This is a genomic window from Celerinatantimonas marina, assembly GCF_046054165.1.
Lineage (GTDB): Bacteria > Pseudomonadota > Gammaproteobacteria > Enterobacterales > Celerinatantimonadaceae > Celerinatantimonas.
Genome location: NZ_JBFNXK010000003.1, coordinates 115343 through 305806 on the forward strand (window position 1 = coordinate 115343; position 190464 = coordinate 305806).

The window sequence follows — 190464 nt, forward strand, 5'->3', positions numbered from 1 at the left end:
ATAATAGTTGTATTTGATGGGATTTTTAATTGTGAACGAGCTTTTTCATCATCAAAATTCTGATAGGATTGACCATTACTAATATCAATTGTACCGCGAATTTGAATAATACTCGGAGCATCTTCAGCCGCTTCTAATGCACTTTTAAAATCACTAATATTATCGACTAAATAGATATGGCTACTGGTCGCATCCCGGCCACCATATGTTCCACCATTCTGAGTAGCATAGCCGACGGCAGCACTCTCCAGTGCAACATTAGATACAAGAGAAGCCGCTGAAGCAAAACCTGTAGTCGAAATAAATAAGGCAGCCCCAACCGCCAAAGCTATACCGGAAGGGATCAATTGATATCGTTTATTCATAATATGTCCTTGTACTAATCAGAACTTCTATAAACAACTCTATCTGGGTTATTTAATCTGATAATATATATGTTAGTTAAATAAATTGAATTAGTTAATATACTAATTATTTTAATGGAACTAGTTTAATGAAAGTACTATCAAATGAATTAATAATAATATCAATTCAATTTTGAAAAAATGTTTCAATATGATACTTCGATCAAAAAAAGAAGGGATAGTGATAAGCCAGTTTTAACGCGCTTATCACTCTATCGTGTGTAAGATTAGATAACCTTCAATCCATGTTGCCGCAACGCCTGTGAACGACGTTTTTCGCTCCGTGAAATCAGCCACCAGGCCATGAATGCAGTTACAGCAACCACCAGAATAAACAAGGTTGCCAGTGCATTAATTTTCGGGCTGATCCCTAAACGAACACTGGAGAAGATCACCATAGGCAAAGTCGTTGAACTGGGGCCGGATACAAAACTGGCAATCACCACATCATCTAATGAGAGTGTAAAAGCCAACAACCAACCAGAAACCACTGCCGGCATCATCATAGGAAGAGTAATCGTAAAAAAGACTTTCAATGGGGTCGCCCCTAAATCCAGTGCCGCCTCCTCAACAGAGCGATCCAACTCCCGCAGCCGGGCACTGACAATCACGGTGACATAAGCGGTACACAACGTTACATGGGCAATCAAAATCGTCAGCATCCCACGTTGAGCCGGAAATCCCAGCCACTGTCCCATAAAAACAAACATCAGCAGCAACGATAATCCCATAATGACATCCGGCATCACTAAGGGGGCCGTGATCATTAATGCAAACCCATTCTCCCCTCGGAAACGCCCAATCCGGGCCAAAACAAAGGCCGCCATAATCCCAAAAATAGCCGCCAATGTCGCCGCCATCAAGGCGACCCGCAGACTCATCCAGACCGCGCCCATCAGCACATCATCATGCAACAATGCACCATACCACTTGAATGAAAACCCGGCCCAAACCGTCATCAACCGGGAACTGTTAAACGAATACAGAATGACATAGACCAGCGGCAAATAAAGGAACAATAGCCCGACGATAAGCCATAGCGTCCGCCAGATGGAACGTTGATTCATGCGACAAGCTCCCGGCGCTGATGACGATGAAACCACAAAATGGGCAAGATCAGCACAATTAACAAAATACAGGCCAGAGCCGAGGCAACCGGCCAATCCCGGTTGCTAAAGAACTCTTGCCATAAAACCTTCCCGATCAACAGACTAGATGGCCCACCTAACAGTTCAGGGATGACCACTTCACCAATAGCTGGAATACACACCAACATCACTCCCGCTAACACGCCTCCTCGAGTTAAAGGCACCACAACCTTCCAGAAGGTTTTCCAGGGTTTGGCCCCCAGATCGGCCGAAGCTTCTATTAACGAGGGATCTAATTTGCAAATCGAGCTATAGATGGGCAAGACCATGAATGGCAAGTACGCGTAAATAATTCCTATCTGCACGGCAAAATCGGTATATAACAGATGTAATGGTTGATCGATGATGCCCAGCCATAACAGGATATTATTGACCAGCCCATTATTTTTCAGGATCCCAATCCAGGCATAAATCCGCACCAAAAAGGAAACCCAACTCGGCAACACCACCAACAATAAAATTAATGAGCGATAACGACTGCGCACATGGGCAATCGCCCATGCCAGCGGATAGCTAATCAGCAGGCAGCCCAGAGTCGCCGTCACTGCAATCCGCAACGAGCTGAGCAGTGCCGAAAAATACAACGGGTCATCCCCCAATATCAGGTAATTGCCCAGATTGATCAATACCGTCAGATGGTCATCGGCGAACTCTGTTAAAGGCGTATAAGGCGGGATAGCCAGCCGTGCTTCAGACAGGCTGATCTTGAGCACCAGCGCAAACGGGATCAGAAAAAATAACAGCAGCCAACCATAAGGGATCCCGATTAAGGCCCGTCGTCCCAAATGCCGTGACCATTTCCGCCAGTTCATCATAGCATCAGTACCACGCTGTTATCCGCTTCCCAGCTCAGCCAGACCGGATCATCCCAAGTCGGCATATTGCGCCGTAACCGGGATATATTCTGCATACTGACAATAATCAATAACCCAGAATCGAGCCGAATATGATAGATCGATTCACTCCCAAGGTAGGCAATGTCTTCTACCATGCCAAATGCCACATTATAATTTTGCTCCGGCATACTAGTTTGCAGCAGCATTTTTTCCGGACGTACTGCGATCATCAGGGGAGATCCGGCATTTAATCCGGTCCCATGTTCTAATTCAATCGGATAATCCAGCTGCGGACAATGAATAATCGCATGATTACTTTGTTCGTCACGGACCTGTCCTTCAAAAATATTGGTGGCCCCTAAAAACTCAGCGCTATAGCGAGAATTCGGCTGCTCATAGATCTCTTCCGGAGTACCAATCTGAACAAATTCGCCTCGGTTCATGATCGCGATTCGTTCGGCCATCGTCATCGCTTCTTCCTGATCATGCGTGACCATCACACAGGTTACACCGACACTCTCGATAATATTGACCACTTCCAGCTGCATCTGAGAGCGCAGCTTTTTATCGAGGGCTCCCATCGGTTCATCGAGAAGCAATAACTTAGGACGTTTAGCCAGACTTCGAGCCAGTGCGACTCGCTGTCGCTGCCCTCCGGAAAGTTGATGCGGTTTACGGCGAGCATATTCTCGCATATGCACCAATTCCAGCATCTCATCGACACGATGACGGATTTCAGCACGGCTTAATCGATCTTGCTTGAGGCCATAGCCAATGTTATCCGCCACATTCATGTGCGGGAACAGGGCATAAGACTGAAACATCATATTGACTGGCCGTTCATACGGGGCCATATCATTCAGTCGTTGCCCGTCGAGAAGGATCTCGCCTTGTGACGGGACTTCAAAGCCGGCCAGCATCCGTAGCAGAGTGGATTTTCCACACCCGGAACCGCCCAACAGTGCAAATATTTCACCGCGATGAATCGTCAAATCGACATCGTCCACGGCGGCGATGCCATCAAATAACTTACTTAACCCCCGGATCTCCAGTAGCGGAGTCCGGGCTGCGGCCCGGGTAGCCGGTGGACGCGAAACTGCAGCCATGTGCATTCCCCCTAAAAAAAATGCCGCGCTGCAAAGCGCGGCAACAACTTAAATCATTCCACGGTTACTGACCCGTTTTAAACCGGGTCCAAGCTCGCGTACGTGACCGTTCACTACGCATCGATAGATTTTTAAATCCATACAGATGCTCCGATGCTTCCGCGGATGGGTAGATCCCTGGATCATTGGCAATTTCAGCATTGATGAGCTTTGTCGCTTTGGTATTCGGATTCGCATACCAGACAAAATCCGTCACCTTCGCAATCACTTCCGGCCGTAGCAAATAATTAATGAATTTTTCAGCATTTTCAGGATGTTTAGCGCCTTTCGGAATTGCCAGCATATCAAACCATACGCCCGCACCTTCTTTCGGGATCATATATTTAATATGCACGCCATTATTGGCTTGTTCGGCTCGTTCGGCCGCCATCATCACATCACCCGACCAGCCGATCGCGACACAAACATCACCGTTGGCCAAATCGTTAATATATTGAGAATTGTGGAAATAAGTGATCGAGGGCCGCAATTTCGCCATCAGTTCCGGCAGCGCACCACGCGTATACACTTTCGCATGATCACTGTTCGGATCCTGCCCCAGATAATTCAGCATTGCCGGGATCACTTCACTCGGCGCATCCAAAAAGGCAACACCGCACTGTTTAAGCTTAGCCACAACGGTCGGATCAAAGACCAACGACCAACTGTTCAACGGATAATCTTTACCTAGGATCTGCTTGATTTTATCCACGTTATAGCCAATCCCGGTGGTTCCCCACATATACGGAACCCCATACTGATTTCCGGGATCATAGGCTTGAATAAAAGAGAGTAACTTCGGATCCAAGTTTCCCCAGTTGGTTAACTTAGATTTATCTAACTTTTCATACACGCCGGCTTTAATCTGCCGACCAAAAAAATCCTGTGACGGAACCACAATATCAAACCCGGTATTACCCGAGAATAATTTGGCTTCTAGCATTTCATTAGAATCAAAGACGTCATAAACCACTTTAATACCAGTTTCTTTCTCAAATTCCGGGATGGTGTCTTCGGCGATGTATTCCGTCCAGTTATAAACATGCAGAACAGGTTCCTCGGCCTGAGCGACGTTCCATAGCATCGCCCCCAATAGAGCCAACCCACAGAGCAATTTATTTCGTTTCACCTGTATTCTCCTCTCAAGTCTGTCATGTGTTCGATCACATGGCTGACTTTTCATCACTCAAGCCGTCATGATAGCCCGATGAAAAATCGGCCGAATCATACCCATTTTTTGCGCAGCCCCCAAGCAAAAATTGCTAAATTTTCAGACAAAAATAAGCCCCTTGCATCAAGGACTATCAAAGGCCCTAAATCTCGCCTTAAGTCACAAAACAAAGAAGCCTTAAAACCACGTCAATCGTGAATTTATAAAAACTTATAGTCGACACTGTCTATTCCGACAAGCACTGCTATAATGCCAATCCGACCACCATATCGGACTTAGGAAGCGAATCATGACCAATCCGCTCTACCATCGGCACATTATCTCGATTGCCGATCTCAGTCGCCCCGAGCTGGAGCTCATTGTGGCGACCGCCGGCGAACTCAAAGCAACCCCCCGCCCTTCACTGTTAAAAAATAAAGTCATTGCCAGCTGTTTTTTTGAAGCCTCAACCCGAACCCGTTTATCATTTGAAACCGCCGTTCAACGCCTCGGCGGCAGCGTCATCGGCTTTGCGGATGGCAATAACACCTCTTTGGGAAAAAAAGGGGAAACATTAGCGGACTCCGTTCGCATCATCTCCTCTTACAGTGACGCATTTTTCATGCGCCACCCTCAGGAAGGCGCCGCACGACTAGCCAGTGAATTTTCCAATGTGCCGGTGATCAATGGCGGTGACGGCTCCAATCAACACCCAACTCAGACCTTACTTGATCTCTTCACTATTTATGAAACGCAAGGCACCCTAGAAGGCCTGAAAATCGCTTTTGTCGGCGATTTGAAATATGGACGAACTGTTCATTCCCTCGCGCAGGCTCTCTCCTTGTTCGGCTGTGAATTTCATTTCATCGCGCCGCCCGCGCTGGCCATGCCGGATTACCTAATTGAAGAACTGCATGAGAAAGGGATCCGCTACAGTTTTCACGAAAGCATCGAATCGATTGTCGATGAACTGGATATTTTATATATGACCCGGGTTCAGAAAGAGCGCTTTGATGAAACCGAATATCAGTATCTACGCTCCTGCTTTGTGTTAGATGCCAATATTTTAGGCCATGTCAAACCCAACCTAAAAGTGTTGCATCCACTGCCTCGGATCGATGAAATTGCCATGAATGTCGACAAGACCCCTTATGCCTATTATTTCGAGCAGGCTCAAAATGGCGTTTATGCACGTCAGGCACTGCTATCGCTGGTATTAACCAATGAATTCGGAGCTTGAGATGGATAAAAAATTACAGGTTGAAGCGATTGAACAAGGCACCGTGATCGACCATATTCCAGCCGGTCAGGGCATTAAAATTCTGCGCTTTCTAAAACTGGCAGATGCCAGTAAACGGTTAACGATTGGTCTGAATCTTCCAACTAAAAATGATGGGGCTAAAGATCTGATTAAAGTCGCGGATACGATTTTCAGTGAAGAACAAGCCAACCAGCTGGCCTTATTTGCTCCCACGGCAACCATCAATGTCATTGAAAATTATGCCGTTGTACGTAAATTTCAGGTGGCTCAGCCGAAGTCGATTCACGGCGTCTTTAGCTGCCCGAATAGTAACTGTATTACCCACAGTGAATCAGTCCCCAGCTATTTTTATGTGCGTCAGGCGCATGGACAAATCAAGCTAAAATGTCACTACTGTGAAAAAAGCTTCGCCACCAGCTTGTTCACTGAACTTAAAGATTAATCCAACTCAGAGCAGCCTCGCTGCTCTGTCCTAACCGTTTTCCACCGCCACTTCAGCGACATAAATAGCACTGCTGCCTTCATGGGATGAATAATAACTAATCAGCAACTGCGTCGGTGATTGCCAGATAACACCGGCATAGCTGGTATCTCCCGCAGAAGGGAGCGTCAGGAGTTCCCGAATCGAAGCATTATCCGGATCGATCTGACACACACTGGTTCTGGCAGGATCATAGAGCCGCACCACCGCCAAAAGTTGATCATCTGGCGTTAAAGTCAGTACCGGTCCCCCAATCGCCTGATCCAATTCTTGCCAGAACCAGTTGCGATACGGCGGCTGAGAGTGCCCTAGTAATGCATGTCCGTTATCGGCATCTCGGCGTAGCAAACAATAACCGACTCCGCGCTGATCAATCGCTAAGCCGGTTTCATTGGGATAACCGTAACGCGCCGCCCAATCGCCCAGCGGCTGGGCATTCCACAACTGATAGTCCAGTGGGTTGCGGCTAGCCCGATATAACTGCAGTGTCTGGGGCCGACGATAACCAAAACTCAGTCCAAAATCCGCCTGCCATAAGGTCCGCCAGAGCCATACATTCGGTTCACCAATCGCCTCCGGCGCCAGCCATTGAGGCTCCTGCCAACGATAGATCAGTGACTGCAATCCTTGCGCATCAACCCGAGCACACTGCAACCACAGCTCGCCAGCATCAGTGACGACAAATTTGGGATCTCGCAGCTCTCCTGAATCCACACCGATCCGGGAATGAAACTGCCAGTTTTGCCCATCGTCACTGAGAAGAATGACCAGTTGTCCATCTTGATGATGGTGACTGGAAGCCTCTCGGTAACTGAGCCAATAACGCGATTCAAATTGACAGAGATCGGTAAATGCCAGATGTCGCTTTGGATCCTGGGCCACACAATGCACTTCGTTCAGCTGTAGTTGGATCATAACCGCACCGATGAAACCGGCAGCACTCCGGCGCTTTCTTTTTGCGACTGACGAATCACCAACTGCCGATCGACCAGTTCAACTCCCGGCTGATAATTCCCCGCCAGTGCTTGCAATGTCATTTTCATAGCGCGTTCCGCAATCAACGGCATTTGTTGGGAGAGGCCATTAATGGGATAAGGCAGAAAATCTAACAACCGGTTATCCCCAAAAGTGGCTAAACGCGTATCCCCTAAAACTTCCGGACGACGAGCCAGTACCGCCAACCCGCCTTCTAGTAAAACATAAGCCATTGTGATCACTAAATCCGGTTTCCATTTCAGTGCCTGAGTCATCAGACTTCCGCCCTGCTCAACGCTATAATGATGTCCGTAGAAACAGCGGTATTCCACATCCGGTAATAATTTATCGAGCTGATTACAAATTCCCCGTTCTCGCTCACTGGAAACCAACAACTGCGGCAATGCCCCTAAAATAGCGACTTTTTTCATTCCGGAATGAATACTGGCCCGGGTTAAGGTCGCTGCACCGTCGACATTTTCACTAATGATATTGGCAAAAATTTGATCATCCAAAATACGGTCAATGGCAATAATCGGTTTCCCGGCTGCCAATAACTTCGGATAGAACGCATTATCCGGAGCTAAACTACTGGCCACCAGCAACGCATCAACGCCTCGGGTCACCAACGTTTCAGCGAGCTGAACCTCAACTTCCGGCAGATCATCACTACAGCTGATAATCAACTGATAACCCCGTTCCCGAGCCCCTTGTTCCAGACATTTAGCCAACCGAGCATAACTGGGGTTTTCCAGATCCGGCACAATGCATCCCAAAGAGTGGCTTTCTCCGGAACGCAAATTAGCCGCAATCTGATTCGGCTTGTATTTGTACTGCTCGACCACAGCCATCACCTTGGCAACGGTTTTGGCACTGATTCGGTAATGCTGAGCCTTACCATTAATCACAGCACTGGCCGTTGTTCGGGATACTCCGGCCAGATGCGCAATCTCGTCCAACTTCATGGATAACCTCAATTTGATCCAGTTCACAACTTAAAAAAATAATGTCACGTTCGGTTGCATCTGTTGCTGACACGATTCAGCATAGCACTAATCTTTACGGCTCCAAACGGTCAGGGGCCTTTGATCTGTGATATCCCCACAGATTTTTTAAAATTTTAATACAGGTCACAAAACTACTCTTTTTAGCCGCAAGCTGAATCGTTCTAGCTATGCTTCAACCATCAGCGCGAATAACCGAAGGAACCTTGTATGCTGGAAATTCATACTCATCACATTACTTTAGGAGCCGAGGCCTCCGACAAGGTCGCCGCCATCCGACTCGTAGCAAGTAAACTGGTCGACGCTCAATTTGTCAAATCAGGTTACATCGACGGAATGCTGGCCCGCGAACAGCAATCCAGTACCTTTTTAGGAAATGGCATTGCGATTCCTCATGGCACCACCGATACCCGGGACCAAGTTGAACAAACGGGCTTACAGCTGGTTCAGTTTCCACAGGGCGTCGACTGGGGTGATGGCAACACCGTTTATTTGGCGATAGGTATCGCGGCTAAATCGGATGAACATTTGACCATTCTACGCCAGTTAACCCATGTATTGGATCAAGATGGACTCATTGAACAATTACAGTCGATCCAAAATCCACAGCAAATTGTCGATATTCTGGCCGGCAACAGTGGGCTGAAATTTTCCCCGGAAAGTATTCTATTAGATTTTCCAGCCTCCAATATCACCCAATTACAAGCCGTAGCGGCTGGTCAGCTCAAACAGACCGGGGCCATTGGCGATAATGGGATCGCCCCGTTGATGCAAACACCGCTTACTCATTTAGGTGAAGGCGTCTGGTTAAATGCTTCAACAGCCGATATAAAAGCCACTGGCGTCTGTATCGTTCGGACCCATCAGCCATTTAGCTACCAAGAACATCCTTGCCAACTGCTGATTAGCGTCGTCGCCAAAGACAATCAACATCAAGCCATTCTGGAAAAACTGACCGCATTACTCGCTCAAGGGCAACTGGCATCGCTGCTTACGGCCACAGATGAAAAAGCTATCTACGCGCTGCTCGCTGAAACATCCAGCGCTAAAGTAGCGGCTCCAGCAGCTGGCGCATTACAAGAAACCGTGATCCTGAAAAACCCACATGGTTTACATGCCCGGCCTGGGGCCATGCTGGTCAAAGCCATCAAAGAATATGATGTCAATGTCACCGTTGAAAATCTGACCGAAGGCAATGGTCCCGTCAATGGTCGCAGCTTAATGAAAGTGATTGGTCTGGGAGCTCGGCACGGTCATGAATTACGCTTCACTGCCGAAGGGGAACAAGCCCGGGAAGCCCTGGATCATATCAAGGCTCAAATTGAAGCCGGTCTGGGAGAAGAATTATGAGTGTGGTCTGTGTGACACTGAATCCAGCATTGGATTTAACCGGGCAGCTCAGTGAGCTCACTATCGATGCCGTCAATGTTGTCGATACTGCGGAGCTAACTCCCGGAGGCAAAGGAATTAACGTGGCCCGAGTGCTGGCAGATATGGGCACCCGCTCCATCGTCACCGGATGGCTTGGGACTGAAAATGCTGAACCTTTCGTACATCTATTTGAAACCATTCAGGCAGAAGATCAGTTCCTGCGCCAATACGGTCAGACCCGAACCAACGTCAAATTGGCCGAATCCAATAGCCGAGTCACCGACATCAACTTTCCCGGAATGGCCATTGACCATCAAGCCGTGCAGAAACTGGAACAAAAACTAATGGAACTGGCTGCATCGAATGAATGGTTTGTCATGGCCGGTAGTTTACCTCGGGGCGTCAGCCCAACGCTTTATCAGCGCTGGATTGATCTGCTTAATCAACAGGGTGCCAAAGTGGTATTCGATAGTTCCGGTGAAGCCTTCAGCTATGGCTTAGATGCCCAACCTTATCTGATTAAACCCAACGATATGGAACTCGCGCAATGGGCCGGACACGATCTCAATAGCGAAGATGAAATTGTGGCCGCAGCCAAGCAGCTCGTGCATAAAGGGATTACTCATGTTCTGGTTTCCCGCGGGAGTAAAGGCGTGTTATGGGTCTGCGCCGATCACGTCATCAAAGCGGCAGCGCCTAAAGTCAATGTCGTCAGTACCGTCGGAGCTGGAGATTCAATGGTCGCAGCCATGACTCATGCACTCAGTCAGGGGTGGGATGCCACGAAGGCCATCACCTATGCGACAGCCATTTCAGCGATGGCTGTTACCCAAGTGAGTGTAGGGATTCGCGATCAATCACAATTAGAGTCACTGATTCAACAAGTGCAGGTCACTCAACTGCCTAATACGTGAGGACAAAAGGATGAAATTAGCGATTATCACAGCTTGTCCAGCCGGAATTGCCACCAGTTTTATGGCAGCCAAGCGACTGGAAGAAGAAGCTAAAAAACAAGGTATTGAGGCTATCACTGAATGCCACTCCAGTGTTACCTCTGTGACACTGCTGACCACGGAACAATTGCAAAGTTGCGATAAAATTATTCTGGCACTGCCTGAATCTAGCACCGTGGACCGCTCTCGTTTGCAGGGCCTATCGGTTGTCGACACCACCATCGAAGCCATCTTAGCTGATCCAGCGGCAGTCATTGGCCTGTCCGGCACAGCTTACACTGCTCCGGTTGTTACGGCAGTTGCAACGTCCCAAAGCATCAATGTTGTGGCGGTAACCGCCTGTCCAACCGGGGTGGCTCATACCTTTATGGCCGCTGAAGCACTGGAACAAGGCGCGCAAAAACGCGGTTGGAATATCAAAGTGGAAACCCGGGGCAGTGTGGGTGCCAAAAACCAGTTAACGGCCGATGAAATTGCGGCCGCTGATTTTGTCATTCTGGCCACCGATATCGAAGTGGATCGTTCTCCGTTTAACGGCAAACGTGTTTACCACTGCGGAACCGGGGTAGCCCTGAAAAAAACGCAACAAGTACTCGATGACGCCCAAACCCAAGCCACAGTCCAAAGTGGTAGCGCGCAGAGCACTTCATCATCAGAAGACGGTGCCAAAAAAGAAAAATCAGGTCCTTATAAACATCTGTTGACCGGGGTATCCTTCATGTTACCGGTCGTCGTCGCCGGCGGCTTGCTGATCGCGCTGTCATTTCTATTTGGGGGGATCCATGCAGGGGATCACAAAGGAACCTTCGCTTGGGCTTTAAGTCAGATTGGTGGAGCCACCGCTTTTGCGTTGATGATCCCCGTTCTGGCCGGTTATATTGCCTATTCCATTGCTGATCGCCCCGGGATTGCTCCAGGAATGATTGGGGGGATGTTAGCCAGTACGCTGAACGCTGGGTTTATCGGTGGGATCATCGCCGGGTTTATCGCCGGTTATGCGGCAAAACTGCTGACCCGTTATATCAAACTGCCCACTAGTGTCGAATCACTGAAGCCTATTTTGCTGATCCCACTGCTGGCTAGTGCGATTACCGGTCTAGCGATGATTTATGTCATTGGAACGCCAACAGCGGCCATTATGGCGGCCATGACCTCATTTTTGAAACACATGGGCTCAGCCAATGCGATTCTGATGGGATTGATCTTGGGACTCATGATGTGCTTTGACTTGGGAGGTCCAATCAACAAGGCGTCCTATACTTTCGGAGTCGGCTTACTCGCATCTCAAACCGGTGGAGACGCCTCGGCGACCATGCCAATGGCGGCCATCATGGCTGCGGGGATGGTCCCACCTCTGGGCATGGGCATCGCAACCTTCATCGCGCGTCGTAAATTCACCAAACCTGAAGCAGAAGGCGGCAAAGCGGCTTTTGTGCTGGGGCTGTGCTTTATTTCTGAAGGAGCCATTCCATTTGCCGCTCGAGATCCGATGCGAGTCATTCCAATCAATATGATCGGCGGAGCCATCACCGGTGCATTATCTATGTACCTGCACTGTGAACTCCGTGCACCTCATGGTGGGATCTTCGTACTCTTGATCCCTCATGCGATTAACAATGTCTTAGCTTACTTAGCCGCCATTGTTATCGGAGCGCTAGTGACCGGCGTCCTCTATGCATTTGTTCGTAAAGCGGATATGGGAGAAACTTCCGAATCTGCACAAACCGCTTAACGAAATAGAACACCTCTCTACTCTGCTCTCATTCATGCCAGTGTTCACACTGGCATGAATTTATAACATGGCGACAATCCTTTGCCTCTTCTGCCCCAAATCCCCCTTCGATAGCTCACCGTTGCGTCTTTAAATCGTGCGCTTGGCCTTTAAATATTTCGGACTCATCCCTATTGATAAATGTGAAAAAAATGTGAACAATTCGTCATCTTTTATTTGATGTATCTTCCATACTCCTCCAGGGTTTGTTGCCCCGGAGCGGTTGAACATTCGAGCCATCAATATCAACAGCGTACCGGGCCGAGCGTTAACCTCATTGATGAGGTGCTGGAGACAACGGCCCAAGGTTCACAATTAAAGTCGACCATGACCCGAGCCGTTCCGGTCATGTCACAAGCATAAATACGCCCCTAGAAGTGAGGATCTGCTATGACTGAACAACTGTCACCCAGGATGGTACAGATTAAATGGCTAGCATTGCTAGCTGGACCTGTCGTTGTTCTAATAACTCTAATATCACCCCCTCCCTTTACCCAATTAAGCCCGGCGGCTTGGCATACCGCAGGGATTGCGACCATGATGGCCATCTGGTGGGTCAGTGAAGCGGTGCCAATTCCGGTGACCTCCTTTCTTCCGATGGTACTGGCTCCCCTACTAGGGGTCAGCTCAATCAAAGTCGCCACGGCCTCATTTGCCCACCCGCTGATTTTCCTGTTTCTCGGCGGTTTTATCCTAAGTTTAGCAATGGAACGCTGGAATCTGCATCGCCGAATTGCCCTGTTAACGCTACTCGCCGTTGGCACCAAACCTAGCCATCAAATCGGTGGCATTATGCTGATCACAGCGTTTTTAAGTATGTGGATGAGTAATACGGCCACCGCCGTGATGATGCTACCGATCGGAATGTCGATTATCACCATGCGTGAGCAGCAACAACCTCATCCCGGATTTGCTTCAGCACTCTTACTGGGCATTGCCTATTCCGCCAGTATCGGTGGACTGGGGACCTTAATTGGAACGCCACCCAACGCGCTCCTTGCGGCTTACTTATCGGATAATTACCAGATTGAACTCGGATTCAGTCATTGGATGATGGTCGGGGTCCCACTGGCCGTAGTCATGCTATTTCTCACTTGGTTTTGGCTGACTCAAATCAATTTTAAAATGCCTAAAGATGCCCATGAAGACTCCGCAGCGGCCTTAAAAACACAACTTCAAAAAATGGGACCGATGAGTATTGCTGAAATTTATATCGCGATTATTTTCGCCGCAGCGGCCTTAAGCTGGATGTTCCGACCATTATTAGTCAAATGGACCGGAATCGAGATCAGTGATACCGGTATCGCGATGCTGGCTGCGGTACTGTTATTTATCATCCCCATCGATATCAAACAAAATACCCGGATTATCGATTGGGAGGTTGCGAAAAAAGTTCCGTGGGGCGTACTCATGTTATTCGGAGGCGGGCTGAGTTTGGCCGCTCTGATTAAAAGCTCCGGACTGGCTGATTTTATCGGGCAAAGTCTGGCAGGAACGCAGCATTTACCGATTCTTATCGTGGTTTTAATCGTTACAACCGCGATTATATTTTTAACTGAAATCACCAGTAATACCGCGACGGCTGCGGGGTTTCTGCCGTTACTAGGCCCCATTGGTCTAGCCATGCATACCAGTCCAATGACGATTGCTATTCCTGCTGCACTGGCAGCCAGTTGCGCCTTTATGATGCCGGTGGCTACACCGCCCAATAGTGTGGTCTTTGCCTCGGGACAGCTGCGGATTAAAGAAATGATCGTGGCCGGTTTTGTTTTAAACCTAATCGGTATTATTCTAATTACTATCTTTGGCTATTGGCTAGCCAGTCTGGTCTTTATCCACTAACCCTTTTAAACGGCCATGAACCCATGGCCGTCTTTATTTTAAGTCGTTCCGGGAGTCATATTTGCAGCATCCAGCGTCACTGAAAACTCACCATCGCTTTGCGGCGCTCATGGCACTGATTGCCGCCTGTGGCCCATTTGCATTGGACTCATATCTGCCCGGGATCCCTTATATGGCACGCGATCTGGGCGTCTCTCCCGATAAAATTGCTACCACCGTCAGTATCTTTGTCCTGGGGCTGGCGCTCGGACAATTGATCGGCGGCCCCCTTTCGGATCGTTTTGGTCGCAAAACCATGATCCTGATGGGACTATCGATCTATAGTTGCAGTTGTCTTGTCATGTCACAAACGCATCAATTGACGGTCATTCAAATAGGACGATTCATTCAGGCTTTAGGCGGTGGTTTTGCTTTTGTCTGTGTTCCGGCATTAATCCGGGATCGAGCCAGTGGTGCGGAAGCCGCTAAGCTGTTTGCGCTCGTAGGACTCATCATGGTGGCCGCACCGGCTCTAGCCCCTGCATTTGGCACGCTATTAATCACTCTGGGCAATTGGCAAAGCGTTTTTTATTTTATGGTCGGCTACCCACTGATCGTGATCATCATGGTGACCAAATTTATTACCGCCCCAGCGACTCCGTCTTCTGCTGATTCCATCAGTGCACTCGCTCGTTATCGGCATGTCATGCAAATCAAACCCGCCTATCGCTATCTGATTGCTCAAGCGCTCATCTTTAGTCAAATGATGGTCTTTATCGCCAATGCTTCGTTTATTTATCAACAGTATTACCAGCTGGCTGATCACTGGTTTGCCCTGCTGTTTGCCGCGAACATCATTCTGATGGCACTGACCAACCGCCTCAATGCCTGCCGTTTAAACCACTATTCACCCAATAAATTGCTCAGACAAGGCACTCGCATCCAATTGCTGGCTGTTCTTGGATTAACCCTCGCGACCGGATTGGGCCACCCGCTCTGGGCTATTGCGACCGGGATCATCATCACCATCGGTATGCAGGGTGCCATTATGCCTAATATTAGTGCGGTATATATGAGCCACTTCAAACAGCATACCGGTGCCGCATCGGCCTTAATGGGCGCGACTAATTTTATCTGTGGGGCCCTCTTTAGCGCGATTTCGACCTGGTTATTTAATGGTGGCCTGTGGCCGGTGACCCTAACGATACTGACCCTATCCGTCAGCGCCAATCTACTGCTACACTGGAAAATGCCACACACCATGGCCCATCCACTGGATTAATCTTCACTGCAACGCTGTACTTTTTAGCCATCAATGACCATAGTAAATAGGTGGTTTTTACTGGAGAAAGCTAAATGATGGCGATGATTGAGCCAGTCAAAACATTTTTACAACGCCAGTTTCGGGCCGAATCAGGGCTTGATGAGCTGTTAGCCATGGATGCAGCAGAACTCAGCAGTCACTATGAACATCCGGTTCAACTTATTGACCGCATCGCTCATCAGCTCCATCAGGACAGTGTTTCGTTACAACGACGTTTTGGCGAGCAGATCTTCGAATATTTGCTTTACGAAAAACCCGACCTATTTGACAACAGTAGCAACTGTTTTGAAATGTTTTTGCATCCGGATACCCCTCTGCAACTTGAAATAGCCGAGCTATATCATGACCATGAACCGCCTCGCTTTACGATTTTGCAGATGCAAGACAATCTATTGGTGATGGATTATCAATCCTCAATGCCCTTCGCCCATGTCTGTCATGGCTTTTTACAGGCCTGTGCGGCTCATTTTGGGCAAACACTCGGGATCCGTCAGCAGCTCATCAACGGGGCGTTAAATCATGCCCGGTTTCATCTGACATGTACCATCAACTGAACCCATGATAAAAAACGATTTATAAAGCAGAAATGAAATAGAAACTTCAATGAAGAGTGGTCGGTGAAGAGGGATTCGAACCCCCGACCCTCTGGTCCCAAACCAGATGCGCTACCAAACTGCGCTATTCACCGACGAAGAAATAGCATTCCTAATCACACAAAAGCCCATGAACTTTCCCGTAAAGCTCACTGACACATTCAAGGGATTAAAACGCTTTAAAGAAGTGGTCGGTGAAGAGGGATTCGAACCCCCGACCCTCTGGTCCCAAACCAGATGCGCTACCAAACTGCGCTATTCACCGACAAGTATTACTTCCTAATTCATATTCTAAAAGAAGAATATGGTGCGAAGGGGGGGACTTGAACCCCCACAGCCGTAAGGCCACTAGCACCTGAAGCTAGCGTGTCTACCAATTTCACCACCTTCGCAAGTGGGGTGAGTGATGGGATTTGAACCCACGACAACCGGAATCACAATCCGGGGCTCTACCAACTGAGCTACACCCACCATCATTATGTTTTTGCTAACGTTTTAGCGTTCGCGTTGCCTGGCGCACCCGAGAGGATTCGAACCTCTGACCTTTGGCTCCGGAGGCCAACGCTCTATCCAGCTGAGCTACGGGTGCTCAATGCTGGCGGAGGCGTATATTATGCACTTGGGCCCCTTGTGTCTACACTTTTTTTTAAAAAAAATTCTGATCGCACAAAAATTACCCCATTTGCGGCTAAATTAGCGAGCTGGCACTGAATTTACTGATGATCCAGTGCCACTGAAGACGATTTCACCGCAACCGTAAACCGTCCTCACAAACCGCTAATTTAAGGGATATGATGTCCCCGAATATCCGTGAACAACTGATACCACTGTTCACGGGACAATGAAACATCTACGGCTTTAGCACAAGCCCGGATCCGTTGTTCATTCATCGTCCCAATAACGGGCTGAATCCCAATCGGAAGACGCATCAACCACGCCAGCAAGATAGTTTCCCGCTCGCATCCAAACTGACGGGCGTACTGATCGATATGCTCCTGAGCCATCGCCACCTTAGCCTCGGTCGCCGGTCGACCAAACACACCTTTCGCCAAAGGACTCCAGGCCTGAAGCTGCACATTCTGCTCAGCACAATACTCGATAAGTCCTTCACTAAAATGAACGGACTGACCCTGATGATCGTTCACTGTAACCATCGATTCGACAAAATCACAATGCAGCAGATTCAGCTCCATCTGATTGACAACCAACGGCTGATCCAGATAACGCTGTAAAAATTGCAGCTGATGGTGATTCATATTCGATACCCCAAAATGTCGCACCTTCCCCGCAGCAGCCAGCTGCTCAAAGGCCCGTGCGACCTCTTCAGGTTCCATCAGCGGATCAGGCCGATGCAACAACAAGATATCCAGATAACCGCATCCTAAACGCCGCAGAGAACCATTGACGCTATCGATAATATGCTGATAGCTAAAATCATACCGTTGCGGCCCTTCTTGATCGGCGAACCGGATCCCGCACTTAGACTGAATATAGATTTGTTCACGAAGCTGAGGCTGAGTGGCTAAAATTTCCCCGAAAATTTGCTCAGATTTCCCATTGCAATAGATATCAGCATGATCAAAGAAATTGATCCCTTCCTCTAGTGCCACTTCAATGCAATGGTGCGCCTGTTTCAACTCTGCTGCCGTATATCCCAATCCATCCCATTGTCCCCCCAACCCCATACAACCAAAGGCAATCGGGCTGGCATCGGACAGAACCGTCGTCATCGCAAGCGTCTGCATGTGTTTCTCCCGAGATTAATAAAAGCGGAAACATAGCTTAACGAAATACGGAACCAGAAACTGGCGCAATGATCATAACTTCAGGATCGACTCGCAACCGATTTAGCTGAGGATGACTTCCGACCTTTGCCCCACTGATTTAAACCGACAGCCCCCAGAATCAAAACCAGCGCCCACAAGGCTGAATGCGGGGGACGTTCACTCAACAGCCAGCTTCCGAGTAAAAAACCAATCACCGGCACCAGATAATTACTCATGGAGGCGAATGTCGGCCCGCTTAAACGGATCAACATCATAAAGACAAAATAGCCTAAACCGGTCGAGAAAATCCCCAACATCAGCAGTGCTAGTAGCGATTGGGTCGAGACCGCCTCCGGAATAACCGGCGCACCAAACAATGTGACGACCATAAGTTGCAATGCCGATGCCGTCAGCACATTACGAGCGACCAACAGCGGATGTTCACAGCCAAACCGTTTGACCAACAACATGCCCATCGCATAGCACCCGGCACTGATTAAAATCAACACGAGCGGTAACCAGGATAAATCCCCCGTCACCCCAGTCAGTTGCGGCGCAAACAGAACAAAAATACCCGCAAAGCCTAAAATCACACTGAATAAAGCGATTAGCGTTAACGCTTCCCCAATCACAAGCGGAGCAAAAAGTAGCGTCAATAGCGGAATCATCCCCATAATCACCGCAGAGACGGAGCTATCAACCTGTTTTTGTGCCCAGGCGAGCAATAAGAATGGAATCGTAGCATCGACTAACGCGATCAGAGCATAAACCGGCCAGAAATGCGCATTCCCTTTTAGTCTCAGCAATCGACATAATAGCCATAGCGTCATAGCACCGGCCAGCGCCCGCCCCATCGCAACCCAAGTATCAGGGATCTCAGTGACCGCCTGACGCATAAACACAAACTGGGTTCCCCAGAGCAATCCGATGGTGACTAAGTACAGGTATTTACGCATAACGACTCCAACTCAAACGTAGGGGGCGAGTCTACGCATCTTGACAGCATAAATAAAATGAATCATATGTATAAATTTATAAATGAGACGAATATATGGATCTGCAGCGAATCGATTTCAATCTGCTCAAAGTCTTCCGCCAATTGATGCAAGAACGTCAGGTCTCCCGAGCGGCGGCACGCCTGCATCTATCTCAACCTGCGGTCAGCCATGCCTTAAAACGATTACGCACCCTGTTTGAAGATCCGTTGTTTATTGCAACCGGGCGAGAAATGGCCCCAACCCCCATTGCCGAGCAACTATCCCGTACTATCGAACAAGTCTGGCAAACCTTGGAATCCGGATTCTCCAGTCTGGAACCCTTTAATTCCCAACGTAGTCAACGCACCTTTCGTTTCGCGGTCAGTGGCTCGATTGAGTATGCACTCATAGAACCCATCTATCGTGCTCTGGGTGCAGCCGGTAGCGGGTTGAAATTGGAATGTATCGAACTCACCCGAGATGACTATTTGCAGTCATTAGCAGAGCGGGAGATCGACATTGTCGTCGGCTTCGAAGGCAGTCATCATTTGCATCCTAAACTGATGACCGAACACTGGTTCGATGATCCACTGTACTGCCTATGTGGACCTCATACCCAAGCCACAACCACGCCTATGAACTTAGCTGACCTTATCAGTCATCCCCATATTTACACATCCAGCTGGGGACATAGCCAGACCAAAGTCGATGATTGGTTGCAGTTGCATCACCAGCAACGGGAAATTGCGCTACGTGTTCCTTCTTTTATGGCCGTTCCGCCTCTGCTGATGCAGCATTCTCTGTATGCAGTGGTGCCGCGCAGCGTCTGCCAATTTTTACAACGCGATCTCCCGATTGTCGCCCGCCCACTGCCTCAAGAACTGGATGTCAGCTACTGCTTAGCCTGGCATCCGCTCTATAAAGAAGAACCTGCATTGAACTGGTTGCTGGAACAACTGCGTGCCATTGCCCCGAAAGCCTAGTTTTGCACAACCTGGGGGCAATTCTGATGCCCCATCAATCCGATGTAACAATTTTCAGATCACGTTGCGTTGCCCAGTATCGAAAATAAGGCAGCTTCTGGTATATATTTCTAACCATCCATTGGTCATCTATACTCGCGGGTTCAAGAAGCTCCAAACGGCAATATTGACGTAACAGGGGCATCGTTTGAAAGGCCTCTTTCAAAGCCGCCAGATTCTGTTCATAATCATTTTCTCGCTGGGGGGGATGAACATCACTTTTTAAGGCCCATTGATTGCGCTGCGTCGTCAGACCTTCGATCATCCGCCGGTAATGGTACCGCTCAATCCCCTGATGAATTTTCAACTCAGAGGGCAAATTATAGGCCATTTCAACCAATGGAATATCCAGCATCGGGAAACGCATCTCGACTCGATACATCCGGGCACTTAACTCCGAATCAATCAATCGTTGCTCAACGCCGATATCAAATAACTCCCGTCGATGATGACCTTTGACATCATAAAAACGCTGATAGTGCTTCAGAAAATGGAGCAGATGCCGCCTGCCCTGATATTGCTTCGTATAATCGGCGTTTACTAAACAATGATCCGCTCGTTGCCATAATGCTCGCTCCAGCCCCGGTCGCTTCAATTTATACCAGGCATACAGCGCCGGAGAGAAATGCTTCAGCCACACATTCAGCCAGCCCTTCCACGGAACACCTCCGCGACCTCGTCGACGTTTATCTTTGAGCAACTGCTGCAACCGCCGCCACTGCCTGGCGCGAAATAGTTCGCTTTCATAAAAATCACCATAGCTCGACACACAATGATCGCCGCCCCACCCCGACAACAATACCCGACATCCTTGTCGCTGCGCCAGTTTCGAATGCCATAGCCCGCCACTCTGAAAGCAAAAACTACCGGCCATCACCTTGGCTAATCGAGAGCTTTCATGTGATGTAAATTGCTCATCATCAACCCATACCGGTTTGAGATTGGGATACATGGCCAGCATTGCTAAAATCGGCTGGTAGGTTGGCTCCCAAACGGCTTGTGTTTTTTCGGTTAGCGCCACGCACTGATAGGAAAAGGTGTAGATATCCTGCTCCGGTTTAAGCGTCGCCGCCATGCCCGTAATGCCATTGGAATCCAGCCCTTCGCTCAGCTCAGAACCTAATGGATAATCACTTTCCAAACGTAATGCTACCGCCTGCTGAAACCGAGATCTAAACTCGGCCAGCAGGGATTCATCATCGATGCCTGCCCACTGCGAGCTTTCCTGCAATGACCAATAACGCACCTGCCGGCAACCACGGCGATCAATCACCAAGTAATGTGCCGCTGGGAGCAGTTGCATGCCGCGATAGGCTGGTTTTGATACAGGCAAGTGAAAGTGGCCCAACGTTTCAATCAACCAGGACTCTTCGAGCTGTTTCTCCGGCAACCATCCAGAGCTAAAAAAAGCATTCGGTTCATTGCTCAGCATCACGCCATCATCACGCTGACTGAGCAACAATAATTTCACCCCAAATGGATCTCGAGCCGCAAAGAGTGACTGCGTTGATTCATCCCAGATCACAAAGGCAAAATCGCCCAACAGATATTTAGGGCAGTCTCGTCCCCAATGCAGGTAAGCTTGTAAAATCAATTGCCCGTCACTGAGCCATTCGCCCTGCTCTGGAGGTAACGCCAGTTGCCGATACAACTCGTTGCGATTATCCAGACGGGCATTGGCCGTAATCATCGAGCCAGTTTGAGGATCATGGTAGACAAAATCATGATAAGAATAACGGGTATTAAACAGATTGGCCTTAGCCAGCGAGCAATGGCTATCCTTTGAAAATAAATAACTACAGGCATCCGGCTGCCAGTAATCGGAGGCTGATAACATCTGTTGGATCTGAACAGGGTTGACCGGATGCTGAAACTGAAAACAGGCATGAACGGTACTCATAAATCGTATTGATATCCTTTTCGGGCTAAGAATTACGCTTTATTGATTCATCATGGCAGCAATCAATAACAGAGCGAATCATTGATTATAGATAGTTGAGGAGCCCTGTAAACAATACTCTCATTGCATTGAAAACAACCAAGATGTATCGCCTAATGTATACTGTACAGGTAAATCACCTGATCATGACCGCCTCTATATTAAATATAAAAAGAGAGATCAACGCTTCTTGAATCTCTCATGACCTTAACTAGGCGCATCACTTGAACCCAAGATGATTCATGCACAGGATGCAGACTTCACAAATCATTGGGATACTTTGTTACGGCCGTCACCGCTATCTGATCATGAAATCTGCGACCTTTAACTATAAAGGCATCCGGGGTCTCATATAGACAAGGAGTTATTTTTCCTGTAATAGATCCCGTTAGACACGGCTTTAAGTTCTGCAACAACCATGAAAGGGAAGGAATGAATGATGGATTCAGATAAACAACAACGGAATACTTTAGCTAACGATGACGCCTCAAATCGTCAGACTTGGCAGACGCCTGAACTAAGCGTTTTACCTACAGATGATACTGAATTTACGGCTAATCCAGGTAATGATGGCATAGCAACGGTCAGCTGATTTATCGATGTTCTGACTCTGGTGTATAGGCTATCGATATCCACCGTCATTTGATCGGTCTTTTCGGCCTTGCTGAGGATAATGGGCCCGTCCAAACGTTAAGGCTGCCTAAACGATACCCAAGCTTCGGTTCAACGGGCCGTTGAGTGCCTGTAATGCTGAAGCTAGCCATGTGTCACGACAAGAACAAAGGATTAACGTGCGATCAAGAGTGGACAGCATTTGCGGTATTGTGCGGCTGAATCAGAGTGATGTTGCCAAGGAGAGCATCAATACCTTATTGAGTGCTTTACAACTCGCCCCAGACTCAGATAACGCGGGATGGTGTGGTAAGCAGGTTGCTTTAGGTGCTACAGGTTCGCACCATATTGAGTCCTACGCTTTTTGTCGCATTGTTTTTCTGGGACGTATTCACAATAGAAAGGAACTCTATCAAAAGCTGGAATTAGTTGATCCAGCAAATGCTCAACCGCTAACGAATGAACAACTCCTGTTTCACTGTTATAAAAAATGGGGACCGCACTATCCGGATCGGATTCTGGGTGAATGGGCATGTGCGCTGTGGGATGAAAAGCAACAGCAACTTTTTGTGGCCCGATCCCATTACTGGGGACCATCGCTTTATTATTATCAGGATGATAGGACTTTTTACTTTGCCACCACTCTGGCCGGGCTATTGGCTTTGCCTGAAATTCCAAAAAAAATTAACGAGTTTTATCTCGGCCAGAGATTGATCGGTTGGAGTAACCCGCAAGGGGATTGCCTTTATGCAGGCATCCATACTCTTGGGCCTGCCCATATATTAACGATTAAAGCCTCACAGATTTCCATTGAGCGGTATTGGGCTTTGGAAAATGTCCCTTCGCTACACTTATCTGATGATCGAGAATATGCAGAAGCATTTCTGGAGCTTTATCAGCAGGCAGTCAACTGCCGCGTCGATAGTGGTGAAGCCGTTGGATCGTGTCTGAGTGGCGGTTATGATTCCAGTTCGGTCAGCGCACTGGCCGCCCGCTATCTGGCCCAAACAGAGCGGAAACTTCAGGCGTTTACCTCTATCCCTTGTCATGATGTTTCAACATTTCCGATAGTCAGTCGTTTCGGCGATGAAAGTAATTACGCTAAAGCAACTGCCGCAATGTCTGGGAATATTGAGATAAACTGGATTGATTCTGCACAGCGTTCTCCTTTGCAAGCCTTGAAAGAATATGCTCCGACTATTTTTGAGCCGCAAGTTGCGGCACCCAATCTTTTTTGGTTGTTATCGATGTTTGAGACCGTGAAACAGAAACAACTGGATACATTATTGGTAGGGCAACTGGGAAATGCCGTGGTTTCCTGGACAGGGGTCTTTCTAGGCAGGATAAACTGGGCGGCTCTTCGTAGCATGATGACCGACCGTAGCTACCCATCATCCACTCGATTTTTGAGGGCGATAAAGCAGCATCTGCTCTCCCCCATGATTCGCCCTTTGAAAAAGAATAAAGATCCCCAATTGAACTGGACCGCTTTTTCTCCGATTTCTTCTTCATTTGCCCGCCAACAAAATTTTGCACAACGAATGCAAGAAGTTGAACAGGGTTCCAATTATGAGCTGAGAAAAGATCCAAAGGCCTTTCGCTTGAAATTAATTAAGCCCGAGTCCGCTCCGTTTTCCGGCGGTTGGATGGAATTGGGGCGGCGTCATGGAATATGGGTATCGGACCCTACTGCCGATAAACGCTTGATGGAATTTTGTCTGGCACTGCCTAACGATCAGTTTTATCGTCGTGGAGAAGAAAAATATCTGGCAAAACGAGCGTTCCATAAAATTTTACCCGAGCAGGTTCTTTATAACCGCAGAAGAGGGCAACAGGCCGCTGATTTGCAACAGCGTTTGGCCTTGGAACGTTCAGAAGTGAATAAAATTATTGATAGTTTCCGATACTCTCCCGCCTGTAACTACTATCTAGACCTAGATAGGATCCGAGCTGGAGCGATGTCGTTAGATAAAAATACTGTTGCTGGGGTTACTCAAACTTCGCTCATACTGATGAAAGGCTTGTTATTTGGCCTGTTTCTGCAAGAAATAGAAAAGAAAGGAATATCATTTGGTGAGTAATACCTGTTTACACTTTTCTTAACACTAGGACTCCGATCAGGTTTACCGTCATTTTATATTTGATTCCTTATAACCGCCTTAACAGAATCATTCACCATGACCTTAGCTTTAGATGCAACCCTTGATCGCAATCTCTGGACACAACAAGTGACCACGTAACCACTGATTCCAGATAAATATAAAAACAACAGCAATTCTACATATTGATTTTCAAATATCACTGAACTAGGTTTAATCAGAGATAACGAACCACCCGTCTACTGCTGATTTTTCAGCGCTTATCACCTTCGAGGATCACCATGAAGCGACCGGTTTTAACTGATATTCAGCTACGCGTCATGCAGCCGCAGGATCTGCCTCTCAGTTTTAACATCTATATCAGTACTCGCCTAGACGAAATGCAACTATCCGGCTGGTCAGATCAAGAGATCCACCAATTTCTAGATGCTCAGGCACAGACCCAACATCACTATTACATGCAGCATTATCAGCAAGCTAAATATTACATCATTGAATATGCTCAACACGATGTGGGTCGCCTATATATTGATGATCTCGGACCGGAAATCCGCATCGTCGATATTGCACTATTACCCGATTTTCGTAATTTAGGGATCGGGACCACCTTAATCCGCCAGTTACAGCAACAAGGGCAACGTCAGCACTTGGACGTTTCGATTCATGTTGAACAAAACAACCCGGCCATGCGGCTTTATCAGCGACTCGGGTTTGAGCTGGTTGAAAAAGTAAATGGTATTTATCATTTCATGCGCTGGAAGTACCCGCAAACGATGGAGACACCCGTCTGATATGATCCAAACCAAATGGCTGCAACTGCCGCTTCAGTTTAATGCTGATAAATTACGTCAGGATCTGACCCAGATTACAGCGGATGAATGGGTCAATCACATGAACACCCAAGCGTATGCTAAGCGCTGGTGCTGTGTGCCGCTCTATGCCGTCAATGGCGACCCGCACTCCATCTATGTCTTTGATGACAAGGCCCTCTATCAGCCAACGCCAATTTTAGATCGCTGTGGCTACTTTCAAACCGTTATCGACACCTTTCAGTGTGAAAAAGCCGGAGTCCGGCTGATGTCGCTGGCCGCAGGGGATCATATTCGACCACATCGCGATGGCTACAGTGACTATCAATCAGGGTTGGTCCGAATTCATATTCCCATCCAAACCGACCCGCGGGTTACCTTTACCGTCGATGGGGAATCCATTCACTTTAGCCTTGGTCATGCCTGGTATCTAAATGCCGTCTGCACACATGGTGTCGAAAATCATTCGCCACAGGATCGCATTCATTTGCTGATTGATTGTCGCCGTAATGGCTGGATCGATGAGCTCTTCACACAGGCGGGGTATATTCCCGATACTCCGCCTGTTTACGGCGATCCATCGATTAACGATGACAACGTCGTCGAGGTCATTCGGGCATTAGAGCGACAGGGGGCCGAAAAGCTCGCCATAAAACTCCAGCAAGTCTATCTGGCCAGAACCGCATTACGAGAAAAATCATGAGATGATCAGCATCGGTCATCTCATAACGGATGTTCATCCGCTGCTAATTTCGTGGTGGAAAATACCTTCCATTGCGATAACAATGGCAGTGTGAAAAAAGGTTACAAAAGAAAACCGAATGTCCCGATCTCTCCCAAGAAAGGTTCGCTCATCATGATATTTTTGAGCGTCAATAAATATAACTTCATCCGAAACCTATCAATAAACAATAACCTATTTTTTATTGGGATATATTAGAGAATAGCTATAGTAATTAAGTGGGTTAATAAACGATTTCTTGCGTTATTTCATCGTTTAAATATGGTATTTTAGCCGTGACTCATATTCAGATAATACAATCAAAAAATATAGACTCACAGCACGCCATAAATCCGAATGATACTTTAATTAACACTTTTCTTAGCACCAAGACTCCGATAAAGTTTACCCTATTACAGATTAAGCCTCTTAATGCGTTATATAGAAGAATTACCTATGACATTAGCTTTAAATGCAACCGTTTATCGTAACCCTGAATCCGTTTTTTCAGATATAGACGGAGATGTTGTGATGATGGACATAAATACGGGTCACTACTTGGGCTTAAATACCGTTGCCAGTCAGATTTGGTACTTACTGGAACAGCCGTTAACGGTTGCCACACTTATCGAAAATCTTGGCGAACAATTTGATGCACCCCTTTCGCAAATTGAGCAGGATGTTCAAACTTTTCTTCAGGAACTCATCGAGCAACAGTTAGTGATGCTAGGTTCGCATGATTAATTTTGTCATCCGCTTTCTTCGCCAACCCTTATTTATTCAATTGTGGGCCATTCCGGTGTGGCTCCTGTTAGGACTGAGTAAATTATGTATTTTTCAGGTCTCGTTTAAACAACTCGCCATTCGGCTTGGAGACTATCAAGCCGATCAATTCTGGGTGCCTCTAATCACCAGAAAACAGATCCAGCGAGCCCGCCTGATTGGTCGTCTGGTCCAAGGCGTAGCGCCTTATACACTATGGGATTCGAACTGTTTTCCACAGGCCGTCACAGCCCAACTTCTCTTGCGGCTTTACCGGATCCCCAGTGCACTTTATCTGGGGCTCGCGAAAACCCAACACGATCCGAAATTAAAGGCTCATGCTTGGTTGTGTTCCGGTCAGGTCCGAGTTACTGGAGGGTTCAGCTTCAATCAATTTACGCCGGTCGCTCAATTTATCACTCGTATTGAACCGCAAGCCTAATGCGTTTATTGCAATTATTTCAGCCTCTTTTTGCACTCATTCCCAAAATTCGCATCGGGCTGCTCTTGATGCTGATGATCCTAACCAGTTTAACCGAAGGGATTGGCATTTTGTTACTGGTGCCCTTGCTGCAATCACTTCAAACTCAACACTCCTCTCACAGCTGGATCGAGCATGTGTTGCAGTGGCTTGGACACCTCGGTATTCATCACAGCACGTTGGTTTTAATGACAGTCCTGTTCACCCTGATTGTACTTAAAGCGGGTTTGCAGTATGCCCGAGAACGACAGGGGATGCAGTTACAACAACAATTAGTCGATTCACTACGTAGCCGCATCTTTCAGGCCCTGCTGCATGTCGAATGGTCTTGGTTAGTCCAGCAACGTCGCAGTGATCATGCCGCCACTTTACTTACCGACGTCTCCCGAGTCGGTAACGGTTTCAACTTTTTACTCTCCTTGATGTCATCGCTGACAACACTAGGGATCTATCTGATTGTCGCCTTTGGACTCTCCTGGCCGGTGACGCTGTTGGCCCTATTCAGCGCCATCATTCTCATGGGATTGCTCTCGGGTCAACGGCGTAGAGCCCTAAATTTAGGTCAGGATCTCAGCCGAGCCAATCAACGCATGCAGGCTACCGTTGATGAGAGTTTGACGGGAATAAAACTCGCCAAAATTCTAAGGCGAGAAGCGCATTTTTTCCAACAATTCCAAAGTGCCATGAGCACACTACGTCAAAAACAGCTGGATTTTCAATCTGATACCAGTCTTTCCAAAGCCCTCTTTCAGGTCGGTGGGGCCGCATTACTCATGGGCTATTTGTGGGCTGGACTCAAGATCTGGCATCTGGATCTGACCCACCTGTTGACACTTGTCATCGTATTTAGCCGCATGATCCCGCTTTGTATGTCAGCCCATCAACAGTTACACCATTGTCTGCATACACTGCCGGCCTTATCACGAGCGCATCAGCAGTTACAAGATTATCAGCATTTTGCCGAACCGCTCTCTGAATCGCTCTCGCTCAACTTTGAACATGAGATCCGCTTCAACCACGTTACATACCGTTATCCAAATACCCAAACCGCAGCACTGTCGGATATATCCGTGACATTACCGATTCGAACCACGACGGCCATTATCGGCCATTCCGGTTCAGGTAAGAGTACGCTAGCCGATCTGCTGATGGGCTTGTTGATCCCCACTGCCGGTGAAATCCAAATCGATCAGCAACCTTTAGATCACCGCTCTCGCTTGGGTTGGCGCTCTCAGGTGGCTTATGTACCACAGGATGTGTTTCTATTTCATGAGAGTATTCGCGCCAACCTGTTATTAGCGCAGCCAAAGGCCAGTGACGCACAATTATGGCAGGCACTCAACGACGCGGCGGCTGATTTTGTCATGCACCTGCCCGAGGGGCTGGATACCCAAATCGGCGATGGCGGAATTCGGTTATCGGGCGGCGAACGCCAACGCTTGGCACTCGCTCGGGCGCTATTGCAGCGGCCTGCATTATTAATTTTAGACGAGGCGACCAGTGCGCTCGATGTCGCCAACGAACATCGAATTCGGCAAGCCCTTGAACACTTGCACGGAGATTTGACGGTCGTCATTATCGGGCATCGCTTAGCCACGTTAGAACATGCCGATCAAGTCCTCAAACTGGATCATGGAAAACTAGCTGCACAGGGGCACTGGCAAGATATGAATGCCCAACAGGATACTTTATGAAACAACTGCAGTCATTACTGCTTCAGCTTATTTCACCCCGCACCTCGATCACAGCCGATGAGATCGCAAAGATAAACGGTGCTCAGTGGCAATCACTGCTTGAAATGGCGCAGGAGCATCGTATTTTACCGTTGCTCTATTGGCGTTTGATCACAGAACATGCCTTTGCATTACCTGAAGCTGTTTCTCAAAAATTACACCAGAGCTTTCGGCGCAGCACGTTTAAAAGTCTGCGCCAGCAGCGACAACTTTTACAACTGAGCCAGCTGTTCGATGAGCACCAGATCCCTTATATGGCACTCAAAGGGAGTCAACTGGTAGGGCTCTACCCGCATAGAGCACTGCGACCGATGCGAGATCTGGATCTATTGATACCTGAATCGCATATTATGACCGCTTATCAATTACTGATTGCGCAGGGTTACCATCACCCGAAAGGTTATCAGAAAGATTTAGCCAGCTATTTGGCCCTGCAAAAACACTTGCCCCTATTAGTCGACCCCAGCGGACAACTACCGGTTGAATTGCATATCCGAGTGCTCGAGCCCAGCTGGTTTGCCGATCAGGACTTTACCGATGAAGCCGACTTCTGGCAGCGCTCTCAGACCATCACCTTATCCGGCCAAACCATCCGGGTGATGTCCGCTACCGACCTGCTACTGCATCTGATCATTCATAGCTGCTATGACCATTATTTTAATAATGGCCCCTTGATCTTTAGCGATCTCTTTTATCTTTTACAGACCGAGACGATCGATTGGTCTCAGTTCTGGCAGATGGCACAGCAGCGCAATATTACCCAAGGCTGTCTGTTGGTTCTGGAAATGGTCCGCCACTACTATGAAATGCCCGAAATTGAGATCCCCACAGCACTATTGTCGATCCAAACTCAAATTGCCAAGCAAGCTCCCTCATATGCTTTGCTGACACTGCAAAATTATTCTGAGCGAGCCAATCAAGCCAGTTTGTCATTGCTACATCAACAGCATTCACTCTGGGGAAAAATCAATATCATCCGGCAAAAATTACTGCCCCCTCGGCAGCTCATGGGCCTCAAATATCCTGTGGATCCACACTCATTTAAAGTCTGGAAATATTATTTTTATCATGTTGGGAAACTGCTGCTACGGATCCCACAATATCTTGCATTAAGGCATCAAACTGAATTAGATCATGAAGCCAAAGATTTAGCCCGTTTAAAAAACTGGCTCAATCACAGCCGTAAACACTAAATAAGTGTTTCTCATTGTGCTCACTCAAGGCAAATTAATCAGAGGGACAACCGTTTTATCGAAAGATGAATCAAAAGTCAGAGTGAGCATGTTTTATTTTTGTCCATGCAGCAGGCCTTGACTTGCCTTTTTAGGATGGGCCCCTGTTGATTGAACTTAATTCGATTGAGGACAGGGACTTTGCTTTGGTTTTATAATGCACGTCGAGGCTGAAAATCCTAGGGGGGCTGTACGGTTTTCGTTTCTTTTGTAAGGATTGCTCGTATTGACCGAGGAAAGGTTCACTATCAAGATGGTGTCTTTGGGTCATTCATTCATTCCCTTTTGTAAAATGTTGCCAAAATTTGCATCATTGGCACTGTTACCGGCCAGTGTTTAAAACGATTTTTAGGGCCGGGCAGTCAACCAAGGTCTGACTTTGGACCAGTGATAAAATAACCGGTTTCTAACATGGGGTCAATCGCAGGGGGTAAGATGCACACTGCTGAACATGATGCTCTCCTGCGACCTAAATTTTTTTGCCAAACAGGCCCTTGGATTGATGAGTCCATCGAACCCTTATTGAAGATATTGGTTCAGATATGAGTAGACGCCCCCTCTCGAAAAAGTGGCTTTGGTTTTCTGCCCCCACAACCACGAAAGATCAACAGCCTCAGGTGTCGACTACAGGGAACCTTTAGTTTTTTTAGGTATTGAAGAATATTCTTTTAGCGCCCGACGCAATACAATCAAACAAAAAGTCACCCCACTAAAAAAGACCCACACAATCCCGGTGATCAAAACCGGAACCCGGAAATAACGCGAAACTGGGGTAACGGCAGGATCGAGCAACTGTAGTGACGGTGCCATCTGAACATTTTGTAGTAATAGATTTCCCAATGCCTGCTGCTGAGAATCCATTAAAAATTGTCGGACCGTGATATTTTTTTCATCATCGACCATTTGCTGATACCGCACTAATTCCTGCTGGATCTGCGCCCGTGTTTGTTCAACCATATACACATTAAGATAGTCAATCAGCTGATTGACTATCTTTTGACTCAACTGCGCATCCTGCCAAATCAAAGAAATCTGCATTCCACCCGCGTCAGGTAATGGTTTGAGACGAATCGCTCCTCGCAACTTTCGAGCGGCTTGTTGAGCCGTAGGCTCCTTAATTTGAGGTGATGCATTTTCTGGAGCGGGCCGAACCAATCGGATCAACTGCCCTAATACTCCCGGTTTTAAACGGATCCAACGCTGCTGGACACCATCCCAACGCTTGGGAAACACCACCGGTTTGAGTTGGTAATGTTCAATAAAAGATCCCAAAAAGATATAAGAACGCAATGTCTTCACAATAAGTTGCTGGTTAGACAACTGACTGAGCCGTTGCTGGCGCAGCGAGCGCAAGATACTACGACGGATCACCGGGTTCACATGACGCAGAGAGCCGGCCTGAATCTGCGCCAATGGCGACTGAACATAACTCACGATGGCATCCGCTTGATAGCGAGCTGGGGTATTGACTATATAGAGTATGCCCGCGACAAAAAGTAGCGGAACAAATGCTAAAACCAGATATTCTTTCCATGAAAACTTAAATCCTAGAGTCACTCTCACCGATTTGACGACCTCTTTAAAATCCAGCGCAGATACACACCACAACACCCGATGTTTTATGAACATTCGATTATGATGGACAAAAATTTTATTGAACAGAGCAGCGCATGATTTTATAACAAACAACCGCATATAAAAACGGACCTATTTAAACCCACGCGCCATCTTTAAATAAACCATCCTCCCAGATATATTCGATTTTACAATAAAATGGTACAGTTAAAATGTACTCATCATATATCACGCCACTTAAAAAGGATCGTAAGCAAAGATGGTTTATCATGCCTACCAATTAGCTATGGATAGCGAACTGCATCTTCCAGAATTAATTCAATCTCATCAAAATCACGCAGACATCCATATTAAATTTGGCAATCTGGGCCCTGTTGATCCGATCAAAATGCCTGCTATAGGCCCCTGCTGCTGGACCAATCAGCATCAATTCCGACTCCACATTCCCGGTGTCGCACGTTACGAAGTTCGTCAGGGAACCCAAATCATCATCGATCCAGCCCCCGATTCAGATGAAGACAGTCTGCGGGTATTCCTGCTAGGTTCAGCGCTGGGTGCCTTATTATTTCAGCGAAAACTGTTAGTCCTACATGGCAATGCGATTCAAATTGGTCAGCAATGTATGGTTTGTGTCGGAATATCCGGAGCCGGGAAATCAACGCTAGCCGCCGGTTTTATGCAGCGTGGTTATCCGGTGCTAGCCGATGATGTGGTCCCGGTGACAGCCAATGGCGAAGCACTCCCCGGATTTGCCCGGATCAAACTGTGGCAGGATGTCGCGACGCGTCTGAATATCGATACCCAAAACCTGCGTCGTATCCGTCCGGAACTCAATAAATTTAACTATCCGGTACCGGTGGTATCACAACAAACGGCATTGCCAATACGCTGGATCTACACGCTGAGCTCACATAATGATGAAGATATCCAGATCACACCGATTACCGGATTAAACAAATTTATGCCTCTTCTGAGGAATACCTATCGTCCTCGTTTTATCAACGGTATGGGTCTAAAATCCGATCATCTAAAATGGTGCTCAGGTTTAGCGGGAAAGGCCCGAATGGCCCATTTATCCCGACCCAAAGAAGGTTTCTCTCTGGATGCGATGATCGATACCATTCTCAGTGATATCGAGGATCAACAATGAGTAACATTTACTGGCTAGCTTCCTATCCGAAATCAGGGAATACCTGGCTCAGAACCTTTATACAAAATGTTATCGAAGATGGGGAAAAACCCGTCCACATCAACGATCTACATACCGGAGCGATCGCCAGCAGCCGCTACTGGTTGGATGAAACATTGGGATTTGATACTGCCGACCTGCATGCCGATGAAATCGATGCCCTGCGTCCAACCGTTTATAATTGGGGAGGATTTGACGATGAGTTAGATGCCTCCCCAAACGAGGCCTTGTATCACAAAGTTCATGATGCCTACCATTATGTGGCTGGACAACCATTACTCGGAACGAAAGGCATCGGGGGGGCTTTGTATATTCTGAGAAATCCACTGGATGTAGCTCCATCCCTTGCCAATCACTACCAGTGCAGCATCGACCATGCGATTGAACTAATGGGCCAGCATCAACACTGTATGGCCCGTTCAACCAAGAAGCTAACATCACAGGTCCGTCAGCAATTGTTCACTTGGTCTGAGCATGTTCTAAGCTGGATTGAAGCCCCCTCACTCGCGAGGCTGGTGATCCGCTACGAAGAGATGCTCTACCAGCCATTGCCGACCTTCACCCGGATCTGCCAGTTTCTACAACTTCCAAGTGATCCAGCCCGAGTCCAAAAAGCGATCACTTTCAGTGATTTTAAAGAACTGACCCGTCAAGAAAATCAGGAAGGCTTTAACGAATGCCCTTCGCAAACCCCTAAATTTTTCCGTCAAGGAAAGAGCGGCAGCTGGCAACAAAGCTTAACACCCCAGCAGGTCACGCAGATCATTCATGATCATCACGATGTCATGCAGCGATTCGGCTATCTGGATACTCAAGGACAACCGCTCGTCATCCCAACAGACATCTGCGAGCACATAGTACAAAATCCGCATGCCCTTTAACCTGCACCGATATTGTCGAGCGTTACAGAAGCATCTGATCAAACGGGCGTTCCCGCACGGACTTGTGAGCTGGCACTATCTACTCCCCAAGCAATCACAATGGGTCAAAGCCCATCGCAACTATTGGTGGCACCATCCCCACCGTCTTCCCAAACCGCTTTGGTTGATGCTTGAACTCGGCTTGTGGTTACGCTGGCTGTCATGGAGCGCCTGGCATGCCTGTCTGGTTTGGGTTCGACTTCGAGGGGACACCTTCCAGCAGCAGTATGCCGTCAGCCGGCGCCAACAATATTGGGTTTTACTCAAGTTGGCCCTCAACTGGGGGCTCCATCCTGCACAAAGTTACGCATTCAACCTCATCCAGCATCCCAAACGAGTGCTGCACTATGTTTATAATCAGGAAACGGCAGGCTACCATCACTACCACAATCAGCAACGTCGGGTTAGCCAAGCATCATTGCACAAGCTTCAGGATAAAACTGCACTGGCAGAATATCTGACACCACTGGCGATTCAAGTTGCGAAAACCTGTACTGTCATTCCCCAAATGGCCGCAACACCATTGCAACCAATATTGTCGACAGCAGGACAGGACGCGTACTTTATAAAAAGTCGCAGTGGGAATCAGGCTCAGGGCGCGTTTAAAGTCTGGCAAAAGGACGCGCAGTGGTTGGGAGAATCTTTTAACGGGCAACCACTGGATGCCACGGCGCTCGAAACCGCCTGGCAATATCTGTTACAAAACGATGATGCGCTAATCCAACCACTTTATACCAATCACCCGGCACTCGATTACCTTTCAGAACGGGATGATGTCATCACACTCCGAGTGATCAGTCGCTGGCAGCAGCAACAGCCCACGATTTATCATCAACAACTGGAAATTCCATATTCCAACGGTCAGAAGATTGGTTATGTATTCTTAACTCTCGATGATGATGGCCTATTACTCCCTGCAACCACCTTGCCTCCTTTGCCGCAGCAGCAGGCTCTGAACCAAACCTTGCATCCTTTGCAACCGTTACCTTTTCACTCCGACATTATCGCTCAAAGCTTGCAAGCCCATCGCCTCTTTCCGGATATTCACGGCATCGCTTGGGACTGGGTGATTACACCAACGGCACCCATTCTTCTGGAAGGAAATAGTGGTTGGGGCACCGCGATGCCCCAACATTTCCAAGGGCCTCTTTTAAATGACCCTATAGAGTCAGATTAAAGTCGATCTCGAATGCGGAAATACGCCATCGCCAGCACCAATGCAGGCGTGCGAAACAAGCGCCCGCCAGGGAATGGACGGTGTGGGATCTTCGAGAATAGATCCAGCCGTTCACTGGTCGATACAATCGCCTCTGACATTAATTTCCCGGCGATATTGGTCGCGGCGATACCATGACCAGAAAAACCCTGCGCATAAAAAATATTAGACGCCAGTTTGCCAAAATGAGGCGCCCGATTCATGGTGATCCCCACAAAACCACCCCAGGTATAATCGATTTCAACCCCTTTCAACTGCGGGAAGACCTTCTCCATCCGCGGGCGCATGGCATATTCTAAATTACGCGGATCAATCCCCGAATAACTGACACGCCCTCCGAATAACATCCGGTGATCCGCTGAACAACGGTAATAGTCCAACACAAAATTAATATCGCAAGCCGCAATATTATCTTTCATTAACTGTTCGCAGCGATCTTTTCCCAACGGTTTGGTGGCTGCGATATAAGTTCCAACGGGCATCACCCGGCTCACCAGATAGCCAGATAGACCTTCCAGATAAGCATTACACGCCATCAATACATAATTGGCTGTAACTTCGCCTTGGGCCGTTTGCACCCGCGCGGGATCCCCCTGCTTCAGGGAAATAACTCGACTATCCTCATAAAACTGAACCCCGGCCGCCTGCGCCGCTTTCACCAAACCCAACGTATAGTTAAGCGGATGCAGGTGACCACTGTTTTGATCAAACAAACCACTGGTGTAAAGCGGACTGCCAATATGCTCACGTACGGCATTCTGATCCCAGTACGTCAGGCTTGAATAACCATAAGTATTTTCCAGCTTATGTTGCCACTCTTTGAGTTCACGATCATGCCGCGGTTTAAGCCCCAGATGAGCCATACCGTCTCGCCAATCACAATCAATCTGATGCTTGCGAATAGAGCTTTTCGTCAGTTCTAACCCTTCCTGAGCAATATTCCAAAACTGTTTGGCATTTTCCAGACCGACCATTTTCTCCAGAGCATACTGTTCACACCCCCAACCGAAAATGGCCTGTCCACCACTTCGACCTGAAGCGCCCCACCCCACGCGCTCGGCTTCTAAGACCACGACTCGGTAGCCTTGCTCAGCTAGATCTAATGCCGCCGAGACACCGGTAATGCCACTACCGATGACACAAACATCGGCGGTTATCTTTCCCTGAAGTGGTTCGAAACTAAAATTCTGATTTGCCGTTGCGGCATAGTAGGATTGCGCATGTGGTTGAGCTGTCATAACTATTCCTTGATTTAGACTAATTGCTGATACCATTGATATTCAAGAGGTGAAACCTGTGCATCAAAGCGCTGCATCTCAGCCAGCTTCGTGGCGGCATAAACCTGACAGAAATCTTTCCCTAATGCCTGAGATAACAATTCACTCTCTGAAAAAAGCTGTAACGCCTGTGACCAGGTGTTGGGGAGTAACTCACCCGGAAGTTCAGCCGCATTTCCTGACACCGGATCCGGTGGCATCAGGTCCTGACGGATCCCCGATTCGATACTGGCTAAAAGTGCCGCACATAACAAATATGGATTGGCATCAGCTCCAGCTACCCGGTGTTCGATTCGAGTATTTTCTTCACTACCCGCTGGGATCCGCACCGCAACGGTACGATTATCCCACCCCCAGCAGGGTTTCATCGGGACAAACATATCGGGTTGAAAACGTCGATAAGAGTTGGCATTAGGAGCTAAAATCGCCATCGTATCCGGTAAATGAGCCAATAAACCGGCTATCGCTTGTTTCAGCAGGAGCGGCTCACTGGCAAATAGATTCTGACCCTCAGCATCTAAAGCGCTGATATGCACGTGGCAACCATTCCCCGCATAGTCACTGTAGGGTTTAGCCATAAACGTGGCCCCAAAGCCATGCTGACGTGCCACAGATTTAATGATCCGTTTCAACAGCAACGCCTGATCACAAGCCAATAGCACATCCGTCTGGTGGTGCAAATTCACTTCAAACTGGCCCGGCGCATATTCCGCCACCATATTTTCGGCTGGAACTTGCTGTATCTGACAGGCAGCGATCACATCATCCAAAAACGCTTTATAATCATCCAGATCATCTAATGAATAGACCTGGGTCTGACTCATCCGTTGCTGGCTTTGCGGCGCAATCGGGGGTTGAGGTAAACCATTCTCATCACTTTCTCGATCGGTGAGATAAAATTCCAACTCCAGCGCCACACACCACTGTATGCCTAAATCAGCTTGCCGCTGCAGAAGCTGACTTAGGACCTGCCTTGGATCGGCGAAAAAAGGAGTCTGTCCATCCCGCTCGACCATCGTCATCAGCCCTTGGGCACATCCGGGTTCCTGCCACGGGATCAAACTCAGAGAATGGGGTAATAATTGGCAAATTCGATCCCCATCGCCCTGTTCAAAACCCAGGCCGGTTTCTTCCACCGTTTCTCCACAGATATCCAAGGCAAAAATCGAAGCGGGCAAACAAACGCCTTCCTCTGCGACCTTAAGTAATTGTGAAATATCCAGCCGCTTACCGCGTGGAGTCCCGCTGAGATCATGCAGCATTAAATCAATGCTTTGAAGATCGGGATGCTGTGCCAAGAACTGTTGAACAGTTCGTTTCAATGATGACAATGACGTATTCGTCCGTATTTGTGATTGAGTATCCATAGGCTGATCCTGCCTCGATTATCGTAGTCTGTTTAAAAATACACCACAGTGTTTAATATATTGCAAACTTTTATTTTCTCACCACATGAACATCGTTAAATTCTGCTTTTATCGAACATAAATGTTTGACATTTGTCAAATTGCATGTCAATTCTAGAAAAACAGCGGATTATTTAGTCAAAGAATGATTAGTTTATTGAACACTCGGATGGTGTTATGAAAGACGTGATGGAACGGATCGGACAATGGATCACTGAGAATAAAATTACTGAAGTTGAATGTTTAATCCCGGATATTACCGGGAATGCCCGGGGAAAAATTGTCCCTGCCAGTAAATACTTACGGGAACAGGGACTTCGCCTCCCAGAGTCAATTTTCTTTCAGACGGTCACGGGAGACTGGCCAGATGATGATAGCATGGTTGACCCGACTGAACGCGATATGCATCTTGAGCCTGACCCCGATACAATTCGCTTTGTTCCCTGGACCAAAGAACCTACAGCTCAAGTCATCCACGATTGCTATGATAATAATGGTGAACTGGTTGATATTGCCCCCCGCTCAGTTCTTAGACGAGTTCTGAATCTCTACGAACAAGAAGGCTGGTTCCCAGTCGTCGCCCCTGAAGTTGAATTCTTTTTAGTGAAAAAAAATCTCGACTGGGATTACCCATTAGAACCCCCGATCGGTCGTAATGGTCGCCCGGAAACCGCTCGCCAATCCTTCAGCATTGACGCCGTCAACGAATTCGACCCGATCTTTGAAGATATGTATGACTACTGCGACGCTCAAGAGCTAGATGTAGATACCTTGATCCATGAATCCGGGGCGGCACAAATGGAGGTTAACTTCATTCATGGGGATGCTTTATCCCGAGCCGATCAGGTGTTTCTATTTAAACGCACCATGCGTGAAACGGCACAGCGTCATGATGTTTATGCCACCTTTATGGCAAAACCGATGGAAAAAGAGCCGGGCAGTGCGATGCACATTCATCAGAGTCTGACGGATGCCAGTGGTCTAAACTTGTTCGGCCTGCCCGACGGCAGTAACAGTCCGCTATTTTTAAACTACATCGGGGGGATGCAAAAATATACACCGGCGGGACTTGCCTTCTTTGCCCCCAATGTCAACTCTTACCGGCGACTCGTCTTCGGTGATTCAGCGCCTACAAATGTCGAATGGGGATTAGACAACCGAACCGTCGGATTGCGAGTTCCAATGTCAGATCCCTCGGCTCGCCGCGTTGAAAACCGCTATGCCGGCTCTGATGTCAATCCTTATCTGGCGATGGCCGTATCCCTAGCCTGCGGCTATCTGGGCATGAAGAAAGGGCTCAAACCCACAGCCATGACTACCGGGGATGCAACCCAAGATCCGTATTCACTCCCCCGAACCGTTGAAGAATCACTCAAATTATTAGAGCAAAGCGATGATATGCGCGAGATCTTAGGCGACCGTTTCGTTTCAGCCTATGTCGCCCTCAAACGCAAAGAATATCAAACTTTTTTCCAGGTCATTAGCTCCTGGGAACGCGAATTTTTACTACTTAACGTGTAACTGCCGGAGGACCGATGAGTTCCAATCAAATTCAACAGCAGGACAGCGAACACTGCTTTCACCCTTTTAGCAACTATCATCAGTTGAATCGGGATGGTTCACGGGTGATTGAACGAGGCGAAGGTATTTTCGTGTATGACGCACACGGTCAGAAAATTCTCGATGCAATGGCCGGTCTTTGGTGCGTTAATCTGGGATATAGTGCCGATGCGCTGATCGAAGCAGCCACCGCCCAGATGAAACAGTTGCCTTATTACAATCTGTTTTTCCAGTCGACCCATGCCCCTGCGGCAAAACTAGCGCAAAAGCTCTCCGAGATCACACCGGAACATCTGAATCATGTGTTCTTCACCGGTTCTGGCTCGGAATGTAATGATACGGTGATCCGGACCGTTCGCCATTATTGGAGCTGTTTAGGCAAGCCCTCCAAGCAGGTGATTATCAGCCGGGAAAATGCCTATCATGGTAGTACCATGGCCGGTGCCAGTTTAGGTGGGATGAAACCGATGCATGCGCAGGGTGGATTACCCATTCCGGGCGTCGTGCATATTCCGCAACCTTACTATTTTGGTGAAGGACAAGGGCAAGATCCTCAGCAATTCGGTCTGGAACGAGCTCGGTTGTTAGAGCAAAAAATTCTGGAATTAGGCGAAGACAAGGTTGCGGCCTTTATTGCCGAACCGGTGCAAGGTGCTGGGGGCGTGATTATTCCACCCGAGAGCTACTGGCCAGAAATCCAGCGCATCTGCGATAAATATGAAATCCTATTGGTGGCCGATGAAGTGATCTGTGGTTTTGGTCGTACCGGTCAATGGTTTGCTAGCCAAACCTACAACATTAAACCGGATCTGATGTGTCTGGCGAAAGGGATTACCTCCGGTTACGTCCCGCTGGGGGCCGTTATGATGAGTGATCGCGTGGCCCAAGTGCTACGGGATTATGACGACGAATTTACTCACGGCTTTACCTATTCTGGACATCCGGTCGCCTGTGCCGTCGCCTTGGCCACCATCGAACAGATGCAACAAACTCAACTCATTGATTATGTTCACGATGAATTAGCACCTTATTTGGCCGAAGGCTGGCAGCAGCTTAGCGAACATCCACTGGTCGGAGAAGCTCGCATCAAAGGGATGATGGGGGCTCTGGAACTGGTCGCCGATAAAACGACCTTACAACGATATGATAAAAAACTGGCCGCAGGCACGCTCTGTCGTAATATTTGCGTGAACAACGGTCTGATTATGCGGGCGGTCGGAGATACCATGATCATCGCACCGCCACTGATTATGAGCAAAGCGGAAGTCGATCAACTGATCACACTTGCTAAAAAATGTCTGGACCAAACCTATACTGAATTACAACACCAGATTGGCTAAATCTTACACATGGATGGAGATACATTATGAAATATGCCGCGATAGCGAAAACTCTACTCTCGGTATCCCTGTTCGCAACCGCGCTCACCAGCCAGGTTCGGGCCGCTGAAGAACCAGTCCTGCACGTTTATAACTGGTCTGATTATATCGCCGAAGACACCATCGCTAATTTTGAAAAAGAAACCGGGATCAAAGTGGTCTATGATGTTTTTGATTCCAATGAAGTGCTCGAAGCTAAAATCCTGTCCGGTCATACCGGCTTTGACGTCGTTGTCCCCAGTAACGACTTCTTAGGTCGTCAGGCGAAAGCCGGTGCCTTTATGAAGCTGGATAAAAGCAAACTAACCAACTATAAAAACCTCGATCCAAAGTTGATGAAAATGCTGGCTGACGCCGCTGATCCGGGAAACCAATATGCCGTGCCCTACCTATGGGGAACCACTGGGATTGGTTATAACGTGGATAAAATCAAAAAAATTCTGGGCGATGATGCCCCAGTCAACAGCTGGGATTTAGTTTTTCAGCCTAAATACATGGAAAAACTCAAGCAATGCGGTGTCTCTTTCTTAAATGCACCGACTGAAATTCTAGCTTCCGTGCTGAATTATCTGGGTAAAGATCCAAACTCAACAGTGCCCAACGACTACACCAAAGTGGCACTACCGCTACTGCAGAAAATTCGCCCTTATGTCACTCAAATCAACTCCTCCGAATATATCAACAGTTTAGCTAATGGTGATATTTGTGTGGCCGTCGGCTGGTCCGGAGATATCATGATGGCCGCCGATCGCGCTAAACAAGCGAAAAATGGCGTGCATATCAAATACTCGATTCCGAAGGAAGGCGCACTGGCTTGGTTTGATTTAATGGCCATTCCAAAAGATGCGAAACATCCGGAAAACGCACTGAAATTTATCAACTATCTGCTGCGGCCGAAAGTGATTGCCGATATCAGTAACTATGTCTGGTATGCCAATCCGAACGTACCATCCAAACAGTATGTCGATAAAGAGATCACCAGTGATCCAGGGATCTACCCAGATGCAGCCACCAGCGCCAAACTGTATAGCGCTAAAATTCTGCCGATGAAAATCGACCGAATTCGTACCCGCACATGGACCACCTTCTTACAAAATTAAGCGAATCGGCCCAGACTCTGGGCCGTTAGTCTGTGGAGATTGATAATGGAAGCAACCCCCTCAACAGCAACACCCCCCCTATTACAAATCAAAAACTTAAGTAAAACCTTTGATGGTGTGCATGCCGTTGATGACGTCGATCTAGAGATCCGACGTGGTGAATTGTTTGCACTACTGGGCGCATCTGGCTGTGGAAAATCAACCTTATTGCGGATGTTGGCCGGATTTGAACAACCCTCCAAAGGGCAAATTATTTTAGATGGGGTCGATTTAGCGGAAATTCCGCCTCATCGACGGCCCGTTAACATGATGTTTCAGTCTTACGCATTGTTTCCCCATATGACGGTTGCCGGAAACATTGCCTTCGGGTTAAAGCAGGATGGACTCAAGCGTCAGGAAGTCGATGCGATCGTTGCGCAGATGCTGAAACTGGTTCGAATGGAAGAATATGCCAAACGTAAACCTCATCAGCTTTCCGGAGGACAGCGCCAGCGTGTCGCTTTAGCTCGTAGCCTCGCCAAAAAACCGAAACTACTTCTGCTCGATGAGCCCATGGGGGCCCTTGATAAAAAGTTACGAGAACAGATGCAACTCGAAGTCGTCGATATTTTGGAAAGTGTTGGCGTGACCTGTGTGATGGTCACCCATGATCAGGAAGAAGCAATGACCATGGCCACTCGAATCGCCATCATGGATCGCGGTCAGTTTATTCAGATCGGGAGCCCCGAAGAGATCTATGAATATCCGAATTCGCGTTACAGCGCCGAGTTTATCGGTTCGATGAATATCTTCGAGGGAGAACTGATTGAAAATCAGGCAGATCAGGCCGTCATACACTGCCATGCTTTTGAGCAGCCCATCTTATTGAATCACGGATTATCTGATGCTCCGGGCCTACCGTTGATGGTGGCGCTGCGCCCTGAAAAAATAAAAGTCTTCCGTAAACTGAATCGTAAAGTGAACGTCTGTACCGGTGAAGTTGAAGATATCGCCTATCTGGGAGGACAATCCATCTACCATGTTCGGCTACCTAGCGGACAACTGGTTCGGTCCACGCTTCCCAACTCCAGCCGCCATCGAAATTCACTTCCGACCTGGAAAGAAACCGTTCATCTATGTTGGGAAGCAGACAGCTGCGTGGTACTGAAAATATGATCAATTCTCAATCAATTCACCGGCATCTACGCTATCTGCTGGTATTACCGCCGTATGTTTGGTTGCTGTTATTTTTCTTGTTACCGTTTGCGATCGTTCTGAAGATCAGTTTTGCCGAAGCACAACTCTCGATCCCTCCCTACACGGATCTTCTTCATTACGCCGATGAGCAATTACAAGTCCTGCTCAACATCGGAAACTATCTGTACATGGTCAGCGATGATCTCTATGTTGAATCGTATCTGCGCTCTATTGAAGTCGCGGCGATCTCAACCTTTTTATGCTTATTGGTCGGTTACCCGATGGCATGGGCCATTGTCCACTCCAAACCCCAAACGCGTAATATTTTATTAATGCTAATTGTTCTGCCATCATGGACCAGTTTTCTGATTCGGGTCTATGCCTGGATTGGTATTCTTAAAAACAACGGGCTGCTCAATAACGTACTGATGATGGCAGGCATTATCGATCAGCCGCTGCATATTTTGCATACCAACGTGGCCGTCTATATCGGTATTGTGTATACCTATCTGCCATTTATGGTACTGCCACTTTATACCGCACTCATGCGCGTTGATTACTCGCTACTGGAAGCGGCTCGCGATCTCGGAGCCAAACCGACCGTTATCTTCTGGCGGATATTGTTGCCTCTGACCAAAGCCGGTGTAATTGCAGGCTCGATGCTGGTATTTATTCCGGCGGTCGGCGAATTTGTGATCCCGACATTATTGGGCGGACCGAATACTATCTTGATCGGCAAAGTCCTGTGGCAGGAATTTTTTAACAACCGGGATTGGCCCGTTGCCTCGGCGGTTGCCATTGTGATGCTACTGATTCTGATGGTTCCAATCTTAATCTTTCAGCGTTATCAAAAACGAGAGTTGGAGGCTGAATAATGGGCGAAATACCTATCTCAAACAGTAAATGGAAATGGCTAATTTTAGGACTCGGGTTTTCCTTCCTTTATATTCCCATTCTGATTTTGATCTTCTACTCGTTTAACGCCAGCCGTCTGGTTACGGTCTGGGCCGGTTTTTCGATTAAATGGTACGGCGAGCTGTTTCATGATGATCTGTTGATGAACGGTGTTCGGCTCAGCCTAATCATCGGCTTCATGTCGGCCAGCGCCGCCGTCGTACTCGGCACCATTGCGGCCTTTGTGCTAAATCGTTTCGGACGCTTTCGGGGGGCGGGGATGTTCTCGTTTATGATCACCGCACCACTGGTGATGCCCGATGTCATTATGGGTCTATCGCTGCTATTGATGTTTATTGCACTCGGATCAGTCTTTGACATCTTCTCCGACCGTGGCATGCTTACGATATGGATTGCTCATGTGACCTTTTGTACGTCATATGTCTGCATCGTCGTGAGTTCCAGACTACGGGAAGTCGATATGAGTATTGAAGAAGCCGCCATGGATCTGGGAGCGCCTCCCTGGAAGGTATTCTTTTTAATTACCTTACCCAGTATTTTCCCTGCTATCGTCGCAGGCTGGTTGCTCGCCTTTACCCTATCGCTGGATGATCTAGTCATTGCTAGTTTCGTCTCTGGACCCAGTGCAACCACGCTGCCGATGGTCGTGTTCTCCAGTGTCCGATTAGGCGTCAGTCCCAAAATCAATGCGTTAGCAACAATTATCGTACTGGTGGTCGCCACCGCGACCTGGATCGCTTGGTACCTGATGTCCCGGGCTGAAAAGCGTCGCCAACAGGAAATTCACGCGGCGCTACGTGACGAGCAAATTATAACCCCTGCACATCATCTACAGGAGAGCCAGTAATGGATGTGGGTGCGCAACTGAAAACCATTCGTTTAATGCGCGGTTTGACCCAGCGTCAACTCGCTCGTCAGAGCGGTGTCACCAATTCGATGATCTCGCAGATCGAGCAGGGACAGGTCAATCCTTCGGTTGGATCCCTGAAAAAAATTCTAGATGCTATTCCCATTTCGATGGCTGAATTTTTTTCGTTGGAATTAGAACCGGAGCCCAAGTGTTTTTTCAACACAGAGGAACTGATCGATCTAGGGGATGGCCATATTCAGATGCTGTTAGTCGGAAGTCGTCGCCCGGATCGAAAACTGGCGATGATTTATGAAATATATCCTCCCGGTGCCGACACCGGAGAGGATATGATGAGCCATGATGGTGAAGAAAGCGGCATCATTATTCAGGGCCAAATTGAGCTTACCATCGGTCAGCAGACCCAAATACTCAAAACGGGCGAGGCGTATTATTTTAATACCCGACGGCCCCATCGCTTTCGAAATCCAAGTGATGAAACTTGCGAACTCATCAGTGCAGCAACGCCCCCCACCTTTTAAAGTACACTGGATTAGCGGCAGATCTCTCGCCGCTAATCCATACCTTCACTCAATACCCTCAGGTTACTGAACCGTTGCCACAACCTGAGAACGGGTATAAATCAGTTGAACCTGATAACTGCCTGAGGCCGAAACTGAACTAAAGCGGCCGCGGACTCGACCCGCATCGATGAGAACCAGTTTCTGACCCGAAACCGGCGTCATATGACTAAAGTCTAACTGTAGCGCACCGCCATTGATATAAACGGTACCCGATGCCGCAAGCTGACTACTATCATCATCCATGACCAGATCCAGTGTTCCATCATCAATGGCATAACGTGTGATTTCCACTGGATCCGTCGCATTAATCCGTACCGTTCCGCCACTTTGATACAATGTGCCACTACCGAAGGCTGATTCTGATGCCGCTTCTAATACGCCCCCTTGCACCAGCGTCCCCCCGCTATAGCTATTAGATCCGGAGAGCGTCAGCGTACCACTGCCACTTTTCGTCAAGCGCCCGGCACCACGAATATCATTACGCCACCAGTCCTCGGCATTAAACCCACCTAGCGAAGCATTCATATACACATTGACATCCCCATTAAAGGCCCCGTAACCATCGGCTGCAGTGACATAATCCAAGCGTCCCCAACCATTGGACTGATCCAAAATCGGGTATCCGGAATCGACTTCAGTTGTGGCCAGAACCGCCCGGCGTTGAGCGGCACTTAAATAAGGTTGACGCGTCGCCAATAAGGTTTCAGCCCCGGCGGGAACGACCGGTGCCTGTCCAGCCAAGGAGAGATCCTGAGTAAAGCCATAGGTCAGTCGAGCCCGATAAGCCGCTTTAATCGCATCGTGATCAGCATAATAGTTATTATCCTGCACATCAGCGGTTACACTTCCCGGAGCAGTCACCGTACGATGCGCATAAGCATACAACGAGCTCCCCGCCGAATTAGCCTGCGCCCCAAAATAGCTCTGCGCGGTTGTATAAGCCGTCTCGGCATCGGTGCGTTTTGCATCATCCAGAAGTGCTGTAGCGGCAACCGATTCGGCTTCAATTCGTCCCCCAATCACATCAACCGGTGAGTGCATCCCGGCAATAATCCGGTTTTCACCCAATTGAGAGGCTCGGTAAAGCATTTCACTAAAGCGTTGAGGAATCGCATAGGCATAAGCCAATGCAGCCAGATATCCAGCATTGGTATGACCACTAGGGAACGCACCGTCTTTGGCACGCGACTCATCGATACTTCCATCGCCATCCAGATCGCTGCTGGTCCGCCGAGCACAAAGGAGTGCGGGGATCACCTGAACATTGGAATCGTAGTTATCGAAATTAACCGTTGAGGTGACGGCACTCCCCGAGGTGTAGTTGTCACAACTATAGCTAGTGGTTCCCAGATAGGTCACATCCCCACTACTGTTCATCCGCCACGGGCGAGGCGTTGAAAAGATATATTTAGGGCCACTGGTCGAGGCCGGAGAATTCTGTCGGAACTGCCAGACTAAATGTGCAACCGCCCCTAAAGCCGTTCCGGCCGATTCATCATAGTCACCCGCATAGATAATACTATCATTGTTATCATACAGATAATGCGCATCATTCAATTGCGCCGACGTCGGTGTTGCCACCGTAGTGTAGGCACCAGAATGAGCCACGTAATCCGTCGTCAATGGACCGAGACCATCAATCACACTATAGTTTTTACTCCGACGGTCATCTAAATAGGCCGCCATCGCCTGAGTCGTGGTCCGGCTCGCGGTCACCTGTTCAACATAATTGATATTATGGGTCCAGGCACTACTATCATTAATGGTAGCCTGAGTAAAAGGCACCAGACTTGAAACGGTTCCATACGTCTGCAAGCCTGAGCTATTCGCACCGCCATTGGTCGCATCGCCGCCGCGCCAATCGGTTAAGTTCAGTCTCCAGAGCTGATCGATTCCTACCAAAATACGCGGAATGGGGTTATTCACGAAATCATAACGGCCTGAGCCATTGTTATTACTGATATAATCACGGACCGGTAGCGGATAAGCCACACTAGGCTCACTCACAGTCTGTTCATAACCCAGCCCTTGTGGCATCGTCGGCTTATGATCGGTTAAATCATCTAAATAGCAAGCCGATAACGAGCTACTGATCACCACCACTATCCCTAACTTGATCTTCATTGATTGCTGTCCTCTTTCCCTTGAAATGCCAAGAACATAGCAATACAAAATGAAGCATTAATTAAATTTATATGAATGGACCAAGATAAATTATTTTTTTAAAACGCTGGACCAATCATGGCATAGTCGCGATGCAACCTTTTACAATTTCCAAAGAACAACATCCGACTTATGCAAAAATGACGCATTTTTTATTTATAGCCTTCGAAAATAGACTAAAAAACCTAAATCAATGTCTTGTATTGAAAGGGGATGATGGTGTTTAATCGCATCTGTTTTGTATTCAATCTAATTAACTCGAAAGTTAAGGTTTTTATGGTTCTCTGGGCATTAACCGTGTGGGTCTTCAAGTGACGCGCACGGCGGAATAAAAGTGATGAAGATGCAAGATTCGATACCCCTGCAGTTCAACTGCCTTCCTTTATTTAATCGCTCCATGCGACTGACTGCGGCCAGTCAAATTCTGGAGTGCCATTCTTTCATTCAGTATATTCGTCTCATTCGGCACCATACGAATCGAGAGCCAGGAATTTCGAACCTGTTTTAGTTTTCCTTTTACAAAAACGAACTGTCTATATTTTTAGACAGCGATTTTTTACGGCCTGAATCTATCACTACGATATATTGGGTGCTTATTATTTATTTAAATAACATCACAGGAATCCGTTATGTTGGATAATCATCGTTATTTCGAAACACTTCATCCTGGATACGGGCAATACTTTCAGATTGATACCATTCTATTCGAACAGAAAACCGATCAATGGCATCTGATCATTTTTGAAAATGAAACCTTTGGCCGAGTCATGGCGCTGGATGGCATCATTCAAACCACCGAACGAGACGAATTTATCTATCATGAGATGCTGACCCATGTTCCCCTGTTTACACACGGGCACGCCAAAAATGTGTTGATCATTGGCGGTGGCGATGGTGGCATGCTCCGTGAAGTCACCAAGCATCATCAGTTGGAATCAATCACGATGGTTGAAATTGATCAGGCCGTTGTCGATATGTGTAAAACCTATCTGCCTGATCATAGCGCCGGAGCCTACGACGATCCTCGGGTACAGCTGGTCATCGATGACGGAGCCCGTTTCGTCGCCACGACAGACCAGAAATTCGATGTCATCATCAGCGACTGTACCGATCCGGTCGGACCTGGCGAAGTGTTGTTCAGTTCTGATTTTTATGCTGGCTGCCAACGTTGTTTAAATCCGGGCGGAATTATGGTCGCCCAAAATGGGGTGGCCTTTATGCAACCCAATGAGGTCCAAACTACGCACCAGCGTCTGGGGCACTATTTTCAGGACTGCACGTTCTACAGCGCCGCGATTCCGACCTATGTCGGCGGGATCATGACCTTTGCTTGGGCGAGTCAGGATCCTCACATAAAAGAAATTGAATTCAGTCGGTTAGCCGAACGATTTGCTCGTGCGGATCTAACTACCCGTTATTATACACCCGCGATTCATCAAGCTAGTTTTGCACTACCGCAGTACCTGCTCGATGAATTATCTCAAGCTTAATTTGATGACTATTTGCGAGGCAAAAAGGTGAGTCAATCATGCGGGTCGGCCCAACAGAGCCGACAACTCTACAACATTCTCTATTGGAGTCAGGGATACTTCGATATTAACGAACACGGCAATGTCGTGGTGCGTCCTGATCGAAGCCATCCCGATGCGGAATTTGAACTCGACTCGCTTGCTAAAGAGCTCACCCGTCAGGGCGTCTCTTTACCGGCGCTGGTTCGGTTCCCTCAGATTTTACATCACCGGGTAGACACACTATGTGGCGCATTTAACCAAGCTATTCAAAATTATGAATATGCCAATCAGTATTTGGCCGTCTATCCCATTAAAGTCAATCAACAACGGAGTGTGGTTGAAGAAATCCTGCGCAGTCAGGCCGCGAAACAAAATCGGCAGCTGGGGTTAGAAGCGGGCAGTAAACCTGAGTTGATGGCGGTACTCGCCATGGCACAACAAGCCAGCTCTGTCATCATCTGCAATGGTTATAAAGATAGGGAATATATCCGGTTAGCCTTGATTGGAGAAAAACTGGGACATCAAGTTTATATCGTCTTAGAAAAACTCTCTGAGCTCAATATGGTGCTTACTGAATCTCGACGACTCAAAGTGAAACCTCGCTTAGGCCTGCGCGCCCGTCTGGCCTCACAAGGCAAAGGGAAATGGCAGGCCAGTGGCGGTGATAAATCCAAATTTGGTCTGGCAGCCGCTCAGGTTTTGGAGGTGGTACGGGTACTGACCGAGCAGAATATGCTCGATAGTCTGCAACTGCTGCATTTTCATCTCGGCTCACAAATTGCCAACATCCGTGACGTTCGCCAAGGCGTCAGCGAAGCGGCGCGTTTTTACTGCGAACTGCGACAGATGGGAGCACCAATTGAATGTATGGATGTCGGTGGTGGGCTGGCCGTCGACTATGATGGTTCTCGCAGTCAGACCAGCAGTTCCATGAACTACGGCATGACCGAATACGCCAACAATGTGGTTTACGGCATTGGAGATACCTGCGCACTTTATGAACAACCGGTTCCCCGAATTATTTCTGAATCCGGTCGTTCACTCAGTTCTCATCATGCGGTATTAATCACCGATGTCATCGGCACCGAAAGCTATGAACCGGTTGAAGTGACTCACCCCGGCGAAGAAGCCCCGCAGATACTGCAAAACATGTGGGATTCTTGGCAAGAACTCAATAACAACGGGGACCAACGTGCTTTAGTTGAAATCTATCATGATATTCAAAGTGATCTGATGGAAGTTCATGCCCAATTCAATTTAGGGCTATTGAATCTTACGCAACGGGCCTGGGGCGAACAGTTGAATCTACGGATCAGTTATGAACTGAAACAACGGCTCAGCGAAAATAACCGTCGTCATCAGGTCATTCTCGACGAGTTGCGGGAACGCTTAGCTGATAAGCTATTTATCAACTTTTCATTATTTCAATCGATCCCGGATACCTGGGGCATCGATCAGGTGTTCCCGATCCTGCCGCTATCCCAGTTAAATCAGCCCATCGAAAACCGAGCGGTTCTGCTGGATATCACCTGTGATTCAGATGGTACGATTGAACAATATGTCGATGAAATGGGCATTGAACCAACCTTGCCGATCCCCAAATGGGAAGCTCAAAACCCTTATCTAATGGGCTTTTTCCTCGTCGGTTCCTATCAGGAAATTTTAGGTGATCTACATAACTTGTTTGGCGATACCGATGCTGCCGTCGTCACCATCACACCGGAAGGTCATTTTCATATCGACCAAATAACTCCGGGAGATACTGTAGAAGATGTACTGGGTTACGTAAACCTCAGCAGCGACAGCTTTGTGCGCACATACCGTGAACTGGTACGCAAACACATCGCACCGGGACAACAACGCGAAATTTTAGCAGAACTGGAAGCCGGTCTGCGAGGTTACACCTATTTAGAAGACTTTCACTCATAAGGAGATGTTTCCCATGTTTTTTGAAGGCTCAGAGAAAAAAATTGAAATTGTCATTCGCCCCGGGGTGCCATCATTGCGCACACTGGGGCAGGATTACTGGAAAGCGCTCGTGCATACCGCACGAGCCGAAATTCTATCAGTCATTCATAATGAGCAGTGTGATGCCTATCTGCTCAGTGAATCCAGCTTATTTGTCTGGGATAACCGTTGCCTGATGTTAACCTGCGGGACCACCACACTGGTCGATGCCGCATTGAAATTTATCGGCGATCAAGGCCCTTCCCAGATCGATTTTTTCAGCTATCAGCGGAAAAACGAATACCGACCTAACCTACAACTCTCAACCGTCACAGAAGATCTAGAACGGCTACGAGCATTACTACCGATGAAAGCCTGCCAGTTTGGTTATCTGGATAGCCACCATCACTTTTTATTTTCAATGGCTCACCCTGATTATCAGCCTGAAATTGATGACCATACCAGCGAACTGTTGATGTACCACATCAGCGGCCCTGCGGCTGATGCGCTTTGCTGTTCCTGTCAGGAATTATCCCAAATCCGCCAGCTTCTGGATCTAGAAAAACTCCTCCCTGGATTCGAATTAGATGACTTTTTATTCGACCCCTGTGGCTATTCTGTGAATGCGATCAAAGGACATCAGTACGCAACGATCCATATTACACCTCAACAGAGTAGTTCCTATGTCAGTTTTGAAACCAATATTGATTTAGGCCTGGAAGGGGCTTGGATTGTGGAAGCACTGCTCAAACGGCTCCAACCCCGAAGCTGGGATACGATCGGCTTTAACAGCTCTCCGCAAACGCCAAAACGACCTTATTATTTATCTATCGGAGAATGCCAGGTCAGACTAGAATGTGGCTACGAAGTAATTTTCAGCCATCATCAGGATCGTCAGTCGCAACAATTGCCTGTCTGTTGGCTGTAGTCCATTATAAATACGGGGACACTCAGTTCCCGTACCTTTTGGGAGATTTTATGGCAACTATTGCGTCTTATCCGGATTATTCGCTCTACTCCAACGCGTTTGGATTTTTACGTCAACCCCTGAACTTTCAGCCTCAGCAAAGTGATGCAAATATAGTGATTACCGGACTTCCCTTTGACTTAGCGACCTCGGGCCGCAGTGGTAGTCGTATGGGACCAGGCGCGATCCGGCAAGCCTCGATTCAACTGGCCTGGGAAGAATGTCGCTGGCCCTGGCAATTTGCTCTCACTGACCGCGTAAAAATTGCCGATGCAGGGGATCTGGTGTTTGACACCGGAGATGCCGCCTTATTTACTCAACGGCTCGAAGCATATAGCGACTCACTCGCCGCCGCCGGAAAAACCCAGCTAAGTCTGGGTGGCGATCATTATGTAACGCTGCCACTATTACGAGCTCACCATCGCCATTACGGGCCGATGGCTTTAGTGCATTTTGATGCCCATACTGACACTTATTCTCAAGGGAGTCTCTATGATCATGGCACCATGTTTTATCATGCCCCAAAAGAAGGGTTGATCGTGCCGGAACACTCGATTCAAATCGGGATCCGAACCCATTATCCCATTGCTAACCATCCCTTTCAGGTGATCGATGCGGCCACCGCCAATGAGATGAATGCCACCGATATCAGCCGCGCTATCCGAGCCCGGGTCGGACAACTGCCGGTCTATTTAAGCTTTGATATCGACTGTTTGGATCCGGCCTATGCACCGGGTACCGGAACACCGGTCTGTGGCGGCATGACTACCGATAAAATTCTGAAAATTATCCGCTCTCTGGTAGGGATCACTATTGTCGGGATGGATATCGTCGAAGTGGCCCCCAGCTATGACCAGAGTGAAATCACTGCGCTGGCAGCCGCCACGATCGGCTGTGAAATGCTCTATGTCATCGCAGCCAACCGACTGGCTCAATAACCAGTTTAAGCTGCCAGTCCACTTCTGGCAGCTTAACGTCTTATCGCCGCAATCGTAATCATCTCTGGGTTACGAACAACAAATCGCCCATTTCCGAGCTAAATCAGTGAAATTGTTGACATTGAATTCAACAGTCGCCATGATCGCTCGCTCATTCACGGCGACAACAGCCGTATCCCAGATGCACCGTCTGGCTCCTGACGCAGTTAGAGAAATAGAATCTATGTCAAAAAAGCTTATTCGTTACGGCTTCTTCCTCATCATCGCGCTGGTGATCTGCCAAATTATCAAGCTCGCTTTTTATATCACGCTTCTGACACTGGCCGTGCTGCTAATTGGAACAATGATCATTCGGATCCAAATGCGAAAATTTATGAACGGACGACTGGGCCGCTACTTTAAGAAAACCAATTAGTGAAAAATCTGAATTTAAAACCGATAGCCGATCCCGACTCCGATCAGCCATAGCGTAATGTTTCCCTTTGCGGGGATCGCTACCGAACCTATATGATTCACTAAAGCCGCCTGAGCCGAAACGCGTTTCACATCGAAATTGGCACTCCAACGTGATGAAATCTGATATTCAGCACCGGCTTGCAGCGCATATCCCCAGCGATTGCGATAATCAATCCGATACCCAGCCGAAGGATTGACGTCGAAAAAATGAATATAACTCGGACCAACCCCGATATAAGGATGCAGCGATCGCTCCGGCATAAAATGATACTGCAACGCCAAAATAGGCGAAAACGCCCAGACTTTACCCATTGAAGTCTCACGTCCGCCTCGCTTCCAACTCACCTGATAATCAGCTAATCCGGGCGTAAATTCGACAGCCCAATGCGGCGTGAAAAAATAACTAATTCCCATGCCAGGTGTGAGCTGAGCCCCAACATGCGCATGTCCTGCCAACATGGAGCTAGACACGGAAGAATCCACCAGCACTCCCGTTAACGTTCCATGAACCAGCCAATTGTCGGGGTATGATTGCGCGTTAGCCTGCCCCATCAATAGCCCGCAGAGAATCCATCTCCATAATCCAATTTTACGCCGCATATGCATCCTTTGACCGGCAAAACGCGTGATTATTCACAATCTTCCATCCCTGCGCAACAACTTTATAAATTAACAACGACAATCACTTGGCTTTCGAGCAAGCACTGTTTATCTTGAATCATACACATGGAACCCTTCATGATGGTTCCAGGGCCATCCATCATTCAATGGACAGGAGAATGTATGAAAGCTTTATATGCCGCTCCCCGGCATTCATGGGGAGGGATGTTTGAAAAACTTCAGCAAAGTCTGCCCCAATATCAGTGGCAAGCTCAGGAGGATTATCAAATCCAATCGCTGCATGATATCGACGTAGTGATCCCCACTATGAGCCCGATTACCGCAGAATTACTACGCGACGCCCCCCAACTTAAACTCATTCAACAAAGTGGTGCGGGTCTGGAGGGAGTTGATATTCAGGCCGCTCGCCTACAACAAATTGCCGTTGCCAATGTTCCCACCGAACATTCCGGCAACGCGGATTCCGTCGCTGAATTGGGGATTTTTCTGATGCTATCGCTGGCCCGTCAAGCCAAACAAATCGCGACAGAACTCGCTCAGCAGCATCTGGGACATCCTTTAGGAACCACCTTAAAGGGCAAAACCGTGGGCTTAGTCGGTGTCGGCGGGATTGGGAAAGCATTAGCTAAACGGCTCAAAGCTTTTGAAATGACCCTGATTGGCGTCAAACGACATGCCGATCCAAAGTTAGCCAGCCAACTGGGAATGCAATGGTGTGCAGGCATGGACGGACTGGATCAATTACTTCAGGAAAGTGATTTTCTGGTCTTTAGCCTTCCGGATACGCCCCAAACTCACCATCTCCTCACGACCGAAAAATTACAGCAAGTGAAACCCGGCGCCTTTCTGATCAATTTGGGACGAGGAGGACTGATTGATCCAGATGTTCTACTCCAAGCCCTGCGACATGGCCCCTTAGCCGGAGCTGGTCTGGATGTATTCTGGCAGGAACCACCGGATCCGAAGCACCCGCTCTTTACTGAAAATCTGATTGCGACTCCGCATATCGGCGGCGTGACCCAACTTTCAATGGACGGAATTTTCGCAGCCGTTGTGGATAATCTAAACCGATTATCAGCCGGGCAACCTTTGCTCTATCGAGCCTGTTAATACCATTGAATTAAAATCGGCATCGGATTTGCTACAGGTCGGATATATTACTCTAAACCGGCCTTTAATCATGCAAATCCAAGCCTATCAACAATACACCGCTGCGCCGGACAACCATGAACCGGCAACCCCATCATCTTCATCATCGGCTAGCGAAGTCACACCGCAATCACCCGAGAATGCCGCGCCAGAGAACCTGTTACTCAATCAACTTCGCAGTAACCCCGCGGTACAACACTATATTCATGGCATGCTCCACCGCGCGGGGCAGACGTCATTCGATGCGCATCAGGAGGCCCAACAAGCCCCGGCAATTATTCGCCAGAGAGCCCATCAGCTCGGAATGAATTTGCCTGATCAACTGCAACAGTTTTCCCAAAAAATCCAGCAACCCACCGCAGACCATGCAAGTCAGCGCTATGTGTCGGCCCCTAGCCACCCGAGTCTAATCCAACAGTTGGCCGGCATCGATACCAATGCCTAAGCGGGCCTAGGGGTTGTTGATCTTTCGTGGTTGAATTTTATTCAAATTAAAGCTGGATCCAAGTGGCTTTCAGTTCCGTATATTTTTCCAGTGCATGCAGCGATTTATCGCGGCCATTTCCGGATTGTTTATAACCGCCAAAGGGCATCGTCATATCCCCTCCATCCCAGTTATTCACAAAGACGGTTCCGGCCCGCAACTGCCGTGAAACACGAATCGCACGCTGAATATTCTGGCTCCATAGCCCAGCGGCCAGACCATAATCGCTGTCATTCGCCATTGCAATCGCCTGCGCTTCACTACTAAATCGTTGTACACAGAGCACCGGGCCAAAAATTTCTTCCTGACAAATCCGCATGGAAGCATCAACATCCATGAAAATCGTCGGTTCGATAAAGTAGCCGCCTTCAACGGGCTGGCAAGCTTTGCCGCCACACAGTAACGTCGCGCCTTCACTCTGGCCGATTTGAATGTAGTCTAGGATCCGTTGCCACTGCATCTTATCGACAATGGCCCCCATCGGTGAGGCCGGATCCAGAGGATGCCCCGGTTGCCAACGGGCCGCCTGAGCCTTTAATGCATGAATAAACTCATCATAAATAGAATCTTCCACCAGCAATCGGGAACCGGCGGTACACACTTCGCCCTGATTATAGAAGATGGCTCCAGCAGCAGTTTCAGCGGCAGCTTTCAAATTCCCATCAGCAAACACAATATGGGCACTTTTCCCACCACACTCCATAAAGGTGCGTTTTAAATTAGACTGAGCGGCCATCACCATTAAGTTTTTACCTACCGCAGTGGAGCCGGTAAAGGTAATACAATCTACATCCGGATGCGTCCCTAATGCCGCTCCAGCTTCATGGCCAAATCCAGGAAGCACCTGCAACACGCCATCCGGAAGTCCAGCTTCCCGTGCCAGCTGGCCCAATAAAATGGCCGTTAACGGCGATTTTTCCGAAGGTTTTAAAATCACACTATTACCGGTTGCCAACGCTGGACCTAATTTCCAGGCCGCCATCACAGTCGGAAAATTCCAGGGAACAATGGCAGCCACCACCCCTAACGGTTCACGACTGATCAACGCCAACGCTTCATCGCCGACTGGGGCCTGTTCATCATAGATTTTATCAATGGCTTCCGCATTCCAGGCGATGCAGCGCGCAGTTGCCGGGCCATCATAACCCAGAGCATTACTAATCGGTTTGCCCATATCGAGCGCTTCTAACAGCGCAATTTGCTGCGCATGTTCGGCTAACAGCGTCGCAAAACGCTGTAAATACTGCTTACGCACAGCAGGAGCCAACCCACACCATACCCGTTGTTCAAAGGCGCGACGAGCCGCGGCAACGGCTCGATCCACATCCTCGGCATCACAGCGCGCAACGTCAGTCAGTAACTGCCCGGTTGCTGGGTTTATCACCGCGAAGGTGGCCCCACTGGCTGCATCACAATCCTGACCATCAATGATGGCCTGGGTCGGTAAAGTCAATTGAGCAGCAGCTTCCTGCCAATCCGCAAATGAACGCTCAGACATAGCACCTCCGGCTAACGATTGTTAAATTAAACGTTTTGTTTCGATATATTAAACAACGCTAGCATAAAGAGTGACCCGGAAACCAGCCCTAAATGTAAAATTTTGTTTAAAAAGTCGGCGGAGCATTGGCGCTGACCAGTTCGCAGTTTTCATCACTGATGTTGCGAAACCGATGCGGACGCAGGCTGTCGAAGTAATAACTATCCCCGGCATAAAGCATCACCGATTGCTCTTCAACGGTCAGTTCCAGACAGCCCCGGACCACGACGGCACACTCTTCTCCAGCATGGGATAACATCGCTTCGCCACTATCCGCGCCGGGTTTGAGGATCTCATGAAGCATCCCGATATTGCGATAAGGACGAAACGCTCCCACCATCCGATAACTAATCGGACCTTGTCCGATATCCGGATGTTCTTCGGCTCGGCTGTAGAATTGCTGGGCGACCGATTGTTGTTCGGCAAAAAATTCCGCTAAGGAAAGGGGTAATTCGGTTAGTAATTTTTTTAGTGAAGCAACCGACGGACTGACTTGATTTTTTTCTACCTGAGAAATAAAACCATTGGTAACACCAGCCCGTCTGGCTAACTCACGTTGAGACAAACCAGCCTCCTTACGCAACGTCCGAAGCCGTGCGCCAATATCTACGTCATGCATGATGTTGGGACTCTCTCTAAAAAGCGAACCATGGAAGACAACGGGCAGTTGCATCCAAAGATGTTAAGTATTATGTTATTTTTGTTTAATATTTTAAATTAAGGTCGAAAAGATCCGCAAGCTGAAGTCATATATAAATGCATGTTCCTAGAACAAACTCACGCCTTCAGCATCTATGACCCCGAAAGCTTCTAAAGGCCATAGCTCAGCGATTTTCATCATACCTAATGACGCGACGTTAATGAAAATAATAATTATAGCAATATCAGTAAAGAGGTTCGTTCATGAAGCCACTGGTTAGTAATTTTATCAATGGTCAACCTTATCCGAGTCATTCGGCTCGACTGAGTCATATTTATCATCCGGCTACCGGGGATATTCTTGGTGAAGTAACGTTGTCAAGCGCAGCTGAAGCCCATGAAGCCGTTCAATATGCCCGTGAAGCTCAGCCATCATGGGCTGCTTTATCCCCATCACAACGGCTTCAATATCTGGCTCGATTTAAACAACGGCTGATGGATGAACAACATGAACTGGCCACGCTTATCAGCCAAGAACAGGGGAAAACCGAATCAGAAGCTTGGCAAGAGTTAGAACAAGGACTCGCAATTCTAGACTTTTCGCTGGAGTTAAATGAACAGCTCAAAGCGGAATATACCGCCGAGATCACCGCAAGCACCGAACATTTCACACTGTATCAGGCCGTCGGGATCTGCGTTGGGATCACCCCTTATACTTTTCCGGCTCTAGCTCCATTGTGGATGTTTCCCATCGCGTTAAGCTGCGGCAATTGTTTTATTCTCAAGCCTTCTGAAAAGACTCCGTCAATAGCACTACATTTTGCCCGAATGCTCCAAGACGCCGGATTACCTGCTGGGGTATTTCAAGTGATCCAAGGAGATAAAGAAGTGGTTGACGCTCTGCTAGAGGATCCAAATGTAGCGGCCGTCAGCTTTATCGGTTCCACCCCAATCGCACAATCGGTCTATCGCAAAGGAACGAAAGCCGGTAAACGAGTACAGGCGTTAGGTAGTACTAAAAATCATATGCTGATCTTACCGGATGCCGATCTGGAACAGGTCTGTGATGATCTCATGCTGGCCGCTTATGGGGAAGCCGGACAACGCTGCATGGCTATCGCTGTCGCGGTGGTCGTCGGACAACATACGGCCGATCAACTCGCGGCACTACTGACTCCCCGAGTCCAATCATTGATTATTGGTACCCACCCGATACAGGCGCAACAACAGATGGGTCCTTTAGTCAGTGAGGCACAGTTACTCCGCGTTCGCGGTTATATCGAGCAAGGTGAAAAAGAAGGCGCTCGGTTATTGGTCGATGGTCGAGATGTCGTCAATCAAACCGGTTACTTTCTGGGAGGAACCTTATTTGATGATGTCACCCCGGACATGCGGATCTATAAAGAGGAAATTCTAGGTCCGGTGCTTGCGATTAGCCGCGTCGATGATTACCCGCAAGGTTTGGCACTCATCAATGGCCATTCACTGGGACAAGGAGCTGCAATCTATACCCGAAACCCCGATTATGCTCGTGATTTTGCATATCAGGTACAAGCAGGCATGGTGAGTATTAATAGCCCTCTAGCGATCCCAATGGCTTATCAAAGTATCGGAGGCTGGAAAAGCTCGCTGTTTGGCGCATTAAATCTGCACGGTCAGGATGGGATCCGTTTTTATACCCGAATCAAAAATGTTACAAGTCGTTGGCCTTAACCGATCTCATGGAATAGATCGAATGGAGTTGTTGGTATGATGAAAATAGCAATTATTAAATGTGACCGAGTCGATCCTGAGCTGGCGGCCCTGTTTGGTGAATATCCGACGATGTTTGTCACACAATTACAAAAACTCAGCAGCGATCTCAGTTTCAGTCAGTTTGATGCACTGGAGCAACAGTTACCCCAAGAGTTGGAGCAATTTGATGGCTATATCATCACGGGTAGCCGTCACAATGCTTATGATAATGACCCATGGATTTTAAATTTAATGAACTGGGTGCAGCAGGCCGATCAGGCCAAAGCCCGGATAGCCGGGATCTGTTTTGGTCACCAACTGATTGCGCGAGCACTGGGTGGCCGCGTGGCTAAATCAGCTAAAGGCTGGGGGTTGGGCTCAACACAGGTTGATATCCGCCAATCTCCGGCATGGATCCAAGATGCCCCCTCACAATTGACACTCTGGGTAAGTCATCAGGACCAAGTCGAAAGCGTACCCGATGATCTCATGGCGATCGCCGGCAATAATTTCTGTCCGAATTTCATGCTGGTCAAAGACAGCCATATTTTTACCGTTCAGGGACACCCCGAATTCACGCAAGGATATACTCAGAAACTCTTGGAAAAACATACCGAACAACTTTCGACAGAACGACGGGCGCAGATAAACGCAAGTATGCACGCTCAGGTTCAGTCCGATATCGTTTTACAATGGATTTTGCGCTTATTCGCACAGCCCCACACAGCATGAAGAAAGCTCAGTGCTCAGGATAGCTCCTGAGCACCTGTAGCATCGGATTAAAGTCATAAGAACCAATCCGATAAGCGATGTAGCCTATCACTGTTGGATTCTTTACTTATCCGCGAGCCCCGATCTCATCAAAAATTCGGATCAATGCGTTGCCTGTGGCTCTTCATCTTCCCATAAGCCCTTAAACTGATTGGAAAGCGGATCATAGCGGTAACCCATTGCCGCTAACTTGAGCTGAAGTTGCCGCTGCCTGACCCCATAGGCCTTGGCAACAGACGCTAAAGAATCGCATTCAACACGCAATTTTTCATTGACGATTCCCAAGATGACTGGGGGATCCAGATTTAATAGCACTCCGTATTCCATCTCGACTCCTTACTCTCATAATCGATGTCACTATGGAATAGCAAAACCTATGCCCTGCTCTTAAAGTCTAGTTCAATTATCTCCATGTCGAGAGGGATACATCACACTTCATTAGAAAAATACATGATAAAACGACGTGGCCATAACCTGTTAAAAAGGCATAACCAGACCAGCGATAACTGATCCTCAGGGGGCATTTTGAACTCACCGCGCTCGGTGAAACTTACCAACAGGCAGCAATCCAGTAAGGCAAGTTTTATTGGAACCTATAATGCTGCAAAACCGGATAAAAACCCGGTTTTGTCAACTTGAAGGTCAATAGAATCATATATTGATTACTGAGGGAATTTTTCCCGCATCATCGCTTCAAATTCGGTACAACCGCCAATGGGCTGTTTATCGACAAAGATCTGGGGGACGGTTTCTACTGGTTTACCCACTGATTTTGAAAGGTCGGCTTTAGTGATCCCTTCATCATAAATATCAACGTAGCGAAAGCCAAAATCATCCTGACTTTCAGATAACTGTTCCGCGAGTTGTTTCGCCCGAACACAATAAGGGCAGCCAGGTCGGCCAAAAATAACTACATGCATCATCTCACCTCTATAATTCATTCATGCCATTTACCGTGGCGATGTAGGTACTATAGCGATATTTATGTAAAAGCTAAAATTGATATTTTCTGGAAAATCTATCGTTACGACCAATCAATTTTTAATCAATCGTCAAAAATAAACCTAAAAAAGCCCCGACACTGTGCCGGGGCATATCACCGTTAAACTTTAAGGCTGTTTCTGCGGCTGCTCTTTCTGGGGGTTCTGTTCTTGGGATTCGGACACCGGAATCCGGAGATAAAAACCTCGCCCCGTCGAGAAACAACGGTACTGTTGCTTATGTTGTTCCATAGCATGTCTCCTCTATTATGAATAGTTTCATGTATCGCGGGTCTTAAAGACAGAGACCCAAAGAACAACAAGACACCGTATTAAACGGCAAAAATAGAGAGAGGAACTACTCCAACCAGACTCAACAGATTGGTGAAAAACTATACGACATGATCAGCCTATAAAAATAACCCTCATTAAACAAGTGGTTTTTATAATTTACTCGATAACAACATGACATAGATCATAAAAATTCAAAAATATATTTAAATATCAACTTTATATTCAAATAAATGAATTTTTATTCATTTAGATATCGTTATCGAGTTCACCAGCCACCATCAACATACGCATCAAATGCGCCAAACTCCGGGCTTTCATTTTCGACATAATTCGGGAACGATGGATTTCAACGGTCCCCTGAGCGATGTTCAAATCGATCGCAATCACCTTATTCGCCAGCCCTTTGGCAACCAGACCCATGACTTCTTTCTCACGCTTGGTCAGCGAATCAATTCGTTCACTGATCTCCTGCTGCATGGTTAAATCCAGTCGATTTTGTTGATCCTGAGCCAGAGCCTTTTCAATTTTACTGAGTAGATCAAATTCCCGGAATGGTTTTTCCATAAAATCAAAAGCACCCCGCTGCATCGCTTCAACAGCCATCGTAATATCACCATGACCGGTGATAAAGATAATCGGGATCATCACACGTCGTTCATTCAGCCGTTCTTGAAGCATCATACCGGACATTCCAGGCATTCGGATATCGAGAAGCAGGCAACCGTGAACATCTTCAAATCCAGCTAAAAAGCTATTCGCATCTTCAAAACTGCGGTATTCATAACCCACACTATCGATCATCAGTTCGATCATGTCCCGAATCGATGGATCATCATCAACAATATAAATTAACGGTTTTGACGGTTCATTCATAATATTCACTTTATTTAAGTCATCGACTAAATCAGCCAATCTAAGCCACGGTCATCACAAGCCATCACTCGCAGCTTATGGCTAAATCCAATTCAAAACACGCCCCACCATCCGGTTGGTTATCCGCACGCAGCTGACCATGATGGGCTTCGACAATGGCCCGACTAATCGCCAGTCCAATCCCCATACCATCATCCTTCGTTGTCACAAAGGGCGAGAACAATGTTTCCATAACTTGCGGATCAATACCAGACCCATTATCGATCACCTGTATTCGAACTCGCTCTTGCTCCATTACCGCTCGCACCCGAATCAGGCGCGGTTCCGGCAAAGAGACCAACGCATCCATCGCATTTTTCAGTAAATTAATCAGTACCTGCTGGATCTGAATTTTATCGATATAAACCACCTCGTCGGCAGTAGCATCTACTTCTAAACGCAGTTCAACATTGACCTGATCCGCACTGTGCTGAATGATGGCTAACGTTGTTTCTAGCAGATCATAAACCCGGATATTCTCCCGTGCGGTTTTACGCGAACGAACAAACTCCCGGGTTCGACGGATAATCTCCGATGCCCGCAGCGCTTCATTGGATATTTTTTCCAGTGTTCGATCTAATTTTGCCATTTCCTGCTGTGAGAGAAAGCGCCGACAAATATCAGCATACCCGGTAATCGATGCCAGAGGCTGATTCAATTCATGAGCCAAACTCGTGGCCATCTCGCCCATCGTCACTTGCCGATCCATCCGCGCCAACTGCTGCTGCATCGCCGAACGTTGCTCACTTTCTTCAAGCCGACGCTGGTTTTCTTCCGTTAGTCGTTGGGACATATCATTGTAAGCATTCACCAGATCATCCAACTCATCTCGATCCTTCCCATGACGATGTAGCCGCATCGGCTGCCGGGGATCATGGCCATCACTCCCCGTTAAATAAGCAACAATTTGGATCAAATGCTGTCCCAACAAGAGCTGGAAGATAAACAGCATAAAAATCACGACTAATGCCGCTTTAATCAAATTAGAAACCAAAATCGTAAGCGCATACCGGATCAAATCTTGGTGAATTCGCGCGGTATCCGCGACCACCGTCAACGCCCCCAACGCATGCATCTTACCCGCCTGAACGTGTTGTAGTGGAAATTTAAATAACAAGGTGTCATCAGCTGATGGATGACCTACCGCAAAATACTGTCCATCGGATAATTTCAGTTGGATCTGCATAATAAAAGGCAAGTTAATCATGCCATTTAATTGCATTTCAATGAGGTCCGTATCGTAATCCCAAATACTTTCCGTCAGGCTGGCCAACCAGGAATCACGAATAATCTGAGCCGATTGATCCACATTTTGCAAATCAAGACGATACTGAAGGTAAAGTTGCGCACCGGTAAAAGTCACTGTAAGCAGTGAACTGAAAAGGACAATCGCCATCACCAACCGACGGGCCAGACGGCTATCTCGAAAAGACCAACGTTTTCGGGCCAAATGCAACTTGCTCCAATAGGCAGATGAAAGCTTCATCTTGCCAGAAGGATACCCGAATTCATAGGTCTGAATGTGGTACAAATGCGGTGAGGTTGGCAGCTCACGGCCTGACACGGCAATGCCTTGACGCAAAGCGCGTGCAGGTAACGATAAAAATCAGAGAAGACAGACCATCTAAGAATGATGTTTTTTCTTAAGATGGACATGTTTGACATGAACGCGCCCATAGCGCATTTTCATGGCATCGATGAGAACCCAGAGCAATAGCACAATTCCGGACAGGTGAGCGCCGAAACGCAGATACAGATCAATACACCCAGCCAAATAACACAGACCTGGCACAATAACGGTTAGCAAAAACGCTAATCCAATATACCCAAACATTCGTTTACATCATACCTCTTAGAAATCTTCGTTATTATAAAATGGATACGTTTACAAAACAATGAAGCATGCTGACCAATTTTTTTATAACTTATTGAATTACCTATCATTAAGTGTTAATTAATTTTTATATTTCGAATAAAAAATAAACGATATTGTTAAAAAATGAATCCCATGACACAATAAAATTCGCTTAATTATTCTATAGTTGAGGAGATTTAGAGAGACTTCTATCTCAGAGCCTAAATCACCGCATGCTCTATGAGTAAACGGATTACACCGAGTCAACGTCTGACTGAGGACACGTTATGCAAATCGGAATTCCTAAAGAAAGTGCACCTGGTGAAGCCAGAGTTGCAGCCACCCCTGCAACAGTTTCCGAGCTCATTAAACTTGGCTTTGATATTTTAGTGGAACATGATGCCGGAGCCGCCGCAGATTTTCCCGACAGCGCCTATCAACAATCCGGAGCATCTATTGGCGAACATCACGATGTATTTGCCAGTGACATTGTTCTAAAAGTAACACTCCCAAGCTATGACACCGATGACAGTGAACTAGCCCAGCTTACTGAAGGTAGCTCGCTCATCAGTTTTCTCTGGCCAGCCCAGAACCCCGAACTTTTACAACAAGCTCAGCAACGCCGAATAAATCTACTAGCGATGGACATGGTTCCCCGGATCTCCCGGGCCCAGTCACTCGATGCCCGCAGTTCACTCGCCAATGTCGATGGCTATCGCGCGGTTATCGAAGCCGCCAATCACTTTGGGCGGTTCTTCACTGGGCAAATCACGGCAGCGGGAAAAGTTCCCCCGGCTAAAATTTTGGTGATCGGAGCCGGAGTCGCCGGTCTAGCCGCCATTGGCACGGCATCAAGCCTAGGGGCCGTGGTCCGTGCTTTCGATACGCGTCCGGAAGTGAAAGAACAGATCGCCTCAATGGGTGCTGAATTTCTCGAACTGAATGTCGAAGAGGAAGGCTCCAGCAGTGATGGCTATGCAAAAGAGATGAGCCAGGCCTTTATCGATGCCGAGATGGCGCTCTTTCGGCAACAAGCGGCCGATGTGGATATCATCATCACGACGGCTTTAATTCCCGGGAAACCCGCACCGAAATTGATTCTGGCCGATATGGTCGAGCTAATGAAACCGGGAAGTGTCATTGTCGACTTAGCCGCAGCCAACGGCGGCAACTGCGAACTCACTGAACCGGGTGAAATTTGTGTCAAACACGGCGTCACCCTTATCGGTCTGACCGATCTCTCTAATCGACTCCCAGCACAAGCCAGTCAGCTTTACGGCACCAACTTAGTCAATCTGTTAAAATTGATGACCCCGAATAAAGATGGGCAAATCGATTTCAATTTTGACGATGAAGTGATCCGGGGGGTCACAGCGGTCCGCGATGGCGAAATCACTTTTCCACCCCCACCGATTCAGGTCAGTGCTGCCCCAAAAGCGACTCCAGCCGCCGACCCCCAACCCATCGTCCCAGAAAAACCTGCGAAGCCGTGGTTGAAGCCATTACTGGCCTTGATTGCCGTCATCCTTTTTGGTTGGGTCGCCAATTCGGCCCCCACCGAATTCGTGCAACATTTCACCGTTTTTGTCCTCGCTTGTGTGGTCGGTTATTACGTGGTCTGGAACGTCACCCATGCCCTACACACCCCGCTCATGAGTGTCACCAACGCAATTTCAGGCATTATCGTGCTCGGGGCACTAGTCCAGATGAAGACCGGGGCCAGTATCACTATGCTGGTGTTATCTGCGATCGCTATTTTAATCGCCAGCATTAATATCATTGGCGGCTTTGCGGTCACTCAACGCATGCTGAAAATGTTCCGTAAAGATGACGAATAGGAGCCTGATATGTCACATGGATTATTAATTGCCGCCTATCTGATTGCCGCACTACTGTTCATATTCAGTTTAGCCGGACTGTCCAAACAGCAGACCGCTCGCCGTGGGAATCTGTTCGGCATGATCGGGATGGCGATTGCCGTCATTGCTACCTTACTGAGCCACGAAGTAACGACTGGTGGCTGGCTTATCCTAATCGCTGTCATTATTGGCGGAGCGATTGGCTTACGTTTGGCCACCCGGGTTGAAATGACCGAAATGCCGGAGCTGGTCGCCATGCTGCATAGTTTCGTCGGTTTGGCGGCGGTCTTAGTGGGTTTTGTCAGCGCCCTGCAATTAGCACCACAACTAGCCCAATTGCATCATATCAGCAATAATTTGGAGCAACTGGCCAATAGTCTTGGGATCCCCGCCAATAAAGCCGTTCTACACTTAAGTGGTAGTGCGTTGCTGATCCATCAATGGGAAATCTTTCTGGGGATCTTTATTGGTGCGGTTACCTTTACCGGTTCTATTGTCGCCTTTGGCAAATTGCATGGTCTGATTAAAAGTGCCCCAACTTCTCTTCCCGGAAAACACTGGCTGAATCTGGGAATGGTGGTCGTCAGTTTTGCACTGGGTCTAACCTATGCCGGACATGGCGGTTTGTGGACACTCCTACTGATGACGCTGATTGCTTTTGTTTTCGGCTACCATTTGGTCGCCGCAATTGGCGGTGCCGATATGCCGGTTGTGGTTTCCATGCTGAACTCCTACTCAGGGTGGGCCGCTGCCGCATCCGGCTTTATGCTGGGCAATGACCTGCTGATTATCACTGGCGCCTTAGTCGGTAGCTCCGGGGCCATCCTCTCTTACATTATGTGTAAAGCGATGAACCGCTCATTTATTAGCGTCATCCTCGGAGGATTTGGAACCGCAGAAGGCACCATCAGTGATACCGATATGGGAGAATACCGGGAAACATCGGTTGAAGAAGTCGCCAGCATGCTGAAATCAGCTCGAAGCGTGATCATTGCCCCGGGTTACGGCATGGCTGTTGCTCAGGCACAATATCCGGTGGCCGACATTACCAAACGGCTACGGGCATTAGGTATTAAAGTTCGTTTTGCCATCCATCCCGTCGCGGGCCGTCTACCGGGCCATATGAATGTACTGCTGGCTGAAGCGAAGGTTCCTTATGACATTGTCATGGAAATGGATGAGATCAATGCTGATTTTGCCGATACCGATGTGGTTCTGGTGATCGGCGCTAACGATACCGTCAACCCTGCCGCCAAAGAACCCGGAAGCCCTATCGCCGGGATGCCCGTACTCGAAGTCTGGAATGCGTCTAATGTAGTGATCTTTAAACGTTCGATGGCAACCGGCTATGCCGGTGTTCAAAACCCACTATTTTTTAAAGAAAATAGCCAGATGTTATTCGGGGATGCCAAAGCCAGCGTTGATGGGATCTTAAAAGCGTTATAACACAGATCATCGTATTGAAGACTAGATGTTGTTCCAGTCAATACTAGCAGAGAATCAGCCCCCACTCTCGGGGGCTGAATTATATCTTAACCGGCCACATGGAGCACGGATTCCGGCTGAGGAAACTCGGCCTCATTGACCGGTTGCGCCACACTATCCGAGCTCAAATGATGAGAAAGTTGTAATATCTCACTGGTTGAACGTAACTCTTGTTCATTCAGTGCTTCGTTACAATGCAACTCGACCCCATAAGAAGGAACCATCTGTCGAATTTTATTCTGCCAGGCCGGAGTGGCCATTTTCTCAGCAAAACACGTTTCTAAAAGTCGCAACATAATTGAGGCCGATGTCGATGCTCCCGGCGAAGCGCCTAACAATGCCGTTAACGACCCGTCATCCGCACTGACCAGTTCCGTTCCAAAACGAAGTTGTCCTTTACCCCCAGGTTCTTTTTTAATGATCTGAACCCGTTGACCCGCCTGCCAAAGCGACCAGTCCTTGGGATTAATTTCCGGGAAAAACTGCCGTAGCGCTTTAAAACGATCCGCATCCCGCTGACAGAGCTGACTGATCAAATATTTAATCAAACCGAAATTACTCAATCCGACCTGGATCATCGGCTTAATATTGGAACTATTCAAAGTTTTGAATAGATCCATCAGCGAACCATTTTTTAAAAACTTACTTGAGAAACTGGCAAACGGACCAAACAATAACATCCGCTTACCATCAATCACCCGGGTATCCAAATGCGGCACCGACATCGGCGGAGCTCCCACCGGCGCTTTACCATAAACTTTCGCTTGATGTGCAGCCACCAGCTCCTGATTCTCCGTCACTAAAAACTGTCCGCCCACCGGAAATCCGCCATACTGACGTGCTTGCGGGATCCCTGATTTTTGCAGCAAAGATAACGAGGCCCCCCCCGCACCAATAAAGACATATTTAGCTCGCAATGTCCGCGACTGACCACTGGCTAAATTGAGAACCGTCAGTTGCCAGTCCCCATCTTGAGTCTTTTTCAATGCACGAACTTCATGGCGCAATGATAGTGAGAACTGCGAATGCTCGCGTAAACAATCAATCATCTGATGAGTCAGAGCCCCGAAATTGACATCCGTTCCGATCACGGTACGGGTCGCAGCCACCGGCTCACTCGGATCACGCCCCTGCATCAATAGCGGAGTCCACGCCCGAATCGTTTCAGGATCATCGGAGAAATCCATGCCATGAAACAACGGACACTGTTGCATGGTCTGATAACGCTGGCGTAAAAATTCAACATTGTCAGCCCCCCAGACAAAACTCATGTGCGGCACACTATTAATAAAGGTATTCGGATCACGAATAAAACCCGATTTCACCAAATAGGCCCAGAACTGTCGAGACACCTGAAACTGTTCATCAATATCAATCGCTTTGCTGATATCAATCGAACCATCGCTCCGTTTCGGCGTATAATTCAGCTCTGCCAATGCCGAGTGCCCGGTACCGGCGTTATTCCAGCCATTGGAACTTTCATTAGCGACCTGATCGAGACGTTCAAACATCTCAATCGACCAGTCCGGCTGCAACTGCTGAAAAAAGCTACCCAGCGTGGCACTCATAATTCCGCCACCGATCAAAACTACATCAACAGCTTGCTGGACCGTTGGCTTATGCGCTTCATCTACCGATTGAGCGCTCGCTGCTTCATTACTCATGGGAGTTCATTCTCTTATATCTTTCGGATGCAACATTCAACACAGCCACTGTCAGGACACACCATTCAATCCACAGCGATCAACTCTAGGCAGCAGCATTACAGATATCTTATTCATATCAGAACCAAAGACGGCTTCAAAAAAGGGCTTGCACAGCACTTCTATAAACTTAGGCTTTTGGTCAATATACCACCAAAAAAGTGGCTCACAACTGTCTGTTCACACGGCATACTTTGATGTGGACAGAACAAAAGTTGTTAAATTAACACCAATTCGAAGGGAAAAGGAACAAAAATAAACAGAACGTGCACACATAAGTTGTATTTTAAAGACTTTTTTATCTAACTGTTTCGTGATTAAAATCACAGATGAGAACGAAGAAGCATCCATTGACATCATCACCGCTAGCTTACTTTGAACTCTTTGGCCTTTTATTGCTGATTTTGTTCAAATGAAACCCATTTTGAACGAAGCACTGTCAGCCAAGCGGAATAAATTTAGCGATATAGATAAAGTAGACGGTATGTGAATAATCGCGTAAATTTAATAAAAAATAATAGCTTACTTATAACATTTAGCAATACCGTTACTCATTAATGAGCCATAAAAGGACGAAGCACCACTTGGATTTACTCATCTAAGAGGATGCCGTATGGAAAATTTAAGCGAACTGCAATCACCGCGGGGATTGCGTATTCTGAACTGGATCGAACGGGTCGGAAATCGCCTCCCCGATCCGATGGTTCTATTTTTATCGTTAGCCATTATTGTCGTCATTTTGTCTGCCGTAGCCGCATCTTCAGGGGCGACCGTCGTGCATCCGGCCACCGGTAAACTCCTACATATTCGCAGCTTACTATCGGATCAAGGCATCGTCTTTATGCTCACCCAGATGCTGAAAAATTTCACGGGTTTTGCTCCGCTCGGTCTCGTATTAGGAATGATGCTCGGCGTGGGCGTCGCCGAACAAGTCGGTTTACTCGAAGCACTGGTCAAACGCACCATTTTAAATGCACCGGCTTGGCTAATTACCACTGCCGTCGCATTCGCCGGGATCATGATGAACATTGCCTCCGATGCCGCGATGATCGTACTGCCCCCACTAGCTGCAATGGTGTTTTTATCGGTAGGTCGCCATCCTGTAGCGGGATTAGTCTGCGGATTCGCCAGTGCTGGTGCAGGCTTTACCGCCAATCTAATTATTGCTGGCACCGATGCACTGCTCTCCGGGATCTCAACCGAAGCGGCCAAGGCCGTCGATCCAAATGCTTTAGTCACACCCGTTGATAACTGGTATTTCAATATTGCCTCCGTGATCATGCTGACCCTACTCAGTGTCTGGATCACCGTCAAAGTAATTGAACCACGTCTGGGTGAATATCATGGGGAACGACAAAGTAATCACGCTCCATTAACAGCCTTGCAAAAACGTGGACTACGCAATGCTGGGATAACGGCTTTTATTTATATTGCGGCATTGATTATCTGGCTGATGTGGCCCAATTCCCCGCTAACCAACGCTCAGGGCGGACTAATCCCCTCTCCCTTTTTGAAAGGAATTGTCCCGATTATCCTGTTCTTCTTTCTGGCCATTGGGATCAGCTACGGCAAAACTATCGGGATCATTCACAATGCCAAAGATGTAGCTCAGCAGATGTCTACCGCCATTCAAGGGATGTCTAACTATGTGGTACTGATTTTCTTTGCTTCGCAGTTTATCGCTTATTTTAACTGGAGCCATTTAGGCACCTGGGTCGCGGTGCACGGCGCGGATTATCTCAAATCCGTCCATATGACGGGGATTGGCATTTTGATTGCTTATTCCATTCTAACGGCACTGCTAAATTTCTTAATCATGAGTGGTTCAGCCAAATGGGCTCTGGAAGCACCCGTATTTATTCCCATGTTTATGCAACTGGGCTATAGTCCTGCATTTATCCAGATCGCTTATCGAGTCGCTGATTCATCAACCAACATCATCACCCCGCTCAATCCCTATTTTGTAGTGATTTTAGCCTTTATGCGTCGCTATGATAGCAAAGCTGGTTTTGGCACTTTAGTTTCCCTGTTGGTCCCCTACAGTATTTGCTTTTTACTGGCATGGATCGGACTTTATTGCGTATTTTATGTGACCGGTTTCCCCATTGGACCGGGTGTGAGTGTTCATCTGTAATTATTGAGGAATCATTATGTCTGCTGTTGTCATTGAACCCCTGATCCAAACCTTATTACCACAGATGATCACCTGGCGACGCGACTTTCACCAACATGCCGAATCCGGTTGGTTGGAATTACGCACCGCCTCACGAGTTGCCCAAGAACTGGAGCAACTCGGCTATCAATTGGCCATTGGTAAGCAAGTGATTAAAGCCGAGGCTCGCATGGGACTCCCAACTCAAATCCAATTCGACGCAGCCCTCGCTCGCGCCAAAACCCAGGGGGCCTGTGAGCGCTTTTTACCACAATTAGCTAATGGCTTTACCGGCATTGTGGCAACACTGGATAGCGGCCGTACAGGCCCGACCATCGGCTATCGCTTTGACATGGATGCGCTTGATCTGAGTGAAGATCAGCATGACGACCATCGACCGACCCAACTGGGGTTTAACTCTGTAAACGATGGCTCCATGCATGCCTGTGGTCACGATGGCCATACAGCAATTGGTCTGGCACTCGCCCATTTGCTCGCCCAAACTCGCACTCACTGGTCCGGACGCGTCAAACTCATCTTTCAGCCCGCTGAAGAAGGCACCCGGGGTGCTCGCTCTATGACCGAAGCGGGCGTGGCAGATGATATCGATTATTTTACGGCGATCCATCTTGGAATGGGGATCCCCAGTAAGGCAATGATCTGCGCCGAAGACAGCTTTTTAGCCACCAGCAAATTGGATGTCACCTTCACCGGGATTGCCGCTCATGCCGGAGCTAATCCCGAAAACGGCCACAATGCACTACTTGCTGCCGCTCAGGCAACGCTGGCGCTGCACGGGATTAGTCGTCATAGTGATGGCTCTTCGCGAATCAATGTCGGGGTATTACAAGCCGGAACCGGCCGCAATGTCATTGCACCCAATGCCTTGCTGAAATTAGAAACTCGTGGGCAAAATAATGCCATCAACGATTATCTTAAGCAGCAAGCCGAGCAGATCATCGCCGGTGTGGCGCAGATGTATGCCGTGGATTATCACATCGAGCAAGTAGGTGCAGCCCAAAGTGCTCAATCAAGTCCACAATGGGTTGCCTTTATTCATCAACAAGCCGCCCAAAGCGGGCGCTTTGAAGCGATTTATGATCATAGTGATAAAGCGGCTGGCTCCGAGGATGCCACTTATTTTATCGAACGCGTTCAGGCCCACGGAGGACAAGCCGCGTACTGCGTATTTGGCAGTCATTTAAGTGCCGGTCACCATCATCCCCATTTTGATTTTGATGAGCAAACACTGGCGGACACGCTACATACCCTAGCGAATTTAACACTGCATTTGGATCAGTTTCCAACTCACGTCTAAATAGCTGTTCATTATTATGTTTCCCCCAAAAAGTAGAGGCCATGTCGATAAATCGCCCCATCGCGTCGGGGATGATGCGGTGGAGCCCCATGGAGGGAGTTGATACGGGTCGACGTTGGCAATGGTCGCTGTAACCTCGGATTAGAAACACTGGTATTTAGAAATAACTAGACAAATCGTTGAAGTCATCGAGCCGAAGACGGGGATCCAGCCTTTGCTTTAAGTGTCTCCTAATTGATACACATCAGCATATATTCGTCATCACTCCATATACTCATTTTTGAGAGACTCTCTCACACGGGATTAGGCCATAGGAAAACTGTATTCCTCAATGATGAGGTCAAGCAGTTACTGCCCCCGCAACGGTAGACGCATAAGGATAATCGATAACAGACCACTGGGAACACCGGGAAGGTCTGTTTGTAGCGTTAAGTCCGGAGACTAACCTAACCCTTCTTTTTACGCTGTTCTACGGGGATGTAGAACCCTAGGAGACCACCATGCATATCGAACCCGGGCTGGTCAGCCCTGAAAAAATTATCCTCAGTTACGCCACGGCTACAGCGGCCATCGGCTATTTAACGCGGCTTTGGTATCAAGAAGCCAGACAACGCGGCTTATTATCACTGAGTGTTCGCTCGCTCATCTGTAGTGCTTTAGTGTTTTGTTTTTTTGAAGTTCTTCCCCATCACCCCATCGGGGTTTCGGAAGTGCACTTGATTTTAGGGTCAACGCTATTTTTAATCTTTGGGCCGGCAGCTGCAGGAGTTGGATTAGCGCTCGGTTTGTTAGTTCAAGGGCTATTTTTGGCGCCCTTTGACCTGCCCCAATATGGGATGAACGTGACTACACTACTCGTCCCTCTGTATGCCATGTATGCACTGGCCCAGCAGGTTATCGATAAAAATACCGCCTATGTAGATTTGAAATACCATCAGGCGTTACGCTTATCTGTCGCTTATCAAGGAGGCATTGTAATTTGGGTGGGATTTTGGGCGCTCTATGGCCAAGGATTCGGCGCTCAGAATATTCACCAGATCCTCACTTTTGGTATCGCTTATATGAGTGTAATCATCGTCGAACCGCTGATTGATATCGCCATTCTAGCCTTGGCCAAAACGGCCTACTTGCTTAAAAATACCTTATTTGTCAGCGGGCGGTTGTATCACGCGGCTTAAAATAACGAAGCACCGCTTGGCGGTGCTTTTCTATCAATATAAAGCATACACATTTTTAACCGCGAACAGGTGCGGCACTGATCAGATTTTCTTCAATAATTTTTCTCTTACCGCTTCAAAATACCCGGGATTTTGCACTAAAAATGTACATGCGATAATGAAAAACATGCCCCCTAACATGGTCATCGTTAATGCAGAACCTAACACGATATAGGCCATGACCGCAGTAAAAACAGGAACACAAGAGAAGTAAATAGATACATGAGTCACCGCACCCAGCCGTAGTGCTCTAATCAGTAAAACCGAGGATACAAACGATATTAATACACCCTGCCATAATACGGATATTATCGAGGCCGCATTAACCTCAAATGAAAAGGGACCCAATATAGATACGGATGGAATTAATAGAAAAAGTGCCGCGAAACATTGAATCGACATATTTTCTATAATATTGATATGGGAACAATATTTTTTTTGCATAATCGATCCCAATGTGATCGCCAGTAATGAGATCACGGCATATCCTATATTTTCTATATTTGACGTCCCGAGCGAAAAGTCTTCTATAGAAAAGAGTATGGTTCCTAATAAACACCCCACAATTCCCACGATTTGAATCTTATATGAGATATCTCTTGAGATAAATAAGGTTATAACCGGTTGCAACCCTAAAATGATCGTCAGCATCGCCGGAGAGATGTTTAAGGCTAACGAATAAGCAAACGTAACTGGATATATAAACTGTATAAATGCACCGACGATAACACACGCTATAATATCGCGTTTACTTAATGTGAACCGGCCTTTATTTTTAATGAAGTGGGTTAGATAAAATAATAGAAAGGCAATCACAATTCTGATGGTGATAAATGTCAATGGGTTGGTGTACTGCAATCCAATAGCGGACGCAATATAACCAGAGGCCCAAAAGAAGACAAAAATCCATCCAATATACATATACACTCCTATATTGCCCCTTCACCATGATCTGAAATTGATTTCATCAATTAATTCAATCATGGCGGAGCAACAGCCTCCGGCCATATTATAAAATAGCTAACATCAAATAAGTTCTTTTCATCTTATTACATATAGATACGATAAATTATACTTTTATGTGAAATAAAATTTTATGCTTTTATATGATATGCTTTAGATATTATTAACTATCACTGCCAATATATTCTTTCGTTTATCATTATTTGGCTCATTACATTATTTCCAAAAGTAACCTTTAATTCTTCGATGCATAAATAATCGCCCAATCTATAAAAAGAGGGTGCACGGCAAAGCCTGATCCAAGTACAAAAATCAACCGATATTTTTATATCGTCCGCAGATGCGCGAATCCATAGGCTTAACGCTCTCACAGCCTCAGATATGACAGGATCCAGTCCAATCACTATTCATCACCCGGTCGTAAATCGCTAAGACAAGCGACCTTGCGCTTCGAGGCACCGCACCATAGCCGTTGCCACACCACTTTATTGATTGCCATATCGAGATACGGAGAAGGGCATTGCTCGCATCCAATTAAAAATGCAAGCTAAAAATATTGGAATCCTCTGATCTGAGACACCCATCATAAAAAAAGAAGTTGTATAATGCATTTGTGTTTTATCAATAGGAGAACAGAAATGACCCAAGTTTATGATCGTAATCATAATATCCTGACCGTTGGTCAACGGGTACTGATCAGTGAAAATGGTGAAACCACTCAAGTCTCTAAAATCAATGCAGAACACTTGAGCGCATTCGATGCACAACATAATGCATGCATCCAGCTAAGTAACGGCAATAGCATCGCACCAATTGATTTGGCGCGTCTCGGCTAACCACCGTTTTGGGGGCACTATGGTCTTCTCTCACTACGCTCTCTTGTGTCCCCAATCGAATTTAATCTATCTTTTTTAGCGCTCTATTGACTTCCTCATAATCTTCAAACCCACTAAATCCGCGTAAGAGCTGATCTTTTAACAAACTTTCCTTATACTGAACTCATGATCATATTTACAGTGGTTAGAGAATGAAATTAGAGCAAACACCGGTGACAGTGCTCAAAGGTGTCGGTAGTCGGCTCATGGAGAAACTGCAGCGACTGGATATCGTCAGTCTGCAGGATTTGCTATTTCATCTGCCTCTACGCTATGAAGATCGAACCCATATCTGGCCGATGAGTGATCTGCTACCCGGTGTGCATGCGAGTGTCAGCGGGATCATCCAAAAAGTAGATACTGTGTATGGTCGCCGCAAAATTCTCAGTTGTCGGATAAGTGACGGGAATGGCAGTGTGACGCTGGTATTTTTCAACTTTAATCAGGGTCAGAAAAACGCCATGCAGGTCGGGGATCAAATACGCGCTTTCGGTGAAATCCGCCGTGGCAAACACAGCTGGGAGATCGTTCACCCAGACTATCAAATTGGTCCCGCTCATGAGCCGTGGCAGGTTGAAGCCGAATTAACACCCATTTATCCCACAACCGAAGGGCTCCGACAGCTCACGCTACGCCAGCTCACCACGCAAGCACTGGAAATGCTCGAGGCCTATCCTCCGGAGGCCTTATTAACTGAGCAAAGCAACCTGCTCAGTGGACTCCCCACCCTGCCGGAGGCCCTACAGTTACTACATCGCCCCCCACCAGATGTTGCACTGGAACAACTCGAATCAGGGGAACACCCTGCGATCAAACGGCTGGCTTTAGAGGAACTCTGCGCCCATCAGCTGAGTTTGCGCACCTTTCGTCAGGCGTCATTACAAGACAGCGCCCCAGCCCTAGCCAAAGTTCCCAACCAACAACAACAGTTTTTAGCTCAGCTGGGATTTACGCCCACCACCGCACAGCAACGGGTTGCTCAGGAAATTGCCAATGATATGGGGCATGATTATCCAATGATGCGGTTAGTTCAGGGGGATGTGGGCAGTGGTAAAACTCTGGTAGCCGCGATGGCAGCACTACAGGCATTGGCCGCTGGTTACCAAGTTGCACTGATGGCCCCGACCGAAATACTGGCCGAACAGCATTTAAATCAATTCAGCGACTGGTTTACACCACTGGGATATCAAATTGACTGGTTAGCTGGAAAACAAACCGCCAAGGCACGCCGAGAAACCCTTGAACGCATCGTCAGTGGCTCCTCGAACCTCATCGTCGGCACCCATGCGATTTTTCAAGAACAGGTGCAATTTGCTAATTTGGCACTGGTGATTATCGACGAACAGCATCGCTTTGGTGTTCATCAACGACTGGCGCTTCGGGAAAAAGGAACTCAGGGGTGGGTACCCCATCAGTTAGTGATGACGGCAACTCCAATCCCACGGACCTTGGCGATGACGGCCTATGCCGATCTGGCACTATCGGTCATCGATGAGCTTCCCCCGGGGCGCACACCGATCACCACCGTCGTGGTTCCGGATACCCGCCGTGATGAAGTGATCGAACGCGTTCGACAAGCCTGCCAGAAAGAACAGCGTCAGGCCTACTGGGTCTGCACGCTGATTGAAGAGTCAGAAGTCTTGCAATGTCAGGCGGCTGAAGATACCGCCAACCAGTTACAACAAGGGCTACCGGAACTGCGAATTGGGCTGGTACATGGCCGGATGAAAGCACAAGAAAAACAGTGGGTGATGGCAGAGTTTAAACAGCATCGGTTGGATCTGCTGGTGGCGACCACTGTGATCGAAGTCGGCGTGGATGTTCCAAATGCCAGCCTGATGATTATCGAGAACCCGGAACGGCTGGGGCTGGCACAATTACATCAGTTACGTGGACGCGTTGGTCGCGGGTCCATCGCCAGTCATTGTGTACTGCTCTACCATAGCCCTCTGTCTAAAACCGCAACAGCCCGCCTTGGCGTGCTGCGCGATAGTAACGATGGTTTTATTATTGCTGAAAAAGATCTGGAAATCCGTGGTCCCGGGGAACTGCTGGGTACCCGCCAAACCGGTCTGGTCAGTTTTAAAATTGCCGATCTGATGCGTGATCAGGGACTGCTGGAACCGGCTCGGCAGCTTGCCGATCAACTGCTCCAGCAACACCCCGTTAAAGTCGAAGCGCTGATTAAACGCTGGATGGGCAATAAACAACGCTATATTCAGGCCTGACCCATACAAAACCACTAATAAGCATCATCTAATGAGGCAGTTTTTCAGCTAAAAAATCAATAAGCCGCCGGACATTGACCGATAACTGATGCTGTTGAGGGTAGACAGCCCAAATTCCTTCATCATCACATTGATATTCGCTCAAAAGCTCTACTAATTCTCCATGACGGAGATCATCAGCCACGTAATAATCGGGCAACTGCACAATGCCCAAACCTTTCAAAGCCGCATCACGCAAAGCGATGCCACTGCTACAACGCAGTGAACCTGAGACCTTAAGTGAAATGGCTTTGCCTCGACTGACAAAGCGCCAGAATCCCAAGGTTCCCAACAAGCAATTATGCTGTGCTAATGCCGTGAGGGTCTGCGGTTCTCCTGAGCGAGTCAGATATCCAGGACTGGCGCACACTTTAAGCTTACGAGTCGCCAGTCGGCGGGTAAATAAACTGGAATGGGATTCCAGAGGCCCTAATCGAATCGCCAAATCGACACCTTCAGCGATCAAATCCAACTGCTGATTAGTAAACAAATATTCAACCGACAGTTTGGGATAGCACAACAAAAAATCATTCACCAACGGTGCCAATCGCTGTTCACCGTAATAACTGGGAGCCGTAATCCGCATCAGCCCCTGCGGTTGCTGATTGAGCGCCGTAACCGCTTGCTCCGCCTGAGATAATCCCTCCAGTAAATTTTTACAATGGCGGTAATACAACTCTCCCGGTTGAGTCAAACTGACCCGTCGCGTCGTCCGATACAACAAAGCGACTTTGAGTCGCTGCTCCAATTTCTGCACCTGCCGACTCACCTGCGCCGTTGAAAGATGCAGCCGCTGAGCAGCCGAGGTAAAACCTCCGGACTCCACAACCGCTACAAATTCATCGATTCCCTGCCAGTGCATTATTACCTCTGAGTAAAAGTGTTTTTACTTTATGGCTAATTATCTCTTCTGCATTAATAATTACAATAATCGATTATCTCTTTTATTTTCTGAGGCGTTTTCTCATGAGCCAAGGTCATCCGATTCCATGTCAGGCCGCTATTGCCTGGGCTGACGGTGATGAAATAGCGACCCGACCTTTCCAGTGGGCTACGGATTGCATTTGGCGAGGGAGCACTTTCAAAGACACAAAAGGGCGCAGTGAATTGCCGAAATATGTCGAACGCCGTCCCAACGGTCAATGCCCACTGCACGATTTCATTACTCATACCATGGATCTCAGTTCGATCTATAAAACATTCGAACGACTGCATCAGAACCAACGCATTCGCAGTATGATCCTCTTTCCAGCGCTAGTGGAGTATCAAGCATGAATGAATTAATCGAAAGTCGTCGCTGCTTTAGCGGCGTTCAAAATCGCTATCAACACCGTTCGACGGTACTTGATTGTGACATGAATCTGAGTGTTTACATCCCTGATATCGCCCAAAGTAAACCCCTGCCGGTCGTTTATTGGTTATCGGGACTCACCTGTACTGACCGCAATTTTGTGGAAAAAGCCGGTGCACAACGAATTGCCGCAGAACTTGAGCTCATTATCGTCGCTCCGGATACCAGTCCACGGGGAGAACACGTTCCCGATGATACCAGCGATAGCTTAGGTCAAGGTGCAGGCTTTTATGTCAATGCCACCGAAGAGCCTTGGGAAAACCACTACCAAATGGCCGATTATATAACTCAAGAGCTACCCACATGGGTGGCTGAAAATCTACCGGCCAGTGACCGTCGTGCCATTTCCGGACATTCAATGGGGGGGCATGGTGCATTGACGCTGGCACTCAAAAATCCCGAACTGTATCGGAGCGCTTCGGCATTCAGCCCGATTGCCAACCCGTGTGATTGCCCGTGGGGCGAAGGAGCTCTGAGCCATTACTTAGGCTCAGATCGTGAACGTTGGAAAGCTTGGGACAGCAGTGAGTTGTTGGCTCAAACGCCCAGCACCCTGCCAATGCGAGTCGATATTGGCACTGCCGATCCGTTCTTTGAAACACAACTGAAAGTGAAACGTCTAGAAAAAGCCGCTCAAGTTCATCAGGCACCACTCACGGTTTATTACCATGAAGGTTATGATCACAGCTACTTCTTTATCGCCTCATTTATTGAACAGCAACTGCGCTTCCACGCGCAATATTTGTAGTCTAGGGGGGATATTCCCCCCTAACGAATAACTCTGTCTAAAAATTACGGTTGTTCGCTATGCTGAATTTCATCCAGCAGTGGTACTAAATCTGGATTTTCTTGGCGGAATTTAGTGTAGACAGACTGGACTGCGGCCTGGAATTGCGGAATATCACTGTTCACAAAAGTCACGCCATAGCCTTTTAAGGCTTTAAGTGATTTATCGACATAGGCATTCCAGTTTTTACGCTGCACAGCGACTGTTTCTTTCGCAACTTCGCGAATAATTTTTTGCTGGTCAGCGGTTAATCCATCCCAAACACTGGCCGAGACCACCAATACATCCGGCACCATGGTATGCCGATCATACGAGAACACTTTTTTCACTTCGTAATGGCGGGATGAATAATAAGACGGAATATTGTTTTCAGCTCCGTCAACAACCCCCTGCTGCAACGCTGAATATAATTCGCCATAAGGAAGTGGCACCGGAGTAGCCCCAAGCGCTTTGATGGTATCAATAGAAATCGCAGAATTCTGCACCCGAATTTTTAAGCCTTTCAAGTCCGCTGGAGTTCGAATCGGTTTATCCGTATAAAAGTTACGTGAACCGGCATCTAAAAAAGCCAAACCTACAAACCCGGCATCGTGCGAAGACGCCAAGATCTGCTGACCAATTTTACCTTCCAGAACTTGATCATACTGTTTCTGATCCTTATAAAGATAAGGCAACGACAGCACTTTATAATCTGGAGAAAAAGCCGTCAGTGGTGCCGCACTTACTTTGGTAAAAGCAATCGTGCCATTCTGGACCATCTGTAATAAGCCGGTTTCATTGCCAAGCGTGCCATTGGGATACACCTTAACCCGCAGATGAGCCCGTTTCGTCACCTGCTGTGCAAACCAAGTTAATGAGGCATGAACCGGATGTTCGGTCGGTAATGCATGGGCCAGTTTCAGTGTCGCTGCACTTGCAGAGCCACCTAACCAGGAACTAATGGCACAAGCTAACAGCAATTTGTGTAGAGTTTTCATCGTTATTATCCTTGTTTGCTTAAGATTGATAGCCCACCAGACTCGGTAGCCACAAAGAGATGGATGGAATCAGAGTGACAATGGTTAACGTGATCACCATAATCACAAACAACGGAATCAGTTTTGGAACCACCTCTCCTAATTTAGTATTAGCCACACTACAGCCGACAAATAATGCCGTGCCGACCGGCGGAGTGCAGATACCAATACAAAGGTTAAACACCAGAATGATGCCGAAATGAATCGGATCAAATCCAAGATGCGTCGCTATTGGCAGAAAAATAGGAGTGAAAATTAGCACTGCGGGAGTCATATCCATAAAAGTCCCCACAATGAGCAAAATCACATTCATCAATAAAATGACGATCACCGGATTAGTTGAAGCTTGCAGGATAAAATCTGAAATAAATCCGGGAATATCCGCATTGGCCATCGCCCATGACATGGCTGAAGAAGTCGCCACCATCAGTAAGACAATCGAAGTGGTCACAGCGCTTTCCACCAGCAGCGGGAATAGATCGCTTACTTTCAGTTCCCGATAGGCAAATCCCAAAATCAGCGCATAGACCACCGCAATCGCAGAGGCCTCAGTGGCCGTAAAAATCCCGGCCAAGATCCCACCCATGATAATAATGACCAGACACAAACTGGGAATAGCATCTAATACCACCTTGCCCCGATTGCCTTCAAAAACGATTTTTTCACGCGGGATCTGGTAACGTTTTCCGAGCAGGAAGATCCCAATCATGATCCCCAGCCCCATTAAAATCCCAGGGAAATAACCCGCGATAAACAGATACTGCACCGACGTGCTACTGACCAACGCATACAAAATCAGAATATTCGACGGGGGGATCAATAATCCAGATGGACAAGAGGCCACATTCACTGCTGTTGAAAACGCCATTGGATAACGATGCTGTTGTTGCAGTGGCTTCATGATCCCACCCACCGCAGCCGCAGAAGCCGCAGCCGAACCGGAGAGAGAACCGAACAGCATATTCGCCATCACATTTACATGTGCCAGCGACCCAGGTAACCGGCCGCCAAATAACATAGCAAAGTTAATCAACCGAGAGGCCAGCCCGCCCCGATTCATTAAATTACCCGCGACAATAAAAAAAGGTAAGGCTAACAGACCAAAATTATCCAACCCATTGGCTAATTTCTGCGAAACCAGAACACTGGTCTTATCGATCGGAAAATCGATAAATACCGTCATAAGCGCCGCAATCCCAATTGAAAAAGCAATAGGAACACCAATGACGAGTAAAATACCCAAAATGCCAAATAATATAATAACGGGAAATAGATCATAAAAAAGATCGGGGGCATTACTGAGAAAATCTTGACTAAATAGCAGGTCTATAAGGGTCATTCCGTTGGCTCCTTATTCATCTCTAGTGGCTCTTTTTTAATAAATGATGCAATTGATTTAATAATATCAACACACCCAAAATAGGTAATAATGGCTCCCGAAATAGGAACCACTAAATAAACATAACCGATAAGAAGATGATGTGTCCCAAATGCAATTCCAGGAGATATTTGACCATGTAATAAGGTATTTTTAACCAGATAATAGCCACCATAGATAAAGGCCGTCGATGAAAATAGAATCACAATAAAATTAATCAATATTCCCAAACATAACTGCCCTCGGTGATTAAAATGGGGCATCATGATCTCTAAGGCCAAATGTCTTTTAATCGCATAGGTGTATGCGCCCCCTAAAATACCAATCCAGATCAACAGATAACGTGATAGTTCATCCGTAAAGTTAGCGGGATCATGTAATACAAAACGTGTAAAAACCTGCCAAACAACAGACGCGATCATGACACTCATTATGAGTGCCAATACGATACATAATATTTTATTTATATAATTATTTATCGATTCAATAAGCATATTGAATGACCTTTAATTAATTTTAGTTAATCATTACGACCCATGAAAAATACAAATCAATAATATTTTTAAACGTGTACCGGATATCCGACACATAATTTTAATAATAGATTACGATCCAAGTTACCAATAAAATAAAGTAAAAAATGCGTTGCTGATCAAATAACCAATTATTTTTGAAAAATCTTTTCAAAAATAAAAATACTGTAAAATACAGCCGATTCAATTAAGGAAATAATAGAACAAAAATGACACCTAACATAATGTTTTAATTTAAAATATAAATAAATGATGCCGCTGATACCCAACATTATCCACGCTTAAACAGTTATCGAAAGTAACTATTCGTGTAAGCGAACGATCACAAAAATGAGAGGTCACGCTGATTTTGAAAATCCGGCGAACGACAAATCCCATGGGGTAAATTGTCGATATCCGGATTGATGATGGCAAAACAAAACTCAGGATCCCTTGCAATTTATACATTTAATCAAATAAACGTATAGGACCCAAAAGGGTTAGCCTAATAAAAGCCTTCCCATTATGTTTTTATAAAAACCGGTGAACAGAGCTCTCATTGATCAAGAGAGATCGAGAAAGTACTGGCCGTTGTGGTCTCAGGATCGGGGCCGGTTCGCTGCCCTTTATCCAGAGTTTCGATCAGAGCCATATCTTCAGGTGATAATATGAAATCGAAAATAGCAATATTTTCGGCAATCCGCTGCGGATTAAATGATTTTGGGATTGCCGACACTCCATTTTGGATCTGCCATCGCAAGATAATCTGAGCAGCTGTTTTACCATATTGTTTAGCCAGTTGAGTGATAACGGGATGGGTCAGTGGATCATCGCGTTGAGATGCTCCGGGAGTTCGACGAAAGCCGCCACCAATCGGTGACCACGCCTGCGTGATAATCCCGAGTTGTTGGTGAATGGCACGCAGAGGCTGCTGCTGAAAATTGGGATTCAATTCCACCTGATTCACTGCTGGCATGACCGTGGTGTTCTGCCGTAATAGGTTTAAGTGCTCAACACTAAAGTTCGACACCCCAATGGCTCGCACCTTATGTTCGTCAAGAAGCCTTTCCGCCGCTTTATAGGAGGCAATCGTGGCATCAAAGTTGGACGGTACCGGCCAATGCAACAGATAAAGATCAACGTAATCAAGACCTAATTTATGCAAGCTGGTATCACATGCACGTAATGTATTGTCATAACCATAATCGCTCATCCATAGTTTGGTGGTCACAAACAATTCCGAGCGAGGAATCAGAGAGTGGTGTAAAGCCTCACCGACCTGTGTTTCATTGAGGTAGGATGCAGCCGTATCGATCAGGCGATAGCCAGCGGTGAGTGCATATTCGACAGCCTTAACCGTGACATCAATCTGATGGCGATCCAATACACCCAAACCTAGGGTGGGCATTACGACGCCATTGTTTAAGGTTATTGTGGGAATGTGGTTCATGATGGCTTTTCCTCTATCAGATGTATAAGCCCTCTGTTATCGATTACCACTCATGTTCAGTGACATGAGTTATGAGTGAGTGAGAGAGGACCGATCAGGATAAATCATGATAAGGAGTGTCTGGTTAACTGTATATAATGATATTCGGACAAAGTATGCGGAGTTCAAGACTCATGAAATATTCAATACAAACGGAAGGTGATAGCCCCAATCCGATTTCCCTCAGAACAGCATTCTTTGCTCGTGGGACAGTTTTCCCTCGGCGGCGACGCTCTTGGGGAAAGCTCAATTACGCATTGTCGGGAGCATGTGAATTTAATATTGAAGGAGTGCACTATATCTCGCCTCCGCAATATGGCATCTGGATCCCACCAGGCGCGGAACATGAAGCTAAAAATAGCCAGGAGATCCATTATGTATCGGTGTATGTTGCAGCCGCCTATTGCGTTACATTACCGCAGACCCCCACGACATTGGGGCTCAGTCCTTTACTCAAAGCCATTCCCGCTGACTTCGCCGCACGTGGCGTGACATGCCCCAGCTCTATGGAAGACCAACGGCTATCATTCGTACTTATCGATCAGATCCGACTGGCACCTCGGTTCGACAGCTATCTTCCTTTTTCCAACGACAAATGGCTGGATCCTATTCTTCGAGCGTTACAAGCCGAGCCGGGCAACCAAACCTCATTGGCCGAATGGGCCGAACATTACGGAACCACCGAGCGTACCCTTTCACGCCGCTTTCAAACACAACTCGGGATCTCCTTTCGAGAATGGCGACAACGCATGCGCTTTGTGACTGCTTTAACATGGCTGGATGCAGGAGAACCGGTCCACCGTATAGCGATTCGCCTAGGGTACCGGAATCCCTCGGCATTTATTGCCATGTTTCGCCGTTTGGCAGGGACAACACCAATGCAGCTTTCTAGTTAGCACTCTCGCTGCAATCACCGTAATTAATGGTATTCGACTTAACTCATCAAAGAGACCGATAGTCGATCCCATCCATGGCCCGATACTCAGAGCCGCCCTGATTTAGGAGTGAAATGGTAAAAGTCTGGTATCGAATAGAGTGCGAGTTGATGTTGAAAATCCGGCAAACGGCGAATTCATTGTAATAAATCGTCGATGTCCGGATGATGTGTCAAATATAAAGATAGAGCAGTAACTTTTAGTCGGTAAAAATATAGTGCCCGTTTTTCTTACGGGGTCCAAACCAATGCATATCCGGGAATATTCGGATCCGGACAAAACAGATATAGCCAAGCAATGCCACATTAAGGAGCAAAGCAAAAATAAGCGTCCCCTGCAATTCATGCATGCGTTCAAATAAACGCGGAAGCCCGACAATCGTTAAAATAATAAAAGCCTGATAACTGCCCAATAAATTTTTATAAAAGCCCATACTCAGCAGCGCTGGAATAATCGCCAGCAAAACACCGGCAAACAGTGCAGATATCCCCGAGGCGACCGAAAAACCCGCCAAAAAAGCCAATACCGCAATGATCACATTAATCGAAAAAACACTCCGGACATGGAACTGATTAGCCCGGATCAACTCAGGTTTCGCATAACTGGCAATCCAGAAAGCCGCTTTTCTTTCCGGAATACCCGCCGCCGTCAATTGCTCAAAAATCACTGTTTTGGAAACACCTGAACATATTTGCTGCTCGATTTTTCGTTTGATCTCTTTCGTATTCATAAGGTCAGATTCAAAATAGTAGACTGGGGGCCATGCTAAAAGGAATTGCCTGAAATAGCCAGTTTGATTTAGTTATCAACTTGTCAAAAAACCTTGTGGGTTTCTCTGTGCTTCTATGGCTATAATCAGCTTTCGATATTGATCTGATGTATAAAATAGGAAGTTATAGTTTGAAAGCTGTTTCGAAGGCCCATCGTCATCAGCCGGTCAAAAGCCTGCATCCGGATAACCTCCATCGTTTCGGATACGATTATCCGGCATTAGTCGAAGACTATCCGCCCCTTCAGCCTTTTCTCCAGCGCAATATCACTGGAGCCCTCAGTATTTCCTATGCGGATCCACTGGCGGTCAAAGCGCTGAATACGGCGTTGCTCAAACATCATTATCAAATTAACGACTGGGATATTCCCGAGGGTGCGCTCTGCCCAGCCGTTCCGGGGCGGGCCGATTATTTACATCATATGGCATCCCTACTCCCAAACCAATCCGATACCCGCCCGGTCCGTATCCTCGATATCGGTACCGGAGCCAGTGGGATCTATCTGTTACTCGCCAGCCAAATTTTTGGCTGGCATGGTGTCGGCACAGATATCAATACCGCATCATTGACCCATTTGCAGCAAATTCTAAATCGAAATCCAGAGCTTAAAGCTCCTATTGAGCTTCGGCATCAACCAAATAAACATCATATTTTTGAAGGCATTATCCAACCTGATGAATTCTTTGATATCACCGTCTGCAATCCCCCATTTCATAGCAGCTTAGAAGAAGCGCGAAAAAGTAACTATCGAAAACGGAAGAATCTGGGCCTACAGCATCAAACACTCAATCCGCTCAACTTCGGAGGTCAAGGTGCAGAGCTATGGTGTAACGGTGGCGAACCTCTATTTTTAAAGAAAATAGCCAAAGAAAGTGCCCAGTTCGCCCAGCAATGTCTCTGGTTTAGTTCCCTTATTTCAAGGCAGGATAATGTCAGGCCGATGCAAAAACAATTGCGGAAGCTGGCAGCGACCCAAATTAAAGTTATAGAGATGCAACAGGGGCAAAAATTAACCCGGATCATCGCCTGGACTTTCCAGTCGGTTGCCGAGACCGCTCCGGTCATTCCCAAACTAAGCTAAACGCTAAAGTTATTTTGGATAAATTCCCAGATCTGCATAATAAGAAGAGACTTTTCAAGCCGAGTCTTTGGTACTCGGCTTTTGGGATCAGGATGAGTCATCCGTACATGGCGAGTCATGGTTTCTTTATTCACACCTGACGACCTTCCGATGGAACATCAAACTCAATGCTGGCCCCATGCATATGGCAACCAACATAATGGCTGATCCCAGCAGTTGATTTGCAGATAATGGCTCTCCATTCATCGTGCCGAAAATAACCGCAAAAACCAAATCCATATTGAGTATTAAAGCGGTTTGGAGATTACCGACTCTATTTTGATATTTCATTTGCAGATATAAACAAAAAGCTGACGATAAAACAGCGACAAATAGAATCGTCATCATCACCGGCATTGAAAGCAGCGAATGCATATCATCCGTGTTCAAAGTAAAGCTCAATATCATTGCGCTAAAAAACAACTGATAAAAAACTAGAGTCACTCGATTCACATTAATAGTTTCAGCTAATTTACCCGTCAAAACAATCGAACACGCAATCGCTAGCGCTGAAGCGGCACCCCATAAATATCCCATGGATAACTGATTCGGATCGCCTCCTAAAATAACCCAGGTTCCGATCACGGCTAATAGGATAGACAGTAAATCGACACGGTTATTTTTCTTCATTCTAAAAAGATATTGAACCATAGGAATAAAAGCCGCATTCAAAGAAACACAGAAAGCGGTCGATGCTGAATTCAGTATCTGTAAAGCCAGAGCTTGAGAAACTAGCGTCGCCGTTCCTAATAGACTCAATAACAAACAGATGAATGCGGTCTTTTTATCAATGGTTTTTAAATATCGCCATGTAAATGGAAGCATCACGATCGTCGCCACAAGCATGCGGCCCCAAATGTAAGCCGTAGGCGAAATAGTTGACACAATATTATGCGTCAACGGAAATCCAGCCCCCCAAAAGACCGGAATTAACAAAAGAGCCAATAATGCTCTGATATCTAGAATCATAGATTTCACAACCCGCAATTAACGCGTCCCAACACTATCAGAGCTCGATGCCCAATCACCTTCTCAAATTTGAATTAAAAATAACAATAAATCACTCAGCACGACCAAATAAATAAAGGGCAGCCAGCCGCCCTGCTTGATACGGATTGCCAGTGACTTCACAACCCTTTTATAAATCAAATATTCTACTAGCTATCCCCGATGGCTTGTTTTAATTTATGCTATCTATAAAAGTCACTACTTTTCATTCCATTGCGAGCTGATTTATCCATGCGAAGACTCAAAGACTTTTTGTTTATTGTCGTTCTCATCGTTGTGGCCATTTTCACATTCGTGATCTTTTCATTCAACCCGGATCATTATCAGCAGCAAATTGAAAATTGGGCCGCCAAACAGGGCTGGCAACTTCATTATCAGCGCAGCTTCTGGCAGGTCAATCATCCGTTCGACTGGCATATTGATCATATTACCTTAGGGCATCCCGGTGTTTTCTCACTTTCAGCTGAACAGTTAGATCTGTCGGTTGACCCGATGGCCCTCTTTTCCGGAGTTCTGCAATTTAGTGATATTCGCTTGCAAGCACCGGTCGTAAAAATAGCATTACAAGCCGCGCCCTATCAGCCCATCCATTTCCCATGGTTTAAAACCATTCGGATCACGCGCTCTCATGCGAATTCGGTTCATATGGACTGGCTCAATGCTGAGGGAAAAGCAGAACTCAGCCTGGAACAGGCGCAGTGGAAGCTTCGAAATGGGCAGTTCCAAGACTCCGATAACGGATATCATATGCAGGCCGATATCATCGGTTCAGCTCAGAGGCTTCAGATCAACGATCACCAACTAGCTCAGCCTCAATGGCAACTGCACTTGGATGATGGTCATTGGAAAATCAATCAAGTTCAGCTGCCATTGGCCGGTGGACAACTCAGCGCGAGTGGCCAGTGGAATTCCGGCAAACTCTCATTGGATGAACTGACTTTAGACGCGATCAAATGGCAACCTGATCAACTTCCTTCATGGTCAGCATCACTCTGGCCTGAGTTTCTCCATCAGGTGAATATTGAACAACTGAGCCTCAATAACGTTAACATTCAAACGCAAGTCCAGCAGCAACCTCTTGTGATCAATAGCCTCGATGGTCATATTAGCCATCTCCAGCTCAGCGCAAATGTATCTGATTGGCAAGCCCAAGATGCCCAACTCACCGTCAATAATATGCTGTTATCCCAGCTGGTCCTCAATCAACTGCAACTGACCGGTTCGCTCACACAGCAGAACTGGAACATCGACAGTTTGGTCAGTGATTTTGCCGCAGGAACGCTCAATGCTTCGTTGAATTATCAGGCGAACACCCAACAACTTCATCTACATGAATTGTCGCTAAGCGACAGTGAGCTCACCATATCTCCATCCCTGCAAAATGCCTGGCAGGCCTTTCAGGTATCCAACTGGCTGCAAACCATCACCCTCGATCAAGCCTCGCTGAACCATGTTAAACTCATGGTTTCACTGCCCGATGTGGCGCTATCCGCGCAATCAATCCAAGGCTCGGTGAACCAGCTGACTCCATTTAGCCAAGGGCACTGGCAATCCTTATCTCAAATATGGAAGCCGGATACCACATTTTTTATGCAGATCCCGGTATTGGCATATCACGGACTGGTCTTGAGCCATCTGAGTATGGATATCGGCCCAACCCTAGCCGATCCCAATGCCGCAACAACGACACCTTCGTTACCTCATTTTAATTTTTACGCCGAACTGCCTCAGGGACAACTTCAATGGAGTGGTCAGATCGACCTAAACCAACCCAATCGCCCCTGGCAAGGGGATTTATCCGGATTAATTCTAGATGTCAGCCCGCTGGCTCGCCTAACACCGTCCGCCGATTTTGAGCTCGGCGGCGATTTGGAACTCCAAGGCCATCTACAAGGTTCATTGACGCAAGGGCCAACAAGTTGGCAAGGGCAGCTTGAAACGAAAAGCACTCAACTGGCATTCAATCGAGATTTAAAACCGATCATTGATACGCTATTACAAAATCCCCGGCAGCAACTGCCGGCACATCGGCAACTGCTCAATAGCGGTCTGAGTGCCCTTTGGCAGAAAAGTACCGATATTCCAGAAGGTTCTACGGTGCTACAAAATCTCGATCTCAAAGCTTCACTGGAACAAGGACAGTTACAAGTTGATCAAACCACGGTTTCCAGTGCGCCTTATGACTGGCTCATCAGCGGTCAAATCGATCTGGCCCATCAAACCTATAATGCTCTGGGATTTGGTATTACCGACGGCCAATGTGTGCTGCTCAATCGCATCATTGATGGGCCATGGCAGACCCCCCAAATCCGCATCGATCATTACCAATTGGATCAGAGCTATTTACCGTCTCAAGACCAATTTGTTAAAGACCCGCAGGCGAGTGGTCGTTGTCAGAAAGCAGCAACTGAGCCTGTTCCAGCAAACAATCCCTGAGTGGATCATTGCCGGAATCTTTACGCCAGACAAAATGAAACTGGCGCATGATATTTAAATCCGGCACCTTCAAAATGGCCAATTTCCCATCATAGTTATCTTTGGTCACCACCCGCTCTGGCAGGCAGCTCAGATAATTAGACTGTCCGACCAAGGCTAAGATGGTGGGTACATGGCTGAATTCCCGCCAGATATTCAGTTTGGAGAGTTTGCCGTAAATAGCATTCATAAAAATCTCCCGAGTACCGGAGCCAGATTCCCGTAATACCCAACGCGCTTGGCTTAACTCCGCAAGCGATACCGCCGGTTGCTGCGCCAGTGGATGCCGAGCATTGGCAACAATCACCAGATGATCATCACACCAGTGACTCAGTTGCATTCGCGAATCGTCACAACGGCCTTCAATGACACCGACATTCAACTCGTGACTCAAAAGCGATTGCAAAACATGCTCACTATTGGATACCTGCGGGATCAACCGCAATTGGGGCACTTCATGTTCCAACCGACACACCAATCCAGGTAACAATATTTCGGCGATCGTCTGACTGATCCCTAACATCAGCTCCCCAGAAAACAGATGCTGACCTTTAAATCCCTGTTCAATCTGACTGGCATCCAATAGTAACCGTCGGGCCCGAGGACGTAACCAGTGCCCCCAGGAATTGAGCACCAATCGTCGTCCAATCCGTTCAAAAAGAGGCTGTCCTAACTGTTGTTCTAACTGAGCCAAAGCCATGCTGGCCGCCGACTGAGTTAAAGCCAGTTGACTGGCCGCATGACTCACGCTTCCCGTTTGTGCAATCGCATCAAATACCGCAATCTGTTTTAATGTAAAATTCATATCAATTTTATTGATTATCTCTATCAGAAGTATTCGTTATTCTTATTAAAAATAATCCCATACACTCTGTTTTCCAAGTTATTTCCTTCCGTTTTGGACACAAAGGAGTATGAGTCATGAAACAATATTGGCCTGGATTAGTGATGACGTTTATCACATCCATCGTGGCTATCGCAATTTGCCGATGGCTCAATCAACAAGGGTGGCTGGGAATAAGTCCACTCATGTTAGGGCTTATTATTGGTTTGGTTATTGCCAATTCCCCCTTACATCGGTATCTGGATAAAACCCATATCGGGCTCCAGTTTGCGCAGAATAAATTATTACGCTTAGGGGTGATGTTGTTTGGCCTGCATATCACTGTACAACAGTTAATTGCCGTTGGCTGGCCGGGAATCGGTCTGGCTGCGGTCATGGTCACTTCAGTATTAGTCGTCGGCTATTTTGTCGGCACCCGAATACTGAAGCTCCCTTCTGAGCTTGCGCTCCTCACCGCATCCGGCTCGGCCATCTGTGGAGCGGCAGCGGTGATGGCCGTCGATCCCGTCATCAAACCTAAAGAAGAATACACCGTAGTCGCAGTCGCCACCGTCGTCATCTTCGGAACAATAGCCATGTTTGGCTATCCACTGTTGTTCCCACTGTTACATATGTCCACTTCGGCTTACGCGGCTCTGGTCGGCTCTACCGTTCATGAAGTCGCACAGGTGGTGGTCATTGGGGAAAGTATCAGTCCACAGGCAGCCAACATTGCCGTCATTGTCAAACTGGCTCGGGTCATGCTATTAGCTCCAGTGTTATTAATCCTAAGCTACTTGTGGCAACGTCGTCTGGCCCGTCAAGCCACACAGACTCAACGCGGTAAAATTACCATTCCTTGGTTTGCCTTTGGCTTTATTGCCGTGGTGCTCCTCAATGGTTATCTGCCACTCAATCACGGTCTTCGTGAAGGGTTACTACAATTTGATACCTTAGTACTGGCTATGGCCATGTCGGCATTAGGTTTTCATACCCGTTTGGCCAATATTCGGGCCAGCAGCGCTAAAGCACTATTGCTGGCTCTTGGATTATTCATGATGATGATTACGATTTCATCAACACTCATCCACTTTTTTTGGCCGGCAGCTTAATCGCCGTAACAAGAATAAACCTTCAAATTCAGCCGCGACTCGTTCACCGCTATAGAGTTTAACGGCAATTTTGAAGCGGCTTCGAGAGTGCCCTGGCGTCAGGGCACTCGCTATATTTTCAACCTGGGAGCGTGCAGCACGAGCTCGACAATCCCCATGAATGGGGCGACGATGACGAATGCTGCCATCAATCAGAACAATCTCCGCCTCCATTTGTAACTCTTGAAGCGCGATCCATAATAGCGACCATCCGGTCAAAACCGCTTGGCAATAACTACTTCCGGCAAACATAGACGATGCATACGCATTGGTGTTTCCCCCAAAGGATAAACTGGTTTCCAACCGCTCTTGATCATAATGGGTCAACTTAATCCCAATTTTTTCACTCAGCGGGATCCGTTTATAAATCTCCTGATAAAGCTGTTCACATAACTCCGGGCTGCGCACAAAATGACAAGGCTCATCCAGCATCTTTACCATCTGCTGCAAAAACATGTTCGCTTTGTGATAATGCGGATCGCCATCCGGGTTGTATCCCGCCTGAGAGAAAAACTCAAGTGATCGCTGATCCCGGGCCGTCAACACAATCCGTTGCACGCCTTCATCCAAAGCCGCCTGTTCCAATGCTCTCATCAACATCAGACCCAATCCCTGTTGGCGATGCCCTGGGCTCACTGCGATATGTCGGATCAGCGCTTCTTTATCACTGATAAAAATCCGGCCAACCGCCACAATTTGATCCTCATCACTCACCACCATCCGATGCATACTATAAGCATCGTAGGCATCCCGTTCACTGCCAGCCGGTAGATGTAAAAGCTTATTGATCATCTCATAGCGAAACTGAAAATAGCGTTCCAGCTGCTCTTCACTTTCAGGAATAACAATCTGAAATCCCATATGCTCTCTCCTTGATCGGGGCGAGTTAAACCTGCAGCCAAAACGTCATTGGGCCATCGTTAACCAGTTCCACCTGCATATCAGCGCCAAATTCACCGGTTGCAACACGAAGCCCGTAATCCTGACAAATCTCACAAAAGCGCCGATAATAACGTTCAGCCATCTCCGGTTGTGCCGCCAACGAAAAACCGGGACGTAACCCTTTGTGAGTATCCGCGCATAACGTAAACTGAGAAACGATCAACAATTCACCGCCGATCTGCTGCACATTGAGGTTGGTTTTTCCCTGAGCATCAGCAAAAATCCGGTAATGACAAACTTTCCGGGCGAGTTCTGCCAATTTAGATTTATTATCACCTTGCTCAACTCCCAACAATACCAGTAATCCCTGGGAGACTTGACCAATTGTCTGGCCATTGACGGCCACTGAAGCCCGGCTAACACGTTGTATTAATGCAATCATATTCTTCCATTATGGCGACACTTCTGGCTCATGTTGCTCGAATTCATCCAGAGCAGCACTCCACTCGGCTCCCAGCAATACGATAATCCAACTCAGATAAACCCAGAAAAATAAAATAGGGATCACGGCCATTGCGCCATAAATCACCTGGTAGGAATTAAATGACGCCAAATAAAGTGCAAATCCCCGTTTACTTAATTCAAACAATATACCGGCAATCAACGCGCCTGCAAATGCATGCGAAAGGCGAACCCGCTTATTCGGCATAATGAGGTAAAGTAACATAAAAGCAACTGTGGATAGTCCGAAGGGGATCAATCTAAACAACGTTTGCCACAGCCCCCCCAACGCTTCACTGTGGAAAAATTCCAGCGAAAAAATATAAGAGCTGACCGCTAAACTTGCCCCCACCAACACGGGCCCCAGCGTTAAAATCATCCAGTAAGTCGGCAATGCTCGCACTAAATTCCGGCTTCGGGTTCGCCGCCAAATTCGATTCAGGCTATTTTCAACCGAGGCGATCAGCATCACGGCCACAACTAACAGGAATACCCCACCAATCGTCGTGGTCCGGTTAGCATTGGCCACAAACTGATTCACCTGAGTACGGATCACATCGGTAGCAGTCGGAACGAAGTTACTAAATAGCAGTTCTTCCAACGTTTCCTGTACCCCAGAAAATGCCGGCACCGCACTGATAATAGAAAAAACGACCGCGATCATCGGCACTAACGATAACAAGGTGGTATAGGCCAACGCCCCGGCCATGGTGGTCAACCGATCATCACAGATCCGCTTCCAGACAAACGTTATAAATTCTAGTCCGTGACTTCGCCAATATTCTAGCCAGCGAATGAATCGATTTTTCATGTTTATTCCTTCCGTTAACCTGAAAGCCAGATCATAAAATAAAACACTAGTAAAAACATAATGTTCTACATGTCATCGTGATGACATTTCCATATTCATTTTAGCTGTATGTTTCTCGAAGCCACAGAACGATCCACCTTTTCTGTTTATCTTTGAGGTCCATTTTATATCGATTAATTTTTGAACCACATCACAGTTTTTGTTAGAATCGCGCTCTTTTTGCACCCATTCTGAAGAAACGGAATAAATCAATATGTTTGAATTCCCTAAGTTTAGCGGAGTTTCACTGCGCTCTGACTTTCTCTCCGGACTCACCGTTGCGCTGGCACTGGTCCCAGAAGCCGTCGCTTTTGCCTTCGTCGCCGGAGTTGGTCCGCTGACAGGCCTGTATGCAGCCGCCATCATCGGTTTTATCACCGCCTTGCTCGGAGGACGGCCCGGGATGATCTCCGGCGCAACCGGTGCGGTTGCCGTGGTCATCGTGGCACTGGTCCACCAACAGGGTCCAGAATATCTGTTTGCTACAGTCATTCTGATGGGATGCATTCAAATTTTGGCCGGTATTCTCAGACTGGGTAAATTCATCCGGATGGTGCCCCACTCCGTCATGCTTGGCTTTGTAAATGGCTTAGCCATTGTGATTTTTTTAGCCCAGTTAAACCAGTTTAAAGTCGTTGATCATCTGGGAGTGAGTCACTGGATGCAAGGCAGCGCACTACGCAATATGTTGATTTTAGTCGCTATCACCATGTTAATTATTCACTTTTTACCTAAATTGACTAAAGCCGTTCCCGCATCACTGGTCGCCATTATTGCGGTTACACTCATTGACTTCGGATTTAACTTACACACTCGAACCGTCGTCGATTTTCTGCAAGAGATGACCGGAGATATCCATGCAACCATTGCTGGCGGGTGGCCGTCATTTCATATTCCCAATGTGCCTCTGAATTTAGAAACTATAAAAATAGTACTGCCTTATTCCGCAATTTTAGCGGGCGTCGGACTGATTGAATCACTGCTCACGCTCACGGTGATTGATGAAATGACCGAAACCCGAGGACGTAGTAACCGAGAATGTATGGGACAAGGGCTCGCCAATATTGTCACTGGTTTATTCGGCGGCATGGGCGGTTGTGCCATGATCGGCCAGAGCATGATTAACATCCGCTCCGGAGGTCGAGGCCGACTTTCAGGACTCACTGCGGCCATTGGATTAATGTGCTTTATTTTGTTTGCATCCAGCCTGATTGAAATGATCCCGATTGCAGCACTGGTGGGGGTGATGTTTATGGTAGTTCTGGGCACATTTGAATGGTCAAGCTTACGCCTGTATAACAAAGTTCCGACATCTGACTTTCTGGTTATTGTTTTAGTCTCCGTCGTGACTATTTTCACTGATCTAGCCATTGCCGTATTTGTCGGAGTTGTCATCTCGGCACTGGTTTTTGCCTGGAAACATGCCAAGCAGATCACGGCAGAAACAACTGAAGAATCCCAGCAACGAATTTACCGACTCCAGGGCCCACTTTTTTTCAGCTCCACCCAGAATTTTCTCGATTTATTTACCATTCAGACGGACCCTGAACATGTCATTATCGATTTTGCCCAAGCCCGGGTCTGTGATCATTCGGCCATCGAAGCCATCGATACCTTAGCGGAACGTTATCAAAAAGCCGGGAAAAAAGTTTCACTAAGGCATCTGAGCGCGGATTGCCAAAAACTCATGAAACGAGCGGGGAGTCTCATTGAAGTCAATATTATCGACGATCCACGTTATTATGTGGCCGACGATTCATTGGCCTAAGGACGATGGATCGTTGTTCATGGTTGATTTTTATTAAATTAGACACATTTTGAACAAGGCTGCAAGAGCGGCCCATTGCACTGCTGCAGATGAGAGAAAAATAGATAAATATCATCTGTGGCAGAACAATCTAAAAGCATCTGTTGCCACCACAAACGGTGCACCGCTCGCACCGAGACTTCCATCTGCCGTAGACCGATTACCTGCGCCATTGCCGTACGATGCAAACCATGATTCACCTTCACCACATCATTATGCCGATCCAGTGCAATCCACACTTCGTCTTTACCTTGTCCCCCGGAAAAACCAAAACAGGCCATGTTATACATATACAACAAATACAATTGAATATGACCGACAATCCGCCGAGGAGAGGTCAGTGATACCCCATTATAGCGATCCACAAACGGCTCTCCCGCATCAATTTGTTCAAGCTGATGCTGATAAAAACGTGAATCCTGCGGTGTATCCCGATGTTGCCAAATATCACTAATAAACCGATATCGACTATTATCTTCAAATCGTCCGGTACACTGATCCCAATCGCCATCCCAGATTAACCGTGAATCCATTTTCTGACGCATCTTACGTTTAAACGCCCCCATTTTCTGAATCCTTTGGGGATCGACGGTAATTCGTAATTGCTCAGGAAAATCTTTTTGCATCAGCCTTCGGGATAGTCCATAGCGATACATCCATTGCCGACCGGGCTCAAATCGAATTACGGTTCGAGCAATTCCTTCCAGAAGTGGGGTTACTACTTTCTTGCGTATTGCTAAGATGACTCGCGTTTTCCAGCGATGACAACGCACAGCAAATGCTTGCTGAGGATCAAACGTATCCGGATAAATTGCCTCACCGTTGGCGGCGAGACCTAATGGATTGAGCCCCAAATAGTATTGCAACTGCCGTTCAACATGCGCTAACCAAGGGCTATCCAGTACGACCCGCGAATGACTTCGAGCCGCTATCTGCAATAATTGAATGCTTTTAATCCGAGGCGGAACAATTCCATCAGGAATAGGAAAAATTTGCTGTAATGACTCTATCGCGGTTTCCGGGATAGAGTCGGTCATCGGCTCATTACCGGTCATATTCAGGGGTTGTCGGGAAAAACTAAGTCGCCGGGCTAAAATTTCAAAAAAAGCCAATCGGGCCAGATCCGGATTACATTTTCTAAAACGAATCGCGTTCAGCGCAAAAAGATAATAACTATCTGCAACAACCCGTTCGGCGTATAAAGACTGGTTTTCATCTTCATCAAAACAGTTCTGCAAGGTTGCCAATAGCAATGGAGAACTCGCAATCACGAAATCCATCATTCCTTTGATATTTTTATGGCAACAGTCCTTTACTGCCTGCTGAAAATTAAGGTCTTTCATACGACGGGCCTCAACACGGTATACGATAAAAATCGACCCCATCGACTCAAAAATAGGATGGATGGGATTTCATTAAACTAGAAAAATTTTGAACGCTATGACCAATAGCTTGTCTAATTATATCGAGCTTGTCATAAAAATTAAACAAAAGGATGGTATAGCTATATAGAAATAAGTTATGAATAACATCTATAAATTATCTGACTGATAATTTTTATTCCATTTTCCCCAGCAACTCAATACTGACAATCCACCTCTGAATCAAAGATGAAAGCAGCATGCGCTATCATGTGCGGATAAAGACGCTGATTTTGTCTCAACAGGCATAGACTTTATGATCCTCGTTCGTGCACTAAAAAGCCCTATAAAAAACGGCATACCCAAAGGCATGCCGTTTTCTACATTAACTATAGAACTATTTTTTAAACTTTAGTTGCTCGAACAGCGCGTTTGCGATCCATTTCAGTTAAATGGCGCTTACGCAGACGAATACTTTCTGGAGTCACTTCAACCAATTCATCATCATCGATAAATTCCAGCGCCTGTTCCAGAGTCATCCGGATTGGCGGGGTTAATACCTGCGCTTCATCGGTACCGGAAGCTCGAACGTTCGTCAACTGTTTACCTTTCAGACAGTTCACTGTTAAGTCATTATCACGGGAATGAATACCGACCACTTGGCCTTCATACACTTCATCACCATGACCGATAAATAACCGACCGCGATCCTGCAAGTTAAACAGTGAGTAAGTCAGCGATTTACCGGTGGCATTCGAAATCAGAACCCCATTTTTACGTTGTCCGATATTTCCACCTTTATGCGGACCATAATGATCAAAAGTATGATAAAGCAGACCCGTACCTGAAGTTAACGTCATGAACTCTGTCTGGAAACCGATCAATCCACGGCTTGGGATCATAAAGTCTAAACGAACTCGACCTTTGCCATCCGGCGACATATCCGATAACTCACCTTTGCGCACCCCGAGCTGTTCCATGACGCTGCCTTGATCGCCTTCTTCAACATCAACTGTCAATGCTTCGTAAGGTTCCTGCAACTCGCCATCAACTCGTTTCAGAATAACTTCCGGACGAGAAACGGCTAATTCAAACCCTTCCCGGCGCATAGTTTCGATCAAAACGCTCAAGTGCAACTCACCTCGGCCAGAAACTCGGAATTTATCTGGATCATCGGTTTCTTCAACCCGCAGCGCAACGTTATGTACCAACTCTTGTTGCAAACGTTCCAAAATATTCCGGGAGGTCACGAATTTACCTTCTTTACCGGCAAATGGTGAGGTATTGACCTGGAAAGTCATGGTCACAGTCGGTTCATCGACACTCAACGGTGGCAAAGCTTCAACCGCGTTGATATCACAAACCGTATCAGAAATTTTAAGCTCACCCAAACCGGTAACAGCAATAATATTCCCGGCATGAGCCACATCAGTTTCAGTACGTTCCAAACCTAAATAGCTCAAGACCTGGCCCACTTTGCCATTCCGTTTACGACCATCCGCACTCACAATGGTGACCTGCTGATTTGGACGCACGCTACCACGTTTGATACGACCCACACCAATAACCCCTACATAAGAGTTATAATCTAACTGTGAAATCTGCATCTGGAACGCACCATCTGGATCTGCATCCGGAGCGGCAACGTTATCAATAATGGCCTGGAACAAAGGTTCCATATTGTCACTAGGTTGATCCAGATCGAGGGTCGCCCAACCATTAATAGCGGATGCATAGATAACTTTAAAATCAAGTTGTTCATCCGTTGCGCCCAGATTATCAAACAGATCAAAAACCTGATCCATCACCCAATCTGGACGAGCCCCCGGTTTGTCGACTTTATTAATGACGACAATAGGTTTCAGACCCTGAGCAAATGCTTTTTGTGTCACAAACCGAGTTTGTGGCATTGGACCTTCCTGTGCATCGACCAACAACAGCACAGAATCGGCCATTGACATCACACGCTCGACTTCACCGCCAAAATCCGCGTGTCCGGGAGTATCCACGATATTGATATGGTAATCGTGCCAGTTAATTGCTGTATTCTTAGCTAAAATAGTGATGCCACGCTCTTTTTCCAAATCATTGGAATCCATCACTCGTTCCTGCACCTCGCCACGAGTCTGAAGCGTACCGGACTGTTGCAGCAATTTATCAACCAAGGTTGTTTTACCGTGGTCAACATGAGCAATAATGGCGATATTTCTTAAATTTTCTAACACGGGACATCCGCCTATCGTAAATAGTGTGATTAATCTTAATGTGGTGCTATTGTACATGGCGCAGTGCAAAGAGAATAGTTTTTAAGCGCTTTCTCACGGTTTTATCGATTAAATTCTGATAAACCTACATTTTCTCTAAGGTCATGCACCATATTAATGCACAATAACAATTCAAATGATCCTTTATTGTGCATTGGAATTTCATTATTGTGCATGAACCCCAGAGAATACTGGACTTGCCTGTTTGGCACGAAACTCGCTTCTTAATGGAGCATAATTATACTGATCACCACCCACTTCAATTTAGAGCCATCAATTTTTGATGACACCGGAGGTTATTACATGTCTGCAGATGTTCTCGCTCTGATGAAAGAGCAGGAAATAAAATTCGTCGATTTGCGTTTTACCGACACCAAAGGGAAAGAACAACACGTGACTGTCCCTGCAAGTCAGATTGACGAAGATTTCTTCACTGACGGCAAAATGTTCGATGGTTCATCCATCGCAGGATGGAAAGGAATTAATGAATCAGACATGATTTTGATGCCTGACTCAGAAAGTGCTGTACAAGACCCATTCACAGAAGAAGCCACACTGAACATTCGTTGCGATGTTTTAGAACCTGACACAATGGAAGGTTATGACCGCGACCCTCGTTCAATTGCTAAACGCGCTGAAGAATATATGCGTTCAACCGGGATTGCTGATACTGTACTCTTCGGCCCTGAACCAGAATTTTTCCTGTTTGAAGACGTTAAATTCGACGCTCAAATGAACGGTGCTTTCTACTCAATCGACGATACAGAAGCTGCTTGGAACTCAGGTAAAAGCTTCCCTGATGGCAACAAAGGCCATCGTCCAGGCGTCAAAGGTGGTTACTTCCCAGTACCTCCTGTCGATTCAGCTCAGGATATCCGTAGCGCCATGTGTCTGATCATGGAAGAAATGGGCTTAGTCGTTGAAGCACATCACCATGAAGTAGCAACTGCAGGACAGAACGAAATTGCTTGTAAATTTAACTCACTGGTTAAAAAAGCCGATGAATTACAAATTTACAAATACGTGATTCATAACGTTGCCAACGTTTATGGCAAAACTGCGACCTTTATGCCAAAACCATTAGTTGGCGATAACGGTAGTGGTATGCACTGTCACCAGTCTTTAGCAAAAGACGGTACCAACCTGTTTGCAGGCGATGCATACGGCGGTCTGTCTGAAATGGCTCTGTATTACATTGGTGGTATCATCAAACATGCAAAAGCCATCAACGCTTTTGCTAACGCATCAACCAACTCATACAAACGGTTGGTCCCAGGTTTCGAAGCTCCTGTAATGCTGGCTTACTCAGCCCGTAACCGTAGTGCTTCTATCCGTATTCCAGTAGTACCATCACCTAAAGCACGTCGTATCGAAGTTCGCTTCCCTGACCCAACTGCTAACCCATACTTAGCATTTGCAGCGATGTTAATGGCTGGTCTTGACGGGATTAAAAACAAAATTAATCCTGGGGATGCTATGGATAAAGACTTGTATGATTTACCTGCAGAAGAAGCAGCTAAAATCCCACAAGTTGCATCTTCTTTGGAAGAAGCCTTACAGGCATTGGATGCAGACCGTGCATTCTTAACTGAAGGTGGCGTATTCTCTGATGAATCTATTGATGCCTATATTACATTGAAACATGAAGACGTTGTTAAATTGAACATGACAACTCATCCTGTTGAATTCCAGATGTACTACAGCTGCTAATTCATCACTAAGAAGAGTTACACTCATTCTTGTATATAAGGCTCCGAAAGGGGCCTTTTTTATCTCCGATAATGACAGATGCACTAAGATTAAGCGTACCGGATCATAAGAATGACGTTAACTCGTAAAATAGGCAAGAATATTGCAATAACTAACCAATTAGGACCATTTGCACCGCATTTAAACAATACCAGCGACTTTAACCCTCACCGGTAACGATAAATTGATGAATATCCACCGATATAGATATTCGGAAGGTTAAAGCACCCAAATAGTGCAATGATGTGGTAAACAGGAGGGAGATGTGCAAGAAACAGCTGGTCTAGACCGAGTCATTCTCGATAACCTGGTAACAGGTATTATGCTAGTCGATCCCGGAATGATTGTGCAATACGCGAATACCGCAACAGAGCAACTACTGGGGCAAAGTAAAAAGCGTTTAATCAATCAAAACCTACGCTCCCTGATTACTCATACGACGCTAAACCTGGATATTCTCGATCAAGTATTAACCCGAGGACAGAGTTTTACCGACAGTGAGGTCACTCTGGTTGTTGAAAATCGCCCGGCGATGGTGGAATTCTCAGCAACCCAAGTCACTCATAATCAAAAACGATTATTGCTGCTGGAACTCAAGCCTATTGATCAACAGAAAAAAATCTCACAAGAAGTTCATCAACACGCTCAGCAACAAGCGGCGAAAGAACTTGTTCGAGGACTCGCCCACGAAATAAAAAATCCGCTGGGGGGACTACGAGGTGCCGCTCAGCTTCTGGAAAAAGAACTACCCAATCCCGAATTAAAAGAATTTACAACGATCATCATTGAGCAAGCCGATCGATTGCGAAACCTCGTGGATCGACTCCTAGGACCCCAACGTCCGGCTAAGCAACATCTGCATAATATTCATTCGGTTCTGGAAAAAGTACGACAACTCGTGGAACTGGATCTCCCTGAAACGATTCAGATCGAACGGGATTATGATCCCAGTATCCCTGATTTTGAAATGGACCATGAACAACTTCAGCAGGCCTTTTTAAATATCGTGAACAATGCGGTACAAGCACTCCGTGAACGCAATACGGGTTCGATCAAACTGGTTACACGCACGGCCCATCAGGTCAATATTGCCGGGCAACGGTATCGTCTGGCGGCAGAAATCCGAATTATTGACGATGGTCCGGGAATTCCAGCCGAACTTGCTGATACGTTATTTTATCCAATGGTTACAGGTCGGGAAGGCGGAACCGGATTAGGGCTATCCATTTCTCAAAATTTAATCAATCAACATAAAGGCAGAATCGACTGTGCCAGCTGGCCTGGCCACACCGAATTTATCATTCATCTGCCACTGCGTAAGTAAGGATTTAACTATGGCTGCAACAATATGGATCGTAGACGATGACAGTTCCATTCGCTGGGTTTTAGAAAAAGCGCTAAGTGCCGTAGGTTACAACTGCATGAGCTTCGCTGATGGGGAACTGATGCTGAGTCAACTTGAAGTCGAACATCCGGATGTCATTATTTCCGACATTCGGATGCCCGGATTAGATGGCTTAACCTTACTAGAGCGGGTACATCAATTTAATGATGAGTTACCGATTATCATCATGACCGCTCATTCGGATCTGGATAGTGCCGTAAATGCCTACCAAAGTGGTGCCTTTGAATACCTCCCCAAACCTTTTGATATCGACGAGGCCGTCGCACTCACCGAGCGTGCTGTTAATTTCATCCGGGAACAGAAAAGAAATCATCATCGTACCTTACATGATGAACAAGCTCCGGAGATGATTGGTGAAGCGCCAGCCATGCAAGAGGTTTTCCGGGCGATTGGTCGTCTGTCACGCTCCAGTATCAGTGTTCTGATTAACGGCCAGTCCGGTACCGGCAAAGAGCTTGTGGCTCATGCCTTGCACCGACATAGTCCACGGGCCAATCTGCCATTCATTGCGTTGAATATGGCCGCTATTCCCCATGATCTGATTGAATCAGAATTATTTGGCCATGAGAAAGGCGCATTTACCGGGGCTAACAACATTCGCCACGGACGCTTTGAACAGGCCAATGGGGGCACTTTATTCTTAGATGAAATCGGAGATATGCCACTGGATATCCAAACTCGCCTCTTGCGAGTATTAGCAGATGGCCAATTTTATCGCGTTGGTGGCCATTCCCCAGTTCAGGTCGATGTCCGTATTATTGCTGCAACCCATCAGGATCTGGAGAAAAAAGTTGCCGACGGTGAATTTCGTGAAGACCTTTTCCACCGTCTAAATGTCATTCGTATTCAGCTACCATCGCTACATGATCGCCGGGAAGACATTCCGGCACTTGCGCATCATTTCTTGCGCCGTGCTGCCGAAGAGCTCAATGTTGAGCCCAAACAACTGCATCCGGATACCCAAAAATTTATGACCCATCTTCCCTGGCAGGGGAATGTTCGTCAATTAGAAAACGTCTGCCGTTGGTTGACCGTCATGGCCAGTGGCCAAGAAATTTTAGTTTCAGATTTACCGGCCGAACTCACGCAGCGTCAACAGAAAAATGATCCCGTTGTTGCCGATGGCGACTGGCGGATTTTGCTACAAAATTGGGTAGAAACTCAATTACTGGCCGGAAGCAGTGATATTTTAGCGCAAGCGGTTCCCGATTTTGAACGGATCTTGCTAACTACAGCACTCAAACATACCCATGGTCACAAGCAAGAAGCGGCTCGGTTGTTGGGCTGGGGGCGAAACACCTTAACCCGTAAGCTCAAAGAACTCAATATTCACTAACTCCCCTCCCGGATTACGCAAGCTCCATCCGGGCTACATATGCGGTTGTGGTTAAAAGTCACCACTAACGTAAACGTAGCCCGGATGCAACACTGTAAAATCTGAGATCAAAACCATCATGGCTCCCTCCCGGATTACGCAGGCTCCATCCGGGCTACAAAAGCTATTGTGATTAAAAGTCACCACCACCGTAGCCCGGATGCAACAACGTAAAATCTAAGATCAAAACCATCATGGCTCGCTCCCGGATTACGCAGGCTCCATCCGGTCTACAAAAGCTATTGTGATTAAAATCGTCAATGCTGGGACCACAACCATAACCCGAATTAAGCATCGCAAAATCCCGGATACATATGCGGTTGTGGTTAAAAGTCCTCACCACCGTAGCCCGGATGCAACACCGTAAAATCTAAGATCAAAACCATCATAGCTCCCTCCCGGATTACGCAGGCTCCATCCGGGCGACAAAAGCTATTGTGATTAATACTGGGACCTCAACCACCGCCGTAACCTGAATTGAGCATCACAAAATCCCGGATACATATGCGGTTATGGTTAAAAGTCCTCACCACCGTGGAATCCGGGATACAACATAACATCGAAAGGAAATCATTCTCCCCCTTGCTCTTCAAAGGGGGAGTTAGAGGGGGTTGAGGTTGGAGTTAAATCACCCGCGAGAACTGACGTTCATGGCGTTTCTGCCGTAAATACGTATCAAAACACATCGCGATATTGCGGATAAGCAATCGACCAGTAGGGCTCACTGAAATTCCTTCAGCGGTAACCGTCAGCAATCCATCATTTTCGAGTGGCTTTAACTCTGCCAGATCGCGCTCAAAATAAATATGAAAATCAATATGATAGCGCTGATCAATCTCAGCAAATTCCAGCGTAAAATTACACATCAACGCTTTAATCACATCGCGCCGGATAATGTCATCCCGACTCAAAACCAACCCTTTCCACTGCGCATGCCCCTGCTGTCTAACCTGAGCATAATACTCCTGAAGGGTTTTCTGATTCTGGCTGTAATCATCGCCCAGCATACTGATGGATGACACCCCAAGCCCCAGCAAGTCACACTCACCTTGAGTGGTATATCCTTGAAAATTACGATGTAAAATACCCTGACGCTGAGCAATCGCCAATGAATCATCTGGATGAGCAAAATGATCCATACCGATAAACTGGTAGCCACTATCCACCAAATCGTTAATCGTATCGCGTAATAGGGTTAACTTCTGCTCTGGGGTCGGTAAATCAGCTTCTTTGATTTTTCGCTGGGATGCAAAATGACTGGGCAGATGGGCATAATTAAATACGGACAATCGATCCGGATGTAATGCTTTGACTTCCTGTAAAGTTTTGTGAAAACTCTCCGGGGTTTGAAAAGGCAAACCGTAAATCAAATCTAAATTAATCGATTGAAACCCAACTTCACGGGCCCGAACCAGCAACGCCTTAATAAACGCTTCATCCTGAACCCGATTAATCGCTTGTTGGACCTGAAGATTAAAATCCTGAATACCGACACTCAACCGCATAAATCCCAGCTCAGCCAGCAGGTCCATCGTATCCAGTGTTATTTCACGAGGATCGATTTCAATACTGATTTCGGCATTTGTTTCAATTTGAAAATGGCTGCGGAGCATCCCCATTAAGCGACGGATCTGGGCTTCATTTAAAAACGTCGGTGTTCCGCCTCCCCAATGGAGCTGAGTGACCTGACGATCAACAAATTGAGGGGCCAACGTTTGGATCTCGCGCTCTAGGGCATCCAGATAAATATCTGCTTTATCCTGATGACGGGTCACTATTTTATTACAACCGCAGTAATAACAAAGCTTATGGCAAAACGGAATATGAACATAGAGTGATAGCGGGCGTTGCGGGTAACGCCCTGCGGCTTTGGAAAAGTCCTCAAAACCAAATGATTCATTGAACTCCAGTGCGGTTGGATAGCTGGTATAACGCGGACCGGCATAATTATATTTTTCAATCAGCGACTGATCCCACCGTACGGCTAACGAAGTCATCGATATCATCCCCCTTGGGCAATTCCTTATTCAGGCCCTAGAGCCACCACTCTCGGTTTAGTGTACATCACGGCCATTCAGTTCAGATAACAGAATTCGCATCAGGCAACCCGTTGGCCTCTTAAATCGTGTTCATCCTATCGAATAACACGATTCAGATATTACTTCCGGGAGTCATCCTCATCCTCTGAAAGCCATTGTTCTAAATCATCTGACTCAAAATGATCCCAGTTTTCATCGCTCTCATCTTCGTCATCTTCATCCTCTGAAAGACCTAACTCATCCATCAGCTGACTAATTTTATCCAAAGTTGCATCCAGCCATTGCTGTTCTTGTAAGGTTAACTCCAATCCATCGTCAGCCTTATCCAGCAATGCCACTAATCGAGGATCCGTTTCCAACTGTTCTAACTGCTGCGCTTTACTCAAAGTCGGTTCTTCCACGGCTTTAACCTTCGATGGTTTAATCACAGCCTGTGTGGCTAATGAACCAGCGGCGACCAATTGTACCGGTTTTTTACTCCCGATCCGGCGATCATGGTTCGCGCTTTGACGGCTTGCTTTTCCAGATTGATCAGTACTGGTACCTAATTGCCGAGAGCCACTTGGCTTGCCTTTGCCTTTTTTCACTTTATCGACGGGCAATTCACGATCCGCTTTAAAATCTGCATTTTTACGGGGTGCCAGCAATCCCCCTTTACGACTTTTTTTCCGATATGCCATAACCGTATCCCCTGCCACTGTAATTTCTAACGAACAACTTAGCACATTTGTTCAAATGGAGCGCGATTCTATCACCGCTCCGAGCCAAGACAAACCCACAATAGCCCTTGTCTGGACAGTCTGCTACACTCTGCCCCAAAGAATGAGTCGCTCATCCTTTCACCACGACAGAGGAGTAGCTTGGTGTCTGAATCTCAACTTAATTTTTCAAAAGCCCGATTTTTAACCAGTGCCCCTAATATTCGCGCGATGCCTGCGGATACCGGGATTGAAATCGCTTTTGCCGGACGCTCCAATGCCGGAAAATCAAGCGCACTTAATGCACTCACCCGACAAAAAAATCTGGCACGAACCAGTAAAACCCCGGGACGCACCCAACTCATCAATGTATTTGAAATTGAAGAACAAAAACGACTTATCGATCTCCCTGGATACGGTTTTGCGAAAGTACCGGAAGCCATGAAACTTGAGTGGCAAAAATCACTATCCGAATATCTGCAACATCGTGAAAGTCTGCGTGGATTGGTCGTACTGATGGATATCCGACACCCATTGCGAGAGCTGGATCAACACTTGATCCAATGGGCTGTGGATTGTCAAATTCCAGTACTGGGGTTGTTGACCAAAGCAGATAAACTTAAACAAGGCGCACGAAAATCAATGTTACTCAAGTGTCGGGAAGCCGCACTGGCATTTTGTGGCGACGTGCGAATTGAAGCTTTTTCATCGTTAAAAAACACCGGACTTCCCCAGCTCGAAACGATCCTAAATCAGTGGTTTAATACTTATCTACCGGACTAGGCTAGGCGTGTGCTTTCAATTTATTGAAGATTAATCAGCCCCTTCAATTTACCCCACAGCCCTTATCACTGAACTCCTTTAAAAAAAAACCTCACAACTAAAAAGTGGTGAGGTAAAAGGAATGTTCGGACTAAAAAACTGAAGGCTCTATACAAGTACATAATGTAAGACGAAACAAATAGCTAAAAGTTCAAAATTTTTAATCAAAAAAAACTGGTAAACCCTCAGCTAAAAAGGCCAATAGAACCTATTCATTTTTGTAATTTTTTTACATTTCACGCGTGTCAATCAAGATAGATTAGAGATGGGAGATCGCCACAATATTTAAGTTATTTTTGTGAGCGAAGCATAAAAAAAGCCCCAGTAGAAATCTACTGGGGCAGCTATAAAGCCTATTCAACTACGTGAAATAAAAGGTCTGAAAGATAGAACATCTTACCTCTGTACCCTACAAGAGTTAATATAAGAGATATCACTCAAAAAATAAAGGGGTTTTGTAATCTAATTTCAGAGCCTGCCTGACCAATTCCTCTATTTACTTGTTTTTGATGAATTAATTAATTGATATAAAATATCGATTTTATCTATTTAATTTTTTAATTTAAAATTAATTACTAATTATATTTATTTTAAAAGAATAAAATACTTTTATATTTTATATGAAAAGACAAAAACAACTTATCAGACCAAATTTAGCGATCCTTATCACAAATCAGGATCACTAAATTTTAGAAATAAATGATTTAAAAGCGGCTCACTGTTGGCTTCATACTAGGCCAACAGCGTTGACACTATGGAAAAGAGCTAATGGGCTTCATCCCAATTGTCACCGATCCCGGCTTCGGCCACTAACGGAATATGTAGTGATACAGCCTGTTCCATGACCATTTTCAGTTGACTAGCCAGGGATTCAACCTCATCTTGTGCCACTTCAAACACTAATTCATCGTGTACCTGCATCAGCATTCGCACTTTTGCCTGCAACTGATATTGATGAATATAACGATCCACGGCGATCATCGCTTTCTTAATAATATCCGCAGCGCTCCCCTGCATCGGGGCATTGATCGCCGCTCGTTCAGCTGCCGCCCGACGCATGCCATTACGGGCGTTGATCTCCGGCAGATAGAGTCGACGACCAAAAATAGTCTCAACATACCCATCTTCTGCAGCCTGAGCTCGAGTTTCTTCCATATAACGATGCACTCCCGGATAACGTTCAAAATAGGTATCCATATAATGCTGTGCATCATAACGACCAATCCCCAACTGACGAGCCAGTCCAAAAGCACTCATACCATAGATCAAACCAAAGTTAATAGCTTTCGCACTACGACGCTGCTCATGGGTAACTTGTTCCAGCGTTTCACCAAAAACTTCGGCGGCAGTTGCTCGATGAATATCTTTACCAGCAGCGAATGCGGCCAGTAACCCTTCATCTGCCGACAAATGTGCCATAATTCGCAGCTCAATTTGCGAATAGTCAATAGCAACGAGTTTAAAGCCCTCTTCAGCAATGAAGGCCTGACGGATCTTCCGCCCTTCGTCGTTTCGAATCGGAATATTCTGCAAATTAGGATCACTGGATGACAATCGACCGGTCGCAGTCACAGCCTGATGATAAGAGGTATGAACCCGATTCGTCTGCGGATCCACCAATTCCGGAAGCTTATCCGTATAAGTTGATTTAAGTTTGCTCAATCCCCGGTATTCAAGAATTGTAGCCGGTAACGGATAGTCGAGAGCCAGCTCGGCTAAGACCTCTTCAGCCGTTGAAGGAGCCCCTTTGGGTGTTTTTTTCTTAACCGGCAATCCCATTTTTTCAAACAGGATTTCCTGTAACTGTTTTGGAGAACCCAAATTAAATGCTTCACCGGCCAGCTCATAGGCTTTCTGTTCCACCTCATCAATACGCTGGGCCAGACGCTCACTGTGCTCACGCAGTTTATCGCAATCTAAACGCACGCCACGCCGTTCGACAGCCGATAAAATAGAAACCAGCGGCAATTCAACTTCTGCAAAAAGCTTCTTCAACTTTGCATTTTTTTCTAATTCAGGCCAAAGAGCCTGATGTAACCGCAAGGTAATATCCGCATCCTCAGCTGCATAGGGACCTGCTTTTTCAAGCTCGATCTGATTGAATGTCAGCTGCTTCGCCCCTTTACCCGCCACTTCTTCAAAACTAATGCAACGATGTTGCAGATATTTAAGCGCCAGTGAATCCATATCATGACGGGAACCGGTACTATTGATCACATAGGATTCCAACATGGTATCAAAAGCAATTCCCTGAAGTTCAATCCCCGCACGAGCCAGAATACTCTGATCATATTTTAAATTTTGACCCACTTTACGGGCATTAGGATCTTCAAGAATGGGTTTTAATCGTTCCAGAACCAACTCCCGGGATAGCTGTTCCGGAGCATCTGGATAATCATGGCCAATTGGTAAATACGCGGCTTCTCCAGCCTTCACGGAAAACGATAATCCAACCAAATCGGCTTGCATATAATTCAGCGAGGTTGTTTCCGTATCCAGAGCAAATAATTCAGCCTGTTGGAGTTTGTCACACCAGCGATCCAATTGTTCCGTCGTCAGGATAATCTCATAATCTGCATCATCGACAACCGCCTTCGGCTCAGCTACGGGCGCCGCTTCATCTGTGACCGTCGCAGTTACCGTTGCCGGTGCCACTTCGGGTTTAGCCTCCAATAACTCAGATAACCAACGGCGAAACTCCAGTTGGCCAAAGAGCTCAACCAAACGATCCGGATCTTGAGGCTGAATCGCCAAATCATCACAACCGACACTTAATTCCAAATCGGTTCGAATCGTGGCCAGCTGATAAGAAAGAGGTAATTGCCCAGCAAACGCCCGTAAATTTTCACCAATCTTCCCTTTAATATCATCCTGATGTTCCAATAACCCGGCTAAGGAATCATACTGTGCTAACCATTTCACCGCTGTTTTTGGCCCACACTTGGGAACGCCTGGAATGTTATCCACACTATCCCCCATCAATGCTAGATAATCGATGATCTGATCGGGACGAACCCCAAATTTATCCACCACACCCTCATGATCTAACAAGGTGTCGGTCATGGTATTCACCAGCATGATGTGATCATCTACCAGCTGCGCCATATCTTTATCGCCCGTACTGATCAACACTGGGTATCCGGCCTCAGAAGCCTGTTTAGCTAGTGTCCCAATAACATCGTCAGCCTCAACGCCAGGCTCAACAATGAGAGGCAATCCCATGGCTTTAATAATTTCATGAACCGGCTCAATCTGAGTCCTCAGATCATCCGGCATCGGAGGCCGATTAGCCTTATATTCGGCAAACATCTCATGTCTGAAATTTTTGCCCTTGGCATCGAATACGACCGCAATCCGCTGTGGTGAAACCTGTTTGAGAATACTACGCAACATATTGATGACGCCGTAAACAGCCCCAGTGGCTTCACCTTTAGAATTCGTTAGATGAGGAGGCGCGTAATAGGCCCGGAAGAGATAAGAGGATCCATCAATTAATACCACCGGATTATCAGCAATTGTTGCCATCTTTTATTCTCTGTTGTCTGCTATCTTATTCGCGGCATAATGCCACAGCTCGCCTTTTAGTACCAGACAACACCCGCTGACATCCGCACTGGAATACTTGTGGATAACTTTGTTGACAAAAAAACACAAATCTTCCATCTTTTTGAAAAAAGATAGAATAATGTTAAAATTTTTTATATAAAACAAATACTTAATTTAAGAAATAAAGATCTTCAATTAGGGGATATTCCATACCTGCATGTGGAAAATTCATCCGCCATCTCAACTGTCCTTTACACATAAAAAAACAGAACCTGAATGGATCAAAATATCGATCCACTTAAGATCTTTATTAAATGTCATAACAACGACCGCAAGCCATCAACAAACGATCACCATCGCTCAATCGACAACCTTAATCATGAGAGTCTTTAACGAATTGAGATAACTGGGCGCAGAGTTCAGCTGCGGCTGAATCATACCCGGCCCGGCCTTGCAGTTCAAACCATAGAGTAGCGGTCAATTCACAATAACGCAAGAACCAAAATTCACCCCACTGAACGGGCCAGATCCACCAATCGGCCCCCTGTTCACCAGTAACTTGCTGATCAAAAACTAATTTTATCCATTCAGAAAGATCTTTTGGATCATCTAAACCGACATAATTTATTTGCACACATCGGCAATTTTTATCGCCTTTGAAACCCAATAATCGCATGATTCAATATCAATATTTTTATCATTAATCGAATTGCATCAAATCATTCTACAAATGATCCCAGAATTGCCCCAAGACGGATCGGAAAATTGCCGCCTGATCAGCAAATGCCATATGCTTCGCCCCCGGGAGGTTAAAAAGTTGTGCCTGTTCTAAACGCTCCGCAATCTCATAAACCGGCTGCCGCCCAAGTAATGGATCCTGATCACCTCGACAAACCAATAATGGACAACTGATATCCTGTATTTTGCCCCCAGGATAACCCTGAGTCGATTCATCCAGCCACATGGCGACCAATTGACGAACTAAATCGGGGAAATCCGGTTGAGGATTGAGTTGCTGATATTTTTGATAAACCTGCGGATAATCCCGCTGGCGATCTTCTGCCGTTGTCGCTAAAAATTGTTCCCGGGTCGGTAAGGTATGCTGAATATGCCAACGAGAACCGATCGTAACCAACGAATCAATGTGTATCGAAGAAGCGACAGCCATCCGATAACCCACAATCCCACCATCGCTAAATCCCAACAAATGACAACGACGGATACCTAAATGTTCTAGTAGAGCTTCAACATCCTGCTGCAACTGACCATAGCTTAACGGTTGCTCACCGAGCGTGGATGCACCATGTCCCCGGCTGTCAATACCAATCACATGAAACCGATCTAACATCGGGGCCAGAATCGGATTAAAAATTTCCATCTGACCAAAACCGCCATGTAACAAAATCAAGGCTGGAGCGTCAGGCTCTCCCAAACACTCGTAATAAATCTGCGCCCCTTCAATTGAACACGCTTGTCCCTGCTGATGATTAAACACGATCTGATGACTCCCCAACCCTAACTGACGACACAATAAAAACGATAATTCTTTGATACAGCTAAGCAATATAACGTCCCTTTATCTTGAAACCGCAGCTTTTTAATTAAAATGTTATCGAACTCACACAAATATTAACTGTTTATATTATTAATAATATTAGCAACAAATTAGTCAATAGCTACTCCCGCAGTTTGGCCCACTCGGCCAATGGATTCAAACAAGGATCAATATGAAAACTTTTCCCTGGACTATGGCCTTCTTTGCAATCGTCATCCCGACCGGGAGTTGGGCTGCAAATCAGGTCATTGATGATGGTATTTACATTATTCAGAATAGAAATAGTCAAAAAGCATTAGAAGTGGTTAATGGCGGCGCTGATAATCCAACGAATATTATTCAGGCCAATGTCACCGGCACCAATCGCCAAAAATGGCGCGTAACCTACCGAGGTGATGGGTACTATTCTCTGGTGAACTTAGCCGGAGGGGGCAGTGCCGAAGTCTACAACTGGAGTGCGGACAACGGTGCCAATATATCCGAATGGAGCTACGCCGGACGAGATTCACAGCTCTGGTCTGTCCAGTCTCAACACAATGGTTACTTCACATTAACGAATAAGTTTTCTGGCAAAGTCATGGAGGTTTACGAAAGATCCACCAGCAATGGAGCCAATATCAGCCAGTGGGAAGATAACGGTGGGAACTGGCAACAATGGCAGTTCCGAACTCAGAATACGACCACTTATCACTGGCCACTATCCGGCGATATCGGGACTCATGATCCCACTGTGATTCACGTTAATAACACTTGGTATGAATTTAATACCGGCAATGGTATCAGCCGTAAAGTTTCCTACAACGGGGGACTGAGTTGGACTAATTTAAGTGCCCTTCTTCCCAATGGTTTAAGCTGGTGGACAACCTATGTGCCGGATAACAACGGGCTGGATGTCTGGGCCCCGGATGTCCGTAAATTTGGCGACCAATATTACCTCTACTATGCGATTTCAACATTCGGGTCCAATACCTCTGCCATTGGCCTCTTGAGTAGTTCGGATCCGGCATCGGATCACTGGTCCGATCAAGGGCTAGTTATCCGCAGTAATAGCAATACCGGTTATAACGCGATCGATCCAGAATTAGTCATCGATGAAAATAACAAACCTTGGCTGGCATTTGGGTCTTGGTTTGACGGGATCAAACTAACCCGGCTCAACGCCACCACCATGAAACCTAGTGGCACAATCTACAGTCTGGCTCGGCGCTCCGGAGGAATTGAAGCCACTTCAATCACATATCACAACGGCTATTACTATCTATTTGTCTCCGTCGGCCGCTGTTGTCAAGGCGTCAATAGTACCTATCAAATCCGTTATGGGCGGGCGACTTCAATTACCGGCCCTTACCTTGATAAAGACGGGGTAGATATGTTAAATGGCGGCGGTAGTTTATTCGATAGCGGAAATGACCACTGGGTCGGTCCTGGCGGCGAAGATATCGTCGATAACCATACCATAGTCCGTCATGCCTATGATGCGACTGATAATGGCGCTTCAAAACTGCTCATCAGTGATCTCAACTGGGATGACAATGGCTGGCCCACTTATTAAAGGAACGCCTCGGTCGTAAAATTGAGATAAACCTCTGAAAGCAACCAACGAGGTTTGTCTCAATCAGCACCCATCCAATTTACAATGCACACGGGACCGTTTGGATCTGCCCACCTTCAACATAAAAGTAAGCATCTTGTGGACGTGGCTGAGTAAAAACCTGCTCCCGGGATAGTCCAGTCAGCAAGCCTCTTAAAACAGACCCTGTTAATGCATGGCTGACAACAATCACCCGTTCCGGCGTTTGTGGATCATCCAGCCACTGCTGTAAACGTGCGCAAACCTGCTCATAACGTTCGGCATGAGGAGCATGGAGATACCAATCTTTACTCCCGATAAATTCCGGGTGCTGAGCTTTAATCTCCGGAGCCACCTGTGCTTCCCAGTCTCCCAGATTAAACTCCATGAGCCGATCATCCAATTGAATATCACTCTCGGGATACGAGATGGCTTTGGCAATTAAATGTGCCGTTTGCACGGCTCGGCCCAAAGGACTCGACACAATCGTCCAGTCTTCGGCAAAAACCCGAGCGGCCAGCGATTCACCAACCGCTTGAGCCTGACGGCACCCTAATTCAGTTAAATTCGAGTTACACTGACCCTGCAGACGCTGCTCTGCATTGTATTGAGTTTGCCCATGGCGGATGACATAAAATTGGCTCGGCATAAAAACATCTCTTCAACAACAGATAAGCCAGTATACCGCGCCTTTATGGCAGATCCACTCTCACTGCCAGTCGTTCACCCGATCGGATTCATGCTGCGCCCAAACGTGCTCTCGAGGCTGGCTCAGCTTCTGCCCCCAAATCAATAGTCTAGCCATCACAGCCAATCCCAATACCATCCCGAGGATGCCTCCCCAAATAAACACCAAATCATGCCAGAGAAAATGATGCTGCAAACTAATCGCAGCAATACTAAAACCCACTCCCCACACGGTCAGAACGATCGCAATTCCTCGCCATACATTCAGGATCACTTTCGGTAACTCGACTGCTTTTACAATTGGCATCATGAGCTCCTTCTTTTCGTGGGTCCGGCGATCAATGACTGACCGGACGACTTTGCATGGAAGGTTCCTGATAACTGGACCAGGCCCAAGGACTAATAAATAAAGGTAAATGGTAATGTTGAACCTTATATGACAACTTAAATTCTATTTGAGCATGAACGTAAAATGATTCCCTTTGCTGCTGTGCAAACCATACTCCAGAGGCAGCCGTCAGGCGATAATGTCCTGCCTCCAATTCACCAAAAATATCGGGACCGATAGCACCATTTTCATCAGTCGGCTGCTGCACCAGTTCAATCCAGGTTCCGTCAAAACGCTCCAGACGAACATTCATACCAACAACCGGTTGTCCAACAGAAATATCAATGATCAGGGTACTCATCGTACTCATTAAATGCTCCTTTCGTTATTTTTACCAGAAAGTCATACATCTTCCCGGCTACCTGACACTGGATATCAGGTACTAAAAATAACCTTAGTCGAGATTTCCCCAGAAGCAGAAAAAAATAAGTCTATGAAGATAAGGGATTATTCTGGTAATGGATAATAGCTTCAATAAAGGCCTCCCCATAACGCTCTAGTTTTTTACGTCCAACCCCCGCAATACTGAGCATCTGAGTGGCCGTCACGGGAAATTCCTGAGCCATCTCGATCAGCGTCGCATCATTAAAAACAACAAACGGAGGAACTTCCTCCATCTCTGCCAGTTGTTTTCGTAAACGACGAAGCAATGCAAACAATCGTTTATCATATACCGTTGCTAATTTATGCTCTTTTCGGGTAGCCACATTCAATCGAGGAAGTGCCAACTGCAACGGCTGCTCTCCTCGCAAAATACCACGAGCAGCCGGAGTCAGTTGAAGCACAGACCCCCGGGTGATGTTTTGCGTCAAAAATCCTAAGTGAATCAACTGCCGCAGTACACTTATCCAATGGTCATGCGAACGATTTTTACCAATACCGTGAGTCGATAACTTATCATGCCCTTGTTCAACAATACGCTGGTTTAGGCTTCCCCGTAACACTTCTATAACATAACCGATACCATAAGACTGATTCAACCGATAAACACACGATAATGCTTTTTGAGCCTCTTCCAAACCATCGTAACGCTGCGGCGGATCTAAACAAACATCACAGTTTCCACAAGGTTTAGACTGATATTCGCCGAAATAGTTAAGTAATACTTGGCGACGACAGGTTTGTGCCTCAGCAAATGCGGCCATAGCATTAAACTTATGGCTTTCTACCCGCCGCAACTGCTCATTCTCCGTTTCATCAATCATCCGCCGGATCCACGCGGCATCAGCCGGATCAAATAACATCACCGCTTCCGCGGGTAACCCATCTCGTCCCGCCCGACCGGTTTCCTGATAATAAGCTTCGATATTGCGTGGGATGTCATAATGCACAACATAACGAACATTAGGCTTATCAATTCCCATACCAAAAGCCACCGTCGCCACGACCACATTCAGTTCATCGTGTTGAAAAGCATCCTGAACCCGCTGCCGCTCAGCAAGAGCTAACCCGGCATGATAGGCTGCTGAACTAATCCCTTCACCAGCCAATTTAGCGGCCAGTTCCTCGACCCGTCTTCGGCTTCCACAATACACAATGCCGCATTCGTCATGATGACTTCTGACATATTCGCGCAATTGCTGCCAAGGGCGATATTTCTCCTGAACCGTATAGCGGATATTGGGTCGATCAAAGCTGGCCTGATGGAAAAATGGATCGCGTAACATCAATCGTTGCAGGATATCTTCACGGGTCGTCTGATCTGCGGTCGCGGTCAGAGCCACCACCGGCAGCTCAGGAAAACGCTGTTTGATCTGCCCAAGCGCTGCATATTCAGGACGAAAATTATGGCCCCATTGCGAAATACAGTGTGCTTCATCGATAGCCAGTAAGCTAATCTGCCAATCATTAAAATTAGCTAGAAAATCATTGCCTAGTAATCGTTCGGGGGAAATATACAACAGCTTAATCTGTTGTCGGTTTAACTGTGCAAACAACTGTTGGGTCTGTTCCCAACTCAAGCTCGAATTCAGATAAGCGGCACTAACCCCATTGTGGAGCAATGCATCCACCTGATCCTTCATCAACGAAATCAGAGGCGACACGACCACCGTCATTCCCGGAAGCAATAAAGCAGGCACTTGATAACAGAGTGATTTTCCGCCTCCGGTGGGCATGAGCACCAGTCCATCCTGACCCTCTAAGATCCGATGGATAATCTCCAGTTGCCCCTGTCGAAACTCACTATAACCAAACACATCCTGCAGCACCTGCGAGGGCGATTTCATATCTGACTCACTTATCTTTATTTACATCTCAGGGGAACAACTTTGATATGGCAAAGAACGATGTCCCCTAAATAATTCTTTCAATTATGCCCGATTCTGAAACCAGAACCCATTCGGATAAGCCGCGTCTTCCATCCCAATCCATGCGATAAAATGTCAGCAATAAAGCGTTTGTATCCGCGTTTGTGGTGAGTTTAAAGGCCTCATCTCACAAGCAACGGTTTAGTTTAACGCCACAGCTATTTAGCACAAAATGCGATCGATGCACTCATTTTACGGCGAAAAAACCTTTCGCCCCTATTTTCTTCACTATACTAATTAAATAATACTTTCATGCTGGGGAAGTGCCTATGTCAGTCCGCTCCCATATTAATGTTCAACGCGATGCTTACATCCGAGAACTATTAGAATGCTGTCTTTCCGCTTCGGAAATAAATCAAAATCAGGGACTGAAACAATGGCTTACCTATGAGCAAAACAGCTATCCGGATCAAGTTCCTCTGCCTAGATTTCGTATGGTAGATTGCCGTCAGCAGGGATTGTTTATCGATCCTGAAAATCAGCATCAACACTTGGAATACATCCACGATAATACACTTCCTGCCCGGCATCGCTGCCAATTGCATTATATGGCTATGCGTCAGCCACTTTGCCAATATATCGAAATGTCACAGGTGATCCGTACACCTTGGCCTGAAGAGATCCTCTGCATGTATAGCCATGAGCTTATTCCCGGGATGCATTGTCTACAGGCCTGGCAGGTTATTGACAATCCGCCAGTTAGCCGGATGTTAGCCGGAATGCTACACGAACTCTGGGAACGACTGGCACAAAGCCCGGATCTGTTTGAACAGTTAGATCCATTAATCTGTCAGCTAGGCGAACACTATCCAGCCATCAACCCCTTATGGGGCTCCCGACCTCAACACCAACAAACCACCGTTGAATCAGACTATTAATCCAGCATTGTATTTTGCTTTTCTCTCAGATCTGCTAGATTAATTGCCCTTTAAGATCACTATCATCCCTATATGAGCCACAATTCATCGGTACGCTTAGGGGCTATTTATGCCTTTACGGCTTATCTTATCTGGGGAATTGCCCCCATTTACTTTCGGGCCATCGATCAAGTTGCCGCTTCCGATATCCTGTGCCATCGGATTATCTGGTCATGTGTATTATTGGTACTGCTGAGTGGATTCACCCGTAACGGCCCTCAAATTCAGCAAATATTACGCCGCCCCCGGCAACTCCTGATATTACTGATCACGGCCCTACTCATCGGATGTAACTGGCTGATTTTTATCTGGGCCGTCAACCACCATCATATTCTGGATACCAGTTTAGGTTACTTTATTACACCGCTCGTCAATGTCGTCATGGGCATTCTATTTTTACGGGAACGACTCCGGACATTACAATGGCTAGCCGTAATACTGGCGCTGGCCGGAGTCCTTGTGGAATTAATTGAATTTGGGGCTATTCCCTGGATCGCGAGCGCTTTAGCGCTCTCATTCAGTAGCTATGGATTGCTACGCAAACAGATCCAAATTGCAGCATTACCGGGTCTTTTAATCGAAACGGTCTGGCTATTACCACTAGCTCTCATCTATCTCATTTTCTGGGATCACAGCGGTTCACCAGAATTATTTACGGCCCATCCCACATTAACACTACTCGTTATCTGTGCCGGGATCGTCACGACCGTTCCACTGCTATTTTTTACCGGTGCAGCCACACGACTCCCGCTGTCGACACTGGGATTTTTTCAGTATCTAGCCCCATCCCTAACCTTTATTCTGGCGATCACCCTCTATCAGGAACCTCTAGCGCCCGAAAGGCTCCTGACATTCGGCTTTATTTGGGTCGCACTACTGGTTTTTATTTTCGAAAATCGACGACATGCCCGAATCTCGGCTCACTAAGCGTTAACGATCGAGCATCCCCAAAACGGACGGGGCTCAACCGTCTAACCTAACGAGATCAATCGGGCATAAGCGACCACCAGCCATTTACTGCCGACGTCATCAAACTGGACCTGAACCCGGCTTTGTGCCCCGCTCCCTTCATACTGAAGAATTGTCCCTTCCCCGAATTTAGGGTGCTCAACCCGCTGTCCTAAACGAAACCCAGTCTGTTCAAAAGCCGCCTGTTCGGCCACTGCAGAAAACCGACCACTGGCCATCGGCTGGCTGACTTGGGTTGTTAGCCGGATCTCTTCCAAACATTCCACAGGTAACTCCCGAATAAATCGGGATCGACTGTGAAAAGCCTCTTTACCATAAAGCCGTCGGCTTTCTGCATGACATAGATAAAGCTTCGTCATCGCCCGGGTCATTCCCACATACGCCAATCGACGTTCTTCTTCCAATCGCCCGGATTCATCGACCGACTGCTGACTCGGAAACATATCTTCTTCCATCCCCACTAAAAAAACGACGGGGAACTCCAGACCTTTCGCACTATGCAGGGTCATTAACTGAACGGCAGACTCATCGGCTTCCGCCTGATTGTCACCGGCTTCTAATGCGGCATGTGATAAGAAAGCCACCAACGGCGATAGTTCTTCATTATTCGGATCCGGCGTGAATTGACGGGTTGCCGTCACCAGCTCTTTTAAGTTATCGAGGCGAGCCTCTGATTTTTCACCTTTTTCAGCCTCGAACATCGCCATCAGGCCACTGGCCCGGATCACATATTCGGTCTGTTCATCCAGACTCATGGCGTCGGTATGCTCCGCCAAGCTACTCACCAAATCGATAAAACCTTTGAGGGCATTGCTCGCTCGCCCATTTAATAATTTATGCTCCATCGCATAGCGGGTTGCATTCCATAAACTCAGTTGCTGTTCACGAGCCACTTGCCGCAATAGTTCAATGGTCCGTTGCCCAATCCCCCGAGTTGGCGTATTCACGACCCGTTCAAATGAAGCATCATCCTGACGATTATTCATCAGACGTAAGTAGGCCAACGCATCTTTAATTTCCATACGTTCGAAGAAGCGGACACCACCATAGATCCGATAGGCGAGTTGTTCCTGCATCAGCGCTTCTTCCAAAACCCGCGACTGCGCGTTATTTCGATACAAAATAGCACAATCGGACAAGCTCACCCCCTGATCCAGATGCGAGCGGATCCGGGAGACGACAAACCGAGCCTCATCCACTTCATTAAATGCCGAATAGACAGAGATGGCTTCTCCGGCTGCATCTTCAGTCCATAATTCTTTGCCTAAACGCCCCTGATTATGAGAAATCAATGCATTCGCTGCTTTCAAGATGATGCCGCTACTACGATAGTTCTGTTCCAGCCGGATCACGTCCACGTCACTAAAATCCTGACTAAAATTCTGAATATTTTCGATCCGAGCCCCTCGCCAGCCATAAATCGATTGGTCATCATCGCCCACAATCATCACTTTGGCCGTATGCCCCGCTAACAGCCGCAGCCAGGCATACTGGATCGCGTTAGTATCCTGAAATTCATCCACCAATATGTGCTGAAAACGCTGCCGATAATGTTTCAAAGTCGAGGGATTATTTCGCAGCAGTTCCAGAGAACGGAGCAACAATTCAGCAAAATCGACTAACCCAGCCCGATCACAAGCATCCTGATAAGTTCGATAGATATCCACCAGCTGTCGCTCAATCGGATTACCCGTCCAGTCGATATGATCCGGACGCAATCCTTCATCTTTCTGCGCATTGATAAACCACATGGCCTGTTTCGGCGGCCACTGCTTCTCATCCAGATTAAGGCTCCGGATAATCCGCTTCAACAGCCGATGTTGATCTTCTGAATCGATGATTTGAAAATCTTCCGGTAAATTGGCCTGTTGATAATGAGACCGTAACAGACGATGGGCCAGACCATGAAACGTCCCCAACCAAATTCCCTGAAACCGGGGACCAACCAGAGAGGCGACCCGATGTCGCATCTCTGCAGCCGCTTTATTGGTGAAGGTTACAGCCAGCAATGCATGGGGTGAAACCCCTTCAACCTGCATCAAATAGGCGAGTCGGTGCACCAGCACCCGAGTTTTCCCGCTTCCGGCTCCGGCCAGAACCAGCATATTCTGCGCTGGAGCAGCGACGGCCTGTCGCTGTTTCGAATTAAGACCATCAAGCAGTAACGAGATATCATCCATTGCGCGCCTTCATCAACTAAAATATGTACAAAAATCCAGTATACCAAGTTACCTCTGGCAATTGGAGCTTGGGTTAAATTCGAAGAGCCCCTATTGACCTGAGTAACAGATCGCGTTATCAGTAACATTCCCTTTATCAGGTACCTGTTGCATGCCGAATACACTTTCTATTCGTAGTTATAGCCGACAACACTTTGGTCATACCCATGACTATGAACAGTTGGTACTCCCAATCCAAGGCGCGATTAATATTCAATTAGATGGATATAGCGGTAAAGTTTCACTGGGAGAATGTCTTATCATCCGCGCCGGGAAACTCCATCACTTCGATGCCGACGAACAGGCTCGTTTTATTGTGGCCGATATGGAGCAACTTCCCGAAACCCTCCAGCCCCATCATAGCCCCCTATTCAGTTTGTCTCCTCCTTTGCTCAGTTTTTTGTTCTTTGTCGAAAAACAGCTGCAACATCAACTGGATAGTAACCTTGAAGTGTCCATCAACGCCATGTTTTATCAGCTGTTGGCCCGACAAAACCAGCATGATTTAGCCGATCCCCGGATCCGGGAAGTCCAAAGTTATCTCTCGGATCACCTGGCAGAAGAACTCACCATCAAGCAACTGGCTCAAATCGCTTTTTTAAGCCCAACCCAATTCAAAAAACGCTTTAAACAAGCATTAGGGAACAGCGTCTTCCAATATCTGACCCAACTGCGCATGGAAAAAGCCAAAGCACTGCTCATTCATACCGATCTCCCGATCCAGCAAATCGCAGAGCAGGTTGGCTATCAAGATCAATCCGCCTTTAGCCGCCGCTTTACGAACTATACCGGCTTATCTCCCCGAGCGTTCAGCCACGGATAAACATCGTCTTCTCAAGCCATAAAAGCGTCTTTTCTGCACAGTAGATAGGATTTACACGCGCTACTATCTATCCCTCCAGTATTTCAACAGTATTCTGATTTTATGGGCATTATCGCTATTTTAGTCGCATCCTTCTTATGGGGAACCACGGGAACCTTTGCCTCTTTCACCATCCAGACTAATCCGCTGGCCATCGGAGCTTTCGCCACCGGATTCGGGGGTATTTTTCAGGTATTATGGAACTTCCGGGCTATCCTCCGGAATCGATTACCGTTATTACGAATGAAAAAACGGATCGGACTGGGAGCGCTGACCGTCGCCCTTTATCCATTGACATTTTATTCATCGATGACACTTGCTGGTGTGGCCACCGGCACGCTGATCAGTATTGCCACGGCTCCTTTTGCTACTTTGTTACTAGAAGCCATACTCAATCATCAGAACAATCTAAATCGTCGCTGGCTCATCAGCCTAATCTTAGGACTAAGCGGTGTCATATTACTGACCTGCGGCGCCACCCAAACAACGATTCACGTCGACGGCAACTATCTATTGGGTATTGGTCTTGGGGTTGTGGGAGGATTCTGTTATGCCATCTACACTTGGATCGCTAAAACAATGATCGATCAGGAGGTGTGTTCTTCGGCCACGATGGGCATTTTGTTTGGAACGAGTTCGGTGCTGCTGCTCCCGACGCTATTCTTTACCGGTTCGCACCTATTTGCTGTACCCCAAAATTTAGCGATCAGCTGTTATCTGGCGCTGATCCCGATGACATTGGGCTACTTTTTATTTGGCTATGGACTGCGTTCCATTCATGCAAGTACCGCCACATTACTTACATTATTTGAACCATTGGTGGCCGCAATCTTGGCGGTAACGGTCGTTGGAGAAACACTGAGCCCTCAGGGATGGACCGGAGCATTATTAATCCTGTTCAGTCTGTTGTTGATCTCTTGGCGCGGCTCACCGCATTCCAAGAACAAACTGCTCCCGTCATAAAAGAGGCGCCGACAGCTCATCCAATGTCGTCACCATCAAGTGCGGCAGCACAACCGGCATCGAATGCTGCTGATCGTTGAGCCAAATCGCCTGATATCCATTACTGACGGCACCATACACATCGGTGATGGGATCATCGCCGATATGGGCCATCTGAGCCGGTGCTAATTGTAATGCCGCTGCGGCATGCGTAAACAGGTCGGCATGAGGCTTCTGCCGATAACCGCCGCCTGCATAATAAATATGGGTAAAATAGGGTGCCAGACCAATTTTATGAATATCTACATTGCCATTGGTCATCGCCACCAACGGATATCGCTCTGCCAATGTTTTAAGTAACTGGTGACTGGCCTCCGGGACCACAAAATCGGATCGCACTGCGACAAACGCATCCAATAATTCATCGGCCCGCGCTTTAGGATGAGCAATCCCCTGAGTCTTCAGCCCCAGATAAAGCCAGGCTCGACGCCACTCAGTCACATCATGAACCAACGATGGATCCTGCTGTAGAGCTTGCTCTTTATAAGCCACCCAATTGATGCGCCGACCCAGTTCATCGGCCAATGTATCGGTCATCCACTGAGTGGCCCGACGGATCACTGGACGATTATCATACAGCGTATCGTCCAGATCAAAACTTAATGCCAGAGGAGGCTGCCAACGCCGAAAAAACTGCATCTTATTTACTCCGTTTGGCTCGGGGATGCGCAGCATCATACACTTTGGCTAAATGCTGAAAATCCAGATGGGTATAGACCTGAGTCGTCGAAAGATTCGCATGTCCTAACAGCTCCTGCACCACCCGCAGATCACCACTACTTTCTAGCATATGCGTCGCAAATGAGTGCCGCAGCTTATGAGGATTCACATGATTTCCAAGCTGTTGCCGTTGGGCCCAGACATTCAGCCGTTGCTGTACGGACCGCGTCGTCATCCGGGTTTGCCGTTTGCTGACAAACACCGCCTTTTCACCAATTGGGCATAACTGACCGCGAACTTTAAACCATTCCTGCAGCGCCTGTTGAGCCTTGCGTCCAAATGGGACCAAACGCTCTTTTCGCCCTTTTCCCAACACTTTTAGTTCTCGTCGCTGCAGATCAATATCTTTTAGATCCAAACTGCACAATTCGGCCAGTCGTAATCCGGAGGCGTAAAACAACTCCATAATCGCTGCATCACGTCGCCCTAGCGGGCTTTCATCATCAATATTCAACAATTGATTCAAGGTATCGACATCCAAATTTTTAGGGAGGGGTCGCCCTTGCTTCGGTGCCGACAAACTTCGAGCTGGATTAGCCTTAATCTGCCCCTGCTCCAGTAGATACTGATAAAAACTGCGCAGCGCCGACAACTTATTGGCAATAGAACTAGCCGATAACTTTTGCCGATTCAACCGCATCGCCAACTGTCGCAAATCATCCAGCGATGCCTGTCGCCAATCGCTGATATTCATCGAAACGAGTAACTCGGCCTGCTGTTGTAGGCTGCGTTGATAGCCTTCAACGGTTAACGGACTATAACGCCGTTCACTTTCTAAATAAGCTAAAAACTTCTGAACCGGTTTGATAAGCGAATCAGGCAGCGACATCATTCACCAGCGCTGGTAATAAGGTTGCAATCACATCGCATAACTGCCCGAGCAATAAACTATCCATTCCAGCCACATAATGATCGGCATTCAGACTGGCAGCCACAAACAGTCCTAACCGGGCCTGTGGACCTAACGGGATCATTGCTACTGAATTAGCCTGATGGGGAGCATCGAACAATAACTCTCGTTCTCCCCGGGTCAGTCGCCCAAAATAATGCTCCGCATGACTTAACCGAGTCACCCGGATATTTTCAATCTGATCCCCACTTAAGCTGCGATCCCAAAATGATTTTGCCAGAGACAAATGATCCCGATTCAGTCGCAACGACCACGTTGTCACCCCCAACTGCTCCACCAGCGCATGATGCAGATGCATTTCCAATTCAGCCAATGATTGACTACGCATCAGGAGCGGCAATAAATCAACATACACTCGGAAAATCCGCTCATTATGGCTAGCCACCGCCATAAGATCTGTAATCTCAGACTCGAGGGTCTGCACCTTATCTCGCAGTCGCGACAGGTTGAGTTCAACCAGTGACACCGTTCCCCGCTGGGGATGCGGGATCCTAAGTTGAGTCGCAAGCTGAGGATAACGATTAAAAAAATCAGGTTGGTGCTGAAGGTATTCAGCAACCTGTTCATCATCCAATAGCTCGGTCTTCAGATTTGAGACACTCATATATTAATCTGTCCATCAAAGACATGCTCAGCCGGCCCGGTCATCTTGACGGGGCTCCCTTCACAAGGCCAATGGATTTTTAACCGCCCACCGGGAAGATCCACATCGACCGTCTCAGCGAGTTTACCTTGCAATCGTCCCACAACCACGGCCGCACACGCCCCAGTTCCGCAGGCTAACGTTTCGCCCGCACCACGCTCGAAAACCCGTAATTTAATGTGATCGGAACTCAGATACTGCATAAACCCAATATTAGCTCGCTGAGGAAACCGCTCATGACGCTCCAGCAATGGTCCTAAAGTTTCCACTGCCGCCGTATCCACATCGTCTACTTCCAGAACACAGTGCGGATTTCCCATAGAAACCACGCCGCAGAACAGGGTTTGATCGGCTTCCCGCAATAGATATGTTTTTTCAGTTTTGTTGGCGCGGAATGGTATTTTCCCGGGTTCCAGTTCAGGAACGCCCATATTGACCGAGATTTGCCCGTCATCTTCAACATGCAGGACAATTTTTCCAGCCTGAGTACTGACGGCAATATGTTTTTTATTGGTCAGCCCTTTTAAGCGGACAAATTTAGCAAAACAGCGCGCACCATTTCCACACTGTTCCACTTCCCCACCCTCGGCATTAAAAATCCGATAATGGAAATCCAGATCCGGATCATAAGGAGGCTCAACCACCAATAGTTGATCAAATCCCACACCAAAATGACGATCCGCCAATTTGGCCACTAGTTCATTGGTAAAAAAAACATTCTGGGTTACATTATCAATGACCATAAAGTCATTCCCCAGACCATGCATTTTCGAAAAATTAATCAGCATGACCAACTTGCCCCTCTATGGCAACACACTTTCAGTGGCCCATAAGTTTTCACGACTTTCACGTTGCCGAACCACATAAGTTGTAGAGCCATCGACCATAACCTCAGCCGCCCGAGGACGGGTGTTATAATTCGAACTCATCACAAAACCATAGGCGCCTGCCGAACGAACCGCAAGCCGGTCACCCGCAGCAATGGCTAATTTACGCTCTTTCCCTAGAAAATCTCCGGTTTCACATACCGGTCCAACCACATCATAAACCCGTTCCTGTGCTGTGGAATTCACAACGACCGGTTCAATCGCCTGCCAGGCACCATAGAGTGAAGGACGGATCAAATCGTTCATCGCCGCGTCAATCAGAGCAAAATTCTTCGTCTCACCGATTTTTAAATATTCAACGGTCGTCACCAAAATACCGGCATTCGCCATGATCGCCCGACCCGGCTCAAACAATAACATTAATTGCCGATCTCCTAATCGTTCATGTAATGCCGCCGTATAATCATCCGGTGCGGGGGGCTGTTCGTCATCATACGTTACCCCTAAACCACCACCGACATCCAGATGGTGAATATGGATCCCTTCATCGGCCAACAAATCGATCAGTTTCAGCAATTTATCAACCGCTTCGACAAAAGGAGAGAGATCTGTTAATTGCGAACCGATATGGCAATCGACCCCTTTGACCTCCAGCCCGGGCAATTTTGCCGCATACCGATAAACTTCAGCGGCCCGTTCAATCGGGATCCCGAATTTATTGGCTTTTAAACCAGTCGAAATATAAGGATGAGTCTTCGCATCAATATCCGGATTAATCCGCAATGAAATCGGAGCGGTTTTATTTAATTGCAGCGCTACCTGGCTGATTCGATCCAACTCTGGTTCTGATTCAACATTAAAACAAAAAATACCGGCTTTAAGCGCTTCGGCAATTTCGTTGCTAGATTTACCCACTCCCGAAAAGACAACTTTACCCGGATCACCACCAGCCGCGATGACCCGTGCCAATTCACCACCGGAAACGATATCAAACCCCGAGCCCATCCGAGCCATCAGATTTAATACCGCTAAGTTCGAATTAGCCTTCACCGCGTAACAAATCAAATGTTCACGTGTTCCTGCAGCAGTATTAAAGGCCTTCCAGTGTCGCTCTATTGTTGCTCTGGAATACACATAAAGTGGCGTACCATACTCTTCAGCCAATGTGTTGATGGCGACTTGTTCGGCGTATAATTCCCCGCCCTGATAGCTAAAATGATCCAAAAGTTATCCCTCTAACCTTTAATTGCCTGATGTTGTTGTACCCTGATCACCCGGAACAGATTGTTGCCCAGCCGTTTGATGAGCCTGAGATGGGTGTGGTGAATACAGCGGTCCTTTTTGGCCACAACCTGCCAGTCCAGCCAACATTATTACCACAAGCATAAAACGTGTTGCCATAATTTAATTTTCATCCTGTAATAAATGTCTTTATCATCGCATTCAAGACGAGAAAAGCAATAGGATAACTAAGATGACCGATAGTGAATTTCACCAACTTGCAGATCTAATTTTCGAACAGCTTGAAGAAGCTCTGGATAACCATGATGGAGAGATCGATTACGAGGGTGAAGGCGGGTTGTTAAAACTCAACTTTGAAAATGGCTCACAGATGATTATCAACAAACAAGAACCATTACATCAAATCTGGTTAGCCACTAAATTTGATGGTCATCACTTCGAATACCGGGACTCTCAATGGGTTGATATCCGCACCGGGAACGAATTCTTTTCATTTTTACAGCAAGTTATTGAAAAACAAAGTGGGGAACACCTGACACTCTCGTGAGCCAGCTGTAACCAAACGATCTTCCGCGCCAGAAATGGCGCGATGCATTAACATTTCATCAAAACAATAGCAGTACTAAGTGCAAAAAAGCCGGTTACGCCTGGATCTTTTCCGTATCCCCATGAGTCGCATCGGTTGGTGATGCAGCAACCGGACTGCGATAAGGCTGCACGTCAACTTTTCCATCTCGTTCCACAATGTCGTAATACTGAGGAAGATTAAAATTAATGGGCGCACTCGCCGCTTCAAACTGTTCCTGAGTCGAGGTATAAAAACGATTGATCCCTTGCACCAGTTCGTCTTTCGAACCATCAAATTGCTGATAAACTTCAACTCGATTCTGTTCATCAACAATATAAATATTGAGGTCACTGCCTTTGGTTTCAAAGAAATATTGAATTAATCCTTCACTCGCCTGCGCATTGACAATTCCCGGAATGGTCGGAACCACTCCGGCATCCAAACGCAGAGGCTGACGAGCTAGCTTGCTACTGGAATGTTCACTGTAAAAATCCAGACTATTATCAAGTTTTTTCGCTGAAACACCTCGAGCTTCAAAGAAAATACCTATTTTATGCAGACCCACCATCAACGTTTTAATCCGTCGTTGATTATCCGGTGCCAACCGATACTTAATACATTCAACTAATAACTGTCGATAATCATTTAAAATGACCGAACGGAAATGCCGGCTATAACAAAAGACATCGATATGTTCCGGAGGATTGGCATCCCGATGCATTTTCGTCAGAATTGTAACCAATGAATCAGGAACCGCCTCAATCCCATCGAAATGTAGCGTTCTCACTTCATGCCAGGAGTTGCGGTAGACCAAATCAATCGAACCAATCAGACACTGTGGGGACTCACCACGTCCGAACGCAAAAATATCCGGTTTGGCTGCATCAAACTCAATCACTTTACCGGTCCACTGCGCGGTCGGATCAGATTCAAGATTTAAAAAGATCCCCAGATGATTAATTTCGCAGGGACGCGTTAATGCTAAATTGGATGCTGGCGGAACATGCACCGGAAACGCATGCCGCAGATCTTTGGTAAATTCAGTGAGCCGCTGTTCGTCTAGTTCCCCTTTTTTAACCTGTAAGTGTAACTGCGTATCACTGACTAACAGCTCGTTGAAATACCCCCAAGCCACTAATTTGCTGACATAAGAGGCATGCTCTAACACTTTTTGCCCGACCATCATCCGACAATCCAGCGGCTGGCTATATAAATACCACCCCGCTTCGTTGGCACACCCATCAACAACTTGAACAAATGACAGATCTGTTTCCGAAAGATCCGGTGAAACCTGTGGGTTAATCAGTGTCACTTTACCAGGAAGACTTTCGAATGCGGCATAGAGTTTCCTCGATAAGATGCCGATATCCTCAGCATTAATCGATTCACTGATATTATTTAACCGCGCGAAATGAATCAGGTTCCGGTAACTGAGCATCAACGCATCTAATAATTCAGAATAAGCCGCTTTGACTTGCAAGACTTTCCAGCGATTCCGGGTATTCAAATAACGGAGCCGATCATCGTCCCACTGCCACTCCCGGACCAATTTTTTCATGACCTGACGTGGCCAATCTTGGTTTCCGAGCAGATTCGGCAAGCTAAACCGTTCATTATTTTTAAGATAAAAACAACGACGAACTAAATCCAGCCGCGTATAATCGCGGATCCGCAACAGATAATCAGTCACCCGTTGCAACATCATGTAATAGGGATCCAAACGATGATCCGGAGCAAAAACCTCAGGTTGCTGGAACCGAGCTTTAGCTTCAGTCGATAATAAACGCGTCTTCGGATAATCTGCCGAATAGGCTTCCATCAGCACTAATTTCAAAACTGCTTTATACGGGGAGTCGATCCCTTTATACAGCTGCCACAAGGCTGAACCAAAATATTCTTCGGCAGGAATCATATCCAACCCGCCCAGATCCAACCAGCAATCCGGATTAAAAATGCCACTTTCAACATGCCGGCGAACGAATTCATCATAAGGCTCGTCCAAATCAGCCGGAACGGCATACCACACCAGATACTTACCCGCGATCCGAAGCGAGGTCCGGTAAAACTCATCCAACAACAACAGATGCTGAGCACTACCGCAATTATCCGCAGACAACTCACTAATAGCCCCGGATTTGAACTGATGTTCTTCCACCAGAAAAAAGTTCAGTTCGATGTCATACTGAGCGGCCCACTCACTAATCAGTGAACATTTACTCTGTAATAAAGCCCGCTGCGCTAACGATAAAGTATGCCCGTGACACACCCAAATATCTAAATCACTTTGCGTGGACTGTCCCATTGAGGCGGTACTTCCCATCGAATACAACCCCCAAATAGGGGCCGTCATCGCATCCGGTTCCGGGAAAAAACATCCGAAATACTGCTGCAACATGATCTGATGGCGAGCGCTTGGTGAAAACTGACTGATGCCCGAAGGAACATCATCATTGATATAACCGGGAAGTAAAGGGTGATTAAAATGCAACAACAGGGGGAGCAGCTCGAAAACCTGTCGAGCTGATGAACTCATGCTTTGCAGCGCAAATGAGCGCCGCTGATGACTATACTGACTGGCCCGAGCCAGATATTCTTCAATATGTTGTTGCAAAACTGGACCTAAGGCGTTTCCGTCATAACCGAGACTTACGCTCGGTTGCAGGATGATATAACCACAATTGCAGTGTGATCATGGTAACAGTTTATCAGCATCGGGTAAACAAAACCGATGAAAAAACCAACAGTTTATCATGGTTATTTCGCGGAAGCAGGATAATCCATGCTATGATGCCAACCATTCAATTTAAGCGACTTACAAAGAGGAAAAATCGTGCCCGTAGTCCGCATTGCGACCCGACAAAGCCCTCTTGCTTTATGGCAAACCAATTTCGTAAAAAACTGGCTCGAATCATACCACGATCAATTGCAAGTTGAGTTAGTTTTGATCAAAACCAAGGGCGATAAAATTCTCGATACCCCACTGGCTAAAATCGGGGGCAAAGGACTTTTTGTCAAAGAACTGGAAGTGGCGATGCTGGAACATCAGGCCGACCTTGCGGTTCATTCCATGAAAGATGTACCGATGGAGTTCCCCGAAGGATTACAACTCCAAACCATTTGCGCACGGGGAAATCCCTATGATGCTTTTGTAAGTAATCACTATCAGTCTATTGACGATTTACCGAAAGGTGCCATTGTTGGGACATCCAGCCTCCGGCGGCAAAGTCAGCTCCGACACTATCGCCCGGATCTCCAGCTACATGATCTACGCGGCAATGTGGGAACCCGGCTGAGTAAACTGGATGAAGGCCAATTTGATGCCATTATTTTAGCGTGCGCGGGATTAGAGCGGTTAGATCTATCCTTGCGAATAACACAACCATTATCCCCCCAAATCCTATTGCCTGCTGGGGGACAAGGGGCCGTCGGCATTGAATGTCGCAGTGATGATGCATTCATCCAAACGCTGCTCGCCCCACTCGACGATGCCGATACCCGGGATCGCGTGCTGGCAGAAAGAGCCATGAACAATCGGCTTCAGGGTGGCTGTCAGGTTCCCATTGGATGTTACGCCACGCTTCATCCCCAAGGTCAGTTACAATTACAAGGATTTGTTGGTTCTGTCGATGGTCAAACACTGTTAAAAGCAGCGATCAATGGCCCTAGACAACAGGCCGAGCAATTAGGTTACTCTCTCGCGGAAACCCTGCTCGAAAAAGGCGCGGGTCGCATCTTACAGGATCTTACCGGTGCGGCGTTCTAACCGACAATTGCTACTCACGGGGTTTCCCGGCAGTGTCGAACAAGACCAGAGCCATCTCCAAACAGCAGGATATTGCTGCACGTACACTTCGTTGCTGGATCTGGTGGGCTGTGCGCCCTGGCAGGGGAAAATCATGCAGGATTATCTGGCCGGATTTGATGCGATCATTGCCATGAGTCCCCGTGCCAGTCAATTTTGTCAGCCAGATCAGTGGCCCACAAAACGCTACTTTGCCATTGGCCCCAGTTCAGGCAAACGATGGATCAGTGCCGGACTGGATGTGCAACTGGCCACCCCATCCAACAGCGAAGGGATGCTGGAGCTACTCAGTCAACAGCCTGATTTAAGTTCACTTCAGGTTTTATTATTACGGGGGGCTACATCACGAAACTGGCTAAAGCAGAAGCTCCCGGGACTCGTTCGGCACTACAGTGAACTATGCTGCTATCAACAGTGTCCAAAGTTTATTCAGGCTGAAATCGTCCAGCAGTGGGCTGCAAAGGGAATTAATTCAGTCGTTTGCAACAGTGCCTTGCAAGCCAATCACCTGATCCACCTGGCGAATCGTTATCACTGTCAGGCGTGGCTGCAAAATTGTGATTTATTTATTCCAAGTGAACGAGTAGGTAAATCCCTTATCGATTTTAAGTTTCGTCATGTGTATAACTGTCAAGGAGCCACTGTAGAGGCATTAATGGCCACCCTTGAAACTATTGAGTAAGGAATCTCTATGACTGAAGAGCAATCTAAACAACTCCCATCTCAACCCAAGTCGCGGAGCACAAAGCCAGCGCTTGTTTTATCCGGGATTGCTTTAGTTGTGACCATTGCTATTGCAGGCTATGGCTGGACCCTTCTGGAAAAAACCCAACAGCAACTTAACGAAGTATCAGCCCAAGCTTCACAACTGGCTTCGCAGCTGAGCAGTGCACAAATGCAAGCCTCTAAAACCACGGCTCAATTGAATCAGTCGCTGGATCAGACGCAGGGTGAACTTAATAAAAGCAGCAGTCAAACTCGGGAAGTTCTGAGCCGTTTGCAAGCTGATACTCAACAGTTGCATCAACGATTGAATGAATTAAACATTCATGATTTAAATCAATGGCGACTCTACGAAGCCCAATATTTAATTCACATAGCGGCCCGTAAAGCTTGGCTAGAAAATGATATCAACTCGGCTAAATCACTACTGCACAGTGCCGATCAAAGTATCTCCGGCCTTAAAGATCCCAGCTATATTCCGCTGCGCCGAACTATTTCAGATGATATCAATCACCTAGATGCATTACCTGAAGTCGATATCGAAGGAATCGTTATCAAAATTGATAGCTTGCGTGAACAAATCCAACAGTTAGCTCTCACACAAGTCGAACTTCCCAAAGCTCAGTCAGACACGGATCAGCCCTCGCCTACAGAAACGCAGGGATGGCTCATTTCATTGAAACAAACCTGGCATCGATTTATCGATCAATTTATTACGGTACGTCGCCGGGAAGGTGATGTCGAACCCCTGTTGGCTCCCCAACAATCCTGGTATCTGAAACAAAATTTACAGCTCCAATTGCAGCAAGCAGCACTGGCTGCTGAACGACGGCAAAATGACCTCTACCAACAAAGTTTGAAACAGGCTATCGACTGGATTAATCGTTACTTCACCCATAATCCGGCCTCGGAACATCTGGTTCGAAGCTTGAATGAACTATCCGAAACGCCCGTCAGTGCAGTGAAATTGCAACAACTGGGCAGCGTTGCTGAAATTGACCATATTATTACACAACTCGGCCAATCCACTTCGCAAGTGCAGGAGAATAATCAATGATCCGGCTATTTCTCTTATTACTGGTCATTGCCGCAGGAATGATTGCCGGACCACTGCTGGAAGGCCGACAGGGATATGTACTCATTGCGTTTGGCCACTACACGATTGAGATGTCGGTCGTCAGCGGTGTGAGTGCAGTTATTGTGCTGTACATTCTGGCACAACTGGTCACCAGTTTAATCAAACGCTTATGGCTCGGAGCACCGCAGTTGAGTCGTTGGTGGAAAGGTCGCCGCAATCAAAATGCCCGAGAGCAAACCCAGCAGGGATTATTATCACTCTATCAGGGTGACTATCTGGATGCTCAGCAACGCCTGACCAAAGCAGCCAAAGGCAGTGATACACCATCACTCAATTACTTATCTGCCGCGAAAGCAGCTGCTTATCAAGGACAATATAAACAAAGCGATCAGCTATTGGATAAAGCGGATCGTAAAAGCCCGGATTCAAAAACTCGTTATGCCATCAAACTTACCCGAGCCCGACTGAAGTTAGAAGCAGGAGATATGGCGGCGGTGAAAGAACTGATCGCCACCCTGCCGAATGATCAACAACATCGTCCGGCCGTTCAACAGCTTAATTTTGAAATTGCGCGCCATGAAAACGACTGGGCACGCCAGCTTGAACTGTTAAACGCATTGCTGAAACATCAACCTTCCCGCTGGCAAACCGAACAGGCTCGAGTCTATCGGGGACAATTTAATACCTTGGTGAAACAAGATGAAGCGGCATTCGAACGTTATTGGAAAGGTTTACCCAAAAAACTTAAACAACAATCTTGGTTACTGCAGTCGGCCGCAGACGCTCTTCTGCAAGCCAACATGCAAGAACAGTTGCTCTACTGGCTGAAAAAAGCCCTCAGCAATCCTGATGATATAATATTTGAATTAATCGGTAAGTTACCGCAAACGCACTCGCATAAGTTGTTACCCCAACTGGAACAGCTTTACCGACAGCAAACACGCCCGACCTTGTTGCTACCGACACTCGCGGCCATCTGTTTGCATGCCGGAAAGCTAGATGATGCTGAAAAATATTTAAAAGAAAATATGGAACATCATCCCACTGAACAGACTTACCGCTTATTCGGTGATCTTTTCGCGGCACGGCGCGATAGCGCTCAGGCTATGCACTGGTACCGACAAGCGCTCCAAGTGCATCCGTTGTCCCAACCGCCGATCACTTCTAAATAAATTTATACGCGTCGCCGTGTAGCTGATCCAAGGGTAAGCCCCGGGAGATGAAAGCGTCCCGGGCCACCGCTGCCATTTCAAAGCGCCCGGCCACGTACACATCAACATCCGCCAGCGAAGTAAAATCATCCAGCACGGCCTGATGCACCAATCCAACTTTACCCTGCCACTCAGGGAAGGACTGTTCAACCACGGGGACAAACTTCACAACGCCCTGCGCATGCCACTTCTGAGCTAACTCATACAGATATAATCCGCCCAGATTGCGCCCGCCCCAATACAAAAACACTTGTTGCTGATGCGGAATCGATGCCAGATATTCCACCAGTGATTTCGCATAGGAAAATCCGGTTCCGCCCACCAAAATCAGCACATCCCGCTCAGGTGCTTTGCTGATCCCAGCCTCACCAAATGGGAGCTCAACTTCAATGTGACCCTGTTGCTTGAGTCGTTCCACCACCTGCAGCGCATAATCATTCCCAGCCGGAGCCCCGATATGCAACTCTAACCGTTTTGCTGACGAAGTACTGGCAATGGAAAAAGGCCGCTTATCGTCCCCAGCCATAACAACCTGTAGATATTGTCCGGCAGCGAATTCAACAGGCTGATCAGGCGTTAAACTCACGCTATAAATATCATCCAAAATTTGACTTATCATTTCGACTTGGCAATTCATCCGTTTCATTGACTCTCCGCACTTTCAATCGACCCTGATCACACAAGGGATATAAACATATATATTTATTACAGCTTATCATTGCCGCTATTCAATGCCTAGCTGATCCCAAATATCATCGACATGCTGTTTCACCGCATCATCCATTGCAATGACATGTCCCCACTCCCGATCCGTTTCCCCAGGCCATTTGTTGGTCGCATCCAGCCCCATCTTAGAGCCTAACCCTGCGACCGGTGAGGCAAAATCTAAATAATCAATCGGGGTATTTTCCATCATCACCGTATCCCGAACCGGATCCATCCGCGTGGTGATCGCCCAAATCACGTCCTGCCAGTTTCGGGCATTCACATCATCATCGCACACCACAACGAATTTAGTGTACATAAATTGCCGTAAAAACGACCAGACCCCCATCATGACCCGTTTGGCATGTCCCGCATATTGTTTTTTCATCGTGACAATCGCCATTCGGTAGGAACACCCTTCCGGTGGCAGATAAAAATCAACGATCTCTGGAAACTGTTTTTGCAAAATCGGCACAAAGACCTCATTCAACGCTTTGCCCATCATCGCAGGCTCATCCGGTGGACGCCCGGTATAAGTCGAGTGATAGATCGGATCGCGCCGATGCGTGATATGTGTAATCGTAAAAACCGGGAATTCATCGGTTTCATTATAGTAGCCCGTATGATCGCCATAAGGACCTTCTACTGCCGTTTCCCCAGGAAGCAGATAGCCTTCCAGAACAATTTCAGCCTGCGCCGGAACGTCCAAATCATGACTGATACACCGGGTAACTTCGGTCCGACTTCCCCGTAATAGGCCTGCAAAGGCATACTCCGACAATGAATCCGGTACCGGTGTCACCGCCCCCAAGGTCGTGGCCGGATCACAGCCTAAAGCGACTGCAACCGGGTAAGGTTCTCCCGGATGAACCTCCTGCCATTCCCGATAATCCAATGCCCCCCCCCGATGGGAAAGCCAGCGCATGATCAACTTATTTTTAGCCAGCTTTTGCTGACGATAAATACCTAAATTCTGCCGTTTTTTATAAGGGCCTTTAGTGACCGTCAACCCCCAAGTCACCAATGGTGCCGCATCCCCCGGCCAGCAAGTCTGGATCGGTAGTTTATCCAAATCGACTTCATCACCACTTAGCACAACTTCCTGACATGGTGCATGACGGCACTTTTTAGTCGGCATATTCAAGACTTGTTTAAACACAGGCAGTTTTTCAATGAGTTCTTTGAATCCTCGCGGGGGTTCCGGCTCTTTAAGATAAGAAAGCCACTGCCCGACATCCCGCAACTCACTCACATCACGACGCCCCATTCCCAGAGCGACTCGTCGTTCAGTACCGAATAAATTTCCCAGCACCGGGATCGAATAACCTTTGACGTTTTCGAATAAGAGAGCCGGTCCTCCCTGCTTCAGGGTCCGATCACAAATTTCGGTCATTTCCAGATAGGGATCAACGGGATACTGAATCCGTTTCAGTTCACCCTGAGCTTCAAGCAATGTGATGAACTCACGCAGATCATGATATGTCATAGCTTTCCTTATGATCGCGCCGACTGATAGAGCTGATGCGTCATAGTATCGATCAGCGGCTGTAAATGGTGATTGTGCTGACGTTGTTGATCAAGATAACGCTGAGCTTCGGGCGAACGCTGCGCCAAAATCACAATCGCCCGCAGAGCATGGTAGCGCATTTCTGACGTTTTAACGGAAACCGCCGCCGTTAATATCTGCAAGGCTTGCGGAGGTGAAAAATGCTCAGCAACAGCGAGTGCCGCGTCAATGCTGTATTGATCAACGGTCAAATGAAATAACCGGGAGAGTAATTCTGGTGATTTTAAATTCAGAGCAATCGCAGCCAAGACGCTGTTATCCGGGAAGTAAAATCCCTGCTGAATTTGCTGATAAGCCCGATGTAGCTGATCATGGGTCAGCTCACCCAAAGCATGAACAACATCCTGTTGCTGGGCTAACAACAGTGAATTATCCGCTCTAAAAATTTCCCGCCACGGGAAATGCCCTTCTCGTAATAAGCGAGCATACTGCTGCTGACGCTGTTCGACTTGCCAGTGACGGAGGATCGCTCGGGCCAAAGCTGGATAATCATAACGGGGAACCGTAATGGCAAAATCATCCAGAGTCGATTGCTGGGTAATAAGTGGCCGTTCAGCCGCTAACCGGGTCAGCCATTGTCGAATACCATCCGGCGGTTCAATACGGAGCTGATAATAACGACTGAGCAACACATATAACAGCGGTTCCCGCTGTTCTGGTGTCAGAACGGGAATATGATAATTAAGCCAGTTAATATTCCCATCCTGCAACTGTCGTCGGGCCTGTTGCAAGAGCGGTAATGCATCATCAGCTGACGACTCAGCAGCCCATGCCGACGGAACAATGAACCCGGCAAGTGCACCGATCAGCAAACTTACTCGTAACAGTTGCTTCATCCATTAGCCAGCTCGGACTGGCCCTCATCGGTTATTTTTTCTTCATGGCATCAAAGAATTCATCATTCGTTTTGGTCATTGCCAGTTTATCGATGAGAAATTCCATGGCATCAATTTCATCCATCGGATGCACGATTTTACGCAGGATCCACATTTTTTGCAGTTCATCCTGAGTCGTCAGTAACTCTTCACGACGAGTCCCGGAACGATTGATATCAATCGCAGGATAAACACGTTTTTCAGCAATCTTACGGCTTAAATGCAATTCCATGTTACCTGTGCCTTTAAACTCTTCATAGATCACTTCGTCCATTTTCGAACCGGTATCGATCAACGCTGTTGCGATGATGGTCAAGCTGCCACCTTCTTCAACATTACGTGCAGCGCCAAAGAAACGCTTCGGACGATGCAGAGCATTCGCATCCACACCACCAGTCAATACTTTACCGGAAGATGGGATCACGGTGTTATAAGCACGGGCCAGACGCGTAATCGAGTCTAATAGGATCACTACATCTTTTTTATGCTCTACCAGCCGTTTGGCTTTTTCGATCACCATTTCAGCGACCTGAACATGACGGCTTGCTGGTTCATCAAAGGTTGATGCGATGACTTCCCCTTTCACCAGGCGCTGCATTTCAGTCACCTCTTCAGGACGTTCATCGATCAACAGAACCATCAGCTCACATTCGGGATAATTGAACGCAATGTTCTGCGCAATATTCTGCAGTAACATGGTTTTACCGGCTTTAGGCGGTGCAACAATAAGACCACGCTGACCTTTCCCAATTGGGGATGCTAAATCCAGTACCCGGGCGGTAATATCTTCAGTTGAACCATTGCCGCGTTCCATCCGCAAACGTTTGGTTGCATGCAGCGGGGTCAGGTTTTCAAAAAGGACTTTACTACGGGAGTTTTCAGGTTTGTCGTAATTGACTTCGTTGATTTTCAGCAGTGCGAAGTAACGTTCGCCATCCTTCGGTGGTCGGATTTTCCCGGAGATAGTATCCCCAGTGCGAAGGTTAAAACGGCGGATCTGGCTAGGTGAGACATAAATGTCATCAGGACCGGCAAGATACGAACTATCGGCACTTCGCAAAAAACCAAAGCCATCTTGCAAAATTTCTAATACGCCATTACCGAAAATATCTTCCCCGCTCTTCGCGTGGGCTTTTAAGATAGAAAAGATAATGTCTTGCTTACGTAGGCGGGCAAGATTTTCCAATCCCATGTTTTCGCCTAAATTGACCAAATCATGGACTGGGGTATTTTTCAGCTCAGTTAAATTCATAGTGGTGAGTTTCTTGGTTGGTCAGGGATATACCCTAAATAGTTTTATATTTCAGATTAAAGGTTTATAACTTGATAAGTGAGTCGATACAGACTGAAGTAATGAAAGTGGCCTACAGGATCGGCACAGAATCTTCGACTTAGTAAATTAGCACTGCTTCAACGGAAAATCCAGTAATAAAGCAGACTCAAATAGAATCTGCTTTTATTATACTACAATTTATAGGTTTGCATCAATAAATTGTGTCAACTGAGTCTTAGATAAAGCACCAACTTTGGTTGCTGCCACATTCCCACCTTTAAATACCAACAACGTTGGAATACCACGGATGCCGTATTTCGGAGGTGTATTCGGATTTTCGTCGATATTTAATTTTGCTACCGTGATCTTTCCGGCATATTCGCTGGCGACTTCTTCCAAAATCGGCGCGATCATCTTGCATGGGCCACACCATTCAGCCCAAAAGTCTACAATAACGGGACCCCCAGCATTCAAAACACTGGCTTCAAAGCCGTCATCAGTTACATGAACAATATTGTCGCTCATTGGTTACTCCGGGTTACAATAATAAGTGTCACAAAAAGTTTAAGACTTTTCGTAATATTAGTTGCTCTATTTGAATAGATCCTGCTTATTATTGCAACCCTAACCTGATATGCTTTAAGAATGAGTAAAAAACATCTAACAGACCAGAAATTTGCCGATCTGGGACTCCAATCCGAAGTGCTCCAAGCACTGGAGCAGCAAGGCTACATTAACTGCACCGCAATTCAGGCAGAGAGCTTGCCTATTCTGCTATCCGGCAGAGATATTGCGGGGCAGGCGCAGACCGGAACCGGAAAAACGCTGGCTTTTTTAATCGCCACTTTTAATCATTTACTGGTAACTCCGGCACCCGAAGGTCGCGCCATCAATCAACCCCGGGCTATTATCATGGCCCCGACCCGAGAGTTAGCGATTCAGATCCACCGGGATGCGGAAGTTCTTGCGCAAACTACTGGCCTGAAAATGGGACTCGTCTACGGAGGCGAAGGTTACGAAAGTCAGCGACATGTTCTGGAACAGGGGATCGATATCCTCATCGGAACGACTGGCCGCATGATCGATTACTACAAACAACAGACATTTGACTTAAGCGCGATTCAGGTTTTGGTTCTTGATGAAGCGGATCGTATGTTTGATCTGGGCTTTATTAAAGATATTCGCTATCTGATGCGGCGCATGAGTGCTCCAACCCAACGACTCAACATGCTCTTTTCGGCCACCTTATCCTATAAAGTCAAAGAGCTCGCTTTTGAACATATGAACGAACCGAAACACATTGTGATCGAACCAGAGCAAATGACCAATGTGCGGATCAGCGAAGAACTCTTCTATCCCTCGAACAACGAAAAAATGGCGCTATTCCAAACCATTTTAGAAGAAGAATGGCCCGATAAAGCCATTGTCTTCGCCAATACCAAACACCGTTGTGAAGATATCTGGGGACACTTGAGTGCCGATGGACATCGGGTCGGACTATTGACCGGGGACATTGCCCAACGCAAACGAATCCGAATTCTGGATGATTTTGCCAAAGGCGATCTGGATATTCTGGTCGCAACCGATGTGGCCGCACGCGGATTGCATATTCCTCATGTCACCATGGTATTTAACTTTGATTTACCGGATGATCCTGAAGATTACGTACACCGAATAGGTCGAACCGGTCGAGCCGGGGAAGATGGCAAAGCCATTAGCCTCGCCTGTGAGGAATACGTTTTTAATCTTCCAGCGATTGAAGCCTATATCAAGCATCCGATCCCAGTGACCCAATATGATCCAGAAGCCTTGTTGAGCGACTTACCGGCACCGATTAAATTGCATCGCCCCCGCAATAACCGAACCGGGAAAAACAGCAACGGGGGACGGACCCGAAATACCAACCGAAATCGGCGGCGGCGGAGTCCCAGCCAATCGAGTCATAGCTAAACCAGGAAGGGATGGAACCGTGTCACCACTTTATGCTGCCATTGATTTAGGTTCGAACAGCTTCCATATGTTGATTGTTCGTGAAGTCGGGGGCGCTATCCAAACGGTTGCCAAAGTTAAACGTAAAGTCCGTTTGGCTTCAGGGCTCAATCAGGCCAATGAGTTGGATCACCCGGCGATGACCCGAGGGTGGCAATGTCTGTCGCTGTTTGCCGAACAGCTCCGGGATATTGATGCAGATAATCTGATCATTGTGGCTACGGCAACGTTACGTCAAGCCACCAATCGCCAGCAATTCATTACCAAGGCCGAACAGATTCTGGGGCATCCACTGCAGGTGATTAGTGGTGATGAAGAGGCCAGTATTATTTATCGAGGCGTCGCCTGTACCAGTAGTGGTCAAGGGAAACGGCTGGTCATTGATATCGGCGGGGCCAGCACCGAATTAATCGTCGGAGAACAAAATCAGGCGATGTTGCTTAATAGTCTGGACATGGGGTGTGTCACCTGGCTTAAACGCTATTTTGACGGTCCGGAAAGCTTAAATTCCGCCACTTTTGACCAAGCTATCGCCGCGGCCAAAGCCACCCTTCGGCCTTATGTCAGCCATTATCGGCGTCTTGGCTGGCAAAGCTGTATCGGTGCTTCAGGAACCATTCAGGCGATTCAAGAAGTCATGTTGGCCCAGAATATGGCCGAATCGATCACTCTTAAAAAGTTGTATCAGTTGCGAGCACAAATCATCACCTGTGGTGACTTTTCAAGACTTACGATCCAAGGCCTCAGCGCTGAGCGACAACCGGTCTTCCCAAGTGGTTTATCGATTTTAATCGGCCTATTTGAAGAGCTCCGAATTAATGAGATGAGTCTGGCAGGCGGAGCACTTCGGGAAGGATTAGTGTACGGTTTACTCAGCCAGCAACCCAGTTCCAGTATTCGCAATAAAACGGCCGAGAGCTTTATCAACCGCCATCATATTGATCTGACGCAGGCTGAACAGGTCAACCATTATTCCCGCCAGTTAGCCTTACAGATTGTTCCAGAACTCAATCATCACGAACGGCAAATGCTACGTTATGCCTCACTTTTTCATGAAGTGGGTCTGAATATCGAATTCAAACGAGCCCCGCAACATGCGGCCTATATTATTGACCATAGTGATCTACCCGGCTTTAGTAATGAACAAAAGCATCTGATCTCAGCCATGCTGCTCAATCAACGGGGCGATTGGCAGCTTGAGCCTCTAAAACAACAGCGGGCGGTTCCATTTGAACGCTCGGTCGTGCTCACTCGCTTATTGCGCATTGCTATTATCCTGAGTATGCGTCGCAACCATCAAGATTACGAATCGGTGAGCCTATTGCAGAATAAAGAGCAGCTCAATGACTGGACACTCAATATGCCTCCAGGCTGGTCGACTTGCTATCCACTGCGCAATGCCGAACTTTATTTGGAACAAGCGAATCCAGCGGATCCCTATTCACAATTACAGATTACAGAGCTTATCGCCTAAGGACTATTGACCTTTCAGGATTGTTTTTACAACCATCACAAAAGGTCAACACCCCCTAAATACAGTGAGGTTTACAATGAAAATAGCCGTATTATTAAGTGGTTGTGGTGTGTATGACGGCAGTGAAATTCAAGAAAGCGTATTAAGCCTGCTCGCCATCAGTCAGGCAGGCCATCAATATACTTGCTTTGCTCCGGATATAATCCAAACCGAAGTGATCAACCATTTAAATGGTGAGCTTAAATCAGAAACTCGGAATGTCCTTGAAGAGTCGGCTCGAATTGCTCGGGGACAGATCCAACCGCTAACGGCTTTGCGTAGTGCAGACTTTGATGCACTCTGGCTCCCCGGAGGATTTGGTGTGGCCAAAAACCTGACTCGTTGGGCGACTCAAGGCCCGGACGGTGCCATCGAACCCTCCGTAGCAGCCATCATCCAAGAATGGATCCAAAGCAACAAACCGCTCGCCGCACTGTGTATGGCCCCCACGACAGTCGCCAAAGCCTTACAGGGAACCCATATTGCCGTCACCCTGACCATTGGCAATCAGTCTCAGCCTTCCCCTTATGATATCGCTGCCATTGAAGCCGGGATAAAAGTCTGCGGAGCCAACCCTGTCGCCTGTTTGATCGGTGACATTACCATCGATCGGGCTCACAAACTGGTGACAGCCCCCTGCTACATGATGGAGACCACCCTCCCAACACTCGCCAAAGAGTGTCAGGATATCGTTGCCGCGCTGGAGGCATTAGTTTAACGAAGCTTAAAAAGCTGAGAAAATGGCGCCGGATAATCCAAGACCTCATGCCCTTCATGCAGAGGCCCATCGGTCAACGGCGCGACTAGAATCGACGTGGGATCGACCTCAAATGGACATTGCCAGCCATATTCCGATAAAGAACGAAACCCAAAGCGCGGATAATAATCCGGTAAACCAATCACAATGATAGCGTGATATCCCCGTCGGCGAACTTGCTCAATGGCCACATTAATCATCGCACTACCCACTCCGAACCCCTGACATTTGGGGACAACGGCCATTGGTGCCAGCGCCATGATCTTCAATTGCGTGTTTCCCTGAAGTTGGATCTCACTTAATAAGATATGACCGCTCACTTCACCATCCACTTCAGCAACCATTGAAAGTTGTGGACAATCGACAAGTCCTCGCATCGAATCGACAAACCGAGCTTCTCCCGGATGTTCAAAAACCTGTACATAAATCCGGCGAATTGCATCCACATCAACATCCCGAGCGATCCGTAAGGTGGGACTTAAACTACTCATCTGCTCCACTACTCCCCGTGATGGAAAAAGGTAAATTTTAACGTCGGGACTTGCTGCAAACTCTGGGTTACTGCACAAACCCCGTATCAAGTATGATCGTCCTCGCCCAATCCGCCAGCTTTTTATCAAAGAACCCAGAGTTAGATCCTAAACTGCTTGTCAGCCAAATCATAAACGATTACCGTACTCCCCCTCAATTTACGCTTTAGGAACAACAGCATGGGCTATGAGTGGCTCGCGTTAATCTCTGCAGCATTATGGGCATTAACGAGCCTGATTTCTGTCATACCATCCCGCCACCTCGGGGCCTTTGCATATAGCCGCTACCGAATGGCGGTTGTCAGCGCCGTTTTAGCCATTGCCAGTTTAATCACCGGCGGTTGGCAAACGCTGCAACTTCATGATTTATTATGGCTTATCATCTCAGGTATCATCGGCATCTTTATCGGTGATACCGCTTTGTTTGCCTGCATGAATCGGATCGGGCCTCGCCGTGCCGAGTTATTATTTACCTGTAATGCAATTTTTACTCCCATTTTGGGGATCCTCTGTTTTCAGGAAACCATGAACAGCTGGCAAATTGCCGGAGCAAGTCTGTTATTGATCGGGGTTGCTTTAGCGATTATGTTCGGGAAAAATCAGAAACATCAATGGGAAGCCATTCGGGGGCCACTCGCACTGGCCATTCTATTGGGACTCACCTCAGCTTTAGGACAAAGTTTTGGGGCCATCTTAGCGAAACCGGCACTGCACAGCGCTACCGACCCTATTTCAGCCTCACTGATCCGCATGACATCGGCTTTAGTCGCCCATCTTATCTTATGGTGGCGAATGCCGTCGCTCACTCGTTCCCATCAACCCATGAACTGGTCTATCTTCGGTTATGTCTTTACCAATGGTTTTCTAGCGATGGCAGTAGGAATGACGCTTATTCTATATGCTTTGCGTCACGGTAACGTTGGCCTGGTCGCCCTGTTTTCAGCGACTACCCCCATCATGATTTTGCCAATGCTTTGGATCTATACCAAACAAATCCCGACCCGGAGTGCCTGGATCGCCTCAGCCCTGGTTGTCTTAGGGACCGGATTATTACTGCACTAACCTCTAAGAGCTAATCACGACTCGGCTACATCTAAAGGTAGCCGAGTCATCTGTATTACAGCGCTTGCAAACGTAGCACTAAGTTACTTTTAACAAAAATCACTAAGCTAATCATACCCCCAATCGCTAACACACTGGCCAGAATAAAGGCCGAATGATAACCGCCACCATATTGGATAATAAACCCGGTGACGGCAGGCGACATGATCCCTGCCAGATTCGACAGGAGATGAACAAAGCCACCTGTTGTGCCAATTTTTTTCGGTGGAACGATATCCTGTAAAAGTGACCAACATGCCTGAGGCGTCATATACGCAAAGATAGTGGCAATCGTGATCAAGGTTACCGCTAGGTACAAATCACTCACGTAAGCCGTACAAAAAACACTGATTGCCGCGATCCCCAATCCAACGAAAATAATAATTTTTCGTGACAGGACAAAGTTATTCAACTTCGAGAAGATATAATCACAGATCATCCCACCAATAATGAACCCTACGGTTGCCCCCAACCACGGTAGCATTCCGACGATACTCATACTTTTAATATCTAGATGCTGGAAATCGACCAAGTAAATCGGCAACCATGATAAAAAGAAGTATTGAATGTAGTTAAAGCAGAAGAATGCCAGTGCCACACCGATAACCGGGAGTGACAAAATATATTTCCACATGGAATCATGGCTATCGTTTTCATGCGCCGGATTACGAACTCTTGCGGGGCGATTATTAACGATTAGTTCGGCTTCTTGCTCAGAAACCCGGCGATGATCTTCTGGTTTATCTCTGAAGAAACACAACCAAAACCCCAACCAAACAAAGCCGAATAAGGCAATCACAACAAAAGCAAGCCGCCAGCCAAAATAGAGCCCGACTAACCCAACAATAGGAGCAGACAACGCCGCACCTAACGGTTGTCCAGCATTCGTAAACCCAACAGCACGACCAATTTCTTTTTTCGGGAACCAGTTAGAAATAGACTTATTCGTGGTGGTTCCCATCGGGCCTTCACCGATACCAAACAACACTCGAACAATGATTAAATGGAAAAAGCCCCCCACTAATGCAGTCGCACCACAGAATAACGACCACACAGCCATTGCCAATCCATACACTTTTCGAGGTCCATATTTATCTGCTCCCCAACCGCCAATGAAACAGAAGAGGCAGTAGCCCACGAAAAAGCAGCTAAATAGAATTCCTAATTGCGAATCCGTTATTTTTAAATCAGTTTTAATGAGCGGAGCCATAATAGAAAGCGCCGACCGATCCATGTAGTTTAATACTCCAGCTAGAAATAAGAGTATCGCTACATAATACCGATATTTATTCTTAAACATTGTTCTATCCTTTTAGACGCATGAATAATATTTAATTATATTTTTATTTATTATTTCTAAATCAGGGTCAAATCCTAACCCAGGAACATCAGTTAAATTTATTTCTTTCTTATAATTTAGAATAGGGTGGACATTGGATTTAAACTTAATAAATGGAACTTCTAATTTGATATCTTCATTGAGCATAGAAATAATATGAGCCGTTGCTAACATTCCTGCCCCATAATAAAAACAATGTGGGATGATTTGAATCTCACTTTCTTTTGCCAGATCTAATAAATGAAGTATTGCAGTAATTCCACCTATTTTGGTTACACTAGGTTGAAAAATATCAACCGCATGATATTTCTGAAAATTCAAAAAATCTATCTCACCATTAGCATTCTCCCCAGCAGCAATCGGAATTCCTTTTTCCCTTAACTTAGATAATCCAGCGAGATTATCTGGAGACCAAAGGGGTTCTTCAATCCATTTCAAATGAAGATCTTTTAGCTCATCGAAGTGAACACTTGCTTCATCTATATTCCAGATACAGTTGAGATCAACTGACAAATCAACATCATCAGGCAGGATTTCTCGAATCAGCTTAATGGTGCTGATCTTTGTTTCATGAACCTTAATTTCTCGATACCCTGCTTCAATAACTTGCTGCAGTGTTTTATTTAATCCTTGAATATTATCGCCGTAATTGACCAAGCTAGGATATAATTCTATCTTTTGTCGAGTCCCGCCAAGAAATTTCCATAATGGCAATTGGTTTGCTTTCGACAATAAATCCCATAAGGCAATATCAATAGCAGAAATAGCATATCGAATCGGTCCTGTTCGACCAAATCCATGCAGCGATTTTTCTGCCTGATGGATCAATGATTTTAATTCATCTACCGTGCTAAATGACTGGTTAATAAAGAAAGGAGCTACAACTTTTTTTAACGCTGAAAAGGTAACTGGATTAATAAGATGTCCAAAACTCTCCCCCCAGCCTATGAGGCCTTGCTCAGTTTCTATTTTAACTAATAGAGACTGCATCTCACTTACTTCAGGTGAAGCAGCGTTATAGTCCTGATCATTTGATTTATTAACTTCTCGATTAGAAGAAAAAGGAATAGAGATAATCATGATGTCTATTTTCTTTATTATCATTATAATAAGCCTCTATAAAACTATTTTATAATGGCCATTAATCACTTTATTTCCCTTTAATTCAATCGATAAAAAAGCACGATTTAATGAATTGTGAAGCAATGTTCATCGAACTGTGCAAATGACCAAAACATTCGCTAATTATTCAAATTTATCTAGGCATCCGCCCAATTCTCAAATGTTCTGAAATCTCTATGATATGGGTAATGTTTGAAAAGCCGTTCCAGATTTTTCAAACGCTCAGAATTTTCGTACCGAGGATAACTACATGACTGAAGCATCGCTCCAAAATCCCCTCCGCCAGCAGTTGCAGACTCGCCAGCGCCTCATCGGCTGTTGGTCTGCATTAGCCAATCCCATTTCAACCGAAATTTTGGGACTCGCAGGCTTTGACTGGATCCTGCTGGACGTTGAGCATTCCACGAATGACTACAGCGACCTGATCCCCCAACTGATGGCCCTTAAAAACAGTCCCAGCACACCGATCGTTCGTCCTCAGGCCAATCGCCCTGAAATCATTAAAAAATTATTAGATATTGGCTTCTACAATTTCTTAATCCCATATGTGGAAGATGCCGAACAAGCCCAACTCGCCGTCAGCGCTACCCGCTATCCTCCGTTGGGGATCCGCGGCGTTTCCGTGGCACATCGCAGTAACCAGTTTGGAACCATCACCGATTACTTTGAAAAAATTAATGACTCCATCAGCGTCATCGTTCAAATCGAATCCCAGAAAGGCGTCGATAATGTTCAAGAGATCGCCGCCATTGAGGGCGTCGATGGTATTTTCATCGGCCCGGCCGATCTGTCGGCATCATTAGGTCATCTGGGAAACCCGGGGCATCCCGATGTTCAAAAAACGATCCGCTACGTTTTCGACCAGACGGCCAAAGCGGGCAAAACCTGTGGGATCCTCGCCCCTAATCGGGAAGATGCGCTGCGCTATCTGGAATGGGGGGCTAATTTCGTCGGCGTCGGCTCCGACCTCGGGCTCTTTAAATCAGCCTGTTTTACTCTGGCACAAAGCTACAAATAAACCTTGTTATTACGTTTTTAATGAAAGGAGAGACAATTATGAGTATCAAAATCGGCTTTATCGGTTTAGGCATTATGGGCAAACCCATGAGTAAAAATTTACTCAAAGCAGGCTATGAACTCGTTGTTTATGATCGCAATGAAGGCAGTGTTGCCGAACTGACTCAAGCAGGGGCCGTTGCGGCCACTTCAGCCAAAGCCGTTGCCGAACAGGTCAAAGTCATCATAACCATGTTACCCAACTCTCCCCATGTCAAAGAAGTTGTTTTTGGCAGTGATGGGATTGCCGAAGGCTTCGCCGCTGGCGGCACATTGATCGACATGAGCTCCATTGCCCCACTGGCCAGCCGCGAAATTGCCGCTGAGCTGGCCAAACAGGGGATCGAAATGCTCGATGCTCCCGTCAGTGGCGGTGAACCCAAAGCCATCGATGGCACGCTCTCGGTCATGGTCGGAGGCAAACAAGACATTTTTGACCAATATCAAGAGCTCCTGTCATGCATGGCCGGCTCCGTCGTTCGGACCGGGGAAATCGGCGCCGGGAACGTCACCAAACTCGCCAACCAAGTCATCGTGGCCCTCAACATCGCCGCCATGTCTGAAGCCTTAACGCTCGCCACCAAAGCCGGTGTCGAACCTGAACTCGTCTATCAGGCCATTCGCGGCGGACTCGCCGGCAGTACGGTTCTCGATGCCAAAGCCCCCATGGTTCTCGATAACAACTTCAAACCCGGTTTTCGCATCGATCTGCATATTAAAGATCTGGCCAATGCCCTCGAAACCGGTCATGGCATTCATAGTGCCCTGCCCCTGACCGCCGCCGTTATGGAGATGATGCAGGTCCTCAAAAATGACGGACTGGGAGAATGCGACCACAGTGCACTGGCTAAATACTATGAAAAATTAGCCCATATCGAAGTGCGAAAATAATACAACAGGCCAGCAACGCTGGCTCTGTTCCCTTGTTTTAACCGACTCACATGCATGGGATCGCGTATGAATATTGTTATCGCTCCTGATTCATTTAAGGAGAGTATGAGTGCTATTGGTGTCGCTGAGCAGATAGCTCTGGGGTTCAAGGCCATCTATCCGGATGCGCAGTATACCCTCACGCCGGTCGCCGACGGTGGCGAAGGAACGGTGGACGCACTGGTCAATGCCACCCGGGGAAAACGCGTTCAAACCACGGTCACCGGCCCTCTTGGCGCACCGGTTATCGCTGAATTCGGATTAACCGGTGATGGCCAAACCGCCGTCATTGAAATGGCGGCCGCCAGTGGCCTGATGCTGCTCCCCCCCGAGCAGCGTCAGCCGCTTCACACCACCAGTTTTGGGACCGGGGAACTGCTGATTGCCGCCGCCCGCCATGGGGTATCGCACATCATTCTGGGGATTGGTGGCAGTGCCACCAATGATGGCGGGGCCGGATTGCTACAGGCCATCGGGGTCAAATTGCTGGATGCAGCGGGTCATGAACTTCCCCCCGGAGGCGGGGCGCTCTCGGCGCTGGCACGGCTCGATACCCGCCAACTGGATCCGGAATTACAGCGCTGTCAGATCACCATTGCTTGTGATGTCACCAATCCACTCGTTGGTCCGCAAGGGGCTTCAGCGATATTCGGTCCGCAAAAAGGGGCTACGCCGGCGATGATTGCTCAGCTCGATGCCAATCTCAGCCACTATGCCCACTGTCTGGCGCAACATACCGGGATCACCATTGCCGATTATCCGGGTTCCGGTGCCGGCGGTGGCATTACCGCCTCCCTGCTGACCGTATTGAATGCCAAGCTCTACTCCGGGATCGAACTGATTATGGAGGTTGTGAAGCTGGAGGCTGCCATTCGGGAAGCCGATCTGGTGATTACCGGTGAAGGTCGACTCGACAGTCAAAGCATTCAGGGGAAGGTGCCCGTTGGCGTCGCAAAATTGGCCAAAAAATATCATAAACCCGTGATCGGGATCGCAGGTTGTCTCAGTGAAGATGTCGAGGTGGTTTATGATCACGGTTTAGACTGTGTTTTTAGTGTAATACTGCGGCCTTGTTCATTGCAGGAAGCCTTTGATGACACCCGTCAGAATCTGGTCATCACTGCGCGAAATATCGCCCGACTCTATCAGTTAGGCCAGCTCGCGGCTACCGCATAAGTTGTCCGGTATGGCGTCCCCAGTAAAGATAGGAGGCCATGCTCATCATGCATATCTTTAGGGGGATCCACGGCATTGTGCTATTGAACGAACCTGTTTGTATCCCCTATTGATTTTCCATCCGTTCTACCTTGACCAACCCCCGAGTTGGTCTTTTAGTTTTTCCGGACCAAGCTCATGAACAACGTCTGTTGATACAGTGAGATCCAACGGAAACACCTCCCTAAGATTCGAATTATTATGCGGGCGGCCGTGTTGTCTATTGTGGGTTGTGATAAAAGCTAAATAATGAGGGAAACCAGTATTTTCATCTGATGAGGATCGCAGGGGCTAAAAGGAGAATAACCGCAGCCGTTCAATTGACAGATCTTTTTGCATATCATGCTGCGGGTTGAGAATGGCCCGTACGATTCGGACCTTCTCATGGGAAGAACACATCAGACAGCTGACTTAGGAACATGAATCGCCTTGACAAAGGTCGTCGGTCAGATCAATCCATGCTCGATAGAGGCTATCGATATCAAACTCAAGTCACAGGAGCCGGGTTAAAGACTGACAGTTGATTATAAAGTCCCCAGCGCTGGGCCCATGTTTGATGTCGTCCACTTGCCACCGCGAGGATCATTTCAAACAATTCCTGACCTAATTGTTCAATACTGCTTTTTCCTTCCGCTATCACGCCCGCATTTATATCGATCAAATCCGGCCAGCGGTCAGCTAGTGCACTATTCGTTGCCAATTTAATCACCGGAATCGCCTTAAGCCCATAAGGAGTTCCCCGACCGGTCGTAAATACCTGCAAGGTAATGCCACTTGCCAATTGCTGGGTACCGCACACAAAATCACTAGCGGGTGTCGCCGCAAAAATCAGTCCTTTTCGAGTCGGACGTTCACCGGCGGCTAAGACTTCCACAATTGGAGAACGACCCGATTTGGCAATAGAACCTAACGCTTTTTCAACCACGTTCGCCAATCCACCTTTTTTATTGCCCGGCGATGGATTCGCACTACGATCCGTTTGCCCCTGTTCCAAATACGTATCATACCAACGCATCTGCTCAATCAGATCAGTCGCCACTTGGGCATCCGCAGCCCGAGGAACCAGCAAGTGGATGGCATCGCGGACTTCGGTCACTTCAGAAAACATCACCGTGGCACCGCAACGAACCAGTAGATCAGCCGCATATCCGACCGCAGGATTGGCGGTCACACCAGAAAAGGCATCACTGCCACCACACTGTACTCCAATGACCAACTCACTGGCTGGGCAGCGTTGTCGTTGCCGCTGATTCAGTCGAGCCAGCAATGTATCCGCCTGCTGCATAATGTCATCAACCATCGATTCAAATCCCTGATGACGTTCATCTTGCAACATAATGATCTGTTGCTCAGGCACATTGAGAGTATCGCCGGGGATTTCCAGTAACCGTTCCGGCTGAAGTTTTTCACATCCTAACCCGACAACCAACACTTCATTCCCAAAGTTCGGATTCTTCGATAAGTTATGTAAAGTGCGAATGGGAACCACGGCAGCCGGTGCATTAATTGCCACACCACAGCCATATAGATGATTTAATCCAACCACACCATCGACATTGGGATATTTAGGCAGTAGCTCCTGTTCTATTTTGGAGACCACATAATCAACTACCCCAGCGACGCAATGCACAGTCGTGGTGACGGCCAATAAGTTTTGAGTTCCCACCGAACCATCCGCGTTGCGATACCCATCAAAGTAATAACCCGTGAGCGGGGGCTGGATCTCGCCATGACCATAATCCAGTGGTAACTCATCCAATGCGGGTGCCGTCGGTAGTTGTACTCTGAATTGGTGGATCCAACTTCCGGCAGCCAAATCGCTAACCGCATAGCCAATCACTTGGTTATAACGTCGAATCGGGTCGCCTTGTTTCAGATCGGTCAGTGCCACTTTATGCCCCATTGGCACATCTTCTTGTAATTCGATGTGACCATTCACTATCGTACCAGAAGGTAGTCCGTCAACATTCGTGACAATGGCCACATTATCCCGCTCATCCACCTGAATGAGCGATAAGCTTGTTTTCATGGGTACACCTTTTTGCTAAGCAACTTTGCTTAATATCCACTATCGGACCAACGCTTGGTGATCTCAACACCAAGTCACGAAGACAATTCATACTTTGTGATTAAGTCACCATCGTTTTATTCATCTGCCAAAAAATAATCCCTGCAATCCGTCCATCTTGAGTCATTTGCCCAATGCGTAGCACTTCAGCTGCTTCATACAATGAACACACAGCAAATAACAATTAAAGCAAACAATTTGGGACTGTTGATCTGTGGAGGTTGCCCGTCGTTCGGATTGAATGCGTTCCGAATGTTCCTTCGCACACAACTGTAACAACAAGATCAACAGGCACGCCCCTACACCAACATTCAAATTGAAGAGGCTGAAAGATATGGAACATATAAAATCGCAAGCGACGACCGCCGTAAAAAGTCAAACGCATGCTCGCTACTGGATCGTAGCCATGCTATTCATTATTACGTCTGTCAACTATGGAGACCGAGCGACGATTTCGATCGTCGGCGACCCGATGTCCCATGCGCTGGGAATTAGTTCTATCGCAATGGGATACATTTTCTCCGCATTTTCATGGGCCTATGTCATTGGGCAAATCCCGGGAGGATTGTTGCTTGATAAATTCGGTTCCAAACGAGTGTACCTGATCTCCATTATTACCTGGTCTATTTTCACATTCTGCCAAGGGTTTATCAGTCTGTTTCCCGGTGCATCCGTAATTGCCGTCCTCTTTTTACTGCGCTTTTTAGTCGGAATGTGCGAATCACCGGCATTTCCCGGCAACAGTCGTATCGTCGCCGCTTGGTTTCCGGCACAAGAACGTGGTACCGCATCTGCTATTTTTAACTCTGCACAATATTTTGCCACCGTTATTTTTGCTCCGATCATGGGATGGCTTACCCATAACTACGGCTGGCACCATGTGTTCTTCTTTATGGGGATCATGGGCTTTATTGCCGCGTTCATGTGGCAAAAAATCATCTATCCACCTAATCAGCATCCGCGCGTCAATGAAGCCGAATTAGACTACTTAAAAGAAGGTGGTGCCCTGATTAATCTAGATAAAAAAGATGTCGCGGCTTCAGATGATGCTCAACCGAAAATTGAACTACAGGTTTCTAAAGGTCAGGCCATTAAACAATTGATTAGCTCTAGAATGATGTTAGGGATTTATCTGGGTCAATATTGTATTAACGCCCTGACTTATTTCTTTATTACTTGGTTCCCGGTGTATCTGGTTCAGGCCCGAGGAATGTCCATCTTACAAGCTGGTTTCGTGGCGGCTATCCCGGCGGTTTGTGGGTTCTTAGGGGGAATTTCCGGAGGGGTGATTTCAGACTTTTTACTCTCACGCGGAGTCTCGCTTACCTGGGCTCGTAAAACGCCCATTATCTGTGGCATGTTACTTTCAACATCAATGGTCGTCTGTAACTATATCGATACTCAATGGCTAATCGTTGCCTTTATGGCCCTATCATTCTTCGGTAAAGGAGTGGGTGCTCTCGGTTGGGCCGTCATGTCAGATACCGCCCCGAAAGAAGTGGCCGGATTAAGTGGTGGGATCTTTAATACTATCGGTAATTTATCCGGGATCATCACCCCAATTGCCATCGGCTATATCATCGCAATGACCGGTTCATATAACGGAGCCCTGATCTATGTCGGTATTCATGCTCTGATAGCGATTTTCAGTTACATTTTTATCGTCGGAAAAATCCAACGTATGCAACTGTCACCTGTTCTGTCTGCTTAACATAAGGGATAAACAATGACTTTTAGTTCAACGCCATTAATTACTCAGGTCGAAGTTGTTCCGGTCGCCGGCTTTGACAGCATGCTATTGAATATTGGTGGTGCACATAACGCTATATTTAGCCGAAATATCATCATCATTCATGATAACAGCGGCCATATCGGATTAGGCGAAGCCCCCGGTGGCGAAGTAATTGAACAAACACTGACCCAAGCGGCAAACCAACTGCTCGATCAACCTATAGCCTACTGTAACCGACTGGTACATCAGATCCATTATGCCCATCAAACCGCCGATTTTGAGGTTTTCGGTCAAGGGGCGTGGACCTTTGAACTCCGCGTAAACGCCGTCGCAGCTATTGAAGCGGCCTTGCTGGATTTACTGGGTCAACATCTCAACGTTCCGGTCTGTGAATTACTGGGACCGGGTCGACAACGAGATGCGGTCACCGTCCTCGGCTATCTATTTTACGTAGGGGATAACCATCAGACTGATCTGCCTTACCCACAGCCTGAAGCGGGGCATCCTTGGTATCAAATCCGCCGGCAAAAGGCCATGACTCCCGAAGCAATTGTCCGACAAGCGGGTGCTGCTCAGAGCCGTTATGGATTTAAAGACTTTAAACTCAAAGGTGGCGTCTTAGCCCCCGAACAGGAAGCTGAAACTATTCATCAGTTGGCAACTGCTTTTCCGGATGCCCGGATAACCATTGATCCCAACGGGGCCTGGTTACTGGATGAAGCCATCAGCTTAGGTAAACAGCTCCGCGCCGATCTGGCCTACGCCGAAGACCCCTGCGGTGCTGAACCTGGCTATTCCGGCCGGGAAGTGATGGCTGAATTTAAAAATGCGACGGGGATCCCCGTCGCAACCAACATGATCGCCACCAACTGGCGAGAACTAAATGCGGCCATCCGCTTAGAAGCGATCGACATCCCCCTAGCTGACCCGCATTTCTGGACCTTAAGTGGTGCGGTCCGTGTAGCTCAGTTATGTCATGAATGGGGGCTAACATGGGGATGTCATTCAAACAACCATTTTGATATCTCACTGGCGATGTTTACGCAGGTAGGGGCCGCTGTTCCGGGGAATCCAACAGCAATCGATACCCACTGGATTTGGCAAGAAGGTCAACATCTCACACAACACCCACTCCAAATTATAGACGGGCAGATCCGAGTTCCTGATGCCCCGGGGCTGGGGATTCAACTGGACAGAGAGCAGCTCGCGAAAGCTCATCGATTGTATCAAAGCCTACCGAATGGGAAACGGAATGATGCTCAGGCAATGCAGTATCTGATCCCTGGATGGCAATTTGATCGAAAAAGGCCCTGTCTGGTACGCGATTAATTGAAACGAATTGATAAAGAGGAAATTATGAGTTTTTCAACAGCACCTCAAGTCACTGCAATGCAGGTTATTCCTGTAGCAGGTCACGACAGTATGCTCATGAATTTAAGTGGCGCACATGCCCCATTTTTCACCCGTAACTTAGTCATTCTCACCGACTCCAGCGGCAATCAGGGTGTTGGCGAAGTCCCAGGAGGTGAAAAAATTCGTCAAACCTTAGAAGATGCTAAATCATTGGTGATTGGTCATACGCTAGGTGAGTACAAAAATGTGATGAATCAAGTGCGCCGCACCTTCGCAAAACGAGATGCCGGTGGCCGGGGCCAACAAACATTTGATTTACGCACGACAATTCATGCGGTCACTGCCATTGAAGCGGCCATGCTAGATCTATTAGGACAAGCCTTAAATGTTCCAGTGGCGGCACTACTGGGTGAAGGGCAGCAACGGGATGCCGTCAAAATGCTGGGCTATCTTTTTTATGTCGGCGATACCCACAAAACTGACTTACCTTATCTTCGTGAAGATCAGCAATCGGATGATTGGTATCGTCTGCGTCGCCAGCCCGCAATGGATACAGCGACGGTTGTCGCGCTTGCTCAGGCAGCCCAGCAAAAATATGGCTTCGCCGATTTTAAATTAAAAGGGGGCGTATTAGCGGGTGAAGCCGAAGCGGAAACGGTCACAGCGCTACACCAAACATTTCCGGAGGCCCGCATCACCTTGGATCCTAATGGTGCGTGGTCACTGCAACAGGCGATTCAATTAGGTCGGCAACTCACCGGTGTGCTTGCCTATGCCGAAGACCCCTGCGGGGCAGAACAAGGCTTCTCCGGACGTGAAATTATGGCTGAATTTCGTCGGGCAACCAGCTTACCGACAGCCACGAATATGATCGCAACCGACTGGCGACAAATGCAACATTCCATCCAATTGCATAGTGTCGATATTCCACTGGCGGATCCGCATTTCTGGACCATGCAAGGTTCAGTTCGTGTCGCGCAGATGTGCCATGAATGGGGACTGACTTGGGGCTCTCACTCTAACAACCATTTTGATGTTTCACTGGCGATGTTCACCCATGTCGCCGCAGCGGCTCCAGGAGACATCACCGCCATCGATACCCACTGGATCTGGCAGGAAGGAACCGACCGCTTAACTCAAGAGCCATTAACGATTAAAGGAGGCATGGTTCAGGTTCCTCAGAGACCGGGACTAGGCATCCAACTGGACATGCAACAGGTCGAAGCTGCACACCAGCTTTATATCGATCAAAAACTGGGTGCACGAAATGATGCCAAAGGAATGCAGTACCTCATTCCCGGCTGGCAATTTGATCCGAAAAAACCCTGTATGGAGCACTAGTTCCATTCAGTAAAACGCTGAACAATCACTTTTAATATTAAAAGGATACATTATGACGGAAGCAACTGCTCTTAATCCGCTGCGTCAAAAACTACAAGCGAAAGAACGCCTCATCGGCTGCTGGTCTGCATTAGCTAATCCCATTTCAACCGAAATTTTGGGACTCGCAGGCTTTGACTGGATCCTGCTGGACGTTGAGCATTCCACGAATGACTACAGCGACTTGATCCCCCAACTGATGGCCCTTAAAAACAGCCCCAGCACACCGATCGTTCGTCCTCAGGCCAATCGCCCTGAAATCATTAAAAAATTATTAGATATTGGCTTCTACAATTTCTTAATCCCATATGTGGAAGATGCCGAACAAGCCCAACTCGCCGTCAGCGCTACCCGCTATCCTCCATTGGGGATCCGCGGCGTTTCCGTGGCACATCGCAGTAACCAGTTTGGAACCATCACCGATTATTTTGAAAAAATTAATGACTCCATCAGCGTCATCGTTCAAATCGAATCCCAGAAAGGCGTCGATAATGTTCAAGAGATCGCCGCCATTGAGGGCATTGATGGTATTTTCATCGGCCCGGCCGATCTATCGGCATCATTAGGTCATCTGGGAAACCCGGGGCATCCCGATGTTCAAAAAACGATCCGCTACGTTTTCGACCAAGCGGCCAAAGCGGGCAAAACCAGTGGGATCCTCGCCCCTAATCGGGAAGATGCACTGCGCTATCTGGAATGGGGGGCTAATTTCGTCGGCGTCGGCTCCGACCTCGGGCTCTTTAAATCAGCCTGTTTTGCCCTAGCTAAAAGTTATCAATAACACGCTTTATTTTTCTCAGACATCCAGTCTATAGGAGTACATGATGAATATGAAAGTTGGCTTTATCGGTTTAGGCATTATGGGTAAACCCATGAGTAAAAATTTACTCAAAGCCGGTTATGACTTGGTGGTCTATGATAGTAAAGCCGCGACTTGCCAGGAACTCGAACAGGCCGGAGCCACCGTGGCCGACTCCAGCAAAGCCGTTGCCGAACAAGTGTCGGTGGTGATCACGATGCTCCCCAACTCTCCACATGTGAAAGCCGCTGTGTTGGGTGAAAATGGCGTCTTAGATGGATTTAAATCCGGCGGCACACTGATCGACATGAGCTCCATTGCCCCACTGGCCAGCCGCGAAATTGCCGCTGAGTTGGCCAAACAGGGGATCGAAATGCTTGATGCTCCCGTCAGTGGCGGTGAACCCAAAGCCATCGATGGCACGCTCTCGGTCATGGTCGGAGGCAAACAAGACATTTTTGACCAATATAAAGAGCTCCTGTCATGCATGGCCGGCTCCGTCGTTCGGACCGGGGAAATCGGTGCCGGGAACGTCACCAAACTCGCCAACCAGGTCATCGTGGCCCTCAACATCGCCGCCATGTCTGAAGCCTTAACGCTCGCCACCAAAGCCGGTGTCGAACCTGAACTCGTCTATCAGGCCATTCGCGGCGGACTCGCCGGCAGTACGGTTCTCGATGCCAAAGCCCCCATGGTTCTCGACAACAACTTCAAACCCGGCTTTCGCATCGATTTGCATATTAAAGATCTGGCCAATGCCCTCGAAACCGGTCATGGCATTCATAGTGCCCTGCCCCTGACCGCCGCCGTTATGGAGATGATGCAGGTCCTCAAAAATGACGGACTGGGGGAATGCGACCACAGTGCACTGGCTAAATACTATGAAAAATTAGCCCATATCGAAGTGCGAAAATAATACAACAGGCCAGCAACGCTGGCTCTGTTCCCTTGTTTTAACCGACTCACATGCATGGGATCGCGTATGAATATTGTTATCGCTCCTGATTCATTTAAGGAGAGTATGAGTGCTATTGGTGTCGCTGAGCAGATAGCTCTGGGGTTCAAGGCCATCTATCCGGATGCGCAGTATACCCTCACGCCGGTCGCCGACGGTGGCGAAGGAACGGTGGACGCACTGGTCAATGCCACCCGGGGAAAACGCGTTCAAACCACGGTCACCGGCCCTCTTGGCGCGCCTGTTATCGCTGAATTCGGGTTAACCGGTGATGGCCAAACCGCCGTCATTGAAATGGCGGCCGCCAGTGGCCTGATGCTGCTCCCCCCCGAGCAGCGTCAACCGCTTCACACCACCAGTTTTGGGACCGGGGAACTGCTGATTGCCGCCGCCCGCCATGGGGTATCGCACATCATTCTGGGGATTGGCGGCAGTGCCACCAATGATGGCGGGGCCGGATTGCTACAGGCCATCGGGGTCAAATTGCTGGATGCAGCGGGTCATGAACTTCCCCCCGGAGGCGGGGCGCTCTCGGCGCTGGCACGGCTCGATACCCGCCAACTGGATCCGGAATTACAGCGCTGTCAGATCACCATTGCTTGTGATGTCACCAATCCACTCGTTGGTCCGCAAGGGGCTTCGGCGATATTCGGTCCGCAAAAAGGGGCTACGCCGGCGATGATTGCTCAGCTCGATGCCAATCTCCGCCACTATGCCCACTGTCTGGCGCAACATACCGGGATCACCATTGCCGATTATCCGGGTTCCGGTGCCGGCGGTGGCATTACCGCCTCCCTGCTGACCGTGTTGAATGCCAAGCTCTACTCCGGGATCGAACTGATTATGGAGGTTGTGAAGCTGGAGGCTGCCATTCGGGAAGCCGATCTGGTGATTACCGGTGAAGGTCGACTCGACAGTCAAAGCATTCAGGGGAAGGTGCCCGTTGGCGTCGCAAAATTGGCCAAAAAATATCATAAACCCGTGATCGGGATCGCAGGTTGTCTCAGTGAAGATGTCGAGGTGGTTTATGATCACGGTTTAGACTGTGTTTTTAGTGTAATACTGCGGCCTTGTTCATTGCAGGAAGCCTTTGATGACACCCGTCAGAATCTGGTCATCACTGCGCGAAATGTCGCCCGACTCTATCAGTTAGGCCAGCTCGCGGCTACCGCATAAGTTGTCCGGTATGGCGCGCCTTAGTCAGCTTCAAATGATGCATAGCAGGTTGTCATGATCACAACGAGACCCCCCTTAGGCGTGGGTGAATCCACTAGCGCTTCACCATTAAACCAATACGATGATTTTTTGAATCACCAATTAGCCCAAGCTATCGTCTCCCGCACCATGAAAATTATCGACTGTAATGTCAATATTATGGATGCCAGCGGCGTCATTATCGGCAGTGGTGATGCGGATCGTATTGGTGAACTACACGAAGGCGCCTTACTGGCTCTGTCCAACGGCGAAATGTTTATCGTCAATGACAGTCTGGTGCAACACCTGCACGGGGTACAACCCGGGATTAATATGCCAATGCGCCAAAATAATAAAATTGTGGGTGTCATCGGTCTGACCGGAAATCCGGAAAATCTTCAGCAATATGCCAAACTGGTGACCATGACCGGTGAAATGATGCTGGAGCAGTCACAACTATTATCCATGTTGGCTCAGGATCAACGCCTCCGTGAAGAGTTAGTTTTAAACTTGATCCGCAGTAGTTCTCTTTCTGATGAACAACGAGAATGGGCCCAGCGGTTGGGTATCGATCTGACCATTCCCCGAATTGCCGTCATTATCGAGATCGATAGCGGCCAATTACTGGTCGAAGACACCATCTATGAGCTACAACATCTGTTGAATCGGCTGAGCCAACCTGAACACCACAATCTAGTGGCTCGAACATCTTTAAATCGAGTGACGGTGCTAAAGCCCGCATTAAATCGAGCCGGGGAATTTGACCGCCAGTGGATCCATCAACGTATTCAGTTACTTTTTAAGGATCTGGATCAAAACAGCAAATTACAGCTACAAGTCGCTATCGGCCACTATTTTACCGGTGAAGGCAGTATTAGCCGCTCTTATAATACAGCCTCTACCACACTTAAAATCGGTAAAATGTACCGCCCCGAGCAACGAATCTACGATTACCACGACCTACAACTCCCAGTGTTGTTAGATGCGCTTCAGGACAGTTGGCAAACTGCAGAATTTTTACGTCCGCTAAATCGGTTAAAAATGATGGATGGCAACGGATTATTGCGTAAGACTTTGCTGACATGGTTTCACCATAATACCCAATTAACACATACGGCACGGGCATTATTCATCCACCGAAATACACTAGAATATCGGCTCAACAAGGTTTCAGAGTTAACCAACTTGGATATTCGAGGCAGCTTTTTTGACAGAATGTTACTTTATATCGGCCTGCAACTCGATGAAACGGTCACCTAAGCTCACCATGATCCGTTCGTCTTAGCCGTCAAACTGCTTTAAACTAGACGAGGTAAGGAACACAACTAAGGGATGCACCAGTGACATCATCAGACTCTTCGCAACAAACTATCGAGCCGGATCAGATCGAGCGCTTTAATAAACGGTTGCTCACGCTTGAGAAAGATAAGATGCGACTCTGGAAAGAACAGAATATCCAGCGAGAGGAATTGCTCCAACTGCACGAAAAATGGCAGATACTGCGCAGCAACACAACCGATGACGAGCTAGCACTAGCAACCGAAATCTTGGAAACTGATACTCCCGAAAGCAGCAACGCTCAGATTCATCATTCTCAGCCCCAACCGGAATTACCTCCCTCACCACCAGAAACCACCGCCCCAATGGCAACCGCGCCGTCCAGCCAAACGGACGACATCTGTCAGGAAGTCGCCCGACTCCGACGCCAACTGCGATTAACCACATGGTTAGTGGTACTCATCGCCGTGATGCTGGTTGACTGGCCAATGCTTTGGATTAACCTTCGTTACTGGGCTACTCAGTTTTCTCATTTGTGGCAGTGACATTCAGGGGCTATTTCCGTCGTAGCAGAATGCCCGGCCAGCGAATCCAGAATCGGACAATTGGGGTGGTCATCTCCAGCACAACAATCTATCAACGTATGCAGACTATCCCGCAGCTGAGTCAGCTGGCCAATCCGCGACTCGATCTCATGCAAATGGGCCCCGGCAATCTGTTTTACATCCGATGAGGCTCGGTTACGATCCACATATAGAGACAGCAACTGTTCACATTGTTCAAGGCTAAAACCAATTTTGCGGCAATTTCCCAGAAAGCGGAGTTGATCCAGTTGGCGCTGCCCATAACTGCGGTAACCATTTGACTGCCGATCCGCTTTCACTAGTCCAATGTCATGGTAATAACGCACGGTTTTTACCGACAGACCACAACGTTTTGCAACTTCACCAATCTTCATGGTTATTCCTCCTGGCGGGGTTTCCAACGAGTCAACCGAACCGAATTCGAAACCACGGATAATGAACTTAACGCCATGGCGGCTCCTGCAATCGCCGGACTCAACATGCCCGAAGCGGCCAAAGGAATACCAATGACGTTGTAGCAAAATGCCCAGAATAGATTCTGCTGAATAATGCGCCAAGTTTTACGAGCGAGCAGCAACGCATTAGAGACCAGTAATGGGTCATCACGCATTAAAGCAACATCGGCGCTCTCAATCGCCAAATCACTCCCACTGCCCATTGCAATTCCGACATCGGCCTGCGCTAATGCCGGCGCATCATTCACACCATCACCGACCATCAGTACTTTGCCACCACGGCTCTGACGATCTCGAATCTGTGCCAGTTTATCTTCGGGCTTCAGTTCGCTGGCCCAGTCATCTAGCGAGAGTTGTCTGGCAATGCGTTCAGCCACTTGATGCTGGTCTCCAGTGAGCATCACGGCTGCCACTTGATGCGCCTGCAATTGTTTCACCGCCGAGACAGCGTTGGTACGCAGCACATCGGTTGTCGATAGCACGCCAATCATCTGACCATCTTTGGCCACAAAAATAGTATTTTGCCCTTGCTCCGATAAGGTTCCGGCCTGCTCAAGCAAGGATGTATCCATCGCAACATGAAATTGCTGTAGCAACGCCTGATTCCCGACCAGAATGATACTTTGGGTCGAATCTTTCAGATGGGCTTCAATGCCCATGCCCGGATAGCTATTAAAGTAATCCAGTTCAATCAGCGGCTGCTGATTAGCAGCTAACATTGCCTTAGCTAAAGGATGCTGACTCCCTTGCTGAGCACTCGCAACCCATTGCAACAGCTGCTCTTTGTTATCGGCAAGCACCGAGGCCAGAGTTGGATTTCCCTCGGTTAAAGTGCCGGTTTTATCAAAAACCACCTGATTAATCTGACGGGTTCGTTCCAGCGCGTCGATATTTCTAAATAAGATCCCATATTTGGCACCACTTCCGGTTCCGGCCACTAAAGCCGTCGGAGTTGCCAGTCCCAGCGAACAAGGACATGCAATTACAAGTACGGAGATCGCTGCGGTAATTCCCCCACTCCAGGTTCCAAAAATGCCCCACAGCACGAGCGTGACCAGCGCGATGGTCAATACCACCGGAACAAAATAAAAGCTGATTTGATCGGCCAGTTTTTGGACCGGCGCTTTGCCAGCCTGAGCATCACTCACCATCTGGATCATCCGGCCGAGGGTACTGTCGGCATTCGCGCGAGTGACTTCCACTTTAACCAGCCCCTCACCATTTAAACTCCCGGCGAGCACCGTTTCTCCGCTCTGATGGGCTACCGGTGCACTTTCGCCGGTGATCAATGCTTCATTGAATTCAGATTGTCCCCAGCGAACAATGCCATCAGCGGGCACTTTTTCTCCTGGTTTAACTAAAACCCAATCCCCCTCAACCAAGTCATCCACGGCAATATCGGTCGCCACATCGCCCTGCAGTCGATGCGCCTGCATCGGCGCTTCATTAATCAGCGTTGAAATAGCCTTCGCCGCCCGTTTTTTGGCTCGATCTTCAAGAGCTTTCCCCGCCAAAATCAACGTGATAATGACTGCGGCCCCATCAAAATACAGGTGCGGGAGCCCAGAGAGATAAAGCCAGACACTATAAAAGTAGGCGGCGCTGGTTCCCATAGCCACCAAAGTGTCCATGCTTCCAGCCCGAGAGCGTAACGCATGCCAAGCACCTTTATAAAACGGCCAACCTAAAATAAACTGAACCGGCGTGGCCAACAGCCACTGGAGCCACCCCGGCAAGGCGGTTGAGATGAGCATCGGCACCACTAGTGGGATTGTCAGCACAAGGCTAACGACCAACCGCCAAGGAAAATCCGCACGAGTTTGCGGTGCCTCAGACTTTACCGGCTGATTATCCTCAACCTGGTAACCCGCATTCTCAATCGCTTTGACGACGACATCCTCTACGTGACTATCCGGTAAGCTTGAGACGGTGGCCTGACCCAGCGCATAGTTCACTTCTGCACCCAAAACACCCGGTACTTTATTTAAAGCTCGCTCCACAGCAGCCGAACAGCCCGCACAGCGCATCCCGGCGACTTTCCACTGTTGGCGCTGCAAGGGTACCGGATAACCGGCATTATCCAGCGCTTTCGTCACATCGCCAATGGAAGCATCATCAGCAAGTTCAAAATGAGCCTGATTAAGTGCCAGATTAACCGTAACATCCGCTACACCTGGCTGCTCATTCAGGATTGCTTCAACGCGGCTGACGCAGCCAGCACAGCGCATCCCTTCAACGGGAAGAGTATAAGCATTCGACATGGTTAACCTCCTTCGGTATGACCATTTGGATGAATCAACATCATGTACTATAAACCTTCCTATAACAGTAAGGTCAATGCTTATATTTGATAAAATTTACATTTAAAAACGATTCAAATATGCTCCTAAATCGAGCAGTTATTGTTCATCGAGCTGACGCTTAGTGGCGGATTTTCAAACTCGCGGCATATATCATGCTTATTACACACAATAAAATTGATTAATAAGAAAATTTCTGTAGTAATGCCCTATTTTGAATCACATCAACAGTTCAGTTATTCATTTGTGCGCGACAAATTCAGTCTAATTATAATTTTATTCAGGAGTCATGAAATATGGACGAAATAGAATCCATTATAAAAAGCATTAATGGTGTAGTGTGGGGACCATTAATGCTTGTACTCATTCTTGGGGTCGGCTTATTTTTATCGCTCGGCCTTAAGTTAATGCCCGTATTAAAAATTCCTCACGGTTTTAGCCTGCTCTGGTCCGGCCGTTCCGCCGATCAGGCCCACAAAGGTGAAATTCCACCTTTTCAAGCACTCATGACGGCCCTTTCAGCCACCGTCGGGACCGGGAACATTGCCGGCGTTGCTACGGCTATTTTCTCAGGTGGACCCGGAGCACTTTTCTGGATGTGGCTCACCGCATTAATTGGAATGGCGACAAAGTATGCCGAAGCGGTGTTAGCCGTACGATTCCGGGAAACCGATGACCGAGGGCAACACGTCGGTGGGCCGATGTATTACATTAAAAATGGACTCGGGAAAAACTGGGTTTGGCTTGGTTTTTTATTTGCTGTTTTTGGCGCCTGTGCCGGGTTCGGGATCGGAAATACCGTCCAGTCTAACTCCGTCGCCGATGTCCTTCATACCACATTCCATGTGCCCACTATCGCAACCGGCATTGTGCTGATGGTCTTAGTCGGAGCAGTCCTAATCGGTGGGATCAAGCGAATCGGTAGCGTCGCTGGCGCATTGGTACCGATTATGGCCATAGCCTATATTCTGATCGGTTTATATGCCTTAGCACTCAATGCCGATCAACTTCCCAATGCTTTTCATCTGATTTTCACCCATGCATTTACACCGACAGCAGCCACCGGCGGCTTTGCGGGTTCTATCGTCTGGGCAGCGATCCGGTTTGGGGTCGCACGCGGGATATTTTCTAACGAAGCCGGATTAGGTTCAGCCCCTATGGCTCATGCTTCTGCACAGACCAATGATCCAGTGCGACAAGGGCTGGTAGCCATGCTGGGAACTTTTATTGATACAATTTTGGTTTGTTCAATCACCGGCTTAGTGATTGTGAGTTCTGGTGTATGGACCAGTGGCGAAACGGGTGCTTCATTAACTGGAGCCGCGTTTAATCACTCCATGCCATTGATCGGCCAAGCCGTAGTAGCTATCGCACTCGCTATTTTTGCTTTTACAACCATTATCGGCTGGTCTTACTATGGCGAACGCTGTGTAGAATTTCTATTAGGCGTCAAAGCCATTACACCTTATCGTATTTTATGGATCCTGGCACTTCCATTGGGTGCGACGCTCAACTTGGATTTTGTATGGCTGGTAGCTGACACGCTCAATGCCATGATGGCTATCCCCAATTTAATTGCATTAGCCTTATTAAGTCCAGTGGTTTTCACCTTAACTAAAAGCTATTTTGCAAATCAAAAATAACCGTTAAACCAAGCTAAATGCACGCATCATGGCGTGTATTTAGCTCCTTTTTCAGAATATCCACTCCCACTTTGCTCCTGCATGCAACGGCTGATTTTATAAGCAACAATTTTTTCATATTAAAGTCGAGGAATTGGGCGGAACGCCTAGAGTTTCAACGCTTCCCGGTATAAAATAATCGGTCATTTCGAGATCTATTGGAGTTACGTGTGAGTGTATCGTTGTGGCAACAGATTGTCAGTCGACTGCAGGATGAACTGCCGGCTACTGAATTCAGTATGTGGATCCGGCCCTTGCAAGTCGCGCAGGATGAAAAGTTGCTGACATTATATGCACCAAACCGTTTTGTACTCGATTGGGTCAAAGATAAATACGTCATTCGCATCAATGCGCTACTCGATGAATTTTGTGGTGCCGATAAACCCAGCCTACGTTTTGAAGTGGGCAGTAAACCGGCCCGTCCGACGGTCATCGCCGATCCCGAACCGGAGAATCCCCGACAACCCCAAGTTGAAGCACCGGTTCGTCCAGCCGTTCAGCCACAACCACTGCAAGAACGGAGTTGGGATCGTGATACGCACCATCGAGGCGAACGTGAAATATCATATCGAAATAACATCAATCCTAAACATAAGTTTGATAATTTCGTTGAAGGTAAATCGAACCAATTAGCCCGAGCGGCAGCTTCTCAGGTAGCCAGCAATCCAGGTGGCGCTTATAACCCGCTGTTTTTATATGGCGGAACCGGCTTAGGGAAAACCCACTTACTGCATGCTGTCGGCAACGGTATTCTGGAACGCAAACAAAATTCACGCGTCGTCTATATGCATTCGGAGCGATTTGTGCAGGACATGGTAAAGGCCTTACAAAATAACGCCATTGAAGACTTTAAGCGTTATTATCGGAGCGTTGATGCCTTATTGATTGATGATATTCAATTTTTTGCCAATAAAGAGCGATCTCAAGAAGAGTTTTTCCATACCTTTAATGCACTTCTTGAAGGCAATCAACAAATCATCTTAACCAGCGATCGCTATCCTAAAGAGATTGATGGGGTTGAAGACCGGCTAAAAAGCCGTTTCGGTTGGGGATTAACCGTCGCGATTGAGCCACCGGAACTCGAAACCCGGGTCGCAATCCTCATGACGAAAGCTCAAGAAAATAACATTCGACTGCCCGATGAAGTCGCTTTTTTTATTGCGAAACGATTACGCTCGAATGTCCGTGAATTAGAAGGGGCATTGAACCGAGTGATCGCTAACGCAAATTTCACGGGCCGCGCAATTACCATTGATTTCGTGCGCGAAGCTCTGCGCGATCTTTTAGCGTTGCAGGAAAAATTAGTCACAATCGATAACATCCAAAAAACGGTGGCTGAATATTACAAAATTAAAGTAGCTGACTTGCTCTCAAAACGGCGCTCTCGCTCGGTAGCTCGGCCGCGTCAGTTAGCGATGGCGCTGGCAAAGGAGCTCACTAACCATAGTTTGCCTGAAATTGGGGATGCATTTGGGGGACGAGATCATACGACTGTCCTGCATGCTTGCCGTAAAATTAATCAGCTTCGGGAAGAAAGCCACGATATCAAAGAAGATTATCAAAACCTTATTCGAACTTTGTCATCTTAGGGATCCAACATGCATTTTCAAATTAGTCGGGAAGCTTTGCTCAAACCATTACAGTTGGTCAGCAGTGCCATTGGTGGACGGCCTACCGTTCCCATCCTAGGCAATATTCTGATGGTTGTTTCCGAACGGGACGTATCGTTGACCGGCACCGATATGGAAGTCGAATTACGAGCTAATATTCAGGTGGAACAAGCGTTAGAAAGCGGCGCGGTCACCGTTCCCGCCAAAAAATTTGTCGATATCTGTCGAGGTCTTCCGGATGGATGTAGCATTGAATGCAAAACTCAGGGGGATCGTATGCAGATCCGCTCAGGGCGAAGCCGTTTTTCATTAGCCACCCTGCCCGCCGATGATTATCCCAATGTCGATAGTTGGGAACCGCAGTTAGACTTAGTGATCACCCAATCAAAAATAAAGCAACTTATTGAAAATACACAGTTTTCTATGGCAAGCCAAGATGTTCGGTATTATTTGAACGGCATGTTATTCGAATCTGAAGGCCAACTCTTACGAACAGTCGCCACTGATGGTCACCGATTAGCCGTCGCATCCGTGCAAACCGGGCTGGATCTGGAAAACATTCAAGTGATTGTGCCCCGTAAGGGGGTGTTGGAATTGACCCGATTACTGGATCAAGAGGATGCCCAAGTTCAATTGCAAATTGGCGATAATAATATTCGCGCAATGGTCGAAGGATTTACATTTACTTGTAAGCTGGTCGATGGACGATTCCCTGACTATCGTCGAGTGATCCCAAGTATTGGTGATAAAATTTTAATTTCCGGGCGAGAAGAATTACGACAAGCTTTTTCTCGGGCCGCCATTTTATCCAATGAAAAATTCCGAGGGGTCCGTTTGCAGCTGGCCAATGAAACCTTGACCATCACAGCCAATAACCCCGAACAGGAAGAAGCTGAAGAAATTCTCGACGTGACTTATCAGGGCACTGATTTAGAAGTAGGATTCAACGTTTCCTATATTTTGGATGTCTTGAATGCCCTTAAATCTGAGCAAATTCGAATGACTCTTTCAGATAGCATTACTGGAGCCATTATTGAAGATAGTGAGCAATCGGGTCAGGCACTGTATGTTATTATGCCAATGCGGCTATAGCACGGATTGACGTGAGAATAAATGACGATTCAAGTCCTACAGACCACGCAGTTTCGTAATATTAGTTCGGCTAAGATCGACTGTCATCCACAATTGAATGCCATTGTGGGTGATAATGGTAGTGGGAAGACGAGCCTTTTAGAAGCGATCTATTTGCTTGGATTTGGCCGTTCATTTCGAAGTAGTAAAATAAGACGAATCGTTAATCATCAATGTGCCGAATTGATTTTATTTGCACAATCTGACGAACATCGAATCGGGCTGAAAAAGCAAATCGATGGAACGACATTGCTAAGAATCGATGGTGAAACAGTTCGAACTCAGGCAGCACTGTCTAAATTGCTTCCGGTACAACTCATTCACCCCGAAGGTTATGGCGTGATTAATGGCAGTCCAAAGTATCGGCGGGCTTATTTGGACTGGGGAGTGTTTCACGTGGAACCACTCTTTCAAAACATAATGCATCGTTATAAACGCTTGTTGAAACAACGCAACGCACTCTTAAAACGTCGGGCAAGTTTTCGGGAAGTTCATATCTGGGATCGAGAACTTGTTACGATCGCCGAGCAGATTAAAACGATGCGCGAAGAGTACTTCGCTAAGATAGTCCCGACGATAACAGAAATAACTGCAGATTTTTTACCGGAATACCAATTTCGATTTGATTTATATTGCGGATGGAATGAAGAGGAATCCTTGGCTCAGTTTTTAGAAAGCCAGTATCCTCGCGAGTGTCAATTAGGATATACCCTAGCCGGCCCTCATAAAGCAGATATCCGAATTAAGACCGAACAGGGAAACGCGGCGGAATGTGTTTCTCGGGGTCAACTTAAGTTGTTGGTCTGCGCACTATTATTGGCGCAGGGGCAGTATGCTTTTCGTGTTCTACACAAACCAACTATCTATTTAATTGATGATTTCGCAGCAGAGCTTGATCCGAACAAGCGTGCGTTATTAGCCAATTACCTGCAGTCGAATCAGGCTCAGGTATTTATTACGGCGATTGAACAGCAAATGCTGGAAGGTTTCAATTTAACCGATGGCCACTTGTTTCACGTGAAACAAGGGGTTGTCACTCAACAGTAAACGAGAGCGAAACATGGCTGAAAATAATTATGGTTCGTCTAGTATCAAGGTGTTAAAAGGCCTTGATGCCGTGAGAAAGCGTCCCGGAATGTATATCGGTGACACTGATGACGGGACAGGCTTACATCATATGGTCTTTGAAGTAGTCGATAACTCTATTGACGAAGCTTTAGCAGGCTACTGTAAAGATATTGTGGTTACAATCCATGGAGATGGTTCCGTTTCTGTCACCGATGACGGACGAGGCATTCCTGTAGACTTGCATGAAGAAGAAGGCGTTTCTGCCGCTCAGGTCATCATGACGGTTCTTCATGCCGGTGGGAAATTCGATGATAATTCCTATAAAGTATCCGGGGGTCTACACGGTGTTGGGATTTCAGTGGTCAACGCACTGTCTGAAAAACTCAAGCTTGTCGTTCGTCGCCAGGGGCATGTCTATGAACAATACTACAAAATGGGTGAACCGGTTGCTGATCTGAAACCTATTGGCGATACCGATCAAACAGGAACTGCTATTCGATTCTGGCCTAGCTCAGAAACTTTTAGTGACACCGAATTCCGCTATGATATCTTAGCCCGCCGCTTACGCGAACTATCTTTCTTAAACTCTGGTGTTTCGATCATTCTGCGCGATGAACGCGATAACCGTGAAGATCATTTCATGTACGAAGGCGGTATCTGTGCGTTTGTTGAATTCCTGAATCATAATAAAACCCCGGTCCATGATAAACCTTTTCACTTTACCACTGAACGTGAAGATGGCATCACCGTCGAAATTGCGATGCAATGGAACGATGGATTCCAAGAAAGCATCTACTGCTTTACCAACAACATTCCGCAACGCGATGGGGGTACCCATTTAGCAGGATTCCGTTCAGCATTAACTCGGACGTTGAATAGCTACATGGATAAGGAACTCGGGAAGAAAGGCAAAGCCACGAGTGCAGCCGGTGAAGATGCCCGTGAAGGGTTAACCGCTGTCATTTCCGTTAAAGTGCCCGATCCTAAATTTTCTAGCCAGACCAAAGATAAATTAGTCTCTTCAGAAGTTAAAACTGCTGTTGAACAGGCCATGGGGGAAAAATTCAGTGAATTCTTGCTAGAACAACCCAATGACGCCAAGATTATCACCCAAAAAATTGTCGATGCAGCACGTGCACGTGAAGCCGCTCGTCGCGCCCGAGATATGACACGTCGTAAAGGTGCTTTGGATTTAGCCGGCCTCCCCGGGAAATTAGCAGACTGTCAGGAAAAAGATCCGGGGCTCTCCGAACTTTACATTGTGGAAGGGGACTCTGCGGGTGGTAGTGCTAAACAGGCCCGCAACCGGAAAAATCAAGCGATTCTACCTCTGAAGGGTAAAATTCTAAACGTTGAAAAAGCACGTTTTGATAAAATGCTCTCCTCGCAGGAAGTCGCAACCCTGATCACAGCACTAGGCTGTGGCATTGGCCGTGACGAATATAATCCAGATAAAACCCGGTATCACAACGTCATCATTATGACCGATGCGGATGTCGATGGATCACATATTCGGACCCTACTTCTGACCTTCTTCTATCGTCAGATGCCGGAGATCATCGAGCGTGGTTATGTTTATATTGCACAGCCACCACTGTATAAAATGAAAAAAGGCAAACAGGAAACCTATATCAAAGATGATAATGCGTTAACTGAATACCTAACATCATTAGCCTTGGATGACTCCAGCTTGCATGTTGCTGAAGGGGCCCCAGCCATTGCGGGAGCATCGCTCGAATCGATGGTCCGTCAATATCGGAGTATCCAGAAACTACTGGATCGTCTCTCTCGCCGCTATCCTCGCGAAGTGTTGAACCAGATGATCTATCAGCCCAAACTGGCTTATTCAGAATTGGCTGATGCAGAAAAAGTTCAGAGCTGGATGGATAACCTTCTGGAGCAAATTAATGCGCGATTGCCTAAAGGAAACTTCTACCAAGCTACCGTTGAAAAACATCCTGAGCTCAATCTTTATCAACCCAAAGTTTCACATCGAATGCACGGTGTAGATACTGAATATCAGTTTGAGCACGAGTTTTTTGAAAGTCATGAATATGAAAAAATTGTAGAGTTAGGCAATGTTATCGCCAACTTGCTTGAAGATTCTGCATACGTGGCTCGTGGAAGCAAACAACAGCCAGTTTCAAGTTTTGAAGAAGCACTGGCTTGGTTGATGAATGAATCCAAACGGGGTATCTACGTTCAGCGTTATAAAGGTTTGGGAGAAATGAACCCGGAACAACTCTGGGAAACCACAATGGATCCTGATTCACGGCGCATGCTCAAAGTTACCATTGAAGATGCGATTGCATGTGATCGATTGTTTACGACGCTGATGGGCGATCAAGTCGAGCCCCGTCGTGAGTTTATTGAAACAAACGCATTGAATGTCGCCAACCTCGACATTTAGTGTTCGATTCAATCGTTTAAAAGGGCCTGTTCAGGCCCTTTTTTGTGACTTTTAATATACACACTTCTCACATTATTCTGCATTTTTATGCCACTGTTTTTTCCCTATTTTCTTTATTTCACCCTTCCAATCACATCGCGGTTTATCCTGATGCCGTCATGCATTTCATCTTCTATCATCCCCCATCTTTAAAAAATTTAAAAATGACTCTTGAAACTGAAAATCTTATTCCCATATTAAAGATGTAACGCCGAAAAGGGTTACCAATAAAAAAGCGCTGAGCCGTAACCGGTCAGCAACATTCATTAATTGCTCACAAGAGGATTAATATTATGCGTACTCAATTTGATTTCACTCCACTTTATCGTAGCGCTATTGGTTTTGATCGTTTAGCTAATCTAGTCGAAGCAGCCGCTACCGCATCCGCTCAGAATGGCAATGGTTATCCTCCATATAACATTGAACTGGTTGATGAAAACCAGTATCGCATTACCCTGGCAGTCGCTGGATTTGCAGAAGATGAATTGGAAATCACCAGCCATGAAAATGCACTTATCGTTACAGGTCGTAAAGAACAAGCTGGAGATGAAACCAAAGATAGTCGAAAATTCCTATATCAAGGTATCGCAGAACGGGGATTTGAACGCAAATATCAGCTAGCCGATCATGTCAAAGTCACATCGGCAAACTTGGAAAATGGCTTACTTCATATTGATCTAGTTCGGGAAATACCCGAAGCGCTCAAACCGAAAAAAATTACCATTAATTCGGGGAAACCATTTGCAAGTATTCATGCAGATGAACCACAGCGAATTGCTGCTGCGTCATAAAAGATAAGCATCTAATCGTATAGAAATAAGCAAAGGCCCGATTGATATCGGGCTTTTTTGGATTAAAGATTTTTATAAAGTGGATTAATAATTTCAGCCATTTTATCGATGCCGCGCCGAACGATATCGGCATCACCCGCATAATTTAAACGAATACACTGCCGAGTATGCGGCCAGCTAGCCGTATCAATCCCAGGGAAAAAGTACTCTCCAGGGATAATGAAAACGCCCTCTTTTTTTAGTAATTCATAAAGTTCTAAATCACTGATAGGGAGACCATCAAACCACAACCATAAAAACATCGCCCCTTCGGCTCGATGAATCTTAAAACGCGGATCGGGGATTTTAGTTTTAAGTAGCTCAATCGTTGCCAAACTTTTACGTTGATAAAAAGGCCGAATCACCGTCTCACTCAATCGCAAAATATCGCGGGACGCTACCATTTCTCCCGCAATAACAGGCCCAATACTTCCCGGAGCTAGATTAATAATGCCGGATAAATTATTTAATGCTTTAATAATTTCAGGAGCCGCAACCACGATCCCACAGCGAGCCCCAGGCAACCCTAATTTCGATAAGCTCAGACATAAAATCGTATTATCGCTCCAATAGGGCGTTGCATCATTAAACACCATATTGGGAAAAGGCATCCCATACGCATTATCAATTAATAAAGGGATCTGGTGCTGTCTGGCTAATTCATCTAACTGTCTCAACTCCTCATCGGTAATCACATTCCCAGTGGGATTGGTTGGACGGGAAACACAGATCAATCCTATATCATCCGTGATTTTTAGTGCATTGAAATCAATATGATATTTAAACTCACGCTGCTGAGCATCAATGTCAATTAAAGGACGGGTTCCAACAAATTGCTGAGGGGATAACCCACAATCGGCATATCCAATATATTCTGGGGAAAGTGGGAATAGCACTTTTCTAATATCACCGTCAGCCCCAACGCCAGCATATAGATTAAACAAATAGAAAAAGGCCGACTGAGATCCATTGGTCAATGCGACATTTTCTTTAGTCAATGACCAGCCATATTGCTCACTCAATAAATCTGCTATCTGAGACAGAAATTGAGTCTGACCTCCAGGGCCATCATAATGGCATAGTGACTCATTGAGTTTTCCTGAATTGACCAATGTTTCAAGATGAGATTGAAAATACTCAATAACTTCCGGGATCAATCCTGGGTTTCCGCCGCCCAACATAATTGAGTCAGGTCGCTGCATCCCTAACTCTAGATCATCCATTAACTGTGCAATACCAGAATGACTGGTAAATTTTTCTCCAAACTGCGATAACCATGCCATATGTTTTCTTAAACCTTCAATTTATACGTGTTTCACGTGAAACCATGAAACCGATATTCTATTTAGCACTCGAAGCCCGTCGGATATAAACCTGTGGATTTTGACCACTCACATCCAAATAAAACTGATAGATCCCATCCTGATCAGGCGTAAACGAAAAGCTATTAAATTCAGCACAATTATCGGCAACCCGTGGCTGATTCAACTGCACCGGAGAACTGTCTGAAAGATACCCGAAATCCGTACCACACTGCCAATCCTTATCCCCTACTTTCCATTCATAGGGATGGCCATCCGCCACCAACTGCGCTTGCGTCATCCAGACACCTGGTTTTCCAGGAACTTGCTTCATCTGATACTGTGGCTCAGCATCCCACCAAGTAAAGACGCCCCGTAAATAGATTGGCTTATCAATTTGAGTACTTACCGGTCGATGGGGCTCCTCACTGGTTATCGAACATCCAGCCAAAAACGAAAGCATCATCGCTGACATAGCAAAATTACGAAGACTACGCATGCCACTTCTCCTTATTGATATTTAAGTTATTAGTGGTGCTGTCAAACCAGACACACATCCATATAACTACCCTACCATAGATGAAAAAAAAGTCGGTTTTCAAACCGACTTTTTCACGATATACATCAAAATTTATTCAGCCAGCCACTGTGCAACCCGTTTCGCGAAATAGGTTAGGATGCCATCGGCTCCGGCCCGTTTAAAACAAAGCAATGATTCCATAACCACCGCCCGTTCATCCAACCAACCATTTTGAATGGCTGCCATCTGCATCGAATATTCACCGCTCACTTGATAAGCAAATGTTGGAACCTGAAAAGTATCTTTTACCTGACGTAATACATCAAGATAGGGTAACCCAGGCTTAACCATCACCGAGTCAGCGCCTTCTTGAATATCTAAAGCAATTTCGTGAAGTGCTTCTTGTGAATTAGCCGGATCCATCTGATAGGTAAATTTATTACCCCCTTTTATGTTGCCACTAGATCCAATCGCATCCCGGAATGGCCCATAAAAACATGAGGCATACTTCGCTGAATAAGCCATAATTTGGGCATTCACAAATCCAGCTTCTTCAAATGCTTCCCGCATTGCAAGCACACGACCATCCATCATATCACTAGGTGAAATAACATCGGCCCCAGCTTCAAGATGCGAAAGCGCCTGACGAACTAAAATATCTTTAGATATATCATTAATGACATAACCATTCTCATCAATGACGCCATCCTGACCATGTGTTGTATACGGATCCAGTGCTACATCCGTCATGACCCCAATGTTTGAACACTCGGCTTTAATGGCCCGAATGGCCCGTTGGATCAAACCATCTGGATTATAAGCTTCCTCAGCCAACAATGACTTTTTATCGGCTTCTATGTAAGGAAACAGATCGATCAAAGGGATCCCAAGCGCTTCAAGATCTTTCACTTCTTTCACAAGCTCATCGATACTATAACGAAATATACCAGGCATAGAGGCGACTTCTTCAACCCGCCCAGTACCTTCAAGCACGAACATCGGATAGATCAGATCATTCACACTTAATTGATTTTCGGCAACTAACCGTCGTGAAAAATCATGAGCTCGATTACGTCGCATCCGACGTAACGGAAATTGGCTAAATTCGTTCACGGAAAACTCCCATTATTGAATAAAGCAGGCTAAGCGAAAAAAACCCGCTGGAAATTCTGACTAATTTGCTGTTCTAACTGTGCCATAGGAAGGCCTTTTAAATCAGCCACCGTCTGGTAAATGTGAGGTAAATAACAAGGCTCATTGCGTCGATTACCCGGTTTATTCGGTAAATCTCGCGGTAATAAATACGGGGCATCTGTTTCTAAAAATAAACGATCAGTCGGAATATCGGCCACCAAGGAGCGCTGCATCTGCCCCCGTCGTTCATCACAAATCCACCCGGTCAACCCAATATAAAGCCCAGCCTCAAGGTAGCGAATTAACGCCTGTTTATCACCGGTAAAACAGTGTAATACCGCAGATTTTAAGCGAGGTAGCCATCGACTAAGGATCAACATAAAGTCTTCATGAGCATCCCGTTCATGCAGTAATACAGGCAATCCTAATTCAGCCGCCAGTTCAAGCTGGCGCTCAAAGACCCGCTTTTGAATCGCGACCGGGGAATAATTGCGATTATAATCCAAACCACATTCACCAATAGCGACCACCTGTGATAGTTGAGAGAGCTCGGCCACCATCGCTAAATCTTGATCTTGCCACTCACCCGCCTGATGCGGATGACAGCCCGCCGTTGCAACACAACCTTGATATTTCTCAGCTAACTGAGCAACAACGCGAGCTTCACTTGCATCACTGGCTAACAACAAAAACTGTTTGACGCCAGCCTGATAAGCCCGCGACATCACCTGATCACGATCTGTTGCAAATTGCCCACTGGAGAGATTTAACGCAATATCAATCATACATCGTGTGTTTCTGCATCCACTTCTTCAGGCTCCGTAGAGCGTGTATAAAAGCGGGCGAAAAACAATCCTATTTCAAATAACAACCACATTGGAATGGCTAATAATGTTTGAGAAAAAATATCCGGAGGCGTCAGCAACATCCCAATGATGAAGACAATCACAATGACATAAGGACGCTTTTTCGCCAAAGAATGCCGATCCGTCACCCCAGCCCAACATAGTAAAACCGTTGCAATCGGAATTTCAAACGCGGCCCCAAACGCAAAAAATAGCTTCAAGACAAAATCCAGATAACTCGAAATATCAGTGGCAATCGTCACCCCTTTGGGAGCCACGGCGGTAAAAAAATGAAAAGCGATCGGGAATACGACAAAATAGGCAAATGCAATCCCGGCATAAAAGAGTAACCCACTTGAAATCACGAGTGGCAAAATCAAGCGCTTTTCATTCTGATACAAACCTGGGGCAATAAACCCCCAAATCTGACTCAGTACATAAGGCATGGCAACAAAAACCGAACACACGATCGTTAACTTGATCGGCGTAAAAAACGGAGATGCTACATCGGTGGCAATCATTGAAGCATTCGGTGGTAAAACAGATAACAACGGCTGAGCCACCAAGGCATAAATATAATCTGAAAAATAAACCAGCGCCGCAAAGACAATAAGGATCGACAGCACACTAAAAAGAATCCGACGACGAAGCTCCAAAAGATGACTAACCAGTGATCCACTCTGGTTCTGTTCCGAATCCTGCTCACTCATCTGACTTTTCCGAATCCGACTTAGGCTCTACAGAAGATGGGCGTTTACTTGCGCCATCCGTTGATCGTGTTGAAGGCGAGTCATCCGTATGCAGAGAGCCTCCTATTTGTTCCCGAATCGTACGTCCACTGGCACGAGCCTGATCGACTTCCCGACGCAACTCTTTGATCTGAATTTCCCTTTCCAAATCATCCTTGACTTGATTGGCAATACCCCGAATCGTGTAGATCCATCGCATCACGGTACGAATCGCTTTGGGCAAACGTTCAGGTCCTAAAACAACTAACCCGATCACCGCGCATAAAACAATTTCCCAAAAACCGATATCAAACATATCAGCAACTTATATCAACGAGATACATTTGAATCGCTGGATTGCTTCTCAGAATTCGACTCTTCACTCTTTTGAGAGGATTGAATTTTAGCCTGAGCAGACGCTTCTTCGCTTTTCTCTTTCTCATCACTCATTGCGTCTTTGAAACCTTTCACAGCATGGCCTAAATCACCCCCCATCCCCCGAAGTTTTTTAGTTCCGAAGAGCATGACGACAATAACCGCAATAATCAATAACTGCCAAATACTAATTCCACCCATAATGAATCTCCAATCAAAACCTAGACAGGTTATAAATTAACGTAACCGACGCCATCCACAAAATGCCAGAATCAAAGCCACACCTACGACAAATCCAGCTATACGAAGCGAATTAGGATAAATCACCGCAGCACTGATCAAACAAGCACCAGAACATATACCATAAAATAGGCTAGCCTGACGAGCCCGTTGTGTTGCGATATAACGTTTTGAAAGTTCTCCAAAATTTTGTTGGTGCCGTCGGAATAGCTGCAAATTCTCAAAAATGAGTTCCGGAATTTCCGGAAGCTTTTCCGCCCAATAAGGTGCTTTCACCTTAATGGCATCCAACAATGCATTTGGCCCGACTTGATGACGCATCCACCGCTCCAGAAAAGGCTTCGCGGTCGCCCACAAGTCCAATTGAGGATACAACTGCCGCCCCAATCCTTCAATATACAACAACGTTTTTTGCAGCAGTACCAACTGGGGTTGCACCTGCATATGATAACGCCGTGCGGTATTGAATAAATTCAAGAGTACATGACCGAAGGAGATCTCCGCCAGTGGTTTCTCAAAAATCGGCTCACACACCGTACGAATAGCCGCTTCAAACTCCTCGACCTTGGTATCGGCGGGGACCCATCCGGAATTCACATGCAACTGGGCCACCATTCGGTAGTCCCGATTAAAAAAGGCCAGAAAATTCTCAGCCAGATAGCGTTGATCTTCCCGATTCAACGTTCCGACAATGCCACAGTCAATTCCAATATATTTCGGGCTTTCCGGATGTTCCCGAGAGACAAAAACATTCCCCGGGTGCATATCGGCATGGAAAAAACTATCCCGAAACACCTGTGTGAAAAAGACCTCGACGCCTCGCTCAGCTAGTAGCTTCATATCTGTTCCCTGCGCTTTTAACTGCGCGACATCAGAAACAGGAATGCCATAAATACGCTCCATCACCAGCACATTGGTATGGCAAAGCTCACTATAGACTTCGGGAATGTAAAGTAATTTCGAACCTTCAAAATTACGCCGTAACTGAATCGCATTGGCCGCTTCACGAATCAAATCCAACTCACCGAGCAAAGTTCGGCGATACTCCTCGATCACCTCAACCGGACGAAGTCGACGTGCATCGGGGATCCACATCAATAACTTAGCAAACCGCCGCATCAACCGGATGTCCGAATCGATCACATGTGCAATGCCCGGGCGGATCACCTTCACTACGACTTCCCGGTCATTGCTTTTAAGGCGAGCACAATGCACCTGCGCGATCGATGCCGAAGCCAGTGGCTCAATATCAAACTCACTAAAAATGGCATCCAACGGTTTCCGGAGCGATTTTTCAATCCGCTTTTTGGCTTCTTCCCCGGCAAACGGGGTGACCTGATCCTGGAGCAATGCCAAAGCATCAGCAATATCCGCAGGCAACAAATCCCGACGCGTTGAAAGCATCTGTCCTAATTTGATAAATACCGGCCCCAACGATTCCAAAGCTAAACGCAGTCTTTCTCCCAACGGCAAATTCTTATGCCGGTTCGGCCAGAAAAATAAACTATGCCGCCACAGCCGCATCGGCCAGGGCCAAAAACGACGGGGAATCGCATCATCAACCCCATATTTACACAGGGTTCGGATAATCACCCAAAATCGGAACAGTTCTCTTAATCCCATGGGTTCAGCAGCCTATTTATCCGTAGTTCTAAATCTGATAACGATTGTTCAAGCTGGTTTACATGGTCTGACCAGACCCGGAATTCGCTCGTTCCCACATTCATCCGCCACTCTTCCACCATCACCTCTCCCGCACGTTGTGAGAATGATTGTAAGTGTTTACTTATACTAGAAGTCATTGCATGGATGGTTCGAAATAATAAATTTGCCGGAGCGTCACCAATTACTTGCGCAAGTTTTTCTTCAGGTTCAGGACGTACTGACTGAAATAATTCGGCAAATTGCTGAATGAGCCGAATATCGCCTGTAAGTTCCATTTCCTGAGATTTAATCAATTCCGGAAACCGATTGGGATCCTGTAACTTAAAAAGGCTAGCTATCCCCAACGATAATTGGCTATCCACATGCCCTTCATACTGTGTCAGTACATCTAATTGAGCATCGGCCACACTAAAGTAAACCGTCGGCAACGGCTTAATTTCAACAGCAATCACTTTTCCAACTAAGGGCTGCTGACGCTTGACACTCGCCTTATCCAGTTGAAGATAGTGATTACTGACTAATTCTATTCCTGCGGAGATCAAAGAGGAAAAAGGCATTTGGCCCCCTAAAATTTATAGCCTCGGTGCAATGCCACAATACCCGCGGTCAAATTAAAATATTCAACCCCTTCAAAACCAGCATCATTCATCATCCCTTTCAAAGTTTCCTGATCAGGGTGCATCCGAATGGATTCAGCCAAATAGCGATAACTTTCAGAGTCATTAGCCACCATTTTTCCCATCAGCGGTAAAACCCGGAATGAGTACTGATCATAGACGCGGCTTAAGAGCTGATATTTTGGTTTTGAAAATTCCAAAACCAGCAATCGACCTCCGGGTTTGAGTACCCGAAACATCGAACGTAACGCCTTGTCTTTATCCGTAACGTTACGTAAACCGAAACTGATAGTAATTAGATCAAAATGATTATCGGGAAAAGGGAGTGCTTCTGCGTTCGCTTGTACGAATTGAACATTATCGGTAATGCCGGTGTCTCGTAGTTTAGCCCGACCCACTTTCAACATGGAGTCATTAATATCGGCAAGGACAACCTCTCCGGTCGGGCCAGTCAACCGGGAAAATTTAGCGGCCAGATCCCCGGTTCCACCGGCTAAATCCAAAACTTTCTGTCCAGGGCGGATACCGCTGCAATCAATCGTAAACCGTTTCCACAAACGATGGATCCCGCAGGACATCAGATCATTCATCAAATCATATTTTTTAGCGACGGAATGGAAGACGTTAGCAACGAGGCGCGCTTTTTCGGATTTATCAACCTGAGTAAAACCAAAATCAATGGTGTCCTTCTGTTTGTTCATGCAAACCTGTCCTGAAGAAAAAATAGGCCTCTAGTTTACTTGATGAGCACACCATATCCAATGGCTTTCAAAAACAGGGCTTAACGAGCCCCTCGATGATCCTTTCCGAACAAGAGCCTCACAACATTTCACTCGTCACTAGCACAATCCCATGATCAGAAACCGTAAATCGCTGCTGATCCAATTTAGGGTCGACCCCGATCGACATTCCATCCGGAATATGGCAGTTCTCAGCAATAATCGCCTTATGAACCTGACAGTGTTTCCCAACGCTAGAACCCGGTAATAAAACCGAATCATACACTTCGCTGCGCTCTTCAATCCGCACATCAAAAGACAGTAAAGAATGATTTACCTTCGCTCCGGAAACAATCACGCCGGCCGAAAGCATCGAATCAATAGCATATCCCCGTCGATCATCTTCATCGAAAACAAACTTCGCTCCCGGCCGCTGCTTCTGATCGGTAATAATCGGCCAGTGTTTATCATATAAATTCAGTTCCGGTTCCGGAGCCAGCAGGTCCATACTCGCTTCATAATACGCATCCAGATCACCAACATCGCGCCAATATCCGTTATTCCCCGGATGACCTTTACTCCCGAAAACATAACCAAACACACGCCGTTTTTCTAAAAGATAAGGAATAATATTATGGCCAAAATCATGGGCATAGCCGGGATGCAGCAACGCCTGACGCAGTTCAATATCTAACACATCTGTATTGAAAATATAAATCCCCATAGACACAAGTGCCTGCCCCGGGCTATTGGGGTCACATTTAGGATGAGCTGGTTTTTCATCAAAGCTCATCACTCGCCCTTGTTTATCAATTCCCATCACCCCAAACGAACTTGCTTTTTCAATGGGCGTCCGAATACAAGCGACCGTGACTTCTGCATCATTTTCCGCATGAAAGTTAACCATTCGGGAATAATCCATTTTATAAACATGATCTCCCCCTAAAATGAGAACCCGTTCAAAACGCCCTCTATCGATGATATCCAAATTCTGATAGATAGCGTCCGCTGTACCTCGATACCATTCTTCACCTGTGCGTTGCTGCGCAGGAATAATGCTGACCTGTTCATCCAGCGCTGAATTAAAGAACTGCCACCCTGACTGCAGATGCATAATCAAATCATGCGCCATATACTGAGTCAGAACACCGATACGACGGATTCCAGAGTTAACACAATTCGATAAGGTAAAATCAATAATTCGATACTTTCCTCCAAAAGAAATAGCAGGCTTAGCAACCCGATTGGTTAATTCTCGTAGACGTGTGCCTTTCCCACCAGCGAGAATCATCGCGGTGGTCCCACGGATTAACTGGTTACTGGATACATGTGAATAGCGATTTTCTGACATAAAAACTCCCACCAGGACACAAATGACTAACAAGCCAATATGATTGGCTAAAATAAACCGCCAAATCTCTGAGAGATCTGACGATGATGTGAGATGGGTGGTCGGTACAACCCGGGACGACATCACAATGACCACTTAACCGCGAAATAACCCAAGCCTCATATAAATAGCTTAGTCAATAACTCTATGATTGCTTGGAATTTCTACGATAATCATAAAAAAGAAATATCCGAGGTTTCACGCTTATTTGGGTCTCAAGACTCAAAAAATGAGGCCATATAATCCTTTGATAATTATAGAAATGGCTTTTTTTTGAACTATTTTTTACAGATTTATGAAGGCTGTCATAAAAATGTCATGAAAGCGAAATATTCTTGTCACTGTAATCTTCTACCTTGCAAGACGCTTATTTCAACGATACGAATCAGACAATGATGTCGATTCTGTTTAATCCCATTAGGAGGGATCATGAAACTGATGCGTACTACCGTCGCAGGAATTATGGCTGCAACGCTGTCTTTGACAACCCTTTCAGCGTTCGCCGCACCCACCATGACTGGTGCAGGTTCAAGCTTTGCTGGCCCTATCTACTCTAAATGGGCAGACTCATATCACAAAAAAACTGATGCACAGCTGAACTACCAAAGCATTGGTTCATCTGGCGGTATCAAACAAATCATTGCAAAAACCGTTGATTTCGGTGCATCTGACAAACCATTGACAGATGACCGTTTAGCCAAAGAAGGCTTAGTTCAGTTCCCGACTGTCGTAGGCGGGATTGTATTGGCAATCAACGTTCCTGGAATTAAACCCGGCGAATTAGTTCTAGACGGCTCGACACTGGCAAATATCTATTTAGGCAAAATCACTAAATGGAACGACGCGGCCATTAAAAAACTAAACCCAAATGTTAAATTACCAAGTCGTAAGATTGCGGTTGTTCGTCGTGCTGATGGTTCAGGTACTTCTTATGTTTTCACCGGTTATCTGTCTAAAATGAGCTCCGAGTGGAAATCAAAAGTGGGTCAGGGCGCAACAGTTAGCTGGCCGACTGGTCTAGGCGGTAAAGGGAATGATGGTGTCGCTGCATTCGTTCAGCGTATCTCTGGTTCCATCGGTTACGTCGAATATGCCTATGCGAAACAAAACCATTTAACATTTACCAAAATGGTCAACCACGATGGTAAAATCGTCATGCCTTCTGGTGACAACTTCAGTGCGGCCGCTGCAGGGGCTGATTGGAACCGGACTTTTGCTCAAGATTTAACTGACAAACCCGGAGCAACAGCCTGGCCAATTACTTCAGGTACATTTATCCTGATGCATAAAGTTCAAGCGGACTCCAAACAGGGTAAAGACGTTCTGAAATTCTTCGACTGGGGTTTTGCTCACCCACAAGAAGCCTCTGAACTGGATTATGCACCACTGCCTGAATCCGTTATTTCTATCATTCATCAAGAATGGAAAACAGAATTCAAAGATGGCAACGGCAGCGCAATCTATTAATTGATGTAAGACATGCCTATTCCCTCTCCGTCTCGGGGAGGGATTTGTTTATTTAAGGGATAAGAGAGTCTATGGCAGATATCAAGCCAGTAATCAAAGCCCCATCCAAGTATAGCGACTATGCTTTTGCTGCTTTGGTGCGGTTAGCAGCGATTATTACGCTCCTACTTCTGGGCGGCATCATCGTGTCGTTAATGTTCGCATCTTGGCCAACCATCCAAAAGTTTGGCTTGTCTTTTTTATGGACCAATGAATGGAACCCACCCGCTGAAAAATTCGGGGCACTGGTACCGATTTACGGGACCGTCGTGACCTCTCTTATCGCTTTAATTATTGCTGTACCCGTTAGCTTCGGGATTGCACTGTTCCTAACCGAACTCTCTCCCAATTGGCTCAAACGCCCGCTTGGGATTGCGATTGAATTACTGGCAGCGATTCCCAGTATTGTATTCGGGATGTGGGGACTCTTTATTTTTGCACCGATATTTGCCGACTATTTTCAAACCCCTCTGGGCGATCTACTCTCTGGGGTTCCGATTATCGGTAATCTGTTTTCCGGACCTGCATTTGGGATCGGGATCCTCCCCGCCGGGGTAATTCTGGCCATTATGGTGATTCCATATATTTCGTCCGTAATGCGGGATGTGTTTGAAAGAACCCCGCCGATGATGAAAGAGTCTGCTTATGGTCTCGGCTGTACGACTTGGGAAGTCATCTGGCATATCGTATTGCCCTTTACTAAAAACGGGGTCATTGGTGGGATCATGCTGGGATTGGGACGCGCACTCGGAGAAACCATGGCGGTGACGTTCATCATTGGTAATACCTACCATATGAACAGCTTCTCACTCTATCAACCTGGCAACAGTATTACCTCGGCACTGGCGAATGAATTTGCCGAAGCCGCACCGGGATTACACACTTCCGCACTGATGGAATTAGGATTAATCCTGTTTGTGATTACCTTCATTGTCCTGGCTTTATCGAAACTGATGATTTTAAGATTATCTCGAAATGAGGGGCGTAAATAATGGCCCGACTCACCGCAGAACAAAAACAAAATCTAGCCCGTTCCCGCAAACGAATGCAGGCTAAACGCCGGCAAATCAACCGGGTGGCACTATTTATGTCAATGGCCACAATGGTCTTTGGACTATTTTGGTTAGCTTGGATCTTATACTCAACCCTTGTTAAAGGGATTGATGGCATGAGTCTGCAACTATTTACCGAATCCACACCGCCCCCTAACTCTGAAGGTGGCGGTTTAGCCAATGCGATTGTCGGAAGTGGCCTGCTGGTCTTCTGGTCCACGATCATTGGGACGCCTCTGGGGATTCTGGCAGGCGTTTATCTGGCAGAATATGGCCAGCGTTCCTGGTTGGCAGAAGTGATTCGTTTTATCAATGATATTCTGCTGTCAGCCCCCTCGATTGTCATCGGACTGTTTATCTACTCGATAGTGGTGATGAACACCGGACATTTTTCAGGGTGGGCCGGCGTAATATCACTGGCGTTATTACAGATCCCAATTGTGATTCGAACCACCGAGAACATGCTGAAACTGGTTCCGGGGAATCTGCGGGAAGCTGCTTATGCTCTGGGAACCCCGAAGTGGAAAATCATTTGGGCGATTACCTTAAAATCATCGGTTTCCGGAATTTTAACCGGGGTTCTGTTGGCCATTGCTCGTATTGCAGGGGAAACAGCTCCTTTGCTGTTCACCGCGTTATCCAATCAGTTTTACAGCACCGATCTATCCAACCCGATAGCGAGTTTACCCGTTATCATCTTTAATTTTGCCATGAGTCCATTCTCAACGTGGCAACAATTAGCGTGGGCCGGTGTCCTATTGATTACACTATTTGTATTAATGCTCAACATTTTGGCGCGCATTGTTTTTTCCAAAGAGAAGCACTAATTAACCGAATCCTCGGTTTTAAAGGATATAAAGAGAGACGTTTGAATGAGTACTGAAAACCAAAGCCTCAACACCAAAATTCAAGTGCGCGATCTGAATTTCTATTATGGCAAATTCCATGCGTTGAAAAATATTTCACTGGATATCGCCAGTCATAAGGTCACCGCATTTATCGGCCCGTCAGGATGTGGCAAATCAACTTTATTACGCACCTTCAACAAAATGTACGCACTCTATCCAGAGCAACGTGCCGAAGGTGAAATCTTACTGGACGGCAATAATGTGCTGGCCGACAAACAAGATGTCGCGCTGCTTCGTGCCCAAGTCGGCATGGTCTTCCAGAAGCCGACTCCGTTCCCAATGTCCATTTACGACAATATTGCATTTGGCGTCCGATTGTTTGAAAAGCTCTCTCGTCCGGAAATGGATGAGCGCGTTCAGTGGGCACTGGAAAAAGCAGCCCTATGGAGTGAAACCAAAGATAAACTCAATCATAGCGGCAACAGTCTGTCCGGGGGACAACAGCAACGATTATGTATTGCTCGTGGCATCGCCATTCGTCCTGAAGTTCTGCTTCTTGACGAACCCTGCTCGGCGCTCGATCCGATTTCAACCGGACGCATCGAAGAGCTGATCAGTGAGCTAAAATCAGAGTATACGGTGGTCATCGTCACGCATAATATGCAACAAGCGGCCCGTTGTTCCGACTACACTGCATTTATGTACCTTGGAGAACTCATTGAGTTCGATGATACCAACACGCTGTTTACAACCCCGACTCAAAAACGGACTGAAGATTACATTACGGGCCGGTATGGCTAAGACGAGGAACTTCAATCATGGATAACTTGAATATTAACAAGCATATATCTGCCCAATATAATGCCGAACTCGAGTCTCTGCGCAATCAGGTACTCACGATGGGTGGGCTGGTTGAACAGCAGCTCATTGATGCCGTCAAAGCAATGAATAAAGGGGACGATGTACTGGCGCAACAAGTCATCGATAACGACGTGAAAGTCAATCAGATGGAAGTCGCCATTGATGAAGCCTGTACTCGTATCATTGCCAAACGTCAGCCAACAGCCAGCGACTTACGTTTAATTATATCTATTATTCGTACCGTTTCAGAATTGGAACGCATTGGTGATGAAGCCGATAAAATCTGTCGGACGGCACTGGAAAAATTCGCCAATCAGCACCAATCGCTGCTGGTGAACTTGGAATCACTCGGCCAACATGCAATTCAGATGTTGCATGATGTCTTAGACGTATTAGCCCGCCTCGATATCGAAGAAGGGATCCGGGTCTACCGGGAAGATGATAAAGTGGATCGGGAATATGAAGGGATTGTACGCCAACTGATGACTTATATGATGGAAGATCCCCGCACTATTCCCAGCGTGATGACAGCAATGTTCTGTGCCCGAGCGATTGAACGTATCGGCGATCGGTGTCAGAACATCTGTGAATTTGTCTTCTATCTGGTGAAAGGAAAAGACTTCCGCCACGTTCACGATGAGTCACTGGAAAAAATGCTGGATGAGGGCAAGACCCCATCCGCAGACGATCATTAAGTGCTGGACCAAGCGTTCGGCCATCCTTTCAAAATACGCCTTTAAGACTGATCTCCCCGATGTGTTTCGTCTCCCTTTTTGAAGGGGAGACGGGTGGGATTTTCAGGCAACCGATACATCAATTCAAGTTTCATACCCCCTCTAGCTCCCCCTTAAAAAGGGGGAGAACTAATTGGAGTGACATTCCCCTTGGCTATCGAACCCCTCCCCTTTTTAAGGGGAGGCTGGGTGGGGTTTTCTGGCAACCGATACATCAGTTCAAGTTTAATACCCCCTCTAGCTCCCCCTTAAAAAGGGGGAGAACTGATTGGAGTGACTTTCCCTTTGGCTATCGAACCCCTCCCCTTTTTAAGGGGAGGCTGGGTGGGGTTTTCAGGCAACCGATGCATCAGTTCAAGTTTCATACCCCTGTACAAACGGGACATCCTTTACATTTTAAACCGGGGACATGGTTTACATGTCCCTTGTTATTTTAGACGAA

Annotated in this window: 167 protein-coding genes, 5 tRNA genes and 1 riboswitch (1 of these 173 running past the window's edge); of the genes, 90 read left to right on the forward strand and 82 right to left on the reverse strand. The window is 47.1% G+C overall.

Going from position 1 to position 190464, the window contains the following annotated elements; all coding sequences use genetic code 11:
- The 5 genes from ABUE20_RS04450 to ABUE20_RS04470 form a co-directional block, all read right to left on the reverse strand.
- Positions 1-365, reverse strand: partial view of a pectate lyase family protein gene (locus ABUE20_RS04450; protein WP_408618642.1) — the 5' portion only. The gene continues 811 nt to the left of window position 1, outside the view; only the first 365 of its 1176 coding nucleotides appear in the window; it begins with the start codon at positions 363-365; the stop codon falls past the left edge of the window.
- Between the two features lie 266 nt (positions 366-631).
- Positions 632-1471: an ABC transporter permease subunit gene (locus tag ABUE20_RS04455; RefSeq protein WP_408618643.1), complete on the reverse strand. Its 840-nt coding sequence runs from the start codon at positions 1469-1471 to the stop codon at positions 632-634.
- Positions 1468-2367 (reverse strand): ABC transporter permease subunit, encoded by a 900-nt coding sequence (locus tag ABUE20_RS04460; protein WP_408618644.1) that lies wholly within the window; start codon positions 2365-2367, stop codon positions 1468-1470. The genes ABUE20_RS04455 and ABUE20_RS04460 overlap by 4 nt, the downstream gene beginning before the upstream one ends.
- Positions 2364-3494, reverse strand: a complete 1131-nt coding sequence (gene potA / locus ABUE20_RS04465; RefSeq protein ID WP_408618645.1) for a polyamine ABC transporter ATP-binding protein — start codon at positions 3492-3494, stop codon at positions 2364-2366. Before potA ends, ABUE20_RS04460 begins: the two co-directional genes overlap by 4 nt.
- 64 nt (positions 3495-3558) lie before the next feature.
- On the reverse strand, positions 3559-4668 hold the full coding sequence (locus ABUE20_RS04470) for an extracellular solute-binding protein (protein WP_408618810.1): 1110 nt from the start codon (positions 4666-4668) through the stop codon (positions 3559-3561).
- Between the two features lie 325 nt (positions 4669-4993).
- On the opposite strand from ABUE20_RS04470, the gene pyrB reads away from it, so the two are divergent.
- Positions 4994-5923 (forward strand): aspartate carbamoyltransferase, encoded by a 930-nt coding sequence (pyrB, locus tag ABUE20_RS04475; RefSeq protein ID WP_408618646.1) that lies wholly within the window; start codon positions 4994-4996, stop codon positions 5921-5923.
- Position 5924: 1 nt separating this feature from the next.
- Positions 5925-6386: an aspartate carbamoyltransferase regulatory subunit gene (pyrI, locus tag ABUE20_RS04480; RefSeq protein ID WP_408618647.1), complete on the forward strand. Its 462-nt coding sequence runs from the start codon at positions 5925-5927 to the stop codon at positions 6384-6386.
- Between the two features lie 30 nt (positions 6387-6416).
- On the opposite strand, the gene ABUE20_RS04485 is transcribed toward pyrI, so the two are convergent.
- Positions 6417-7340: an exo-alpha-sialidase gene (locus tag ABUE20_RS04485; protein ID WP_408618648.1), complete on the reverse strand. Its 924-nt coding sequence runs from the start codon at positions 7338-7340 to the stop codon at positions 6417-6419.
- Entirely contained in the window at positions 7337-8365 is a 1029-nt protein-coding gene (gene cra, locus ABUE20_RS04490; RefSeq protein ID WP_408618649.1) for a catabolite repressor/activator, read from the reverse strand. The genes ABUE20_RS04485 and cra overlap by 4 nt, the downstream gene beginning before the upstream one ends.
- 249 nt (positions 8366-8614) lie before the next feature.
- Here cra and fruB point away from each other — a divergent pair, with 249 nt between their 5' ends.
- From fruB to ABUE20_RS04520, 6 genes are all read left to right on the forward strand, one after another.
- Entirely contained in the window at positions 8615-9754 is a 1140-nt protein-coding gene (gene fruB / locus ABUE20_RS04495) for a fused PTS fructose transporter subunit IIA/HPr protein (RefSeq protein ID WP_408618650.1), read from the forward strand.
- Complete coding sequence (gene pfkB, locus ABUE20_RS04500; RefSeq protein WP_408618651.1) at positions 9751-10689, forward strand: 1-phosphofructokinase; 939 nt, start codon at positions 9751-9753, stop codon at positions 10687-10689. The genes fruB and pfkB overlap by 4 nt, the downstream gene beginning before the upstream one ends.
- Before the next feature lie 10 nt (positions 10690-10699).
- Positions 10700-12460, forward strand: a complete 1761-nt coding sequence (locus tag ABUE20_RS04505; protein WP_408618652.1) for a PTS fructose-like transporter subunit IIB — start codon at positions 10700-10702, stop codon at positions 12458-12460.
- A gap of 429 nt (positions 12461-12889) precedes the next feature.
- Positions 12890-14341 carry an SLC13 family permease gene (locus ABUE20_RS04510; protein ID WP_408618653.1) on the forward strand — a complete coding sequence of 484 codons (1452 nt, stop codon included), beginning with the start codon at positions 12890-12892 and terminating at the stop codon, positions 14339-14341.
- A 61-nt stretch (positions 14342-14402) separates the two neighbouring features.
- Positions 14403-15602 (forward strand): multidrug effflux MFS transporter, encoded by a 1200-nt coding sequence (locus ABUE20_RS04515; protein WP_408618654.1) that lies wholly within the window; start codon positions 14403-14405, stop codon positions 15600-15602.
- A 74-nt stretch (positions 15603-15676) separates the two neighbouring features.
- Entirely contained in the window at positions 15677-16198 is a 522-nt protein-coding gene (locus tag ABUE20_RS04520) for a heme NO-binding domain-containing protein (RefSeq protein WP_408618655.1), read from the forward strand.
- A 57-nt stretch (positions 16199-16255) separates the two neighbouring features.
- Here the strand turns inward: ABUE20_RS04520 and ABUE20_RS04525 are convergent.
- From ABUE20_RS04525 to ABUE20_RS04555, 7 genes are all read right to left on the reverse strand, one after another.
- Positions 16256-16332 (reverse strand) — tRNA-Pro (locus ABUE20_RS04525).
- Positions 16333-16425: 93 nt separating this feature from the next.
- A tRNA-Pro gene (locus ABUE20_RS04530) sits at positions 16426-16502 on the reverse strand.
- Positions 16503-16542: 40 nt separating this feature from the next.
- Positions 16543-16629, reverse strand: a tRNA-Leu gene (locus tag ABUE20_RS04535).
- Positions 16630-16632: 3 nt separating this feature from the next.
- Positions 16633-16708 (reverse strand) — tRNA-His (locus tag ABUE20_RS04540).
- A 41-nt stretch (positions 16709-16749) separates the two neighbouring features.
- Positions 16750-16826 (reverse strand) — tRNA-Arg (locus ABUE20_RS04545).
- A gap of 193 nt (positions 16827-17019) precedes the next feature.
- The gene (locus tag ABUE20_RS04550) at positions 17020-17982 is read right to left on the reverse strand and encodes an aldo/keto reductase (RefSeq protein WP_408618656.1); all 963 of its coding nucleotides are present in this window, start codon (positions 17980-17982) and stop codon (positions 17020-17022) included.
- 80 nt (positions 17983-18062) lie between these two features.
- Positions 18063-18959, reverse strand: a complete 897-nt coding sequence (locus ABUE20_RS04555; protein WP_408618657.1) for a DMT family transporter — start codon at positions 18957-18959, stop codon at positions 18063-18065.
- 95 nt (positions 18960-19054) lie between these two features.
- Between ABUE20_RS04555 and ABUE20_RS04560 the strand changes: the two genes are divergently transcribed.
- On the forward strand, positions 19055-19963 hold the full coding sequence (locus ABUE20_RS04560) for a LysR family transcriptional regulator (protein WP_408618658.1): 909 nt from the start codon (positions 19055-19057) through the stop codon (positions 19961-19963).
- A 34-nt stretch (positions 19964-19997) separates the two neighbouring features.
- Here ABUE20_RS04560 and ABUE20_RS04565 read toward each other — a convergent pair whose 3' ends face one another.
- A complete protein-coding gene (locus ABUE20_RS04565; RefSeq protein WP_408618659.1) occupies positions 19998-21902 on the reverse strand; it encodes an asparagine synthase-related protein in 1905 nt (634 codons plus the stop codon).
- Between the two features lie 475 nt (positions 21903-22377).
- On the opposite strand from ABUE20_RS04565, the gene ABUE20_RS04570 reads away from it, so the two are divergent.
- The 8 genes from ABUE20_RS04570 to ABUE20_RS04605 all read left to right on the forward strand — a co-directional run bounded on the left by ABUE20_RS04570 (position 22378) and on the right by ABUE20_RS04605 (position 30351).
- On the forward strand, positions 22378-22533 hold the full coding sequence (locus tag ABUE20_RS04570) for a hypothetical protein (RefSeq protein ID WP_408618660.1): 156 nt from the start codon (positions 22378-22380) through the stop codon (positions 22531-22533).
- 199 nt (positions 22534-22732) lie between these two features.
- The gene (locus tag ABUE20_RS04575; RefSeq protein ID WP_408618661.1) at positions 22733-24634 is read left to right on the forward strand and encodes an asparagine synthase-related protein; all 1902 of its coding nucleotides are present in this window, start codon (positions 22733-22735) and stop codon (positions 24632-24634) included.
- Positions 24635-24933: 299 nt separating this feature from the next.
- A complete protein-coding gene (locus ABUE20_RS04580) occupies positions 24934-25443 on the forward strand; it encodes a GNAT family N-acetyltransferase (RefSeq protein WP_408618662.1) in 510 nt (169 codons plus the stop codon).
- Between the two features lies 1 nt (position 25444).
- On the forward strand, positions 25445-26164 hold the full coding sequence (locus tag ABUE20_RS04585; RefSeq protein WP_408618663.1) for an aspartyl/asparaginyl beta-hydroxylase domain-containing protein: 720 nt from the start codon (positions 25445-25447) through the stop codon (positions 26162-26164).
- A gap of 474 nt (positions 26165-26638) precedes the next feature.
- A complete protein-coding gene (locus ABUE20_RS04590; RefSeq protein ID WP_408618664.1) occupies positions 26639-26926 on the forward strand; it encodes a PqqD family peptide modification chaperone in 288 nt (95 codons plus the stop codon).
- Positions 26919-27386, forward strand: coding sequence for a lasso peptide biosynthesis B2 protein (locus tag ABUE20_RS04595; protein WP_408618665.1), 468 nt, complete (start codon positions 26919-26921; stop codon positions 27384-27386). Before ABUE20_RS04590 ends, ABUE20_RS04595 begins: the two co-directional genes overlap by 8 nt.
- On the forward strand, positions 27386-29119 hold the full coding sequence (locus ABUE20_RS04600) for an ABC transporter ATP-binding protein (RefSeq protein WP_408618666.1): 1734 nt from the start codon (positions 27386-27388) through the stop codon (positions 29117-29119). The genes ABUE20_RS04595 and ABUE20_RS04600 overlap by 1 nt, the downstream gene beginning before the upstream one ends.
- Positions 29116-30351 (forward strand): nucleotidyltransferase domain-containing protein, encoded by a 1236-nt coding sequence (locus tag ABUE20_RS04605; RefSeq protein ID WP_408618667.1) that lies wholly within the window; start codon positions 29116-29118, stop codon positions 30349-30351. Before ABUE20_RS04600 ends, ABUE20_RS04605 begins: the two co-directional genes overlap by 4 nt.
- A 663-nt stretch (positions 30352-31014) precedes the next feature.
- Here the strand turns inward: ABUE20_RS04605 and ABUE20_RS04610 are convergent.
- Positions 31015-32019, reverse strand: coding sequence for a GumC domain-containing protein (locus ABUE20_RS04610; RefSeq protein WP_408618668.1), 1005 nt, complete (start codon positions 32017-32019; stop codon positions 31015-31017).
- A 205-nt stretch (positions 32020-32224) separates the two neighbouring features.
- Between ABUE20_RS04610 and ABUE20_RS04615 the strand changes: the two genes are divergently transcribed.
- The 3 genes from ABUE20_RS04615 (at position 32225) to ABUE20_RS04625 (ending at position 35251) form a co-directional block, all read left to right on the forward strand.
- The gene (locus tag ABUE20_RS04615) at positions 32225-33115 is read left to right on the forward strand and encodes a phosphoenolpyruvate carboxykinase (ATP) (protein WP_408618669.1); all 891 of its coding nucleotides are present in this window, start codon (positions 32225-32227) and stop codon (positions 33113-33115) included.
- Positions 33112-34035: a sulfotransferase domain-containing protein gene (locus tag ABUE20_RS04620; RefSeq protein WP_408618670.1), complete on the forward strand. Its 924-nt coding sequence runs from the start codon at positions 33112-33114 to the stop codon at positions 34033-34035. Before ABUE20_RS04615 ends, ABUE20_RS04620 begins: the two co-directional genes overlap by 4 nt.
- Positions 34036-34099: 64 nt before the next feature.
- Positions 34100-35251, forward strand: coding sequence for a sugar-transfer associated ATP-grasp domain-containing protein (locus tag ABUE20_RS04625; protein ID WP_408618671.1), 1152 nt, complete (start codon positions 34100-34102; stop codon positions 35249-35251).
- On the opposite strand, the gene ABUE20_RS04630 is transcribed toward ABUE20_RS04625, so the two are convergent.
- Complete coding sequence (locus ABUE20_RS04630; RefSeq protein WP_408618672.1) at positions 35248-36528, reverse strand: NAD(P)/FAD-dependent oxidoreductase; 1281 nt, start codon at positions 36526-36528, stop codon at positions 35248-35250. The genes ABUE20_RS04625 and ABUE20_RS04630 overlap by 4 nt on opposite strands.
- Before the next feature lie 14 nt (positions 36529-36542).
- Positions 36543-37934, reverse strand: coding sequence for a glutamine synthetase family protein (locus ABUE20_RS04635; RefSeq protein ID WP_408618673.1), 1392 nt, complete (start codon positions 37932-37934; stop codon positions 36543-36545).
- A 228-nt stretch (positions 37935-38162) separates the two neighbouring features.
- On the opposite strand from ABUE20_RS04635, the gene ABUE20_RS04640 reads away from it, so the two are divergent.
- Genes ABUE20_RS04640 through ABUE20_RS04670 form a run of 7 tightly spaced genes read left to right on the forward strand, consistent with a single transcriptional unit; the run spans position 38163 to position 45492 of the window.
- On the forward strand, positions 38163-39494 hold the full coding sequence (locus tag ABUE20_RS04640; protein WP_408618811.1) for a glutamine synthetase family protein: 1332 nt from the start codon (positions 38163-38165) through the stop codon (positions 39492-39494).
- Positions 39495-39508: 14 nt separating this feature from the next.
- The gene (locus ABUE20_RS04645; RefSeq protein ID WP_408618674.1) at positions 39509-40873 is read left to right on the forward strand and encodes an aspartate aminotransferase family protein; all 1365 of its coding nucleotides are present in this window, start codon (positions 39509-39511) and stop codon (positions 40871-40873) included.
- A 26-nt stretch (positions 40874-40899) separates the two neighbouring features.
- Positions 40900-42012, forward strand: coding sequence for an extracellular solute-binding protein (locus tag ABUE20_RS04650; protein ID WP_408618675.1), 1113 nt, complete (start codon positions 40900-40902; stop codon positions 42010-42012).
- Between the two features lie 45 nt (positions 42013-42057).
- Positions 42058-43167 (forward strand): putrescine ABC transporter ATP-binding subunit PotG, encoded by a 1110-nt coding sequence (potG, locus tag ABUE20_RS04655; protein WP_408618676.1) that lies wholly within the window; start codon positions 42058-42060, stop codon positions 43165-43167.
- Positions 43164-44063: a putrescine ABC transporter permease PotH gene (gene potH, locus ABUE20_RS04660; RefSeq protein WP_408618677.1), complete on the forward strand. Its 900-nt coding sequence runs from the start codon at positions 43164-43166 to the stop codon at positions 44061-44063. The genes potG and potH overlap by 4 nt, the downstream gene beginning before the upstream one ends.
- Positions 44063-44950, forward strand: coding sequence for an ABC transporter permease subunit (locus ABUE20_RS04665; protein ID WP_408618678.1), 888 nt, complete (start codon positions 44063-44065; stop codon positions 44948-44950). The genes potH and ABUE20_RS04665 overlap by 1 nt, the downstream gene beginning before the upstream one ends.
- Positions 44950-45492, forward strand: coding sequence for a cupin domain-containing protein (locus ABUE20_RS04670; protein WP_408618679.1), 543 nt, complete (start codon positions 44950-44952; stop codon positions 45490-45492). Before ABUE20_RS04665 ends, ABUE20_RS04670 begins: the two co-directional genes overlap by 1 nt.
- A 63-nt stretch (positions 45493-45555) precedes the next feature.
- Here ABUE20_RS04670 and ABUE20_RS04675 read toward each other — a convergent pair whose 3' ends face one another.
- Positions 45556-47658 (reverse strand): autotransporter-associated beta strand repeat-containing protein, encoded by a 2103-nt coding sequence (locus tag ABUE20_RS04675; protein WP_408618680.1) that lies wholly within the window; start codon positions 47656-47658, stop codon positions 45556-45558.
- 668 nt (positions 47659-48326) lie between these two features.
- Between ABUE20_RS04675 and speE the strand changes: the two genes are divergently transcribed.
- The 5 genes from speE to ABUE20_RS04700 all read left to right on the forward strand — a co-directional run bounded on the left by speE (position 48327) and on the right by ABUE20_RS04700 (position 53475).
- Positions 48327-49187, forward strand: a complete 861-nt coding sequence (gene speE / locus ABUE20_RS04680; RefSeq protein WP_408618681.1) for a polyamine aminopropyltransferase — start codon at positions 48327-48329, stop codon at positions 49185-49187.
- 27 nt (positions 49188-49214) lie between these two features.
- Complete coding sequence (speA, locus tag ABUE20_RS04685; protein WP_408618682.1) at positions 49215-51137, forward strand: biosynthetic arginine decarboxylase; 1923 nt, start codon at positions 49215-49217, stop codon at positions 51135-51137.
- Positions 51138-51150: 13 nt separating this feature from the next.
- Complete coding sequence (locus tag ABUE20_RS04690) at positions 51151-52083, forward strand: adenosylmethionine decarboxylase (protein WP_408618683.1); 933 nt, start codon at positions 51151-51153, stop codon at positions 52081-52083.
- A 50-nt stretch (positions 52084-52133) separates the two neighbouring features.
- On the forward strand, positions 52134-53060 hold the full coding sequence (speB, locus tag ABUE20_RS04695) for an agmatinase (RefSeq protein WP_408618684.1): 927 nt from the start codon (positions 52134-52136) through the stop codon (positions 53058-53060).
- Between the two features lie 106 nt (positions 53061-53166).
- Positions 53167-53475 (forward strand): hypothetical protein, encoded by a 309-nt coding sequence (locus tag ABUE20_RS04700; RefSeq protein ID WP_408618685.1) that lies wholly within the window; start codon positions 53167-53169, stop codon positions 53473-53475.
- Positions 53476-53489: 14 nt separating this feature from the next.
- Here ABUE20_RS04700 and ABUE20_RS04705 read toward each other — a convergent pair whose 3' ends face one another.
- Positions 53490-54116 (reverse strand): OmpW/AlkL family protein, encoded by a 627-nt coding sequence (locus ABUE20_RS04705; protein WP_408618686.1) that lies wholly within the window; start codon positions 54114-54116, stop codon positions 53490-53492.
- A 183-nt stretch (positions 54117-54299) separates the two neighbouring features.
- Between ABUE20_RS04705 and ABUE20_RS04710 the strand changes: the two genes are divergently transcribed.
- Entirely contained in the window at positions 54300-55247 is a 948-nt protein-coding gene (locus tag ABUE20_RS04710) for an NAD(P)-dependent oxidoreductase (RefSeq protein ID WP_408618687.1), read from the forward strand.
- Positions 55248-55317: 70 nt separating this feature from the next.
- Positions 55318-55731 carry a hypothetical protein gene (locus ABUE20_RS04715; RefSeq protein ID WP_408618688.1) on the forward strand — a complete coding sequence of 138 codons (414 nt, stop codon included), beginning with the start codon at positions 55318-55320 and terminating at the stop codon, positions 55729-55731.
- Positions 55732-55777: 46 nt separating this feature from the next.
- Here ABUE20_RS04715 and ABUE20_RS04720 read toward each other — a convergent pair whose 3' ends face one another.
- Positions 55778-57268 carry an aldehyde dehydrogenase gene (locus tag ABUE20_RS04720; RefSeq protein ID WP_408618689.1) on the reverse strand — a complete coding sequence of 497 codons (1491 nt, stop codon included), beginning with the start codon at positions 57266-57268 and terminating at the stop codon, positions 55778-55780.
- Between the two features lie 106 nt (positions 57269-57374).
- On the reverse strand, positions 57375-57926 hold the full coding sequence (locus tag ABUE20_RS04725) for a cupin domain-containing protein (protein WP_408618690.1): 552 nt from the start codon (positions 57924-57926) through the stop codon (positions 57375-57377).
- A gap of 284 nt (positions 57927-58210) precedes the next feature.
- Between ABUE20_RS04725 and mmsA the strand changes: the two genes are divergently transcribed.
- Both mmsA and ABUE20_RS04735 read left to right on the forward strand, forming a co-directional pair.
- Positions 58211-59659, forward strand: a complete 1449-nt coding sequence (gene mmsA, locus ABUE20_RS04730) for a CoA-acylating methylmalonate-semialdehyde dehydrogenase (RefSeq protein WP_408618691.1) — start codon at positions 58211-58213, stop codon at positions 59657-59659.
- A 36-nt stretch (positions 59660-59695) separates the two neighbouring features.
- On the forward strand, positions 59696-60412 hold the full coding sequence (locus ABUE20_RS04735) for a glutamine amidotransferase-related protein (RefSeq protein ID WP_408618692.1): 717 nt from the start codon (positions 59696-59698) through the stop codon (positions 60410-60412).
- A 141-nt stretch (positions 60413-60553) separates the two neighbouring features.
- Here ABUE20_RS04735 and ABUE20_RS04740 read toward each other — a convergent pair whose 3' ends face one another.
- From ABUE20_RS04740 to ABUE20_RS04760, 5 genes are all read right to left on the reverse strand, one after another.
- Positions 60554-60778 carry a DUF4250 domain-containing protein gene (locus ABUE20_RS04740; RefSeq protein WP_408618693.1) on the reverse strand — a complete coding sequence of 75 codons (225 nt, stop codon included), beginning with the start codon at positions 60776-60778 and terminating at the stop codon, positions 60554-60556.
- Between the two features lie 335 nt (positions 60779-61113).
- The gene (locus ABUE20_RS04745) at positions 61114-61371 is read right to left on the reverse strand and encodes a GrxA family glutaredoxin (RefSeq protein WP_408618812.1); all 258 of its coding nucleotides are present in this window, start codon (positions 61369-61371) and stop codon (positions 61114-61116) included.
- 600 nt (positions 61372-61971) lie between these two features.
- Entirely contained in the window at positions 61972-62598 is a 627-nt protein-coding gene (locus tag ABUE20_RS04750) for a response regulator transcription factor (protein WP_408618694.1), read from the reverse strand.
- Between the two features lie 64 nt (positions 62599-62662).
- Positions 62663-64201, reverse strand: coding sequence for a sensor histidine kinase (locus tag ABUE20_RS04755; protein WP_408618695.1), 1539 nt, complete (start codon positions 64199-64201; stop codon positions 62663-62665).
- A gap of 60 nt (positions 64202-64261) precedes the next feature.
- The gene (locus ABUE20_RS04760; RefSeq protein WP_408618696.1) at positions 64262-64471 is read right to left on the reverse strand and encodes a hypothetical protein; all 210 of its coding nucleotides are present in this window, start codon (positions 64469-64471) and stop codon (positions 64262-64264) included.
- A 308-nt stretch (positions 64472-64779) separates the two neighbouring features.
- On the opposite strand from ABUE20_RS04760, the gene ABUE20_RS04765 reads away from it, so the two are divergent.
- Entirely contained in the window at positions 64780-66330 is a 1551-nt protein-coding gene (locus tag ABUE20_RS04765) for a Re/Si-specific NAD(P)(+) transhydrogenase subunit alpha (RefSeq protein WP_408618697.1), read from the forward strand.
- A 9-nt stretch (positions 66331-66339) separates the two neighbouring features.
- The gene (pntB, locus tag ABUE20_RS04770; protein ID WP_408618698.1) at positions 66340-67797 is read left to right on the forward strand and encodes a Re/Si-specific NAD(P)(+) transhydrogenase subunit beta; all 1458 of its coding nucleotides are present in this window, start codon (positions 66340-66342) and stop codon (positions 67795-67797) included.
- 86 nt (positions 67798-67883) lie between these two features.
- Here pntB and mqo read toward each other — a convergent pair whose 3' ends face one another.
- On the reverse strand, positions 67884-69500 hold the full coding sequence (gene mqo, locus ABUE20_RS04775; protein ID WP_408618699.1) for a malate dehydrogenase (quinone): 1617 nt from the start codon (positions 69498-69500) through the stop codon (positions 67884-67886).
- A 652-nt stretch (positions 69501-70152) separates the two neighbouring features.
- On the opposite strand from mqo, the gene ABUE20_RS04780 reads away from it, so the two are divergent.
- From ABUE20_RS04780 to ABUE20_RS04790, 3 genes are all read left to right on the forward strand, one after another.
- A complete protein-coding gene (locus tag ABUE20_RS04780) occupies positions 70153-71673 on the forward strand; it encodes an AbgT family transporter (protein WP_408618700.1) in 1521 nt (506 codons plus the stop codon).
- A 16-nt stretch (positions 71674-71689) separates the two neighbouring features.
- A complete protein-coding gene (locus tag ABUE20_RS04785) occupies positions 71690-73009 on the forward strand; it encodes an amidohydrolase (protein ID WP_408618701.1) in 1320 nt (439 codons plus the stop codon).
- 288 nt (positions 73010-73297) lie between these two features.
- A riboswitch (cobalamin riboswitch) is annotated at positions 73298-73473 on the forward strand.
- 36 nt (positions 73474-73509) lie between these two features.
- Entirely contained in the window at positions 73510-74187 is a 678-nt protein-coding gene (locus ABUE20_RS04790) for an energy-coupling factor ABC transporter permease (protein WP_408618702.1), read from the forward strand.
- 81 nt (positions 74188-74268) lie between these two features.
- Here ABUE20_RS04790 and ABUE20_RS04795 read toward each other — a convergent pair whose 3' ends face one another.
- The gene (locus tag ABUE20_RS04795) at positions 74269-75147 is read right to left on the reverse strand and encodes a DMT family transporter (RefSeq protein ID WP_408618703.1); all 879 of its coding nucleotides are present in this window, start codon (positions 75145-75147) and stop codon (positions 74269-74271) included.
- Between the two features lie 680 nt (positions 75148-75827).
- On the opposite strand from ABUE20_RS04795, the gene ydfZ reads away from it, so the two are divergent.
- Positions 75828-76025 (forward strand): putative selenium delivery protein YdfZ, encoded by a 198-nt coding sequence (gene ydfZ / locus ABUE20_RS04800; RefSeq protein ID WP_408618704.1) that lies wholly within the window; start codon positions 75828-75830, stop codon positions 76023-76025.
- Between the two features lie 191 nt (positions 76026-76216).
- On the forward strand, positions 76217-78292 hold the full coding sequence (recG, locus tag ABUE20_RS04805; protein WP_408618705.1) for an ATP-dependent DNA helicase RecG: 2076 nt from the start codon (positions 76217-76219) through the stop codon (positions 78290-78292).
- 28 nt (positions 78293-78320) lie between these two features.
- On the opposite strand, the gene ABUE20_RS04810 is transcribed toward recG, so the two are convergent.
- Positions 78321-79196, reverse strand: a complete 876-nt coding sequence (locus ABUE20_RS04810) for a LysR family transcriptional regulator (protein WP_408618813.1) — start codon at positions 79194-79196, stop codon at positions 78321-78323.
- A 101-nt stretch (positions 79197-79297) separates the two neighbouring features.
- On the opposite strand from ABUE20_RS04810, the gene ABUE20_RS04815 reads away from it, so the two are divergent.
- Positions 79298-79606 (forward strand): MDR/zinc-dependent alcohol dehydrogenase-like family protein, encoded by a 309-nt coding sequence (locus tag ABUE20_RS04815; RefSeq protein ID WP_408618706.1) that lies wholly within the window; start codon positions 79298-79300, stop codon positions 79604-79606.
- On the forward strand, positions 79603-80430 hold the full coding sequence (gene fghA / locus ABUE20_RS04820) for an S-formylglutathione hydrolase (RefSeq protein WP_408618707.1): 828 nt from the start codon (positions 79603-79605) through the stop codon (positions 80428-80430). Before ABUE20_RS04815 ends, fghA begins: the two co-directional genes overlap by 4 nt.
- A gap of 44 nt (positions 80431-80474) precedes the next feature.
- Here the strand turns inward: fghA and ABUE20_RS04825 are convergent, their stop codons facing one another.
- The 4 genes from ABUE20_RS04825 to ABUE20_RS04840 form a co-directional block, all read right to left on the reverse strand.
- Positions 80475-81446 (reverse strand): TRAP transporter substrate-binding protein, encoded by a 972-nt coding sequence (locus tag ABUE20_RS04825; RefSeq protein WP_408618708.1) that lies wholly within the window; start codon positions 81444-81446, stop codon positions 80475-80477.
- A gap of 19 nt (positions 81447-81465) precedes the next feature.
- Positions 81466-82824, reverse strand: a complete 1359-nt coding sequence (locus ABUE20_RS04830; RefSeq protein ID WP_408618709.1) for a TRAP transporter large permease — start codon at positions 82822-82824, stop codon at positions 81466-81468.
- Positions 82821-83285: a TRAP transporter small permease gene (locus ABUE20_RS04835; RefSeq protein ID WP_408618710.1), complete on the reverse strand. Its 465-nt coding sequence runs from the start codon at positions 83283-83285 to the stop codon at positions 82821-82823. Before ABUE20_RS04835 ends, ABUE20_RS04830 begins: the two co-directional genes overlap by 4 nt.
- A 646-nt stretch (positions 83286-83931) precedes the next feature.
- Positions 83932-84825 (reverse strand): aldo/keto reductase, encoded by an 894-nt coding sequence (locus ABUE20_RS04840; RefSeq protein ID WP_408618711.1) that lies wholly within the window; start codon positions 84823-84825, stop codon positions 83932-83934.
- A gap of 173 nt (positions 84826-84998) precedes the next feature.
- Between ABUE20_RS04840 and ABUE20_RS04845 the strand changes: the two genes are divergently transcribed.
- Complete coding sequence (locus ABUE20_RS04845; RefSeq protein WP_408618712.1) at positions 84999-85760, forward strand: AraC family transcriptional regulator; 762 nt, start codon at positions 84999-85001, stop codon at positions 85758-85760.
- 238 nt (positions 85761-85998) lie between these two features.
- Here ABUE20_RS04845 and ABUE20_RS04850 read toward each other — a convergent pair whose 3' ends face one another.
- Positions 85999-86529, reverse strand: a complete 531-nt coding sequence (locus tag ABUE20_RS04850; RefSeq protein WP_408618713.1) for a hypothetical protein — start codon at positions 86527-86529, stop codon at positions 85999-86001.
- Positions 86530-86699: 170 nt separating this feature from the next.
- Between ABUE20_RS04850 and rlmF the strand changes: the two genes are divergently transcribed.
- Positions 86700-87650, forward strand: a complete 951-nt coding sequence (rlmF, locus tag ABUE20_RS04855; protein WP_408618714.1) for a 23S rRNA (adenine(1618)-N(6))-methyltransferase RlmF — start codon at positions 86700-86702, stop codon at positions 87648-87650.
- A gap of 126 nt (positions 87651-87776) precedes the next feature.
- Here the strand turns inward: rlmF and ABUE20_RS04860 are convergent, their stop codons facing one another.
- Positions 87777-88658 (reverse strand): DMT family transporter, encoded by an 882-nt coding sequence (locus ABUE20_RS04860; protein ID WP_408618715.1) that lies wholly within the window; start codon positions 88656-88658, stop codon positions 87777-87779.
- A 270-nt stretch (positions 88659-88928) separates the two neighbouring features.
- On the opposite strand from ABUE20_RS04860, the gene ABUE20_RS04865 reads away from it, so the two are divergent.
- Positions 88929-91133: an AsmA-like C-terminal region-containing protein gene (locus ABUE20_RS04865; protein ID WP_408618716.1), complete on the forward strand. Its 2205-nt coding sequence runs from the start codon at positions 88929-88931 to the stop codon at positions 91131-91133.
- Here the strand turns inward: ABUE20_RS04865 and ABUE20_RS04870 are convergent.
- Positions 91063-91977: a LysR substrate-binding domain-containing protein gene (locus ABUE20_RS04870; RefSeq protein WP_408618717.1), complete on the reverse strand. Its 915-nt coding sequence runs from the start codon at positions 91975-91977 to the stop codon at positions 91063-91065. The genes ABUE20_RS04865 and ABUE20_RS04870 overlap by 71 nt on opposite strands.
- Positions 91978-92093: 116 nt before the next feature.
- On the opposite strand from ABUE20_RS04870, the gene ABUE20_RS04875 reads away from it, so the two are divergent.
- The gene (locus ABUE20_RS04875) at positions 92094-93107 is read left to right on the forward strand and encodes a YeiH family protein (RefSeq protein WP_408618718.1); all 1014 of its coding nucleotides are present in this window, start codon (positions 92094-92096) and stop codon (positions 93105-93107) included.
- Here the strand turns inward: ABUE20_RS04875 and ABUE20_RS04880 are convergent.
- From ABUE20_RS04880 to ABUE20_RS04890, 3 genes are read right to left on the reverse strand one after another with little or no spacing between them, the layout of a single operon-like run.
- A complete protein-coding gene (locus tag ABUE20_RS04880; protein WP_408618719.1) occupies positions 93072-94007 on the reverse strand; it encodes a bifunctional GNAT family N-acetyltransferase/hotdog fold thioesterase in 936 nt (311 codons plus the stop codon). The two genes, ABUE20_RS04875 and ABUE20_RS04880, sit on opposite strands and share 36 nt — an antisense overlap.
- A 25-nt stretch (positions 94008-94032) precedes the next feature.
- A complete protein-coding gene (gene dtd / locus ABUE20_RS04885) occupies positions 94033-94470 on the reverse strand; it encodes a D-aminoacyl-tRNA deacylase (RefSeq protein ID WP_408618720.1) in 438 nt (145 codons plus the stop codon).
- 9 nt (positions 94471-94479) lie between these two features.
- Positions 94480-95340, reverse strand: a complete 861-nt coding sequence (locus tag ABUE20_RS04890; RefSeq protein WP_408618721.1) for a virulence factor BrkB family protein — start codon at positions 95338-95340, stop codon at positions 94480-94482.
- A 253-nt stretch (positions 95341-95593) separates the two neighbouring features.
- On the opposite strand from ABUE20_RS04890, the gene ABUE20_RS04895 reads away from it, so the two are divergent.
- The gene (locus ABUE20_RS04895; RefSeq protein WP_408618722.1) at positions 95594-97147 is read left to right on the forward strand and encodes a SulP family inorganic anion transporter; all 1554 of its coding nucleotides are present in this window, start codon (positions 95594-95596) and stop codon (positions 97145-97147) included.
- A 38-nt stretch (positions 97148-97185) separates the two neighbouring features.
- Here the strand turns inward: ABUE20_RS04895 and ABUE20_RS04900 are convergent, their stop codons facing one another.
- Positions 97186-98529, reverse strand: a complete 1344-nt coding sequence (locus ABUE20_RS04900; protein WP_408618723.1) for a hypothetical protein — start codon at positions 98527-98529, stop codon at positions 97186-97188.
- A gap of 422 nt (positions 98530-98951) precedes the next feature.
- Positions 98952-100829 (reverse strand): translational GTPase TypA, encoded by a 1878-nt coding sequence (gene typA, locus ABUE20_RS04905; RefSeq protein ID WP_498038921.1) that lies wholly within the window; start codon positions 100827-100829, stop codon positions 98952-98954.
- A 285-nt stretch (positions 100830-101114) separates the two neighbouring features.
- On the opposite strand from typA, the gene glnA reads away from it, so the two are divergent.
- The 3 genes from glnA to glnG all read left to right on the forward strand — a co-directional run bounded on the left by glnA (position 101115) and on the right by glnG (position 105301).
- Positions 101115-102521, forward strand: coding sequence for a glutamate--ammonia ligase (gene glnA, locus ABUE20_RS04910; protein WP_408618725.1), 1407 nt, complete (start codon positions 101115-101117; stop codon positions 102519-102521).
- A 304-nt stretch (positions 102522-102825) separates the two neighbouring features.
- The gene (glnL, locus tag ABUE20_RS04915; RefSeq protein WP_408618726.1) at positions 102826-103884 is read left to right on the forward strand and encodes a nitrogen regulation protein NR(II); all 1059 of its coding nucleotides are present in this window, start codon (positions 102826-102828) and stop codon (positions 103882-103884) included.
- 10 nt (positions 103885-103894) lie between these two features.
- Positions 103895-105301, forward strand: a complete 1407-nt coding sequence (gene glnG / locus ABUE20_RS04920) for a nitrogen regulation protein NR(I) (RefSeq protein ID WP_408618727.1) — start codon at positions 103895-103897, stop codon at positions 105299-105301.
- A 172-nt stretch (positions 105302-105473) separates the two neighbouring features.
- Here glnG and ABUE20_RS04925 read toward each other — a convergent pair whose 3' ends face one another.
- From ABUE20_RS04925 to yihI, 3 genes are all read right to left on the reverse strand, one after another.
- Positions 105474-105635 (reverse strand): hypothetical protein, encoded by a 162-nt coding sequence (locus ABUE20_RS04925; protein WP_408618728.1) that lies wholly within the window; start codon positions 105633-105635, stop codon positions 105474-105476.
- A 328-nt stretch (positions 105636-105963) separates the two neighbouring features.
- A complete protein-coding gene (hemN, locus tag ABUE20_RS04930; protein WP_408618729.1) occupies positions 105964-107337 on the reverse strand; it encodes an oxygen-independent coproporphyrinogen III oxidase in 1374 nt (457 codons plus the stop codon).
- A 161-nt stretch (positions 107338-107498) separates the two neighbouring features.
- Complete coding sequence (gene yihI / locus ABUE20_RS04935; RefSeq protein ID WP_408618730.1) at positions 107499-108059, reverse strand: Der GTPase-activating protein YihI; 561 nt, start codon at positions 108057-108059, stop codon at positions 107499-107501.
- 183 nt (positions 108060-108242) lie between these two features.
- On the opposite strand from yihI, the gene yihA reads away from it, so the two are divergent.
- Entirely contained in the window at positions 108243-108860 is a 618-nt protein-coding gene (gene yihA, locus ABUE20_RS04940) for a ribosome biogenesis GTP-binding protein YihA/YsxC (RefSeq protein ID WP_408618731.1), read from the forward strand.
- 804 nt (positions 108861-109664) lie between these two features.
- On the opposite strand, the gene polA is transcribed toward yihA, so the two are convergent.
- From polA to ABUE20_RS04955, 3 genes are all read right to left on the reverse strand, one after another.
- Positions 109665-112424, reverse strand: a complete 2760-nt coding sequence (gene polA, locus ABUE20_RS04945; protein WP_408618732.1) for a DNA polymerase I — start codon at positions 112422-112424, stop codon at positions 109665-109667.
- Between the two features lie 394 nt (positions 112425-112818).
- Positions 112819-113121, reverse strand: a complete 303-nt coding sequence (locus ABUE20_RS04950) for a hypothetical protein (protein ID WP_408618733.1) — start codon at positions 113119-113121, stop codon at positions 112819-112821.
- Positions 113122-113169: 48 nt separating this feature from the next.
- The gene (locus ABUE20_RS04955) at positions 113170-114009 is read right to left on the reverse strand and encodes an alpha/beta fold hydrolase (protein ID WP_408618734.1); all 840 of its coding nucleotides are present in this window, start codon (positions 114007-114009) and stop codon (positions 113170-113172) included.
- Between the two features lie 163 nt (positions 114010-114172).
- Here ABUE20_RS04955 and ABUE20_RS04960 point away from each other — a divergent pair, with 163 nt between their 5' ends.
- Positions 114173-115552: a family 43 glycosylhydrolase gene (locus ABUE20_RS04960; RefSeq protein ID WP_408618735.1), complete on the forward strand. Its 1380-nt coding sequence runs from the start codon at positions 114173-114175 to the stop codon at positions 115550-115552.
- A 79-nt stretch (positions 115553-115631) separates the two neighbouring features.
- Here the strand turns inward: ABUE20_RS04960 and ABUE20_RS04965 are convergent, their stop codons facing one another.
- The 4 genes from ABUE20_RS04965 to recQ form a co-directional block, all read right to left on the reverse strand.
- Complete coding sequence (locus ABUE20_RS04965; protein WP_408618736.1) at positions 115632-116219, reverse strand: histidine phosphatase family protein; 588 nt, start codon at positions 116217-116219, stop codon at positions 115632-115634.
- 60 nt (positions 116220-116279) lie between these two features.
- A complete protein-coding gene (locus ABUE20_RS04970) occupies positions 116280-116567 on the reverse strand; it encodes a hypothetical protein (RefSeq protein ID WP_408618737.1) in 288 nt (95 codons plus the stop codon).
- Positions 116568-116595: 28 nt separating this feature from the next.
- Positions 116596-116955, reverse strand: a complete 360-nt coding sequence (locus ABUE20_RS04975; protein WP_408618738.1) for a hydroxyisourate hydrolase — start codon at positions 116953-116955, stop codon at positions 116596-116598.
- Positions 116956-117076: 121 nt separating this feature from the next.
- Positions 117077-118873, reverse strand: coding sequence for a DNA helicase RecQ (gene recQ / locus ABUE20_RS04980; protein ID WP_408618739.1), 1797 nt, complete (start codon positions 118871-118873; stop codon positions 117077-117079).
- Positions 118874-119223: 350 nt separating this feature from the next.
- On the opposite strand from recQ, the gene ABUE20_RS04985 reads away from it, so the two are divergent.
- Both ABUE20_RS04985 and rarD read left to right on the forward strand, forming a co-directional pair.
- A complete protein-coding gene (locus ABUE20_RS04985; protein WP_408618740.1) occupies positions 119224-119832 on the forward strand; it encodes an AbiTii domain-containing protein in 609 nt (202 codons plus the stop codon).
- 72 nt (positions 119833-119904) lie between these two features.
- Positions 119905-120798: an EamA family transporter RarD gene (rarD, locus tag ABUE20_RS04990; protein WP_408618741.1), complete on the forward strand. Its 894-nt coding sequence runs from the start codon at positions 119905-119907 to the stop codon at positions 120796-120798.
- A gap of 44 nt (positions 120799-120842) precedes the next feature.
- On the opposite strand, the gene uvrD is transcribed toward rarD, so the two are convergent.
- Complete coding sequence (gene uvrD, locus ABUE20_RS04995) at positions 120843-123020, reverse strand: DNA helicase II (RefSeq protein WP_408618742.1); 2178 nt, start codon at positions 123018-123020, stop codon at positions 120843-120845.
- A 151-nt stretch (positions 123021-123171) separates the two neighbouring features.
- Between uvrD and ABUE20_RS05000 the strand changes: the two genes are divergently transcribed.
- Together ABUE20_RS05000 and ABUE20_RS05005 are read left to right on the forward strand one after the other, a co-directional pair.
- Entirely contained in the window at positions 123172-123882 is a 711-nt protein-coding gene (locus ABUE20_RS05000) for a helix-turn-helix domain-containing protein (RefSeq protein WP_408618743.1), read from the forward strand.
- Positions 123883-123984: 102 nt separating this feature from the next.
- Positions 123985-124884: a DMT family transporter gene (locus ABUE20_RS05005; RefSeq protein ID WP_408618744.1), complete on the forward strand. Its 900-nt coding sequence runs from the start codon at positions 123985-123987 to the stop codon at positions 124882-124884.
- On the opposite strand, the gene ABUE20_RS05010 is transcribed toward ABUE20_RS05005, so the two are convergent.
- The 6 genes from ABUE20_RS05010 to lptM are packed head-to-tail and all read right to left on the reverse strand — an operon-like array spanning position 124879 to position 129424.
- Entirely contained in the window at positions 124879-125562 is a 684-nt protein-coding gene (locus tag ABUE20_RS05010) for an HAD-IA family hydrolase (protein WP_408618745.1), read from the reverse strand. The genes ABUE20_RS05005 and ABUE20_RS05010 overlap by 6 nt on opposite strands.
- A gap of 1 nt (position 125563) precedes the next feature.
- Entirely contained in the window at positions 125564-126475 is a 912-nt protein-coding gene (gene xerC / locus ABUE20_RS05015; RefSeq protein WP_408618746.1) for a tyrosine recombinase XerC, read from the reverse strand.
- Positions 126459-127157 (reverse strand): DUF484 family protein, encoded by a 699-nt coding sequence (locus ABUE20_RS05020; RefSeq protein WP_408618747.1) that lies wholly within the window; start codon positions 127155-127157, stop codon positions 126459-126461. Before ABUE20_RS05020 ends, xerC begins: the two co-directional genes overlap by 17 nt.
- Positions 127154-127984, reverse strand: a complete 831-nt coding sequence (gene dapF, locus ABUE20_RS05025; RefSeq protein WP_408618748.1) for a diaminopimelate epimerase — start codon at positions 127982-127984, stop codon at positions 127154-127156. Before dapF ends, ABUE20_RS05020 begins: the two co-directional genes overlap by 4 nt.
- Positions 127985-127999: 15 nt before the next feature.
- Positions 128000-129247 (reverse strand): diaminopimelate decarboxylase, encoded by a 1248-nt coding sequence (gene lysA / locus ABUE20_RS05030; RefSeq protein ID WP_408618749.1) that lies wholly within the window; start codon positions 129245-129247, stop codon positions 128000-128002.
- A gap of 18 nt (positions 129248-129265) precedes the next feature.
- A complete protein-coding gene (gene lptM, locus ABUE20_RS05035) occupies positions 129266-129424 on the reverse strand; it encodes an LPS translocon maturation chaperone LptM (RefSeq protein ID WP_408618750.1) in 159 nt (52 codons plus the stop codon).
- Between the two features lie 73 nt (positions 129425-129497).
- Here lptM and cyaY point away from each other — a divergent pair, with 73 nt between their 5' ends.
- A complete protein-coding gene (cyaY, locus tag ABUE20_RS05040) occupies positions 129498-129812 on the forward strand; it encodes an iron donor protein CyaY (RefSeq protein ID WP_408618751.1) in 315 nt (104 codons plus the stop codon).
- A 94-nt stretch (positions 129813-129906) separates the two neighbouring features.
- Here the strand turns inward: cyaY and ABUE20_RS05045 are convergent, their stop codons facing one another.
- Positions 129907-132444, reverse strand: a complete 2538-nt coding sequence (locus tag ABUE20_RS05045; protein WP_408618752.1) for a class I adenylate cyclase — start codon at positions 132442-132444, stop codon at positions 129907-129909.
- A gap of 219 nt (positions 132445-132663) precedes the next feature.
- Here ABUE20_RS05045 and hemC point away from each other — a divergent pair, with 219 nt between their 5' ends.
- Genes hemC through ABUE20_RS05065 form a run of 4 tightly spaced genes read left to right on the forward strand, consistent with a single transcriptional unit; the run spans position 132664 to position 136608 of the window.
- Complete coding sequence (hemC, locus tag ABUE20_RS05050; protein WP_408618753.1) at positions 132664-133596, forward strand: hydroxymethylbilane synthase; 933 nt, start codon at positions 132664-132666, stop codon at positions 133594-133596.
- Positions 133583-134317 (forward strand): uroporphyrinogen-III synthase, encoded by a 735-nt coding sequence (locus tag ABUE20_RS05055; protein ID WP_408618755.1) that lies wholly within the window; start codon positions 133583-133585, stop codon positions 134315-134317. The genes hemC and ABUE20_RS05055 overlap by 14 nt, the downstream gene beginning before the upstream one ends.
- A gap of 9 nt (positions 134318-134326) precedes the next feature.
- The gene (locus tag ABUE20_RS05060) at positions 134327-135415 is read left to right on the forward strand and encodes a uroporphyrinogen-III C-methyltransferase (RefSeq protein WP_408618756.1); all 1089 of its coding nucleotides are present in this window, start codon (positions 134327-134329) and stop codon (positions 135413-135415) included.
- The gene (locus ABUE20_RS05065) at positions 135412-136608 is read left to right on the forward strand and encodes a heme biosynthesis HemY N-terminal domain-containing protein (protein ID WP_408618758.1); all 1197 of its coding nucleotides are present in this window, start codon (positions 135412-135414) and stop codon (positions 136606-136608) included. Before ABUE20_RS05060 ends, ABUE20_RS05065 begins: the two co-directional genes overlap by 4 nt.
- Here ABUE20_RS05065 and fre read toward each other — a convergent pair.
- The 5 genes from fre to trxA all read right to left on the reverse strand — a co-directional run bounded on the left by fre (position 136601) and on the right by trxA (position 141592).
- Entirely contained in the window at positions 136601-137293 is a 693-nt protein-coding gene (fre, locus tag ABUE20_RS05070; RefSeq protein ID WP_408618759.1) for an NAD(P)H-flavin reductase, read from the reverse strand. The two genes, ABUE20_RS05065 and fre, sit on opposite strands and share 8 nt — an antisense overlap.
- A gap of 78 nt (positions 137294-137371) precedes the next feature.
- On the reverse strand, positions 137372-138838 hold the full coding sequence (gene ubiD, locus ABUE20_RS05075) for a 4-hydroxy-3-polyprenylbenzoate decarboxylase (protein WP_408618761.1): 1467 nt from the start codon (positions 138836-138838) through the stop codon (positions 137372-137374).
- Between the two features lie 8 nt (positions 138839-138846).
- On the reverse strand, positions 138847-139755 hold the full coding sequence (locus ABUE20_RS05080; RefSeq protein ID WP_408618763.1) for a hypothetical protein: 909 nt from the start codon (positions 139753-139755) through the stop codon (positions 138847-138849).
- 31 nt (positions 139756-139786) lie between these two features.
- Complete coding sequence (gene rho / locus ABUE20_RS05085; protein WP_408618764.1) at positions 139787-141046, reverse strand: transcription termination factor Rho; 1260 nt, start codon at positions 141044-141046, stop codon at positions 139787-139789.
- Between the two features lie 219 nt (positions 141047-141265).
- Positions 141266-141592: a thioredoxin TrxA gene (gene trxA / locus ABUE20_RS05090; protein ID WP_408618766.1), complete on the reverse strand. Its 327-nt coding sequence runs from the start codon at positions 141590-141592 to the stop codon at positions 141266-141268.
- A 120-nt stretch (positions 141593-141712) separates the two neighbouring features.
- Here trxA and rhlB point away from each other — a divergent pair, with 120 nt between their 5' ends.
- From rhlB to elbB, 3 genes are all read left to right on the forward strand, one after another.
- On the forward strand, positions 141713-143017 hold the full coding sequence (gene rhlB, locus ABUE20_RS05095) for an ATP-dependent RNA helicase RhlB (protein WP_408618768.1): 1305 nt from the start codon (positions 141713-141715) through the stop codon (positions 143015-143017).
- 19 nt (positions 143018-143036) lie between these two features.
- Positions 143037-144530, forward strand: coding sequence for a guanosine-5'-triphosphate,3'-diphosphate diphosphatase (gene gppA / locus ABUE20_RS05100; protein ID WP_408618769.1), 1494 nt, complete (start codon positions 143037-143039; stop codon positions 144528-144530).
- 76 nt (positions 144531-144606) lie between these two features.
- Positions 144607-145287, forward strand: coding sequence for an isoprenoid biosynthesis glyoxalase ElbB (elbB, locus tag ABUE20_RS05105; protein ID WP_408618770.1), 681 nt, complete (start codon positions 144607-144609; stop codon positions 145285-145287).
- On the opposite strand, the gene ABUE20_RS05110 is transcribed toward elbB, so the two are convergent.
- Positions 145284-145817: a GNAT family N-acetyltransferase gene (locus ABUE20_RS05110; protein ID WP_408618771.1), complete on the reverse strand. Its 534-nt coding sequence runs from the start codon at positions 145815-145817 to the stop codon at positions 145284-145286. The genes elbB and ABUE20_RS05110 overlap by 4 nt on opposite strands.
- A 219-nt stretch (positions 145818-146036) precedes the next feature.
- On the opposite strand from ABUE20_RS05110, the gene ABUE20_RS05115 reads away from it, so the two are divergent.
- The gene (locus ABUE20_RS05115; protein ID WP_408618772.1) at positions 146037-146918 is read left to right on the forward strand and encodes a DMT family transporter; all 882 of its coding nucleotides are present in this window, start codon (positions 146037-146039) and stop codon (positions 146916-146918) included.
- Between the two features lie 55 nt (positions 146919-146973).
- Here ABUE20_RS05115 and ABUE20_RS05120 read toward each other — a convergent pair whose 3' ends face one another.
- A complete protein-coding gene (locus ABUE20_RS05120) occupies positions 146974-148257 on the reverse strand; it encodes an MFS transporter (protein WP_408618773.1) in 1284 nt (427 codons plus the stop codon).
- A 12-nt stretch (positions 148258-148269) separates the two neighbouring features.
- On the reverse strand, positions 148270-149376 hold the full coding sequence (locus ABUE20_RS05125; RefSeq protein WP_408618774.1) for a mandelate racemase/muconate lactonizing enzyme family protein: 1107 nt from the start codon (positions 149374-149376) through the stop codon (positions 148270-148272).
- A 292-nt stretch (positions 149377-149668) separates the two neighbouring features.
- Here ABUE20_RS05125 and garL (ABUE20_RS05130) point away from each other — a divergent pair, with 292 nt between their 5' ends.
- The 3 genes from garL (ABUE20_RS05130) (at position 149669) to ABUE20_RS05140 (ending at position 152580) form a co-directional block, all read left to right on the forward strand.
- Complete coding sequence (garL, locus tag ABUE20_RS05130; protein ID WP_408618775.1) at positions 149669-150436, forward strand: 2-dehydro-3-deoxyglucarate aldolase; 768 nt, start codon at positions 149669-149671, stop codon at positions 150434-150436.
- A 38-nt stretch (positions 150437-150474) separates the two neighbouring features.
- Positions 150475-151365, forward strand: coding sequence for a 2-hydroxy-3-oxopropionate reductase (garR, locus tag ABUE20_RS05135; RefSeq protein WP_408618776.1), 891 nt, complete (start codon positions 150475-150477; stop codon positions 151363-151365).
- A gap of 66 nt (positions 151366-151431) precedes the next feature.
- Positions 151432-152580: a glycerate kinase gene (locus ABUE20_RS05140; RefSeq protein ID WP_408618777.1), complete on the forward strand. Its 1149-nt coding sequence runs from the start codon at positions 151432-151434 to the stop codon at positions 152578-152580.
- A gap of 526 nt (positions 152581-153106) precedes the next feature.
- On the opposite strand, the gene garD is transcribed toward ABUE20_RS05140, so the two are convergent.
- A complete protein-coding gene (gene garD / locus ABUE20_RS05145; protein ID WP_408618778.1) occupies positions 153107-154648 on the reverse strand; it encodes a galactarate dehydratase in 1542 nt (513 codons plus the stop codon).
- A gap of 373 nt (positions 154649-155021) precedes the next feature.
- On the opposite strand from garD, the gene ABUE20_RS05150 reads away from it, so the two are divergent.
- The 8 genes from ABUE20_RS05150 (at position 155022) to ABUE20_RS05185 (ending at position 163923) form a co-directional block, all read left to right on the forward strand.
- Positions 155022-156398 carry an MFS transporter gene (locus tag ABUE20_RS05150; RefSeq protein ID WP_408618779.1) on the forward strand — a complete coding sequence of 459 codons (1377 nt, stop codon included), beginning with the start codon at positions 155022-155024 and terminating at the stop codon, positions 156396-156398.
- A 15-nt stretch (positions 156399-156413) separates the two neighbouring features.
- Positions 156414-157748 (forward strand): enolase C-terminal domain-like protein, encoded by a 1335-nt coding sequence (locus tag ABUE20_RS05155; protein ID WP_408618780.1) that lies wholly within the window; start codon positions 156414-156416, stop codon positions 157746-157748.
- Positions 157749-157775: 27 nt separating this feature from the next.
- Positions 157776-159113 carry a glucarate dehydratase gene (gene gudD, locus ABUE20_RS05160; RefSeq protein WP_408618781.1) on the forward strand — a complete coding sequence of 446 codons (1338 nt, stop codon included), beginning with the start codon at positions 157776-157778 and terminating at the stop codon, positions 159111-159113.
- Between the two features lie 52 nt (positions 159114-159165).
- The gene (garL, locus tag ABUE20_RS05165; protein WP_408618782.1) at positions 159166-159933 is read left to right on the forward strand and encodes a 2-dehydro-3-deoxyglucarate aldolase; all 768 of its coding nucleotides are present in this window, start codon (positions 159166-159168) and stop codon (positions 159931-159933) included.
- A gap of 43 nt (positions 159934-159976) precedes the next feature.
- A complete protein-coding gene (gene garR, locus ABUE20_RS05170) occupies positions 159977-160867 on the forward strand; it encodes a 2-hydroxy-3-oxopropionate reductase (RefSeq protein WP_408618815.1) in 891 nt (296 codons plus the stop codon).
- 66 nt (positions 160868-160933) lie between these two features.
- A complete protein-coding gene (locus tag ABUE20_RS05175; protein ID WP_408618783.1) occupies positions 160934-162082 on the forward strand; it encodes a glycerate kinase in 1149 nt (382 codons plus the stop codon).
- A gap of 168 nt (positions 162083-162250) precedes the next feature.
- Positions 162251-163360, forward strand: a complete 1110-nt coding sequence (locus tag ABUE20_RS05180; protein WP_408618816.1) for a sugar diacid recognition domain-containing protein — start codon at positions 162251-162253, stop codon at positions 163358-163360.
- Positions 163361-163440: 80 nt separating this feature from the next.
- Complete coding sequence (locus ABUE20_RS05185; protein WP_408618784.1) at positions 163441-163923, forward strand: hypothetical protein; 483 nt, start codon at positions 163441-163443, stop codon at positions 163921-163923.
- On the opposite strand, the gene cueR is transcribed toward ABUE20_RS05185, so the two are convergent.
- Positions 163908-164336 carry a Cu(I)-responsive transcriptional regulator gene (gene cueR, locus ABUE20_RS05190; protein ID WP_408618785.1) on the reverse strand — a complete coding sequence of 143 codons (429 nt, stop codon included), beginning with the start codon at positions 164334-164336 and terminating at the stop codon, positions 163908-163910. The two genes, ABUE20_RS05185 and cueR, sit on opposite strands and share 16 nt — an antisense overlap.
- Positions 164337-164338: 2 nt before the next feature.
- Positions 164339-166678 (reverse strand): heavy metal translocating P-type ATPase, encoded by a 2340-nt coding sequence (locus tag ABUE20_RS05195; protein ID WP_408618786.1) that lies wholly within the window; start codon positions 166676-166678, stop codon positions 164339-164341.
- 335 nt (positions 166679-167013) lie between these two features.
- Between ABUE20_RS05195 and ABUE20_RS05200 the strand changes: the two genes are divergently transcribed.
- The 6 genes from ABUE20_RS05200 to ABUE20_RS05225 all read left to right on the forward strand — a co-directional run bounded on the left by ABUE20_RS05200 (position 167014) and on the right by ABUE20_RS05225 (position 175448).
- A complete protein-coding gene (locus tag ABUE20_RS05200; protein WP_408618787.1) occupies positions 167014-168360 on the forward strand; it encodes an alanine/glycine:cation symporter family protein in 1347 nt (448 codons plus the stop codon).
- A 209-nt stretch (positions 168361-168569) separates the two neighbouring features.
- On the forward strand, positions 168570-169988 hold the full coding sequence (gene dnaA / locus ABUE20_RS05205) for a chromosomal replication initiator protein DnaA (RefSeq protein ID WP_408618788.1): 1419 nt from the start codon (positions 168570-168572) through the stop codon (positions 169986-169988).
- Positions 169989-169997: 9 nt separating this feature from the next.
- Positions 169998-171101: a DNA polymerase III subunit beta gene (gene dnaN, locus ABUE20_RS05210; protein ID WP_408618789.1), complete on the forward strand. Its 1104-nt coding sequence runs from the start codon at positions 169998-170000 to the stop codon at positions 171099-171101.
- A 21-nt stretch (positions 171102-171122) separates the two neighbouring features.
- Positions 171123-172187, forward strand: a complete 1065-nt coding sequence (gene recF, locus ABUE20_RS05215) for a DNA replication/repair protein RecF (protein WP_408618790.1) — start codon at positions 171123-171125, stop codon at positions 172185-172187.
- A gap of 13 nt (positions 172188-172200) precedes the next feature.
- Entirely contained in the window at positions 172201-174618 is a 2418-nt protein-coding gene (gyrB, locus tag ABUE20_RS05220; protein WP_408618791.1) for a DNA topoisomerase (ATP-hydrolyzing) subunit B, read from the forward strand.
- Between the two features lie 332 nt (positions 174619-174950).
- Positions 174951-175448, forward strand: coding sequence for an Hsp20 family protein (locus ABUE20_RS05225; protein ID WP_408618792.1), 498 nt, complete (start codon positions 174951-174953; stop codon positions 175446-175448).
- Between the two features lie 62 nt (positions 175449-175510).
- On the opposite strand, the gene ABUE20_RS05230 is transcribed toward ABUE20_RS05225, so the two are convergent.
- The 11 genes from ABUE20_RS05230 to glgC form a co-directional block, all read right to left on the reverse strand.
- A complete protein-coding gene (locus tag ABUE20_RS05230) occupies positions 175511-176770 on the reverse strand; it encodes a valine--pyruvate transaminase (RefSeq protein WP_408618793.1) in 1260 nt (419 codons plus the stop codon).
- Between the two features lie 58 nt (positions 176771-176828).
- The gene (locus tag ABUE20_RS05235; protein ID WP_408618794.1) at positions 176829-177287 is read right to left on the reverse strand and encodes an early set domain-containing protein; all 459 of its coding nucleotides are present in this window, start codon (positions 177285-177287) and stop codon (positions 176829-176831) included.
- A gap of 132 nt (positions 177288-177419) precedes the next feature.
- Positions 177420-178388: a porphobilinogen synthase gene (hemB, locus tag ABUE20_RS05240; protein ID WP_498038922.1), complete on the reverse strand. Its 969-nt coding sequence runs from the start codon at positions 178386-178388 to the stop codon at positions 177420-177422.
- Between the two features lie 62 nt (positions 178389-178450).
- Positions 178451-179227 (reverse strand): TatD family hydrolase, encoded by a 777-nt coding sequence (locus tag ABUE20_RS05245; RefSeq protein WP_408618796.1) that lies wholly within the window; start codon positions 179225-179227, stop codon positions 178451-178453.
- Positions 179224-179997 (reverse strand): twin-arginine translocase subunit TatC, encoded by a 774-nt coding sequence (gene tatC / locus ABUE20_RS05250; RefSeq protein ID WP_408618797.1) that lies wholly within the window; start codon positions 179995-179997, stop codon positions 179224-179226. The genes ABUE20_RS05245 and tatC overlap by 4 nt, the downstream gene beginning before the upstream one ends.
- Complete coding sequence (tatB, locus tag ABUE20_RS05255; protein WP_408618798.1) at positions 179990-180331, reverse strand: Sec-independent protein translocase protein TatB; 342 nt, start codon at positions 180329-180331, stop codon at positions 179990-179992. The genes tatC and tatB overlap by 8 nt, the downstream gene beginning before the upstream one ends.
- Before the next feature lie 14 nt (positions 180332-180345).
- The gene (tatA, locus tag ABUE20_RS05260; RefSeq protein WP_408618799.1) at positions 180346-180591 is read right to left on the reverse strand and encodes a Sec-independent protein translocase subunit TatA; all 246 of its coding nucleotides are present in this window, start codon (positions 180589-180591) and stop codon (positions 180346-180348) included.
- A 36-nt stretch (positions 180592-180627) separates the two neighbouring features.
- Positions 180628-182253: a ubiquinone biosynthesis regulatory protein kinase UbiB gene (ubiB, locus tag ABUE20_RS05265; RefSeq protein ID WP_408618800.1), complete on the reverse strand. Its 1626-nt coding sequence runs from the start codon at positions 182251-182253 to the stop codon at positions 180628-180630.
- The gene (locus ABUE20_RS05270; protein ID WP_408618801.1) at positions 182244-182852 is read right to left on the reverse strand and encodes a ubiquinone biosynthesis accessory factor UbiJ; all 609 of its coding nucleotides are present in this window, start codon (positions 182850-182852) and stop codon (positions 182244-182246) included. Before ABUE20_RS05270 ends, ubiB begins: the two co-directional genes overlap by 10 nt.
- 8 nt (positions 182853-182860) lie before the next feature.
- Positions 182861-183613, reverse strand: coding sequence for a bifunctional demethylmenaquinone methyltransferase/2-methoxy-6-polyprenyl-1,4-benzoquinol methylase UbiE (gene ubiE / locus ABUE20_RS05275; RefSeq protein WP_408618802.1), 753 nt, complete (start codon positions 183611-183613; stop codon positions 182861-182863).
- Between the two features lie 118 nt (positions 183614-183731).
- On the reverse strand, positions 183732-184982 hold the full coding sequence (gene glgC / locus ABUE20_RS05280; RefSeq protein WP_408618803.1) for a glucose-1-phosphate adenylyltransferase: 1251 nt from the start codon (positions 184980-184982) through the stop codon (positions 183732-183734).
- A 468-nt stretch (positions 184983-185450) separates the two neighbouring features.
- Here glgC and pstS point away from each other — a divergent pair, with 468 nt between their 5' ends.
- The 5 genes from pstS to phoU all read left to right on the forward strand — a co-directional run bounded on the left by pstS (position 185451) and on the right by phoU (position 189983).
- A complete protein-coding gene (gene pstS, locus ABUE20_RS05285) occupies positions 185451-186488 on the forward strand; it encodes a phosphate ABC transporter substrate-binding protein PstS (protein ID WP_408618804.1) in 1038 nt (345 codons plus the stop codon).
- A gap of 71 nt (positions 186489-186559) precedes the next feature.
- Positions 186560-187519, forward strand: a complete 960-nt coding sequence (gene pstC / locus ABUE20_RS05290) for a phosphate ABC transporter permease PstC (protein WP_408618805.1) — start codon at positions 186560-186562, stop codon at positions 187517-187519.
- On the forward strand, positions 187519-188406 hold the full coding sequence (pstA, locus tag ABUE20_RS05295; protein WP_408618806.1) for a phosphate ABC transporter permease PstA: 888 nt from the start codon (positions 187519-187521) through the stop codon (positions 188404-188406). The genes pstC and pstA overlap by 1 nt, the downstream gene beginning before the upstream one ends.
- Positions 188407-188451: 45 nt before the next feature.
- Positions 188452-189228, forward strand: coding sequence for a phosphate ABC transporter ATP-binding protein PstB (gene pstB, locus ABUE20_RS05300; protein ID WP_408618807.1), 777 nt, complete (start codon positions 188452-188454; stop codon positions 189226-189228).
- A 17-nt stretch (positions 189229-189245) separates the two neighbouring features.
- Positions 189246-189983: a phosphate signaling complex protein PhoU gene (phoU, locus tag ABUE20_RS05305; RefSeq protein ID WP_408618808.1), complete on the forward strand. Its 738-nt coding sequence runs from the start codon at positions 189246-189248 to the stop codon at positions 189981-189983.
- Positions 189984-190464: the final 481 nt, after the last annotated feature.

Bases quoted from the DNA above. Each gene is read 5' to 3' on its own strand.
- ABUE20_RS05225 (WP_408618792.1), top strand. From the start codon at position 174,951: ATGCGTACTCAATTTGATTTCACTCCACTTTATCGTAGCGCTATTGGT.
- pyrB (WP_408618646.1), top strand. From the start codon at position 4,994: ATGACCAATCCGCTCTACCATCGGCACATTATCTCGATTGCCGATCTC.
- ABUE20_RS04870 (WP_408618717.1), bottom strand. From the start codon at position 91,977: ATGAATTTTACATTAAAACAGATTGCGGTATTTGATGCGATTGCACAA.
- potH (WP_408618677.1), top strand. From the start codon at position 43,164: ATGATCAATTCTCAATCAATTCACCGGCATCTACGCTATCTGCTGGTA.
- hemN (WP_408618729.1), bottom strand. From the start codon at position 107,337: ATGACTTCGTTAGCCGTACGGTGGGATCAGTCGCTGATTGAAAAATAT.
- ABUE20_RS04780 (WP_408618700.1), top strand. From the start codon at position 70,153: ATGGAAAATTTAAGCGAACTGCAATCACCGCGGGGATTGCGTATTCTG.
- ABUE20_RS05155 (WP_408618780.1), top strand. From the start codon at position 156,414: ATGACTTTTAGTTCAACGCCATTAATTACTCAGGTCGAAGTTGTTCCG.
- ABUE20_RS04880 (WP_408618719.1), bottom strand. From the start codon at position 94,007: ATGGGATTTCAGATTGTTATTCCTGAAAGTGAAGAGCAGCTGGAACGC.
- ABUE20_RS04785 (WP_408618701.1), top strand. From the start codon at position 71,690: ATGTCTGCTGTTGTCATTGAACCCCTGATCCAAACCTTATTACCACAG.
- ABUE20_RS04925 (WP_408618728.1), bottom strand. From the start codon at position 105,635: ATGCTTAATTCGGGTTATGGTTGTGGTCCCAGCATTGACGATTTTAAT.
- ABUE20_RS05010 (WP_408618745.1), bottom strand. From the start codon at position 125,562: ATGCAGTTTTTTCGGCGTTGGCAGCCTCCTCTGGCATTAAGTTTTGAT.
- pstA (WP_408618806.1), top strand. From the start codon at position 187,519: ATGGCCCGACTCACCGCAGAACAAAAACAAAATCTAGCCCGTTCCCGC.
- ABUE20_RS04790 (WP_408618702.1), top strand. From the start codon at position 73,510: ATGCATATCGAACCCGGGCTGGTCAGCCCTGAAAAAATTATCCTCAGT.
- ABUE20_RS05000 (WP_408618743.1), top strand. From the start codon at position 123,172: ATGCCGAATACACTTTCTATTCGTAGTTATAGCCGACAACACTTTGGT.
- ABUE20_RS05080 (WP_408618763.1), bottom strand. From the start codon at position 139,755: ATGAAGCAACTGTTACGAGTAAGTTTGCTGATCGGTGCACTTGCCGGG.
- ABUE20_RS04745 (WP_408618812.1), bottom strand. From the start codon at position 61,371: ATGCATGTAGTTATTTTTGGCCGACCTGGCTGCCCTTATTGTGTTCGG.
- ABUE20_RS04595 (WP_408618665.1), top strand. From the start codon at position 26,919: ATGATTAATTTTGTCATCCGCTTTCTTCGCCAACCCTTATTTATTCAA.
- ABUE20_RS04520 (WP_408618655.1), top strand. From the start codon at position 15,677: ATGATGGCGATGATTGAGCCAGTCAAAACATTTTTACAACGCCAGTTT.
- pstS (WP_408618804.1), top strand. From the start codon at position 185,451: ATGAAACTGATGCGTACTACCGTCGCAGGAATTATGGCTGCAACGCTG.
- ABUE20_RS04550 (WP_408618656.1), bottom strand. From the start codon at position 17,982: ATGCAGACGCTTGCGATGACGACGGTTCTGTCCGATGCCAGCCCGATT.
- ABUE20_RS05005 (WP_408618744.1), top strand. From the start codon at position 123,985: ATGGGCATTATCGCTATTTTAGTCGCATCCTTCTTATGGGGAACCACG.
- ABUE20_RS04765 (WP_408618697.1), top strand. From the start codon at position 64,780: ATGCAAATCGGAATTCCTAAAGAAAGTGCACCTGGTGAAGCCAGAGTT.
- recF (WP_408618790.1), top strand. From the start codon at position 171,123: ATGACGATTCAAGTCCTACAGACCACGCAGTTTCGTAATATTAGTTCG.
- ABUE20_RS04645 (WP_408618674.1), top strand. From the start codon at position 39,509: ATGAGTTCCAATCAAATTCAACAGCAGGACAGCGAACACTGCTTTCAC.
- ABUE20_RS04875 (WP_408618718.1), top strand. From the start codon at position 92,094: ATGAAACAATATTGGCCTGGATTAGTGATGACGTTTATCACATCCATC.
- ABUE20_RS04715 (WP_408618688.1), top strand. From the start codon at position 55,318: ATGCAAATCCAAGCCTATCAACAATACACCGCTGCGCCGGACAACCAT.
- ABUE20_RS04825 (WP_408618708.1), bottom strand. From the start codon at position 81,446: ATGAAAACTCTACACAAATTGCTGTTAGCTTGTGCCATTAGTTCCTGG.
- recG (WP_408618705.1), top strand. From the start codon at position 76,217: ATGAAATTAGAGCAAACACCGGTGACAGTGCTCAAAGGTGTCGGTAGT.
- ABUE20_RS04510 (WP_408618653.1), top strand. From the start codon at position 12,890: ATGACTGAACAACTGTCACCCAGGATGGTACAGATTAAATGGCTAGCA.
- phoU (WP_408618808.1), top strand. From the start codon at position 189,246: ATGGATAACTTGAATATTAACAAGCATATATCTGCCCAATATAATGCC.
- cra (WP_408618649.1), bottom strand. From the start codon at position 8,365: ATGAAGTTGGACGAGATTGCGCATCTGGCCGGAGTATCCCGAACAACG.
- ubiB (WP_408618800.1), bottom strand. From the start codon at position 182,253: ATGGGATTAAGAGAACTGTTCCGATTTTGGGTGATTATCCGAACCCTG.
- ABUE20_RS04675 (WP_408618680.1), bottom strand. From the start codon at position 47,658: ATGAAGATCAAGTTAGGGATAGTGGTGGTGATCAGTAGCTCGTTATCG.
- ABUE20_RS04630 (WP_408618672.1), bottom strand. From the start codon at position 36,528: ATGACAGCTCAACCACATGCGCAATCCTACTATGCCGCAACGGCAAAT.
- ubiE (WP_408618802.1), bottom strand. From the start codon at position 183,613: ATGAACAAACAGAAGGACACCATTGATTTTGGTTTTACTCAGGTTGAT.
- ABUE20_RS04635 (WP_408618673.1), bottom strand. From the start codon at position 37,934: ATGGATACTCAATCACAAATACGGACGAATACGTCATTGTCATCATTG.
- garL (WP_408618775.1), top strand. From the start codon at position 149,669: ATGACTGAAGCATCGCTCCAAAATCCCCTCCGCCAGCAGTTGCAGACT.
- dtd (WP_408618720.1), bottom strand. From the start codon at position 94,470: ATGATTGCATTAATACAACGTGTTAGCCGGGCTTCAGTGGCCGTCAAT.
- ABUE20_RS04845 (WP_408618712.1), top strand. From the start codon at position 84,999: ATGAAATATTCAATACAAACGGAAGGTGATAGCCCCAATCCGATTTCC.
- ABUE20_RS05115 (WP_408618772.1), top strand. From the start codon at position 146,037: ATGGGCTATGAGTGGCTCGCGTTAATCTCTGCAGCATTATGGGCATTA.
- ABUE20_RS04720 (WP_408618689.1), bottom strand. From the start codon at position 57,268: ATGTCTGAGCGTTCATTTGCGGATTGGCAGGAAGCTGCTGCTCAATTG.
- ABUE20_RS04965 (WP_408618736.1), bottom strand. From the start codon at position 116,219: ATGCCGAGCCAATTTTATGTCATCCGCCATGGGCAAACTCAATACAAT.
- ABUE20_RS05140 (WP_408618777.1), top strand. From the start codon at position 151,432: ATGAATATTGTTATCGCTCCTGATTCATTTAAGGAGAGTATGAGTGCT.
- rarD (WP_408618741.1), top strand. From the start codon at position 119,905: ATGAGCCACAATTCATCGGTACGCTTAGGGGCTATTTATGCCTTTACG.
- ABUE20_RS04580 (WP_408618662.1), top strand. From the start codon at position 24,934: ATGAAGCGACCGGTTTTAACTGATATTCAGCTACGCGTCATGCAGCCG.
- glgC (WP_408618803.1), bottom strand. From the start codon at position 184,982: ATGTCAGAAAATCGCTATTCACATGTATCCAGTAACCAGTTAATCCGT.
- ABUE20_RS05175 (WP_408618783.1), top strand. From the start codon at position 160,934: ATGAATATTGTTATCGCTCCTGATTCATTTAAGGAGAGTATGAGTGCT.
- recQ (WP_408618739.1), bottom strand. From the start codon at position 118,873: ATGAAATCGCCCTCGCAGGTGCTGCAGGATGTGTTTGGTTATAGTGAG.
- ABUE20_RS04960 (WP_408618735.1), top strand. From the start codon at position 114,173: ATGAAAACTTTTCCCTGGACTATGGCCTTCTTTGCAATCGTCATCCCG.
- garR (WP_408618815.1), top strand. From the start codon at position 159,977: ATGAATATGAAAGTTGGCTTTATCGGTTTAGGCATTATGGGTAAACCC.
- ABUE20_RS04555 (WP_408618657.1), bottom strand. From the start codon at position 18,959: ATGCGTAAATACCTGTACTTAGTCACCATCGGATTGCTCTGGGGAACC.
- rho (WP_408618764.1), bottom strand. From the start codon at position 141,046: ATGAATTTAACTGAGCTGAAAAATACCCCAGTCCATGATTTGGTCAAT.
- ABUE20_RS05200 (WP_408618787.1), top strand. From the start codon at position 167,014: ATGGACGAAATAGAATCCATTATAAAAAGCATTAATGGTGTAGTGTGG.
- fruB (WP_408618650.1), top strand. From the start codon at position 8,615: ATGCTGGAAATTCATACTCATCACATTACTTTAGGAGCCGAGGCCTCC.
- tatA (WP_408618799.1), bottom strand. From the start codon at position 180,591: ATGGGTGGAATTAGTATTTGGCAGTTATTGATTATTGCGGTTATTGTC.
- glnG (WP_408618727.1), top strand. From the start codon at position 103,895: ATGGCTGCAACAATATGGATCGTAGACGATGACAGTTCCATTCGCTGG.
- gudD (WP_408618781.1), top strand. From the start codon at position 157,776: ATGAGTTTTTCAACAGCACCTCAAGTCACTGCAATGCAGGTTATTCCT.
- fghA (WP_408618707.1), top strand. From the start codon at position 79,603: ATGAATGAATTAATCGAAAGTCGTCGCTGCTTTAGCGGCGTTCAAAAT.
- pstB (WP_408618807.1), top strand. From the start codon at position 188,452: ATGAGTACTGAAAACCAAAGCCTCAACACCAAAATTCAAGTGCGCGAT.
- polA (WP_408618732.1), bottom strand. From the start codon at position 112,424: ATGGCAACAATTGCTGATAATCCGGTGGTATTAATTGATGGATCCTCT.
- gyrB (WP_408618791.1), top strand. From the start codon at position 172,201: ATGGCTGAAAATAATTATGGTTCGTCTAGTATCAAGGTGTTAAAAGGC.
- ABUE20_RS05230 (WP_408618793.1), bottom strand. From the start codon at position 176,770: ATGGCATGGTTATCGCAGTTTGGAGAAAAATTTACCAGTCATTCTGGT.
- ABUE20_RS05195 (WP_408618786.1), bottom strand. From the start codon at position 166,678: ATGTCGAATGCTTATACTCTTCCCGTTGAAGGGATGCGCTGTGCTGGC.
- ABUE20_RS05150 (WP_408618779.1), top strand. From the start codon at position 155,022: ATGGAACATATAAAATCGCAAGCGACGACCGCCGTAAAAAGTCAAACG.
- ABUE20_RS05125 (WP_408618774.1), bottom strand. From the start codon at position 149,376: ATGATTATCTCTATTCCTTTTTCTTCTAATCGAGAAGTTAATAAATCA.
- ABUE20_RS04850 (WP_408618713.1), bottom strand. From the start codon at position 86,529: ATGAATACGAAAGAGATCAAACGAAAAATCGAGCAGCAAATATGTTCA.
- ABUE20_RS04600 (WP_408618666.1), top strand. From the start codon at position 27,386: ATGCGTTTATTGCAATTATTTCAGCCTCTTTTTGCACTCATTCCCAAA.
- ydfZ (WP_408618704.1), top strand. From the start codon at position 75,828: ATGACCCAAGTTTATGATCGTAATCATAATATCCTGACCGTTGGTCAA.
- ABUE20_RS05060 (WP_408618756.1), top strand. From the start codon at position 134,327: ATGACTGAAGAGCAATCTAAACAACTCCCATCTCAACCCAAGTCGCGG.
- ABUE20_RS04665 (WP_408618678.1), top strand. From the start codon at position 44,063: ATGGGCGAAATACCTATCTCAAACAGTAAATGGAAATGGCTAATTTTA.
- cyaY (WP_408618751.1), top strand. From the start codon at position 129,498: ATGACCGATAGTGAATTTCACCAACTTGCAGATCTAATTTTCGAACAG.
- trxA (WP_408618766.1), bottom strand. From the start codon at position 141,592: ATGAGCGACAATATTGTTCATGTAACTGATGACGGCTTTGAAGCCAGT.
- ABUE20_RS04760 (WP_408618696.1), bottom strand. From the start codon at position 64,471: ATGTTTGGGTATATTGGATTAGCGTTTTTGCTAACCGTTATTGTGCCA.
- pntB (WP_408618698.1), top strand. From the start codon at position 66,340: ATGTCACATGGATTATTAATTGCCGCCTATCTGATTGCCGCACTACTG.
- garD (WP_408618778.1), bottom strand. From the start codon at position 154,648: ATGAAAACAAGCTTATCGCTCATTCAGGTGGATGAGCGGGATAATGTG.
- ABUE20_RS04670 (WP_408618679.1), top strand. From the start codon at position 44,950: ATGGATGTGGGTGCGCAACTGAAAACCATTCGTTTAATGCGCGGTTTG.
- ABUE20_RS04710 (WP_408618687.1), top strand. From the start codon at position 54,300: ATGAAAGCTTTATATGCCGCTCCCCGGCATTCATGGGGAGGGATGTTT.
- pyrI (WP_408618647.1), top strand. From the start codon at position 5,925: ATGGATAAAAAATTACAGGTTGAAGCGATTGAACAAGGCACCGTGATC.
- ABUE20_RS04835 (WP_408618710.1), bottom strand. From the start codon at position 83,285: ATGATCGCGTCTGTTGTTTGGCAGGTTTTTACACGTTTTGTATTACAT.
- ABUE20_RS04985 (WP_408618740.1), top strand. From the start codon at position 119,224: ATGTCAGTCCGCTCCCATATTAATGTTCAACGCGATGCTTACATCCGA.
- ABUE20_RS04975 (WP_408618738.1), bottom strand. From the start codon at position 116,955: ATGAGTACGATGAGTACCCTGATCATTGATATTTCTGTTGGACAACCG.
- ABUE20_RS04640 (WP_408618811.1), top strand. From the start codon at position 38,163: ATGGAACGGATCGGACAATGGATCACTGAGAATAAAATTACTGAAGTT.
- yihI (WP_408618730.1), bottom strand. From the start codon at position 108,059: ATGGCATATCGGAAAAAAAGTCGTAAAGGGGGATTGCTGGCACCCCGT.
- typA (WP_498038921.1), bottom strand. From the start codon at position 100,829: ATGTACAATAGCACCACATTAAGATTAATCACACTATTTACGATAGGC.
- glnA (WP_408618725.1), top strand. From the start codon at position 101,115: ATGTCTGCAGATGTTCTCGCTCTGATGAAAGAGCAGGAAATAAAATTC.
- lptM (WP_408618750.1), bottom strand. From the start codon at position 129,424: ATGGCAACACGTTTTATGCTTGTGGTAATAATGTTGGCTGGACTGGCA.
- ABUE20_RS05245 (WP_408618796.1), bottom strand. From the start codon at position 179,227: ATGATTGATATTGCGTTAAATCTCTCCAGTGGGCAATTTGCAACAGAT.
- ABUE20_RS04505 (WP_408618652.1), top strand. From the start codon at position 10,700: ATGAAATTAGCGATTATCACAGCTTGTCCAGCCGGAATTGCCACCAGT.
- ABUE20_RS04615 (WP_408618669.1), top strand. From the start codon at position 32,225: ATGGTTTATCATGCCTACCAATTAGCTATGGATAGCGAACTGCATCTT.
- ABUE20_RS04455 (WP_408618643.1), bottom strand. From the start codon at position 1,471: ATGAATCAACGTTCCATCTGGCGGACGCTATGGCTTATCGTCGGGCTA.
- ubiD (WP_408618761.1), bottom strand. From the start codon at position 138,838: ATGACATATCATGATCTGCGTGAGTTCATCACATTGCTTGAAGCTCAG.
- pfkB (WP_408618651.1), top strand. From the start codon at position 9,751: ATGAGTGTGGTCTGTGTGACACTGAATCCAGCATTGGATTTAACCGGG.
- ABUE20_RS04890 (WP_408618721.1), bottom strand. From the start codon at position 95,340: ATGAAAAATCGATTCATTCGCTGGCTAGAATATTGGCGAAGTCACGGA.
- ABUE20_RS04705 (WP_408618686.1), bottom strand. From the start codon at position 54,116: ATGCGGCGTAAAATTGGATTATGGAGATGGATTCTCTGCGGGCTATTG.
- ABUE20_RS04585 (WP_408618663.1), top strand. From the start codon at position 25,445: ATGATCCAAACCAAATGGCTGCAACTGCCGCTTCAGTTTAATGCTGAT.
- ABUE20_RS04485 (WP_408618648.1), bottom strand. From the start codon at position 7,340: ATGATCCAACTACAGCTGAACGAAGTGCATTGTGTGGCCCAGGATCCA.
- ABUE20_RS04860 (WP_408618715.1), bottom strand. From the start codon at position 88,658: ATGATTCTAGATATCAGAGCATTATTGGCTCTTTTGTTAATTCCGGTC.
- ABUE20_RS04950 (WP_408618733.1), bottom strand. From the start codon at position 113,121: ATGCGATTATTGGGTTTCAAAGGCGATAAAAATTGCCGATGTGTGCAA.
- fre (WP_408618759.1), bottom strand. From the start codon at position 137,293: ATGAAACGGATGAATTGCCAAGTCGAAATGATAAGTCAAATTTTGGAT.
- cueR (WP_408618785.1), bottom strand. From the start codon at position 164,336: ATGAAGATTGGTGAAGTTGCAAAACGTTGTGGTCTGTCGGTAAAAACC.
- mmsA (WP_408618691.1), top strand. From the start codon at position 58,211: ATGAAGCCACTGGTTAGTAATTTTATCAATGGTCAACCTTATCCGAGT.
- ABUE20_RS04830 (WP_408618709.1), bottom strand. From the start codon at position 82,824: ATGACCCTTATAGACCTGCTATTTAGTCAAGATTTTCTCAGTAATGCC.
- garL (WP_408618782.1), top strand. From the start codon at position 159,166: ATGACGGAAGCAACTGCTCTTAATCCGCTGCGTCAAAAACTACAAGCG.
- ABUE20_RS04740 (WP_408618693.1), bottom strand. From the start codon at position 60,778: ATGGAATACGGAGTGCTATTAAATCTGGATCCCCCAGTCATCTTGGGA.
- ABUE20_RS05180 (WP_408618816.1), top strand. From the start codon at position 162,251: ATGAAAATTATCGACTGTAATGTCAATATTATGGATGCCAGCGGCGTC.
- ABUE20_RS04650 (WP_408618675.1), top strand. From the start codon at position 40,900: ATGAAATATGCCGCGATAGCGAAAACTCTACTCTCGGTATCCCTGTTC.
- ABUE20_RS04690 (WP_408618683.1), top strand. From the start codon at position 51,151: ATGTTTTTTGAAGGCTCAGAGAAAAAAATTGAAATTGTCATTCGCCCC.
- speE (WP_408618681.1), top strand. From the start codon at position 48,327: ATGTTGGATAATCATCGTTATTTCGAAACACTTCATCCTGGATACGGG.
- ABUE20_RS04970 (WP_408618737.1), bottom strand. From the start codon at position 116,567: ATGATGCCAATTGTAAAAGCAGTCGAGTTACCGAAAGTGATCCTGAAT.
- tatC (WP_408618797.1), bottom strand. From the start codon at position 179,997: ATGAGTGAGCAGGATTCGGAACAGAACCAGAGTGGATCACTGGTTAGT.
- ABUE20_RS04840 (WP_408618711.1), bottom strand. From the start codon at position 84,825: ATGAACCACATTCCCACAATAACCTTAAACAATGGCGTCGTAATGCCC.
- ABUE20_RS05235 (WP_408618794.1), bottom strand. From the start codon at position 177,287: ATGCGTAGTCTTCGTAATTTTGCTATGTCAGCGATGATGCTTTCGTTT.
- dapF (WP_408618748.1), bottom strand. From the start codon at position 127,984: ATGCTGATTAATTTTTCGAAAATGCATGGTCTGGGGAATGACTTTATG.
- speB (WP_408618684.1), top strand. From the start codon at position 52,134: ATGGCAACTATTGCGTCTTATCCGGATTATTCGCTCTACTCCAACGCG.
- ABUE20_RS04900 (WP_408618723.1), bottom strand. From the start codon at position 98,529: ATGAAAGACCTTAATTTTCAGCAGGCAGTAAAGGACTGTTGCCATAAA.
- hemB (WP_498038922.1), bottom strand. From the start codon at position 178,388: ATGCGACGTAATCGAGCTCATGATTTTTCACGACGGTTAGTTGCCGAA.
- ABUE20_RS04795 (WP_408618703.1), bottom strand. From the start codon at position 75,147: ATGTATATTGGATGGATTTTTGTCTTCTTTTGGGCCTCTGGTTATATT.
- ABUE20_RS04560 (WP_408618658.1), top strand. From the start codon at position 19,055: ATGGATCTGCAGCGAATCGATTTCAATCTGCTCAAAGTCTTCCGCCAA.
- ABUE20_RS04750 (WP_408618694.1), bottom strand. From the start codon at position 62,598: ATGAATGAACCGTCAAAACCGTTAATTTATATTGTTGATGATGATCCA.
- potA (WP_408618645.1), bottom strand. From the start codon at position 3,494: ATGGCTGCAGTTTCGCGTCCACCGGCTACCCGGGCCGCAGCCCGGACT.
- elbB (WP_408618770.1), top strand. From the start codon at position 144,607: ATGAAAATAGCCGTATTATTAAGTGGTTGTGGTGTGTATGACGGCAGT.
- ABUE20_RS04735 (WP_408618692.1), top strand. From the start codon at position 59,696: ATGATGAAAATAGCAATTATTAAATGTGACCGAGTCGATCCTGAGCTG.
- ABUE20_RS04565 (WP_408618659.1), bottom strand. From the start codon at position 21,902: ATGAGTACCGTTCATGCCTGTTTTCAGTTTCAGCATCCGGTCAACCCT.
- ABUE20_RS05120 (WP_408618773.1), bottom strand. From the start codon at position 148,257: ATGTTTAAGAATAAATATCGGTATTATGTAGCGATACTCTTATTTCTA.
- ABUE20_RS04460 (WP_408618644.1), bottom strand. From the start codon at position 2,367: ATGATGAACTGGCGGAAATGGTCACGGCATTTGGGACGACGGGCCTTA.
- ABUE20_RS05065 (WP_408618758.1), top strand. From the start codon at position 135,412: ATGATCCGGCTATTTCTCTTATTACTGGTCATTGCCGCAGGAATGATT.
- ABUE20_RS05020 (WP_408618747.1), bottom strand. From the start codon at position 127,157: ATGAGTGTCTCAAATCTGAAGACCGAGCTATTGGATGATGAACAGGTT.
- ABUE20_RS04895 (WP_408618722.1), top strand. From the start codon at position 95,594: ATGTTTGAATTCCCTAAGTTTAGCGGAGTTTCACTGCGCTCTGACTTT.
- ABUE20_RS04570 (WP_408618660.1), top strand. From the start codon at position 22,378: ATGATGGATTCAGATAAACAACAACGGAATACTTTAGCTAACGATGAC.
- ABUE20_RS05270 (WP_408618801.1), bottom strand. From the start codon at position 182,852: ATGCCTTTTTCCTCTTTGATCTCCGCAGGAATAGAATTAGTCAGTAAT.
- mqo (WP_408618699.1), bottom strand. From the start codon at position 69,500: ATGAGTAATGAAGCAGCGAGCGCTCAATCGGTAGATGAAGCGCATAAG.
- ABUE20_RS04620 (WP_408618670.1), top strand. From the start codon at position 33,112: ATGAGTAACATTTACTGGCTAGCTTCCTATCCGAAATCAGGGAATACC.
- ABUE20_RS04610 (WP_408618668.1), bottom strand. From the start codon at position 32,019: ATGTTCATAAAACATCGGGTGTTGTGGTGTGTATCTGCGCTGGATTTT.
- garR (WP_408618776.1), top strand. From the start codon at position 150,475: ATGAGTATCAAAATCGGCTTTATCGGTTTAGGCATTATGGGCAAACCC.
- potG (WP_408618676.1), top strand. From the start codon at position 42,058: ATGGAAGCAACCCCCTCAACAGCAACACCCCCCCTATTACAAATCAAA.
- tatB (WP_408618798.1), bottom strand. From the start codon at position 180,331: ATGTTTGATATCGGTTTTTGGGAAATTGTTTTATGCGCGGTGATCGGG.
- rhlB (WP_408618768.1), top strand. From the start codon at position 141,713: ATGAGTAAAAAACATCTAACAGACCAGAAATTTGCCGATCTGGGACTC.
- ABUE20_RS04605 (WP_408618667.1), top strand. From the start codon at position 29,116: ATGAAACAACTGCAGTCATTACTGCTTCAGCTTATTTCACCCCGCACC.
- uvrD (WP_408618742.1), bottom strand. From the start codon at position 123,020: ATGGATGATATCTCGTTACTGCTTGATGGTCTTAATTCGAAACAGCGA.
- xerC (WP_408618746.1), bottom strand. From the start codon at position 126,475: ATGATGTCGCTGCCTGATTCGCTTATCAAACCGGTTCAGAAGTTTTTA.
- ABUE20_RS04590 (WP_408618664.1), top strand. From the start codon at position 26,639: ATGACATTAGCTTTAAATGCAACCGTTTATCGTAACCCTGAATCCGTT.
- dnaN (WP_408618789.1), top strand. From the start codon at position 169,998: ATGCATTTTCAAATTAGTCGGGAAGCTTTGCTCAAACCATTACAGTTG.
- ABUE20_RS04815 (WP_408618706.1), top strand. From the start codon at position 79,298: ATGAGCCAAGGTCATCCGATTCCATGTCAGGCCGCTATTGCCTGGGCT.
- ABUE20_RS05110 (WP_408618771.1), bottom strand. From the start codon at position 145,817: ATGAGTAGTTTAAGTCCCACCTTACGGATCGCTCGGGATGTTGATGTG.
- ABUE20_RS04865 (WP_408618716.1), top strand. From the start codon at position 88,929: ATGCGAAGACTCAAAGACTTTTTGTTTATTGTCGTTCTCATCGTTGTG.
- pstC (WP_408618805.1), top strand. From the start codon at position 186,560: ATGGCAGATATCAAGCCAGTAATCAAAGCCCCATCCAAGTATAGCGAC.
- ABUE20_RS04725 (WP_408618690.1), bottom strand. From the start codon at position 57,926: ATGCATGACGTAGATATTGGCGCACGGCTTCGGACGTTGCGTAAGGAG.